Source organism: Sphingomonas sp. HITSZ_GF, assembly GCF_029543155.1.
Classification (GTDB): Bacteria; Pseudomonadota; Alphaproteobacteria; order Sphingomonadales; family Sphingomonadaceae; genus Sphingomonas.
Genome location: NZ_JARQXA010000005.1, coordinates 57,672 through 274,178, shown reverse-complemented (window position 1 = coordinate 274,178; position 216,507 = coordinate 57,672). Strand labels below are relative to the sequence as shown.

245 protein-coding genes, 1 tRNA gene and 1 pseudogene (1 of these 247 cut by a window edge) are annotated in these 216,507 nt (G+C 67.3%); 155 read left to right on the top strand and 92 right to left on the bottom strand.

What is annotated here, in order from left to right; genetic code table 11:
- From P6144_RS15605 to P6144_RS15520, 18 genes are all read left to right on the top strand, one after another.
- Positions 1-168: the final stretch of a TetR/AcrR family transcriptional regulator gene (locus P6144_RS15605; RefSeq protein ID WP_277768723.1), read on the top strand. It extends 444 nt beyond the left edge of the window; the window shows 168 of its 612 coding nt (coding positions 445-612); the start codon falls outside the window, past its left edge; the stop codon is at positions 166-168.
- A 355-nt stretch (positions 169-523) separates the two neighbouring features.
- Positions 524-1,039 (top strand): hypothetical protein, encoded by a 516-nt coding sequence (locus tag P6144_RS15600; RefSeq protein WP_347275824.1) that lies wholly within the window; start codon positions 524-526, stop codon positions 1,037-1,039.
- Positions 1,036-2,298 (top strand): efflux RND transporter periplasmic adaptor subunit, encoded by a 1,263-nt coding sequence (locus tag P6144_RS15595; protein WP_277768722.1) that lies wholly within the window; start codon positions 1,036-1,038, stop codon positions 2,296-2,298. The genes P6144_RS15600 and P6144_RS15595 overlap by 4 nt, the downstream gene beginning before the upstream one ends.
- 74 nt (positions 2,299-2,372) lie before the next feature.
- Positions 2,373-5,567 (top strand): multidrug efflux RND transporter permease subunit, encoded by a 3,195-nt coding sequence (locus tag P6144_RS15590; protein WP_277768721.1) that lies wholly within the window; start codon positions 2,373-2,375, stop codon positions 5,565-5,567.
- Positions 5,568-5,661: 94 nt separating this feature from the next.
- Positions 5,662-7,068: a TolC family protein gene (locus P6144_RS15585; RefSeq protein WP_277768720.1), complete on the top strand. Its 1,407-nt coding sequence runs from the start codon at positions 5,662-5,664 to the stop codon at positions 7,066-7,068.
- A gap of 10 nt (positions 7,069-7,078) precedes the next feature.
- Entirely contained in the window at positions 7,079-7,465 is a 387-nt protein-coding gene (locus P6144_RS15580; RefSeq protein WP_277768719.1) for an OsmC family protein, read from the top strand.
- A gap of 56 nt (positions 7,466-7,521) precedes the next feature.
- A complete protein-coding gene (locus P6144_RS15575) occupies positions 7,522-8,247 on the top strand; it encodes a response regulator (protein ID WP_277768718.1) in 726 nt (241 codons plus the stop codon).
- Positions 8,244-9,575, top strand: coding sequence for an ATP-binding protein (locus P6144_RS15570; RefSeq protein WP_277768717.1), 1,332 nt, complete (start codon positions 8,244-8,246; stop codon positions 9,573-9,575). Before P6144_RS15575 ends, P6144_RS15570 begins: the two co-directional genes overlap by 4 nt.
- A 93-nt stretch (positions 9,576-9,668) precedes the next feature.
- Positions 9,669-11,066 carry an arylsulfotransferase family protein gene (locus tag P6144_RS15565; RefSeq protein WP_277768716.1) on the top strand — a complete coding sequence of 466 codons (1,398 nt, stop codon included), beginning with the start codon at positions 9,669-9,671 and terminating at the stop codon, positions 11,064-11,066.
- Positions 11,057-11,263: a hypothetical protein gene (locus tag P6144_RS15560; RefSeq protein WP_277768715.1), complete on the top strand. Its 207-nt coding sequence runs from the start codon at positions 11,057-11,059 to the stop codon at positions 11,261-11,263. Before P6144_RS15565 ends, P6144_RS15560 begins: the two co-directional genes overlap by 10 nt.
- The gene (locus P6144_RS15555; RefSeq protein WP_277768714.1) at positions 11,260-11,631 is read left to right on the top strand and encodes a hypothetical protein; all 372 of its coding nucleotides are present in this window, start codon (positions 11,260-11,262) and stop codon (positions 11,629-11,631) included. The genes P6144_RS15560 and P6144_RS15555 overlap by 4 nt, the downstream gene beginning before the upstream one ends.
- Positions 11,615-12,640, top strand: coding sequence for a sulfotransferase (locus P6144_RS15550; RefSeq protein ID WP_277768713.1), 1,026 nt, complete (start codon positions 11,615-11,617; stop codon positions 12,638-12,640). The genes P6144_RS15555 and P6144_RS15550 overlap by 17 nt, the downstream gene beginning before the upstream one ends.
- Positions 12,641-12,942: 302 nt before the next feature.
- Positions 12,943-14,037, top strand: coding sequence for a Gfo/Idh/MocA family oxidoreductase (locus P6144_RS15545; RefSeq protein ID WP_277768712.1), 1,095 nt, complete (start codon positions 12,943-12,945; stop codon positions 14,035-14,037).
- Positions 14,034-16,247, top strand: a complete 2,214-nt coding sequence (locus P6144_RS15540) for a glycoside hydrolase family 3 N-terminal domain-containing protein (RefSeq protein WP_277768711.1) — start codon at positions 14,034-14,036, stop codon at positions 16,245-16,247. The genes P6144_RS15545 and P6144_RS15540 overlap by 4 nt, the downstream gene beginning before the upstream one ends.
- On the top strand, positions 16,244-17,590 hold the full coding sequence (locus P6144_RS15535; protein ID WP_277768710.1) for a gluconate:H+ symporter: 1,347 nt from the start codon (positions 16,244-16,246) through the stop codon (positions 17,588-17,590). The genes P6144_RS15540 and P6144_RS15535 overlap by 4 nt, the downstream gene beginning before the upstream one ends.
- 14 nt (positions 17,591-17,604) lie before the next feature.
- The gene (locus P6144_RS15530; protein WP_277768709.1) at positions 17,605-18,621 is read left to right on the top strand and encodes an SMP-30/gluconolactonase/LRE family protein; all 1,017 of its coding nucleotides are present in this window, start codon (positions 17,605-17,607) and stop codon (positions 18,619-18,621) included.
- Between the two features lie 29 nt (positions 18,622-18,650).
- Positions 18,651-19,391: an NUDIX domain-containing protein gene (locus tag P6144_RS15525; RefSeq protein ID WP_277768708.1), complete on the top strand. Its 741-nt coding sequence runs from the start codon at positions 18,651-18,653 to the stop codon at positions 19,389-19,391.
- A complete protein-coding gene (locus P6144_RS15520) occupies positions 19,388-20,122 on the top strand; it encodes an extensin family protein (RefSeq protein ID WP_277768707.1) in 735 nt (244 codons plus the stop codon). Before P6144_RS15525 ends, P6144_RS15520 begins: the two co-directional genes overlap by 4 nt.
- Before the next feature lie 115 nt (positions 20,123-20,237).
- On the opposite strand, the gene P6144_RS15515 is transcribed toward P6144_RS15520, so the two are convergent.
- A complete protein-coding gene (locus P6144_RS15515; protein WP_277768706.1) occupies positions 20,238-20,789 on the bottom strand; it encodes a hypothetical protein in 552 nt (183 codons plus the stop codon).
- Between the two features lie 424 nt (positions 20,790-21,213).
- Here P6144_RS15515 and P6144_RS15510 point away from each other — a divergent pair, with 424 nt between their 5' ends.
- Complete coding sequence (locus P6144_RS15510; RefSeq protein WP_277768705.1) at positions 21,214-21,780, top strand: CHAP domain-containing protein; 567 nt, start codon at positions 21,214-21,216, stop codon at positions 21,778-21,780.
- 248 nt (positions 21,781-22,028) lie between these two features.
- Here P6144_RS15510 and msrB read toward each other — a convergent pair whose 3' ends face one another.
- From msrB to P6144_RS15490, 4 genes are all read right to left on the bottom strand, one after another.
- Positions 22,029-22,508 carry a peptide-methionine (R)-S-oxide reductase MsrB gene (gene msrB, locus P6144_RS15505; RefSeq protein ID WP_277768704.1) on the bottom strand — a complete coding sequence of 160 codons (480 nt, stop codon included), beginning with the start codon at positions 22,506-22,508 and terminating at the stop codon, positions 22,029-22,031.
- Positions 22,509-22,633: 125 nt separating this feature from the next.
- Entirely contained in the window at positions 22,634-23,863 is a 1,230-nt protein-coding gene (locus tag P6144_RS15500; protein ID WP_277768703.1) for a cytochrome P450, read from the bottom strand.
- A gap of 208 nt (positions 23,864-24,071) precedes the next feature.
- Positions 24,072-25,304, bottom strand: a complete 1,233-nt coding sequence (locus P6144_RS15495) for an ABC transporter permease (protein ID WP_277768702.1) — start codon at positions 25,302-25,304, stop codon at positions 24,072-24,074.
- Positions 25,301-26,233: an ATP-binding cassette domain-containing protein gene (locus tag P6144_RS15490; protein ID WP_277768701.1), complete on the bottom strand. Its 933-nt coding sequence runs from the start codon at positions 26,231-26,233 to the stop codon at positions 25,301-25,303. Before P6144_RS15490 ends, P6144_RS15495 begins: the two co-directional genes overlap by 4 nt.
- A gap of 42 nt (positions 26,234-26,275) precedes the next feature.
- On the opposite strand from P6144_RS15490, the gene queG reads away from it, so the two are divergent.
- Complete coding sequence (gene queG, locus P6144_RS15485) at positions 26,276-27,340, top strand: tRNA epoxyqueuosine(34) reductase QueG (RefSeq protein ID WP_277768700.1); 1,065 nt, start codon at positions 26,276-26,278, stop codon at positions 27,338-27,340.
- A gap of 81 nt (positions 27,341-27,421) precedes the next feature.
- Here the strand turns inward: queG and P6144_RS15480 are convergent, their stop codons facing one another.
- Positions 27,422-27,817 (bottom strand): hypothetical protein, encoded by a 396-nt coding sequence (locus tag P6144_RS15480; RefSeq protein WP_277768699.1) that lies wholly within the window; start codon positions 27,815-27,817, stop codon positions 27,422-27,424.
- Positions 27,814-28,509, bottom strand: coding sequence for an EI24 domain-containing protein (locus tag P6144_RS15475; RefSeq protein WP_277768698.1), 696 nt, complete (start codon positions 28,507-28,509; stop codon positions 27,814-27,816). Before P6144_RS15475 ends, P6144_RS15480 begins: the two co-directional genes overlap by 4 nt.
- A gap of 56 nt (positions 28,510-28,565) precedes the next feature.
- Here P6144_RS15475 and P6144_RS15470 point away from each other — a divergent pair, with 56 nt between their 5' ends.
- Positions 28,566-29,564, top strand: a complete 999-nt coding sequence (locus tag P6144_RS15470; RefSeq protein ID WP_277768697.1) for an adenosine kinase — start codon at positions 28,566-28,568, stop codon at positions 29,562-29,564.
- Between the two features lie 247 nt (positions 29,565-29,811).
- On the opposite strand, the gene P6144_RS15465 is transcribed toward P6144_RS15470, so the two are convergent.
- Positions 29,812-31,353 (bottom strand): amino acid permease, encoded by a 1,542-nt coding sequence (locus P6144_RS15465; protein ID WP_277768696.1) that lies wholly within the window; start codon positions 31,351-31,353, stop codon positions 29,812-29,814.
- A 243-nt stretch (positions 31,354-31,596) separates the two neighbouring features.
- On the opposite strand from P6144_RS15465, the gene P6144_RS15460 reads away from it, so the two are divergent.
- Positions 31,597-32,205: a hypothetical protein gene (locus P6144_RS15460; RefSeq protein WP_277768695.1), complete on the top strand. Its 609-nt coding sequence runs from the start codon at positions 31,597-31,599 to the stop codon at positions 32,203-32,205.
- Between the two features lie 4 nt (positions 32,206-32,209).
- On the opposite strand, the gene P6144_RS15455 is transcribed toward P6144_RS15460, so the two are convergent.
- From P6144_RS15455 to hisB, 7 genes are all read right to left on the bottom strand, one after another.
- Complete coding sequence (locus tag P6144_RS15455; protein WP_277768694.1) at positions 32,210-32,587, bottom strand: histidine triad nucleotide-binding protein; 378 nt, start codon at positions 32,585-32,587, stop codon at positions 32,210-32,212.
- A gap of 110 nt (positions 32,588-32,697) precedes the next feature.
- A complete protein-coding gene (locus tag P6144_RS15450) occupies positions 32,698-33,015 on the bottom strand; it encodes a phosphoribosyl-ATP diphosphatase (protein WP_277768693.1) in 318 nt (105 codons plus the stop codon).
- 31 nt (positions 33,016-33,046) lie between these two features.
- Entirely contained in the window at positions 33,047-33,247 is a 201-nt protein-coding gene (locus tag P6144_RS15445) for a hypothetical protein (protein WP_277768692.1), read from the bottom strand.
- A 127-nt stretch (positions 33,248-33,374) separates the two neighbouring features.
- Positions 33,375-34,136 (bottom strand): imidazole glycerol phosphate synthase subunit HisF, encoded by a 762-nt coding sequence (gene hisF / locus P6144_RS15440; RefSeq protein ID WP_277768691.1) that lies wholly within the window; start codon positions 34,134-34,136, stop codon positions 33,375-33,377.
- Complete coding sequence (hisA, locus tag P6144_RS15435; protein ID WP_277768932.1) at positions 34,133-34,861, bottom strand: 1-(5-phosphoribosyl)-5-[(5-phosphoribosylamino)methylideneamino]imidazole-4-carboxamide isomerase; 729 nt, start codon at positions 34,859-34,861, stop codon at positions 34,133-34,135. Before hisA ends, hisF begins: the two co-directional genes overlap by 4 nt.
- Before the next feature lie 8 nt (positions 34,862-34,869).
- On the bottom strand, positions 34,870-35,472 hold the full coding sequence (gene hisH, locus P6144_RS15430; RefSeq protein ID WP_277768690.1) for an imidazole glycerol phosphate synthase subunit HisH: 603 nt from the start codon (positions 35,470-35,472) through the stop codon (positions 34,870-34,872).
- 94 nt (positions 35,473-35,566) lie between these two features.
- Complete coding sequence (gene hisB, locus P6144_RS15425; RefSeq protein ID WP_277768689.1) at positions 35,567-36,154, bottom strand: imidazoleglycerol-phosphate dehydratase HisB; 588 nt, start codon at positions 36,152-36,154, stop codon at positions 35,567-35,569.
- Between the two features lie 74 nt (positions 36,155-36,228).
- Between hisB and P6144_RS15420 the strand changes: the two genes are divergently transcribed.
- Positions 36,229-36,717 carry a ClpXP protease specificity-enhancing factor SspB gene (locus P6144_RS15420; protein ID WP_277768931.1) on the top strand — a complete coding sequence of 163 codons (489 nt, stop codon included), beginning with the start codon at positions 36,229-36,231 and terminating at the stop codon, positions 36,715-36,717.
- A gap of 6 nt (positions 36,718-36,723) precedes the next feature.
- Here the strand turns inward: P6144_RS15420 and P6144_RS15415 are convergent, their stop codons facing one another.
- The 4 genes from P6144_RS15415 to P6144_RS15400 all read right to left on the bottom strand — a co-directional run bounded on the left by P6144_RS15415 (position 36,724) and on the right by P6144_RS15400 (position 39,781).
- Positions 36,724-37,986 (bottom strand): hypothetical protein, encoded by a 1,263-nt coding sequence (locus P6144_RS15415; protein WP_277768688.1) that lies wholly within the window; start codon positions 37,984-37,986, stop codon positions 36,724-36,726.
- 107 nt (positions 37,987-38,093) lie between these two features.
- Positions 38,094-38,666: a hypothetical protein gene (locus P6144_RS15410; RefSeq protein WP_277768687.1), complete on the bottom strand. Its 573-nt coding sequence runs from the start codon at positions 38,664-38,666 to the stop codon at positions 38,094-38,096.
- On the bottom strand, positions 38,636-39,031 hold the full coding sequence (locus tag P6144_RS15405; RefSeq protein WP_277768686.1) for a hypothetical protein: 396 nt from the start codon (positions 39,029-39,031) through the stop codon (positions 38,636-38,638). Before P6144_RS15405 ends, P6144_RS15410 begins: the two co-directional genes overlap by 31 nt.
- A 96-nt stretch (positions 39,032-39,127) precedes the next feature.
- On the bottom strand, positions 39,128-39,781 hold the full coding sequence (locus tag P6144_RS15400) for a PilZ domain-containing protein (protein ID WP_277768685.1): 654 nt from the start codon (positions 39,779-39,781) through the stop codon (positions 39,128-39,130).
- Between the two features lie 152 nt (positions 39,782-39,933).
- Here P6144_RS15400 and fumC point away from each other — a divergent pair, with 152 nt between their 5' ends.
- From fumC to P6144_RS15370, 6 genes are all read left to right on the top strand, one after another.
- Positions 39,934-41,322 (top strand): class II fumarate hydratase, encoded by a 1,389-nt coding sequence (gene fumC, locus P6144_RS15395; RefSeq protein WP_277768684.1) that lies wholly within the window; start codon positions 39,934-39,936, stop codon positions 41,320-41,322.
- Between the two features lie 152 nt (positions 41,323-41,474).
- Positions 41,475-41,669 carry a hypothetical protein gene (locus P6144_RS15390; protein WP_277768683.1) on the top strand — a complete coding sequence of 65 codons (195 nt, stop codon included), beginning with the start codon at positions 41,475-41,477 and terminating at the stop codon, positions 41,667-41,669.
- Complete coding sequence (locus P6144_RS15385) at positions 41,666-41,881, top strand: hypothetical protein (protein ID WP_277768682.1); 216 nt, start codon at positions 41,666-41,668, stop codon at positions 41,879-41,881. Before P6144_RS15390 ends, P6144_RS15385 begins: the two co-directional genes overlap by 4 nt.
- A 36-nt stretch (positions 41,882-41,917) precedes the next feature.
- The gene (gene gmk, locus P6144_RS15380) at positions 41,918-42,568 is read left to right on the top strand and encodes a guanylate kinase (RefSeq protein WP_277768681.1); all 651 of its coding nucleotides are present in this window, start codon (positions 41,918-41,920) and stop codon (positions 42,566-42,568) included.
- Positions 42,569-42,591: 23 nt separating this feature from the next.
- On the top strand, positions 42,592-43,164 hold the full coding sequence (locus tag P6144_RS15375; protein ID WP_277768680.1) for a hypothetical protein: 573 nt from the start codon (positions 42,592-42,594) through the stop codon (positions 43,162-43,164).
- Positions 43,164-43,553, top strand: a complete 390-nt coding sequence (locus P6144_RS15370; protein WP_277768679.1) for a DUF1428 domain-containing protein — start codon at positions 43,164-43,166, stop codon at positions 43,551-43,553. The genes P6144_RS15375 and P6144_RS15370 overlap by 1 nt, the downstream gene beginning before the upstream one ends.
- Positions 43,554-43,590: 37 nt before the next feature.
- On the opposite strand, the gene P6144_RS15365 is transcribed toward P6144_RS15370, so the two are convergent.
- From P6144_RS15365 to P6144_RS15335, 7 genes are all read right to left on the bottom strand, one after another.
- Positions 43,591-44,271 (bottom strand): ATP12 family protein, encoded by a 681-nt coding sequence (locus tag P6144_RS15365; RefSeq protein WP_277768678.1) that lies wholly within the window; start codon positions 44,269-44,271, stop codon positions 43,591-43,593.
- Complete coding sequence (locus P6144_RS15360; protein ID WP_277768677.1) at positions 44,268-44,501, bottom strand: hypothetical protein; 234 nt, start codon at positions 44,499-44,501, stop codon at positions 44,268-44,270. The genes P6144_RS15365 and P6144_RS15360 overlap by 4 nt, the downstream gene beginning before the upstream one ends.
- On the bottom strand, positions 44,498-45,157 hold the full coding sequence (locus P6144_RS15355) for an HAD-IA family hydrolase (RefSeq protein WP_277768676.1): 660 nt from the start codon (positions 45,155-45,157) through the stop codon (positions 44,498-44,500). The genes P6144_RS15360 and P6144_RS15355 overlap by 4 nt, the downstream gene beginning before the upstream one ends.
- A gap of 163 nt (positions 45,158-45,320) precedes the next feature.
- Positions 45,321-45,923, bottom strand: coding sequence for an FMN-binding negative transcriptional regulator (locus P6144_RS15350; RefSeq protein WP_277768675.1), 603 nt, complete (start codon positions 45,921-45,923; stop codon positions 45,321-45,323).
- Positions 45,923-47,215, bottom strand: a complete 1,293-nt coding sequence (locus P6144_RS15345) for an RluA family pseudouridine synthase (RefSeq protein WP_277768674.1) — start codon at positions 47,213-47,215, stop codon at positions 45,923-45,925. Before P6144_RS15345 ends, P6144_RS15350 begins: the two co-directional genes overlap by 1 nt.
- On the bottom strand, positions 47,212-47,589 hold the full coding sequence (gene crcB / locus P6144_RS15340) for a fluoride efflux transporter CrcB (protein ID WP_277768673.1): 378 nt from the start codon (positions 47,587-47,589) through the stop codon (positions 47,212-47,214). Before crcB ends, P6144_RS15345 begins: the two co-directional genes overlap by 4 nt.
- A gap of 192 nt (positions 47,590-47,781) precedes the next feature.
- Positions 47,782-48,519 carry a hypothetical protein gene (locus tag P6144_RS15335; RefSeq protein WP_277768672.1) on the bottom strand — a complete coding sequence of 246 codons (738 nt, stop codon included), beginning with the start codon at positions 48,517-48,519 and terminating at the stop codon, positions 47,782-47,784.
- 148 nt (positions 48,520-48,667) lie between these two features.
- Between P6144_RS15335 and P6144_RS15330 the strand changes: the two genes are divergently transcribed.
- Both P6144_RS15330 and P6144_RS15325 read left to right on the top strand, forming a co-directional pair.
- Positions 48,668-49,255, top strand: a complete 588-nt coding sequence (locus P6144_RS15330) for a heme-binding protein (protein ID WP_277768671.1) — start codon at positions 48,668-48,670, stop codon at positions 49,253-49,255.
- A gap of 46 nt (positions 49,256-49,301) precedes the next feature.
- Positions 49,302-49,523: a hypothetical protein gene (locus P6144_RS15325; protein ID WP_277768670.1), complete on the top strand. Its 222-nt coding sequence runs from the start codon at positions 49,302-49,304 to the stop codon at positions 49,521-49,523.
- A 232-nt stretch (positions 49,524-49,755) separates the two neighbouring features.
- On the opposite strand, the gene P6144_RS15320 is transcribed toward P6144_RS15325, so the two are convergent.
- The 3 genes from P6144_RS15320 to P6144_RS15310 all read right to left on the bottom strand — a co-directional run bounded on the left by P6144_RS15320 (position 49,756) and on the right by P6144_RS15310 (position 53,091).
- Positions 49,756-50,289, bottom strand: a complete 534-nt coding sequence (locus tag P6144_RS15320) for a glycine zipper 2TM domain-containing protein (protein WP_277768669.1) — start codon at positions 50,287-50,289, stop codon at positions 49,756-49,758.
- Positions 50,290-50,358: 69 nt separating this feature from the next.
- Positions 50,359-52,245, bottom strand: coding sequence for a Gfo/Idh/MocA family oxidoreductase (locus P6144_RS15315; protein WP_277768668.1), 1,887 nt, complete (start codon positions 52,243-52,245; stop codon positions 50,359-50,361).
- Between the two features lie 21 nt (positions 52,246-52,266).
- The gene (locus P6144_RS15310; RefSeq protein WP_277768667.1) at positions 52,267-53,091 is read right to left on the bottom strand and encodes a class I mannose-6-phosphate isomerase; all 825 of its coding nucleotides are present in this window, start codon (positions 53,089-53,091) and stop codon (positions 52,267-52,269) included.
- A gap of 222 nt (positions 53,092-53,313) precedes the next feature.
- Here P6144_RS15310 and P6144_RS15305 point away from each other — a divergent pair, with 222 nt between their 5' ends.
- Together P6144_RS15305 and recN are read left to right on the top strand one after the other, a co-directional pair.
- Positions 53,314-54,129 carry an outer membrane protein assembly factor BamD gene (locus P6144_RS15305; protein WP_277768666.1) on the top strand — a complete coding sequence of 272 codons (816 nt, stop codon included), beginning with the start codon at positions 53,314-53,316 and terminating at the stop codon, positions 54,127-54,129.
- Positions 54,130-54,177: 48 nt separating this feature from the next.
- Complete coding sequence (recN, locus tag P6144_RS15300; protein WP_277768665.1) at positions 54,178-55,839, top strand: DNA repair protein RecN; 1,662 nt, start codon at positions 54,178-54,180, stop codon at positions 55,837-55,839.
- Here the strand turns inward: recN and P6144_RS15295 are convergent.
- The gene (locus P6144_RS15295; RefSeq protein WP_277768664.1) at positions 55,836-56,651 is read right to left on the bottom strand and encodes a hypothetical protein; all 816 of its coding nucleotides are present in this window, start codon (positions 56,649-56,651) and stop codon (positions 55,836-55,838) included. The two genes, recN and P6144_RS15295, sit on opposite strands and share 4 nt — an antisense overlap.
- A 236-nt stretch (positions 56,652-56,887) precedes the next feature.
- On the opposite strand from P6144_RS15295, the gene P6144_RS15290 reads away from it, so the two are divergent.
- Positions 56,888-57,241 carry a hypothetical protein gene (locus P6144_RS15290; protein WP_277768663.1) on the top strand — a complete coding sequence of 118 codons (354 nt, stop codon included), beginning with the start codon at positions 56,888-56,890 and terminating at the stop codon, positions 57,239-57,241.
- Between the two features lie 242 nt (positions 57,242-57,483).
- Positions 57,484-58,236 carry an SDR family oxidoreductase gene (locus tag P6144_RS15285; RefSeq protein ID WP_277768662.1) on the top strand — a complete coding sequence of 251 codons (753 nt, stop codon included), beginning with the start codon at positions 57,484-57,486 and terminating at the stop codon, positions 58,234-58,236.
- 36 nt (positions 58,237-58,272) lie between these two features.
- On the opposite strand, the gene P6144_RS15280 is transcribed toward P6144_RS15285, so the two are convergent.
- Both P6144_RS15280 and tgt read right to left on the bottom strand, forming a co-directional pair.
- Complete coding sequence (locus tag P6144_RS15280) at positions 58,273-59,301, bottom strand: cell wall hydrolase (protein WP_277768661.1); 1,029 nt, start codon at positions 59,299-59,301, stop codon at positions 58,273-58,275.
- Between the two features lie 267 nt (positions 59,302-59,568).
- Positions 59,569-60,699, bottom strand: coding sequence for a tRNA guanosine(34) transglycosylase Tgt (gene tgt, locus P6144_RS15275; protein ID WP_277768660.1), 1,131 nt, complete (start codon positions 60,697-60,699; stop codon positions 59,569-59,571).
- A 47-nt stretch (positions 60,700-60,746) separates the two neighbouring features.
- Here tgt and P6144_RS15270 point away from each other — a divergent pair, with 47 nt between their 5' ends.
- Positions 60,747-61,064, top strand: coding sequence for a cupin domain-containing protein (locus tag P6144_RS15270; protein WP_277768659.1), 318 nt, complete (start codon positions 60,747-60,749; stop codon positions 61,062-61,064).
- Here the strand turns inward: P6144_RS15270 and P6144_RS15265 are convergent.
- Genes P6144_RS15265 through P6144_RS15250 form a run of 4 tightly spaced genes read right to left on the bottom strand, consistent with a single transcriptional unit; the run spans position 61,061 to position 64,334 of the window.
- Positions 61,061-62,128, bottom strand: a complete 1,068-nt coding sequence (locus P6144_RS15265; RefSeq protein WP_277768658.1) for an ionic transporter y4hA — start codon at positions 62,126-62,128, stop codon at positions 61,061-61,063. The genes P6144_RS15270 and P6144_RS15265 overlap by 4 nt on opposite strands.
- A 31-nt stretch (positions 62,129-62,159) precedes the next feature.
- Positions 62,160-62,807 carry an HAD hydrolase-like protein gene (locus P6144_RS15260; RefSeq protein ID WP_277768657.1) on the bottom strand — a complete coding sequence of 216 codons (648 nt, stop codon included), beginning with the start codon at positions 62,805-62,807 and terminating at the stop codon, positions 62,160-62,162.
- Positions 62,800-63,747 (bottom strand): cation diffusion facilitator family transporter, encoded by a 948-nt coding sequence (locus P6144_RS15255; RefSeq protein WP_277768656.1) that lies wholly within the window; start codon positions 63,745-63,747, stop codon positions 62,800-62,802. The genes P6144_RS15260 and P6144_RS15255 overlap by 8 nt, the downstream gene beginning before the upstream one ends.
- Positions 63,748-63,791: 44 nt before the next feature.
- Positions 63,792-64,334, bottom strand: a complete 543-nt coding sequence (locus P6144_RS15250; protein ID WP_277768655.1) for an EF-hand domain-containing protein — start codon at positions 64,332-64,334, stop codon at positions 63,792-63,794.
- A 270-nt stretch (positions 64,335-64,604) separates the two neighbouring features.
- On the opposite strand from P6144_RS15250, the gene P6144_RS15245 reads away from it, so the two are divergent.
- Positions 64,605-65,609 carry a bile acid:sodium symporter family protein gene (locus tag P6144_RS15245; RefSeq protein WP_277768654.1) on the top strand — a complete coding sequence of 335 codons (1,005 nt, stop codon included), beginning with the start codon at positions 64,605-64,607 and terminating at the stop codon, positions 65,607-65,609.
- An 87-nt stretch (positions 65,610-65,696) separates the two neighbouring features.
- Here P6144_RS15245 and P6144_RS15240 read toward each other — a convergent pair whose 3' ends face one another.
- The 7 genes from P6144_RS15240 to P6144_RS15210 form a co-directional block, all read right to left on the bottom strand.
- A complete protein-coding gene (locus P6144_RS15240; RefSeq protein ID WP_277768653.1) occupies positions 65,697-66,356 on the bottom strand; it encodes a hypothetical protein in 660 nt (219 codons plus the stop codon).
- A gap of 16 nt (positions 66,357-66,372) precedes the next feature.
- Positions 66,373-66,879: a hypothetical protein gene (locus P6144_RS15235; RefSeq protein ID WP_277768652.1), complete on the bottom strand. Its 507-nt coding sequence runs from the start codon at positions 66,877-66,879 to the stop codon at positions 66,373-66,375.
- Between the two features lie 220 nt (positions 66,880-67,099).
- Complete coding sequence (queA, locus tag P6144_RS15230; protein WP_277768651.1) at positions 67,100-68,137, bottom strand: tRNA preQ1(34) S-adenosylmethionine ribosyltransferase-isomerase QueA; 1,038 nt, start codon at positions 68,135-68,137, stop codon at positions 67,100-67,102.
- Between the two features lie 26 nt (positions 68,138-68,163).
- A complete protein-coding gene (locus P6144_RS15225) occupies positions 68,164-68,904 on the bottom strand; it encodes a peptidylprolyl isomerase (protein WP_277768650.1) in 741 nt (246 codons plus the stop codon).
- Positions 68,905-68,961: 57 nt separating this feature from the next.
- A complete protein-coding gene (gene coaD, locus P6144_RS15220) occupies positions 68,962-69,471 on the bottom strand; it encodes a pantetheine-phosphate adenylyltransferase (protein WP_277768649.1) in 510 nt (169 codons plus the stop codon).
- A 453-nt stretch (positions 69,472-69,924) separates the two neighbouring features.
- Positions 69,925-70,824, bottom strand: coding sequence for a farnesyl diphosphate synthase (locus tag P6144_RS15215; protein ID WP_277768648.1), 900 nt, complete (start codon positions 70,822-70,824; stop codon positions 69,925-69,927).
- 8 nt (positions 70,825-70,832) lie between these two features.
- Complete coding sequence (locus tag P6144_RS15210) at positions 70,833-71,078, bottom strand: exodeoxyribonuclease VII small subunit (RefSeq protein ID WP_116838717.1); 246 nt, start codon at positions 71,076-71,078, stop codon at positions 70,833-70,835.
- A gap of 89 nt (positions 71,079-71,167) precedes the next feature.
- On the opposite strand from P6144_RS15210, the gene P6144_RS15205 reads away from it, so the two are divergent.
- Both P6144_RS15205 and P6144_RS15200 read left to right on the top strand, forming a co-directional pair.
- The gene (locus P6144_RS15205) at positions 71,168-72,550 is read left to right on the top strand and encodes an NAD-dependent succinate-semialdehyde dehydrogenase (RefSeq protein WP_277768647.1); all 1,383 of its coding nucleotides are present in this window, start codon (positions 71,168-71,170) and stop codon (positions 72,548-72,550) included.
- A 183-nt stretch (positions 72,551-72,733) separates the two neighbouring features.
- Positions 72,734-72,994: a hypothetical protein gene (locus P6144_RS15200; protein ID WP_277768646.1), complete on the top strand. Its 261-nt coding sequence runs from the start codon at positions 72,734-72,736 to the stop codon at positions 72,992-72,994.
- 48 nt (positions 72,995-73,042) lie between these two features.
- Here the strand turns inward: P6144_RS15200 and P6144_RS15195 are convergent, their stop codons facing one another.
- From P6144_RS15195 to P6144_RS15175, 5 genes are all read right to left on the bottom strand, one after another.
- Entirely contained in the window at positions 73,043-74,728 is a 1,686-nt protein-coding gene (locus tag P6144_RS15195; protein WP_277768645.1) for a long-chain fatty acid--CoA ligase, read from the bottom strand.
- 31 nt (positions 74,729-74,759) lie between these two features.
- On the bottom strand, positions 74,760-74,966 hold the full coding sequence (locus tag P6144_RS15190; RefSeq protein ID WP_277768644.1) for a hypothetical protein: 207 nt from the start codon (positions 74,964-74,966) through the stop codon (positions 74,760-74,762).
- A gap of 40 nt (positions 74,967-75,006) precedes the next feature.
- Positions 75,007-76,686: a diguanylate cyclase gene (locus P6144_RS15185; protein WP_277768643.1), complete on the bottom strand. Its 1,680-nt coding sequence runs from the start codon at positions 76,684-76,686 to the stop codon at positions 75,007-75,009.
- Positions 76,687-76,825: 139 nt separating this feature from the next.
- Positions 76,826-78,028 (bottom strand): hypothetical protein, encoded by a 1,203-nt coding sequence (locus tag P6144_RS15180; RefSeq protein WP_277768642.1) that lies wholly within the window; start codon positions 78,026-78,028, stop codon positions 76,826-76,828.
- Positions 78,029-78,170: 142 nt separating this feature from the next.
- Positions 78,171-78,548, bottom strand: a complete 378-nt coding sequence (locus tag P6144_RS15175; protein WP_277768641.1) for a helix-turn-helix domain-containing protein — start codon at positions 78,546-78,548, stop codon at positions 78,171-78,173.
- Positions 78,549-78,622: 74 nt separating this feature from the next.
- On the opposite strand from P6144_RS15175, the gene P6144_RS15170 reads away from it, so the two are divergent.
- The gene (locus P6144_RS15170) at positions 78,623-79,216 is read left to right on the top strand and encodes an NAD(P)H-dependent oxidoreductase (RefSeq protein ID WP_277768640.1); all 594 of its coding nucleotides are present in this window, start codon (positions 78,623-78,625) and stop codon (positions 79,214-79,216) included.
- Positions 79,217-79,454: 238 nt separating this feature from the next.
- Here P6144_RS15170 and clpA read toward each other — a convergent pair whose 3' ends face one another.
- Both clpA and P6144_RS15160 read right to left on the bottom strand, forming a co-directional pair.
- Positions 79,455-81,779 carry an ATP-dependent Clp protease ATP-binding subunit ClpA gene (gene clpA, locus P6144_RS15165; protein ID WP_277768639.1) on the bottom strand — a complete coding sequence of 775 codons (2,325 nt, stop codon included), beginning with the start codon at positions 81,777-81,779 and terminating at the stop codon, positions 79,455-79,457.
- A 143-nt stretch (positions 81,780-81,922) separates the two neighbouring features.
- Positions 81,923-82,120, bottom strand: coding sequence for a DUF1192 domain-containing protein (locus P6144_RS15160; RefSeq protein WP_277768638.1), 198 nt, complete (start codon positions 82,118-82,120; stop codon positions 81,923-81,925).
- Between the two features lie 76 nt (positions 82,121-82,196).
- Between P6144_RS15160 and P6144_RS15155 the strand changes: the two genes are divergently transcribed.
- The gene (locus tag P6144_RS15155) at positions 82,197-83,231 is read left to right on the top strand and encodes an NAD(P)H-quinone oxidoreductase (RefSeq protein WP_277768637.1); all 1,035 of its coding nucleotides are present in this window, start codon (positions 82,197-82,199) and stop codon (positions 83,229-83,231) included.
- Positions 83,203-83,790 carry a hypothetical protein gene (locus P6144_RS15150; RefSeq protein WP_277768636.1) on the top strand — a complete coding sequence of 196 codons (588 nt, stop codon included), beginning with the start codon at positions 83,203-83,205 and terminating at the stop codon, positions 83,788-83,790. The genes P6144_RS15155 and P6144_RS15150 overlap by 29 nt, the downstream gene beginning before the upstream one ends.
- Here the strand turns inward: P6144_RS15150 and P6144_RS15145 are convergent.
- Positions 83,783-84,229, bottom strand: coding sequence for a hypothetical protein (locus P6144_RS15145; RefSeq protein WP_277768635.1), 447 nt, complete (start codon positions 84,227-84,229; stop codon positions 83,783-83,785). The two genes, P6144_RS15150 and P6144_RS15145, sit on opposite strands and share 8 nt — an antisense overlap.
- A gap of 180 nt (positions 84,230-84,409) precedes the next feature.
- On the opposite strand from P6144_RS15145, the gene P6144_RS15140 reads away from it, so the two are divergent.
- The 4 genes from P6144_RS15140 (at position 84,410) to P6144_RS15125 (ending at position 88,080) form a co-directional block, all read left to right on the top strand.
- Positions 84,410-85,030 carry a glutathione S-transferase family protein gene (locus P6144_RS15140; RefSeq protein ID WP_277768634.1) on the top strand — a complete coding sequence of 207 codons (621 nt, stop codon included), beginning with the start codon at positions 84,410-84,412 and terminating at the stop codon, positions 85,028-85,030.
- Between the two features lie 241 nt (positions 85,031-85,271).
- A complete protein-coding gene (locus P6144_RS15135; protein ID WP_277768633.1) occupies positions 85,272-86,150 on the top strand; it encodes a UDP-2,3-diacylglucosamine diphosphatase in 879 nt (292 codons plus the stop codon).
- A gap of 20 nt (positions 86,151-86,170) precedes the next feature.
- Entirely contained in the window at positions 86,171-87,193 is a 1,023-nt protein-coding gene (locus P6144_RS15130; RefSeq protein ID WP_277768632.1) for a glycosyltransferase family 1 protein, read from the top strand.
- 200 nt (positions 87,194-87,393) lie between these two features.
- Complete coding sequence (locus P6144_RS15125; RefSeq protein ID WP_277768631.1) at positions 87,394-88,080, top strand: DUF1013 domain-containing protein; 687 nt, start codon at positions 87,394-87,396, stop codon at positions 88,078-88,080.
- Positions 88,081-88,299: 219 nt separating this feature from the next.
- On the opposite strand, the gene P6144_RS15120 is transcribed toward P6144_RS15125, so the two are convergent.
- Positions 88,300-89,427, bottom strand: a complete 1,128-nt coding sequence (locus tag P6144_RS15120) for an acyl-CoA dehydrogenase family protein (RefSeq protein WP_277768630.1) — start codon at positions 89,425-89,427, stop codon at positions 88,300-88,302.
- Positions 89,428-89,562: 135 nt separating this feature from the next.
- Here P6144_RS15120 and P6144_RS15115 point away from each other — a divergent pair, with 135 nt between their 5' ends.
- From P6144_RS15115 to P6144_RS15100, 4 genes are all read left to right on the top strand, one after another.
- Positions 89,563-90,249 (top strand): helix-turn-helix domain-containing protein, encoded by a 687-nt coding sequence (locus tag P6144_RS15115; protein WP_277768629.1) that lies wholly within the window; start codon positions 89,563-89,565, stop codon positions 90,247-90,249.
- Between the two features lie 79 nt (positions 90,250-90,328).
- Complete coding sequence (locus P6144_RS15110; protein WP_277768628.1) at positions 90,329-91,174, top strand: dienelactone hydrolase family protein; 846 nt, start codon at positions 90,329-90,331, stop codon at positions 91,172-91,174.
- 118 nt (positions 91,175-91,292) lie between these two features.
- Positions 91,293-91,931: a glutathione S-transferase family protein gene (locus tag P6144_RS15105; protein ID WP_277768627.1), complete on the top strand. Its 639-nt coding sequence runs from the start codon at positions 91,293-91,295 to the stop codon at positions 91,929-91,931.
- Positions 91,932-92,000: 69 nt separating this feature from the next.
- Positions 92,001-92,243: a hypothetical protein gene (locus tag P6144_RS15100; RefSeq protein WP_277768626.1), complete on the top strand. Its 243-nt coding sequence runs from the start codon at positions 92,001-92,003 to the stop codon at positions 92,241-92,243.
- Here P6144_RS15100 and P6144_RS15095 read toward each other — a convergent pair.
- The 4 genes from P6144_RS15095 to P6144_RS15080 form a co-directional block, all read right to left on the bottom strand.
- Positions 92,240-92,446: a DUF1289 domain-containing protein gene (locus P6144_RS15095; RefSeq protein WP_277768625.1), complete on the bottom strand. Its 207-nt coding sequence runs from the start codon at positions 92,444-92,446 to the stop codon at positions 92,240-92,242. The genes P6144_RS15100 and P6144_RS15095 overlap by 4 nt on opposite strands.
- Positions 92,434-92,949 (bottom strand): thioredoxin family protein, encoded by a 516-nt coding sequence (locus P6144_RS15090; protein ID WP_277768624.1) that lies wholly within the window; start codon positions 92,947-92,949, stop codon positions 92,434-92,436. The genes P6144_RS15095 and P6144_RS15090 overlap by 13 nt, the downstream gene beginning before the upstream one ends.
- On the bottom strand, positions 92,946-94,346 hold the full coding sequence (locus P6144_RS15085) for a DEAD/DEAH box helicase (protein WP_277768623.1): 1,401 nt from the start codon (positions 94,344-94,346) through the stop codon (positions 92,946-92,948). The genes P6144_RS15090 and P6144_RS15085 overlap by 4 nt, the downstream gene beginning before the upstream one ends.
- Positions 94,347-94,481: 135 nt before the next feature.
- Positions 94,482-94,955, bottom strand: coding sequence for a hypothetical protein (locus P6144_RS15080; protein ID WP_277768622.1), 474 nt, complete (start codon positions 94,953-94,955; stop codon positions 94,482-94,484).
- A gap of 74 nt (positions 94,956-95,029) precedes the next feature.
- Here P6144_RS15080 and P6144_RS15075 point away from each other — a divergent pair, with 74 nt between their 5' ends.
- From P6144_RS15075 to P6144_RS15065, 3 genes are read left to right on the top strand one after another with little or no spacing between them, the layout of a single operon-like run.
- Positions 95,030-96,478 (top strand): FAD-binding oxidoreductase, encoded by a 1,449-nt coding sequence (locus P6144_RS15075; protein ID WP_277768621.1) that lies wholly within the window; start codon positions 95,030-95,032, stop codon positions 96,476-96,478.
- Between the two features lie 52 nt (positions 96,479-96,530).
- Entirely contained in the window at positions 96,531-97,313 is a 783-nt protein-coding gene (locus P6144_RS15070) for a SapC family protein (RefSeq protein WP_277768620.1), read from the top strand.
- Positions 97,314-97,328: 15 nt separating this feature from the next.
- Positions 97,329-97,877 carry a cytochrome b gene (locus P6144_RS15065; RefSeq protein ID WP_277768619.1) on the top strand — a complete coding sequence of 183 codons (549 nt, stop codon included), beginning with the start codon at positions 97,329-97,331 and terminating at the stop codon, positions 97,875-97,877.
- A gap of 309 nt (positions 97,878-98,186) precedes the next feature.
- On the opposite strand, the gene P6144_RS15060 is transcribed toward P6144_RS15065, so the two are convergent.
- Positions 98,187-99,029, bottom strand: coding sequence for an N-formylglutamate amidohydrolase (locus P6144_RS15060; protein ID WP_277768618.1), 843 nt, complete (start codon positions 99,027-99,029; stop codon positions 98,187-98,189).
- Between the two features lie 117 nt (positions 99,030-99,146).
- Here P6144_RS15060 and P6144_RS15055 point away from each other — a divergent pair, with 117 nt between their 5' ends.
- The 3 genes from P6144_RS15055 to P6144_RS15045 all read left to right on the top strand — a co-directional run bounded on the left by P6144_RS15055 (position 99,147) and on the right by P6144_RS15045 (position 100,774).
- Positions 99,147-99,521 carry a response regulator gene (locus tag P6144_RS15055; RefSeq protein WP_277768617.1) on the top strand — a complete coding sequence of 125 codons (375 nt, stop codon included), beginning with the start codon at positions 99,147-99,149 and terminating at the stop codon, positions 99,519-99,521.
- 238 nt (positions 99,522-99,759) lie between these two features.
- Positions 99,760-99,834 (top strand) — tRNA-Val (locus P6144_RS15050).
- Between the two features lie 142 nt (positions 99,835-99,976).
- A complete protein-coding gene (locus P6144_RS15045; RefSeq protein WP_277768616.1) occupies positions 99,977-100,774 on the top strand; it encodes a TonB family protein in 798 nt (265 codons plus the stop codon).
- Here P6144_RS15045 and kdsA read toward each other — a convergent pair.
- Positions 100,771-101,610 (bottom strand): 3-deoxy-8-phosphooctulonate synthase, encoded by an 840-nt coding sequence (kdsA, locus tag P6144_RS15040; protein ID WP_277768615.1) that lies wholly within the window; start codon positions 101,608-101,610, stop codon positions 100,771-100,773. The genes P6144_RS15045 and kdsA overlap by 4 nt on opposite strands.
- 20 nt (positions 101,611-101,630) lie before the next feature.
- Positions 101,631-102,938, bottom strand: a complete 1,308-nt coding sequence (locus P6144_RS15035) for a methyl-accepting chemotaxis protein (protein WP_277768614.1) — start codon at positions 102,936-102,938, stop codon at positions 101,631-101,633.
- A 132-nt stretch (positions 102,939-103,070) separates the two neighbouring features.
- Here P6144_RS15035 and P6144_RS15030 point away from each other — a divergent pair, with 132 nt between their 5' ends.
- The 10 genes from P6144_RS15030 (at position 103,071) to P6144_RS14985 (ending at position 113,755) form a co-directional block, all read left to right on the top strand.
- Positions 103,071-103,904 (top strand): ABC transporter substrate-binding protein, encoded by an 834-nt coding sequence (locus tag P6144_RS15030; protein WP_277768613.1) that lies wholly within the window; start codon positions 103,071-103,073, stop codon positions 103,902-103,904.
- Positions 103,901-104,872, top strand: coding sequence for an iron ABC transporter permease (locus P6144_RS15025; protein ID WP_277768612.1), 972 nt, complete (start codon positions 103,901-103,903; stop codon positions 104,870-104,872). The genes P6144_RS15030 and P6144_RS15025 overlap by 4 nt, the downstream gene beginning before the upstream one ends.
- Positions 104,863-105,651, top strand: coding sequence for an ABC transporter ATP-binding protein (locus tag P6144_RS15020; RefSeq protein ID WP_277768611.1), 789 nt, complete (start codon positions 104,863-104,865; stop codon positions 105,649-105,651). Before P6144_RS15025 ends, P6144_RS15020 begins: the two co-directional genes overlap by 10 nt.
- Positions 105,652-105,746: 95 nt before the next feature.
- Entirely contained in the window at positions 105,747-107,243 is a 1,497-nt protein-coding gene (locus tag P6144_RS15015; RefSeq protein WP_277768610.1) for a CoA-acylating methylmalonate-semialdehyde dehydrogenase, read from the top strand.
- A 127-nt stretch (positions 107,244-107,370) separates the two neighbouring features.
- Positions 107,371-108,342 carry a polysaccharide deacetylase family protein gene (locus P6144_RS15010; RefSeq protein WP_277768609.1) on the top strand — a complete coding sequence of 324 codons (972 nt, stop codon included), beginning with the start codon at positions 107,371-107,373 and terminating at the stop codon, positions 108,340-108,342.
- A 148-nt stretch (positions 108,343-108,490) separates the two neighbouring features.
- A complete protein-coding gene (locus P6144_RS15005; protein WP_277768608.1) occupies positions 108,491-109,636 on the top strand; it encodes an acyl-CoA dehydrogenase family protein in 1,146 nt (381 codons plus the stop codon).
- A gap of 143 nt (positions 109,637-109,779) precedes the next feature.
- Complete coding sequence (locus tag P6144_RS15000; RefSeq protein ID WP_277768607.1) at positions 109,780-110,823, top strand: enoyl-CoA hydratase/isomerase family protein; 1,044 nt, start codon at positions 109,780-109,782, stop codon at positions 110,821-110,823.
- A gap of 84 nt (positions 110,824-110,907) precedes the next feature.
- Positions 110,908-111,684, top strand: a complete 777-nt coding sequence (locus P6144_RS14995) for an enoyl-CoA hydratase (protein WP_277768606.1) — start codon at positions 110,908-110,910, stop codon at positions 111,682-111,684.
- A gap of 126 nt (positions 111,685-111,810) precedes the next feature.
- Positions 111,811-112,686: a 3-hydroxyisobutyrate dehydrogenase gene (gene mmsB / locus P6144_RS14990; RefSeq protein WP_277768605.1), complete on the top strand. Its 876-nt coding sequence runs from the start codon at positions 111,811-111,813 to the stop codon at positions 112,684-112,686.
- A 133-nt stretch (positions 112,687-112,819) separates the two neighbouring features.
- Positions 112,820-113,755, top strand: a complete 936-nt coding sequence (locus tag P6144_RS14985; RefSeq protein WP_277768604.1) for a right-handed parallel beta-helix repeat-containing protein — start codon at positions 112,820-112,822, stop codon at positions 113,753-113,755.
- Between the two features lie 43 nt (positions 113,756-113,798).
- On the opposite strand, the gene P6144_RS14980 is transcribed toward P6144_RS14985, so the two are convergent.
- On the bottom strand, positions 113,799-115,454 hold the full coding sequence (locus tag P6144_RS14980; RefSeq protein ID WP_277768603.1) for an alkaline phosphatase family protein: 1,656 nt from the start codon (positions 115,452-115,454) through the stop codon (positions 113,799-113,801).
- Positions 115,455-115,534: 80 nt separating this feature from the next.
- Between P6144_RS14980 and P6144_RS14975 the strand changes: the two genes are divergently transcribed.
- The 5 genes from P6144_RS14975 (at position 115,535) to P6144_RS14955 (ending at position 121,607) form a co-directional block, all read left to right on the top strand.
- Positions 115,535-117,553, top strand: coding sequence for a protein-disulfide reductase DsbD domain-containing protein (locus P6144_RS14975; RefSeq protein WP_277768602.1), 2,019 nt, complete (start codon positions 115,535-115,537; stop codon positions 117,551-117,553).
- A 26-nt stretch (positions 117,554-117,579) separates the two neighbouring features.
- Positions 117,580-118,194: a redoxin domain-containing protein gene (locus P6144_RS14970; protein ID WP_277768601.1), complete on the top strand. Its 615-nt coding sequence runs from the start codon at positions 117,580-117,582 to the stop codon at positions 118,192-118,194.
- 83 nt (positions 118,195-118,277) lie between these two features.
- The gene (locus P6144_RS14965) at positions 118,278-119,714 is read left to right on the top strand and encodes a circularly permuted type 2 ATP-grasp protein (RefSeq protein WP_277768600.1); all 1,437 of its coding nucleotides are present in this window, start codon (positions 118,278-118,280) and stop codon (positions 119,712-119,714) included.
- A gap of 145 nt (positions 119,715-119,859) precedes the next feature.
- The gene (locus tag P6144_RS14960) at positions 119,860-120,795 is read left to right on the top strand and encodes an alpha-E domain-containing protein (RefSeq protein ID WP_277768930.1); all 936 of its coding nucleotides are present in this window, start codon (positions 119,860-119,862) and stop codon (positions 120,793-120,795) included.
- On the top strand, positions 120,795-121,607 hold the full coding sequence (locus P6144_RS14955; protein WP_277768599.1) for a transglutaminase family protein: 813 nt from the start codon (positions 120,795-120,797) through the stop codon (positions 121,605-121,607). The genes P6144_RS14960 and P6144_RS14955 overlap by 1 nt, the downstream gene beginning before the upstream one ends.
- A gap of 109 nt (positions 121,608-121,716) precedes the next feature.
- Here the strand turns inward: P6144_RS14955 and P6144_RS14950 are convergent, their stop codons facing one another.
- Both P6144_RS14950 and P6144_RS14945 read right to left on the bottom strand, forming a co-directional pair.
- Positions 121,717-122,502 carry an arginyltransferase gene (locus tag P6144_RS14950; RefSeq protein WP_277768598.1) on the bottom strand — a complete coding sequence of 262 codons (786 nt, stop codon included), beginning with the start codon at positions 122,500-122,502 and terminating at the stop codon, positions 121,717-121,719.
- A 422-nt stretch (positions 122,503-122,924) separates the two neighbouring features.
- Positions 122,925-124,169, bottom strand: a complete 1,245-nt coding sequence (locus P6144_RS14945) for a threonine ammonia-lyase (protein ID WP_277768597.1) — start codon at positions 124,167-124,169, stop codon at positions 122,925-122,927.
- A gap of 125 nt (positions 124,170-124,294) precedes the next feature.
- Here P6144_RS14945 and P6144_RS14940 point away from each other — a divergent pair, with 125 nt between their 5' ends.
- Genes P6144_RS14940 through P6144_RS14930 form a run of 3 tightly spaced genes read left to right on the top strand, consistent with a single transcriptional unit; the run spans position 124,295 to position 127,507 of the window.
- Entirely contained in the window at positions 124,295-125,950 is a 1,656-nt protein-coding gene (locus tag P6144_RS14940) for an amidohydrolase (protein WP_277768596.1), read from the top strand.
- On the top strand, positions 125,947-126,606 hold the full coding sequence (locus P6144_RS14935) for an HPP family protein (RefSeq protein WP_277768595.1): 660 nt from the start codon (positions 125,947-125,949) through the stop codon (positions 126,604-126,606). Before P6144_RS14940 ends, P6144_RS14935 begins: the two co-directional genes overlap by 4 nt.
- Positions 126,607-126,616: 10 nt before the next feature.
- Positions 126,617-127,507 carry a hypothetical protein gene (locus tag P6144_RS14930; protein WP_277768594.1) on the top strand — a complete coding sequence of 297 codons (891 nt, stop codon included), beginning with the start codon at positions 126,617-126,619 and terminating at the stop codon, positions 127,505-127,507.
- Between the two features lie 72 nt (positions 127,508-127,579).
- Here P6144_RS14930 and P6144_RS14925 read toward each other — a convergent pair whose 3' ends face one another.
- Together P6144_RS14925 and P6144_RS14920 are read right to left on the bottom strand one after the other, a co-directional pair.
- Complete coding sequence (locus P6144_RS14925) at positions 127,580-128,293, bottom strand: response regulator transcription factor (protein WP_277768593.1); 714 nt, start codon at positions 128,291-128,293, stop codon at positions 127,580-127,582.
- Between the two features lie 162 nt (positions 128,294-128,455).
- Complete coding sequence (locus P6144_RS14920) at positions 128,456-129,385, bottom strand: LysR family transcriptional regulator (RefSeq protein ID WP_277768592.1); 930 nt, start codon at positions 129,383-129,385, stop codon at positions 128,456-128,458.
- 99 nt (positions 129,386-129,484) lie between these two features.
- Between P6144_RS14920 and P6144_RS14915 the strand changes: the two genes are divergently transcribed.
- Positions 129,485-130,183 (top strand): pirin family protein, encoded by a 699-nt coding sequence (locus P6144_RS14915; protein ID WP_277768591.1) that lies wholly within the window; start codon positions 129,485-129,487, stop codon positions 130,181-130,183.
- A 20-nt stretch (positions 130,184-130,203) separates the two neighbouring features.
- A complete protein-coding gene (wrbA, locus tag P6144_RS14910) occupies positions 130,204-130,830 on the top strand; it encodes an NAD(P)H:quinone oxidoreductase (RefSeq protein WP_277768590.1) in 627 nt (208 codons plus the stop codon).
- A gap of 147 nt (positions 130,831-130,977) precedes the next feature.
- Here the strand turns inward: wrbA and P6144_RS14905 are convergent.
- A pseudogene (locus tag P6144_RS14905) lies at positions 130,978-131,526 on the bottom strand (M15 family metallopeptidase); the annotation flags it as partial.
- Positions 131,527-131,678: 152 nt separating this feature from the next.
- Here P6144_RS14905 and P6144_RS14900 point away from each other — a divergent pair.
- The 5 genes from P6144_RS14900 (at position 131,679) to P6144_RS14880 (ending at position 135,256) form a co-directional block, all read left to right on the top strand.
- Complete coding sequence (locus P6144_RS14900) at positions 131,679-132,356, top strand: mannan-binding lectin (RefSeq protein WP_277768589.1); 678 nt, start codon at positions 131,679-131,681, stop codon at positions 132,354-132,356.
- 54 nt (positions 132,357-132,410) lie between these two features.
- Positions 132,411-133,061 (top strand): RNA pseudouridine synthase, encoded by a 651-nt coding sequence (locus P6144_RS14895; protein WP_277768588.1) that lies wholly within the window; start codon positions 132,411-132,413, stop codon positions 133,059-133,061.
- A complete protein-coding gene (arfB, locus tag P6144_RS14890; RefSeq protein ID WP_277768587.1) occupies positions 133,039-133,455 on the top strand; it encodes an alternative ribosome rescue aminoacyl-tRNA hydrolase ArfB in 417 nt (138 codons plus the stop codon). The genes P6144_RS14895 and arfB overlap by 23 nt, the downstream gene beginning before the upstream one ends.
- 163 nt (positions 133,456-133,618) lie before the next feature.
- The gene (locus tag P6144_RS14885; protein WP_277768586.1) at positions 133,619-134,104 is read left to right on the top strand and encodes a GAF domain-containing protein; all 486 of its coding nucleotides are present in this window, start codon (positions 133,619-133,621) and stop codon (positions 134,102-134,104) included.
- A 114-nt stretch (positions 134,105-134,218) separates the two neighbouring features.
- Positions 134,219-135,256: an RcnB family protein gene (locus tag P6144_RS14880; RefSeq protein WP_277768585.1), complete on the top strand. Its 1,038-nt coding sequence runs from the start codon at positions 134,219-134,221 to the stop codon at positions 135,254-135,256.
- Between the two features lie 291 nt (positions 135,257-135,547).
- Here the strand turns inward: P6144_RS14880 and P6144_RS14875 are convergent, their stop codons facing one another.
- Both P6144_RS14875 and P6144_RS14870 read right to left on the bottom strand, forming a co-directional pair.
- A complete protein-coding gene (locus P6144_RS14875) occupies positions 135,548-136,810 on the bottom strand; it encodes a M20/M25/M40 family metallo-hydrolase (RefSeq protein WP_277768584.1) in 1,263 nt (420 codons plus the stop codon).
- A 151-nt stretch (positions 136,811-136,961) separates the two neighbouring features.
- Positions 136,962-137,417: a universal stress protein gene (locus tag P6144_RS14870; protein ID WP_277768583.1), complete on the bottom strand. Its 456-nt coding sequence runs from the start codon at positions 137,415-137,417 to the stop codon at positions 136,962-136,964.
- A gap of 130 nt (positions 137,418-137,547) precedes the next feature.
- On the opposite strand from P6144_RS14870, the gene P6144_RS14865 reads away from it, so the two are divergent.
- Genes P6144_RS14865 through P6144_RS14840 form a run of 6 tightly spaced genes read left to right on the top strand, consistent with a single transcriptional unit; the run spans position 137,548 to position 142,760 of the window.
- Positions 137,548-138,846, top strand: a complete 1,299-nt coding sequence (locus tag P6144_RS14865; RefSeq protein ID WP_277768582.1) for a pyruvate dehydrogenase complex dihydrolipoamide acetyltransferase — start codon at positions 137,548-137,550, stop codon at positions 138,844-138,846.
- 16 nt (positions 138,847-138,862) lie between these two features.
- Positions 138,863-139,087, top strand: a complete 225-nt coding sequence (locus P6144_RS14860; protein ID WP_277768581.1) for a hypothetical protein — start codon at positions 138,863-138,865, stop codon at positions 139,085-139,087.
- Positions 139,080-139,469: an acyl-CoA thioesterase gene (locus tag P6144_RS14855; protein ID WP_277768580.1), complete on the top strand. Its 390-nt coding sequence runs from the start codon at positions 139,080-139,082 to the stop codon at positions 139,467-139,469. Before P6144_RS14860 ends, P6144_RS14855 begins: the two co-directional genes overlap by 8 nt.
- Positions 139,470-139,510: 41 nt before the next feature.
- Entirely contained in the window at positions 139,511-140,908 is a 1,398-nt protein-coding gene (lpdA, locus tag P6144_RS14850; RefSeq protein ID WP_277768579.1) for a dihydrolipoyl dehydrogenase, read from the top strand.
- Between the two features lie 60 nt (positions 140,909-140,968).
- Positions 140,969-141,343 (top strand): hypothetical protein, encoded by a 375-nt coding sequence (locus P6144_RS14845; RefSeq protein WP_277768578.1) that lies wholly within the window; start codon positions 140,969-140,971, stop codon positions 141,341-141,343.
- A gap of 4 nt (positions 141,344-141,347) precedes the next feature.
- Positions 141,348-142,760, top strand: coding sequence for a hypothetical protein (locus P6144_RS14840; RefSeq protein WP_277768577.1), 1,413 nt, complete (start codon positions 141,348-141,350; stop codon positions 142,758-142,760).
- Between the two features lie 101 nt (positions 142,761-142,861).
- On the opposite strand, the gene P6144_RS14835 is transcribed toward P6144_RS14840, so the two are convergent.
- Positions 142,862-143,683: a lectin ESA-2 gene (locus P6144_RS14835; protein WP_277768576.1), complete on the bottom strand. Its 822-nt coding sequence runs from the start codon at positions 143,681-143,683 to the stop codon at positions 142,862-142,864.
- Positions 143,684-143,911: 228 nt separating this feature from the next.
- Between P6144_RS14835 and P6144_RS14830 the strand changes: the two genes are divergently transcribed.
- Positions 143,912-144,268, top strand: a complete 357-nt coding sequence (locus tag P6144_RS14830) for a DUF3140 domain-containing protein (protein WP_277768575.1) — start codon at positions 143,912-143,914, stop codon at positions 144,266-144,268.
- 143 nt (positions 144,269-144,411) lie between these two features.
- On the opposite strand, the gene P6144_RS14825 is transcribed toward P6144_RS14830, so the two are convergent.
- Positions 144,412-144,864, bottom strand: a complete 453-nt coding sequence (locus P6144_RS14825) for a GFA family protein (protein WP_277768574.1) — start codon at positions 144,862-144,864, stop codon at positions 144,412-144,414.
- Between the two features lie 95 nt (positions 144,865-144,959).
- Between P6144_RS14825 and P6144_RS14820 the strand changes: the two genes are divergently transcribed.
- Positions 144,960-145,562 (top strand): DUF4142 domain-containing protein, encoded by a 603-nt coding sequence (locus tag P6144_RS14820; protein ID WP_277768573.1) that lies wholly within the window; start codon positions 144,960-144,962, stop codon positions 145,560-145,562.
- A gap of 201 nt (positions 145,563-145,763) precedes the next feature.
- Here the strand turns inward: P6144_RS14820 and P6144_RS14815 are convergent, their stop codons facing one another.
- Both P6144_RS14815 and P6144_RS14810 read right to left on the bottom strand, forming a co-directional pair.
- The gene (locus P6144_RS14815) at positions 145,764-146,249 is read right to left on the bottom strand and encodes a polymer-forming cytoskeletal protein (protein ID WP_277768572.1); all 486 of its coding nucleotides are present in this window, start codon (positions 146,247-146,249) and stop codon (positions 145,764-145,766) included.
- A gap of 5 nt (positions 146,250-146,254) precedes the next feature.
- Complete coding sequence (locus tag P6144_RS14810; RefSeq protein ID WP_277768571.1) at positions 146,255-146,809, bottom strand: hypothetical protein; 555 nt, start codon at positions 146,807-146,809, stop codon at positions 146,255-146,257.
- A gap of 281 nt (positions 146,810-147,090) precedes the next feature.
- Here P6144_RS14810 and rpsL point away from each other — a divergent pair, with 281 nt between their 5' ends.
- From rpsL to P6144_RS14585, 45 genes are all read left to right on the top strand, one after another.
- A complete protein-coding gene (rpsL, locus tag P6144_RS14805; RefSeq protein WP_184169899.1) occupies positions 147,091-147,462 on the top strand; it encodes a 30S ribosomal protein S12 in 372 nt (123 codons plus the stop codon).
- Between the two features lie 63 nt (positions 147,463-147,525).
- A complete protein-coding gene (rpsG, locus tag P6144_RS14800; protein WP_086128636.1) occupies positions 147,526-147,996 on the top strand; it encodes a 30S ribosomal protein S7 in 471 nt (156 codons plus the stop codon).
- 101 nt (positions 147,997-148,097) lie between these two features.
- On the top strand, positions 148,098-150,191 hold the full coding sequence (gene fusA / locus P6144_RS14795) for an elongation factor G (protein WP_277768570.1): 2,094 nt from the start codon (positions 148,098-148,100) through the stop codon (positions 150,189-150,191).
- A gap of 108 nt (positions 150,192-150,299) precedes the next feature.
- Complete coding sequence (tuf, locus tag P6144_RS14790; RefSeq protein ID WP_277768569.1) at positions 150,300-151,496, top strand: elongation factor Tu; 1,197 nt, start codon at positions 150,300-150,302, stop codon at positions 151,494-151,496.
- A 170-nt stretch (positions 151,497-151,666) separates the two neighbouring features.
- Positions 151,667-151,978 (top strand): 30S ribosomal protein S10, encoded by a 312-nt coding sequence (gene rpsJ, locus P6144_RS14785; protein WP_029936463.1) that lies wholly within the window; start codon positions 151,667-151,669, stop codon positions 151,976-151,978.
- A gap of 391 nt (positions 151,979-152,369) precedes the next feature.
- Positions 152,370-153,125, top strand: a complete 756-nt coding sequence (gene rplC / locus P6144_RS14780; protein ID WP_277768568.1) for a 50S ribosomal protein L3 — start codon at positions 152,370-152,372, stop codon at positions 153,123-153,125.
- Positions 153,126-153,740, top strand: a complete 615-nt coding sequence (gene rplD, locus P6144_RS14775; RefSeq protein WP_277768567.1) for a 50S ribosomal protein L4 — start codon at positions 153,126-153,128, stop codon at positions 153,738-153,740.
- Entirely contained in the window at positions 153,733-154,047 is a 315-nt protein-coding gene (locus tag P6144_RS14770; protein ID WP_277768566.1) for a 50S ribosomal protein L23, read from the top strand. Before rplD ends, P6144_RS14770 begins: the two co-directional genes overlap by 8 nt.
- 4 nt (positions 154,048-154,051) lie before the next feature.
- A complete protein-coding gene (rplB, locus tag P6144_RS14765) occupies positions 154,052-154,903 on the top strand; it encodes a 50S ribosomal protein L2 (RefSeq protein ID WP_277768565.1) in 852 nt (283 codons plus the stop codon).
- Between the two features lie 4 nt (positions 154,904-154,907).
- Positions 154,908-155,186: a 30S ribosomal protein S19 gene (gene rpsS / locus P6144_RS14760; protein ID WP_116838639.1), complete on the top strand. Its 279-nt coding sequence runs from the start codon at positions 154,908-154,910 to the stop codon at positions 155,184-155,186.
- Positions 155,186-155,563, top strand: coding sequence for a 50S ribosomal protein L22 (gene rplV / locus P6144_RS14755; protein WP_086128645.1), 378 nt, complete (start codon positions 155,186-155,188; stop codon positions 155,561-155,563). Before rpsS ends, rplV begins: the two co-directional genes overlap by 1 nt.
- Positions 155,563-156,270 carry a 30S ribosomal protein S3 gene (gene rpsC / locus P6144_RS14750; protein WP_277768564.1) on the top strand — a complete coding sequence of 236 codons (708 nt, stop codon included), beginning with the start codon at positions 155,563-155,565 and terminating at the stop codon, positions 156,268-156,270. Before rplV ends, rpsC begins: the two co-directional genes overlap by 1 nt.
- A gap of 12 nt (positions 156,271-156,282) precedes the next feature.
- Entirely contained in the window at positions 156,283-156,714 is a 432-nt protein-coding gene (rplP, locus tag P6144_RS14745) for a 50S ribosomal protein L16 (RefSeq protein ID WP_086128647.1), read from the top strand.
- 4 nt (positions 156,715-156,718) lie between these two features.
- Complete coding sequence (gene rpmC, locus P6144_RS14740; protein WP_277768563.1) at positions 156,719-156,922, top strand: 50S ribosomal protein L29; 204 nt, start codon at positions 156,719-156,721, stop codon at positions 156,920-156,922.
- Positions 156,923-156,933: 11 nt separating this feature from the next.
- On the top strand, positions 156,934-157,206 hold the full coding sequence (rpsQ, locus tag P6144_RS14735; protein WP_086128649.1) for a 30S ribosomal protein S17: 273 nt from the start codon (positions 156,934-156,936) through the stop codon (positions 157,204-157,206).
- A 63-nt stretch (positions 157,207-157,269) separates the two neighbouring features.
- Positions 157,270-157,638 carry a 50S ribosomal protein L14 gene (gene rplN / locus P6144_RS14730; RefSeq protein ID WP_086128650.1) on the top strand — a complete coding sequence of 123 codons (369 nt, stop codon included), beginning with the start codon at positions 157,270-157,272 and terminating at the stop codon, positions 157,636-157,638.
- Entirely contained in the window at positions 157,638-157,955 is a 318-nt protein-coding gene (gene rplX / locus P6144_RS14725; protein WP_277768562.1) for a 50S ribosomal protein L24, read from the top strand. Before rplN ends, rplX begins: the two co-directional genes overlap by 1 nt.
- Positions 157,948-158,529: a 50S ribosomal protein L5 gene (rplE, locus tag P6144_RS14720; RefSeq protein ID WP_277768561.1), complete on the top strand. Its 582-nt coding sequence runs from the start codon at positions 157,948-157,950 to the stop codon at positions 158,527-158,529. Before rplX ends, rplE begins: the two co-directional genes overlap by 8 nt.
- A 19-nt stretch (positions 158,530-158,548) precedes the next feature.
- Positions 158,549-158,854, top strand: a complete 306-nt coding sequence (gene rpsN, locus P6144_RS14715; protein WP_277768560.1) for a 30S ribosomal protein S14 — start codon at positions 158,549-158,551, stop codon at positions 158,852-158,854.
- Positions 158,855-158,865: 11 nt separating this feature from the next.
- Complete coding sequence (rpsH, locus tag P6144_RS14710) at positions 158,866-159,261, top strand: 30S ribosomal protein S8 (protein ID WP_086128654.1); 396 nt, start codon at positions 158,866-158,868, stop codon at positions 159,259-159,261.
- Complete coding sequence (gene rplF, locus P6144_RS14705) at positions 159,261-159,794, top strand: 50S ribosomal protein L6 (protein ID WP_277768559.1); 534 nt, start codon at positions 159,261-159,263, stop codon at positions 159,792-159,794. Before rpsH ends, rplF begins: the two co-directional genes overlap by 1 nt.
- Positions 159,794-160,153 (top strand): 50S ribosomal protein L18, encoded by a 360-nt coding sequence (gene rplR, locus P6144_RS14700; RefSeq protein WP_277768929.1) that lies wholly within the window; start codon positions 159,794-159,796, stop codon positions 160,151-160,153. Before rplF ends, rplR begins: the two co-directional genes overlap by 1 nt.
- 2 nt (positions 160,154-160,155) lie before the next feature.
- Entirely contained in the window at positions 160,156-160,881 is a 726-nt protein-coding gene (gene rpsE, locus P6144_RS14695; protein WP_277768558.1) for a 30S ribosomal protein S5, read from the top strand.
- 5 nt (positions 160,882-160,886) lie between these two features.
- Entirely contained in the window at positions 160,887-161,066 is a 180-nt protein-coding gene (gene rpmD, locus P6144_RS14690; protein ID WP_044333362.1) for a 50S ribosomal protein L30, read from the top strand.
- A gap of 146 nt (positions 161,067-161,212) precedes the next feature.
- Complete coding sequence (locus tag P6144_RS14685; RefSeq protein WP_277768557.1) at positions 161,213-162,373, top strand: acyltransferase; 1,161 nt, start codon at positions 161,213-161,215, stop codon at positions 162,371-162,373.
- A 262-nt stretch (positions 162,374-162,635) separates the two neighbouring features.
- Positions 162,636-163,793 (top strand): acyltransferase, encoded by a 1,158-nt coding sequence (locus tag P6144_RS14680; protein WP_277768556.1) that lies wholly within the window; start codon positions 162,636-162,638, stop codon positions 163,791-163,793.
- A gap of 73 nt (positions 163,794-163,866) precedes the next feature.
- Entirely contained in the window at positions 163,867-164,397 is a 531-nt protein-coding gene (gene rplO / locus P6144_RS14675; RefSeq protein WP_277768555.1) for a 50S ribosomal protein L15, read from the top strand.
- 202 nt (positions 164,398-164,599) lie between these two features.
- Positions 164,600-165,958 (top strand): preprotein translocase subunit SecY, encoded by a 1,359-nt coding sequence (gene secY, locus P6144_RS14670; RefSeq protein WP_277768554.1) that lies wholly within the window; start codon positions 164,600-164,602, stop codon positions 165,956-165,958.
- A gap of 39 nt (positions 165,959-165,997) precedes the next feature.
- Complete coding sequence (locus tag P6144_RS14665; protein WP_277768553.1) at positions 165,998-166,651, top strand: adenylate kinase; 654 nt, start codon at positions 165,998-166,000, stop codon at positions 166,649-166,651.
- A gap of 279 nt (positions 166,652-166,930) precedes the next feature.
- Positions 166,931-167,950: a polysaccharide deacetylase family protein gene (locus P6144_RS14660; protein WP_277768552.1), complete on the top strand. Its 1,020-nt coding sequence runs from the start codon at positions 166,931-166,933 to the stop codon at positions 167,948-167,950.
- Positions 167,951-167,979: 29 nt separating this feature from the next.
- Positions 167,980-168,495 carry an SRPBCC domain-containing protein gene (locus P6144_RS14655; RefSeq protein WP_277768551.1) on the top strand — a complete coding sequence of 172 codons (516 nt, stop codon included), beginning with the start codon at positions 167,980-167,982 and terminating at the stop codon, positions 168,493-168,495.
- Positions 168,496-168,959: 464 nt separating this feature from the next.
- Positions 168,960-169,661 (top strand): response regulator transcription factor, encoded by a 702-nt coding sequence (locus tag P6144_RS14650; protein ID WP_277768550.1) that lies wholly within the window; start codon positions 168,960-168,962, stop codon positions 169,659-169,661.
- 499 nt (positions 169,662-170,160) lie between these two features.
- On the top strand, positions 170,161-170,529 hold the full coding sequence (gene rpsM, locus P6144_RS14645) for a 30S ribosomal protein S13 (protein ID WP_277768549.1): 369 nt from the start codon (positions 170,161-170,163) through the stop codon (positions 170,527-170,529).
- Between the two features lie 25 nt (positions 170,530-170,554).
- Positions 170,555-170,944 carry a 30S ribosomal protein S11 gene (gene rpsK / locus P6144_RS14640; protein WP_157025218.1) on the top strand — a complete coding sequence of 130 codons (390 nt, stop codon included), beginning with the start codon at positions 170,555-170,557 and terminating at the stop codon, positions 170,942-170,944.
- A 101-nt stretch (positions 170,945-171,045) separates the two neighbouring features.
- The gene (locus P6144_RS14635; protein ID WP_277768548.1) at positions 171,046-172,119 is read left to right on the top strand and encodes a DNA-directed RNA polymerase subunit alpha; all 1,074 of its coding nucleotides are present in this window, start codon (positions 171,046-171,048) and stop codon (positions 172,117-172,119) included.
- Positions 172,120-172,352: 233 nt separating this feature from the next.
- The gene (gene rplQ / locus P6144_RS14630) at positions 172,353-172,775 is read left to right on the top strand and encodes a 50S ribosomal protein L17 (RefSeq protein WP_277768547.1); all 423 of its coding nucleotides are present in this window, start codon (positions 172,353-172,355) and stop codon (positions 172,773-172,775) included.
- A gap of 128 nt (positions 172,776-172,903) precedes the next feature.
- A complete protein-coding gene (locus P6144_RS14625) occupies positions 172,904-173,662 on the top strand; it encodes a hypothetical protein (RefSeq protein WP_277768546.1) in 759 nt (252 codons plus the stop codon).
- A gap of 267 nt (positions 173,663-173,929) precedes the next feature.
- A complete protein-coding gene (locus tag P6144_RS14620; protein ID WP_277768545.1) occupies positions 173,930-176,068 on the top strand; it encodes a prolyl oligopeptidase family serine peptidase in 2,139 nt (712 codons plus the stop codon).
- Between the two features lie 116 nt (positions 176,069-176,184).
- A complete protein-coding gene (locus P6144_RS14615; RefSeq protein WP_277768544.1) occupies positions 176,185-176,799 on the top strand; it encodes a hypothetical protein in 615 nt (204 codons plus the stop codon).
- A gap of 77 nt (positions 176,800-176,876) precedes the next feature.
- Positions 176,877-177,491 (top strand): hypothetical protein, encoded by a 615-nt coding sequence (locus P6144_RS14610; RefSeq protein ID WP_277768543.1) that lies wholly within the window; start codon positions 176,877-176,879, stop codon positions 177,489-177,491.
- Positions 177,492-177,531: 40 nt separating this feature from the next.
- Positions 177,532-179,091, top strand: coding sequence for a glutamine-hydrolyzing GMP synthase (gene guaA / locus P6144_RS14605; RefSeq protein WP_277768542.1), 1,560 nt, complete (start codon positions 177,532-177,534; stop codon positions 179,089-179,091).
- Positions 179,092-179,141: 50 nt separating this feature from the next.
- Positions 179,142-180,320 carry a crosslink repair DNA glycosylase YcaQ family protein gene (locus tag P6144_RS14600; RefSeq protein WP_277768541.1) on the top strand — a complete coding sequence of 393 codons (1,179 nt, stop codon included), beginning with the start codon at positions 179,142-179,144 and terminating at the stop codon, positions 180,318-180,320.
- The gene (locus P6144_RS14595) at positions 180,317-180,889 is read left to right on the top strand and encodes a DNA-3-methyladenine glycosylase I (RefSeq protein WP_277768540.1); all 573 of its coding nucleotides are present in this window, start codon (positions 180,317-180,319) and stop codon (positions 180,887-180,889) included. The genes P6144_RS14600 and P6144_RS14595 overlap by 4 nt, the downstream gene beginning before the upstream one ends.
- Positions 180,890-180,951: 62 nt before the next feature.
- Positions 180,952-181,575, top strand: coding sequence for a hypothetical protein (locus tag P6144_RS14590; protein WP_277768539.1), 624 nt, complete (start codon positions 180,952-180,954; stop codon positions 181,573-181,575).
- Positions 181,572-181,982 (top strand): GNAT family acetyltransferase, encoded by a 411-nt coding sequence (locus P6144_RS14585; protein WP_277768538.1) that lies wholly within the window; start codon positions 181,572-181,574, stop codon positions 181,980-181,982. The genes P6144_RS14590 and P6144_RS14585 overlap by 4 nt, the downstream gene beginning before the upstream one ends.
- On the opposite strand, the gene P6144_RS14580 is transcribed toward P6144_RS14585, so the two are convergent.
- Positions 181,979-182,389, bottom strand: a complete 411-nt coding sequence (locus P6144_RS14580; protein ID WP_277768537.1) for a DUF1801 domain-containing protein — start codon at positions 182,387-182,389, stop codon at positions 181,979-181,981. The genes P6144_RS14585 and P6144_RS14580 overlap by 4 nt on opposite strands.
- A 73-nt stretch (positions 182,390-182,462) precedes the next feature.
- Here P6144_RS14580 and P6144_RS14575 point away from each other — a divergent pair, with 73 nt between their 5' ends.
- Entirely contained in the window at positions 182,463-182,810 is a 348-nt protein-coding gene (locus P6144_RS14575; RefSeq protein WP_277768536.1) for an ArsC family reductase, read from the top strand.
- Between the two features lie 7 nt (positions 182,811-182,817).
- On the opposite strand, the gene P6144_RS14570 is transcribed toward P6144_RS14575, so the two are convergent.
- The 4 genes from P6144_RS14570 to P6144_RS14555 form a co-directional block, all read right to left on the bottom strand.
- Positions 182,818-183,264 (bottom strand): surface-adhesin E family protein, encoded by a 447-nt coding sequence (locus P6144_RS14570; RefSeq protein WP_277768535.1) that lies wholly within the window; start codon positions 183,262-183,264, stop codon positions 182,818-182,820.
- An 88-nt stretch (positions 183,265-183,352) separates the two neighbouring features.
- Positions 183,353-183,559: a helix-turn-helix transcriptional regulator gene (locus P6144_RS14565; RefSeq protein WP_277768534.1), complete on the bottom strand. Its 207-nt coding sequence runs from the start codon at positions 183,557-183,559 to the stop codon at positions 183,353-183,355.
- Positions 183,552-183,971, bottom strand: coding sequence for a hypothetical protein (locus P6144_RS14560; protein ID WP_277768533.1), 420 nt, complete (start codon positions 183,969-183,971; stop codon positions 183,552-183,554). The genes P6144_RS14565 and P6144_RS14560 overlap by 8 nt, the downstream gene beginning before the upstream one ends.
- A 1-nt stretch (position 183,972) precedes the next feature.
- Positions 183,973-184,389, bottom strand: coding sequence for a hypothetical protein (locus tag P6144_RS14555; RefSeq protein WP_277768532.1), 417 nt, complete (start codon positions 184,387-184,389; stop codon positions 183,973-183,975).
- Positions 184,390-184,616: 227 nt separating this feature from the next.
- On the opposite strand from P6144_RS14555, the gene panB reads away from it, so the two are divergent.
- From panB to P6144_RS14530, 5 genes are all read left to right on the top strand, one after another.
- A complete protein-coding gene (gene panB / locus P6144_RS14550; protein WP_277768531.1) occupies positions 184,617-185,474 on the top strand; it encodes a 3-methyl-2-oxobutanoate hydroxymethyltransferase in 858 nt (285 codons plus the stop codon).
- A gap of 75 nt (positions 185,475-185,549) precedes the next feature.
- Positions 185,550-186,260 (top strand): tetratricopeptide repeat protein, encoded by a 711-nt coding sequence (locus P6144_RS14545; RefSeq protein ID WP_277768530.1) that lies wholly within the window; start codon positions 185,550-185,552, stop codon positions 186,258-186,260.
- Complete coding sequence (locus tag P6144_RS14540) at positions 186,257-187,582, top strand: PQQ-like beta-propeller repeat protein (RefSeq protein ID WP_277768529.1); 1,326 nt, start codon at positions 186,257-186,259, stop codon at positions 187,580-187,582. The genes P6144_RS14545 and P6144_RS14540 overlap by 4 nt, the downstream gene beginning before the upstream one ends.
- A gap of 106 nt (positions 187,583-187,688) precedes the next feature.
- Positions 187,689-189,062: a ribosome biogenesis GTPase Der gene (der, locus tag P6144_RS14535; RefSeq protein ID WP_277768528.1), complete on the top strand. Its 1,374-nt coding sequence runs from the start codon at positions 187,689-187,691 to the stop codon at positions 189,060-189,062.
- A 107-nt stretch (positions 189,063-189,169) separates the two neighbouring features.
- Positions 189,170-189,580: an Hpt domain-containing protein gene (locus P6144_RS14530; RefSeq protein WP_277768527.1), complete on the top strand. Its 411-nt coding sequence runs from the start codon at positions 189,170-189,172 to the stop codon at positions 189,578-189,580.
- Positions 189,581-189,948: 368 nt separating this feature from the next.
- Here P6144_RS14530 and bfr read toward each other — a convergent pair whose 3' ends face one another.
- The 6 genes from bfr to purL form a co-directional block, all read right to left on the bottom strand.
- Positions 189,949-190,431, bottom strand: coding sequence for a bacterioferritin (gene bfr, locus P6144_RS14525; RefSeq protein ID WP_277768526.1), 483 nt, complete (start codon positions 190,429-190,431; stop codon positions 189,949-189,951).
- A 107-nt stretch (positions 190,432-190,538) separates the two neighbouring features.
- Entirely contained in the window at positions 190,539-190,709 is a 171-nt protein-coding gene (locus P6144_RS14520) for a (2Fe-2S)-binding protein (RefSeq protein ID WP_277768525.1), read from the bottom strand.
- An 82-nt stretch (positions 190,710-190,791) separates the two neighbouring features.
- Positions 190,792-192,012, bottom strand: coding sequence for a DUF418 domain-containing protein (locus tag P6144_RS14515; RefSeq protein WP_277768524.1), 1,221 nt, complete (start codon positions 192,010-192,012; stop codon positions 190,792-190,794).
- A gap of 131 nt (positions 192,013-192,143) precedes the next feature.
- On the bottom strand, positions 192,144-192,818 hold the full coding sequence (locus tag P6144_RS14510; RefSeq protein WP_277768523.1) for a nitroreductase family protein: 675 nt from the start codon (positions 192,816-192,818) through the stop codon (positions 192,144-192,146).
- A 68-nt stretch (positions 192,819-192,886) separates the two neighbouring features.
- Positions 192,887-193,294 (bottom strand): hypothetical protein, encoded by a 408-nt coding sequence (locus P6144_RS14505; protein WP_277768522.1) that lies wholly within the window; start codon positions 193,292-193,294, stop codon positions 192,887-192,889.
- 35 nt (positions 193,295-193,329) lie between these two features.
- Entirely contained in the window at positions 193,330-195,564 is a 2,235-nt protein-coding gene (purL, locus tag P6144_RS14500; protein WP_277768521.1) for a phosphoribosylformylglycinamidine synthase subunit PurL, read from the bottom strand.
- 370 nt (positions 195,565-195,934) lie between these two features.
- Here purL and P6144_RS14495 point away from each other — a divergent pair, with 370 nt between their 5' ends.
- Positions 195,935-196,321 (top strand): PAS domain-containing protein, encoded by a 387-nt coding sequence (locus tag P6144_RS14495; protein WP_277768520.1) that lies wholly within the window; start codon positions 195,935-195,937, stop codon positions 196,319-196,321.
- A 233-nt stretch (positions 196,322-196,554) separates the two neighbouring features.
- Here P6144_RS14495 and P6144_RS14490 read toward each other — a convergent pair whose 3' ends face one another.
- From P6144_RS14490 to aroQ, 5 genes are all read right to left on the bottom strand, one after another.
- Positions 196,555-197,637 carry a GGDEF domain-containing protein gene (locus tag P6144_RS14490; protein WP_277768519.1) on the bottom strand — a complete coding sequence of 361 codons (1,083 nt, stop codon included), beginning with the start codon at positions 197,635-197,637 and terminating at the stop codon, positions 196,555-196,557.
- A gap of 166 nt (positions 197,638-197,803) precedes the next feature.
- Entirely contained in the window at positions 197,804-198,142 is a 339-nt protein-coding gene (arsC, locus tag P6144_RS14485) for an arsenate reductase (glutaredoxin) (RefSeq protein ID WP_277768518.1), read from the bottom strand.
- 89 nt (positions 198,143-198,231) lie between these two features.
- A complete protein-coding gene (accC, locus tag P6144_RS14480; RefSeq protein WP_277768517.1) occupies positions 198,232-199,587 on the bottom strand; it encodes an acetyl-CoA carboxylase biotin carboxylase subunit in 1,356 nt (451 codons plus the stop codon).
- 126 nt (positions 199,588-199,713) lie between these two features.
- Complete coding sequence (gene accB, locus P6144_RS14475) at positions 199,714-200,205, bottom strand: acetyl-CoA carboxylase biotin carboxyl carrier protein (protein ID WP_277768516.1); 492 nt, start codon at positions 200,203-200,205, stop codon at positions 199,714-199,716.
- A 34-nt stretch (positions 200,206-200,239) separates the two neighbouring features.
- Positions 200,240-200,674: a type II 3-dehydroquinate dehydratase gene (gene aroQ, locus P6144_RS14470; RefSeq protein ID WP_277768515.1), complete on the bottom strand. Its 435-nt coding sequence runs from the start codon at positions 200,672-200,674 to the stop codon at positions 200,240-200,242.
- Positions 200,675-200,755: 81 nt separating this feature from the next.
- Between aroQ and thiS the strand changes: the two genes are divergently transcribed.
- Together thiS and P6144_RS14460 are read left to right on the top strand one after the other, a co-directional pair.
- Positions 200,756-201,760, top strand: coding sequence for a sulfur carrier protein ThiS (thiS, locus tag P6144_RS14465; RefSeq protein WP_277768514.1), 1,005 nt, complete (start codon positions 200,756-200,758; stop codon positions 201,758-201,760).
- Positions 201,760-202,521, top strand: a complete 762-nt coding sequence (locus tag P6144_RS14460) for an alpha/beta hydrolase (protein ID WP_277768497.1) — start codon at positions 201,760-201,762, stop codon at positions 202,519-202,521. Before thiS ends, P6144_RS14460 begins: the two co-directional genes overlap by 1 nt.
- A gap of 118 nt (positions 202,522-202,639) precedes the next feature.
- Here the strand turns inward: P6144_RS14460 and P6144_RS14455 are convergent, their stop codons facing one another.
- Positions 202,640-203,236, bottom strand: coding sequence for a class I SAM-dependent methyltransferase (locus tag P6144_RS14455; protein WP_277768496.1), 597 nt, complete (start codon positions 203,234-203,236; stop codon positions 202,640-202,642).
- A gap of 91 nt (positions 203,237-203,327) precedes the next feature.
- On the opposite strand from P6144_RS14455, the gene P6144_RS14450 reads away from it, so the two are divergent.
- Together P6144_RS14450 and P6144_RS14445 are read left to right on the top strand one after the other, a co-directional pair.
- Entirely contained in the window at positions 203,328-203,531 is a 204-nt protein-coding gene (locus tag P6144_RS14450; RefSeq protein ID WP_277768493.1) for a CsbD family protein, read from the top strand.
- Between the two features lie 84 nt (positions 203,532-203,615).
- Positions 203,616-204,299, top strand: a complete 684-nt coding sequence (locus P6144_RS14445; protein WP_277768491.1) for an ankyrin repeat domain-containing protein — start codon at positions 203,616-203,618, stop codon at positions 204,297-204,299.
- Positions 204,300-204,382: 83 nt separating this feature from the next.
- Here the strand turns inward: P6144_RS14445 and P6144_RS14440 are convergent, their stop codons facing one another.
- Positions 204,383-205,189, bottom strand: coding sequence for an SDR family oxidoreductase (locus tag P6144_RS14440; protein WP_277768489.1), 807 nt, complete (start codon positions 205,187-205,189; stop codon positions 204,383-204,385).
- A gap of 90 nt (positions 205,190-205,279) precedes the next feature.
- On the opposite strand from P6144_RS14440, the gene P6144_RS14435 reads away from it, so the two are divergent.
- Positions 205,280-205,747 carry a helix-turn-helix domain-containing protein gene (locus P6144_RS14435; protein WP_277768487.1) on the top strand — a complete coding sequence of 156 codons (468 nt, stop codon included), beginning with the start codon at positions 205,280-205,282 and terminating at the stop codon, positions 205,745-205,747.
- A 78-nt stretch (positions 205,748-205,825) separates the two neighbouring features.
- On the opposite strand, the gene P6144_RS14430 is transcribed toward P6144_RS14435, so the two are convergent.
- Both P6144_RS14430 and P6144_RS14425 read right to left on the bottom strand, forming a co-directional pair.
- A complete protein-coding gene (locus tag P6144_RS14430; protein ID WP_277768485.1) occupies positions 205,826-206,065 on the bottom strand; it encodes a hypothetical protein in 240 nt (79 codons plus the stop codon).
- Between the two features lie 72 nt (positions 206,066-206,137).
- Entirely contained in the window at positions 206,138-207,787 is a 1,650-nt protein-coding gene (locus P6144_RS14425) for a thiamine pyrophosphate-binding protein (protein ID WP_277768484.1), read from the bottom strand.
- A 47-nt stretch (positions 207,788-207,834) separates the two neighbouring features.
- Here P6144_RS14425 and P6144_RS14420 point away from each other — a divergent pair, with 47 nt between their 5' ends.
- Positions 207,835-208,587 carry a glutathione S-transferase family protein gene (locus P6144_RS14420; RefSeq protein WP_277768482.1) on the top strand — a complete coding sequence of 251 codons (753 nt, stop codon included), beginning with the start codon at positions 207,835-207,837 and terminating at the stop codon, positions 208,585-208,587.
- 72 nt (positions 208,588-208,659) lie between these two features.
- Here the strand turns inward: P6144_RS14420 and P6144_RS14415 are convergent, their stop codons facing one another.
- Complete coding sequence (locus tag P6144_RS14415; protein ID WP_277768480.1) at positions 208,660-209,172, bottom strand: outer membrane beta-barrel protein; 513 nt, start codon at positions 209,170-209,172, stop codon at positions 208,660-208,662.
- A 235-nt stretch (positions 209,173-209,407) separates the two neighbouring features.
- Here P6144_RS14415 and P6144_RS14410 point away from each other — a divergent pair, with 235 nt between their 5' ends.
- The 8 genes from P6144_RS14410 (at position 209,408) to leuC (ending at position 216,455) form a co-directional block, all read left to right on the top strand.
- Positions 209,408-209,668 (top strand): hypothetical protein, encoded by a 261-nt coding sequence (locus tag P6144_RS14410; protein WP_277768479.1) that lies wholly within the window; start codon positions 209,408-209,410, stop codon positions 209,666-209,668.
- Between the two features lie 91 nt (positions 209,669-209,759).
- Positions 209,760-210,467 (top strand): CoA transferase subunit A, encoded by a 708-nt coding sequence (locus tag P6144_RS14405; RefSeq protein WP_277768477.1) that lies wholly within the window; start codon positions 209,760-209,762, stop codon positions 210,465-210,467.
- A complete protein-coding gene (locus P6144_RS14400) occupies positions 210,464-211,540 on the top strand; it encodes an HAD family acid phosphatase (protein WP_277768476.1) in 1,077 nt (358 codons plus the stop codon). Before P6144_RS14405 ends, P6144_RS14400 begins: the two co-directional genes overlap by 4 nt.
- 1 nt (position 211,541) lies before the next feature.
- Positions 211,542-212,192: a 3-oxoacid CoA-transferase subunit B gene (locus P6144_RS14395; protein WP_277768475.1), complete on the top strand. Its 651-nt coding sequence runs from the start codon at positions 211,542-211,544 to the stop codon at positions 212,190-212,192.
- Positions 212,193-212,259: 67 nt separating this feature from the next.
- A complete protein-coding gene (locus P6144_RS14390; protein WP_277768473.1) occupies positions 212,260-212,943 on the top strand; it encodes a ferritin-like domain-containing protein in 684 nt (227 codons plus the stop codon).
- Positions 212,944-213,076: 133 nt separating this feature from the next.
- Complete coding sequence (locus P6144_RS14385; RefSeq protein ID WP_277768928.1) at positions 213,077-214,042, top strand: NAD(P)-dependent oxidoreductase; 966 nt, start codon at positions 213,077-213,079, stop codon at positions 214,040-214,042.
- A gap of 53 nt (positions 214,043-214,095) precedes the next feature.
- Entirely contained in the window at positions 214,096-214,935 is an 840-nt protein-coding gene (locus P6144_RS14380) for a c-type cytochrome (protein ID WP_277768472.1), read from the top strand.
- Between the two features lie 77 nt (positions 214,936-215,012).
- Entirely contained in the window at positions 215,013-216,455 is a 1,443-nt protein-coding gene (gene leuC / locus P6144_RS14375; protein WP_277768470.1) for a 3-isopropylmalate dehydratase large subunit, read from the top strand.
- Positions 216,456-216,507: the final 52 nt, after the last annotated feature.

Below are 216,507 nucleotides of genomic sequence, written 5' to 3'. Positions count from 1 at the left end.
CGCGCCAAGCAGGAAGGCGATCTGCCCGCCGATACCGATGTGATCGGGCTGACCACCTATCTGTTCGCCCTGCTGCAAGGTATTGCGCTGCAGGCAGGCGGCGGCACGTCGTGCGCCGACCTGAAGAAGCTGATGGACACCAGCCTGGCCTGCTGGCCGAGCAAGTAAGCTGAATCAATTCCTCCCCGGAACGGGGAGGGGGACCGCTCGCACAGCGAGTGGTGGAGGGGGCCCGCCAACCGCGGGCCTCTTATTGGTGGAGAGCGGGACCCCTCCACCAAGCCGCTTCGCGCCTTGGTCCCCCTCCCCGTTCCGGGGAGGATTTGAAGTTTTTTCTTCCCGATCTCGACAAAAAATACCGTCCGGTATAAAAATGCCCTTGACGCAGCGCAGCACGATTTCTATACCATTCAGTATAGAAATGAGGGAAGCTGCCGAAGCGAGGGAATGGGACCAGGGTCCCGACCCGAACCTCCAGCAGCGCTGAAATTTTGACAGGACCGGGACGGTGCGCCGCAGACACATGCGTCTGCGCGAAAGCCTCGTCTCGTGCCGGTTGGGGATGACCGGAAATGCCGGCGGAAACAGCTTCCGCGCGGCACGGGGAGGCTTTTGCCTGCCGCCGGGCAACATGCAGGAGGAGACGATCATGGCCTATCTCAACTTCGCCGCGCTCCAGGGCAGCCCGATCGCGATGCCCGCCGATGTCCTCCCGGTCAGCGGCTTTTCCGCGCTCGAATGGCAGGTCGTCGCGATCGCGCAGCAGGACCGGCTCTCGTCGCTGGAGAAGCCCGGCCGCCTTTCGGTGGCGCTGGGCATGATCTTCGGGGGTGAGTCTCCCAATCCGAAACTCGCGGATCAGAAGCTGGAGGCGCTGCGCCGCCTTTCGGTACTGGCCTGGCACAAGGGCTATGCCCTGCCGCGCCACGAGATCCGCGCCTTCCACGAAGCGGGCTTCACGCCCGAGCAATATGAAACGCTGCTCGCAAGCATCAGCCGCGGCCGGGCAGCCCTGAATCAGGGGAAGCGATTCCAATGAACATGATCTCGCGCATCGAAACCGAGACGGGCGACGTCTCGGCCCGTATCCGCCGCATGCCGCTGTGGCAGCGCGGCAGCCTGATCGCGCTGCCTGTGGTGCTCGTCGCCGCCGGGCTGGGCATTGCCAGCAAGGACGCGCCCGCCGCGGTCGGCGCGCCGCCACCGCCGGTGGTGACCGTGGCCAACCCGCTCGTTCGCGACATCAACGAGTGGGACGATTATGTCGGCCGCTTCGAGCCGAGCCGCGCCGTCGAGGTGCGTCCGCGCGTCTCTGGGGCGATCACCGGCGTGCACTTCACCGACGGTGCGATCGTCCAGAAGGGCCAGCTGCTTTTCTCGATCGACCAGCGGCCCTTCGCCGCGGCGCTTGCCGAGGCGCGGGCGGGGCTGGCGAGCGCTCAGAGCGATCTCGCGCTCGCCCAGTCCGACCTGAGCCGCGCCGAGCGTCTCGTCTCGGTCGAGGCGGTGTCGAAGAGCGATGTCGAACGGCTCCAGGCCCGCGTCCGTGCCGCTGGTGCGGCGGTATCCGCCGCCCAGGCCCGGGTGCGCAGCCGCGCACTCGACATGGAGTTCACCCAGGTCCGCGCGCCGATCGCCGGCCGCATCTCGGATCGCCGCGTCGATCCGGGCAACCTGGTCGCGGCGGGCGAAGGGCAAGGCGGTTCGCTGCTGACCACGATCAATGCGCTCGACCCGATCTACTTCACCTTCGACGGGTCCGAGGCGCTGTTCCTCAAGACCAAGCGCGCGAAGGAAGCGGGCGCCCAGGCCTCGCCGGTGGAGATCCGCCTGCAGGACGAGACCGATTACAAGTGGAAGGGCAAGCTCGACTTCACCGATAACGGCCTCGATCCCAAGTCGGGCACGATCCGCGGGCGCGCGGTGCTGAGCAATCCGGGCATGTTCCTGACGCCGGGCATGTTCGGCAACATGCGCCTCTCGGCCGGCGGCACGACCCAGGCGCTGATGGTGCCCGATGCCGCGATCCAGACCGACCAGGCGCGCAAGCTGGTGCTCACCGTGGGCAAGGACGGCACCGTTGCGCCCAAGCCGGTGACGCTCGGCCCCGTGGTCGATGGCCTGCGGGTCGTCCGCTCGGGCCTGACCGCCCAGGACCAGGTGGTGATCTCCGGCACCCAGTTCGCGGCGCCGGGCGGCAAGGTGAACCCGAAGCCGGGCAAGATCACGCCGACCGCAACCAGTCAGGCGCCGGCCCTCACGGCGCCGGTCACGGGCGAAGCAACCTTCGCGCGTTGACCATCAGCCGCCGGCTCTCCCCAGGGGCCGGCGGCTGAACTCTTTTCCGAACTCAATTCACGAGGAGTGGCCCGATGCGCCTCTCGCGGTTCTTCATCACGCGCCCGATCTTCGCGGCCGTCATCGCGGTGATCATCACGATCATCGGTGCGATCGCCTATCTCGCGCTGCCGATTTCGCAATATCCTGACATCGTCCCGCCGACGGTGACGGTCACCGCTTCCTATCCCGGCGCCTCGGCCGAGACGGTCGCGGAGACGGTCGCCGCGCCGATCGAGCAGGAGATCAACGGCGTCGACGACATGCTCTACCAGTCGTCGCAGTCCACGGGTGACGGCAACGTCACCATCACCGTCACCTTCAAGTCCGGCACCAATCTCGATGCTGCGCAGGTGCTCGTGCAGAACCGTGTCCAGGTGGCGGTCCCGCGCCTGCCCGAGGAAGTGCAGCGCCTGGGCGTCGTCACCCGCAAGACCACGCCGGACTTCCTGCTGGTGGTGAACCTGATCTCGCCCGACAAGTCGGTCGATCGCGAATATATCTCCAACTATGCGCTGACCCAGGTGAAGGACCGCCTGGCCCGTGTCGAAGGCGTGGGCGACGTGCGCATGTTCGGCGCGCGCGACTATGCGATGCGCGTCTGGATCGATCCGGGCCGCGCCGCCGCGCTCAACCTGACCGCGGGCGACATCGTCCAGGCGCTGCGTGCGCAGAACGTCCAGGTTGCCGCCGGCACGCTCGGCCAGCCGGGCAGCACGCCCACCGGCAATGCCTTCCAGCTCAACATCGAGACGCAGGGCCGTCTGAAGGACCCGGCGGAGTTCGGGCAGGTCGTGATCCGCACCGATGCCGATGGGCACCAGGTGCGTGTGAGCGACGTGGCGCGCGTCGAACTGGGCGCGGCGGACTATTCGTCCAACACCTATCTCTCCAACCAGCCGACCGTGATCCTCGCCGTCTTCCAGCGCCCAGGCTCGAACGCCCTCGCCGCTGCCAATGCGGTGCAGGACCAATTGAAGCTGATGTCGAAGAACTTCCCCAAGGGGCTGGAATATCGCGTCATCTACAACCCGACCGAGTTCATCTCGCAGTCGATCGACGCGGTCTATCACACGCTGGGCGAGGCGATCCTGCTCGTCGTGCTGGTGGTGATCGTCTTCCTCCAGAAGTGGCGCGCGGCGATCATCCCGGTGCTGGCCATCCCGGTCTCGCTGATCGGCACGATGGCGGTGCTGCTGCCGCTCGGTTACTCGCTCAACAACCTCTCGCTGTTCGGCCTCGTCCTCGCGATCGGCATCGTCGTCGATGACGCGATCGTCGTGGTCGAGAATGTCGAGCGCAACCTGGCGCGGGGGATGACGCCGCTCCAGGCGGCGCGGACCTCAATGGACGAAGTCTCCGGCGCGCTCGTCGCGATCGTGCTGGTGCTGCTGGCGGTGTTCCTGCCGACGCTGTTCCTCAACGGCCTGTCGGGCGCCTTCTACAAGCAGTTCGCAGTGACGATCTCGGCTGCGACCGCGATCTCGCTGCTCGTCTCGCTCACCCTGTCGCCGGCGATGGCCGCGGTGCTGCTCAAGCATCACGAGGGCGAAGCCAAGGGCCCGCTCGGTCGCCTGGTCAAGCGCGGCGCCGATGCGTTCAACAACGGCTTCGAGCGGATGAGCGTGGGCTATGCCAAGCTCACCCGCGTGCTGGTGACGCGCCCGAAGCGGATGATGCTGACCTATGTCGGGCTGATCGCCGCGACGATCGGCATGTTCTGGGTGACGCCCGTCGGCTTCATCCCGCAGCAGGACCAGGGATACTTCCTCACCGTCATCCAGCTGCCGCCGGGCTCTTCGCTCGAGCGGACGGACGAAGTGATGCGCAAGGTGGTCGCCCGCATCCTGCCGATCCCGGGGGTGAAGGGATCGGTGATGCTCGCCGGCTTCGACGGCCCGTCGCAGACGCTCGCGCCGAACTCGGCCGCTGCATATGTCCCGCTGCAATCCTTCGAGGAGCGCAAGAAGCTGGGCGTCAGCATCGAGGACATCATGAACGAGGCGCGCAAGCGCACCGCCGACATCAACGAGGCGATGCTGCTGGTCGTCCCCCCGCCCGTGATCCAAGGCATCGGCTCGGCCGGTGGCTACCGGATGATGGTCGAGGACCGCGCCGAGCATGGCTATGAGGAACTGGGCAAGACGGCCTATGGGCTGATCGGCAAGGCCAACCAGACCCCCGGGCTGAAGCAGATTTACACCTTCTACAACACTGCCACCCCGCGCGTGTTCGCCGATATCGACCGTCGCAAGGCGGACATGCTCGGCGTGCCGCCGGAGCGGGTGTTCGAGGCGCTCAACGTCTATCTCGGCTCGGCCTTCGTGAACGACTTCAACATGCTCGGCCGCACCTACCGGGTGACCGCGCAGGCTGACGCACCGTTCCGCGCCACCGAGGCGGACATCGCCAACCTCAAGACCCGCTCGAACAGCGGCGCAATGGTGCCGATCGGTTCGGTCTCGACCTTCGAGAACAAGACCGGCCCGTACCGTGTGACGCGCTACAACCTGTTCCCGGCAGTCGAAGTCGATGGCGACACTGCCCCCGGCTACAGCTCGGGCACCTCGCTCGACACGATGGAGAAGCTCGCGAGCGAGCTGCCTGCCGGCTATGGTGCCGAGTGGACCGGCATCGCCTATCAGCAGAAGGCGGCCGGCAGCACTGCCGGGCTGGTCTTCGCGCTGGCGGTGGTGTTCGTCTTCCTGGTGTTGGCGGCGCAGTATGAAAGCCTGACCATGCCGCTGGCGATCATCCTGATCGTGCCGATGTGCCTGCTCGCGGCGATGGCCGGCGTGAACCTTCGGGGCATGGACAATAACGTCCTTACCCAGATCGGTCTCGTCGTGCTGATCGCGCTGGCGGCGAAGAACGCGATCCTCGTGGTCGAGTTCGCCAAGCAGGCCGAGGAGCAGGATGGCCTGTCGCCGGTGGAAGCCGCGGTGCGTGCCGCGCGCGATCGCCTGCGGCCGATCCTGATGACCTCGTTCGCCTTCATCCTCGGCGCTGTGCCGCTGCTGATCGCGAGCGGCGCGGGTGCGGAGCTCCGCCAGGCGCTCGGTACCGCGGTGTTCTTCGGGATGATGGGCGTGACTGCGTTCGGCCTGCTCTTCACGCCGACCTTCTACGTCGTCTGCCGCGCGCTGGGGGACCGCCTGGCGCGGCTCCGCCCGCGCAAGGCGGCGGCCGGTGAAGGTGGCCACGAGCCGGCGTTGCAGCCGGCTGAATAAGCACCCGTTCCCCGGCGAAAGCCGGGGCCCAGGGCCACCAACGACTCACTCTGTAACCCTGGGCCCCGGCTTTTGCCGGGGAACGGGAGGAGGAATGAAAATGACCTACAAGATTCTCCTCGCAACCGCTTCGGCCCTGGCGCTTGCCGCCTGCGCCGCCGGTCCCGACTATGTCGCGCCCAAGCCGCCCCAGACAGCGGCCGCCAATTTCGTCGCCGCCAGTCCGGCGGTCACCGCCGAGCCCGTGCAGGGCGATTGGTGGCGGCTCTACAATGATCCGGTGCTCGACGGGCTGGTGAACGACGCGCTCGCGGCCAACACCGATATCCGCGTCGCGGTGGCGCGGATCGAGAAGGCCCGGGCGGTGCTGCGCGGCGCCAAGGCCGATCAGCTGCCCCAGGCCAGCCTGGGCGCCGGCGCCAATTATGGCCGCCTGCCCGAGGGGCAGCGCCAGCCCGGCGCGCCGCTCAACGACTGGCAGGTCGATGCCGGCCTTAACGTCAGCTACGAGGCCGATCTGTTCGGCCGGCTGAGCCGCGGCACCGAAGCCGCGCGCGGCGATGTCGGCGCTGCGGAGGCCGATGCCGACGCGGTTCGCGTGATCGTCGCCGCCGAGACGGCACGCGCCTATGCCGATGCCGCCTCGTCCGCCGAGCGGCTGGGCGTGGCCGAGCATATCGTCCAGTTGCTCGACCAGTCGATCGAGCTGACCGAGCGCCGCCGCGGCGTAGGCCTGGCGACGCGGCTCGACACCGCCCGGATCGGCGCGCTGCGCAACCAGCGCCAGGCCGATGTGCCGACGCTGAGGGCCGCGCGCGACGCGGCGCTGTTCCGCCTCGCCACGCTTACCGGCCGCACCCCGGCCGAGCTGCCGGCGGTGGCGGGCGAGCGCAGCACCACGCTGCGCCTGAGCCAGCCGATCCCGGTGGGCGACGGTGCTGCGCTGCTTGCGCGCCGTCCCGACATCCGCGCCGCCGAGCGCCGCCTTGCCGCTGCCACCGCGCGGATCGGCGTGGCGACTGCGGACCTTTATCCGCGCATCACGCTCGGCGCCTCGGCCGGCTCGACCGGCACCGATTTCGGCGACGTGTTCGGTGCGGGGCCGCTGCGCTGGCTGGTCGGCGGGCTGATCAACTGGGCGATCAATCCGGGCCCGGCACGGGCGCGCGTCGCCGGCGCCGAAGCCGACGCCAAGGGGGCGCTCGCCAGCTTCGACGGCACGGTGCTCACGGCGCTGCAGGAGACCGAGACGGCGCTTTCCGCCTATGGCCATGCGCTCGACCGGCGCACCGCGCTCCAGGCGGCGCGCAACGAGGCGGAAGCGGCGGTCAACATCGCTCGCGCCCGCCAGCGCGAAGGCGATATCGACTCGCTGGCGCTCCTGGATGCCGAGCGCACCTTCGCCGATGCCGAGGCTGCGCTCGCCCAGGCGGATGCGTTCATCGCCGATACCCAGGTGGATCTCTTCCGGGCGCTTGGTGGCGGGTGGCAGAAGAGCTAGGCTCTTCGGCATGACCCATGCCATCGCCAGGATCGGGCGCGACGCGCCCTATGCCACCCAGATCGACTTCGGCACGCACGGGCTCGTCGCCGACGAGCCCGTAGCGCGCGGCGGCGGCGATGCCGGGCCGGCGCCCTATGAGCTGCTGCTGGGCAGCTTGGGCGCCTGCACGGCGATCACCTTGCGCATGTATGCCGAGCGCAAGGGCTGGGCAGTGGAAGGCATCGAGGTGGCGCTGTTCCTGCACGGCCAGGGCGAGACGCTGAACATCGAGCGGGTGCTGACCGTCACCGGAACCGATGCCGAGCAGAACGCGCGGCTGGCCGAGATCGCCGAGAAAACGCCGGTCACGCTCACTCTGAAAGGGGGCGTCCCGATCGCGACCAGATTCGGGTGAACTTTGTTACAACTTAACGCAACACTGTGGACGCATTTTGTCGTAGAAGCCGAAATATGCTTGCTACCGCGACTCCGGCGGACGATTCCGCCACTCTCCTCGTCGTCGATGACGATCGTGACATCCGCATGCTGCTGGCCAACAGCCTTGGCTCCCGCGGCTATCGTGTCGAGACAGCTTCCAGCACCCGCGACATGGACCAGATCCTGGCGCGCACGCCCGTCGATCTCGTCATCCTCGACGTGATGATGCCGGGTGAGGACGGGCTTTCGGCCTGTCGCCGCATCGCCCGTGCCGACGGCCCCGAGATCATTTTCCTCAGCGCGCTGGGCGAGGAGCAGGACCGGATCCTGGGCCTCGAGGTCGGCGCCGGCCATTATCTTCCCAAGCCGTGCAGCCCGCGCGAGATTCTGGCCACGGTGCGCGCTGCTCTGCGCAAGCGCGGCGCGATCGCGGCGGTGGAAAGCGGCGACGTCTATACCTTCGAGGGCTGGCGCATCGACCTGGGCAGCCATGAGCTGTTCGACCCGAACGGTGTGCTCGTAGGCCTGACCGACGGCGAGTTCGCGGTGCTGCGCGTGTTCATCGAGCGGCCGCGCCGCGTGCTGAGCCGCGAGGCGCTGCTGGCGGCGGCGCGTGGGCCGGATTCGGACGCCTATGACCGTGCGATCGACGTGCAGGTCAGCCGCCTGCGCCGTAAGCTGCGCTCGGGCGGGGACGAGATCATCCGCACCGTGCGCAACGAGGGCTATCTGTTCGTGCCAAAGGTGGTGCGCGCGTGACATTGCGCGGCCGGTTCGCCGGATCGCCGCTGTTCCTGCGCGTCTTCGCGCTGATGGTGGTCTGCGTCGCGGTGACGCAGCTGATGAACCTTGCGCTGCTGATCGCGGTACAGACGCCCACTGCGAAGCTCTATACCGTCGGCCAGGCAGTCGATGCGCTGCGCGGCAAGCCGGGCGACGAGGATTTCTCGGTCTCGACGCTCGACCATGTCGAGGAACAGCACTGGAATCCGCGCGGGGAGCGCACCGAGATCGCCATGGCCAAGGCGATGAACGTGCCGATCGAGCAGGTGTTGATCAGCTTCCCCAACCCGATCCTGACGCGTGAGAAGATCTATGACCGGGCCAGCGTGCCGCGCCCGGTGCCGCCGCCGACGGTGCAGGCGGCGCGCGACGTGATCATCACCGGCGACTTCACCGCCTATGCCCGTCGGCCTGACGGCACCTGGCTCAGCGTATCGACGATCAACGGCTTCGAGCCGTGGCGCTGGTTCGTGCTGTGGTGGCTGATCCTTTCCGCAGCGGCGGTCGCGCCCTTCGCCTGGGCGCTGGCGCACCGGCTCGCCAAGCCGATCGGCACCTTTGCCGAGGCGGCGGAGCGGCTGGGCCGTGATCCGCGCGCCGCGCCGCTCGCGATCAACGGGCCGCCCGAGATCGCCGATGCCGCCGCCGCGTTCAACCGGATGCAGGCGCGGCTCAACCGCTATGTCGACGATCGTGCCACCGTGGTCGGTGCGGTGGCGCACGATCTGCGCACGCCGCTGATGCGGCTGGGGCTCCGGCTGGAGGCCGCGCCCGACGCGCTGCGCCAGGCCTGCGAGGGCGATATCCGCGACATGGAGGCGATGATCTCCGCGACGCTCAGCTATCTGCGTGACACGACGAAGCAGGGTGTGCGCAAGCCGCTCGACTTGCGCTCGCTCGCTGAAACGGTGACCGACGACATGAGCGATCGCGGTGCGCCGGTGACGCTGGCGCCGGGCGAACCGGTGGTGGTCGAAGGCAATTCGCCGGCGTTGAAGGCGATGCTCAACAACCTGGTGACCAACGCGCTCAAATATGCCGGCAGCGCCGAGGTGTCGCTCGACCAGACCGACGGCCAGGCGATGATCGAGGTACGCGATGACGGGCCGGGCGTGCCGCCCGAGGATCTTGACCGCGTATTCGAACCCTTCTTCCGCGGCGAGAAATCGCGCAACCGCGACACTGGCGGGATCGGCCTGGGCCTGGCCAGTGCGCGGGCCGTGGCGCGCGCGCATGGCGGCGACGTCGTCATCCGCAACCGCGAGGAAGGCGGCCTCTCCGCCGTCGTTACGCTGCCGGTCTAGAATATCGCCACAAATCGGAAACCTCCCGGCGACGAACCGAAATCCCGCTGACACCCTCTCCACCATACCCTGCGCTCGAACAGCGAGGGTAATTTGCGGCGGGATCAGGACATCGAACGGGATGATGCAGGCGGCGGCGGCGCGGTGCCGTTCGCCGATAATGGGCGCGGGCTCGAGGGCGTGCTGGCACGGCCGGTGCCGCTGTGGAGCCTGGCGCTGGCGCTGCTCCTGGTGCCCGTCACCGCGATCGGCACCGGCGCGATCGTCGACGGCTGGGAGAAGTCGGGTGCGCTCGGCCGCGCGGCAATCACGCTGGCGCGGGTGCCCGACACGCTCAAGCACATGTTCCGCGGCACCGCGCCCTATTTCGGCGGCAAGTACGAGAAGCTGCCCGGCGGCTTCACCCGCGATCCCGGCTTCACCGACCCCGGCTATACGCTGATCTCGCCCTTCGATCCGGCGCGCAAGCGTTCGGTGGTGCAGGTGATGCGCCTGTCGGACGGCGCGGTGGTGCATGAGTTCGTGCCCGATGTCGATGCGGCCAACGCCGCCTCGCGCTTCACCTCGGCGCTGACCGATCTGCACCGCGACAAGAATGCTGCGCGCAACCGGCTGATGCATCCGCTGCTGCTCGCCGACGGCAGCCTGGTGCTGCACGACAGTTCGCCGCTCGCCCGCTACGACGCCTGCGGCAAGCTGCTCTGGTCGCTGGACGGCATCTTCAACCACTCGACCGAGCTTGGGCCCGACGGCAACCTGTGGGTGCCCTATCGCTACCCGGTACCGCGCGAGCCGGGGGTGAAGGCCGATTTCTGGGACGACAGTGTCGCCCAGGTCTCGACCGAAGGGAAGCTGCTCAAGGTCGACCGGGTGGCCGACATCCTCGAGCGTAACGGCCTTGCCCGGCTGTGGCGCGGGCGGCCCTATACCCAGGATCCCTTCCACCTGAACGACATCCAGCCGGCGATGGCGGACGGGCGTTTCTGGAAGAAGGGCGACCTGTTCCTGAGCCTGCGCAACCTTTCGCTGATCGCCCTGTACCGACCGGAAACCGGCAAGATCCTGTGGTGGAAGATCGGCCCGTGGCGCTTCCAGCACGACGTCAGCATCCTCGACGACCACCGCATCTCGGTGTTCGATAACAATACGCTGATGGGCTATCCCGGTGAGCGGGTGAACGGGCACAACCGACTGCTCGTCTTCGACTTCGACAGCAAGGCGACCAGCTCGCCCTGGGACAAGGGCTTCGCCGCCAACCAGATCGCCACGCGCGCCCAGGGCCGCGGCACCCCGCTGCCCGGCGGCGACGCGATGGTCGAGGAGACCGAGCAGGGCCGCCTCGTCCGCATGTCGCCCCAGGGCGCGCTGCGCTGGCGCTACATCTCCGCCGATTCCGCCGAACGGCGCATGGCCCTTAGCTGGGCGCGCTACCTCGATCCCACCAAAGATGGCCCGGCCATTCAAGCAACGGTGAACGCAAAATGTTCGTAAAAACCCTTCGTTTCCTGGCGCTTGCCCTGGCGCTCTCCGCTCCGATCGCCGCCGAGGCCTATACCGGTCCCGGGCTTGGCCTGGGTGCCGTCGGCGTTGCGCTGGGACTGGTCGGCTCGATCTTCCTCGCGATCGTCTCGGTCGTCTGGTACCCGGTCAAGAGGCTGGTGCGGCGCCTTCGCGGGCGCGCCCGGTGATCCTGGCCTTCCTCGCCATCGTCGCGGTGCTCGAGCTGGCCCGCGCCCTGCCGCTTTTCCCGGCATTCCAGGCGCTTGCCGACTGCAGCCGGCACGCCACCCGGCTGCTCGCCCGGCGAGGCGTTTCGGAGTGGGGCAAGGAGCGGGCGCTCCGGATCCTTTCGGGCCGGATGTTCATGCGCTCGCTGCGGGCCGGGGGCCTGTTGCTGGCGACCGCTTCGCCCCTGCTGGCCCTGCTGGTTCTGGACGCCTTCCGTCCCGAAATTAGCGGCATCCAGACGGACTGGACCTCGAAGTTGGCGCTGATGCCATTCACGCTCGCCTATGCGGCGCTCCGCTGGCAGGTTCGGCGTGTACAGCGGGGCTGACAAGCTCCTCCACCGCATCGCTCTGGGCACGCCCGCCCTGCTCGAAGCGACGTTCGACATCGAACGCGCCGTCCATGGCAAGCGGCTGAAAGACATCGAGATTCGCCGGCCGGTGTTCATCACCGGGCTGGCGCGCGCCGGCACCTCGATCCTCACCCGGCTGCTCCACGCCGGCGGCAGCTTCGCCGCGCCCTCATACCGCGACCTTCCGTTTCCACTTGCACCGAACGGCTGGGCAAGGCTGGGCGGCAAGCGGCACGTCGAGGCCCGGGAACGCGGGCATGGCGACGGCTTGACCCATGATCTCGACAGTCCGGAGGCGATCGAGGAGGTTTTCTGGCGGGTTCTGGAGGGCAATCGCTACCTGAAGCGCGACGGATTGGCGCCGGTGCCGCCCCAGCCGGAGACGCTCGCCGCGTTCCGCGACTATGTGCGTCTGGTGCTGCTGCGCCACGGCGGCGCCCGCTATCTGTCGAAGAACAATAACAATGTTCTGCGGCTGGAAGGCATTGTGGCGAGCTTTGGCGACGCGGTTCTGGTCCATCCATTCCGCGAACCGTTGCAGCAGGCGCTTTCGCTGCTTTCGCAGCACCGCCGGGCGACGGCGCTGGCCGAGAGCGAGCCGTTCCGCCGGCAGTTCATGACCTGGCTCGGCCATCACGAGTTCGGCGCCGACCGCCGGCCCTTCCTGTTCGACGGCGCGCCGGCGATCGGCGAGGACGCGATGCGCGTCGATTACTGGCTGAAGCTGTGGGACGCGGTCTATCGCGCGCTGCTCGCCGCGCCGGGCGCGGTGCAGGAGCGCCAGCTGTTCCTCGACTATGACATGCTGTGCGCCGAGCCGCGCACCTATGGCCCCAGGCTGGCGGTGATGGTGGAGGCGCCGATCGACTCCACCGGCCTGCGCGCGCCCGATCCGCGCCACGCCGAGGCCGACCCCGCGCTGCTGGCCCGGGTAGCGGAGACGCATGCGCGGCTGAAGGCGCGGTTCCGCGGGGCGCTGGGGTAGGGAGCGGATACCACGGGAAAGCCCTCCCCCTTGATGGGGGAGGGTTGGGTGGGGGTGACCTCTCCACGAGCGATACCGTTTGAGGCGCGTTCACCCTCATCCCTCCCACTGCCTTCGGCAGCGGGCCCCTCCCTTCTCCCATCAAGGGAGAAGGGGTGTCAGGGCATACGGCTAGTCGAGAAGAGCGGCTGGTCCATCTCCCTCATCCATGATAGCGCTAACGCAATCGAACGGCGGGGAACGCGCCGGCGACAGGGCTTGGGCTTTTCGCTTTCGGAAAGAGGGACCGGGCAATGGAGAGGATGGGGACGCGCCGCGAGATGCTGGGCGCGATCGGTGCTGGGCTGGCCGCGGGGGCGCTGCCGCTTCCGGCCTGGGCGCAGGGCAAGCGCAAGCTGGGCTATGCGATCGTCGGGCTGGGCAATTACGCGACCAACCAGATATTGCCGCGGATCGCCGAGTGCGAATTCGCCGAGCTGAAGGCGCTGGTGAGCGGCACGCCCGCCAAGCTGGAGAAGTTCGGCGCGCAATATGGCGTGCCCAGGACCCATTGGTACGATTACCAGAGCTATGACCGGATCAAGGACAATCCGGACATCGACCTGGTCTATGTCGTGCTGCCCAACAGCATGCATGCCGAATATTCGATCCGTGCGAGCCGGGCGGGCAAGCATGTGCTGTGCGAGAAGCCGATGGCGGTCTCGTCCACCGAAGCCGAGGCGATGATCGCGGCGGCGGCCGGGGCGAAGCGCAAGCTGATGATCGGCTATCGCTGCCATTTCGAGCCGTACAACCTCCATGCCGTATCGCTGGTGAAATCGGGGTTCGTCGGTCGCCCGACCCTGATCACCGCCGAGCATGGCTTCTACGCCCAGCCGGGGCAGTGGCGGCTCGACCGGCCCTATTCGGGCGGCGGATCGCTGATGGACATCGGCATCTACAGCCTGAACGCGGCGCGCTACCTGGCGGGCGAGGAGCCCGTGCTGATCAGCGCGATGGAATTCACCGACAAGAGCGATCCGCGCTTCCGCACCGTGGAGGACCGGATCGACTGGCAGATGCAGTTCCCGTCCGGACTGATCGCCAATTGCGTGTCGAGCTATTCCTCCGGCCACAATGCCTATCGCGTGACCGGGACCAAGGGCTGGGTGGGGATGGAGCCGGCCACGCCCTATCAGGGGCACCAGATGTGGACCCGGGCGAACGGCAAGACCGAGCAGGTCAGCTTGCCGGCGCCGGCCAAGAACCAGTTCGTCGCGCAGCTCGACCATCTGGCGGAAAGCGTGCTGACCGGCATTCCGCTGCGCGCATCGGGCGAGGAGGGGTTGCGCGACATGCGGCTGATCGAGGCGATCTACCGCTCGGCGCGCGAGGGCCGGGCGATCAAGCTCGCATGAAGCGGCGCGAAATGATCCAGGCGAGCGCGCTGCTCGCCGCTTCGGCCTGGGCGCCGGCCGGGTTCGCGCGGGGCATGCCGCAGGACCACGAGGCGCGCATCCGCGAGCTGATCGGCAAGATGACGCTGGCCGAGAAGCTGGGACAGATGACCCAGATTCCGGGCGGGCGGCAAAAGGCGCTCAATTCCAAGCTCGATGCGGCAATGCTCGATCGGGTGCGGCGCGGCGAGGTCGGCTCGTTCCTGCACGTCGCCGGTGCCGCTGCGCTGCGCGATCTGCAGCGCGTCGCTGTCGAGGAATCGCGGCTAAGGATTCCGCTGCTGTTCGCGATGGACGTGATCCATGGCTATCGCACGATCGTGCCGGTGCCGCTGGCGCTGGCGGCGAGCTGGGACCTGGACGCGGCGGAGCAGGCGGCGCGGCTGGCGGCGGAGGAGGCCTGGGCGGCGGGACTGCACTGGACCTTCACCCCGATGGTCGACATCGCGCGCGACGCGCGCTGGGGCCGGGTGGTCGAGGGCGCGGGCGAGGACCCCTATCTGGGCAGCCGCATGGCCGAGGCGCAGATCCGCGGCTTCCAGGGGGCGGACCTCGGCACGGGCAGGCGCGTGCTCGCCTGCGCCAAGCATTTCGCCGGCTATGGCGCGGCCGAGGGCGGGCGCGACTATGACGGCGCCGAGCTGAGCGCGCGGACGCTGCACGAAGTCTATCTGCCGCCCTTCCATGCCGCGATGCGCGCGGGCGCAGCGACGATGATGACGGCGTTCAACAGCGTCGGCGGGGTACCGATGACTGCCAATGCCGAACTGGTGCGCGGCGAGCTGCGCGGGCGCTGGGGCTATGACGGGCTGATCGTCAGCGACTGGAATGCGATTGTCGAGCTGATCAACCACGGCGTGGCCGCGACGCCGGCCGAGGCGGCGGCGCTGGCGCTGCGCGCGGGCATCGACATGGACATGGCGAGCGGAACCTACGCCGCGCATCTGGGCGATGCGGTGGCTGCCGATCCTTCGCTGGTGGCGCTGGTGGACGGAGCGGTGGCGCGCATCCTGACCGCCAAGGCACGGCTGGGGCTGTTCGACGATCCCTATGGCTTCGGCGATCCCGCCGCCGAGCAGAAGCCGCTCGCGCGCGCGCTGGCCGGCGAGCTGGCGCGGCGATCGATCGTGCTGCTGCGGAACGAAGGCGCGTTGCTGCCGCTCAGGCCAGGGCGGGCGCGCGCGCTGATCGGGGCGCTGGCGGCCGATGCCTCCTCCGCGCTTGGCTCGTGGCGGGGCAGGGGGCAGGCGACCGATGTGTGGACGCTCCAGGCCGCGCTCGAAGGGAAGGTCGCGGGCTATGCGCCGGGCACCGACATCGCCGAGGCGGTGGCGTTGGCCGGGCGCGTGGACGAAGTGATCCTGGTGATCGGCGAGGATTACGACCTGTCGGGCGAGGCGCGCAGCCGTGCCGACATCGGGCTGCCGGGCAGCCAGGCTGCGCTGGTCGACGCGCTGAAGGCGACAGGCAAGCCGATTATCGTCGTACTGATGAACGGACGGCCGCTCGCGCTCGAGAAGGTGCTGGAGGGCGTGCCCGCGGTGCTCGAGACCTGGTTCCTCGGCATCCAGTCCGGACCGGCGATCGTGGAGGTGCTGACCGGGGCGGCGAGCCCCGGCGGCAAGCTGCCGATCGGTTTCCCGCGCACGACCGGGCAGGTGCCGATGAGCTATGCGCACGCGCCGACCGGGCGGCCGGCCAATCCGGACCTGGCGGTGGATAGCGCGCGCTACCGCGACGTGGGAATCGGGGCGCTGTTCCCGTTCGGGCATGGGCTGAGCTACGCGCGGTTCGACTATGGGCCGTTGGTGGTCGAGGGCATGCGGGTGAGCGTGGCGGTGACCAATGCGGGCAGCGTGGCGGGCGACGAGGTGGTGCAGCTCTATGTGCGCGATCCGGTCGCTTCGGTGGCGCGGCCGGTGATGGAATTGCGCGGATTCCTGCGGGTGACGCTCAAGCCCGGCGAGACGCGGCGCGTGACCTTCGAGCTCAGTCCAGCGCAGTTCGGCTTCTGGCGCGACGGCAAGTGGATCGTCGAGCCCGGCGAGATCCAGCTGATGGTCGGCAGCTCCTCGGCCGATATCCGCCAGCGCGGGAGCCTGAAGATCGCGAAGGGAAGCACCGGCAGCGTGCCGGCGGCGTCGATCGAGACCCGGACCGCGGTCCTGTGATCGCCGAACCCTGGCATACGTTGCTGATCGTCGGGCTGAGCATCGCGGCGGTGGTCCTGCTGGTGCTCAAGGTGAAGCTGCAGCCCTTCGTCGCGCTGCTGCTGGTGGCCTTGTGCACCGGCCTTGCCTTTGGCGGCGATCCGCAGGCGGTGATCGCGGCGGTGCGCAAGGGGACGGGCGAGGCGCTCGGTTTCGTCGCGGTGGTGATCGGGCTGGGCGCGGTGCTGGGCGGGCTGCTCGAGGCATCGGGCGGGGTGCGCGCGATCGCGCTGCGGCTGCTGGGGGCGTTTGGCGAGAAGCGCATCCCCTGGGCGCTGACGGCGATCGGCATCATCGTTGGCGTGCCCCTGTTCTTCGACGTCGCCTTCATCATCCTGGCGCCGCTGATCGCCACGTTGGCGGTGCGTGCCGAGCGGCGGGTGGTGTTCTTCGCGCTGCCGGTGCTGGCCGGGCTGATGACGATGCATGCGCTGGTGCCGCCGCATCCGGGGCCGGTGGCGGTCGCCGAGCTGCTCCACACCGATTACGGGCTGCTGGCATTCTACGGGCTGGTCTGCGGGATACCGGCGGCGATCCTGGCCGGCCCGGTGTTCGCGCGGCTGGCGCATGGGCGCCCGGGCTGGGGAGACACGCTGCCGCCGCCGATGCTCGACGAAGGCGCGCCGCAGACCGATCCGATCGGCTTCTGGCCGGCGCTGGCGGCGATGCTGGTGCCGCTCGGGCTGATCCTGGCCGCGGCGGTGGCGGGGCAGGCGCTGGCGGCGGGGCCGGTGAAGCAGGCGCTGCTGTTCATCGGACATCCGTTCACCGCGCTGATCCTGACCGTGCTGTGCGTGGCGGCGTGGCTGCGCTTCCGGGTCGACGCGCCGCTGCCGGTGATCTCCGACATTATGACGCGGGCGCTGGGGCCGGCGGGGGTGATGGTGCTCGTGGTCGGCGCGGGCGCGGCGTACAAGGAAGTGCTGATCGAGAGCGGGGCGGGGCAGCAGGTGACTGCGGCGGTGGCGGCGGCGCAGGTATCGGTGCCGGTCTTCGCCTTCCTGCTCGCGGCGTTCGTGCGGGTGGCGCAGGGATCGGCGACGGTGGCGATGGTCACCGCGGCGGGGCTGGCTTCGCCGCTGATCGCGGCAGCCGGATTGTCGCCGGGCCGGATCGCGCTGGTGACGGTGGTGATCGGCGCGGGGGCGACGGTGGCGAGCCATGTCAACGACACCGGCTTCTGGCTGGTGAAGCAATATCTCGGGCTGAGCGAGGCGCAGACCTTCCGCAGCTGGACGCTGTGCGCCACGATCGCGGGCGCGGCGATATTCGCGGTGGCGCTGCTGCTATGGCCGTTTGCATGACGGAGAGGACGAACATGACCCTGACGACGCGCCGGAGCCTGCTGGCCGGCATGGCTGCGCTGCCCTTTGTCCCCGGTGTGGCGCTGGGCGAAGCGGTGGGCGGGATCACCCGCTTCGACCCGGCGCTCGACGCGCTGATCGATGCGGCCAGCCCGATCGAAGTGATCGCGACCGGCTATAGATGGGCCGAGGGGCCGGTGTGGGTGAAGCAGGGCGGGTATCTGCTCTTCTCCGACGTGCCGGCGAACGTCGCGCATCGCTGGAAGGCGGGAGAGGGGGCGAAGCCGTTCCTGTCGCCCTCGGGGTTGGCCGGGGCCATCCCTGCCGGCATCCGTGAGGCGGGGTCGAACGGGATGGTGATCGATGCGCAGGGCGGCCTGCTGATGGCCGATTCGGGGACGCGGGCGATCGCGCGGGTGGACCTGGCGACGAAGCAGAAGACGATCGTCGTCGACAGCTTCGAGGGGAAGAAGTTCAACAGCTGCAACGACCTGGCGATCGGGCGGGGCGGGATGATCTACTTCACCGATCCGCCCTATGGGCTCGCCGACGGCGATGCCTCGCCGCTCAAGCAGCTTCCCTTCAATGGGGTGTACCGGGTCAATGCCGATGGCAGCGAGGTCTCGCTGATCGACAAGAGCCTCACGCGCCCGAACGGCATCGGCGTGTCGCCCGGGATGGACCGGCTCTATGTCAGCCAGTCCGATCCCGATGCCGCCAGGATCTTCACCTGCGAGCTGGCCGCGGATGGCTCGGCAAGCTCGGAGCTGGTGCCGTTCGTCGATTTCTCCGCCGAGGTTTCGCAGAAGCTGCCGGGGCTGCCCGACGGGCTGAAGGTGGCGAAGAGCGGGCATCTGTTCGCGAGCGGGCCGGGCGGGATCTACGTGCTCGCGCCCGACGGCAGGAAGCTCGGGCGGATCGCCACCGGCAAGGCGGCGGCGAATTGCTGCTTCGGCGAGGACGGGCGGACGCTGTTCATCACCTCGTCGGACAGCGTGTGCCGGGTGCGGCTCAAGGCTTCGGGCTGGTGAGTTCGGCCGGGCGGCCCTAGACCGGGCGCATGGCAGACCAAGAGGCGATTCCCGCGGCGACCGTGATCGTGATGCGCGAGCGGAGCGGCGTGCCCGAGCTGCTGATGGTCGAGCGCGCCGCGGCGATGTCGTTCGCGGGCGGGGCGCTGGTCTTTCCCGGCGGGCGCGTCGATCCGGGCGACCTGGCGCTGGCCGAGCTGCATGGCGGCGACCCAGACGAGAGCGCCGCGCGCATCGCCGCGATCCGCGAGACGCTGGAGGAAGCGGGCGTCGCGATCGGGCTGGCGCCGGCGGGCAGGATGCTGGCGATGCGCGAGCGGCTCTATGCCGGCGAGCCGATGGGCGAGCTGCTCAAGGAGGCAGGCGCGGCGCTGGCGCTCGACGCGCTGGTGCCCTTCGCGCGCTGGCTGCCGCACGGGCTGAAGCACAAGGTGTTCGACACGCGCTTCTACCTGGCCCGCGCCCCCGACAATGCCGAGCCGCTGGTCGACGGCAACGAGAATGTCCGCGTGTTCTGGGCGAGCGCGCGCGCGGTGCTGGCGATGGCCGAGCGCGGCGAGGCGCATCTGATCTTCCCGACCCGGCGCAACCTGGAGCGGCTGGCGCTCTTCGCGAAGTTCGACGATGCGGTGGCCGACGCCCGGGCGCATCCGGTGCGCACCGTCACTCCCTGGATCGAGACGCGCGACGGCGTGGAATATCTCTGCATCCCCGATGACCTGGGCTATCCGGTGACGGCGCAGCGGCTGGACGAGGCCGTGCGGATATGAAGCAGGTGCGGCGGGCGATCCTCGCCACGCTGATCGCCGCCATCCTGCTGATCGCGCTGCTGCTCGGCTACGCGGTGCTGCGCAACCGGCCGCAGGACCTGCCCTGGACCCGGCTCGACCTGAGCCAGCCGATCGGCATGTTCACCGGACGCAAGCTCGCCGGACTGCGCGATGACTATGCCGAATGCCGGGTGCTGCTGCGCTCGGCCGGGGTGCGCTACACGGTGCTGCCGCAAGTGACGGGGAACGATCCGCAATGCGGCTATGCCGACGGCGTGCGCTTCGCGCCCGGTGGATCGCGCGGCATCGCCTATAGCCCGGCCAATCTCGGCACCGCCTGCCCGGTGGCGGCGGCGCTGTCGGTCTGGGAGTGGGAAATCCTCCAGCCTGCCGCGCAGAAGCGTTTCGGCCAGGCGGTGGTGCAGATCGAGCATCTCGGCAGCTATTCGTGCCGCCGCATGTACGGCCGCAGCGCCGGCGACTGGAGCGAGCATGCGACCGCGAATGCGATCGACGTGGCGGCGTTCCGGCTGGCGGACGGCACGAGGATCAGCGTGCTCAAGGACTGGGACGAAGGCGGCGACAAGGCCGGCTTCCTGCGCGAGGTGCGCACCGGCGCGTGCAAGCTGTTCTCGACGGTGCTCTCGCCCGACTACAACGCGGCGCACCGGGATCACCTGCACCTCGACGAGGCAGCGCGGGGGGAGATGGGATGGCGGGCGTGCAGGTGATGCCCGCCGCCGCGCCCATTTCCGTCATGGAAGGGTGGAAGGGCGGGGACGGAGCCGCGCGTTCAGGCCCGCCCCTAGCCCCTCCCGCAAGCGGGAGGGGAATTGGGAGCTGCCGTCAGTTCGGCAGGGCGGCCGAGTCGACCTTTTCCACCCAGGCCGGGTAGAAGCTCGGCTGGCGGTTTGACCAGCCCGAGGCCGTCGCGGCGGCTTCGCTGATCGACTGGAGCAGCTTGCGGCGCAGGTCCGGGTGGAGGTGCGGCAGCGCCGCCGCGGCGCAGAAGGCCGAGGGGAGCCAGGGGCGCACTTCGGCGCCGATCAGCCGCTCGTAGAGGAAGCGGAAGGAAGAGAAGCTGGTGAGGCGGCCCTGGCCGAGATCGAAGGCGGCGATGGCGATCAGCGGCGCCATGAACGGCTCGATCGAATCGAGGTCGCTGTCTTCGGGCATCAGTGCGCGGACTTCGTGGAGGCGGTCGTAGATGCGCGACTGGGCGCGGATGCTGGCGGCTTCGACTACGTCGCGCGACCAGCGGAGCATGGCATCTTCGCGCTCGAGCCCGATATCGAGCGAGCGGCGGATGTAGCGCTGCGTCGCTGCGCTGAACCCCGCGAATTCCTTCATTTCGGCCAGCGTCATCGCGCCTTCTGCCGGTTTAGCCCTTGCTCCCATCGTTCAATACTCCCACCCCAATAATGACCCTCCGAGATCGATACTGCGCCCATATGGTTAACGAGGCGCTGAATCTTTCGTCGTCCCCTGTTCATTATAGGAAACTATGTGATTCCGCGGCGCAACATGGATGCGACGAACGGAGGTCCCACTTGTGGAAAACCTCGCCGCCTGATGCACTTGCGCACGGAAATTGCCCATGGAGGGCGTTTCCGGGTCCGGGTTTGCACGGAGGCGTTTCGGCGAATTGCCGCTTTGCACAAGGCGCGCGGGGCCGGGGTTCCCCCTGTTTCGGGGCTATTTCGGCAAGTCATCGGCTCGTCGCAACGGTTCGTCCCATCGGCCGGCCGCAGGGGTGTACTTCGGTCCTATAGTTTGGTCAGTCGCAGTCACACCGATTGCTCTCTTCCTGACCGGGGGGTCCATGAATTTCCGTGTTCTCGCAGCGCGTTTCGCGCTGATGGCGCTTTGCACCCTGATGGCGGCGGCCCCGCAGGCCGCTTCGGCCAAGGGCCGTACCTTCTGGCAGTGCGCGCCGTTCGCCCGCGAGGTTTCGGGCGTGGACATCCACGGCAATGCCTGGACCTGGTGGAACCAGGCCGCCGGCCGCTACCAGCGTGGCGAGACCCCGAAGATCGGCTCGGTCATGTCGTTCCAGCGCACTGCCCGCATGCCGCTCGGCCATGTCGCGATGGTCTCGCAGATCGTCAGCGAGCGCGAAGTCCTGCTCACCCATGCCAACTGGTCGCGTGCCGGCGGCATCGAGCGCAACGTCCGCGCCGTCGACGTATCGGCGGCGGGTGACTGGAGCGAAGTGAAGGTGTGGTTCGCGCCGATGGGCGGCCTCGGCACCTCGGTCTATCCGGTCAACGGCTTCATCTATTCGGGCGGCGTGCCGCGCGATCTGGACGACGACTTCAAGCCTTCGCTCGATCTCGACCTGAGCGACCTGGTGATGGAGAATGTCGCGAACAGCGCCGACGCGGGCTGAGTTTTCCGCTCAGGTTTGAGGAAGGGCCCGGCTTCGTCCGGGCTTTTTCTTATGTGGTGCCCGGCGCCCCCGCGACGCGTCGATTCAATCCCTCTCCGTCATGCTGAACTTGTTTCAGCATCCAAGGCGTCGCGAAGGCTATCGCTCGTGGAGGGTTGGACCCTGAAACAAGTTCAGGGTGACGCTGGGGCTTGTACAAATGGTGGGGAAGGAGCCGGCCGAGATCCCGGCTTTCGCCGGGATGACGGCTATTTGGCCGCGAACCCCAGCGCCACGCCGTTCATGCAATAGCGCTTGCCGGTGGGGCGGGGGCCGTCGTCGAAGACATGGCCGAGATGGCCGCCGCAGCGGCGGCAGAGCACTTCGGTGCGGCGCATGCCGAGGCTGGTGTCGCTGCGGGTGACGACGGCGTTGGGCAATGGCTGCCAGAAGCTCGGCCAGCCGGTGCCGCTGTCGAACTTGGTCGCCGAGCTGAACAGCGGCAGCGCGCAGCCGGCGCAGGTGAAGGTGCCGGCGCGGTGCTCCTTGTTGAGCGGGCTGGTGAAGGCATATTCGGTCGCGCCCTGGCGCAGCACGCGATAGGCCTGCGGGCTCAACCGCTTCCGCCATTCGGCATCGCTGAGGGTGAACTCGAACTTCTGCGCCGCCTCGGCCGGGCCGCCGCCGCACGCCGCGGTGAGCGCACCGAGCCCGGCGATCGTGAGGAAGCTGCGGCGGTTGGTTTCCATGCGGGGAATGTGGGGAGTGGAGGCATCGGCGTCCAGTCCCGTCATCCCGGCGAAAGCCGGGATCTCAGGCGATGGCGGGAAAAGAGCCGCACGAGATCCCGGCTTTCGCCGGGATGACGATTGGCTCAATAGCGCGACAGCTCCACTGCCATCTTCCTGTAGCCATGGACGAAGCAGGCGGCCACGCGTTCGGGCTCACGCAGAACGTTCACGCGCAAGCGGCGCCTGGCCATTTCCTCCATCAGGATGCCGATCTGCAATTCGGCGAGGCGCGCGCCGACGCAGCGATGGATGCCGTGGCCGAAGGCGAGGTGGCGGCGAGCATTGTCGCGATCGACAAGGATCCGGTCGGCCTGTGCGAAGACGCTCTCGTCGCGATTGGCCGAGAGATACCAGAGCGCCAGCTTGTCGCCCGCGCGGATTCGGTGGCCGTCCAGCTCGGTATCCTGCGTCGCGGTGCGGCGCATATGGGCGAGCGGGGTCTGCCAGCGGATGATCTCCTGCGTGGCATTGCCGATCAGGCCGGGATCGGCCTCCAGCCGGGCGCGCGCATCGGGGAACTGCTCGAGCCCCCAGGCATAGGCGCTCATCGAGTTGCGCGTGGTATCGTTGCCGCCGACGATCAGCAGGATCAGGTTCCCGAGGAACTCCATCTGATCCATGTGATTCATCGCGTCCGAATGGATCATCATCGAGATCAGGTCCGGCGTCGGCTCCTTGCCGAGCTTGCCCTGCCAGAGATTGCCGAAATAGGCGGCGCATTCGAACAGGATGTCGCGGCGCTGCTGCTTGCGTACCGGATCCTTGGCGATCTCGATGTCGCCGGCCCAGTCCGACCAGTAGGTGAGCTTGCGGCGTTCCTCCCAGGGAAAGTCGAACAGCAAGGCAAGCATCTGGGTGGTGAGCTCGATCGAGACGCGATCGACCCAGTCGAACTCCTCGCCCACCGGCAGCGAATCGAGGATCTCGGCGGTGCGGGTGCGGATGTTTTCGGTCATCCGCGCCATCTCGCTCGGCGTGAAGGCGGGGGCGACGGTGCGGCGCTGATCGGTGTGCTTCGGCCGGTCCATCGCGATGAACATCGGCATCTTGATGTCGCCTTCCTGCATGTCGGCGATGGTGATGCCGCCGGCTTCGGACGAGAAGATCTCGGGCAGCGACTCGACCTGGACGATCGGCTTGTAGGTGGCGATCGACCAGAAGGGACCGAAGGCGGTGTCTTCGTGATAGTGGATGCCGCCAGCGGCGCGCAGCGCGCGGAAAGGCGCGTGCCAGAGGTCGTCGCGGTAGAGCTCGGGCCGGCTGACGTCGAGCGGATCGACGGCGCTGCCGGTTTCGGGTGCGAGGGTCGCCATGCTGCCTCTCCTGGCTTTTGGTGCAGGAGACGCCTAATTTACAGGTGTGTCAATAGTGGCGCTGGGGCGACAGCGTTCCAGGATCGTCATCCCCGCGAAGGCGGGGATCTATTGTCGCCAAAGGCAGTGAGGCTCATGTCGATCAGCCAGAATGGATCCCCGCCTTCGCGGGGATGACGGCGATGGAGGTGTGCCACCCTTCCAATCTTCACGCCGCCGCCTCGATCTTGGTCCTGCGCTTGGGGCTGCCCGACTTGAGCACGCCGCGGCGGAACCAGCGGGCGCCGAGGGTGATGATCACCGCGACCCACAAGGCCTGCCAGGCGAGCGCGAGCAGATGCGGCCAGATTGCCGGCGAGCTGCCCGCCATGCCGATCATCGCGAAGGGCGAGCTGAACGGGAAGAGCTGCGCCGCGGTGGCGATCCAGCTGTCCGGCCGGGTCGCCGCGCCAAGCGCCAGGCCGAACATCATCATCTGGAAGATGGTGATCGGCAGCGACAGCATCTGCAGTTCGCGCTGGGTGGAAGTCTGCGCGCCGATGCTGAGGAACATCGCGCCGAGCAGCATATAGGCCATGGTGAAGTAGAGGATGAACAGCACCGCATAGACTGGCGCGCCGATCGCGGCGACCAGGCTGGGGAAGCTGCCGGCGACTTCGGGCGGCAGCAGCCTGGTGGCGTTGATGATGATCGTCGCCCAGAACAGCACGAACAGCACCGCGGCGCCGAACATGCCGATCAGCTTGCCGAAGAACACGCTTTCGAGCGGCACGGCGGCGGCGAGGATCTCGATCACCTTGTTCGAGCGCTCCTCGGCCATGGTGCCGACCGCCTGGCCCGAGAGGAACAGCGTGATGAAGAACATCGCGAACACGCCGATCGAGGCGGCCTGGCCGCGCCCGCCGGGCGACGCCTGGCCGCGCTTGACCACGGTCTGGGTGACGGTGGCGAGCGGCTCGGCGCTGCCGATCCGCTGGGCGCGCAGCGTCTGCTCGGCGAGTTGCGAGAGGAACTGCGCCTCGCTCCAGCCGCGCCGGGCATAGAGCACCTCGGGCTTGTCGAGCGGGCCGAGCAGCACCGCGGCGGCGTCGAACTTCTCATTGTCGAAAAAGGCGCGGGCCTGGGCCGCAGGATCGCCGGTGGGTTCGGCGATGGTGAGCGGCGGCGGTGTGAGGTCGCCCTTCTTGGGGAAGAGCTTGCGCAGCTGCTTGTCGGTCTCGAGCAGCACCGGCGCCTGGCTCTGGGGCGCGATCACCACCATCTTCATCTGCGAATCGTCGCCGACGATCGACTGGGCGCCGATCCCGCCGACCGTGCCGAAGCCGATCATCAGCACCGGGGCGAGCAGGAAGAGCAGGAAGGTGGGCGTGAACACCGTGGCGGTGAAATCGCGGCGGGCGACGGTGAGCGCCTGGCGCAGGGTGCGCGCGAAACCGGTCATGCCGCCTGCTCCTGATCCTGATCCTTGAGGGCGTCCTCGCCGACGATCCTGACGAACGCGTCGTGCAGGCCGGGGCGCTCGATCGACAGGCCCGAGACGCCGTAGCCGCCGTCGATCAGCTTGACGAGCAGCGCCTCGATGCCGTTGGCGGGCAGGGTGAAGCGCCAGCCATCGCCTTCGCGCACCGCATCGGCGGGAAGCAGGCTGCCGGCGCCCTCGACATTGTGGTGCGGGGTGTAATGCGCCTTCATCGGCAGCGTGGCGCGGGCGTCGTTTACGGTGCCTTCGAAACGGACCTTGCCGCCGGCGATGATCGAGAGGCGGTCGCACAGCCGCTCGGCATGCGCCATGACATGGGTGGAGAAGAGGATCGTCGCGCCGCGATCGCGCTCGGCGCGGATCAGCTTTTCGAGCTTCTCCTGGTTGACCGGGTCGAGGCCCGAGAACGGCTCGTCGAGGACGAGAAGATCGGGTTCATGGACGACCGAGCCCAGCAGCTGGACGAGCTGGGCCATGCCCTTGGAGAGCTTGCGGATCTTCTCGTCCTTGGCGTGGCCGAGCCCGGCATTCTCGAGCAGCGTGTCGGCGCGCTTGCGCCCCGTCGCCCAGGGCAGGCCGCGCAGCGCGCCCATGAAGGCGATCGCCTCGCGGCACTTCATGTTGGGATAGAGGCCGCGCTCCTCGGGGAGATAGCCGACCAGGTCGCTGGCGTCGCGCGGGTGCGACTGGCCGAGCATGGTGCGCTCGCCCGCGTCGGGCTCGATGATGCCGAGCAGCATGCGCAAGGTGGTGGTCTTGCCCGCGCCGTTCGGGCCGAGCACGCCGTACACCAGCCCCTTGGGCACTGCGATGTTCACGCCGTCAACCACGCGCCGCTCGCCGAAATATTTGACGAGCCCGCGGGCGCTTACCGCCAATTCGCTGGACAAATCGGAGTCCCTCCCTTGCCGCTTTGATGGTAGCGGGGCGGCGTGGAGCAGCACAAGCACCTCGAAGCCCTAATAAAGGCCAAAGCCGCGGAAATCGGGTTCGCCGATTGCGGGATCGCGCGCGCCGACGCCGCGCCGAAGAGCGCCGAGCGGCTGCGGCAATGGCTGGAGGAGGGGCGCCACGGCTCGATGATCTGGATGGAGGAGCGCGCGCACCACCGCGAGCGCCCCGCCGGGCTGTGGCCCGAGGTGAAATCGGTGATCTCGCTCGGCATGAGCTATGCGCCGGGTACCGACCCGCTGGCGCTGGCCGATCATGGCGAGATCGGGCGGATCTCGGTCTATGCGCAGGGGCAGGACTATCACGACGTGGTCAAGCGCCGGCTGAAGGAGCTGGGGCGCTGGCTGGTGACCGCCGCACCGGGCGAGTTGAAGGTGTTCGTCGACACCGCGCCGGTGATGGAGAAGCCGCTCGCCGAAGCGGCTGGGCTGGGCTGGCAGGGCAAGCACACCAACCTGGTGAGCCGCAGCCATGGCAGCTGGCTGTTCCTCGGCGCGATCTACACCACGCTCGAGCTGGCGCCCGACGACCGCGTGCGCACCACCTGCGGGAGCTGCGACGCCTGCCAGACGGCGTGCCCGACCGACGCCTTCCCCGCGCCCTATCGGCTCGATGCGCGGCGCTGCATTTCGTACCTTACGATCGAGCACAAGGGGCCGATCCCGCACGAATTCCGCGAAGGCATCGGCAACCGCATCTATGGCTGCGACGATTGCCTGGCGGTGTGCCCGTGGAACAAGTTCGCCCATGCCGCACAGGCCAATTTGGCGTTCGCGCCCAGGGCGGAGCTGACCGCACCGGCGCTGGCCGACCTGCTCGCGCTCGACGATGCGGCGTTCCGCGAAGTCTTCTCCGGATCGCCGATCAAGCGGATCGGGCGCGACCGGATGGTGCGCAACTGCCTGATCGCGGCGGGGAACAGCGGGAGTGAAGCTCTGGTCGCGCCGGTGCGTGCGCTGCTCGGCGATGCGGACGACGCGGTGCGCGAGGCGGCGGGATGGGCTTTAGCGAAACTAAGTTCCCCTTCCGCTTGCGGGAGGGGTTAGGGGAGGGGCTATCTCTTCCAACTTCGCGTTTCGACATGCCCTCCCCCGACCCCTCCCGCAAGCGGAAGGGGAGAAGAAGGACTACCGCGACCGCGCCCCGCTGAGCGCCGCCACGCAGCTGGCTTCGTCGATCGGGCGGCCGTCGCGCTGGCGGGCATCGACATGCGTCACCACCGGCTCGCCGCGGCCCCTGGGATAGAGATAGGTGTCGAGCACGCAGATTGGCCCGGCGAACTGGAGCTTGCGGGCGGTGCCTTCGCTCGTGTCGAGCTGGGGCTTGCCGAAGCGGGCGATCAGCCGCGGCGCGGTGGCGCCCTGGATCGCGGCGAGATTGGCGGGAGTTGCCGCACCGGGCGCGCTCGGTGCCGCGGGGCGCTGGCTGGGCACCGGCACATAGCCGGCGCGCGGCGGCGGGATCACGCCGCCTCCGCCACAGGCGCCCAGCGCCAGCGTACCGATCAGGATGAGTTGCTTCATGATGCCCGCCTCCCGCGGTGAAATGCATGGGTGGCCATTGCGGCTCCCAACACCGGGGCGATCAGGTTCAAAATCGGGACGAGAAACAGGCCGGTGCCGACCGCCCCCAGCGCGAAACGGCCGATGCTGGTGCGCGCGCGCCATCCGGGCAGGTCGCGCCGGCCCATGTGCCGCGCTGCGACCATATCGCCCAGGTCGCGGCCGAGCAGCCAGGAGTTGACGAGGAAGAAGGCGAGCGCGGTGCCGACGCCGGTGATCAGCAGCATCAGGTAGAGCGGCGAGAGTAGCAGGTTGATCGCCAGCAACCGCAGCGCCGAGCCCAGGCCCATCGCGATCGAGCGGCCGAGCGGCACGTCGCGTGCCTGGGCATGGGCGGCGGGATAGTATTTCTTCTCGACCGCGGCGACGACCTCGTCGGCGAAGATGCCGACCACGGCGACGGCGATCGCGCGGAACATCAGCCAGTGCGCAAAGATCACGAGCACGATCGTGGCGATGTCGGCAAAGGTATCGGAGCCGCTCCAGCCGCCCAGCCAGGCAGCGATCCAGTCGGCCAGTGCATGGATGCCGAACCACATACCAACGCTGACCGCGGCGAACAGCACCAGCGTGAGCAGGATCGACTTGACGAAGACCGCCAGTATCGGCCGGTCGAAGAGCTGGCCCAGCGACAGGAAGAAGGCGTGGATCATTGCGCTATCCTTTGCCCATCATTAGGGCAGCCACGCAATCTTTTTGGAGCAATCGTTTGACCAGCCCCACCTATGACGTCGTCGCCATCGGCAATGCGATCGTCGACATCCTTGCCCAGGCCGAGGACAGCTTCATCGAGGAGATCGGTGTCGCCAAGGGCTCGATGCAGCTGATGTTCTCGCCCGAGGAAGCCGATGCGCTCTATGCCAAGATGGGCCCGGGTCGCGAAGTTTCGGGCGGTTCGGCGAGCAACACCGTGGCGGGCCTCGCCGCGCTGGGCAGCAAGGCTGCCTTTATCGGCCAGGTCGCCGACGACCAGCTCGGCGCGGTCTTCGCGCACGACCTGCGCGCCGCCGGCGTGCATTTCGACACCGAAGTGCGCCCCGGCCAGCCGACCACCGCGCGCTGCCTGATCTTCGTGACGCCGGACGGCCAGCGCACGATGAACACCTTCCTGGGTGCCTCGCAGTTCCTGCCGGCCTCGGCGCTGGACGAGCAGCTGATCGCCAGCGGCGCGATCCTGTATCTCGAAGGCTATCTGTGGGATCCCGAAGAGCCGCGCGCAGCGATGCGCAAGGCGATCGAGATCGCCCGCGCCAACGGCCGCAAGGTGGCCTTCACGCTTTCGGACGTGTTCTGCATCTCGCGCCACGGCGACGATTTCCGCAAGCTGATCGCCGACGGGCTGATCGACATCCTGTTCGCCAACGAGAACGAGCTGCTGGCGCTGTGCGGCAAGGACGATTTCGAGGCGGCGGTGCAGCATGTCCACGGCCAGGTGCCGGTGCTGGTCGTCACCCGTAGCGAGCAGGGCGCGATGGCGCTGGTCGGCGACGAGCGCGTCGAAGTGCCGGCCGAGCCGATCGCGAAGCTGGTCGACACCACCGGTGCGGGCGACAGCTTCGCCGCGGGCTTCCTGCATGGCCAGGCCCAGGGCCGCTCGGTGAAGGACTCGCTGCGCCTGGGCGCGCTGTGCGCCGCCGAGATCATCCAGCACTATGGCGCGCGTGCCGAAGTGGACCTGAAGGCGCTGGCCGCCGAGAAGCTGGGGTGAGCGATCTAATCTTCCTCGAGCTTTGCTCGGGGAGGGGGACCGCCGCCGAAGGCGGTGGTGGAGGGGCCGGCGCATTGCGCCGGTCTTTTCGTATCCGGGCTTCACCGCTGCGTGCCGCAGCGGCCCCTCCACCATTCGCTGCGCGAATGGTCCCCCTCCCCCAGCAAGCTGGGGGAGGATTTAGAGAAAAGAAAGGGGCCGGAGGATCGCTCCTCCGGCCCTTTCTCTTTGCCTTGCGGCCCGGCGCTCAGTGCGTGCCGGGGACCGGCGGGTCGAGGTCTTCATATGCCTCGTGCTCGGGCACGTCGACGATGCCGCGGCCGACATGGCTGCGCGAGCGGCTGTAGCCGAAGTACACCAGCAGGCCGATCGCTGCCCAGATCAGGAAGAGGATGATGCTCTTGTGATCGAGCATCACGAACAGATAGACGCAGCCCAGGATCGCGATCGGCGCCGTGAGCCAGATGAACGGCGTCTTGAACGGCCGCTTGCGGGTGGGGTCGGTCTTGCGGATCACCATCACGGCGATCGACACCGCCGCGAACGCGAACAGCGTGCCCGAGTTCGAGATGTTGGCGAGCTGGCCGACGGGGAAGAACGCCGCGAACAGCGCCACCGCAATGCCCGTGATGATCGTGATCACGTGCGGCGTGTTGAACTTCGGGTGGATCTTCGAGAAGGCGGCGGGAAGCAGACCGTCGCGGCTCATCACGAAGAAGATGCGGGTCTGGCCGAACATCATCATCAGGATGACCGAGGGCAGCGCCAGGCCGGCGGCGAGGCCGAGCAGGTTGCCGATCTGCGGCCAGCCGATTTCACGCAGGGTGAAGGCGAGTGCTTCCTTCGAGCAGACGACGTCCTTGAACCCTTCGGCGGCGCGGGTGGCGCACTGGGCGGCCAGTTCGCGGCTGCCCGGCTCGAGCGCGTGGCCGGCCGCGTCCATCACCGGCTGGGTGCTGAGGCCCGGGGCGCCGATCACGCCGGCGGCGACGAGCAGATAGAAGATGGTGCAGATGGCGAGCGAGCCGATCAGGCCGATCGGCATGTTGCGCTGCGGGTTCTTGGTCTCTTCCGCTGCGGTCGAGACCGCGTCGAAGCCGACATAGGCGAAGAAGATCGACGCCGCCGCCATGCCGACACCGATGAAGCCGGTGGGCGCGAAGGGCGAGAACTGCGCGTCGTTCATCACCGGCACGGCGAGCACGATGAACAGCGTGAGCGCCGACACCTTGATCGCGACGAGGATGGCGTTGACCGTGGCGCTCTCCTTGGTGCCGATGACCAGCAGCCAGGTGACCAGCGCGGCGATCAGCATCGCGGGCAGGTTGATCATGCCGCCGTCGAACGGGCCGGCGACCAGCATGTCGGGTATGTCGACATGGAAAGTATGCTCGATCAAGCCGATCACATAGCCGGACCAGCCGACCGAGACCGCGCCCGCGGCGACGGCGTATTCGAGGATGAGGGCCCAGCCGACCATCCAGGCGATCAACTCGCCCATCACGGCATAGCTATAGGTATAGGCGGAGCCCGAGACCGGGACCATCGCCGCCATCTCGGCGTAGCAAAGTGCCGCGAAGGCGCAGACGACACCGGCGATGACGAACGAAACCATCATGCCCGGGCCGGCCTTCTGCGCGGCTTCGGCGGTGAGAACGAAAATGCCGGTGCCGATCACCGCGCCGATGCCGAGCATGGTGAGCTGAAAAGCCCCCAGCGACCGGTGGAGCGATTTCTTCTCGGCGGTGGCCAGAATGGCATCGAGAGACTTTACGCGCCCGAATATCATGAATGGTCCCCTTTGCGGCGGGTCGTCCGCCGCCCCCAGTAGATGAAAGCGCGGAGCCTAGCCGCAAAACCGGGGGAGGCAATGCTTTAGTGCCGCCAAGCGCGGCTTTAGCGTACGAAAGCGGTGAGTCGTGCGACGGGGGGCGCACGAAAGCTGCAGACATCTTTCGGAAGGATGGCGTCGGCATGGTTCCATTCAGAAAGCAGCAGGTACAGGCGGGGCCTGCCAGGGAAGGGGGGCAATATGGACGAGCAGCATGATGCGCGCAGGGACTTCAACAAGGGGGCGATGCGCGCGCCGCTAGAGCAGACACCCGAATATCGCGGCGAGATGGAGCGGCTGCAGCGCGGCCAGCGGCCGCTGGACATGTCCGGCCCCTTGCCGCCCGGCTATGGCGACGGCGATCCGCGCGTGACGCTGGCGGTGCTCGGCCTCTATGTCGCCGCGGTGGTCGCGCTCGGCGGGATGGCGCTGAGCGGCATGGCGCAGGTGATGGCGATCGGCTGGCTGGCGCTGCTGCTCGCCGTGCTGCTGGTGCCGGCGATCCTGTTCTCGTCGCTCACGCGCGGCTTCACGAAGCTGGAGGGGAGCGCGGCCAAGGCGGCCCGGCGCGATGCCTTCCTGCTGTTGCTGCTCTGCTTCGGGGCGGGGCGGCTGCTCGGCGGTGGCGTGCTGATCGGGCAGGTGGCGCCGTTCGTGGCCAGCGCGGCGCTGCTCTTCGTCATCCTCGGCAAGCGGTTGCCGGCACCTGCCGTGCCCGTGATGGCGCTGGCGAATCCCGCCGGCGTGCTGCTCGCCGGCGGGATCGCCCGGAGCCTGCTCTATCCGTTGTTGGTGACGGTGGGCGGCTGAGCGCTCAGCGCGCCAGCATCGGGCCGAGCGGCTTGCCGGCGAAGATGTGGACATGGAGGTGCGGCACTTCCTGGTGCGCGTCCATGCCGGTGTTGGCAAGCAGGCGGTAGCCGGGCGCGACGAAGCCAGCGTCGCGTGCCACCTGGCCGACCGCGCGGATAAAGCCGGCGATCTCCGCCTCGCTCGCCTTGGCCGAGAAGTCATCCCACGAGACATAGGGGCCCTTGGGGATCACCAGGATATGGTGCGGCGCCTGCGGGTTGATGTCGTGAAAGGCGAGGGCGAATTCACTCTCGAACACCTTCTTCGACGGAATCTCGCCACGAAGAATCTTCGCGAAGATGTTCTGGTCGTCATAGGGCTGGGTGGCGTCGATGGGCATGCGCGGCTCCTTTGCCCCAACCCAATAGCAAACCGTCATCCCGGCGGAAGCCGGGATCTCGTGCCGCAGCGCGCCCTCGCCTGAGATCCCGGCTTTCGCCGGGATGACGGCTAGGAGGAGCGACTCGCCTTTTCCGCGATCCCCGACACGCCTTCGCGGCGGGCGAGTTCGGCGCGGACGTCGTCGAGGCTTAGGCCGGCATCGGCGAGCAGCAGGATCAGGTGGAAGACGAGGTCGGCGGCTTCCTTGGTCAGTTCCTCGCGGTCGTCCTGGATCGCGGCGATCACCGTCTCGGTCGCTTCCTCGCCCAGCTTCTGCGCGATCTTGGCGCGGCCGCGATGCGTGAGCTTGGCGACATAAGAGCTGTCCGGGCTCGCTGTGCGGCGGGCGCGGATCGTCTGTTCGAGCGTGTCGAGCGTATCGGCCATGGTTTCCGGCTGTAGGAGCCGGGCGCCGCTGTCAATCCTTGGGCGCGGTCTTGCGGAAGCGGGCGCGCAGCTGGCGGCGGACGAACCAGATGCCGCCGGCGGCGCAGGCGGCGAGCGCCAGGTCGGAAAGCTCGGGCATCGAGCGGCTGCCGGCGCGGCCGGTATGCGGCGGCTCGTCGGCGGCGAACGCCGGGGCGGCGAGGAGGAGCAGCGGGAACGCGAGGCGGAGCATGGCGCCGGTGTAGCGCGGCGGAGTTGGGGAAGGGTTAAGCCAACACCGTCACGCCGGCGAAAGCCGGGGTCTCGTGCGGCTCTTTCCCGCCATCGCCTGAGATCCCGGCTTTCGCCGGGATGACGGCTCAACTGCGGACCGGAATCCCCGCCGCCGCCAGCGCGGCATGCGCGTCGGCGATGCTCGCTTCGCCGAAATGGAAGATCGAGGCGGCGAGGACGGCGCTGGCATGGCCGTTGACGATGCCGTCGACCAGATGCTGGAGATTGCCGACGCCGCCCGAGGCGACCACCGGCACGGTGACCTGGTCGGCGATGGTGCGGATCAGCTCCAGGTCATAGCCGTCGCGGGTGCCGTCGCGGTCCATCGAGGTGATCAGCAGCTCGCCGGCGCCGAGATGGGCAAGCGCGAGCGCATGGGTGACGGCGTCGATCCCGGTCGGCTTGCGGCCGCCATGCGTGAAGACTTCCCAGCGCCCTTCGGCGACCTTGCGGGCATCGACGGAGGCGACGACGCACTGGCTGCCCATCTTCTCGGCGATCTCGGCCACCACTTCGGGGCGCGAGACGGCGGCGGAATTGACCGCGACCTTGTCCGCGCCGGCGAGGAGCAGCGCGCGCGCGTCTTCGACCGAGCGCACGCCGCCGCCGACGGTGAGCGGCATGAAGCAGACTTCGGCGGTGCGGCGGACGACGTCGAGGATCGTGCCGCGCGCCTCGTGGCTGGCGGTGATGTCGAGGAAGCAGAGCTCGTCGGCACCGGCGGCGTCATAGGCGCGGGCCTGCTCGACCGGATCGCCGGCGTCCTTCAGGTCGACGAAGTTGACGCCCTTCACCACGCGGCCGTTCGCCACGTCGAGACAGGGGATGACGCGGGCGCGGACGGTCATGCCTTGCCCACCTCGATCGCCCATTTGAGATCGAGCCGGCCGTCATAGAGCGCGCGGCCGGTGATCACGCCTTCGATGCCGTCGGCGACATGGGCGCGGAGCGCATGGATGTCGGCAATGTCGGTGACGCCGCCGCTGGCGATGACCGGGATCGAGACGGCGCGGGCGAGCGCGACGGTCGCCTCGACATTGCAGCCCTTGAGGAGCCCGTCGCGGCCGACATCGGTGAAGAGCAGCGCGGCGACGCCGGCATCCTCGAAGCGGCGGGCGAGATCGACCACGCTGACGTCCGACACATCGGCCCAGCCATGGGTGGCGACCATGCCGTCGCGCGCGTCGACCGCGACGACGATGCGGCCGGGATTGTCGCGAGCGGCCTCGCGGACCAGGTCGGGATTCTCGAGCGCTGCGGTGCCGATCACCACGCGGCGGACGCCGAGATCGAGCCAGCGCTCGATCGATTCGCGATTCCGGATGCCGCCGCCGAGCTGGATATGGCCGCCAAAGCCGCTCTCGAGGATCGAGGCGACCGCGGCGCCGTTGACCGATTCGCCGGCGAACGCGCCGTCGAGATCGACGACATGGAGCCATTCGGCGCCAGCCCGGGCGAAGAGCTCGGCCTGGGCGGCGGGATTGTCGCCATAGACGGTGGCGCGGTCCATGTCGCCTTCGGCCAGGCGGACGATCTGGCCGCCCTTGAGGTCGATCGCAGGGAAGAGGATCAGGCCGGGATTCACGGACGCCAAGACAGGAACCTTTCGACCAGCGCGATGCCGTAGCGCTGGCTCTTTTCGGGGTGGAACTGGACGCCGATCATGTTGTCGCGGCCGATCGCCGCGGTGACCGGGCCGCCATGATCGGTGGTGGCCAGCACGCCTTCGCCGCTGAAGGCGAAGCTGTGGAGGAAATAGGCCTCGCCCGCCTCGATCAGCTTGTGGGGGACGGCGGGAACGACGTCGTTCCAGCCCATGTGCGGCACGTGCACGCCGGGGGCGGGCGGGATCGCGCGGACGGTGCCGGGGATCCAGCCGAGGCCGGGGTGCGTGCCCATCTCCTCGCCGGCATCGGCCATCAGCTGCATGCCGACGCAGACGCCGAGAAAGGGCGTGCCCTGGCGGCGGACGCGGGTGTCGAGCGCATCGACCATGCCGGGGATGACGCGCAGCCCCGCCGCGCAGGCGCCGAACGCGCCGACGCCGGGCAGGACGATCCGATCGGCCTTGAGCACCGCCTCGGGATCGGCGGTGACCGCGATGTCGCGCGCGCCCGCCGCCTTCAGTGCGTTGTGGACCGAGTGGAGATTGCCTGCGCCGTAATCGATCAGGGCGACGGTCATGATTTCACCGTCATCCCGGCGAAGGCCGGGATCGCAGGCGATGGCGGGAAAAGAACCGCACGAGATCCCGGCTTTCGCCGGGACGACGGATTATTCACAGCACGCCTTTCGTCGAAGGAATCACGTCCGCCTTGCGCGGATCGATCTCGACCGCTTCGCGCAGCGCGCGGGCCAGGCCCTTGAATGCGGCTTCGGCGATATGGTGGTTGTTGCTGCCGTAGAGCGTCTCGACATGGAGCGTCAGCCCCGCGGTCTGCGCGAACGAGTGGAACCAGTGCTCGAACATCTCGGTGTCCATCTCGCCGAGGCGCTTCTGGCTGAACTCGGTCTTCCAGACGAGGAACGGGCGGCCGGAAATGTCGACCGCGACGCGGGTGAGCGTCTCGTCCATCGGCGAGAGCGCGTCGGCGTAGCGGCGGATGCCCTTCTTGTCGCCGAGCGCCTTGGCGATCGCCTCGCCGATCGCCAGGCCGGTATCCTCGACCGTGTGGTGCTGATCGATGTGCAGATCGCCCACCGTCTTCACCTCGAGATCGATCAGCGAATGGCGGCTGAGCTGCTCGAGCATGTGATCGAAGAAGCCGATCCCGGTGGCGACGGAATAGGCTCCCGTCCCGTCCAGGTTGACGGTGACATCGACGGCGGTCTCGCTCGTCTTGCGGCTGACGGTGGCGGTGCGCATGATTGCCCCCAATAGCGATGGTTGCCGCGCATGCAATCTTGACCGTGATAGTAGGTGCGCTCTACCCAAGGCGCATGACCGGCACCGTGCCAGATAGCCTGATTCCCTATGACGAGATCGTGCAGGAGGCCCTGCGCGCAGTCGTCGGCCGCGTGCTCGGCTCAGTGGCCGAATCGGGCGGGAACCTGCCCGGCGGGCATCATTTCTACATCACCTTCAAGACGCATGCGCCGGGTGTCGACATCCCGCAGCGGCTGATCGAGCGCTTCCCGGACGAGATGACCATCGTCCTGCAGCATCGATTCTGGGACCTGAAGGTCGACGACAGCAAATTCTCGGTTGGACTGAGCTTCAACCAGGTGCCGGCGATGCTCTACATCCCGTTCTCGGCTATCACCGGCTTCCACGATCCGGCGGTGAACTTCGAGCTGCGCTTCCAGGCGGCCGATGGCGGCGACGATCCCGAGCCGCAGCACGAGGAAGCGGAGAATGACGGGCCGGCGGCCAAGCCGGTCGAGGACGGCTCGAACGTCGTCTCGGTGGACTTCAAGCGGAAGAAGTAGGCGGCGCTAGCGATTGTCGGCGGATGGCTGCCATCCCGTCGCGGTGTTTTGCATGCCCCGCGGCAGCGCAAAACAATGCTGCATCACCAAGCCGAGCGAAGCGAGCAAGCGCGCATCCATCACGATGTCGTGCTCGAAGCCTTGGCCGAACTTCAGCCTGACGATGGTGACGATCTCGGTTTTTTTCATGCGTTCTACTGCCGCTAGATCGAGCATGGTCGCGTAGTTGTCGTAGAGAATATCGGGTGACAGCTTGATGTCCTCGAAGAGCGCTTCCTTCGGCCCGCCCGTACCGCTTTTGGTTATGGCGAACTGGTCGACGGCATCCGTGACCGCGAAGAACCAGCGCACTACCGAGGTCGACATCTCGCGGACCTTGGGCGAATTGCCCAAGAGCAGTGTCCCGACCGGCAGGATATCGCCTGCTCCTTCCCCGCGACGGCCCCCGGTTGTGCTAGTGACCCGTAGTGCCTTGCGCCCGGCCGTATCCTGTACGCAGAATATACTGATCTGCTTTTCCCAATGATGGGGATTTGAGAAGCGCGAGATCAGCGCCAGGCCTTCGGGCTCGGCCACGAGCTCCAGAGGGCCGAAGCGGCCGACTTGAAGAATTGCACTGGCCGTCAGCTCATGCATCGTCGGGAAATACATGTTCTTCTCGCCAGGCTCGTCGATCGATGGCGCCTTGTCGGCAAAGTCGAGAACCAACGGCTCTACGCCCATCTCGGCGATATAGGCGGAAAGCGCGCTGGCGATGCTTTGTGCCGTTGAAGCGCGAAGCTCCTCCAGCGCGCCACCCGCTTCAGCCGAGCTGGTCGCGGCGAGGCCGAGCCGGAACTGATGGAAACCGAGATATTCTTGCGGACGATCGGGGGAGGGATGGAGGTAGCTCTTCGGTCGCACGATCGAGAAGAGCATCTCGTCGCCGGACGTCCCCGCGATGTCGCGCACATTTCCGCCGAGGAAGGCATAGGCGCATGAACTGAGGCATCGGCTAGCATTGACGAAAATGACCTGAGTCCGGCGCGCGTAACCCACCTCGGTGTTGAAGCCATAGCGCCGGATCTCGCGCCCCAGCGCCATCGCTGCCCAGAGATCCCCGCCCGTACTGCTCAGAAACACGGTCGCGCGCTTGATGTGCCGGCTATTGACAAGTGCCTTGAATAGGGCCGGGGTTTCGGGGCCGATCACGCCGCTTGCAACGATGTTGGACGTATTCTTTGGGTTCTGCGCTTCCCGTTCGGTCTCGGGGAGTATGATCAGGGTCATTGGCGTCTGCGGCGGCTCTATGACTTCTGGCTGCGACGGTGTACCGCGCGCCTGATCCTGCCCGGGCGCGGGGTTCGCTGGCGCAAGAGCCAGAAGCAAGGCGGCGGTTAGCCGGCCCGCGTGCAGGGCGCGCTCCCGCCGATTTCCCGGATGCCTTTCCCCAGGTCCGGCGCACCGGTGGCCGCCGCCTGCGCTTCGACCACCTTCTGGTAGAGGCAGCGGAAACTATGGCCGTAGCTGCTGAAATAGTTCCGGATGACTTTCGGGTCGCATGCCCCGCTTTCCTCGCAAATTAGAAGCTGGTCGTAGAAATCTGCGATCTCGTGAATTGCTACTACTCCGTTGGGGCTGGTCTGCTTGTCCACTTCCGTCAGCACCAGCTCGATCAGTGCAGCGATTTCCTTCTCCGGCATGCCCTGTTGATTGATGACGGCCAATTGGTCCGAATAGGGAAGCCACATGCGGAGCAACACGGCCCGGTGATCGCTCATCGGCGAGTTTCCGAATTGGCGCACGAATTCGAAGGCTGTCTGAGTTCGGCGCTGGGCGGCGTCTGCGCGGAGCTGGATGACGATCAGAACCAGGCTGACCAATCCGCCCAGATAGGATGCAGCCTCAAGCACCTTCATCGCCGGGATGAGGGGAATCCTCAACCGAATTGGCACGAATCGGTGTTCCATTCGATGAAGGGCTGGTTCCGCGTCGCCGGGGGCAAGGATGCGTAGTAACGAGTAAGGCATTCGAGTTGGGGTTTCGACAGCACGATGATACCGCTGGTGTCGTTGCGCGGAATCGTCACTCCGGATTGCGCCCGTGGCCGCGTATAATCCGAAACCGGCGGCCTTGGATTGGGACATGTACCCGGGATCAGGATCACTGCCTGTCGCGGCTGCGCCAGATAGGCTGACAGATTGTCGCGAATGCACTTCAGATCGCTCGAAGCGATTCGGATCGGCCGCATCGGACTCCTCGGCCCGGCGAGCGGCACGCTCACCAAAGCGATCATCAGCGCCTGTGAAATCCCCTTCATCCCCGCAACCGCCACGTCGTTTGGACTTCGACAAGGCTATCGGGGGCCATTACCCTTGTCCATAGCCGCGCGGGCGCGAGATATCGCGAGATATATTGTTGTGGCCGGCGCCTAGCGCATCAGGCGCGCGCGCAGGTCCTGCATCGCCACGGCCTTGGCCGCGGCGGCGGGATCCTCGGCGCCCAGCACGCTGCCGAGATGATCGAGGATCTGGCTGGCGCGATCGAGATTCTGCAGCGATTCTAGATGCGTGGCGAGCACCTGCGGGTCCTCGACCAGCCGCTCGCCCAGCGAATCGAGCAGCTCGCGGACATGATAGATTTCCTCGACCAGCCGCTCGCCGAGATTGGCGAGATCGGCGGCCGGCTCGGGTGCGGGCTCGGCGGGCAGTACGGCGCCGCCGCGCACCGCTTCCTGGATCGCGTCGACCCGCGCCTGGCCGGCATAGCCGGCGAAATTGGCGACGCGAGTGCCCGACACCCATTCGTCGACGGTGACCGCGCTGGTCTCGAAGGAGACGCCGCACTTGCCCTGGCTCTGCCAGATCACCCGCGCGCCGACTTCAATCTCCGAGCGGCGCAGCAGCAGTCGGGTGCAGGGGCGCGGCAGCACCGACCCGTCGAGCATCGCGCCGCCTTCGGAGAGGTTGCGGATGCGCACCGGCACCTTGAGCCCGTCGGCCTCGATCGTGGCGGCGAGCAGCAGGTTCTTGCGCGGCGCGCGATCCTGATTCCCGGCGGTCAGAATGGGGGCGTAGGCGGACATGCTGACGTTCTAGGCGAGCAACCACGCAAGCAAGGTTAACGCCGCACAAAAAATCTTGGCGTCGCAATCCGATGCGCGCGGTGCTGGAATCGCCGCCCTGCAGGGGCTAGAGCCCGGCCGACTCCGCGGACTGGATGAAGGATAGAGCCAGCGTGACCACCCGTACCGAAACCGATTCGATCGGCGCGATCGAAGTTCCCGCCGACGCCTATTGGGGCGCGCAGACCCAGCGTTCGATCGAGAATTTCCCGTTCGGCGAGATGGAGCGCATGCCGCTCGGCATCGTCCACGCCCAGGCGATCGTGAAGCAGGCCGCGGCACGGGTGAACCGGAAGCATGGGATGGATTCGAAAATCGCTGATGCGATCGAGGCAGCGGCGCAGGAGATCGTCGCGGGCGACCTCGACGACCAGTTCCCGCTGGTGATCTGGCAGACCGGCTCGGGCACCCAGACCAACATGAACGTCAACGAAGTGATCGCCGGCCGCGCGAACTTCGTGCTGGCGGGCACCAAGGGCGGCAAGTCGCCGGTCCACCCGAACGATCACGTCAACATGAGCCAGTCGTCGAACGACAGCTTCCCCACCGCGCTGCACGTCGCGGCGGTGGTCGCGACCTACAAGACGCTGATCCCGGCGCTCGACCAGCTGACCGCGTCGCTGACCGCCAAGGCCGAGGCCTGGGACCACATCATCAAGATCGGCCGCACCCATACCCAGGATGCGACGCCGCTGACGCTCGGCCAGGAGTTCGGTGGGTATGCCGCGCAGCTGGTGAGCTGCAAGGCGCGGATCGAAGGCGCGCTGAACGGCAATTTGCGCAAGCTCGCCATCGGCGGCACCGCGGTGGGCACCGGGCTCAATGCGCCGGAAGGCTGGGCCGAGGACATGTCGGCGGCGATCACCGACATCGCCGGCCAGCAGTTCGAGCCGGCGCCGAACAAGTTCGAGCAGCTGGCGGCCAAGGACGGGCTGGTTTTCTTCTCGGGCGCGCTCAACACGCTGGCAGTGGCGCTCAACAAGATCGCCAACGACATCCGCTTCCTCGGTTCGGGCCCGCGCTCGGGCCTGGGCGAGCTGTCGCTGCCGGCGAACGAGCCGGGCAGCTCGATCATGCCGGGCAAGGTCAACCCGACCCAGTGCGAATCGCTGACGATGGTCGCGGCGCAGGTGATCGGCAACAACCAGGCCGTCACCGTCGGCGGCATGCAGGGCCATTTCGAGCTCAACGTGTTCATGCCGCTGATCGGCGCGAACGTGCTGCGCTCGATCGCGCTGCTGTCGACCGGCATGACGAGCTTCGCCGAGCGCTGCGTCGACGGGATCGAGGCGAACGAGGACCAGATCAAGGCGCTGGTCGACCGCTCGCTGATGCTGGTGACCGCGCTGGCGCCGGCGATCGGCTACGACAACGCCGCCAAGATTGCCAAGAACGCGCATGAAAAGGGCCTGACGCTCAAGGAGAGCGGGCTGGCGCTTGGGCTCGTCGATGAGGCGACGTTCGACCAGTATGTGCGGCCCGAGACGATGATCGGGCGGTGATAGAAGAAACGAGTGACCCTGTTCCCCGGCGAAAGCCGGGGCCCAGGGTTACTCCGCTTTGTCCTTTGTTACCCTGGGCCCCGGCTTTCGCCGGGGAACAGAAAAGCTTCCCGATCTTTCTTCTCCCGTAACCACTTAGTTCGGGAGCAACCATGATCGGGGACGCAATCGCAGGCTGGATCGGCAACCGTATCGACCGGGCGGACGGGGAAGGCGGGGCGCTGGGCGCGATCGCAGGCGTGCTGACCTGGAAGGCCGCGAAGAAGATCGTGCCCGCCGCAATCGTGATCGGCGGTGCGGCCTATGCCTATCACCACTTCACTCGCGGCCGCGCCGAGGCGGCATGATCGGCAAGCTGCTCGCCGCCTTTATCGGCAACCGCATCGACCGCGCCGACGGCAAGGGCGGGGTGAAGGGTGCGGTTGTCGGACTGGCGGTCGAGCGGCTGCTCACTCGGTTGGGGCCGATCGGATGGGTGCTGGCGGCGCTTTTCCTGGTGTTGCGCTTCTTCTGGCGGCTGATTTTCCCGAAGCGGAAGGTCCGCTACGTCCGGTCCTAGCTTGACGCGGAGGGGAGTCCCACGCCAAAGGCACCCATGCCTCACCGTACCGAGACCGACCCGCACGGATTCAAGCGCCGCGGCGTATTGTTCGTGCTTTCCTCGCCCTCGGGCGCCGGCAAGTCGACGATCGCGCGCAAGCTGCTGAAGGCCGACGAGCATCTCCAGATGTCCGTTTCCGTCACCACCCGGCCGATGCGTCCGGGCGAAGTGGACGGCGTCGATTATCATTTCGTCGATCTCGAGCGGTTCCGCGAAATCGCGAACAACCACGAGTTCCTCGAATGGGCGCACGTGTTCAACCACCGCTACGGTACGCTGCGCACGACCGTCGAGGAGATCCTCGATTCGGGCCGCGACGTGCTGTTCGACATCGACTGGCAGGGTGCGCAGCAGCTGTTCCAGCTCGCCGGCGGCGACGTGGTGCGCGTGTTCATCCTGCCGCCCTCGTTCACCGAGCTGCGCCAGCGCCTGGTCAACCGCAACACCGATTCGATCGAAGTGATCGACGCCCGCATGGCGCGCGCCGCCGCCGAGGTCAGCCACTGGGACGGCTATGACTATGTGCTCGTCAACGACGATGTCGAGCAATGCTACCGCTCGGTGCACACGATCCTGAACGCCGAGCGGCTCAAGCGCTCGCGCCAGACGGGCTTGATCGGATTCATCCGCGGGTTGATGAAGTAACCTTCCTCAAGGGGGAGGTTATCATGCAGCGACTAGTTCTCGGCAGCCTGCTGGCGGGCTTCGCCATGTGGATCGTCGGCTTCGTCTTCTGGGGGCCGTTGCTCGGCTGGATCCCGTTCTCGACCGTGCCCGATGCCAATGCCGCGGCGCTGCAGGCGGCGCTCAAGGCCAATCTCGGGCCGACCGGCACCGGCGTCTATGCCATTCCCTCGCCAATGACGACCGCGGGCACCGGGCTCTATGCCCAGGGGCCGGTGGCGATGGTGCACTTCACCGACCGCGGCTTTCCCGCCTTCGATTCGATGGCGCTGATCTGGGGGCTGGTGCTGGCGATCGTCTGCGCGCTGGTCATGGCGCTCGGCCTCAGGCTGGCGGCGGCGGAGCGCGATTATGCGGCGCGGCTCAGGCTGGTGGCGATCGGCGCAGTGGCGGTGACGGCCTATTCGGACCTCGGCCAGCCCATCTTCAACCACGCGCCCTGGGGCTATTTCACCTATTTGTGGATCAGCGACGTGGCGAGCTGGATCGCGGCGGGCGCAGTGCTCGCCTGGGCGCTGCCCCGGCCGGCGGCGGCGCCAATCGCGCCCGACGCCTGATGTACATCTGCGCGCTGGTGATCCCGGTGCCCGAAGACCGGGAGGACGCCTATCGCCGCTGGGCCGAGCGCGGCGCGGCGATCTTCAAGGCCAATGGCTGCCTGGCGATCACCGAAGCCTGGGAGGATTTCGTGCCCGACGGATCGGTGACCGACTTCCGCAAGGCAGTGGCGGCCCAGCCGGGCGAGAAGATCGTCATCTCCTGGCAGGTCTGGCCCGACAAGGCGACGCTCGATGCCGCCGAGGAGCGGATGCATGGCGATGGCAGCCTGGACGTGGAGGGGGAAATCCCGTTCGATGCCAAGCGGCTGATTTTTGGGGTGTTTTCGGGGGCTTTGATCAAAACCGTCATCCCGGCGAAAGCCGAGATCTCAGGCGATGGCGGGTAAAGAGCCGCACGAGATCCCGGCTTTCGCCGGGATGACGTTAGTTGAGCAGTGTCAGGAACTTCGCCCCCGCATCGAAATCGAGCCGGCGGGTGTTGCGGGCCTGGACCGCAAGTTCGTCCTCGCCCCATTGCTCGGCCTGCCACAGTTCATCGACATGCGCGGCCTGCCACAAGGTCTCGGCGTCGATCGCGCCTTCGAGCAGCGCCAGCGCGCCGACCAGCGAGCCGCTGATCGTCACCAGCGGATGCAGCCCGGCGAGGTGGAAGCCGTCGAGCGCGCCGACCGCCTCGGCCAGCCGCGCGGTGGTCGCCTGGGGCTGGGCCTTGTGGATCACGCCGGTCGCGGTCTCGAAATGCACGTCGTAGCGGCTGCGCGCCCAGTCGAGCAGCGGGTCCCAGCTCTCGGCCTGGCGCGCGACCAGCGGTTCGGGCTCTCCGGCGCGGTAGTAGAGCAGGTCGCTTTCGCCATAGGCGGCAAGGCCGGCGGCGAAGGGAGCGGGATCGGGGCCGATCTTGTCGATCGCCGCATTGGCGAGGCCGGTGAGCTTCATCACCCGCGGATCGATCGTCTCGCCGACGGCGCGCCACTCGTCCGCCACCGCCTCGGCCAGCGCCGGGGTGGGGAGGGCCAGCGCCGCGCGATCGGGGGTGCGCACCGGCTTGCCGTCGAGCGCCACCTGGCCGTTCTCGACGCTTACGTCCTTCCAGAAACGCTTCATGCCTCGGGCGCTGCCTCCGCGGGGGTCTTCCAGCGGCGCGCGAGGAAGCGCGGCACCACCGCGATGAAATAGAGCGATGCGAGCAGGATCGCGCCGCCGAACAGCTGCATCCCATAGACCTGGGCACGCCCGGCGACGAGCAGGCCGATCACCGCGCCGGCGGTGCCCAGCATGTTGACCGCGACGATAAAGTAATAGCGCTTCATCGCCAGTTTCTCGGCGGGCGTCATAGGCTCTCCAGATGCGCGGGAAGCTGGCTGGCGTGATCGGCGACGATGTGCGCGCCGGCGCCGAGCAATTCCCCGGACGTGTGGTATCCCCATAGCACACCAACGGCATGCGCACCAGCGGCGCGTGCCATCGCCATGTCGTAGCTGGTGTCGCCGATCATCGCGGTGGTCTCGGGCGCGGCGCCCGCCTCGGCGATGGCAAGCTCGAGCATCGCGGGATGCGGCTTGGAGGGGTGGCGATCGGCAGTCTGCAGCGTGACGAACCGGTTGCGGATGCCGTGATGCTCGAGGATCAGATGCAACCCGCGATCGGACTTGCCGGTGGCGACGCCGAGCAGCCAGCCGGCGGCATCGAGCGCGTCGATCGTCTCGAGGATGCCGTCATAGAGCGGCTCGGGATCGAGCGCCGCGCTGGCGCGCATCGCGTGGAAAGCGCGCTTGTACTCCTCGGCCATCGCATCGTGGAGCCCGGCATCGGCATCCGGCAGCAGCCGCGCGATGGCGGGGGCGAGGCTGAGGCCGACAATGCCGCGGATCGCGGTGCGGTCCGGCGGGTCGAGCCGGTGCGCCGCGAAGCTGGCCTCCATCGCGCGGCAGATATTGGCCTGCGAATCGACGAGCGTGCCGTCGCAATCGAACACGGCGAGGCGGTTCATGCGCAAATTCCTCCCCGGAACGGGGAGGGGGACCATGCGAAGCATGGTGGAGGGGGCCCGCCTTCCGCGAGCGATGGAGTTGAGGAGGGCAGGCCCCCTCCACCACGCCACTTCGTGGCGCGGTCCCCCTCCCCGTTCCGGGGAGGAATTGAGAAGGCTGCCCTCACTTCGCGCCTCGCATCAGCGCGGCCATGGCACGGCGGCCCTGGGCGTCGAGGGCGTTGGCGGCGGCGAGGCGGGCGGCGTCGGGCTTGTTCTGGCCGAGCTTCAGCGTGCCGCGCCAATCCTGCACCTCCAGCCGATAGCCGATGATCGCGGTTGCCATCTTCGCGGCGATCGCCGGATCCATCTTGCCGCGCGTCCATTCCGGCTTGGGGGCGAGGCGGCGCTCATGCTCCTGGCTGATCGCATCGAGGATCGCGATCAGCCCGGCCTCGTCGGTGCGGGTCACCGCGCCTTCGAGCTCGACCGTGACATAGTTCCAGGTCGGCACCTGGTTGGGGCCGCTCTGATACCAGTCGGGGCTGATATAGGCGTCCGGCCCCTGCACGGCGAACAGGCCGGTGGCGCCCTCGATATGGCGGACCAGGCCGTTGCCGCGGGCAAGGTGGAAGCCGAGGGTCGTGTCGTCGAGCCACACCACCGGCACATGCACGACGCGTGGCCCGTCGGGCGTGGCGACGAACAGCGCGCCGAAGCCGAGGTCGCGAACGAAATCGCGGATCGCCGGGCGGTCTTCCCAGCGGAAGGCCGGATGCGTGGGCATCAGCGGCTCCGCGGGCCGCGGGGCTTGTCGCCGCCGCTGCGCGGACCGGGCCTGGTACCCGAGCGAGCGCCGGGCTTGGCAGCGCCGCGCGGCGCGGGCTTGCCGCCCGGCTTGCCCTTGGGTGCCGCAGGCTTGCGCGTGCTCGGCTTGCCGCCGCTGCGCGCGGCGGGCTTGTCGCCGGTCGGACCCTCGCCGCGCCGGCCGCGCTCGCCGCGGCGCTCCTTGCGCACCGTCTTGGCATGCGCACGGGCATTGGCCTTTTGCTGCTCCTTGGTGAGCGGCGGCGGGCCATCGTCGAGCACCAGCGCATCCCCGTCGGCCACTTCGAAGCCGAGCGTGTGGAGCGATTCGGCGAAATGGTGCGGCAGCTCGGCCTTCACGTCGATCTTGCCGCCATCGGGATGATCGACGCGGATGCGGCGGGCATGGAGGTGCATCTTGCGGCTGATGCCGCCGGTCAGGAAGGCTTCGGGCCCGCCATATTTGCCGTCGCCGACGATCGGGAAGCCGATCGCGGCCATGTGGACGCGCAGCTGGTGCGTGCGCCCGGTGAAGGGCTGGAGCTCGACCCAGGCGGCGCGATTGCCGGCGCGGCCGATGACGCGGTAGCGCGAGCGGCTCGGCTGGCCTTCCTTCTCGTCGACCTGCATCTTCTCGCCGCCGGTGCCCGGCTGCTTGCCGAGCGGAAGGTCGATGATGCCGTCCTCGATGCTCGGCACGCCGACGACGAGCGCCCAATAGACTTTCCGGGCCGTACGGCTGGAGAAGTTCTTCGAGAAGGCGGCGGCGGCACGGGCGGTGCGGGCGACGAGCAGCGCGCCCGACGTATCCTTGTCGAGCCGGTGGACCAGCTTGGGGCGGCCTTCGAGATCGTACTGGAGCGCGTCGAGCAGCTCGTCGACATGCTCCGTGGTCTTGGTGCCGCCCTGCGTCGCCAGCCCCGGCGGCTTGTTGAGCACGAACGCGGCATCGTCCTGGTGGATCACCATCGAGCGGGCGAAGTCGATCTGCTCCTCGCTCAGGTTGGTGCGGACGCGCTTGGGGCGGGCCGGCTTGTCGGGCTTGGCGACTTCGGCCGGGGGCACGCGGATCACCTGGCCTTCGGAGACATGGTCGCCCGGCTTGGCACGCGCGCCATCGACGCGCAGCTGGCCGGTGCGCGCCCAGCGCGAGACCAGGTTGAAGCTGGTGTCGGGCAGGTGCCGCTTGAACCAGCGATCGAGGCGAATGCCGTCGTCGTCGGGCTTGACGGTGAACTGGCGGACGGCGTCCTGCGCTTTCGGGGAGGTCATGGAAGGGCTCGCAACAGGCTCAGGCCGGCGAACAGCGCGAGCGCCGAGCCGACGACAGAGGCAAGGATATAGGCCAGGCCCATGCCATAGTCGCCGCGCTCGATCATGTTCATCAGGTCGAGGGTGAAGGCGGAGAAGGTGGTGAAGCCGCCGAGCATGCCGACGCCGATCAGCAGGCGCCACTGCTCGCCGCCCTGGCCGATCCTGGCGAGCGTGCCGGCCAGCGCGCCCATCAGGAAGCCGCCGATCAGGTTCACCGCCAGCGTTCCCCACGGATAATCCGGCCCGAACCAGGCGAGCGTGAGCTTGCCTGTCAGGAAGCGTGCTGCGGAGCCGAAGGCGCCGCCGAGCATGACGAGGAGGATGGGTGGCATCCGCAGCGGTTAGCGCGGAATCGTGGAGAGGGGAACCTTGCTATTTGATCGAACCATTTCCGTCGTCATGCTGAACTTGTTTCAGCATCCAAGGTGCCGCGGGCGATGTCGCTCATGGAGAGTTGGACCCTGAAACAAGTTCAGCGTGACGAAGGCTTTGGAACTGCCGGCTGGAAAGCGCTGCGCCCTCGATCAAATCCCGTTGTTCGCGACCAAGTCGATGTCGGTGCCGCCGTCGGGGCGGGTCGTCAGGAACAGCACGTAGGCGCCGCCATCCTTGTCGCGGGTGCCGCCGAGGATGTGCTCCTGGCCGTCGACCTGATGCTCGCTCGAATAGCCGCCGCGGATCGCCTTGGTGTAGTACCAGTCGAGCATCACCTGCATCGGCTGGGGCGAGGAGAAGCTGACCACGCGAAGCTGGCACTGGCCGGCAGTGCTGCCCGCCGCCTCGGTCACGCGGGCCTGGGGATAGAGCGGCAGGTCGTGCGGCAGGCGCTGGGCCCAGCCCGCGGCGTACTGCAGCGACGAAGCGCACTGGTTGGTCTTGCCGTCCTTCTGGCGCGCGGCGAGGCCGCCCAGCGTCACGCTCTCGCGCGCCGCGGCGCACTGGGTGCAGCTCTTGTCGGCCTGGGTCGGCGCGGGCGTCTTCAGCAGCTGGCCGTTGTCGATGCGGTCGCCATTGGCGGCAACGGCATCGCTGGGCACGCCGCCCGAATAGGGCTGGGCCGGCGGACGCACCGCATCGCCATTGGCCTGGCGGCCGAGCTGGGGGTCGACCATGATCTGGCCCTGGAGCGCGCTGGCAAGCGCCGGATCGGCGGCGTTACCGCTCTCGCTATCCGAAACATCGCCCAGGCTGCCGCGGCTGCCGCACCCGGCAAGCGCCAGGGGCAGGGCAAGCATCAGCAGATAAGGGTGGCTACGGGCCATGAACACGCTCCTTTGCGCGAAGGGTTATGGCGCAGGAGGGTTAAGGAAGGCTTGGGCACGATGGATTTCTGTCCACAGCCCTGTTAACCATAAGCGGAACCCCGGACGGATCCTGTGCGTAGTCTGCCGAACGATCGAAGGGGTGTGCATGCAGATCAACGCGAGGATGATCGGCGCCGGCGTGGCCGCCGCTGTGGCGGCCGGCATCGGCTATGTCCTGCTTTCCCGATCCCGTGAGGATGCCGCATTCCAGACGGTGACGCGCGACGGCGATTTCAGTGTGCGCGACTATCCCAGGCTGCTGGTGGCCGAAGTGGTCGTCCCCGGGCTGCGCCAGGCGGCGCTCTCGGTCGGCTTTACCCGACTGGCCGACCATGTGTTCGGCCGCGGGAGCCCGCATGCGCGGATGCCGGTGCCGGTGTTCGCCGATGGCGACGAGGACGGCCGCGGCTGGCGTACCCGGCTGCTGATGCCCGCCGATGCCGCGGTCGACGCGCTTGGCGATACCGGGGACGGCGTGCGGCTGCGCACGCTGCCGGCGCGGCGGATCGCGGCGCTGCGCTTCGCCGGGCAGGACAGCGAAGGCGCGCTCGATGCGCACGAGGCGGAGCTGCGCGCCTGGATCGGCGCCAACGGGCTGCGCCCCGCCGGGCCGGTGGAGCACGCCTTCTACAATTCGCCCTTCACCCCGGCGCGGCTGCGCAGGACCGAGGTGCTGATCCCGCTCGCGGCCTGACTGTTATATATTGCTAACACACTATCGTTGGGATATAGCGGCGACCATGCTGAACCTGATCTCGATCCTTGTTGGCATCATTGCCCTGCCGCTGATGCTGATCGCGCTGATCCCGTTCCTGGGCTGGCTCAACTACATGGTGATCCCGGTCGCCGTGATCGGGCTGGCGCTGGGCGCGCTCTCGGACTCGAACACCGGGCGCAACCTCAACATCGTCGTCGCGCTGGTCGGCCTCGTCCGCCTGTGGCTGGGCGGCTTCATCTTCTGATCTTCGCGTAGCTTTAGAGCCCCCCACTCCGTCACCCCGGCCTCGTGCCGGGGGCCACGCTGCCGCACGCGATGCGTAAAGCGCTTCTTGTCCAGCCCACGACTCCCGGTGGACCCCGGCACAAGGCCGGGGTGACGAGAAGGGAAGGTCCCGTTTCACGCACAGGAAAAAGGGTCCGGCGTTTCCGCCGGACCCCTTCTCTGCCTGCGTGGCAAGCATCAAGCCCGAAGGCTTAGCGGCAGCGCACGTCGCCGCGATCGATCGACGAGCCGATCGCCGCACCCGCAGCCGCGCCGAGCAGCGTGCCCAGGGTGGCGTTGCGGCCGTTCGACAGCGAATTGCCGAGCAGGCCGCCGGCGACGCCGCCCACGATCAGGCCGGTCGTGCCGTCCGAGCGGCGGCAATAATAGCGCCCGTCATTGCCGCGATAGACGCGGTCGTTCCGCGTCAGGCGGCGCTCGCGATAATAGCGGCCGTCGCGGTAATAGTCGGCCGGGTTGTAGTAGCGCTCGCCCGGGGGCAGGCGGTTATAGTCGTAGTTGCGATAACGGCGATAATCGCGGCGCCACTCGCGATCGTCCCGGCGCTGGGCCTGGGCGATGTCGTTGCGGCAGTCGCGCAGCTCGCGACGATATTCACCGCGCGAGTCGGAATTGCGCAGATCGTGGCGGCAGTCCGCCCGGGCCTCGCGCTCGTTCCAGCCCTGTGCCGCAGCCGGCGTCGCGAAGGCTGCCGCGGCAACCGCGGCGAGGAAAAGGGTACGCATGGATTCTCTCCGTTTGTTTCTCCCGCTCCACCAACGTGCCGGAGCGGGACGGGTTGCGTGAACGGGAAACTACGTGGCGGTCGGGCCCGGTTCAGCTTTCGTGCTCAGGGCGGTGGCGAGACGGTCGAAGCCCGCGCCGTCCGGTCCATAGGAAAAGGTCTCGCCGATCTGCAGCACAGCGTCGCGGATCCAGCGCAGTACGACGACCTGGTCCTCGAAATCGTCGAAACGTATGTCGGTCCAGCCCGATTTGAAGAACTTGTCGACGAGGTCCATCTGCACCGCGTAGTTGACCGCGCACCAGGGCTCGGAGACCCGCAGCGTCGCGGAACGGCCGTTGTCCAGCTGCACGCTGCAACGCAGGGCATCGAAATCGAAGTCGATGCGGCCATGCTCATAGACCGCCGAGCCGCCGCGCTTCGCATTGCCGGCATCGGCGTATTTCCCGCAGGCGAGTGCGATCTCGATCCCGTCGATCGTGCCGTCGAAGCGCAGGAAGGTGGTGGCATCCGCGACGACTGCCTCGGTGGAGGCGCCGCCGATCATCGCGGGCGCGAACGGCGCGATCGACTTGCCCTGCTGCTGCAGGAGCTTGTGCGCGAGCAGCAGGACATGGATCATCGTCTCGAACAACAGGCCGTGCGGGCCGCCTTCTTCGGTCCAGGCCCGGCTGTCCGCCGTCGGGGATCGCTCCGCCGTCTCGACCAGGTCGATCCTGAAAGACTTGAGCTTGCCCAGCGCGCGCAGCAATTCGGGGGCGGCGAAATGGATCGGGCGCGAATCGCCGCCCTCGATTTTGAGGAAGCTCTCGAAATGGTGGTTCCCGGTCAGCAGATAGGTGAGCGGCAGCGCCTTCTCGAGGCCGTAATAGCTGAGCGCGAACATCCGGTCGCGGAACACTGCGGGGCTGTCGATGAAGACCTTGATCTCCTGCGGCAGGCTGGTGATCGGCTTCTCCACCGCGAACCGTACGCCGGCGGCGTTGAGCGCCATCAGGTATCGAAAATGGGAATTGGAAGGCGAGGCGATGATTGCCGGCGATCCGTTGGCGAGCACGCGCTTCAGGACTTCCTTTTCGGCCTGCTCGCGCGATCCGTCGAACAGGTGCACGCGCACGCTCTGGTCGCGGATCGCGCGAACCGCGTCGTCGGCCGTGCCCAGGCTATAGACATGGAGATGGCGAGCGGTGGTGTCCCGCTCCGCGCGGAGCAGCGCAGGCACCATCTTGCGGGCGACGACATCGCCTGCGCCGATCAGGTTGAACAGCGGGCTGGCGCGAAACTTGGTGGTGGGGAACATGCTGAGCAGATTGGCGATGATCACTACCATGAAATACTGGCTGAGCACCGCGACGATCGGCTTGTCGTCGCCGGGGCCGCCCAGCAGCGCGACGAAGATCGGGAAGACCGGCTGCCCCTGCCACAGCGCGATGCTGAAGCACTGGATGCCGAGCATCAACGGGAACAGCACGAAATATTCCGCTGGGTGGAACAGCGTGAAGACCGGCTCGGCGAAATTGCGCCAGAGCAGATAATAGCTGACCCAGACGAAGCTCTCGAAAAAGACGATCGCGGCGAACGTGCGCAGCAGCAGGTGCAGCACCACGGCGACCGTGCGGCCGCCATCGGCAAAGCCGAAAGACCAGAGCGGCCCGATCGGCGGGATCCACCACAGCACCGCGTAGAGCGCGGCAGCCAGGGCGAATATGGTGATGAAATAGACTTCGGTGTCGCGCGCCTCGAAATCCGGGCGGCTCTTGTCGGATCGCTTATGGGTGCGCTGCCAGCGCTTGATATGCTGCAACGGACTCAGGCAACGCGCGGCGAAGAAAAGCCCCGCGAAGAACTGCGCCAGAAGCGAGGGCTTGGCGCCCCATAGCGAAACCGAAGGCGGCGGCACGCCGGCGACCTGGTCGAAATAGTCCCCCAGCCACGCGCCAATCGGTTTCCGGCTCAATGTCGCCCCCTTGCAGCGCCGCTAGAGGCGCTGCGAACCGGGATAGGCGAAGAGCAGGTCGCTGCCCATCTCCGCCTCGATCTCGCACATGCCGTCGAGCAACAGGCATTCGCCGGCCTGCCAGGGCACGCCGTCCGCGACCCCGCGCCCGGTTACCGGAACGAACCAGCCGGGCGTGCCCTCGGGCAGCTCGATGCGGTGGTGGCCGCCGGGCAAGCGCTCGACCACGAATTTCGGACCCTCGACCAGGATCTTGCGCTCGTTGCTCTGGTTCGCAGGCGCCGGGGCCGGCTCGAACGGCTTGGCATCGGCCGCAGCCACCGCTTCCTCGAGATGCAGTTCGCGCGGGCGGCCATAGTCGTAGAGGCGATAGGTCAGGTCGACATTCTGTTGAATCTCGATGACGGTAACGCCCGCGCCGATCGCATGGACGGTGCGCGCCGGCGAATAGATGAAATCCCCGGCCTTCACCGGCTTCCAGTCGAGCAGGTGCTCGACCGAGCCATCGAGCGATGCGGTGCGAAGCTCGTCGGAGGGAACCGGGCGAATCGTGCCGAGGCCGATCGTCGCGTCGGGCTCGGCCGCGAGCACCACCCAGCATTCGTCCTTGCCGCGCGGATAGCCGGCGGCGCGCGCCTGGGCGTCGTCCGGATGTACCTGCACCGACAGCTTCTCGCTGGTGAACAGATATTTGATCAGCAGGTCGGGGCTGTCGTTCCCGGGCGTCTGGAACCAGATTTCGCCCACCGGCTCTCCACCGGGTGCGGGGTCGGCGAAGCCGGGCCACAGGGTATGGCGGCCCCAGGGCTTCTCGACACGATGGGTTGCCAGCAAGGTTGCAGTCACGAAATCCCTCCCGAATTCAGGTTCGTTAGCGCAACGCACGGAACCTGTCTCGGCTCCCGCCGCGCCTTTTTGTCTGCGGTGCCGGCCCGCTCTCCCACCTGGCCTCCCAACGGCATTATCTTGTGGGAGGCCGGGTGGGGGAGAGGGCCGGTGCAGCTCTGACACAAAGAGGCCGCGAAAAGGATTGTTTGACGCCACCGGACCGGTCTAAGACCCCCGTCCATGCGTACTCCTACGACCCGCGCGCTCGCGCTCGCTCTTCTCCCGGTTCTCGCGCTCTCGATGGCCGGTTGCGCCAAGAAGAGCGGCGGCAAGGACCTGCCCTATGTCGCGCGTGACGTCGGCACGCTCTATTCCACTGCCAAGCAGAAGCTCGATTCGCACCAGTACAAGCTGGCTGCGGCGCTGTTCGACGAAGTGGAGCGCCAGCATCCCTATTCGGTCTGGGCGCGCCGCGCGCAGCTGATGGGCGCGTTCAGCTATTATCTGAACCGCGACTACACCGAATCCATCTCCTCGGCGCAGCGCTTCCTGGCGGTCCACCCGGGCAACCGCGATGCGCCCTATGCCTATTACCTGATCGGCCTGTGCTATTACGAGCAGATCCAGGACGTGCAGCGCGACCAGAAGATCACCCAGCAGGCGCTCGATTCGCTGGGCGAGCTGACCCGCCGCTATCCGAACACCAAGTACGCCGCCGATGCGCGCCTGAAGATCGACCTTGTCCGCGACCATCTGGCCGGCAAGGAAATGGAGATCGGCCGCTTCTACGAGACGCGCGGCCAGTGGCTGGCGGCGACGCTGCGCTTCCGCACCGTGGTCGACCAGTACCAGACCACCACGCACGTGCCCGAAGCGCTGCTGCGCCTGACCGAAAGCTATCTGGCGCTCGGCATGCCCGAGGAAGCCAACAAGGCGGCGGCGGTGCTGGGTGCCAACTATCCGGGCACCGACTGGTACGAGCATGCCTACAAGCTGATGCAGTCGAACCAGGACAAGGTTCAGGCGGCGCAGGCGGTGGCCAAGCCCGCGAGCTGATGCTCGGGGCTTTCGTTCTCGTTAAGTTCCTGCGATAGGGGCAGGCGCATGCTTACTGCGCTGGCTATTCGCGACGTGGTTCTGATCGAGGCGCTGGACCTGGAGTTCGGCGCCGGGCTCGGCGTGCTCACCGGCGAGACCGGGGCGGGCAAATCGATCCTGCTCGACGCGCTCGGGCTGGCGCTGGGCGCGCGCGGCGAGACCGGGCTGGTGCGTCATGGTGCGGCCCAGGCGGTGGTGACCGCGAGCTTCGAGCCGCCGGCGCGCGACGGTGAAGTCGCCAATCTCTTCCATCAGAACGGGCTGGAGCTCGAGCCGGGCGAGCCGCTGATCGTGCGGCGCATCGTCAAGGCCGATGGCGGCAGTCGCGCCTTCCTCAACGACCAGCCGGCCTCTGCCGGGCTGCTGCGCGAGTTGGCGCCGCATCTTGTCGAGATCCACGGCCAGCATGACGATCGCGGCATGCTGAATCCGCGCGGGCACCGGGCTCTGCTCGACACGTTCGGGCGCTGCGACACGGGTACGGTGGCGATCGCGCACAAGGCGTGGCGCGATGCCGAGGCGGCGCTGGCGGTGGCCCGCGCCGAGCAGGACGTCGCCGAGCGCGACCGCGAATGGCTCGAACATGCCGTTGCCGAGCTGCGCGCGCTGGCCCCGGAAGCGGGCGAGGAGGAGATCCTCGCCGAGCGCCGGGCAAGCATGCAGCGCGGCGAGAAGATCGCCGGCGAGCTGCAGGGGATCGCCGAGCTGCTCGACGGATCGGAAGGCGGGCTGAGCCAGCTGCGCCAGGCGGCACGGGTGCTCGAGCGGATCGCCGATGATCATGAGGCACTGGCCGAGGCGCTCGCCGCGATCGACCGTGCGATCGGCGAGGCGGCCGAGGCGCAGGACAAGGTCGACGCGGCGGCCGAGGCGCTCGCCTTCGACCCAGCCGCGCTGGAAGCCGACGAGGCGCGTCTGTTCGAGCTGCGCGGGATCGCGCGCAAGCACCGGGTGCAGCCCGACGATCTGTCGGCGCTGCTCGACGAACTGGCCGGGAGGCTGGAGCGGGTGCAGAGCGGCGGCGCCGGGATCGCCAGGCTGGAAGCGGCGGTGACCCAGGCGCATGGCGCCTATGTCGAGGCGGCCAGGGCATTGTCGGCGCTGCGGACGATGGCGGCGGCCCGGCTCGATGCGGCGGTCGCCACCGAATTGAAGCCGCTCAAGCTCGATGCCGCGCGCTTCCGCACCATGGTGGAGCCGCAGGACGAGGCGAACTGGTCGAGCTTCGGCATGGACCGGGTAGAGTTCGAAGTCTCGACCAATCCGGGTGCGCCGTTCGCGCCGCTGATCAAGATCGCCTCGGGCGGCGAGCTGTCGCGCTTCATCCTGGCGATGAAGGTGGCGCTGGCCGAAGAAGGCGGGGCGCGGACGCTGATCTTCGACGAGATCGATCGCGGCGTGGGCGGCGCGGTGGCCAGTGCCATCGGCGAACGCCTGGCGCGGCTGGCGGACAGCGCGCAGGTGCTGGTGGTGACGCACAGCCCGCAAGTGGCGGCGCGCGGCGCCCAGCACCTGCTGATCGCCAAGAGCCATGATGGGACGGTGACCCGCACCGGCGTGACGCCGCTCGACGCCGGCCAGCGGCGCGAGGAGATCGCGCGCATGCTCTCGGGCGCCGAGATCACCGACGAGGCCCGCGCCCAGGCCGAACGGCTGATCGCCGCCTAGGCGGCCAGTGCGCCGGGCATTGCCGGCCGGCGCCCCGCGATCCAGCCGGCATAGCCGATGCCCGCGCCGATCAGCCCCGCCGCGAAGGCGAAGGGCAGGGCGGGGACCGCGGCGAAATGGACGAAGAACGCCTTCCATGCCGCCAGCGGGCCGAGGAATTCGAAGAGCAGGGCAGCGAGCAGCGTCACACCGCCGGCGAGGAAGAAGGGCCGGCCATGGCGCCCGCTGGCGAAGGCCAGGCCGAAGGCGATCGCGGCGGTGACGGCGTTGGCGAGCTGGAAGCCGATGCCGAGCTTCCAGAAATCGCCTGGGCCGTGGATCGCCAGCGGCGGGAGGATCGGCATCAGCCGGCCGAGGATCGGCGGCAGCAGGAACAGCACGGTGGCCAGCATGTAGCGCGCATGGAGCTGGGTCTTCCGGCGCAGGCGCAGCGCCTCGTAATAGAAGCCGGCAAAGGCAGCGACCGAGACCAGGTCGATCAGCGCGAGCCGCGGCGCGAACAGCGTGTAGAAGGGCGAGGCGCCCTCGAAATAGCGCTCGGCCATGCCGAGGAAGATCATCGATCCGCCCGCCAGGAAGAGCGGGAACAGCACCAGGCTGGCGGCGCCGAGCATGCGGTGGAGCGGATTGCGCCCCGAATGGATGCTCCAGCTCTGTGCGACGAGCAGCATCAGCCACAGCGTCGCGGTCACGCCGTGCGCGTGCATCTGCAGCGGCGCGCTGGCGATCGTCGCGAGATAGCCCGGCCAAAAGGCCAGCGCCGCGAGCGGAAAGATCGCGAGCAGAAACCAATGGGCATGGCGATACGGCATGTGGCGGGTCCCCCTGATGCCTTCAGCCTATCGCAGATATGAGCGCCGTCAACGCGCCGCCGGCGCCATCGGCTCGCCGCACGAGGGACTCGCTCTCCCGAAGATGAACGGAACTCCTCGGCCGGCGACAGCTTGCGACACAAAAGTACAGGTGCGGGGACAAGGCTGCGACAGGCCATGCCCATAACGGTGTTCAGGCCGCAGCGTCGGCCCGGTTTCGTAAGAGGAGAGTGCAAATGAACAAGTTCACCCTGATGCTCGCCGGCCTTGGCATCGCTGCTTCGGCCGTTCCGATGACCGCCGCGATGGCCGCGCCGCATCCGGCGCCGTACCAGGCATGGCAGTCGATCAATTCGCGCCAGGCGAACCTCGATATGCGCATCAACCAGGGTGTGCGTTCGGGCCAGCTCAGCCGCAGCGAGGCGGCTCGCCTCCGCGCCGAGTTCGCCAGCCTGAACCGGCTCGAGGCCCAGTATCGCCGCTCGCGCCCGGGCCTGACGCTGGCCGAGCGCCGTGACCTGGATCGCCGCTTCGATGCGCTCTCGGCGCGCATCCGCTACCAGAAGCACGATCGCGAACATCGCTGGTAAGCACTAGCGGGTTCCCCCTTACCCGACCCCCCTTGGGGGGAACCTGACCAGGACGGGCTCCGCCGCAAGGCGGGGCCCGTTGTCGTTTCGTCGTGCGGGCGGTTGACAGGGGCGCCCGGCAGGCGGAACGGGTTGGGGACAGAGGCGCCGCCGTCCGGCCCGCGCCCGTTTTGCGGAGACCTGCCTGAAGGGCGGGATCGGCGGCCTGCCGGTCCCGGTGTACCCCTATGGGAGGCTTACCCTTGGACCTTCAACTTCAAGGCAAGAAAATCATCGTGAGCGGCGGCTCGCGCGGGATCGGGCGCGCGATCGTCGAGGCATTTCTGGCGGAGGGCGCGCAGGTCGCGTTTTGCGCGCGCGGTGCGACCGGCGTCGCCCAGGCCGAGGCGGATCTGGGCGGCGACGCCTTCGGCACCGCGCTCGACGTGACCGACGCCGCGGCCGTCACCGGCTGGATCGAAGCCGCCGCCGAGCGGATGGGCGGGATCGATATCGTCGTGCCCAATGTCAGCGCGCTCGCCGGTGGCAGCGACCTGGAGACCTGGCGCGCGGCCGTGGAGACCGATCTGCTCGGCACCGTCACCATGGCAGGCGCGGCCTTGCCCTGGCTGCGCAAGTCCGATGCGGCGTCGATCGTGCTGATCTCGAGCGTGTCGGGGCGCGAGAACGACATCTTCGCCGAGCCCTATGGGGCGATCAAGGCGGCGCTGATCCATTACGGCAAGACGCTCTCGGCGCGGCATGCGGCGGAGGGGATCCGGGTGAACACCGTCTCGCCCGGCAATGTGTATTTCGCCGACGGCGTCTGGGGCCAGATCGAGCGCGAGACGCCCGAGCTCTTCGCCGAATGCCTGAAGCAGAACCCGCTTGGGAGAATGGCGCGGCCCGACGAAGTGGCCAAGGCGGTGCTGTTCCTCGCAAGCCCCGCGGCGAGCTTCACCACCGGCACCAATCTGATGGTGGATGGCGGGCTGACCCGCGGCGTGCAGTTCTGAACGAAGGGCGCGCGCTGCCGGCCGGCGGCGCGCGCTTCAGCGCAGCGGCTTGCCGCTGTCCTTCCACTTGTCGAGGATCTGGGACTCGTCCTGGTCCATCGGCGAGATGCTCGGCGCGGCTTTGGGCACATAGCCACCGATCGGCGCGCCGCTCTGGGCATAGGCGGGCTGGATGTTCTCGCGCGGCGTCGCAGCCGGGGCGGGGGTCTTGCCGGGTACGGTCGCAAGCGCAGCCGGCACGATCGGGGTAGCCTCGGCCAGGTCGATCCGGGCATGCGGGCCGGGCAGCGGCTCGCCGCCGCGATAGGCCTGGCGGAAGGCCGCGGCGGTGCCCCACCAGCCCTTCCAGCGATGGAAGAAGTGCGCACCGAACACGCCGGTCATCACCAGGCTGCGGTTCCAGGACGGGGTGACGGCATAGGTGTGATAGTGCGTCGCCTCGCCCACCGCGCCGAACACCTGGCCGGAAAGCGCTGCGGCGGCGACCCGGGCGGCGCGGTCCCAGGCGGAGCGCAGCGGCGCGCGGGCCATGGCGCCGTCACAGGCGAAGCTGAACTGGCAGCCGCGCTTCTCCGATCCCTGAAACACGACACCGCACACCGTGGCGGGGAAGGCGGGATGGCGGACGCGGTTGAGGATCACCTGCGCAACCGCGCGCTGGCCGTCGCCCGGCTCGTTGGCGGCTTCGTAATAGATCGCGGTGGTCAGGCACTGGAGCGCGCGTGCCTTGTCCGTGCTGCTGCCGGCCAGGTGGAAGGGCAGGGCCGGCTGGATCGATCCGTCGACCGCGGCATCCACCGCATCGGCGGGGATCGGCATGTCGGGCAGCGCCGTGGTGCCGGTGGTGCCCGCGCTCACCGCGGCATCGTCGTCGACGGCATAGTAGAAGGCGGCGCCGGGGAAATGGTCTTCGGCCTCATAGCCGACCAGCACCGGCTTGGGATCGGATTTCGGCCGCGACGCGGGAGCCAGCGCCTGGGCGGAGAAGCCGGCGCCAACCAGCGAGGCGAGGATCGCCGCTGCGATCCCGCGTGCCTGCATCTTCGAGAAACGCCGCCAGAACACGATGCGCGCTACCCCACCCGGGCCCCTTGCCCGCGTGCGGCATAGCCGATTTCAGTGTCTGCTGCGCCCCCGGATTTCTCCGCGTCCCACGGCGAAACACTTGATGGTAAAGGTAATTTTAACGTTAGGGCGATCGAAATTCGCTTTTCCCCGGCGAAGGCCGGGGCCCAGACTAAACAGTGCGCGGCAAAGACGCGCCAAGGCGCGTGACTTTCAAGTCTGGGCCCCGGCCTTCGCCGGGGAAAGGAAGGATCTAGCCGATCCGGCTTAACCCTGACCGCCCTTGTACGAAGCCCGGAAATCGTTGGCGAACCCGCTCAGCCGTCCCTCGCCGATCGCATCGCGCAGATCCTGCATCAGCACCTGGTAGAACCAGATATTATGCTCGGTCATCAGCATCGCGCCGAGGATCTCGCCGGCGCGGACGAGGTGGTGGAGATAGGCGCGGCTCCAGGTGTCGCAGACCGGGCAGGGGCATTCGGGATCGAGCGGGCCCTGGTCCTCGGCGAACTTGGCGTTGCGGATGTTGATCGGGCCGGTGCGGGTGAAGGCCTGGCCGGTGCGGCCGCTACGGGTGGGCAGCACGCAATCGAACATGTCGATGCCGCGCTCCACCGCGCCGACGATGTCGTCGGGCTTGCCGACGCCCATCAGATAGCGCGGCTTGGCGGGATCGAGCTGGCCGGGGGCGAAATCGAGCACGCCGAACATCGCTTCCTGGCCCTCGCCGACGGCAAGGCCGCCCACGGCATAGCCGTCGAACCCGACATCGAGCAGCGCATCCGCGGAGGCCTTGCGCAGCCCCTCGTCGAGCGCGCCCTGCTGGATGCCGAAGATCGCGTTGTGCGCGGCATGCTCCTCGGCGGCGAAAAAGGCGTCGCGGCTGCGCTTCGCCCAGCGCATCGAGCGCTCCATCGCTGCGGCCTGGACCTCGCGGGTGGAGGTGGTGGGGACGAGCTCGTCGAACGCCATGGTGATCGAGCTGCCGAGCAGCCGCTGGATCTCGATCGAGCGCTCGGGGCTGAGCATGTGGCGCGAGCCGTCGAGATGCGACTTGAAGGCGACGCCTTCCTCGCTGCGGGTGGTCAGGTCGGCCAGGCTCATCACCTGGTAGCCGCCGGAATCGGTCAGGATCGGGCGATCCCAGTGCATGAACTTGTGCAGCCCGCCGAGCCGCGCGACGCGCTCGGCGCCGGGGCGCAGCATCAAGTGATAGGTGTTGCCCAGGAGGATGTCGGCGCCGGCGGCGCGCACGTCCTGCGGCTTCATCGCCTTGACGGTGGCGGCGGTGCCCACGGGCATGAAGGCGGGCGTGCGGATCTCGCCGCGCTGCATGGCGATGGTGCCCAGGCGCGCCTTGCCGTCAGTGGCGTGGATGGTGAACTCGAAGCGGGACATGGCGATCGCCCTTGCCCCCTTTGGCCAGGGAGCGCAACGCTGGGCGGATGATCGCCAATCTCCTTGCTGAGCTTCCCGATGCGCGCGCGGGCGAAGTGTTCACCGCGCTGCTGGCGCGCGCCGGTGTCCGCATCGAGCGGATCGTCTCGCACGGCCAGGCGACGCCGGCGGACGCGCCGATGGTGCAAGGCTGGGACGAATGGGTGCTGCTACTCAAGGGCGCGGCGCGGCTGCGGATCGAGGACGGCGCGGAGATCGCGCTGGCGCCGGGCGATCACCTGCTGATCGCGGCGGGGCAGCGCCACTGGGTCACCTGGACGCCGGACGATCGCGAGACCGTCTGGCTGGCGGTGCATCTCGGCTAGGGCACCAGCGTGGTGAAGACGAACACCCCGAAGATGACGAGATGGACGACACCCTGCAGCACGGTGGTGCGCGCGGTGGCGAGCGACTGAGTCGCCACCAGCAGCGTCAGCGAGAGCAGGACGATGCCGCGCGAATCGAGGCCAAGCGCCAGCGGCAGCCCCTGGAACAGCGACAGCACTGCAACGGCCGGTATGGTGAGCCCGATCGTCGCCAGCGCCGATCCGAGCGCAAGGTTGAGGCTGGTCTGCAGCCGGTTGGCCATCGCGGCGCGCACCGCGGCGACGCTCTCGGGCAGCAGCACCAGCGCGGCGATCACCACACCGACCACGGCGTGCGGCAGGCCGGCGCCGGCCACACCTTCCTCGATCGCGGGGGCCAGCGCCTTGGCGAGCAGCACCACTTCGACGAGGCAGGCGACGAGCAGCAGGCCGGAGAGCAGGGTCTGCCGGCCCGAAGGCGGCGGCGCGTGCGCCTCCAGATCGGCAGCGGCTTCCTCGGGCGGCAGGAAATAGTCGCGGTGCCGCACGGTCTGCACCATCACGAAGGTGAGGTAGAGCAGCAGCGAGACGATCGCGACGAAGGCAAGCTGTGACGGCGCGTAGAAGGGGCCGGCCGAGGCGGCGAAATTGGGTAGCACCAGCGTGAGCACGGTGAGCGTGCACAGGGTGGCGAGCGAGGCGCTGACGCCGACCTGCTGGAAGCTCTGCTCGCGGTGGCGCAGCGCGCCGAACAGGATGAACGCGCCGATCAGCCCGTTGAGGATGATCATCACCGCCGAGAAGACGGTGTCGCGCGCCAGCGTCTCTGCGCCGGCCTTGCCCTGGAGCATCAGCGTGAGGATCAGCCCCACTTCGATCACGGTGACGGCGAGCGCGAGCAGGAAGGTGCCGAAGGGCTCGCCGACCTTGTGCGCGATCAGCTCGGCATGGTGGACGGCGGCGAGCACGGTGGCGATCAGCACGATTCCGAGCAGCAGCGGCGGGATCGAGATCGCACCGAAGAGCAGGCTCGCCGCGCCGGCGAAGGGCGGCAGCCAGATCCAGGTCCAACGCAAACGTTCCATGTCCGTCACTCTACAGGCCGGGGGCCCGAGTTCAACGATGCGCCGCGACGTAGTCCAATATGTCCTCGGGCGTGCGGAACACCACGTCGGGCTGCATCGCGGTCAGCAGCTCCTCCGCAGCATAGCCCCACAGCACCGATCCGGCGCGCATGCCGACTTCGCGTGCGGCATCGACGTCGCGCGTCTCGTCGCCGATCGCCAGCGCCTCGCCCGGCTTGATGCCCATCTTCTTGAGCACTCGGCGGAACTTGGGCGCCTTGCCGAACAGCGAGGAGCCGCAGGCGAAGAAATCGATGCGCGCCGCGTGGACGGGCCCGAGGATCTTGCGCGCATTGTCTTCGGCGTTGGAGGTGACCAGCGCGATCTTCACGCCGGTTTCGGCAAGCCGCTCGAGCAGGTCGGGCGTGCCGGGAAAAAGCTCGATCTGGTGCGCGTTGCGGCCGACCAGGCGGCGGACGTGGCGCGCGATCAGCGGCAGCTTCCATTTCGAGATGCCGAGGAAATCGATCACTTCGCGCGAGCTGCGGTTGCGCAGCATGTCGACTTCGTCGGGCTGGACCGTACGGAAACGGAAGCGGCGCGCCAGCTCGTCGACGACCGAGAGGAACCAGTCGCCGCTGTCGCTGAGCGTCCCGTCGAAGTCGAAAATGACCAGCCGAATGGGCGCGGCATCAGTCATGCGCGTGTCCATTCCCATGCATGCGACATTCGGCCCCGTTCCCCAATTCGATCTGGACCGTCGTATGATCGATCCGGAAGTCGTGCGCCAGCCGATGTTGCAGGTCGAGCAGGAACGCGTCGCCGGGGTGGCCGCCGGGCATGACGAGATGCGCGGTGAGCGCGGCCTCGGTGGTGCTCATCGGCCAGATATGGAGATCGTGGACGCGCGCGACGCCCGGCAGCGCGGCCAGCGCCTGCTCCACTGCCTCGGCATCGATGCCCTTGGGCACGGCCTGCAGCGCCATGGTGAGCGATTCGGTGAACAGCCCCCAGCTGCTCCACAGGATCACCCCGACGATCACCAGGCTGATCGCCGGATCGATCCAGTCGGCGCCGGTGAGCAGGATCAGCCCGCCGCCGATCACAACCCCCGCCGAGACCGCCGCGTCCGCCGCCATGTGGAGATAGGCGCCGCGGATGTTGACGTCGCCCTTGCGCCCGCGCGCGAAGAGCAGGGCAGTCGACAGGTTGATGACGATGCCGGCGGCGGCGACGAGCATCACCGTAATCCCGGGCACGTCGCGCGGGTCTTGGAGGCGCTGGATCGTCTCAAGCAGGATCGCGCCGACGGCGACGAACAGCAGCACGGCATTGGCCAGCGCGGCGAGGATCGAGGAGCCGCGCAGGCCATAGGTGAAGCGGCGCGAGGCCGGGCGCTTGGCCAGCTCGGCACCGCCCCAAGCGATCAGCAGGCCGAGCACGTCGGAAAGATTGTGCCCCGCATCGGCGAGCAGCGCCATCGAATGGGTGAGGAAGCCCGCTGCGCCTTCGATCGCGACGAACCCAAGGTTCAGCGCGGTGCCGATGGCGAAGGCCCGCCCGAAATCCGCGGGCGCGTGGCTATGACCGTGATGGGCATGGCCGTGATGGGCGTGGTGGTGGTCGTGATGCGCGGCCATGTCCGGTCGTTCTTAGCCGCGTCGCGGCATGAGATGCTAGGACATCAATTGGGTCCGCGGCCGCCTTTCTTGCCGCGCCCCATGGGCGGGCTGGTCATCTGCGGGCGGATCGTCACCAGTTCCTTGCGGGTGATCGCGCCGTCCTTGTCGGCATCGAAGCGGGTGAAGAGCAGGTCGAAGCGCTCGGCGATCTCGGCGAAGCTGATCTTGTTGTCGCCGTCGCGGTCCATCTCGAAGGGGCTGGGCACGGTGTTGCGGTCACCCATCCAGCGCTCCTGCCAGTCCGAATAGGCGATATAGCCGAGCCAGCCCTGGCGGCGGGTGTCGACCGCATCGAAGCTGCGCTTGAGCCCGGCATCGAACTCGGCGCGCGTCACCTTGCCGTCGCCGTCGGCATCGAAGGCGGCGATCATCATCCCGACCGGCTCGACGATCACGGTGAAGGCCGGCTGCTCGCGCGTGCTGGCGCCGATCGGCGTTGCGCTGTTGCCCTGCGGCGTGGGGATCGCCACGCGCTCCTGCGCATGGGCCGCCGGCACCAGGGCGGACGTCGCGGTCAGGGCCGCGAGGGCGAACAACAAGCGCATGAGATACCTTCCCGAATCGCGGCGAAAATCACCGTAGCCGCGCGGCGCACCAAGCCGCAATCTGTGGCGAAGGTGGGGCGGGCCGCCCGCCAGGCGCGGCGAATGGCGGCGGCGGCGAAACCGCTAGCATAGGAGCGGCATGCCGCCACGCTTTCGGCGAGACGAGGAATCCTTTGCCAATCCGGCGACGCTTCCCGCTATAGGGAAGGCGTGGCGGCCAGGCCGTGACAGTCCTTCCGCGCGATTTCCGCGCCGCGCACGGAGCATCGCGTGATCCGCCGTATCCTGAGCATCTTCGAGCCGTTCATCCTCACCCTGGTCGGCACCGTCCTGCTCGCATCGCTGCTGCCGCCGCGCGGCGCGCTGGTGCCGGTGTTCGACATGGCGGCGGATGCGGGCATCGTGCTGCTGTTCTTCCTCCACGGCGCCAAGCTCTCGCGCGACGCGATCGTGGCGGGCATGCGCAACTGGCGGTTGCACCTGGCGGTGTTCGCGTCGACCTATCTGCTGTTCCCGCTGCTCGGGCTTGGCTTCGCGCAATTGCCGCTGCTCGCCCCCGGGATCGCGATGGGCGTGCTGTTCCTCGCGCTGCTGCCCTCCACCGTACAGTCGTCGATCGCCTTCACGGCTATGGCACGTGGCAATGTCGCGGCGGCGGTGTGCAGCGCGTCCTTCTCCAATCTGATCGGCATCGTGCTCACCCCGGCGCTGGTCGCGCTGCTGATGCAGGGCAGCCACGGGATGGGCGGGGTGTCGCTCTCGGCAGTCGAGAAGATCGTGATGCAGCTGCTCGTCCCCTTCGTCGCCGGGCATCTGCTGCGGCCCTGGATCGGCAGCTGGGTGGGCCGCCACAAGAAGCTGGTCACCCTGGTCGATCGCGGATCGATCCTGCTCGTGGTCTATACGGCTTTCGGCGCGGCGGTGGTCGAGGGCTTGTGGAGCAAGGTATCGGGGCTCGACCTGGCGATCCTGTTCCTGGTGTGCGCAGTGATGCTCGCGATCGTGCTGGCGGCGACATGGTTCGCGGCGCGAGCGCTGCGGCTGCCGCGCGAAGATGCGGTGGTGTTGCTGTTCTGCGGCTCGAAGAAGAGCCTGGCATCGGGTGTGCCGATGGCCGGGGTGCTGTTCCCCGCCGCGCAGGTCGGCGTGGTGCTGCTGCCGATCATGCTGTTCCACCAGCTCCAGCTGATCGTCTGCGCGGTGCTGGCGCGGCGGCTGGGCTATCTGCCCGAGGACGCGGCCGATCAGGGCAGCAACAGCGAAGCGTCGCCGTAGGGATAGAAGGGGCGCCGGTCGGCGATCGCATGCGAATGGGCCGCGTGCATCCGCTCCAGCTCCATCAGAGCGGTCTTCGTTCCGAGCCTATTGCGCCCTGGCCTTTGCGGTACCGTCCGCAAGTTTGCAACGAACCACGGCCTGGCAACTGTAACGGCCCTGACCGTCCGGATAGCAGGCCGAATGCAGAAATTGGGCCGTGCCGCGGCAAGTGCCGTACAGGCGGTCATATTCCGGTTTGGCGTCTGCGGCATTCGTAACCGTGATGAACTGGTTTCGGTCCCAATAGCCCTTGGGCGGGGTGGTTTTCGGCAGGTTTGGCCGGGGCACATAGGCTGGGCATTGCGGAATGCCGCCATAGGGCTTGGTCGGCGCGATGATGCAACTCGCCCGGTTCGGATCGGCCTTCGCCGAGGCTGTGGGAGACGGTGCCGGTGTCGCCTTCGACGCGGGTGTGACAGGCTGGCGTGCCGCGGCGGCGCGTTCGCGCATCTCCACGATGCGTTCGGCTTCAGGGCGTCGATGCTCCCCCAGCCGCCGCACTTCGGCGTCCACCGCCAGGCGATGCTGGCGTGCCTTCTCCGTCTCGGCCGGCGGCGTGGAGTTTGTCGAGGAGCGTGAAGATGGGCCGGCGCCGATGATGATATCCTGCGCCGCCAGTGCGCAACCGGCTGCGGCGATGGCCAAGGCGCCTATGCGCAGTTGAACATGCACGGTCAGAACCCGGTCGCGTTCAGCGGGCTGCATTTCTCCATCAGAAAGTTCATCGCATAGCCGACGCGCGCGGCCATGTCCGCGTTGTTGAAAAAGATCGCGCGTCGATAGGGAGACCCTGCGTGCTGTAATGCACGCGCATGCCGTCCTGCGCGACATTGTTTATCTTGGTGAAGTCGAGGTTCACCGTCATGCTCTGCGCGCTGTAATGGCCCCAATCCGAATAGACGTTCTGGCGCGTATTGCGATTATAGTATTCGAATTCCCTATGGCTGAACGAATCGCGCGTATAGTTGAACGAAATAACGCATTCGTTGGGATTCTGAATAACTTGGTTCAGGCGGCCGGTCCATTTGTCGATATAGGCCAGTGCTTCGACGTGCTTGTCATGAAAATTGCTGGCGTTCCGATTGAAGCGCATTCCCGCCAAGGTCATTTGCAGGAAGGTCTTGGCGCCCGCTTTCGTCTGCGTTTGCGCGTGAGCTGGCTGTAGCAGTGCGGCACTGCCCCACGCCGCGGCCATGGTAACCGCCGCAATCATACCCCGCCTGGCCATGTCTTCCCCCTTTTTCAGCGCGCTCGGACCCCTGCCGTCGAACCCTCGGTTCGAACGCGTCTCGCCCCAATTCAATGTAAGTTTCCCAGCTAACTTACGAATTTCATCGGAAATGTAGATATCTCAGCTGACGATGTCCACCGGCCCGGCGATGGGGCGGATGGGCCCGAGACCGCCATGGCGGCCGCAGCATTTGGGTGTGCGGCGACCCGCCGAAAGCCTAGCCAGACCTTTGCGGCAGCAGCAGCGAAGCGTCGCCGTAGGAATAGAAGCGGTACCGGTCGGCGATCGCATGCGCATAGGCCGCTTGCATCCGGTCGAGGCCGATCAGGGCAGAAACCAGCATGAACAGCGTCGAGCGCGGCAGGTGGAAGTTGGTCACCAGCCCGTCGATCCCCTTGAAGCGGTAGCCCGGGGTGATGAAGATCGCGGTATCGCCTTCGAAGGGGCGGATGATGTTGTCGTCGCCCGCGGCGCTTTCGATCAGGCGCAGGCTGGTGGTGCCGACGGCGATCACCCGGCCGCCGGCGACGCGCACCGCGTTGAGCCGGTCGGCGGTGGCCTGGTCGATGCGGCCCCATTCGGCGTGCATCTTGTGGTCGGCGGTGTCCTCGGCCTTGACCGGCAGGAAGGTGCCCGCGCCGACATGGAGGGTGAGGGTGGTGTGTCCCACGCCCGCCGCATCGAGCGCGGCGAGCAGCCCGGGCGTGAAGTGCAGCGCGGCGGTGGGCGCGGCGACGGCGCCCGGCTCGTTGGCGAACATCGTCTGATAGTCGTCGGCGTCGCGTTCGTCGGTCGGGCGCTTCGAGGCGATATAGGGCGGCAACGGCATATGGCCGCAGCGCTCGAGCAGCAGCTCGACCGGCTCGTCGCCCTGGAAGTCGAGCGCGAAGCTGCCGTCCTCGGCGCGGTCGCTTGCAAGCGCCGAGACGCCCTGGCCGAAATCGATCGTGTCGCCGTCGCGCAGCCGCTTGGCGTTGCGGATGAAGGCGCGCCAGCGGCGCGGCCCCTCGCGCTTGTGGAGCGTCGCGCCGATCTTTGCCTCACCCCGCGTCCCCTCGAGCTGGGCGGGGATCACGCGGGTGTCGTTGAACACCAGGCAATCGCCGGCACGCAGCTGGCCGGGCAGGTCGGTTACGTGCAGGTCGCGCGTCGCGGCGCCGTCGAGCACCAGCAGGCGCGCCGAATCGCGCGGCGCGGCGGGGCGCAGCGCGATCCGGTCGTTCGGAAGCTCGAAATCGAAAAGATCTACGTTCACGACTGCACTTCGGGGCTGGCGCCGGCTTATTGCGGCAGCGTCGCCTTGGTTTCGCCCGGGGGCAGCGCCTTGGGCGCATCGGCCGGCAGGTTCGAATAAGGCGGCGGGTTGTCCGACAGGATATAGGCGTGGACGATCTTGGTCGGGTTCGCCGGCGGCTCGCCGCGCTGGATCTTGTCGACCCATTCCATGCCGCCGACGACGCGGCCGAACACGGTATAGTCGTGGTCGAAGGCGAGCTTGGGCGACATCATGATGTAGAACTGGCTGTTCGCGCTGTTCTCAGCATCGGCCTTCTGCTCGGGCGTCGCATTGTCCGGCGCGCCGCGGCGGGCGGCGGCGACAGTGCCGCGCACGTGGGGCAGGTTGTTGAACTCGGCCGGCACGTTGGGCAGGTCCGAATCGCCGGTGCCGTCGCCCTTGGGATCGCCGCCCTGCGCCATGTAATAGGGATCGTCGACCACGCGGTGGAAGATCAGGCCGTCATAGAAATGGCGGCGGGTGAGGATCTTGATGCGCTCGACCATCTTGGGCGCGGCATCGGGGCGCAGGCGGATCAGCACGCGGCCGCCGGTCGACAGGTCGAGCACCCAGGTCTCGGCCGGATCGGCAGGCACGACGGCGGGATAGATGCTGTTCACATCCTCGGCGCCGACGCCCTTGAGCGGCTCGGCGGTCTGCTTCGGAGGCTTGCCGCCACCCTGGGCAAGGGCAGGCGTGGCAATCATCATCAGGGCCGAAGCGGCCAGTGCGGCAAACAAACGCATCAATTTCCCCACTCGGAATACACCCTCGATCCGCGGCTCTAGACCAATCGGACGGGCTCAACCACTCCCTTTGCGACCGATGACGGCAATGCGCGCCGCCACTTCGGCTTCGACCTTGGGAGAGACGAACTTGCGGATCGCGCCGCCATAGAGCGCGATTTCCTTCACCAGGCGGCTGGCGATCGGCTGGAGCGAGACATCGGCCATCAGGAAGACCGTCTCGATCCGGTCGTTCAGCTGCTGGTTCATACCCGCCATCTGATACTCGTACTCGAAATCGGCCACGGCGCGCAGGCCGCGGACGATCATGCTGGCGCCTTCGCGCTCGGCAAAGTCCATCAGCAGCGAATCGAAGCTGACGACATGGATCTCGCCTTCGATCCCCGCGACTTCGCGCTTCACCATCTCCATGCGTTCCTCGACGGTGAACATCGGGTTCTTGGATGGATTGGTGGTCACGCCGATCACCAGCCGGTCGACGAGCTTCGCGCCGCGGCGGATGATGTCCATATGGCCGAGCGTGATCGGATCGAAGGTGCCGGGATAGACGCCGGTGCGCGTAGTCATGGTGCCTTCCTCCCCCGGGATGACGGCAAGATTAAGTCAGCGGTCGGCGGGGGCGTGCTGCGCGTGCGAAGCCGAGTCAAGGGCGGGCGTTTCCTACGGCCCGTGCCGCGCCGACTCGCCAAAGAACACGAAGTACACGCCAAGGGCTGGTTTTCGAGGCGCTTATGTTCGCTATTTTCCCGGAAACGCCGCGCATCTCGCAACATCCTTGCGCGGGCGTGAACCTACATTTCCAACAAATTGAAAGAGCGGCCGGGCAGGCGCCGGTCGCGGGAGCCAAGCAGGCGAAATCCTACATTGCAATTGCACACTTCAGTTCCCCGGCGAAAGCCGGGGCCCAGGGTCACAGGCGACGCGGCATAGAAACCCTGGGCCCCGGCTTTCGCCGGGGAACAGGTTAGGGGCGCAGATTCGTCACCTGCCCGGGCTCAAAGCCGGGGTGACAATGGAGGCTCAGCGATCCCGCTCGAGCGTGTAGCGGGCGATGTCGCGCAGCAGATCGGCCTCGGCGCCATAGGGCTTGAGGTGGGTGATCGCCTGATCGACGAGCATGCGCGCCTGCTCGCGGGCGCGATCGAGGCCGAGCAGCGAGAGGAAAGTCTCCTTGCCCGCCTCGCCATCCTTGTGGAGCTTCTTGCCGACCAGCGCCTCGTCGCCCTCGGCATCGAGGATGTCGTCGGCGATCTGGAAGGCGAGGCCGACGTCGCGGGCATAGCCACGCAGCCCGGTGCGCCCTTCGACAGGCACGCGGCCGAGGATCGCGCCGCTCTCGACCGCGCAGCTGATCAGCGCGCCGGTCTTCATCGCCTGGAGCCGGGTGACGGTGGCGAGGTCGAAGCTCGACTTCTCGGCTTCCAGGTCCATCATCTGGCCGCCTGCCATGCCGGCGGGCCCGGCGGCGAGCGCGAGCGTGCCCGAAAGCTCGATGCGCACAAAGGGATCGGGATGGGTGCGCTCGTCGGCGATCACTTCGAAGGCGAGCGCGTGCAGGCAGTCGCCGGCCAGGATCGCGGTCGCCTCGTCGAATGCCTTGTGCACCGTCGGCTTGCCGCGGCGCAGGTCGTCATCGTCCATCGCCGGCAGATCGTCATGGATCAGCGAATAGACATGGATGCATTCGAGCGCGAGCGCGGTGCGGGCGATGCAGGTCCTGTCGACGCCGAACAGCTGGGCGGTGGCCGAGACGAGCAGTGGGCGCAGCCGCTTGCCGCCGCCGATCGCGGCATGGCGCATCGCCCGGTACAGTCCGGCGCGCGGATCGGACGGCACCTCGAGCAGCAGGTCGAACTGGCGGTCCATCTCCGCCGAGACCTGCTTGAGCGCCGCCTGCAGCGCGAGGGAGGCGTGCGCCACGGCCCGGCTCAGCCGGCGTTGAAGGGAGCGGTGCCGGCGGCGCGGCCCTCGGCATCGGTGCGGATCGCCTCGATGCGCGCCTGGGCGGCATCGAGCCGCGCGGCGCACTGGCGGCGCAGCTGGTCGCCGCGCTCGTACAGGTCGATCGCTTCCTGGAGCTGCGCCTCGCCGCTCTCCAGCCGCGCGACGATGCGCTCCAGTTCCTTCAGCGCTTCCTCGAACGAGAGCGCGGTGACGTCCGCTTCTTCTGCCATGTATTCGCTATGCGCCGGGGCGGGGCGCGATTGCAACCGGGCATCCGGCATCCCAATTGCGCGTTACCCCGGTTGAAGGAGACCCGCGCATGTTCACCAGTATCAATCCCGCCACCGGAGAGACGGTCGAGACCTATCCCGAGCTCGACGCGGACGGGATCGAGACGGCGCTGGCGGTCGCGGATGCCGCGTTCCGATCCTGGCGCGATTCGCCGCTGGAGAAGCGCACCGAACTGCTGACCAGGATCGCCGACGCCTGGGAAGCCAACAAGCAGCACCTCGCCGAGACCGCGACCCGCGAGATGGGCAAGACGCTCGCCTCCGCCGTCGCCGAGGTGGAGAAGTGTATCAGCGGCTTCCGCCATTATGCGGCGAAGGGCCCGTCCTATCTGGAGCCGACCCGCGTGGAGACCGCGAGCGGCCATGCAGTGGCGCGCTGGCTGCCGATGGGACCGGTGCTGGCGGTGATGCCGTGGAACTTCCCCTATTGGCAGGTGGTCCGCTTCCTCGCGCCGACGATCATGGCGGGCAATGTCGGGCTGCTGAAGCACGCCTCGAACGTGCAGGGCTGCGCGGCGCTGATCCAGCAGATGATGAGCGCGGCCGGCGCGCCCGACGGGCTGTTCCAGAACCTGCCGATCAAGTCCGACAAGGTCGCCGCGATCATCGCCGACAAGCGCGTGGTGGCGGTGACGCTCACCGGCAGCGAAGGCGCGGGCGCGCAGGTGGCGCAGGCCGCCGGGCGCGCGCTCAAGAAGGTGGTGCTTGAGCTGGGCGGCTCCGATCCGTTGATCGTGATGCCCTCGGCCGACCTCGAGCTGGCGGCGAAGACCGCGGTCACGGCGCGCATCCAGAATGCCGGGCAGAGCTGCATCTGCGCCAAGCGGATGATCGTGCACGCGGACGTGTACGACGCGTTTCTCGACAAGTTCGAGGCGGGGATGAAGGCGCTCAAGATCGGCGACCCGATGGAAAAGGAAACGGGCATGGGCCCGCTTTCGAGCATCGCCCAGCGCGACACCGTGATCGAGCAGGTCGGGCGCGCCGTGGCCGAAGGCGCGACGCTGCGCTTCGGTGCCGAGAAGATCGAGCGCGACGGCGCCTGGATGACGCCGGGCGTGCTGACCGACATGGATCCCGAGAGCGATGTCGCCAAGGAAGAGGTCTTCGGGCCGGTTGCCGCGGTGTACAAGGTGAAGGACATCGACGCGGCGATCGCGCTCGCCAATGACGTGCCCTATGGCCTCGGTTCCTCGGTCTGGACGCAGGACGAAGCCGAGATCGAGCGCTTCGCCCGCGACATCCAGTCGGGCATGACCGCGGTCAATGCGCTGCTCGCCTCGACGCCCGAGGCGCCGTTCGGCGGCGTGAAGCTCTCCGGCCATGGCCGCGAGCTCGGCCCCTGGGGCATGCACGAGTTCATGAACCTGAAGGCGGTGATGTTCGGCAAGGACGTGAAGGCGGGGGACTAGGGCGTATCGACGCCTGCCAAAGACCCAGTCGTGGCCCCCGGAACAAGGCCGGGGGCGAGGGTTGGAAAAGGCGCGAAGGGCGCTACGCTTCGGATAGCACCACATCCGTCACAGATCGGGTGGACCGAATCGTCGCCGGTTCGCAGCATTGCTTCGCTACATTTCGTAGCGGAGGGAATGACGATGAGAATTGCTCTTCCTGTACTTGCGGCGACGCTGGTCTTGTCTTCGCCCGCACCGGCGCTCGCCGTCACGGCACCGCCGCCCGCGCCGGTGATGATGGAGGACGATCACCCCGCGCCGCCCCGGCCGGTCGATCCGGTATGCGAGGCGGCGGCGCGCATCTATGCCCGCCAGGCCTCGCACACCGCCTATGTGTGGGACCCCTGGTACGTCTATTATTACGAGAGCTACATCCTCGAGAATTGCGGGATCATCGAATGATCCCGACGGGCTCCCGGCATGCTGCCGGGGGCCTGTTTTGCAGGGAAGTTACCCCTGCCGCTCTGCCATCACCTCGTTGATCAGGTCCTTGCGGCTGAGCTTGCCGATCATCGTCTTGGGCAGGCTTTCGCGCACCACCACTTCGCTCACCCGCTCATGCTTGCCGAGCTTGCCGTTGAGCCAGGCGCAGATCTCCGGGCCGCTGGCGGCGGCGCCTTCGTCGAGCGTCACATAGGCGTGTGGCAGCTCGCCATGATAGGCGTCGGGCAGGCCGATCACGAGCGCCTCCTTCACGGCCGGATGCTGGTAGAGCACTGCTTCGATCTGGCTCGGGAACACCTTGAAGCCGCCGACCGCGATCATGTCCTTCAGCCGGTCGACGATCTTGATATAGCCGTCCTCGTCGATCAGCCCGACATCGCCGGTGCGCAGCCAGTGGCCGTCCACGAACACCTCGGCATCGGCATCGGGGCGGTTCCAATAGCCCTTCATGATCTGCGGGCCGGAGACGACGATCTCGCCGGGCTCGCCCTCGGGGGGCGGGCGGGTCGGGTCTTCCTTGTCGACCAGGCGCACGCGGGTGCCCTGGAGCGGCTGGCCGATCGTGCCGGGCTTGTTGAGCCCCTGATAGGGATTGGTGCAGACCACGCCCGAGCTCTCCGACAGGCCATAGCCTTCGATCACGCGTGCGCCGGTGATCTGCTCCCATTCCTCCTTGAGCTGGGCGGGCAGCGGGGCACCGCCCGAGATGCAGAAGCGCAGGCTCTTGAAGTCCTCGGGCTTCATGCCGGGCGCATCGAGTAGTGCCTGGTACATGGTGGGCACGCCGGGCAGCGCGCGCGGCTGGGTGCGGCGCAGCTCGGCCAGCGCCTGCTTGGCGTTGAAGCGCGGCAGCATCGCGATCGACCCGCCGGTCACCACGGTGCGGTTGAGCACGCAGGTATTGGCGAAGACGTGGAAGAAGGGGAGGACGCCGAGCACGGTATCCTTGGCCACGCCCATCTCGGGATCGAGCCGCGCGACCTGGCGGGCATTGGCCGACAGGTTCTGGTGGGTGAGCATCGCGCCCTTGGGCGTGCCGGTGGTGCCGCCGGTATATTGGATCAGCGCCAGGTCGTTCTCGGGATCGAGCCTGGGCGCCGCGCAGGTGCCGGCATTGGCGATCAGCTTCGAGAAGGAGAGGATGCGCTCGTCATGCGGGCGATGCGCCACTTCGGCACCGCGGAACAGCCGGTAGAAGAGCGACTTGGCGGCAGGCAGCGCGCCGGCGACCGAGCCGACGATCAGCCGCTCGAGCCCGCTCTGGTCGAGCACCTTGAGCGCGGTCGGCAGCAGCGCCGAGGCGGAGATGGTGAAGAGCGCGCGCGTGCCCGAATCCTCGACCTGGTGGCTCAGCTCCTCGGCAGTGTAGAGCGGCGAGAAATTGACCACCGTCGCGCCCAGCTTGAGGATGCCGTAATAGGCGGCGACATAATGCGGCACGTTGGGCAGGAAGAGCCCGATCCGGTCGCCCGGGCCATAGCCGAGATCCTTGAGCCCGCACGCGACGCGATTGGCACCGTCCAGCGTCTCGCCATAGCTGTAGTGCCGGCCCATGAAATCGAGCAGCAGGGCCTGGGGGTGGGCGCGGGCGCTTTCCTCGAACAGCTCGACCATGGTCTGGGGCGGGAACTCGGTGTCCCAGGTGCCGGGGTGGCGATACGCGGTACGCCAGATCTGTTCGGGGTCAGTCATTGACACTTGTGTAAGCAAGCCTTTTCGGGGGTCAAGTCGTAAGCCGTTTGCTCCAGGTCACCAGGACCGAAACGGCTACCAGGCCGAAATGGAACGCGGCCTCGAGCCGCTGCGGCGCGGCGTCGCCGGGGCGTTCCATGTTGATGTGGAGATTGGCCTGGCGATCGGCCGAAGCCAGCGGGATCAGCGCCATTGCGGCAAGCGCCCCGAAGGCGATCTTCCTGGCGCGTCCCGACATGGTGAACGCCATAGCCCCACCGGGCATTCCGGGCAAGCGATCAGGCGGCTTCCCGGCGCGCGCGCGCGCGGTCCCGCCCCGCAGATTTTGCCTCGAACAGCGCGATGTCGGCGCAGCGGTACAGCGCCTTCCAGTCGCGGTCGTCGGCGAGCGGCCCGGTGCAGGCGCCGATGCTCGCGGTGACCTTGAGGTCGAAGGGCATGCGCGTCTGGCGCAGCTTGTTGAGCAGCTGTTCGGGCTCGATCGGCGCGCTGGCGGTGGCGAGCACCGCGAACTCCTCGCCGCCGAGCCGGGCGACGAGCGCGTCCGCCGGTGCCGTGGTGCGCAGCGCACGGGCGAACAGGCGCAGCACCTCGTCGCCGCCGTCATGGCCCAGCGTCTCGTTGACGCGCTTGAAGTGATCGAGATCGGCGATGAGCAGCTGCTGCGCGCCCGGCCGGCCGATCGCCTGGGCGAGGAAGGCGCGGCGGTTGAGCAGGCCTGTGAGCGGATCGGTATCGGCCAGGCGGCGGGCGAGGACCTCGCTGGCGATCGCCTCGTCGCGCTCGTCGCGCAGGAACTTGATCCGATAGGCGACGGCGAGCGCCGAGACGAGCGCCTCGAACATCATCGAGAGGACGGTGGAATTGTCGAGCCAGAAGCTCCACGGCAGCAGGTGGAGATTGGCCATGATCCGCATCATCGCCAGCACGATCGGCGCGCTCCAGGCGACCGAGAACAGCCACAGGAAATGCGAGCGCTGCACCCAGGCCTGCCACAGCGTGGGCACGACGATCGAGACCAGCCCGAGGATGGTCAGCGTGTAGAACATGTCAGTGAAGCGCAGGTTGAACCCGCCGAACAGGAACACCGTGATGCCCGATACCGGCACCGCCACGGCGATGACGCGCGTGTAGATGTCGACCAGCCGCGAACGGCGGATCTCGAAGAAGCTGCGAGTGAACATCGCCGCACAGCCGCCGGCGAGCCCGAGGAACAGATAGTTGCAGCGCAGCCGGTCGTTGTTGACGAGATCGGGCCAGAACCACGCCATCGCGCCCGACGAGGACAGCGCATAGCCGATCAGCATCGCCAGCAGCGCACAGTAATGGAGCTGGAAATTGTAGCGCATCGCGCACCACAGCGCGAAATTATAGACGATCAGCGCCAGGCACATCCCGCCGAAACAGGCATAGAGCGCTGCCATGGCAAGGTTGGTGGTGGCGTTGCGCTGCACGTCGCTGCGCTCGGCGCCGAGCAGGATGCCGCGGACATTGGCGGCGCCTTCGACATGCCAGAGGATGCGGCTGAGCTTGGCCTCCGATCGGGGCACCGGCAGCGCCGCCATCGCGCCGAGCTGGATCAGCGGGGTGATGCCGCGCGCATCGCTCTGGTAGCGGTGGATGCGGCCATCGGCATAGAGCAGATAGGCGGAAAGCCGCTGCTGCCACAGGCTGGCGAAGTTGATCCGCAGCGGCCGCTCGGCCGTCGATGCCGCGTCGATCGGCTGGGTGATCGCCCAATAGTCGCCCGGGCCCAGCCGGTATTGCTGCGTCGTGCAGTCGAAGCGCTCGGGATGGCGGAGCAACTCGGCGGGGCGCATCCCGCCGGTGTCGCGCAGCACGCAGACGCCGATCGCGCGGTCGCGACTATCCTGCGCCTGCGCGGGCGCAGTCGCGCCCAGCAGCACGAACAACGCGCCGGCCAGGAAGGCCAGCCGCAGGAAACGCAACACCGACATGCCCGACGCTTAGACCGGACATGACGAACAACCCGTAAATATACATAAGTACCCTGGCGTCTTTTTGAGCCGCGCCAGTCACTTATCCCATGGCCGGGAGCGGCGCCCGCAGCGCGCCGCTCCCGGCCATGGGGTCAGCTCAGCAGCCGCTGCCGCCCAGCCCCGCCGCCTTCTTCAGGAAGCCGCCCAGCTTGGGCTTGCAGGGCTTGGGCTTCTCCTCGGGCTTGTCTCCCGGCTTGTCGCCCTGCTGGCCCATCATCATCTCGCCCATGCTCGGCATGCCGGGCATGAAGTTGCCGGTGGAGCGGTAGCGCACCTTGGCGGTCCATTTCGGGTGCCAGGCGATCTTGGGATCGCGCGGCCGCTCGGGGAAGGCGAAGTTCGCCTCGGGGCCGAACGCGTTCATGAAGCCCATCATCATCTCGCCACCCGCGGCCTTCACTTCGGCCGGGATGGTGCAGCTGGTCTGGCTGGGCGGCATGACGATCTTCTGCCCGATCAGCCGGTTGACGGTGGCGGGGGAGAGCCAGCTCCACAGGTCGCCGCCGAACTGGCGGCTGGACGAGGAGGCCCACCACACCATGTCGCTGCTGTCCTTGCCATTGTCCTTCGCGCTCATCGCCCAGGCATAATAGCCGGTCGCGGCGGGCACCGGGCTCCAGTTGAGCGGCGTCGAGCCGTCCGGCGCCTGGCCCGATTTCACCCTGGGCGGCGGCATGAAGTCCTGGGTGAGCGCGAAGGCGATCTCGGGGCTGTAGTTGCCGGCGATCCGGTGCTGGCCGATCAGCGACGACTGTTTGCTCACCTGTGCGCGCGACTTGCCGTTCGGCCAGTCGCCATAGGTCCTGCTGTTGCCCGGACGCGGGCCGGTCTCGGCGGGAATGCGCGCGCTGAACAGGTCGGGCGGGATCTGGCCCTTGGCCATTTTGGAGAAGTCGATCACCACCGGCTGGCCGGGGCCGGCATGCGCGCCGCAGCCCCAGAAGATCAGCAGCCGGCCCTTGGGGCGCTGGAACTTCTCCTCGGGGTCATCCTGTTTCTCGACCGGCAGCTTGCCCGGCTCGGGCGAGGTGAGCGGCACCGACAGACCCATGCGCATGCCGTCGGGCAGGAAGTGGTCGGCCTTGGGCGCGCCGCCCGTGGCGGCGAGGCGCGAGCCGAGGCGCAGCGTCATCTCGCGCGTGTCGCTCTGGCCCATGATGCCGGCGGTGGTGCCGACGTCCATTTCGTAACGTGCCTCGGGGGCGGTATCGGTGCCGCTCTGGGCGATCACCGCGGTTCCGGCGAGAAACGTCGCCAGGGTTCCGGCGGCCACCAGGAGCCGCTGTTTCGTGCTGTTCATTCAGAAATGCTCCGCGCTGCTTCAGTGGCATGCGCGACCCGCTTATGCGGTGGGCATTACGCGAGAGGAACGATTCGCGACAGTGAAATCGACGTGGCAGGCCATGCCCGCCGTCTATGTGTGCTGGTTGGATAATACACGCTTAATCCTGTGCCCGGCGCTCGGCATATCGGGCGCGGGCGAGATCCATGCGCGCCGAATTGGCGAGCACCCATTCGGCAAGCGTCTGCACGGGTGCAAGGAAGTCGCGGCCGAGATCGGTCAGCGCATATTCGACCTGGGGCGGCGTGACCGGCGTCACGGTGCGCGAGACGAAGCCGTTCTCCTCGAGGTCGCGCAGCGTCGATGCCAGCACCTTCTGGCTGATCTCGCCCACCTCGCGGCGCAGCGCGTTGAAGCGCAGGGGGCCGCGGCCGAGCACGCGCACCACGAGCATCGACCATTTGTCGCTGATCCGCGCGAGCAACCGGCTGATATGTTCGCAGCGGGCGGTATCCGCATGGTTATCTGGTAACGCCAAAGTGCCTCCTTGCTGGCTGGTAGCGACCTTTCGTAATCAGGTTACTCCAAGAAACCAGCATACACGAGGTTACCATGGTCGCCAAACCCCGCATCGCCCTGATCATCGGCTCGACCCGGCCCAGCCGCTTTGCCGACGCGCCGGCACAGTGGATGCTCAAGCAGGCGCAGGCGCGCGGCGACATGGACGTCGAACTGGTCGACCTGCGCGATCATCCCTTGCCCTTCTTCGACGAGATCGCCTCCAATCTCTGGATGCCCAGCCAGAACCCCGAAGCGGTGCGCTGGCAGGAGACGATCGCCAAATATGACGGGTTCATCTTCACCGTCGCCGAATACAACCACTCGATCACCGGCGTGCTCAAGAACGCACTCGACCAGGCCTATACGGAATGGGGCCGCAAGCCCTTCACCGCGATCGGCTATGGCGGCACCGGCGCGGTGCGCGCGCTCGAGCATCTGCGCATGATCGGCGTGGAGCTGCAGATGGTTTCCACCCACGCCGCGGTGCATATCGGCGGCGGCGATTTCATGGCGGTGCATCCGGTCTTCGGCAAGAAGCCAATCGAGGAGATCGAGGCGAACCTGCTGCCTTCGGCGAAGACGGCGCTCGACGAACTGGTCTGGTGGGCGAAGGCGACGATGGCGGCGAAGGCGGGGGAGGCCTGAGGGCGCATTGTGGGGTGAGGTGGAGCGCGGCGCCTTCGACACATACTCCGTCACCCCGGCCTTGTGCCGGGGGCCACTAAGCCGCGCCGGCTGACCAAGAGCCCATAATCCCGACGGCGCCTCACGGTGGACCCCGGCACAAGGCCGGGGTGACGGCGGGATTTGAGCAGCGGTTGGCACCCCAAAGAAAACGGGCCGGGGGTTTCCTCCCGGCCCGCATTGGTCTCCGAAGCAAGACTTACTTGGTCGCCTTGGCGGCCTCGGTCTTCTTGCCCTTTTTCGGCTTGGGCGCGGCCGGCGTGATCTGGAAGTTCAGCACGCCGTCCTTCAGCTTCACATTGACCTCGCCGCCATGGACGAGCTTGCCGAACAGCAACTCCTCGGCCAGCGGCTGCTTGATCTTCTCCTGGATCAGGCGGCCCATCGGACGCGCGCCATAGAGCTTGTCGTAGCCGCGCTCGGTGAGCCAGCCCTTGGCTTCCTCGTCGAGCTGGATGTGGACGCCGCGATCCGCCAGCTGCAGTTCGAGCTGGAGGATGAACTTGTCCACCACCCGGGTGACCACTGCCGGCGGCAGATAGTCGAACGGCACGATCGCATCGAGACGGTTGCGGAATTCCGGCGTGAAGAGCTTCTTCACTGCCTCTTCCTGGACGTCGTCGCGGCTCATCTCGCCGAAGCCGATCGATTCCTTGGCCATGTCCGACGCACCGGCATTGGTGGTCATGATCAGGATCACGTTGCGGAAATCGACGGTCTTGCCGTGGTGATCGGTCAGCTTGCCGTTGTCCATCACCTGCAACAGGATGTTGAACAGGTCGGGATGCGCCTTCTCGATCTCGTCGAGCAGGAGCACCGAATGTGGCTGCTGGTCGACCGCGTCGGTGAGCAGGCCGCCCTGATCATAGCCGACATAGCCCGGAGGCGCGCCGATCAGGCGGCTCACCGAATGGCGCTCCATATATTCGGACATGTCGAAGCGCTGGAGCGGGATGCCGAGCAGCTCGGAAAGCTGCTTCGCCACCTCGGTCTTGCCGACGCCGGTCGGGCCCGAGAACAGATAGTTGCCGATCGGCTTGTCCGGATCGCGCAGGCCCGCACGGCTCAGCTTGATCGCCGAGCTGAGCACCTCGATCGCCTTGTCCTGGCCGAACACGACCCGCTTCAGGTCGGTCTCCAGGTTCGCCAGCGTCTTGGTATCGTCGGTCGACACGCTCTTCGGCGGGATGCGCGCCATGGTGGCGATCACGGCCTCGATCTCCTTGGCGGTGATCGTCTTCTTGCGCTTCGAGGGCGGCACCAGCATCTGCATCGCACCGGCTTCGTCGATCACGTCGATCGCCTTGTCGGGCAGCTTGCGGTCGTTGATGTAGCGCGCCGAAAGCTCCACCGCCGACTTGATCGCGTCGGGGGTGTACTTGAGGTGGTGGTGGTCCTCGAACGCCGAGCGCAGGCCGGCGAGGATCTTGATCGTGTCCTCGACCGTCGGCTCGTTGACGTCGATCTTCTGGAAGCGACGGAGCAGCGCCCGGTCCTTCTCGAAGTGGTTGCGGAACTCCTTGTAGGTGGTCGAGCCGATGCAGCGGATCGAGCCGCCCGACAGCGCCGGCTTGAGCAGGTTCGACGCATCCATCGCGCCGCCCGAGGTCGCGCCCGCGCCGATCACGGTGTGGATCTCGTCGATGAAGAGTACTGCGTGCGGCAGCTTCTCGAGTTCGTTGACGACCTGCTTCAGCCGCTCCTCGAAGTCACCGCGATAGCGGGTGCCGGCGAGCAGCGCGCCCATGTCGAGCGAGTAGATCACCGCTTCCTTGAGCACGTCGGGCACTTCGCCCTCGACGATCTTGCGCGCCAGGCCTTCCGCGATCGCGGTCTTGCCCACGCCCGGATCGCCCACATAGAGCGGGTTGTTCTTCGAGCGGCGGCACAGGATCTGGATCGTGCGATCGACTTCGGCCGAGCGGCCGATCAGCGGATCGACCTTGCCGTTCTTCGCCTTCTCGTTGAGATCGACGGTGAACTGCTTGAGTGCGCTCTCGCCCTTGCCGGCCTTGGTTTCCTGCTTGGCCGATTTGTCCTCGTCGGCCGCGCCCTTGGGCGTGCTGGCCTCGGTGCTGGCGGTGCCGCCCTTGCCGACGCCGTGCGAGATGAAGCTCACCGCGTCGAGGCGGCTCATGTCCTGCTGCTGCAGGAAATAGACGGCATAGCTCTCGCGCTCGCTGAACAGCGCGACGAGCACGTTGGCGCCGGTCACTTCGTCGCGGCCCGAAGACTGGACGTGGAGGATGGCGCGCTGGACGACGCGCTGGAAGCCGCTGGTCGGCGACGGATCGGTCGCCTGATCCACCTTCAGCGCCTCGAGCTCGGTGTCGAGATAATGGGCGACGGTATTCTTGAGTTCGCCCAGGTCCACGCCGCACGCGCTCATCACCTTGCTGGCGTGCTCGTCGTCAACGAGCGCGAGCAGCAGATGCTCCAGCGTGGCATATTCGTGGCGACGGGAGGACGCAGCCTCCAGAGCCTTGTGCAGCGTCGATTCCAGGGCGGAGGCGAAACTAGGCATTCAGGTACAACTCCTGTGGGCCGGAAAGGGATACACGACCCTCTTGATCCCTAATGTCGGGATCGTCGGGCCTCGCATCAAGCGCAGCGGCCCCGCACCGGAGTTTTGTATGGGCTTGGGCCCCATCTCCGGTGCCGTCACGCTCATTTCCTAAATAGAGCGTCCGCGCTTGCGCGGTGATTAATGGCGAATGAAATTTTACTCCGACTTCGCTCGATTTCGGATTGAAGCAGCGCGATTCGCTCTTGCAGCTCCTCTACCGAAAGCGGGTCGAGGTCCTGTTTCGCCAGCTGGGCGACGAGGTCGTCCTTGCGACGCGGAAGATTTTCGTCGGCGTCCATGGGGGCAGCGTTGACCCTGGCAGGCCCGATGTCAATAAGACCCGGAGTTCTACTGAGTTCGAAAGCGATCATGGCCATGGGTCTTCCGGAAACGATGCTGGCAATCGATCCCGAAGCGCCCGGTGGGCCCGAGGTGCTGGTGCCGGTATCGCGGCCGGTGCCGCAGCCCGGGCCGGGAGACGTGCTGGTCAAGGTTGCCGCCGCGGGCGTGAACCGGCCCGAGGTGATGCAGCGCAAGGGGCAGTATCCGCCGCCGCCCGGTGCGCCTTCGATCCTGGGCATGGAGATCGCCGGCAAGATCGTCGCGGTGGGCGAGGAGGTGCCGCGCGAGCTGATCGGCCAGCCGGTCTGCGCGTTGGTCGCGGGCGGCGCCTATGCCGAATATGCGGTGGCGCCCTATGGCCAGTGCCTGGCAGTGCCGCCGGCGCTCTCGATGGTCGAGGCGGCGGCGATCCCCGAGACGCTGTTCACCGTGTGGAGCAACGTGTTCGAGCGCGCCTATGCGATGGAAGGCGAGTGGATCCTCGTCCATGGCGGCACCTCGGGGATCGGCACCATGGCGATCCACCTCGCCAACCTGTTCGGCCTGACGATCATCGTCACCGCCGGATCGGACGACAAGTGCGAAGCGGCGCGGAAGATCGGCGCCGATCACGCGATCAACTACAAGCGCGAGGATTTCGTCGCCCGGGTGAAGGAGATCACCGGCGGCAAGGGCGTCAACATCGTGCTCGACATGGTCGGCGGCGACTATGTGCCGCGCAATCTCCAGTGCCTGGCCGAGGAGGGGCGCCACGTCTCGATCGCGGTGCAGGGCGGGATGCAGGCGACGATCCCGATCTTCGAGATCATGCGCAAGCGGCTGGTGCTGACCGGATCGACGCTTCGCCCGCGATCGGTGGCGTTCAAGAGCCTGCTCGCCGACGAGATCCACCGCACGGTGTGGCCCTTCGTCGCCGAGGGCAAGCTCAGGCCGGTGATCGACGCGGTGTTCCCGCTCGCCCGGGCGGCCGACGCGCATCGCCGGATGGAATCGGGCGAACATATCGGTAAGATCGTCCTCACCTTGGGGGAGGGTCTCGATGAATCTGAAAAAGGATCTGCCGTTTAAGCTCGTCGTCGGCGCGCTTGCGCTCGTGCTGGCCTGGTCGCTGCTATTGTCCGACCGCTATTGGTTCCTGACCGATCGTCCGGTCGTCGACGAGCTGGCGGCGGTGAAGGTGCCGCCCGAGCTCGGCGACATGATCTCCGCGATCGACGATTACGGCGTGCATATCCAGCGCCAGCCCAGCAAGGTCGAGCTGTATATCGCGATCAAGCGCAGCCAGCTGGGGCTCGAGCAGCCGGTGCCGTCCTATGCCCATATGAGCGATCCCAAGCTCGGCTATTCGGTGCGCGAGATGACCTTCCTGGGGATGCCGTTCTGGTACGCGCCCGAATATGGCCATGTGCTGTTCTTCAGCTCGGACTGGGGAGTCGTCGCGGCGCCGCTCAACGATCGGGGGCATGCCGCGCTGAACAAGGCCAATGGCCGCGACCTGCGGGCGACCAGCATGGTGCCGTGGTGGCAGCATCTCTGGGGCTGGCTGTTCCTCGCCGGGCTCGCGCTGGCGATCTGGCTCTGGCATCGCCGCGTGGTGCGCTGGCGCGAGGAGAACGGGATCATCTGATCCCGACAGCGCGCTCCATCGCTGCCGGCGCTGCCAGCTCGGCGACGATCGGGAACACCACGCTTTCTTCCCAGGCGATGCGGGCGCGCAGCAGGCGGCGCTGGTAGCGCACCGCGACGGTGAAGCCGTGCCGGTCTTCGGCGATGCGCGCCATCGTCCACACGCCATAATGCTCGCTGGTGCTCTGGCGCAGCTTCATCAGCTCTTCGGTGAAGCGCCAGGCGAGCGCCCGGTGCGCCGGATCGGCGCTGGCCTGGAGCGCGGCGGTGATGATCTTGTGCTTGTTGGCGATGTGGCGATTGACCGTCTGGCCGAGCGTCTGGCGCGCGGCTGCGAGCTGCTCGCTGCTCGATGCAGGATCGCCTGCCATCTCGATCACCACGTCGGTAAGCCGCACCAGCTCCTGATGCTCGTGCTGGATGAGGTCCAGGCCCTGCATGTCTCCATTCCCTTCAAAAACTCGTATATTATGAGTTCTTTATAGGAATGGCCGTCCGTCGATCGGGTGACGCGGAGATTAAGGCTTGGTAATCATAAGCGGTGCTTATGTACCTGTGCCGCAATTTGTTTGACCGGCAAGCACTTGCGGCGGACAAGGCGCCCCTCAAAGGGAGGGAATATGTCGGCGCTGGTGCTTCACGAATATGCTCCGTCGGGCAATTGCTACAAGATCCGGCTCACTGCCGCGCATCTCGGCATCCCGCTCGAGCGCCGGAACTATGACATATTGAAGGGCGAGACGCGCACCGCGGCGTTCCTCGGCCAGGTCAATGCCAACGGGCGCATCCCGGTGCTGCAGATCGGCCCCGACGATTTCCTGCCCGAGAGCAATGCCGCCTGCTTCTACCTTGCCGACGGCAGCGACCTGATCCCGCATGACCGTTTCGAGCGGGCGGACATGCTGCGCTGGCTGTTCTGGGAGCAATACAACCACGAGCCCAATGTCGCGACGGTGCGCTTCTGGAAGGGCTGGGTGGGCTTCGAGAATCTGAGCGACGTCCAGCGCGCCAACCTGCCGGGCAAGCAGGAAGCGGGCGCGGCGGCGCTGGCGCTGATGGACGAGCATCTGGAACGGCGCGACTGGTTCGTGATCGACCGGCTGACGCTCGCCGACATCGCGCTTTACGCCTATACCCATGTCGCGGAGGAAGGCGGGTTCAGCCTGACACCCTATCCGGCGGTGCGCGCCTGGCTCGATCGGGTGGCGGCGCTGCCGCGGCACATTCCGATCACGGCGTAATCTGGACGGTGCCGGCCCGCTCCCCCACCCGGCCACCCAACGGCAGTATTCTATGGGTGGCCGGGTGGGGGAGCGGGCTGGTACCGCATGCGCCGTCAGGCGCATCGAGTCACAATCTCAAGCGGAAGCGGTCCATTATGCAGATTTCTGTGACATCTGCGTGAACCGGCAACGATTCGAAATGTCATATTTCCCAGCCATTTAGCGCGGCCAGGCAAGGGCAGTTGCAGGGCTGGGCAACATGGCGACGATCACCAGGCTTCCGTTCGACGCACAGCATTTCGCGGATTTTCACGCTTCCTCTCCGTCGATCCCCGAAAAGGCGATCACCGAGCGCAAGCGCTACCGCGCGATCTGGATCTCGGACGTCCATCTCGGCACGCGCGGCTGCAACGCCGAGATGCTCATCGACTTCCTCGACCATGTCGACAGCGACGTGATGTATCTGGTCGGCGACATCCTCGACGGCTGGGCGCTCAAGAAGCGCTTCTACTGGCCCGATTCGCATAACGACATCGTCTGGCGCGTGCTCAAGCGCGCCAAGCGCGGCACCGAGATCGTCTATATCCCGGGCAATCACGACGAGATGTTCCGCCAGTTCTCGGGCCTGAACTTCGGCGGCGTGCACATCCGCCGCCAGGCGATCCACACCACCGCCGACGGCCGCCGGCTGCTCGTGCTGCACGGCGACGAGTTCGACGCGATCACCATGTCGCACCGCTGGCTCGCGCACCTGGGCGACGCCGCCTACGAGATGATGATGGGCCTGAACCGGCTGGTGAACCGCGTGCGCCGGCTGCTCGACCTGCCCTATTGGTCGCTCAGCAAATACGCCAAGGCCAAGGTCAAGAACGCGGTCGAGTTCATCTCGAAGTTCGAAGAGATCGTCGCGCACGAAGCCGGTGCGCGGGGAGTCGACGGCGTGATCGCCGGACATATCCACACCGCCGAGATGCGCGATATCGAAGGTATCGCCTATTACAATGACGGCGATTGGGTGGAGGGTTGCACCGCGCTCGTGGAGCATTACGACGGTACGATGGAAATTCTCCATTGGGCCGAAGAGATGGCGAAGCGCGAAAGCGACGAAGCGTCCGGGGTCAGACTGGCGGCTGCGTGACGGCAACGGAGGTCGGACCCGTGCGGATAGCCATAGTGACCGACGCCTGGGAGCCCCAGGTGAACGGAGTCGTGCGCACGCTGCAATCGGTGCGCGACGTCCTGGAGAAGCAGGGGCACAAGGTCATCGTGATCTCGCCCGATCTCTTCTATTCGCTGCCGTGCCCGACCTATCCCGAGATCCGCCTCGCACTTGCCCGGGTGGCCAGCGTCGGCGCGATGCTCGAGGCGTTCAATCCCACCGCGATCCACCTGGCGACCGAGGGGCCGCTCTGCGTCGCCGCGCGACGCTGGTGCATCCGCCACGAGATGCCGTTCACCACCGCCTATCACACCCAGTTCCCCGATTATGTCTCGGCGCGCTCGGGCGTGCCGGCCGAGTGGATCTGGCGCTACATCAAGTGGTTCCACGCGCCGAGCCAGGCGATCCTCGCTTCCACGCCCTCGATCCGCCAGTCGCTGATCGATCATGGCCTCAGCCATGTGAAGCATTGGGGCCGCGGCGTGGACCTCGCCAATTTCCATCCCGGCCTCGCGCCGCATCCGGCGATGAAGGACCTGCCCGGGCCGGTGCAGCTCTATGTCGGGCGCGTCGCGATCGAGAAGAATCTCGAGGCGTTCCTGAAGACCACGCATCCCGGCACCAAGGTGGTGGTGGGCGACGGCCCGGCGCGCGCCTCGCTCGAAGCGCGCTTCCCTGACGCGAAGTTCCTCGGCCCGATGTTCGGCGCCGAACTCGCCTCCGCCTATGCGGCGGCAGACGTCTTCGTCTTCCCCAGCAAGACCGACACGTTCGGCCTGGTGATGATCGAGGCGCTGGCCTGCGGCGTGCCCGTCGCCGGCTATCCGGTCACCGGCCCGATCGACGTGCTCACGCCCGAGACCGGCGCGATGGATGCCGACCTGACCAAGGCGATCGGCGAGGCGCTGACCAAGGACCGCGCGGCCTGCGCTGCCTATGGCCGCACCTTCACCTGGGAAGCCAGCGCGCGGCAGTTCGTCAACGCGCTCCACCCGATGCACGGAGAGCGGGCGGCGGCGTGACGTAAACGTCATCCCGGCGCCCGAATCTTCCTCCGCTGCCCAATAGCCGTCATCCCGGCTTTCGCCGGGATGACGTATAGGGCGGTTGTTTCGTGAGGCTGCCCGCCCCTTTTTCTTGCTCTTCTGCGCACATCGCATTAAGCCGGGCCCGTTACAGGCCGCCCGTGATGGGCGGCCCTTTCTATTTCTGGAGACTGTAAGTGGCCCAGCCGCTGATGCCCCATGCGACCGCTTCCTGGCTGGTCGACAACACTTCGCTCTCGTTCGACCAGATCGCCGAGTTCTGTGGTCTGCACATCCTCGAGGTCCAGGCGATCGCCGACGATACCGCGGCGACCAAGCTGACCGGTCGCGATCCGGTGCGCGCGCACGAGCTGACGATGGACGAGATCGAGAAGGGCCAGAAGGACCCGAACTACGTCCTCAAGATGCTCAAGGGCCCCGAGCAGGTCCGCCGCACCAAGGGGCCGCGCTACACGCCGGTCTCGAAGCGCCAGGACAAGCCGGACGGCATCGCCTGGATCCTGCGCAACCATCCCGAGATTTCGGACGGCGCGATCGGCAAGCTGATCGGCACCACGCGCACCACCATCGCCGCGATCCGCGATCGCAGCCACTGGAACATCGCCAACATCGTGCCGAAGGACCCGGTCACGCTGGGCCTCACCTCGCAGCGCGAGCTGGATGCGATCGTCGCCAAGGCCGCCAAGGCCGCCGGCATCGAAGCGCCGACCGACACCCGCCTCGAGGGCGATCGCGAAGCGCTGATCGAGCAGCTGCGCGCCGAGCGCGAGGCTGCGAGCCGCGAGGCCGAGGCTGCCGGCGAGGACGCGCCCGCTGCCCCGGTGGAGCACACCGCCGAGACGCTGTTCCGCACCAACAACTAAGCTTCGAATCCCAATTCCTCTTCCCGCAGGGGAGGGACCTGGGGCGCATCGACATTCAGTGAAAGCGTAGTCGCTGAGCTGCTCCCCGGCGAAAGCCGGGGCCCAGTTGCAATGTCGTTCGTGAGAGGTACGCGCGCCCAACCAGCTGCGCCGAGACTGGACCCCGGCTTTCGCCGGGGAACAGAATTGCTGCAGGCCGAAGAAGTTGTTCGCCCGGGCTCAACCGTCGATGTCGAGCCCCAGCGCGATGCGCGCGGCGAGGGCAAGCTGGGGCTCGCGCTGCAACGGGTGGAAGCGGGCGCCCTGCACGTCGCGAAAGGCACGTTCCAGCCCGGCCTTGCGATAAAAGGCCGCGCCGCCGGCGACTTCCATCGCGCGCGTCACCGTTGCGATCGCATTCTCGCCGATCAGCGTGCGGCAGATCATCGCGCGGTTGGTGGTGTCGGGGCCCGGCTGGCCGGCCGCGACGAGGCCGATCAGTTCCGCCAGCGCCAGCTCCGCCGCGGCATGCGCATTCTCCATCTCGCCGACGCGGGCGAGCAGGCAGGCATCGGGCGTGCGGCCGCGGGCGATCTCCAGCGCCCGCCGGCGCGCGCCATCCGCCACGCCCATATAGGCTGAATAGATCGATCCGAACGCGATCATGCCGATCACATGGAACAGCATGTGCCACTTGCCCTGGGGCCGCCGCCCGGCAATGCCCGCGTCCGCCACGAACACCCGGTCGAGCACGATGTCGTGCGATCCGGTGCCGCGCATGCCGAGCACGTGCCAGGCATCGACGATGTTTACGCCCTCGGCGCCAAGGGGCGCGCCGAAATGCAGCACGGTCGGCCCGGCCTCGGGATCGTCATAGACGGCGCTGGTCATCAGCAGTTGGCCCATCTGGCAGCCGCTGGAGAAAGGCTTGCGCGCGGTGATGCGGAAGCCGCCATCCACCTTCTCGGCGGTGCCGGCGCTTTCCAGCCAATCCGATCCGCCGCTCGAGACGAGGATCAGGTCCTCGGTCGCGACCCGGCGCAGCAGCCCCTCGGTGGGGGCGCCCTGGTGCGCGCGGCGCCATGCCGCGGCGGCGACGAGGTGGGTGTGCATCGAAAAGGCCAGCGCCGTCGATCCGCAGGCGGCGCCCAGCACGCGGATCGCCGCGAAGATCTCGGCCATGTCCGCGCCGCCGCCGCCCAGTTCCTCGGGTACCAGCGCCTTGAAGAAGCCGGCGTCCTTCAGGCGCTGATAGCCTTCGGTGACGAAGCTTTCCTCGGCATCGTGGCGATCGGCGCAGCTCTCGATCTCCGCCGCGATCACCTTGGCCTCGGCGATCCAGTCGCGCGCTGCAGCTTTGCTTTCCATCGTCATTCCCTCTCTGGTCGATTGGTCGCGACCCCAATCGCCTATCCTTCCGGCTATGCTCCAGTTCAGAAACTGAACTTGCCCGGTACAGAGTCTGTACTAATCCTTCTGCACGTTCGTGAAGGATTGGGGACGATGCAAGGGAGCTACAAGCAATTCTGCCCGGTCGCGATGGCCGCGGAGATATTGTGCACGCGCTGGACGGTGGTGCTGCTGCGCGAGCTGGTCGCGGGGTCGACGCGGTTCAACGATCTGCGTCGCGGCGTGCCGCGTATGTCGCCGGCGCTGCTCTCGCAGCGGCTGAAGGAGCTGGAATGCGCGGGCATCGTCGAGCGCGGCGAGGGCGGCAGCGACTACCGCCTGACCGAGGCCGGGCGCGAGCTGGGGCCGGTGGTCGAGGCGTTCGGCATCTGGGGGCAGCGCTGGGTGTCGCACGAGCTTTCGCTCGAGCAGCTCGATGCGCAGCTGTTGCTGTGGGACATGCGGCGAGGCCTCGATCCCACGCCGCTGCCGCCCCGGCGCTGCGTGATCCTTATCCGCTTCCCCGATCAGCCCGAGGCGAAGCGCCGGGCTTGGCTGGTGGTCGATCCGGATGGCCAGGTGGACCTGTGCACGATCGATCCCGGCTTCGACGTCGATCTCTATGTCTCGTCGGACCTGCGCACGATGACGGCGATCTGGATGGGCTATGAGACGGTGCGCGCCGCGCTCGACAGCGAGGCGCTGCTGCTCACCGGCGATCCCGCGATCGCAGCGAACATGCAGCAATGGCTGGGGCTTAGCCCGTTCGCGCCGCATGCCCGGCAACGCCTGGCGGCATGACGGGGGCGGGCGGGGCGTGTAGCCTGCGCCGGCGACTCGGGGCCTGCCGCGTCGCCTGCGACAAGCGTGGAGGGATCCCATGTGTGACGAGCTGACCGCCGCCGACAACGCCCATTTCCTGATGAGCCGGCGCGAGTTCGGCGCGGGCGCCGCCGCGGCCGGCATGGTCGCGCTGCTGCCGGTGCCGGCCAATGCCGCCGAGATCAAGGGCAGCGACGTCATCATCACCACGCCCGACGGCAGCTGCGACGCCTATTTCGTCGCGCCCGCCACCGGCAAGCATCCCGCGGTGATCGTGTGGCCGGACATTTTCGGCCTGCGCCCGGCCTTTCGCGACATGGCGGACCGGCTCGCCAGGTCGGGCTATGCGGTGCTCACCGTCAACCAGTTCTACCGCTCGACCAAGGCGCCCTTCGTCAAGCCCGGCCAGGGGTTCGACGACGCGCTCAAGGCGCAGGTCGGCCCGTGGCGCGCGCTGCTCACCCCCGATGCCACCACGCGCGACGCCAAGGCGTTCGTCGCCTGGGTCGATGGCCAGAAGCAGGTCGACAGGAAGCGCGGAATCGGCAGCACCGGCTATTGCATGGGCGGGCCGATGGTCATGTACACCGCGGCGGCGGCGCCCGCGCGCGTCCATGGCGGCGCGACCTTCCATGGCGGCGGGCTGGCGGCCGACGGGTTGATCGCGCTGGTGCCGAGCATGAAGGCACGCTGGCTGATCGCGATCGCCGAGAATGACGATGGCCGCGCGCCGGGCGACAAGGACAAGCTCAAGGCCGCGTTCGCCGCGAGCAACCAGCCCGCCGAGATCGAAGTCTATAAGGGCACGATGCACGGCTGGTGCCCGCCGGACAGCCAGGTTTACAACGCCGATCAGGCGAACAAGGCCTGGGACCGGTTGCTCGAGACGTTCAAGACGCTTTGAGGCAATCCGTCATCGAAATCCCCTCGTCATCCCGGCTTTCGCCGGGACGACCGGAAGGCGCTTGACGGGTATTTGAATCAAGTTCACTATTTGTTCCAAGTTGATTCGGAGGCAGGCCATGGCGGACGATCTGATCTTCTACACCCATCCCCAGTCGCGCGGGCGGATCGCCCGCTGGGCGCTGGAGGAAGCCGGCGCGGCCTATGAGACGCAGCTCGTCGACTATGGCACGACGATGAAGGGCGGGGATTATCTGTCGGTCAATCCGATGGGGAAGGTGCCGGCGATCGTGCACAACGGCCATGTCGTCACCGAATGCGCGGCGATCTGCGCCTATCTGGCGGAAGCCTTTCCCGAGGCCGGGCTCGCGCCGACGGCGGACGAGCGCGCCGACTATTATCGCTGGCTGTTCTTCGCCGCCGGCCCGGTCGAGCAGGCGGTGACCAACAATCATGCCCAGTTCGTGCCGTCGCCCGAGCAGGGGCGGATGTTCGGCTATGGCAGCTATGACGCCACGGTCGACGTGCTCGAAAAGGCGGTGTCGGCGCATCCCTATATTGCCGGCGACCGCTTCACTGCGGCGGACATCTATGTCGGCTCGGCGGTCGGCTGGGGCACGATGTTCGGCACGCTGCCCAAGCGCCAGGCATTCCTCGATTATTTCGCCCGGTTGAGCAGCCGCGAGGCGTACCAGCGCGCAGGCGCCAAGGACGATGCTCTGGCGGCGGAGCTCGAAGCGGCCAAGACGCCGGCGTGATCGTAGCGCCCTGCGCGGCGGGGTTGCATCGTTAGTTCGCGTACCTGACTGGAAACTATGGAGGGCGGAGTGGAACACTCGGCAGCCTATGGTGCCGGCTACGCGGCCGGGACCCTGATCGGCTATTTGCTTTTTTACGGCGGCATCCTCGCGCTGGGCGTGTTCTTCGGCAAGCGGCTGGCGCGAAAGCGCGATACCGGCTTCGTGCGCTGGCCGCTGCACGTGGCTTTCGCGCTAATAGTGCTGCTGCTCATGGGCCAGTGCGCCGGTCGCAGTGGTGCGCAAGACGTGACGAGCAGCGCGCAGGCCTAGATGGGCTTGCCTTCCAGCCGCTCCATCCGCGCCGGCAGTTCTTCCATCACCGTATCGCGATCGGTCTGGTCGGTCTCGCCCCAGCGGCAGATCTCGTCGAGCGTGCGGCCGCAGCCGATGCACCAGCCGCTCTCGGCGTCCATCACGCAGACGCTGATGCAGGGGCTCTCGACGATCGGCACATATTCGATCATCTCGTCCATCGCGCGAGCCAGTCGGCCACTTGCTGGGGCTGCATCAGCCGCGCGTCGCCGAGCCCGGTGACGTCCTTCGGGTTGCGCAGCCGACCGGTCCGGGGGTCGATGACCAGGATCGCGGGCACCGCGTCGAGCGTCGCCGCCCCGAAACGGCGGGGCAGGTCGAGATTCTGGTCGAACTGGCCGATATCGACCTGCACCAGCTCGAAATTGCGCGCCATCCAGCCGGCCATGTCCGGCAGCTCGAAGATACCCGCCAGCACCCGGCAATCGACGCACCAGTTGGCGCCGAAATCGACCAGCACCAGCTTGCCCGACTTCTTCGCGCGGGCGAGCGCCGCGGTCACGTCCCTGCCGGCGTCGCGGCTCGCGTCGTAGGGCGCGGGCAGGGGCAGCGGCAGGTGCGCGATCGAGCGCGCCTTGAGCCGGGGCGCGGCCTGCTGGGCCAGCGCCGCACCGGGCGGCGCCAGCGCAGCCAGCGCAAGGGCCAGCCCGGCGCGCCGGATCATTCGGCGGCGAGCGTGTAGTTCAGGAAGTCCGGGATCGGGCCGTTCCAGCCCTCGTCCGGCCCCAGGTCCCTGTTAGGGTCGCGCTCGTCGCGGCGGCGATCGCGGTCGCGGCGCGGCGGCTCGGCACGCGCCTCGCGCCGGGGCTCCTCGCGACGCGCTTCCTCGCGCTGCGGCTCTTCCTTCTTGCCGCGACCGCGCCGGGGCTTGTCGTCCTCGGCCTTGCGGCTGCGGCCGCGCGGCGCCTCGTCGCGCGCACCTTCGTCCTCGGCCGGAGCAGGCGCACCGCGCAGCTTCACCCGGTTGATCTTCTGGCCGGTGAGCTTCTCGATATTGGCGATGTTCTCGGCGTCTTCCTTGGTCACCAGCGTGTAGGCGGTGCCCTTCGCGCCCGCGCGGCCGGTGCGGCCGATGCGGTGGACATAATCGTCCGGGTGCCAGGGGGCGTCGAAATTATAGACGTGGCTGACGCCCTTGATGTCGAGTCCGCGCGCGGCGACGTCGGAGGCGACGAGGATGTTCACGTCGCCCTTCTTGAAGCGCTCCAGCTCGGCGAGGCGCGCCGGCTGGTCCATGTCGCCATGGATCTCCGCCGAGCGGACGCCGTGGCGCTGCAGGCTCTTGTTGAGCTCGCGCACCGTGGTCTTGCGGTTGCAGAAGATGATGCCGGCCTGGACGTTCTCGGCCTCGAGCAGCGCGCGCAGCGTCTCGCGCTTCTTCATCGTGCTGGTCTCGATGAGATACTGCGTGATGTTGGTGTTGGTCGTCGCCGGGCGCGCGACTTCCACGCGCTTGGGATCGTTGAGGAACTTGTCCGCCAGCTTCTTGATCACCGGCGGCATCGTCGCCGAGAACAGCAGGGTCTGCCGGTCCTTGGGCAGCTTGGTGCAGATTTCCTCGATGTCGGGGATGAACCCCATGTCGAGCATCCGGTCCGCCTCGTCGATCACCAGCAGCGAGCAGCCGTTGAGCAGGATCTTGCCGCGGCCGAACAGGTCCATCAGCCGGCCCGGCGTGGCGATCAGCACGTCGACGCCCTTTTCCAGCGCCTTCACCTGGTCGCCCATCTGCACGCCGCCGATCAGCAGCGCCATCGAGAGCTTGTGGTGGGTGCCGTACTTCTCGAAATTCTCCGCCACCTGGGCAGCGAGCTCGCGCGTCGGCTCGAGGATGAGCGAGCGCGGCATCAGCGCGCGCGTGCGGCCTTCGCCCAGGATGTCGATCATCGGCAGCACGAAGGCAGCGGTCTTGCCGGTGCCGGTCTGGGCGATGCCGATAAGGTCCTTCCCCATCAGGACCGGGGGGATCGACTGCTGCTGGATCGGCGTGGGCTCGGTATAGCCCGCGTCAGTCACAGCGCGCAGAAGTTCGTCTGAAAGGCCGAGATCGGCAAAGCTCATGCAATTTTCCGGAAAATCGGCGTGGCAGACCCACGCGCGAAGCCTGCACGCGCTTGCGGATTTGTCGCGGAAAGTCAAGCGCAGAGGTGTGTCTGGGTGTTGGCAGGCGCCGTCAGGCGCCGCCGGGAACCCGCCTCAGCGCGCCAGTTCGAGGGTGCGGAAACCCTCGACGTCGCACGAGCGGCCCGATCGGACGCGGAAGGTGTCGCGCCCGGCGCAGATCTTCTGGTCCTTGTTGGTCTTCACATAGAAGCCCGAATAGAAGCCCAGCACCATGCATTTGCGCCCCAGCTTGGCGCGCAGCAGCGTGCCGTCGCGCAGCACCAGGTCGACGCTGTCCTGGGTGTTGACGCCGGCGAAGCCGGAGATGTCCTGGACCTTCACGCAGTCCTTGGCCTTTTTCTCGATCACGCGCGGCGCGCGGCGCACCACGATGGTCGCGCTGCCGGTGATGGTGACGCGCGGCACCGCGATCGTCACGCTCTGCTGTTGCTGCTGTTGCTCGAAGCTCGCCGCCACCGCATCCCAGCTGGGCGCGCCATCGGGCGCCGCGGCGGGCGCGGCGGCGAGGAGCAGCAGGCTGGAGGAGACGGCAATCGGATTCGGCATTTCGCGTTGGTTATGTACGACCTAGGTTTGAACAGTGGATGAACTGGTGCCCAGCGTGCTAGCCCAAAAATGCCATGACACCAGCACAACAGCAGCTCGTCAGCGCCGTTTTGGAGCGCTTCGGCCCCAAGTCCGTCACCACGGACGCCCAGGAGATCGCCCCCTGGGAATCGGATTGGCGCGGCCGCTATCACGGCAGCGCGCCTGCTTTGCTCTCGCCGGGATCGACCGCGGAAGTTGCCGAAATCCTCAAGCTCGCCGTCGAGCTGGGCGTGCAGATCGTGCCCCAGGGCGGCAATACCGGCATGGTCGGCGGGGCGACGCCGCCGGCGGACGGCTCGGCGCTGCTCCTTTCCACCCGGCGGATGAACCGCATCCGCTCGATCGACACGGTAGGCAATCTCGCCGTGGTCGAGGCGGGGGTGATCCTCACCAATTTCCACAATGCCGTGCTCGATCAGGGCCGCCGCTTCCCGCTGACGCTCGGCGCCAAGGGCAGCGCCACGATCGGCGGGCTGGTCTCCACCAATGCCGGCGGCACCCAGGTGCTGCGCTTCGGCAACATGCGCCATCTCGTCGCCGGGGTGGAAGCCGTGCTGCCCGACGGTTCGATCTACGAGGGGCTCGCGCCGCTCAAGAAGGACAATCGCGGCTATGACCTCACCCAACTGCTGATCGGCGCGGAGGGGACGATCGGCGTGGTCACCGCCGCGACGCTGCGCCTCTATCCCGCGATCCTGGAGCGTGCCGCCGCCTGGGTGGGCGTCGCCAGCCCCGAGGACGCGCTCAAGATCCTGCGCATGATGGAAGCGCGGACGACCACGATCGAGAGCTTCGAGATCATCCCGGGCGAAATCCTCGGCCATGTCCTCCACCACATTCCCGGGACGCGGTCTCCGCTCCAGGGCGAGCATGCCTGGCACGTGCTGATCGAATCGGTCGCCACCGAAGCGGGCGCCGAGCCGCCGGCGGAGCTGCTCGGGCGGCTGCTCGAGCCGGTGTTCGACGCCGGGCTGGCCGAGGACGCGGTGATCTCGTCGAGTGAGTCGCAAGTCGAGGCGTTCTGGCACATCCGCGATTCGATCTCGGAGGCCGAGCGGGCGCTGGGCCCGGCGATGCAGCACGACATCTCGGTGCCGGTCGACAAGATGCCCAGCTTCATGCTGTCGGCGGCGGCGGAGGCCGAGCGGCGCTTCCCCGGCACCACCGCGACTGCCTTCGGCCATCTCGGCGACGGCAATGTCCATTTCCACGTCCGCGCGCCGCAGGGCGCCGATCGCGACAGCTGGTATGCGGGCGACGGCCCGGCGATCTCGAGCCTGGTCTATGACCTGGTGGTGGCGGAAGGCGGCTCCATCTCGGCCGAGCATGGAATCGGCCAGATGAAGCGCGCCGAGCTGGAGCGTTTGAGCCCGCCGTCGCGCATCGCGGCGCTGAAGGCGATCAAAATGGCACTGGACCCGCATGGAATCCTAAATCCCGGCAAGCTCGTAAGCCTTGCGCCCGAGGCTGGCACGCCATAGACCCGCCCACCGGGATTCCAGACATCAGCATTTAGTTCCCAGGAGATTTAGGATGGCTTCCGCCCCGCAGCAGTCGCTGCCTCTGTTCTACAACGATATTCTGCCGCTCTCGAGCCAGCAGCATGCGGACTTCAGGATTCGCGCGGCCGACAAGGCGCCGTTCCTTGCCAAGCAGCACGCGGTTCCGGTGACGGTGGAAGAATTCCCGCTCGTGCAGCGCTTCATGCCGATCGTCTTCTCGCAGGGCGAAGAGCCGGTGCCGCTCGCGCTGATGGGCCTGAACGAAGGCATCAACACCTTCTTCGACGAAGACGGCTCGCTCAACGAGACCAACTTCTACGTGCCGGCCTATATCCGCCGCTATCCGTACCTGCTGGCGCGCCTGCGCCCGGACAGCGACGAGCTGTCGCTCTGCTTCGATCCGACGTCCGACACGGTCGGCGCGTTCGAGGAGGGCGATGCGCTGTTCGTCGATGGCGAGCCGAGCGACGTCACCAAGGGCATCCTGCAGTTCAACGAGCAGTTCGAGCAGGCCGGCGCCCGCACCGGCCAGTTCATGAAGGAGCTCAAAGATCTCGAGCTGCTGATCGACGGCGAAGTCACGATCCAGCCGGAAGGCTCGGCGCAGCCCTTCGTCTATCGCGGCTTCATGATGATCGACGAGAACAAGCTGAACGAGATGCGCGGCGACCAGCTTCGCAAGATCGTCCAGAACGGCATGCTGCCGCTCATCTACGCCCATCTCTTCTCGCTGGGCCTGATGCGCGACATTTTCGGCCGCCAGGTGCGCCAGGGCAAGATGCCCGAGCCGCAGCTCGTCCAGCCGACCGCGTAATGTGCCAGTAATTTGATGAGGATTGGGCGCGGCGAGAGCTACAGTCGGGGGGCGATCGCCTTCCACTGGGCGATCGCCGCGCTCGTTCTCTTCAACCTGATCGTCGGCCTGTTCCATGACGCGATGCCGCGGGCGTGGGGCGTGATGCCGATCCACAAGTCGGTGGGCATGGCCGTGCTGCTGCTCACCCTTGGCCGCATCGGCTGGCGGCTGGCGCACAAGCCGCCGCAGCTGCCCGATGCGATGCCCGGCTGGGAGAAGACCGCGGCGCACGCGGTGCACTTCCTCCTCTATGCGCTGCTGCTGATCCTGCCGCTCACCGGCTGGCTGCTTTCCTCCAATCCGGAGCGACCGCGCCCGATCGACTGGTTCGGGCTGTTCGAGGTCCCGGTGCTGCCCGCCACGCCGGGCATCGCGCACAGCGCGCACGCGGCGCATGAGCTGCTCGGCTTGCTGATGGCGGCGCTGGTGGCGATCCACATCGCCGCGGCGCTGCGCCACCATTTCCTGCTGCGCGACAATGTGCTCGCGCGCATGGCCCCGGGGCTCCGCCGAAACGGTTGATCTTTCTGCAAGAACGGCCCCTCGCAGCCCCTTGAACTAATCTACCCCCCAATTATATTTGGTCTTGTACGGCTTCATGTCCCCCCTTTCGTGAGGCTGTACGGCACGCCCTCGGGCGTGTCTCCTCCCTGAACCTTGGCCACCTCGTGGGTAACCACGAGGTGGTTTTTTATTGGGCTGCAGTCGGCGCGGAATCGCCCCCGTTGTTCCCCGGCGAAAGCCGGGGCCCAGGATTTCTCTGCCGGCTCGCTTGTGACCCTGGGGCCCGGCTTTCGCCGGGGAACAGGTAAGGCATGCGCAGGTGGCGCGCTATTCCGCTGCGATCGCTCCCGGCAGCGCTTCGTCGGCCACCGAATCGATGATGTCGCGCAGCAGTCGCACCGCAGTCTCCAGCCCCGGGCCCGGCTGGTCGAGCGCCGAATCGAGATAGAAGGACCGGTCGAACTCGAGCTGGATCGCGTGCACGCTGCGGCGCGGCTCGCCGTGGCGCTCGAGGATATGGCCGCCCGAATAGGGGGTGTTGGCCGCGGTCCGCACGCCGTGCGCGCGGGCGACGCCTTCGATCCGCCCCAGGAAGCGCGCCGCGGCGGACTTGCCGAAGCGGTCGCCGGGCACCAGCCGCGCCGCGGTCGCCGGCGGGCCCAGCGGCGGCATCGAATGCACGTCGAGCAGCACCGCCACCCCGAATCGCGCCCGCGCCGAGGCGAGCGCGGCGGCGATCGCCTCGTGCCAGGGGCGGTGATCGGCATGGATGCGCTGCTGCACCTCGTCGGCGGTCAGGCGGCGCTGCCAGATGTCGCCGGCATTGCCCACCCGGCGCGGCACCAGCCCGAGTCCCGAGCGGATCTTGGCCGAGAGCGGCGCGCCATGCGTCCAGGCGCCGTCGTCGAGGCGGGGGTCGCGGTCATGCTCGGCGCGGTTGAGGTCGATCCAGGCGCGGGGTCGGGTGGCGACGAACAGCGTCTCGTCGCGCCGGGCAGCGAGCGCGATCGCATCGGCATGCCGGTCCTCCAGCCCGCGCAGCGCCGCCACCGGCACGCGCAGCAGCGCCCGCAGCGCCTCGGGATAGTCGCGCCCGGCATGCGGCACCGACAGCACCACCGGGCTCAGCGGCTCTGGCGGACCATGACGGACGAAGGAAGTCTCGCTCACAAGGCTCAGGCTATGCCCGCCACAGCGCCGCCGCAATGCCGTGGAACAACGAAAAGGCGGAAAATCTTAAGGGCTTGGCGTATAGGATGCCGCCCTGTCGATTTTGAGTGGGGGAACATGATCCGGATTCTGCTGGCCGAGGATGACCGCGTGATGCGGGAATATCTCACCCGGGCGCTCGAGCGTTCGGGCTATGCGGTCAGTGCCGTCGATCGCGGCACCGCGGCGATTCCGCTGCTGGAAACCGAACGGTTCGACCTGCTGCTCACCGATATCGTGATGCCCGAGATGGACGGCATCGAGCTGGCCCAGAAGGCAAGCGAGATCGCGCCGGACATGCGGGTGATGTTCATCACCGGCTTTGCGGCGGTCACGCTCAAGGCCGGCAAGCAGGTGCCCCAGGCCCGCGTGCTCTCCAAGCCCTTCCACCTGCGCGACCTCGTGCTGGAGGTCGATCGGCTGTTCGAGGCGGAGAACGCCGGATTTAATTGAAGCTTTCGCTTTGGGCGGTGCCGGCCCGCTCCCCCACCCGGCCACCCATAGAATACTGCCGTTGGGTGGCCGGGTGGGGGAGCCCGGGCCCGGGCCCCCACCCGGCCCCCCACTCACTCCGGCGGTGGGGGGCCGGGGGGGGGGCGCGGGCCGGTACCGCAAAAACTGAAAAAGCGTGCTTGCGCGGCTCGAAAAGCCCCGCTATTGGCCCGCTTCCCGTTTCGGCCTCCGGGCCCGTGGGCGTGTAGCTCAGTGGTAGAGCACTGTGTTGACATCGCAGGGGTCGCAAGTTCAATCCTTGCCACGCCCACCATATAGAAAGCCCGCCAGGTCAGTGACTTGGCGGGCTTTTTGCTGTGCGCCGAGGTGCGTGGATAACGCCGTGTAAATGCTGTCCACCGACAATTCTCACATCCCTGCCGTGCAACGGGAGTAGCCAACCGGAGAGAGGGCGGATGGAACTCGCAATATTCGGGGTCGCCGCGGCGGCCGCGATGATTTTCACGCAGGAAGAGCCTGTCCCCGACTGGCTGGTGCGCGACGTCAGCGACGGCTGTGTCGTCACTGCGACTTCGCCCAGCGAGGCGGGCACGAGGCTGGACTATTATCTCCGGAGCGATGGCTGGTCGGCGATCATCCTGAGCAACCCGACTTGGCCGGAGAATGCGGCTGGCGAGCGTGGTTTCGAGGCGCTGCTGGGCCCTGTTCGCTTTCGCGCCGGGCAGCGGCCGCTCGCCGCGGACCTGAACGCCACGGTCGTATTGACCGACGCGCAGGCGCTGCGAAGCGCCTTCGCCCGCGCGACGAAGCTCGTGGTTCACCGCCAGGGCGCGCTTCCGGACGATATCGATCTGGGCGGATCAGCCAGGGCGCTGGCGGCGGTGGAAGCGTGCGCAAGGCCGTCACAGCCGGTCGATCCGGTGCCGCGTCCCGGCGCGCGCGCGAACGCGTTCGATCGAATGCCGTTCAGGCCCGCGCGCCCGCGCGGCTCCCCTCAGCTCTGGGCCAAGGCATCGCCCGAGGATGCTAGCCTAAGCGGGATGAAGGGCAGCGTGCGCTTTCGCCTTGATATCGACCCGCTGGGCCGCGTCTCGGCCTGCACGATCCTGCGCTCGAGCGGGAACGTGCTGCTGGATAATGCGGCCTGCGCGAAGATGCAGCGGAACGGCCGGTTTACGCCGGCCGAGGACGAAATGGGGCGGCGCATACCGGGAAGCTGGTCGTTCGGCATGAACTGGAAGGGCGAGCGTTAGCCGCGCATCCCGCCCTTCACGAACGCATCGAGCCGCACCAGCCCGGCCACCAGCGCTTCGAGCTGGTCGAGCGGCCAGCTGTTCGGCCCATCCGACAGCGCCCGGTCGGGATCGGGGTGCGTCTCGAGGAACAGCCCCGCCAAGCCCGCCGCGACGGCGCCGCGGCACAGCAGCGGGACATGCTCGCGCGCGCCGCCCGAGCTGGCGCCGCGGCCGCCCGGCGCCTGCACCGAATGCGTCGCGTCGAACACCACCGGTGCACCGGTCTCGGCCATCACCGCCAGGCTGCGCAAGTCGGTGACCAGCGCGTTGTAGCCGAAGCTGGTGCCGCGCTCGCACAGCAGGAAATTGTCGGGCTCGACGCCGGCTTCCCGGGCGGCGGCGCGCGCCTTGTCCAGCACATGTGCCATGTCCCAGGGCGCCATGAACTGCGCCTTCTTGATGTTGACCGGCCTGCCGCTCGCCGCCGCCGCCGCGATCAGATCGGACTGGCGGGCGAGAAAGGCCGGGGTCTGCAGCACGTCGACCACCGCCGCCACCGCCGGCACCTGCGCCGCTTCATGGACGTCGGTGAGCACCGGCAGCCCGGTCTCGGCGCGCACCTTGGCGAGGATCGCCAGCCCCTCGTCCATGCCCGGCCCGCGATACGCTTCGCCCGAGGTGCGGTTGGCCTTGTCGAACGATCCCTTGAAGATCACCAGCAGCCCCAGCCGCTGCGCCAGCCCGGCCAGCGTCTCCGCCACGCGCAGCGACAGCGCCTCCGATTCGAGCGCGCAGGGGCCGGCAATCAGGAACAGCGGCCGGTCGCCGCCCACTTGGGTACCGCATAGAAGCATGCGGCCAGCCTAGGCAGGCTTCAGGCGCGGCGCAATTCGCCCAGAAAGGCGTGGACCTGGTCGGACAGCGCATCGGCGCCGCTATGCAGCCGCACCGCTACGCGCTGCATCGCCTGCGCCTGGTTCGACGCATCCTGCGAGGTGCCGCCGATCTGCTCGACGTCGCGCTGGATGCCGTTGCTCGCCTGCACCGCCTCGTCGACGTTCCAGGCGATCATCCGCGTCGCATCCTCCTGCGCGGCCACGGCGCTTTCCACGGCGTCGGCCAGCGTCGCCATCGCGCCGATCGCCTGCTCGACCCGGTCGTGCCCGGCGGCGACTTCGTCGATGCCGCTGCGGATCTCGCGGACATGTGCGGTGATCCGGTCGGCGGCGATGCCGGTCTGGGTGGAGAGCTGCTTCACTTCGTTTGCCACCACGGTGAAGCCGCGCCCGGCTTCGCCGGCGCGCGCCGCCTCGATCGTGGCGTTGAGCGCAAGAAGATTCACCTGCCGCGCGATGTCGCTGATCAGCCCGATCACCGCGTCGATCGACTGGGCGGAGTGGAGCAATTCGCGGGCACGCTCGCTGCCGGTCTCGACCAGGCTGCGCACCACCGCGGCGGCCTGGCGGGCATCGCCGGTATTGGTGGCGATGCCGGCCAGCGCCTCGGCCAGCTCGCGGCCGCGCGCAGCGATCTCGGCCATGTTGTCGCTGGTCTGCGAGGCGGCGGTGGCCACCGCCACGGCGTGGTCGCCCACGCCGCTTGCCCGCTCCGCCGTCGCGGTCGCGCCATGTTCCAGTTCGGTCGAGAGCTGGCCCAGGTCGTGCGCCAGCGCGCCCACCTGCGCCTCGAACCGGCTGCTCGCCGCCTCGATCCGCGCCGCGCGTTCCAGCTGCGCGCGTGCCGAGGCGACTTCGCGCTCGGCGGCGAGATGGACGAGCCGGCGGTTGTTCACGGTCGCCCGCACACGGCCGTTCCGGGTCAGGATCATCCCCTCGGACCCGCCGGAGGCGCGATAGGTCTCCATCAGCCGCCCAAGATCGTCGGTCATCTCCGCGGTCGGGCAGGTGCGGACATAGCGCGCCACCGCGGCGCCGTAGCTGGGGTTGCGCATCAGCGCATGGCCGAAGGGATTGAGCAGCAGTCGCCGCACATCCTTCTCGAAGATCGCGCCGAGCGGGCGCGCCTTCTCGTCGACGATCGCCACCAGCCGAAGCTCGGGATCGCCGCCGAACAGCTCGGCCGCGCGCCACATCGTGTCGGTGAGCGTGAGCAGCGGCGGATCGAGCTCGCGCTCGGTGAGCCAGGCGGCGCTCGGGGCGGGCGAGGGGGCGGCGAGAAGCATCGCGTGCCGGATAGGAGGCAGTTGGTAAATGCGTGCTTAGCCCAGCGTTACAGTACCGAGACAAAGCGCATTTTTTCGCGGGTTGCGGACGATTCTTCGCGCAAATCGGGCGGCGCGGTGTAACGAGCGGGCATGCGGGGCCGAAGCGCATTCCTGTTCGCCTGTGGCGCGATGCTCGCCGGCTGCGCGCCTGCGCCCGGCGGGGGTGGCGGCATCGTCTCCACCAATCCCTGCGCCGATGCGATGCTGGTCGAGCTGGTGCCGCGCGATCGCATCGCCGCGATCAGCCATTATTCGCAGGATCCCGGCGCCACTTCGATCCCGCTCGATCTCGCCAGCCGCTTCCGCGGCACGCGCGGCACGGCGGAGGAAGTCGTGGCGATGCGGCCCGATCTGGTGATCGCCAGCAGCTTCACCGCGCCTGCCACGCGCGCCGCCTATGCCCGTGCCGGGCTCCGGACGCTCTATCTCGATTCGCCGCTGACGATCGAGGCGAGCAAGGCGCAGGTGACCGAGCTTGCCGCTGCGCTGGGCGTGCCCGAAAAGGGGCGGGCGATGAACGCGCGCATCGATCGTGCCGTCGCCGCCGCGGCCGCGAGCGGCCCGCCAGTGCCCGCGCTGGTATGGATCGGCGGCAACATGGTTTCGGGGGAGGGCAATCTGCTCGACGAGATGCTGCGCCGCGCCGGCTTTTCGAACCAGGCGGCGCATTACGGGCTCCAGTTCACCGGCACCTTGCCCGCCGAGCGGATCGTCGCCGATCCGCCGCGGGTGATGCTGGTGCCCGACGGGCAGGGCCGCGACTCCGCCAGCCGCGCCGCCGAGCTGCGCCGCCGCGCGCTCGCGCATGCCAGGGGCCGGGTGAGCGAGGCGGCGTTTCCGCGCTCGCTGGTCAATTGCGGCGGCCCGGTGATCGCCGGCGCGATGACCCGGCTGGCCCAGATCCGCCGCGCGGTGGCGCAGTGAAGCGGCTCCCGCTCCTCGCCGGGCTCGCCCTCCTGGTCGCACTGCTGTTCGTCGCCTCGCTGGCGGCGGGCAAGATATTCGTGCCGTTCATTGCCTGGTTCTCCGATGATCCGCGCTGGTGGATCGTCGCCGAGCTGCGGTTGCCGCGTGCGATCCTCGGCCTCGTCATCGGTGCCGGGCTGGGGCTCACCGGCGCGGTGCTGCAGGGCTATCTGCGCAACCCGCTAGCCGATCCCTCGGTCCTTGGCGTCTCGTCGAGCGCGGCGCTCGGCGCCGTCGCCGCGATCGTGCTGTTCGCCGCCAGCGCGCCGCTCGCCATCTTCGGCGCGGCGATGCTCGCCGCCGGCGGATCGATGCTGCTCCTCGCCGCGCTCGCCTGGCGGTCGCAGAGCGCGGTAACCTTCGTGCTGGCCGGCACCGTGCTCGCCAGCCTGGGCGGCGCGCTCACCGCTTTCCTGATCTCGATCGCGCCCAATCCCTATGCCACGGCCGAGATCATCGACTGGATCATGGGCTCGCTCACCGATCGCAGCTTTGCCGAGGTGCAGCTCGCCGTGCCGTTCATCCTCGCCGGCGGCGTGCTGCTCCTCTTCACCGGCCGCGCGCTCGATGCACTGACACTGGGCGAGGACGCCGCGCGCTCGCTCGGCCTGCGCCTCGAGCGCACCCAGGCACTGGTGGTCGTCGGTGCCGGACTGGTGGTCGGCGCCAGCGTCGCGGTCACCGGCGTGGTCGGCTTTGTCGGGCTGATCGTCCCGCATCTGCTGCGCCCGCTGGTCGGCGCCAGGCCCTCGGCGCTGCTGCTCCCCAGCGCGCTCGGCGGCGCGGCGCTGGTGCTGGCGGCGGACAGCCTGGTCCGCCTCGCCCCCGGCGCCTCGGAGATCCGCCTCGGCGTCGCCATGGCGCTGATCGGCACGCCCTTCTTCTTCGGGCTGCTCCTCAAGCTTCGGCGGTCGGCATGGATCTGAGCATCGAGAACCTCGCCGTCAGCCTGGGCAACCGCAAGGTGCTGCACGGCATCGGTGCGCTGTTCCGCCCCGGCAAGGTCACGGCGATCCTCGGCCCCAACGGCTCGGGCAAGTCGACCCTGGTGCGCGCGATCGCCGGCCTCGCCGATGCCGATGCCGGCTTCGTCCGGCTCGGCGGGCGGCTGGTCGGCCGGCTCGATCCGCGCGAGCGCGCCCGCGCGATCGGCTATCTGCCGCAGGACGCGTCGGTGCACTGGAACGTCACTGCCGAGGCGCTGGTCGCGCTCGGCCGCCTGCCGCACCGCTCGCCCTTTGCGGGCATGTCGGCAGCGGATGCGGAAGCCGTGACGCGCGCGATGGAGGCGACCGACACGCTGGACTTCACCGGTCGCCCGGTCGCCGAGCTTTCCGGGGGCGAGCGCGCCCGCGTGCTGCTCGCCCGCGTGCTCGCCGGCCAGCCGCAATGGCTGCTCGCCGACGAGCCGCTCGCCGCGCTCGATCCCGCGCACCAGCTCGGCCTGCTCGATCGGCTGCGCGGCCTTGCCCAGGACGGCATGGGCGTGGTGATCGTGCTCCACGACCTCGTCCAGGCCGCGCGCGCGGCGGACGAGGTGCTGCTGCTGCGCGAGGGCCGGGTGGTCGCCTTCGGCCCGGCGCGCGAGGCGCTCGCGCATCAGCCGCTGCGCGAGGCGTTCGGAATCGAGGTAATGGTGATCGGCGATGACCAGGGCCGCCTGCTGCCGGTGCCGATCGGCCGGTCCGCTCCGCCGGCGGGGTGAAACCCGGGCGCGTGACAGCGACCGTTTCTTATGTCACTGCGTAATTAAATTACACAGTGAGTCGGGTCGCCAGAGCCCGAAGCAGGAGATCAGCGGTGCGTATCATCGACCATGTCATCGTCGGCCACACTGGCGGCGCGGGTGCCCGGACGGGCGAGGTGTTCAACCCGAACACCGGCCAGGTCCAGGCCCAGGTCCAGCTCGGCACCCAGGCAGAGCTCGACAAGGCGATCGCCGCCGCCCAGGCCGCGCAGCCCGGCTGGGCCGCGACCAACCCGCAGCGCCGCGCCCGCGTGATGTTCGCGTTCAAGGCGCTGGTAGAAAAGAACATGGATGAGCTCGCGCACCTGCTCTCGTCCGAGCATGGCAAGGTGATCGCCGACGCCAAGGGCGACATCCAGCGCGGGCTCGAGGTGATCGAGTTCGCCTGCGGTATCCCCCATGTGCTGAAGGGCGAATATACCCAGGGCGCGGGCCCCGGCATCGACGTCTATTCGATGCGCCAGCCGCTCGGCATCGGCGCGGGCATCACGCCGTTCAACTTTCCCGCGATGATCCCGATGTGGATGTTCGGTGTCGCCATCGCCTGCGGCAACGCCTTCATCCTCAAGCCGTCGGAGCGCGATCCCAGCGTCCCCGTCCGCCTCGCCGAGCTGATGCTCGAGGCCGGCGCGCCCGAGGGTATCCTCCAGGTCGTGCACGGCGACAAGGAAATGGTCGACGCGATCCTCGACCACCCGGCGATTGCCGCCGTGAGCTTTGTCGGTTCGTCCGACATCGCGCATTATGTCTATCGCCGCGGCGTCGAGGCCGGGAAGCGCGTCCAGGCGATGGGCGGCGCCAAGAACCACGGCATCGTCATGCCCGATGCCGATCTCGATCAGGTCGTCGCCGATCTCTCGGGCGCCGCCTTCGGCTCGGCCGGCGAGCGCTGCATGGCGCTCCCCGTGGTCGTCCCCGTCGGCGACAAGACCGCCGATGCCCTGCGCGAGAAACTGATCCCGGCGATCGAGGCGCTGCGGGTCGGCGTCTCCACCGATGCCGAGGCGCATTACGGCCCGGTCGTGAACGCCGCGCACAAGCAGCGTGTCGAGAACTGGATCCAGACCGGCGTCGACGAAGGCGCCGAGCTGGTGGTCGATGGCCGCGGCTTCCAGCTCCAGGGCCATGAGCAGGGCTTCTTCATCGGACCGTCGCTGTTCGACCGCGTCACGCCGGACATGCAGGCGTACAAGGAAGAGATTTTCGGCCCCGTCCTCCAGATCGTCCGCGCCCCCGATTTCGAGACCGCGCTCAAGCTGCCGAGCGACCACCAGTATGGCAACGGCGTCGCCATCTTCACGCGCAACGGCCATGCCGCGCGCGAGTTCGCGGCGCGCGTCAATGTCGGCATGGTCGGCATCAACGTGCCGATCCCGGTGCCGGTCGCCTATCACACCTTCGGCGGCTGGAAGCGCTCGGCATTCGGCGACACCAACCAGCACGGCATGGAAGGCGTGAAGTTCTGGACCAAGGTCAAGACGATCACCCAGCGCTGGCCCGACGGCGGCGCCTCGGGCGACAGCGCCTTCGTCATCCCGACGATGGGGTAGTTCTCTCCCCTCCCTGGTGAAGGGAGGGGCCGGGGGTGGGTGGGCCTCCCCAAGCCGTTCCGCTCGTGGACAGCAACCCACCCCTAAGCCCCTCCCTTCCAGGGAGGGGAACGGGTATTGGGAAACGATGATCCGTCTCTTTCTCTTCATCGGCGCGTTGATGCTCGTGGTGCGGGCAGATCCGGTGTCGAACGCCGGGGCGCAGCCGGTGCAGGCCGCCGCCAAGCGCATTGCCTTCAGCTTCGACGATGTGCCGCGCGGTGCCGGTGCCTTCCTCAGCGAGGACGAGCGCACGGCCAAGCTGATCGCGGTGCTGCGTTCGCGCGGGGTGAGCCAGGTCGCCCTGTTCCTCAATCCCGGCCGGATCGACAATGGCGCCGCCGGGCGGGCGGCGATGGCGCGCATCCATGCCTATGTCGCGGCGGGCTACGTCCTCGCCAACCATACCTGGCTGCACCCGCACCTCTCCAAGGTCAGCACCGAGGAGTTCCTCGATCAGGTCGACAAGGCCGAGGCCTGGCTGGTCAGGCAGCCCAATCACCGCCCCTGGCTGCGCTTCCCGTTCCTCGACGAAGGCGGGCCGGACAAGGCGAAGGTCGCCGCGATCCGCGCCGGGCTGGCCGCACGCGGCATCCGCAACGGCCATGTCACTGCCGAGGCCTCGGACTGGAACATCGAGGGGCTGGCGATCGCCGCGAAGAAGGCGGGCAAGCCCATCGACATGCAAGGGTTGCGCGACCTCTATGTCGAGAGCCATCTCCAGGCCGCCGACTTCGCCGACGATCTGGCGGTCAAGACGATCGGCCGTTCGCCCGCGCACGTCATGCTGCTGCACGAGACCGACATTGCTGCTTTGTTCATCGGGGACCTGATCGACGCCTTGCGCAAGGACGGATGGGAGATCATCACCCCCGATCTCGCCTATGCCGATCCGATCTATCAGGCGATGCCGATGGTCCCCTGGACCAACGGCACGCTCACCGAGCAGATGGCCTGGGAAAAGAAAGTGCCGCCGCCGCGCTATTACGACCGCAACGACCTGAAGATCGCCAACCCGCTCTTCGCCGAGCGGGTGCTGCACGAGAAAGCCGGCGAGTGATGGTCCTGGCTCGGATCCCTTCCATTTTCCCCGGCGAAGGCCGGGGCCCAGCCCCTTTAGAGAACACGCGCGGTAGCGCGTCTTCGCCGCGCACGCCGAGTCTGGACCCCGGCCTGCGCCGGGGAAAAGCTTGCCTTAGGACTTTGACATGACCACCCAGTTCGACCTTACCGACGACCAGATTGCCATCCAGGAGATGGCGCAGAAATTCACTGCCGATGCGATCACGCCGTTCGCGGCAGAATGGGACGAGAAGCACATCTTCCCGCGCGACACGATCCGCGCGGCGGCGGAGCTGGGCTTCGCCTCGATCTATGTCTCGGAGGAGAGCGGCGGCATCGGCCTCGGCCGGCTCGAGGCGGCGCTGATCATGGAGGCGATGGCCTATGGCTGCCCGTCGACCAGCGCCTTCATCTCGATCCACAACATGGCGAGCTGGATGATCGACACCTTCGGCTCGCAGGCGGTGAAGGACAAATATCTTCCCTCGCTGATCACGATGGAGCGGATGGCGAGCTATTGCCTCACCGAGCCGAGCTCGGGCTCCGACGCCGCGGCGCTCAAGACCAGGGCAGTGCTGGACGGCGATCACTATGTCGTCAACGGCTCGAAGCAGTTCATCTCGGGCGCGGGCGAGAACGAGATCTACGTCACGATGGTGCGCACCGGCGAGGAGGGGCCAAAGGGCATCTCGTGCCTGGTGATCGAGAAGGACATGCCGGGCGTCAGCTTCGGCGCGAACGAGCGCAAGCTCGGCTGGCATTCGCAGCCGACGCGCCAGGTGACCTTCGACAATGTCCGCGTGCCGGTCGGGAACCGTATCGGCGGCGAAGGCGAGGGCTTCCGTTTCGCGATGATGGGCCTCGACGGTGGCCGCCTCAACATCGGCGCCTGCTCGCTTGGCGGTGCCCAGCGCTGCCTCGACGAAGCCGTGAAGTACACCAAGGACCGCCAGCAGTTCGGCCGTCCGATCGCCGATTTCCAGAACACCCAGTTCGTCCTTGCCGACATGGCGACCGAGCTGGAGGCTGCCCGCGCGTTGCTCTATCTCGCTGCGGCCAAGGTCACTGCCGGTGCGCCCGACAAGACCAAGTTCGCCGCAATGGCCAAGCGCTTCGCAACCGACACCGGCAGCTCGGTCGTCGACCGCGCGCTCCAGCTGCACGGCGGCTATGGCTATCTGATGGACTATCCGATCGAACGCTTCTGGCGCGACCTGCGCGTCCACTCGATCCTCGAGGGCACCAACCAGGTGATGCGGATGATCGTCGGCCGCGAGCTGACGCGCCAGTGAGCACACTCCGTCATCCCGGCTTTCGCCTGGATGACGATGTGCTTTCCTACACGCCGATGATCCGCCATAACCGATAAGAACATAGTGGGAACAAATTTCGCTTTTTCTTTCCCTCACAAGCGCGAGTTTCGAGAAATTTGAGCATGACGAGTGAAGTTCTGATCCAGGTCGAAGGCAAGGCAGGCCGCATCCGGCTGAACCGGCCCAAGGCGATCCATGCGCTCAACACCGGCATGTGCCGGGCGATGCTCGATGCGCTTACGGCATGGCGCGACGATCCCGCCGTGGAGATCGTGCTGATCGACCATGCCGAGGGTCGCGGCTTCTGCGCCGGTGGCGACATCCGCATGATCGCCGAGAGCGGCGCGGGGGACGGCAGCCTGGCGCGCGACTTCTTCCGCGTGGAGTACCAGCTCAACCACGCGCTGTTCACGTACGAGAAGCCGGTGGTCGCCTTCATGGACGGCATCACCATGGGCGGCGGCGTCGGCATCTCGCAGCCGGCGAAATTCCGAGTGGCGACCGAGAACGCCAAATTCGCCATGCCCGAGACCGGCATCGGCCTGTTCCCCGATGTCGGCGGCGGCCGGTATCTGTCGCGGCTGCCGGGGCGGATGGGCGAGTATCTCGCGCTGACCGGGCATCGGCTCGACGGTGCCGAATGCCTCGCGCTCGGCCTCGCCAGTCACTTCGTGCCGGCCGAGGCGCTGGAAGACGCCAAGACGCGGATCGCCGCCGATCCCGCGGCGGTCGAAGCAGTGCTGGCCGACCTGTCGGCTCCCGCACCCGAACCGCGCATCGCCGCGCACCGCGCCGAGATCGACCGGCTCTTCGCTGCGGACACTGTCGAGGGCGTGATCGCCGCGCTCGAAGCCGATGGCGGCGAATGGGCACAGAAGCAGCTCGCCACGCTGCGCACCAAATCGCCCCAGTCGATGAAGGTTTCGCTCCGTCTCGTCCGCGAAGGTCGCGCCAAGGCCAGCTTCGCCGAGGAGATGGCGCAGGAATACGCCATCGGCAGCCGCGTCGCGCAGAGCCATGACTTCATCGAGGGCGTCCGGGCGCTGATCGTCGACAAGGACAATGCGCCGCAATGGAAGCCCGCTACGCTCGAGGGCGTGACCGACGCGACGATCGACGCGATCTTCGCGCCGCTGCCGGAAGGCGAGGCATGGGCTCCCCTCTGATCGTCATCCCCGCGAAGGCGGGGATCCATTATCACTGGCGGGAAGAATGGATTCCCGCCTTCGCGGGAATGACGGAGTAGCAAAGTGGCCAATTACGAAACCATCCTCGTCGAGCAGCGCGGCGCCGCCACGCTGGTCACGCTGAACCGCCCCCAGGCGCTCAACGCGCTCAACAGCCAGATCCTCTCCGAGCTGCTCGACGCGATGAAGGCGTTCGATGCCGATCCCACGCAAGGCTGCGCGGTGATCACCGGCAGCGAGAAGGCGTTCGCGGCGGGTGCCGACATCAAGGAGATGCAGGCCCAGGGCTTTGCCGACATGTACGGCCATGACTTCTTCGCCGGCTGGGACGTGTTCACGCGCACCCGCAAGCCGATCATCGCCGCAGTCTCGGGCTATGCGCTCGGCGGCGGCTGCGAGCTGGCGATGATGTGCGACTTCATCCTGGCGGGTGACAGTGCCAAGTTCGGCCAACCCGAGATCAAGCTCGCCGTTTCGCCCGGCATGGGCGGCTCGCAGCGGCTCACCCGCGCCGTCGGCAAGGCCAAGGCGATGGAAATGTGCCTCACCGGCCGGATGATGGACGCAGCAGAGGCCGAGCGCGCCGGGCTGGTCAGCCGCATCCTCCCCGCTGCCGAGCTGGTCGAGGAAGCGGTGAAGACCGCGCAGCTGATCGCCGGCATGGCGCCGCTCGCGGTGCTGGCGAACAAGGAGATGGTCAACGCCGCCTTCGAGACCAGCCTCGCCCAGGGCGTCGCCTTCGAGCGCCGGCTGTTCCACGCGCTGTTCGGCACCGCCGACCAGAAGGAAGGCATGGCGGCGTTCGTCGAGAAGCGCCCGGGGAACTGGACGGGGAAGTAAGGGCTATAGTCGTCACCCGGAATATAGTCGTCATCCCGGCGAAAGCCGGGATCTCATGCGGTGGCGCGATACGGCCTGAGACCCCGGCTTTCGCCGGGGTGACGGTAGAAGAGAGGATTACGGAACGTGGCACGCGTAGCATTTATCGGCCTGGGCAATATGGGCGGCGGCATGGCCGCGAACCTGGCCAAGGCGGGGCATGACGTCCGCGCCTTCGACCTGAGCCAGGATGCGCTCGACAAGGCGAAGGCCGCCGGCTGCCTGCCCGCCGCCAGCGCCGCCGAGGCGGTGGACGGGGCCGAAGCGGTCATCACGATGCTGCCTGCCGGCAAGCATGTCGAGGCGACCTATACCGACGTGCTGCTCGACCATGCCTCGCCCGGCGCGATCCTGATCGATTGCTCGACGATTGATGTCGACACCGCCCGCCGCGTCGCCGAGGCGGCGACCGGGCGCGGGCTGATGGCGGTCGACGCCCCCGTCTCGGGCGGCATCGGCGCGGCCAATGCCGGCACGCTCACCTTCATGGTCGGCGGCACCGAACAGGCGTTCGGCCGGGCCGAGCCTTTCCTGGCGGACATGGGCAAGGCAGTGATCCATGCCGGCGCCAGCGGCGCGGGGCAGGGCGCCAAGATCTGCAACAACATGATCCTCGGCGCGACGATGATCGCCACCTGCGAGGCGTTCGCGCTCGCCGAGAAGCTCGGGCTCGACGCCCAGCGCTTCTACGACATCGCCTCGGTCAGCTCGGGGCAGAGCTGGTCGATGACGAGCTATTGCCCGGTCCCTGGCGTCGGCCCCGAAAGCCCGGCCGATCGCGACTATCAGGGCGGGTTCGCCGCGCCGCTGATGCTCAAGGACTTGAAGCTGGCGTTGGAGGCGGCGGCGAGCGTCGGCGCGAACGTGCCGATGGGAACGCGCGCGGAGGAATTCTACCAGGCGTTCGTCGACGGCGAAGGCGCCGGGCTCGATTTCTCGGGCATCATCAAGACGCTCAAATAACCGTCATCCCGGCGAAAGCCGGGATCTCGTGCGGCTCTTTTCCCGCGCCATCGCCTGAGATCCCGGCTTTCGCCGGGATGACGGATTTTGGGGGATGACGAGAATTTAACCGGGCCGGCGCATACCCCCTCACATGCGTCTGCCGATCCTCGCCGCCCTGGTGCTCGCCGCGCCCGTCTCCGCCCAGCAGCAGCGGAGCGCGCCCTTCGTCATCGCCGAGACCGGCCAGGGCTTCGCGCATCTCGACGATGCAGTGAACGCCGTGCGCGACGGCACCGCGACGATCCTGATCGCGCCCGGCACCTACCGCGAATGCACGGTGCAGACCGGTGGCAAGATCACCTTCAAGGCGGTCCAGCCCGGCACGGCGATCTTCGAGGGGCAGGTCTGCGAGGAAAAGGCCGCCTTTGTGCTGCGCGGGCGCGGCTCGGCGGTGGACGGCGTGGTCTTCCGCGGCTTCGCCGTGCCCGACGGCAACGGCGCCGGCATCCGCATCGAGATGGGCGACCTCACCGTCACCAATTCGATGTTCCTCGACAGCCAGGAAGGCATTCTCGGCGGCGGGCACGAGACGGTGCGCCGGATCACCATCGATCACACCACCTTCGCCGGCCTCGGCCAGTGCGAGACCGAGAATTGCAGCCACTCGATCTATCTCGCGGTCGATGGCGACGTCATCGTCACCAATTCGCGCTTCGAGCGCGGCACCGGCGGCCATTACGTCAAGCTGCGCGCCCGCCGGGTGACGATCACCAACAACAGCTTCGACGATTCGAAGGGCAGCAAGACCAACTACATGATCGACCTGAGCGAAGGCGGCACCGGGCTGATCGCCGGCAACACCTTCGTCCAGGGGCCGCGCAAGGAGAACAGCTCGGGGCTGATCGTGGTCGCGGCGGAAGGCCGCACCTATTCCTCGGCGGGCCTGCGCATCGAGGGCAACACCGCCACGCTGGCACCCGGCGCGCCGCCGAGCCCGGCCTTCGTCGCCGATTTCACCGGCCAGGTCGGCCCGCTCGGCCAGAACGACCTTGGCCCCGGCATCCGCATCTTCGAGCGGCGGCGGTAGAACCAATCTAGCCCCTCCCCTCCAGGGGAGGGGCTTCAGGGGCTTACTTGCAGGTGTCGCCCGCACCCGCATCGAGATCGAGGCAGCGGCCGTCGATCTCCACGGGCACCGGGACATGGATCAGCGCGGCGAGCGTCGGCGCGATGTCCACCGTCTCCACCGACAGCGGCTGCTCGAACCCGGTCATGCCCTTGCGCCAGAACAGGATCGGCACGCGGCGGTCATAGTCCCAGAAGCTGCCATGGGTGGCGACGCTGCTCGGGCTGCCGACCTGGATCGGCGTGATCCGCGGCTTCAGCGCGACGATCAGGTCGCCCGAGCGCTGCGGATCATAGGACGCGCGGGCGCGCTCCAGCAGCGACCAGGTTTCGGGCGGCGTATGCACGATCGGAGTCGCCGCCACCTGGGCCCGAGTGAACACGGCCTGGACCTGCGGATTGGCGGCGTAGAGCTTCAGCGCCTCGGCCTGCACGGCGGCGCGCTGCGCCTTGGTGAGCTTCGGGTCGAGATAGACGTCGCCGAACGAGCCGCCGGTCAGCACCGGCCCGGCAATGCCCAGCTTGGCGGCGATCACCTTGCTGATCGCGCTTGCGGTCACGTCCTTGGTGATCCGCTCCGCCGTCGGCGCGCCATGGTCGCGATTGCGCTCGGGCAGATCGTGCCCGCCATGATCGGCGGTGAGCACCACCGCATAGTCGACACCCGTCCGGTCGAGCACTGCGAACAGCTTGCCCAGCGTCTGGTCGAGCGAGAGCAGCTGCAGGCACATCTCGCTGCCCTCGGTGCCCTTGCCATGGCCGACATAGTCAGTCGCCGAGGCGCCGACGATCAGCAGATCGGTATGGCCCGACTGGCCGAGTTTCATGTCGGTGGCGAGCCCGGCGGCGGTCGCCAGGATCGATTCGTCGAACTCGGGCGAAGCACGGAAGGCGCTGGCATCGCCGGCGGCGCGGGCGAAGCGGCCATCGCCCACCGTGCGGCCGTTCCATAGCGGAATTGCGCGGCTGCGCGCCTGGCAGAAGGGCGTCAGCGGCAACGGCTCCTGCGCCTCGGCGATGCGCTGCGTCACATTGGCGTTCATCCGGGTGACCATCTCGGGCTCGGGGCGCCCGGCATAGGAGACGAAGCCCTTGCCGCCCCACCACCAGATTTCATCGGTCTTGTGGCCGCCCATCATCACTGCCGAGCGGTCCTTGCCCGAGACTGCGACCACGCGGCTCTGCGGGTCGGCGAGCTTCATCCACTCGCCGAGCGTCGGCACCTTCAGCTGCTTGTCGGAAACGGTGTAGTTGTTCGAGCTGCTGCCCGGCACGCTCGGATCCTCCGAGCAATAGACGGTCTTGTCCTCGCGGGCGACGCTGAAGTCGGTCCAGTCATTGGCGATGATGCCGGTTCGCGAGGGATGATCGCCGGTCAGGATCGTCGAATGGCCGGGGCAGGTCTCGGTCGCGGCGTGGCTCTGATAGCCCGAAGGGAAGACTGCGCCGGTGAGCAGCCGCGCGAAGCCCGAGGTGAACTGCGCGCGATATTCGGCGAAGAGATCGGCGCTGAACTGGTCGACCGAGATCACCACCACCAGCGACGGCGCGGCGCGCGGCGCCTCCGACGGCACGGTCTGCGCGGGCGCTGCCTGCTGGGCGGAAAGGGGCGTGGTGGCGAGCAGTGCCGCGACGGCTGCGAGCGGGCGGAACAGTTTCATGAGCGGGGATGACCTCCGGCGTGTGCAAATCCTGCCGTGCTGCTATTGGGCCAACAGCATTTCCACGGCAAGGACGCTCCATGGCGGCGGTTCGTTTCGGATTGATGGCGTTGCTGCTGTGCCTGTTTGCCGGCGCGGCGCGGGCACAGGCGCCGGGTGAGCAGCATGTCGACATTACCCTGGTCGCCGAGAGCGAACGCCCGGTGGCGGGCGGCGAGGTCACGCTGGCGCTCGCATCGGTGCCGGAAAAGGGCTGGCACGCCTATTGGCTCAATCCGGGCGATGCCGGGCTGCCGGCGCGCGCCGAATGGACTCTGCCCTCCGGCGCCAGCGTCGGCGAGATCCGCTATCCGGTGCCGCAGCGGCTGCTGATCGCCGGGCTGATGAACTATGTCTATGAAGCCCCCTTCGCGCCGCTGGTGACGCTGAAGGTGCCCGCTGGCGCCAGCGGCAATTTCCCGGTCAAAGTGCACCTCGACTATCTGGTCTGCACCGATGCGATCTGCGTTCCCGGCAAGGCGGACCTGTCGACGGTGCTCCAGGTGGGCGACGGCACGATCACCGCCGATCGCCGGGCTCAGTTCGATGCGTGGCGCGCGGCGCTGCCCCGGCCGCTCGGTGCCCAGGGCAGCTACCAGGTCGAGAACAAGGCGCTGCGCCTCGCCATTCCCTTCCCGGCAGCGGCGAAGGCTGAAGGCGAAGGTTATTTCTTTCCCGCGACGCACGGCGCCTTCGACTATGCCGCGCCCCAGAAGGTGACGCGCGACGGCGACCGGGTGCTGGTCGAGACCGGCGGCGTGAAGGCGGTCGGGCCGATCGAGGGGATGCTGGCGTTCGGCAAGCAAGGCTATTGGGTGAAGGCCCTGCCCGGCCCGGTGCCCGCGGCCAGAGCGGCGCCGGCCGCAGCGCCGTGGAGCGCCGCAGTGCTGGCGTTTTTCGGCGCGGTGCTCGGCGGGCTCATCCTCAACATCATGCCCTGCGTCTTCCCGATCCTCAGCCTCAAGGCGCTCAGCCTGGCCAAGGCCAATGCCGAGGGCGGCAGCCCGCGGGCCGAGGCGCTGGCCTATACCGCGGGCGTGATCGCCGTCTGCCTAGCGCTAGGCGGCACCTTGCTGGCGCTGCGAGCGGGCGGGGCGACGCTGGGCTGGGCCTTCCAGCTCCAGGATCCGCGCGTGATCCTGATCCTGCTGCTGCTCGTCGCCGGCATCGCCTTCAACCTGGCCGGGCTGTTCGAGCTGTCCGCGCCGGGCTTCGTCAACCGCGCAGCGTCCCGGGGCACCGGCGGCGCCTTCGCTACCGGCGCGCTGGCAGCGTTCGTCGCGACGCCGTGCACCGGGCCGTTCATGGCAGGTGCGCTCGGTGCTGCGCTGATCCTGCCCTGGCCCGCGGCGCTGGCAGTGTTCGGCGGGCTTGGCCTCGGCATCGCGTTGCCCTTCCTGTTGCTCGGCTTCGTGCCGCCGCTGCGGCGCCTGCTGCCCCGGCCGGGTGCCTGGATGGAGACGCTGCGCCGCATCCTCTCGGTGCCGATGTTCCTCACCGCGCTGGCGCTCGCCTGGGTGCTCGGCCAGCAGACCGGCGTCGCCGGGATGACGATCGGGCTCGGCGCCGCGCTGCTCGCCACGCTCGGCCTGTGGTGGACCGGGCTGCGCCAGCGCCGCGGCAAGGCATTGGCCTGGCTGCCCGCCGGCTTGCTGGTGCTGGCCGCTCTGGGTGCGATCGCCTGGCTCCGCGCCGCGCCGGCGGAAGCGAAGCAACCGTCCGGCGCGGAGAAGTTCAGCGAGGCACGGCTTGCCGAGCTCACCGCGCAGAACAAGCCCGTCTTCGCCTATTTCACCGCGGACTGGTGCCTCACCTGCAAGGTCAACGAAAATGCCGTGATCGAGACGGCGGCAGTCGAAAAGGCGTTCGCCGACAACCAGGTGACCGTGCTGGTCGGCGACTGGACCGATGGCGATCCCGCGCTCGGCCGCTTCATCGAGCGCCACAATCGTGCGGGCGTGCCGCTCTATCTGTGGTACAAGCCGGGCGAGGCCGAGCCGCGCGTGTTGCCCCAGGTGCTGACCCAGGCAATGCTGCAGGATCTCGCGGCCGGAAAATAGGGCGGGGGCCGAAGAGGAGCGCAACGATGAAGAATCGCATGCTTGCCGGGTTCGCAATTGCCGCCACGATGATCGCCGCGGCCCCGCTGATGGCCGAGCCCGAACTTGCCGCCACCGCCCCCAATTTCCGTGCCTTCGACATGCACGGCAGGGTGGTCGACCTCTCTGCCTATCGCGGCAAGACGGTCGTGCTCGAGTGGAACAATCCCGGCTGCCCCTATGTGAAGAAGCACTATGGCAGCGGCAACATGCAGAAGACCCAGGCGGCGGCCACCGCCCAGGGCGTCGTCTGGCTGACGATCAACTCGGGCGCGCCGGGCATGCAGGGCCATATGAGCGGCGCCGAGGCGCAGCAGTTCGTCGCCGGGGCAAAGGCGAAGCCCACCGCCTATCTGCTCGATCCCAAAGGGCTGGTCGGCAAGGGCTATGGCGCCAAGACGACGCCGCATCTCTACATCATCGATGGCAAGGGCCGGCTGGCGTACAAGGGCGGGATCGACGACAAGCCGAGCAGCGACGTCGCGGACATCGCCGGCGCGCGCAACCATGTCCTCGCCGCGCTCGCGGAAATGCGCGCGGGCAAGCCGGTGTCGGTGCCCGAGACGCGTCCCTATGGCTGCAGCGTCAAATACGCGAGCTGACGTCATAGCGGCTACCCCCTTGTGCGGCGCAACAAAGCGTTGCAGCATGGAACCTGTCGGTCTTTCCGGCACTTGGGAGGCGCATGGCGGCAAGCGGGGCGTTCGACGAAATCTGGGGGCATGGCGGGCCTGAAAACCCGCGCGCCGAATTTGCTGCGCTGTCCGAATGGCTGGCCGAAACCGATGCTGCGGAATTGCAGCGCCGCCAGCAATCCGCCGAGGCCGCGTTCCGCCAGCTCGGAATCACCTTCGCGGTCTATGGCGACAGCGACGCGGCGGAGCGGATCATCCCGTTCGACATCGTGCCGCGCGTGTTCCTCGCCGGCGAATGGGCGCGGCTTTCCGAAGGGCTGGTGCAGCGCGTCCAGGCGATCAACGCCTTTCTCGAGGATATCTACGGCGAGCGGCGGATCCTCAAGGAAGGGATCATCCCGCCCGAGCTGGTCTATCTCAACGAGCAGTTCCGGGCCGAGGTCGATGGTGTCCGGCCGCCGCACGGCGTCTGGGCGCATATCTGCGGCATCGACCTCGTCCGCACCGGGCCCGACCAGTTCTATGTGCTGGAGGACAATGCCCGCACGCCCTCCGGCGTTTCCTACATGCTCGAGAATCGCGAGGCGATGATCCGGCTCTGCCCCGAGCTGTTCCGCGATTTCCGCGTGGCGCCGGTGGATAGCTATCCGGACATGCTGCTGCGGACGATGCAGTCGGTCGCGCCGGGCAACAACCGCAAGCCGGTCTGCGTCGTGCTCACCCCGGGCCATTTCAACTCGGCCTATTACGAGCATAGCTTCCTGGCGGATTCGATGGGCGTCGAGTTGGTCGAGGCGGCCGACCTGGTGGTCGACGATGACGTCGTCTGGATGCAGACGATCGCGGGCCGTGTGAAGGTCGACGTGATCTATCGCCGCATCGACGACGATTTCCTCGATCCGCTGGTCTTCCGCCCCGATTCGATGCTCGGCGTGCCCGGCATCATGGCGGCGTACCGCGCCGGCAATGTCGCGATCCTCAACGCGCCGGGCAACGGCATCGCCGACGACAAGGCGATCTACAGCTACATGCCCGAGATCGTCCGCTTCTATTCGGGCGGCGAGGCCAAGCTGCCCAATGTCGAGACCTTCCGCTGCCGCGAGCCGGATGCGCTCAAATATGTCCTCGATAACCTCGCCGATCTGGTCGTGAAGCTGGTCGACGGCTCGGGCGGCTATGGCATGCTCGTCGGCCCGACCGCGACCAAGGCCCAGATCGAGGAGTTCCGCGCCGCGTTGATCGCCGAGCCGCATCGCTACATCGCCCAGCCGACGCTGGCGCTCTCCACGGTGCCCACGCTGGTCGATCAGGGCCTGGCCCCGCGCCATGTCGATTTCCGCCCCTTCGTGCTGACCGGCAGCGACGGCGTCCGCGTCGCGCCGGGCGGGCTCACCCGCGTGGCGCTGCGCGAAGGCTCGCTGGTGGTCAATTCCAGCCAGGGCGGCGGCACCAAGGACAGCTTCGTGCTGCTGGATGACGGGGCATGAAAAACTTCTTCCGTCACCCCCGCGAAAGCGGGGGCCCATCTCCCGGATGGGCATTGAATACCAACGGCTGTCTGGCGCGTGGCACGTGCACGAGATGGGTCCCCGCTTTCGCGGGGATGACGCAGCTGGAGTGCGCGTCATGCTGATGCTCTCCCGCACCGCTGCGGCGCTCTACTGGCTCGGCCGCTATCTCGAGCGCGCCGACTTCATCGCCCGTCTCGTCGAAGCGACGATCCGCCTTGATGCGCTCTCCGCCCGCCCGGCCGGCGAGGCGGCATGGCTGAGCGCGCTCGCCGTCACCTATACCGACGAGGCCTTCGCCCTGACCGGGCAGGAGATGACGCAGGCCAAGGTCGCGCGCTTCCTCACGCTCGACGACAGCCATCCCGGCTCGATCGTCCGCTGCCTCGACATGGCGCGCAACAATGCCCGCGCGGTGCGCACCGCGCTCACCCGCGAGGCGTGGACCGCGATCAACCGCGCCTGGCTGCTCTTCCAGAACCGCCAGTCGACCGGCGGCGCCACCGCCACGCTCAACCTGCTCGAGCAGGTCAAGGGCGAGACGCGCGGCTTCGAAGGCGCGATCCACCGGATGATGCGGAACGAGGCGACGCTGCTGATCCAGCTCGGCGCCGCAGTCGAGCGCGCGGACAACACCGCCCGGCTGGTCGACGTGAAGTATCATCTCCTGCTCCCCGCCGACGAGGAAGTGGGCGGCGTGGTCGACCGCGACCAGTGGAACACGATCCTGCAGACCGTCTCGGCAGTGAATGCCTATCGCTGGCTCTACAATGACGGGCTCCAGCCGGCGAACGTGATCGACCTGCTGATCAGCCGCGCCGAGCTGCCGCGCAGCCTGGCCGCATGCGTCGAGGAAGTCGTCGCGCTGCTCAATGCGCTGGCCAAGCGCACCGGGCTGCAGGGCGAGGCCGATCGCATGGCGCGTGCCCGCATGGCGCGGATGCAGAAGACCAAGACCCATGACGTGATCGTCTCCGGCCTGCACGAGCATCTCGAGGCGTTCGTCCGCGAGAATGCGATGCTCGACGGCGCGATCGCCCGGCAGTTCAGGTTCATCTGATGCGCATCGCCATCGAACATCGCACCCATTACCGGTTCAGCGAGCCCCAGGCCCGCATCGTCCAGATGCTGCGCCTCACGCCCAGCGACACGCAGGACCAGACGGTGGTGAGCTGGCTGGTCGGCGTCGATTGCGATGCCCGGCTGCGCGACGCGCATGACGGCTTCGGCAACATGGTGACGATGCTCTATGCCGAGGGGCCGATCGAGGAGCTCGAGATCACCGTCACCGGCGAGGTGCTCACCAGCGAATCGAGCGGGGTCGTCCGCGCTGCGCCCGAGCCGTTGCCGCCGCTCTTCTACCTGCGCACCACGCCGCGCACCAAGTCGAGTGACGCGCTGTTCGTCTTCGCCGCGGAAGGGATCGGGAGCAGCACCGACCGGCTCGAGCAGCTCCACAGCCTCAATGCCGGGCTGCGCCAGCGCTTCCCCTGCGTGCCCGATCTGCCCGATGCCGGCTGTACCGCGGCCAAGGCGTTCGAGGGCAGCCGCAAGGTCAGTTCGCGCGATGTCGCGCAGATATTCATCACCTGCGCGCGCGGCCTGATGGTGCCGGCGCGCTACGTCTCGGGCTACCGGGCGGAGGACGCCGCCCGCTCGGCGCCGCATGCCTGGGCAGAGGCCTGGGTCGAGGGACTGGGATGGGTCGGGTTCGATCCCTCGACCGGGATGAGCCCCGACGAGAGCTATGTCCGCGTTGCGATCGGCCTCGATGCGAGCAGCGCGGCTGCGACCGGTGGGATGCGGATCGGCCAGGGTGAGGAAGAGCTCGACGTCGATCTGCACGTCGATCAGCTGGGCGTAGAGGAATAGCCTGGACAGCAACCCATCATAGTTCCCCGGCGAAAGCCGGGGCCCAGGGTTTCTCTGCCGTATCGCTTGTGACCCTGGGCCCCGGCTTTCGCCGGGGAACAGGCTGGCCCTACGCCAGCACCGCCGCGCTCGCCGGCACCGGCATCGCGACTTCCAGGTCCTCGTCCTCCAGCACCGACCAGCCATTGGGGCCGAGCACTTCGATCGGGCGATAGCGCGTCTTGTACGCCATCCGCTCGCTGCCCTTCACCCAATAGCCCAGATAGACATAGGGCAGGCCCGCCGCGGTGCTGCGCAGGATGTGGTCCATGATGATGAAATTGCCCAGGCCCGGGCGGCTTTCGTCATCGGCCAGGAAGAAGCTGTAGATCATCGACAGGCCGTCCGCCTGCTGATCGGTGATGCAGGCGCCGACCAGCCGGCCGCGGACGCCGTCCACGCTCGGCTCGCGATATTCGATCACATAGGAGCTGACCGGCGACTGCTCGACCATGTCGGCATAATCGTTCTCGTCCATCGCCGCCATGCCGCCGCCCGGGTGGCGGGCGCTCAGATAGCGGTGGAGCAGCTGGAACTGCTCTTCGGTCGCCCAGGGCTTGCAGGCGGTGATCTCCAGGTCCGAATGGCGCTTGAGCAGCTTGCGCTGGCTGGCGTTCGGCCGGAACTCGCCGGCGACGACGCGAACCGAGACGCAGGCGGTGCAGCCCGCGCAGCTCGGCCGGTACGCGACCGACTGGCTGCGGCGAAAGCCGATGCGGCCCAGCGCGTCGTTCAACTCGCCGGCATGCTGGCCCGAAAGCTCGGTGAAGATCTTCCGCTCCTGCCGGCCCGGAAGATAGGGGCAGGGCGAGGGACTGGTGACGAAGAACCGCGGAAAACGGGAAAGTGCAGTCACCCCTGATGCCCCTTTGCTCTGGCCGTTACGCTCGGCCTGACGAGGCAGTTATGCGGTGGATCGCAAAGGATGAAAAGCGACTTTACCATGAAAGAGGGTTAACGATTCACCACTTCCCTGGAGAGCGTGGGCGTTAACCATCGGGCCGCGTAACACGCTGCCGGATAAGGAGAATTTGTCCTGTTGCGCCATCATATCGGACGCGACGAATCGTGTGAATCCAGCGACGACTCCATTCGTCGCGCGTGCGATTCGCTTCGTCGGGTTGGCGCAGAACAGAAGGAGTCCTGCGGAGTCGCGGGCCTTCCGCCATTCCGAAGCGGGATCGGTATGGCGGTTGGTTATGGAGTTGGATTTTGCCGGCGCCCGCTGGGGTGGAAACGGCTTTGGGCGTGTACTTCGTGTACTTTGGCCGTGCCGGATCAGGCCAGCTCGACCAGCTGCACTTCATACTGCGCCCGGCGCAGCGCCGTCATCAGCCGTTCGAGATGGTCGCGGTCGCGCGTCTCGCACTCCACGTCCAGGCTCAGGCCCTTGGCCGGCAGGTTGGTGAAGATGCGCTGGTGCGACAGCTCGAGGATGTTGACGGAGAGCTGGTCGAAGATCTGCGCCACCTTGTAGAGCGCGCCAGGCCGGTCCTGCAGGCGGATGCGCAGCCGCGCCATCCGGCCCGAGCGGGCCAGGTCGCGCAGCAGTACATAGGCGAGCAGGCGCGGATCGATATTGCCGCCGCACAGCACGATGCCCACGGTCTTGCCCTTGAAGCGGCCCGGCTCGGCGAGCAGCGCGGCCAGGCCGGCGGCGCCCGCGCCCTCGACCACGGTCTTCTCGATCTGAAGCAGCAGGCTCAGCGACTCTTCCAGCCGGCGCTCGCTGACCAGCACGATGTCGTCGACCAGCGCCTCGACCATGCCCGAGGTGATGCCGCCCGGCTCCTTCACTGCGATGCCTTCGGCCAGCGTGTCGCCGGCGCAGGGCATGTCGGTGTGGTGGATGCGGTTGTACATCGAGGGATAGAGCTCGGCCTGCACGCCGACCACTTCGATGTTGCGCCCCTCGGACTTGGCCACGGTCGAGCAGCCCGAGATCAGGCCGCCGCCGCCGATCGGGATGATCAGCGTGTCGATCTCCGGAACGTCCTCGAGCATCTCGAGCGCCACCGTGCCCTGGCCCGCGATGACGCGCGGATCGTCGAAGGGGTGAACGAAGGTGAAGCCTTGCTCGGCTTCCAGCTTGCGGCTGTGCGCATAGGCCGCGTCATAGGTCTCGCCTTCGAGGATCACGTTGGCGCCGTGGCCCTCGGTCTGGGTGACCTTCACGATCGGGGTGTTGCGCGGCATCACGATCGTGCTGGGGATGCCCAGCCGGTTGGCGTGATAGGCCAGGCCCTGCGCGTGGTTGCCTGCCGATGCCGCGATCACGCCCTTGGCGCGCGCCGCCTCGTCGAGCTGGAGCAGCGTGTTGAGCGCGCCGCGCTCCTTGTAGGCCGCGGTGAACTGGAGGTTCTCGAACTTGAGATAGACGGTGGCACCGGTCAGGTCCGACAGCGTCTTGCTCACCAGCGTCGGCGTCCGCACGATCTGGCCCGCAATGCGCGCCTGCGCCGCACGGACGTCGTCGATCGAAACGGGCTGCGGCGCATGCGCCGGGAGGGTCTTGGTGGCCATATCCCGCATCGCCTAGACCATCTGCGCCGCAGGGGAAACCACGCTTCTGCGGGGAAACCCATGTCGGGGCGGCATGGCGGCGGCGCATCTGGCGCACGGGCGGAACAGGCCCTATGCCCTCGGCCATGCTGAAGCGCCTCCTGCGGCTGTTCGCCGCGCTCGCCCTCATCCTTGCCCCCGCAGCCGCCATGGCGGACGGTCTGATCGACAACGTCAACGGCATGACGCTGGACGAGAAGGGCGATGTCGTCCGCTTCACCGGCATCCTGTTCAACCGTGACGGCAAGATCACCCAGCTCCTCACCCGCGAGGACAAGCGCCCCAAGAAGGTCGAATGGAAGCTCGATATGGGCGGCAAGACGCTGCTGCCCGGCATGATCGATGCGCATGGCCATGTGATGGGGCTGGGGTCGCAGCTGATGCTGCTCGATCTCTCGGGCACCGCGTCGCTCGACGAGGCGCTGGCCAAGATCAAGGCCTATGCCGATGCCAACCCGACCAAGTGGATCCTCGGCGGCGGCTGGAACCAGGAGACGTGGAAGCTCGGCCGCTTCCCGACCGCGGCGGACCTCGACAAGGTGGTGAGCGATCGCCCCGTCTGGCTCGAGCGTGTCGATGGCCATGCCGCCTGGGCGAACAGCCGCGCGATCCAGATCGCCGGCGTCACCGCGGCGAACAAGGATACCAATGGCGGCCGTATCGAGCGCGACGCCAAGGGCGCACCTGCCGGCGTGTTCGTTGACGGCGCGATGGGGCTGGTCAGCAAGTTCATCCCCAAGCCGACGCCGCGCGAGATGAATGCCGCCTTCCTCAAGGCGCAGGACCGGCTGCTGTCGCTCGGGATCACCGCCACAGCGGACATGGGCACCACCGTGGACGACTGGCTCACCTATCGCCGCATGGCCGATCTCGGCCAGTTGCGCGTCCGCATCATGAGCTATGGGCACGGCGTCGAGACGGCGCTGCAAGTGGCGGGGCAGGGGCCGACGCCCTGGCTCTATGGCGACAGGCTGCGCATGGGCGGGATCAAGCTCTATGCCGATGGCGCGCTTGGCAGCCGCGGCGCCTGGCTCAAGGCCGAATATAGCGACGCGCCGGGCAACAAGGGGCTGGGCTTCCTCACCGACGACCAGCTGCTCAACATGATGACGCGCGGCGCGATGGACAATTTCCAGATCGCCGTCCACGCCATCGGCGATCGTGCCAACCAGCAGGTGCTCGATGCGGTCGAAGTGCTGTCCGATACCTACAAGGACGATCGCCGCTGGCGGATCGAGCATGCCCAGATCGTCGACCCCAAGGATCTGCCGCGCTTCGCCAAGCTGGGCGTGATCGCCTCGATGCAGCCGGTCCACCAGACCAGCGACATGAAGATGGCCGAGGCGCGGCTGGGCCCGGACAGGCTGGCCGGCGCCTATGCCTGGAAGACGATGCTCAAGGACGGCACGCATATCGCCTTCGGCTCGGACTATCCGGTCGAGAGCCCCGATCCCTGGGCGGGCTGGGCCGTGAGCTTCACCCGCACCGACGCCAATGGCCAGCCCTTCGGTGGCTGGCGGGTCGAGGAAGCGGTGACGCGCGAGCAGGGCTGGGCGGGCTTCACCACCGGCGCCGCCTGGGCGGGCTTTGCCGAGTCGATGATCGGCCGGCTGGCGCCCGGCCTGCGCGCCGACTTCATCATCGTCGATCGCGACCCGCTGCTCGCCTCGCCGTCCGACCTGCGCGGCACCCAGGTACTCGAGACCTGGGTCGGTGGCGCGCGCGTCTATGTGAAGAAATGATGGCGCTGCCGCGGCTCCGCCTGCCGGGCGCCACGTGGCGCGATCGCGGGTTCGGGGCATTGGGCGCGGCGCTGGCGATCGGCTTTTCCGGCGCGCTCACCACCTGGTTCGCCGGGCATCATGTCGCGCTGTTGATGGCCGGGTCGATCGGCGCCTCGGCGGTGCTGCTGTTCGCGGTGCCATCGAGCCCGCTCGGCCAGCCCTGGCCGATCATCGGCGGCACGGTGATATCGATCGCCTGCGGCATCTTCGCGGTGCAACTGCTCGGCCATGGCGCGTTGGCCGCCGGGCTGGCGGTGGGGCTGGCGATCCTGCTGATGTCGATCGGACGCTGCCTGCATCCGCCGGGCGGCGGCGCGGCGCTGATCGCAGTGATCGGCAGCCCCGAGGTGCTGGCGCGCGGTTACAGCTTCGCGCTGGTGCCGGGCGGGCTCAACGCCGTGCTGCTGGTGCTCGCCGGCCTCGTCTTCCACCGCCTCTCCGGCCACAGCTATCCGCACCGGCCCGCTGCCGCGCCGCCCGATCCGCGCATCTCGGCGGAGGATATCGACGCCGCGCTCGCCGAGGTGCAGGAAAGCTTCGACGTGAGCCGCGCGGATCTGGCGGCGTTGCTGGAGGCGGCCGAGCGGCACGCGATGGCGCGGCGCGGGCGATAGGGGAGAGGCGATGAAGGTCATCGGGCTGGTTGCCGGTTTCGGATGGATCGCTTCCTTCACCAGCCCGCCCGGTGCCCAGGGCGACCCGCGCGACTTTCGGCATTGCCGGTTGAGCGCGGTGCGCACCGCCGACAACGACATCCGCCTCGAGCAGGACTATCGGTCCAGGCCCGTGCCGGCGCCCTTGCCACGGGCGGTGGCGGACAGGATCCGCGCACATGTGACCGCCATCGCCAGGAAGAATTTCACCGAGGCCGAATGGCGCGAGACGCGGATGGACTGCCGCCGCGTGTTCGCCCCGGTCTTCCGGCTGCAGGGGCCGGACGGGCTCGAACTCTATGTCGCCCCGCGCGCCTTTCCGCTCGGCAATGAAGTCGATTATTTCCTCGCCCGCGATCCGCGCACCGGCGCCGTGACCCAGGCCCCGCCGCTGATCTTCACCAAATGGGCGAGCGTGTACGCCAAGGGCGATCCGTTGCTCGGGGCACCTTTCGTCCGGATGCAGCCCGGCAGCGGCGGGCGGCGGCCGACGCTCACGGTCGAGGAGCGCACCCATAACGGCAACATGTACGATGCGGTGGTCTATCGCACCTTCGAGATCGGCAAGGACATGGCGCTGAAGCAGGTGCTGGCGGTGGAGGCGCGGGCGATCCTGATGTCGGACCTGAAGCGCTATACCGAGCGCCGCGCGACCTTCCTCTCGCCCGATCGCGTGCGGATCGACGTGACGATGCACAAGGGGAGGAAGATGGTGCCGGCGGGCAGCGTTCTGCTCACCCGGCGCGGCGCCGGCGAGCCCTTCCGCATCGCCGAGCGTCAGGTGCCCGAGGGGCTGCTGACCTATTGCGATTCCAAGCGCGACGACGATTTCCTGCGCGACGGCTGCGACTTCTATTACTGACCCTGAAACGGGAAAGGCCGCGGTCCCTTGCGGGGCCGCGGCCTTCCTTGCCCTGCTCAGCAGGTATATTCCTCAGGCGACCGCCGAAACGGGCTCCTGGCCTTCCACGCCGTCCGGCTCGCGCAGCACATAGCCGCGGCCCCAGACGGTCTCGATGTAATTGTCGCCTTCGCACGCCATGCTGAGCTTCTTGCGCAGCTTACAGATGAAGACGTCGATGATCTTGAGCTCGGGCTCGTCCATGCCGCCATACAGGTGGTTCAGGAACATTTCCTTGGTGAGCGTCGTGCCCTTGCGGAGCGAGAGCAGCTCCAGCATCGCATATTCCTTGCCGGTCAGGTGCACGCGGGCACCGTCGACCTCGACCGTCTTCGCATCGAGATTGACCGCCAGCTTGCCGGTGCGGATGACCGACTGGCTGTGGCCCTTCGAGCGGCGGACGACCGCATGGATGCGGGCGACCAGCTCTTCGCGGTGGAAGGGCTTGGTCACGTAATCGTCGGCACCGAAGCCGAACGAGCGCACCTTGCTGTCCATTTCGTTGATGCCGGACAGGATCAGCACCGGCGTCTGCACGCGGGCGACCCGGACCTTCTTCAGAACGTCATACCCGTGCATGTCGGGCAGGTTCAGGTCGAGCAGGATGATGTCGTAATCATAGAGCTTGGCCAGGTCCAAGCCCTCCTCACCCAGGTCCGTCGTATAGACGTTGAAACCCTCGGTGGTGAGCATCAGCTCGATTGCCTTGGCAGTGCTCGGCTCGTCTTCGATCAACAGCACGCGCATCGTCAAAGTCCCCTTGCTGCAAGGCTGCCTTGCCCCAATGAAAAGGCATGCCCTGAGCGATTCATTAACCTAAGCGTGTCTGAAGGCAAAAGGTTAATTTCTCCCTAACCGGCCTGACTCCACGAGTCGTAGGGAATCTACCTAGGGGCGGACTCAAAACCGTTACGGAGTCGAGTCCTTTAAGTGGAATTCGCCGCAGGTCTTGCGGAGCCGATCGGCGAGGAAATCGATCAGCGCCTCGACGCGGGCGGGGCGCAGCGTGCCGGGGGGCGTGAGCAGGTGGAGCGCGGCGGCGGTGCCTGACCATTCCAGCAGCACTTCCTCGAGATCGCCCTTGGCCAGCTCGTCGGCGATCAGGAAGTCGGGCAGGCGGGCGATGCCCAGGCCTGCGCGCAGCGCGGGGATCATCGCATCGCCGCTGTCGGTGCGGATCGGCCCATCGACGCGCACCGCGGCTTCCTCGCCGCCGGCCTTGCGGAAGCGCCATACATCCGGGTTGGACGTGTTCGTATAGACGAAGCAGGCATGGTGGGCGAGGTCGGCGGGATGGCGCGGCCGCCCGGCCTTGTCGAAATAGGCAGGCGCGCCGACGATGTGCATCACCATCGGCCCCAGCCTGCGGGCGCGCAGCGAGCTGTCGGGCAGCTCGGCGATGCGCAGCGCGATGTCGATCCCCTCGCCGACGATGTCGACGAACGCGTCGGACAGGCGCAGCTCCACCTTGATGCCGGGATAGAGCGTCATGAAGTCGGCAAGGACGGGGGCGACGGCCTGGATGCCGAAGGTGAGCGGCGCGGCGACGCGGACCAGCCCCGCGGGCGCGCTGGCGGATTCGAAGGCGGCCTCTTCCGCTGCCTGGCCCTCGGTCAGGATGCGCTGGGCATGCTCGGCAAGGCTGCGGCCGCTGTCGGTGAGCGTCAGCCGGCGCGAGGTGCGGTGGAACAGCGTGGTGCCCAGCCGGCCCTCCAGCCGGGTGATCGCTTTGGAGACAGTCGCCTTGGAGACGGCGAGGGCGTCCGCGGCCGCGCTGAAGGAACGGTGCTCGACCACCGCGGCGAAAACGGCCCAGGCCTCGAAGTCCGGTAGCTTCATGCCGCAGGCGTAACACGGAAACGATCGGTTTCCAACGTTTCCATTTACCGCGCGATCCGGGTGCCTATCTTCCGGATCAACACAGGAGGTTCACACCCCATGATCGACAAACGACCCTTTGAGAGCCTCGGCCATGCGGATCATGGCTGGCTCAACGCGCGGCACCATTTCAGCTTCGCGAACTATTATGATCCGGCCCGGATGAACTGGGGCGCGCTGCGCGTCTGGAACGACGACGAGATCGCCGCCGGCGCGGGCTTCCCGCCGCACCCGCACCAGGACATGGAGATCATTACCTATGTCCGCCAGGGGGCGATCACGCATCAGGACTCGATGGGCAACAAGGGCCGCACCGGCGCCGGCGATGTCCAGGTGATGAGCGCGGGCACCGGCGTGCGCCATGCCGAGTATAATCTCGAACCCGAGACGACGCGCATCTTCCAGATCTGGATCATGCCGCGCGAGCGGGGCGGCCAGCCGAGTTGGGGCGCCAAGCCTTTCCCCAAGGGCGATCGCTCGGGCAAGTTCGTCACCCTGGCGAGCGGCTTTGCCGATGATGCCGATGCGCTGCCGATCCGGGCCGATGCCCGGGTGCTGGGCGCCACGCTGAAGGCCGGCGAGAGCGTCACCCATGAAGTGGGTGCGAACCGTCACGCCTATCTGGTCCCCGCCGAAGGCAGGATCGAGATCGACGGCGAGCCGGTCAACGCCCGGGACGGTGCCGCGCTGCGCAGTGGCAAGGCCTACACCATCACCGCGATCGAGGACGCCGAGATCGTCCTGGTCGACAGCGAATAACAAGGAAGGGAGTCGCAACCATGTCGAAGATCCTCGTTCTCTATTACTCGTCCTATGGTCACCTCGCGAAGATGGCCGATGCCGTCGCCGAGGGCGCGCGCAGCGCCGGCGCCGAGGTCGACGTCCGCCGCGTTCCCGAGACGGCGCCGGCCGAGGTGGCTGCTGCTGCCGGCTTCGTTGCCGATCACAGCCATCCGGTGCTGGAAGACGTCAACGAACTCGCCAATTATGACGGCATCCTCGTCGGCGCGCCGACCCGGTTCGGCCGCATGGCCAGCCAGATGGCGAGCTTCTGGGACCGCGCCGGCGGCGTCTGGTACCAGGGCCAGCTGAACGGCAAGGTCGGCGGCGCCTTCACCTCGACCGCCACCCAGCATGGCGGCCAGGAGACGACGCTCTTCTCGATCATCACCAACCTGCTGCACTTCGGGCTGACCGTGGTCGGCCTCGACTATGGCTTCCAGGGCCAGAGCGGCGTCGACGAAGTGAAGGGCGGCTCGCCCTATGGCGCGACCACCATCTCGGACGGCGACGGCAGCCGCATGCCGAGCCAGGTCGAGCTGGACGGCGCCCGCTATCAGGGTCGCAAGGTCGCCGAGCTGGCCAACAAGATCGCGGCTCCCCACCGCGAAGCCGAGACCGCGTAATTCCCCCCCTCCTGGCGCGGTCTCCAGGGACGGCGGCCGGACCTCGTGTCCGGCCGCCGTTTTCATTTGCGGCGCGGCGGGCAGGGCGGGAAAGCGCGCCTGGGCCGGGGCGAAGCGAGTGCGGGCGGCGGGCGCGCCGACCCAGCGCCAATGCCAGGGCTCCCAGCCCACGCCCTGCTTGTTGCCGGCCGGGAAGGACAGCTCGAAGCCGAACTCCGGCGCGCGGCGCATCAGCCACTGGCCGCCCGAGGTGAGGAAGAAGCATTGCTCCACTGCGCGGCAATCGCCGCCGCGCTGGACGAAGTCGATAGCGTAGCCGGTCGCATGCTCGCTATAGCCCGGCGGGGCGACGAAGCGGGCGCGCTGGGCAGCCACGGCATCGCAGTTTCCGGCGCCGGCGCAGAACACCCGGCGCTGATAGGCGACCGAGCGGAAGCACGATGCGGTGCCCAGCTCCACCCCTTCGGCCCGCGCCGCCGCCAGCATCCGCTCGAGATCGGGCACCGCCTCGCGCGCCAGCGTACAGCCGGGCAGGTTGGGCACGGCCAGCAGCGCGGAAGGATCGGCCTCGCCATAGGGCAGGTGGTTGAACAGCGGCGCTGCCGTGGCGATGGCGGGCGGGGGCGGGGAATCCTCGTCATGCGCATGCGCCGCCCACGGCGCGAGCAGGAACAGGGCAAAGGCGGGAATACGCATACGCAACCCCAACAACTGCCGGGATAGGCATCGTCCGTTCAAACGCGGTTCAAGCGAAAAGGCTCAACGCAACTTTGCGCATTGCTGAATCGTTGCGCTGCTGTGTCGAACGGGCCAAAATGAGCCCGGTTGCAGTGAGGGGAGAATGAACCATGCTTGCACGAATTTCCTGCCTTGCCCTGTCCGCCGCGCTGCTGGGCGGCGTTGCCTCGGCGGCACCGCCGGCTAACCCGCTTGCGGCGCCCGCCGCTATGCAGCGCGTCGACGGCAATAATGTCGGCCGCGTCCGCCACAGCGGCGGTGGCGCCTTCGTCGAGACGCATCCCGGCCGCTGGGTCGAGTTCGCCGATGACGGCACGCTGATCCACCGCTTCGACGAGACCAACCGCAGCCGCGATGCGGTCAATCTCTACGATCCGTCGCGTGGCGCGCGCGTCCGCCTCGACATTCGTGGCGGCAACATCTCGGGCATCCCGCGTAACGGGCCGCCGCGCTTCCTCTACCGGATCACCGACCTCGATCCGCGCCGCAACAATGGCTGGGGTGACAATGGCGGCTATGGCGAGGGCGGCTGGGGCCGTCCCGGCGGTGGCCGTCCGGGCGGCGGCGGCTGGGATCGCCCGGGCGGTGGCGGCTATCCGGGCAACGGTGGCGGCTGGGGTAGCGGCGGTGTGGTCCGTGACATCGAAGTCGGCCCGATCTGGAACCAGTCGGATGCCGATCGCAAGTGCCGCGACAAGGCCCGCGACATGCGCGGCGAATGGACCGGCCAGTGGCACACCACGGTGCAGGGCCGCATGTCGGTCTGTTCGATCCGCTTCCAGCGTTAAGCGGAAAGTCCTCCACCGCTGGCGCTTCGGCGCTGGCGGTGGCATGGGCAGGCGATGTTCAAGGATCGCGTGCTCTTCATCGATGGCGAGGCTCTGGTGATCGACAAGCCTGCGGGCCTGCCGGTCGATCGTCCGCGGGACCGTTCGGAGAGCCTCGAGGACCTGCTCGACCAGCTCACCTTCGGCTTCCAGCGCCTGCCGGTGCCCGTCCACCGGCTCGATCGCGACACCAGCGGCTGCCTGCTGCTCGCCCGCAACCCCAAGGCGCTCAAGCGCTTCGCCCAGGCCTTCGAGACCGGCGCGGTCGCCAAGCGCTATTTCGCGATCCTCGATGGCGAACCCAAGCTCGATAGCGGCACGATCGATCTGGCGCTGTCCAAAGTCTCGACGCGCGAGGAAGGGTGGCGGATGGTCGGCGATCCCAAGGGCAAGCCCTCGGTCACCCGTTACAAGGTGATGGAGCGCAAGGGCGGCAAGAGCCTCGTCGCCTTCTATCCCGAGACCGGCCGCACCCACCAGATCCGCGTCCATGCCGCCGAGGGGCTGGGCGTGCCAGTGCTGGGCGATCCGGTCTATGGCCGGGGCGGGCCGGCGATGATGCTCCACGCCATCGAGCTGACCGTGCCGCGCGACGGCAAGGACGATATCCACGCCACCGCGCCGCTGCCGGTGCGCTTCCACAATGCCGGGTTCGGCCGTGGCTGAGCTGCCCGAGGCGGCAATCATCGAGGAGAAGTTCCTCGCCTCGACCGGGCCGGGCGGCCAGAACGTCAACAAGGTGGCGACCGCGGTGCAGCTGCGCATCGACGTGTTCAAGCTCGGCCTGGCGCCCTATGCCTATCAGAAGCTCAAGGTCCTCGCCGGCACCAAGCTGACCGGCGCCGGCGAGCTGGTGATCACCGCGCGCAAGTTCCGCACCCAGGAAGCCAATCGCGCCGATGCCCGCGAACGCGTGCTCGAGCTGATCGAGAAGGCGCACGAGCGCGACGCCCGGCGGATCAAGACCAAGCCGAGCAAGGCCGCCAAGGCACGGCGGGTGGACGAGAAGAAGGGGCGGAGCCAGGTCAAGGCCGGGCGGGGCAAGGTCCGGCTGGACTAAATCTCTAACCGTCACCCCGGCCTTGTGCCGGGGTCCACTGTGCCGCACCCGATGCCCTCGCGCCTCTTGACCATGTCTCGCCTCCCGGTGGATCCCGGCACAAGGCCGGGGTGACGATACTAGGTGATGGTACTTTGCCGCTTCCCACCCTACATCCTCCGCCATGTACGCCTTCGATATCGAAACCACCGACAAGACCGAGCTCTATCGCGACCTCGCCGCCGCGCTCGATTCGCTCACCGCCGACGAGCCCGACGCGATCGCCAACATGGCGAACGTCTCGGCGCTGATCGGGCAGTATCTGCCCGATCTCAACTGGGCCGGCTTCTACCGCAATGTCGGCGGCGAGCTCGTCCTCGGCCCGTTCCAGGGCAAGGCCGCCTGCATCCGCATCCCCTTCGGCAAGGGCGTGTGCGGTGCTGCGGCGGCCACGCGCGAGACGCAGCTGGTCGAGGATGTCCATGCCTTTCCCGGCCATATCGCCTGCGACGTCGCCAGCCGCTCCGAGCTGGTGGTGCCGATCGTCGTCCAGGGCGAGCTGATCGGCGTGCTCGACCTCGACAGCCCCAATCCGGCACGCTTCGATGCCGGCGACGCAGCGGGTTGCGAGACACTGATGCGCATCCTCGGTCCCAGACTGGTCGGCTGACCCGGATCGGGACTCCGTTAAGCATAGGCAATTCTGGCTTCGCGCCTGCGCGGGGCTTAATCCTTTGGCAACCATGCGGGCGGGGCGGCTCTGCCATGGCCGAAGGAGTTTGCGATGCGTCACCTGATGAAGCCGGCCATGATGGCCACGGCGCTGCTGGCAGCGCTGCCGGCGGCCGCGCAGGTGACGTCGCCCGGCCCGACCTGGGGCGGCAGCGGTGGCCCGATCCCGGCGCCCGGCGGGATGGCGCCGCGTGGCGTGCCGATGCCTCCGCCGCCGACCGTCTCGCACAATCCCCCGCATTACCCCGGCCCGGCGCCGATCGCGCATGGCGGCCCCGGCGTGCCCACTGCCGGCCCGCGCGTCTGGCAGAACGGCCGCTGGATGGCGCTGCCGCCGCGCGGCCCGGTGCAGCTCGGCCAGCATGGCGGCAATCGCTGGGGCGGGCAGATCAACGGCCGCTGGTATGCCGGCGCCCAGGCGCCCGGCGGCTGGAACAAGTATCGCCGCATGGGCCGTGGCGGGCATCTGCCCAGCTACTGGATGGGCAGCGGCTTTCGCATCCCGGACTATCTGAGCTGGGGCCTGGCCGCGCCGCCCTACGGCTATTTCTGGGTGCGCTATTATGACGACGCCGTGCTGGTCGACGACCGCGGCGGCGTGTGGGATTCGGTGAGCGGCATCTCCTGGGCCGACGCGGATGCCTGGGTCGATTCGGGCGCGGCCTATTCGAATTCGTACAGCTATTCGAACGCGACCGTTGGTGCCGGCTATCGCCAGCCGATCCAGCCGGTCGACCCCAACGACTATTATGACGGATACTCCGGGGGGAGTGTGCCGCCGGCCGGTGCGATCGGTGCACCGCCGGCGGCACAGGTCCAGGGCTATTACGGCTCGGGCCAGGCCTATTACGGCGCGCAGGGCAGCTACCAGTCGGGTGCCTATTATTACGGCGCGCCGGTGGGATCGACCGTGGTGATCACCATGCCCGCGGCGACCACGACCACCACCACGATCACCGAGGAAGTGATCGAGGAAGTGGCGACGACGACCACCTATGTCCGCTCCGCCCCGCGCCGCGTGGTGCGCAAGGCCCCGGTGAAGCGCCGCTACGTGGCCAAGGCCAAGTGCTGCGTCTGCGGCTGCCGCTGAGTTCCTGCTGAAGTACACGAAGTACACGCCAAGAGCCGGTTTCGCAGCCTGGAGGGCGGCCAGGCCAACGTAAGCTTATTGCGCGTGACAGGTCCTATATTTCCTACGGTTTGAAAGAGCGGTCCGGGGACGGCTCGAGGCAAACATGGGAAATCCTACATTGCAACTTGCTTTTCCCCGGCGAAGGCCGGGGCCCAGACTCGGCTCGCGCGGCGCAGACGCGCCAAGGCGCGTGACTTTCAAGGCTGGGCCCCGGCCTTCGCCGGGGAAAGAGGGAAGAAGGGAGCGGCTTTACCGCCGCCCGAACGTCACCAGGCTCTCGGCGCCATCCGCCCCGATCGCCGACACCCCGACAAAGCTGTCGTCCACCACCACGCCTTTCAGGCTGGTCTCGGTGCCGGTGACGTCGAGCTGACTGGTCCAGTCGCGCGCATCCGCGCGGCGCCAGTGGATTCGGTACTTCACCGCGCCCGGCACCGCGGTCCATTTGACCGAGGTGTCGGCCGCCAGCGCGCCGCCGATCGTCACCGTATCGGGCGCGGCGGGGGCGGCGGCGAGGCGGCGGATCGTCGCGACGTTGATCGCGGTCACCTTGGCCAGATAGGCGAAATCCATCTTATCGACCGTGTCGCCCTTGCCGGCGACGAGATCCTGGTGCTGCGCGTCGTAATTCTCGACGCCGACCGAGAAGCGCACCGCCGGATAGCCGAGCTTCTGGAAGGGCGAATGATCGCCGCCGCGGCCGAAGCGATCGGGGCGGCGGACGAGGAACGCGTCGAGCCCGCCTGGGATCTTGCCCGCGACGGTGTCGATCGCCTTGGCGAGCGCACGGCTCGGGCCATCATCCTCGCCGCCATCGGCACGCAGGCCTTTCAGCGCCTTTGGCTCGTCATTCTCGCCGAAGCTCTCGGAGAAGACGCGCACCCGGTCCGCGACCTTCTGGCCGTTGGTGCCGATGCTGTTGCCGACGATGTCGTTGTTGAGCACCGCGGTGACCGTCCAGCCGCGCTCCTTGGCGGTCTCGGCGAGCAATTGCCCGCCGAACAAGCCCTGTTCCTCGCCCGAAAGCGCGGCATAGACGATCGTCGCGCGGAACTTCTCCTTGGAGAGGATGCGTGCGGCTTCGAGCACCAGCGCGACGCCCGATCCGTCGTCATTGGCGCCGGGGGCATCGGCGGTGGCGTTCATCACATCGGTCACGCGGCTGTCGATATGGCCCATCACGATGACGACGCGCTTGGGGTCGGTGCCGGCCTGGAAGCCGAGCACATCGACGATCTCTACGCCGTTCGGTGCCCGGTTGCCGGTGAAGCCGCGCGCGATGTTCGCCACTTCGATGCAGTTGCACTGGTCGCCCAGCCGCGAAAGCTCGGTGGCGAACCAGCGTCGCGCGGCGCCGATGCCGCGGGTGGGATTTTCGGGATCGGACAGCGTGTGGCGGGTGCCGAAGCCCACCAGCTTCTCGACGCTCGCCTTGAGTTTCGCAGGATCGGGCTTCTCCTGCGCCTGGGCGGGGAAGGCGAGGAGGAGCGGAGCTAGGGCGAGGATGCGCATGGCGGGAGAGTGGCGGGCGAGTGGGGGTGGGTCAATTGCCCCAAATCGTCATCCCGGCGAAAGCCGGGATCTCGGGCGGCTCTATTCCCGCTATCGCCTGAGATCCCGGCTTCCGCCGGGATGACGGTTGTTTCGTGACGGGCCCGCCCGCTCAGCTCAACCGGTCGATCGCGTCCATGTCGAGCGCGCCGGGGATGATCATCAGCGGCACCGGCAGGTTGCCGGCATCGGATCCCGAGAAATGCGCCACCATCGGCCCCGGCGGGCCGCCCGCGGCGGCGCCGAGCACCAGGGCGGCGATGTCGCGGTTGGCCGCAATCATCTCGCGGACGATCTTGGGTCCGTCGCCTTCGCGCACGGTGATCGAGGGCTTGAGGCCCGATTCGGTGAACAGCGTGCCGGCGGCGCGCGCGACCAGCGCCTCGGCGCGTTCGCGCGCCTCTTCCTCGATCGTCGCCATCACGCCGCCCCACTGGACGAAGTCCGGCTTGGGAATCAGCGCCAGGATTTCGACGTTGCCGCCGGTCTTCACGGCGCGCCGCGCGGCGAAGCGAAGAGCGATCTCGGCCTCGGTGCTTTCGTCGATCACCACCAGATAGGTGCGCATGGAATGATCCTCTTGGTCGTGCGTTACGTGCCCCGTAGCGTCATTTCCTGCAAGCGCGTCTCTTGACCCGGGGCTGGGGCGGCGCAAAGAGGGCCCGAACCTGTTCAGGGCTCCAACCACGGGAACCTTCATGTCGATCGAAATCAAGATGCCTGCGCTTTCCCCCACGATGGAAGAGGGCACCCTCGCCAAGTGGCTCGTGAAGGAGGGCGATACGGTGAAGTCCGGCGACCTCATGGCCGAGATCGAGACCGACAAGGCGACGATGGAGTTCGAAGCGGTCGACGAGGGCGTGATCGCCAAGATCCTCGTCGCCGAAGGCACCGACAATGTGAAGGTGGGCACCGTGATCGCCGTGCTGGCCGGTGAGGGCGAGGATGCCTCGACTGCCGCCGCAGCACCGGCCCCGACCCCAGCTCCCGCTCCGGCGCCTGCCGCAGCTGCCCCGGCCCCGGCGCCTGCGCCCACGCCGACTCCGGCGCCTGCCCAGGCCCAGGCCGCTGCGGGCGACCGCGTGAAGGCGAGCCCGCTCGCCAAGCGCATCGCCGCCGAGAAGGGCGTCGACCTCGCCGGTGTTGCCGGCTCGGGTCCGAATGGCCGCATCGTCAAGGCGGACGTCGAAGGCGCCAAGCCCGGCGCCGCCCCGGCAGCTGCCGCTCCCGCCGCCTCGGCTGCTCCGGCGGCCGCCCCGGCCCCGGCTGCCGCGCCGGCCGAGCACAAGGTCTGGTGGGACGACTCGATCCCGCACGAGGCCGAGAAGCTCTCGAACATCCGCAAGACGATCGCGCGCCGCCTCACCGAGTCGAAGCAGACCGTCCCGCACATCTACCTCACCGTCGACATCCGCCTCGACGCGCTGCTCAAGCTGCGCGGCGACCTCAACAAGGCGCTCGAGGCGCGCGGCGTGAAGCTGTCGGTCAACGACCTGCTGATCAAGGCGCTCGGCGTCGCGCTGGCCCAGGCGCCCAAGTGCAACGTCACCTACACCGGCGACCAGCTGATCAAGTACAGCCGCTCGGACGTGTCGGTCGCGGTTTCGACCCCCACCGGGCTGATCACCCCGATCATCCGCGACGCGGCGAACAAGGCGGTCTCGGCGATCTCGCTCGAGATGAAGGATCTCGCCGGTCGCGCCCGCGAGGGCAAGCTGAAGCCGGAGGAATATCAGGGCGGCACCGCGTCGCTCTCGAACATGGGCATGTTCGGCATCAAGCAGTTCGAAGCGGTGATCAATCCGCCCCAGGGCATGATCATGGCGATCGGCGCGGGTGAGAAGCGTCCCTATGTGATCGACGACGCGCTGCAGGTCGCCACCGTGATGTCGGCCACCGGCAGCTTCGATCACCGCGCGATCGACGGGGCCGACGGCGCCGAGATGATGAAGATCTTCAAGGAGCTCGTCGAGAATCCCTTCGGGATGATCGCCTGAACCGGAGGGCTCGCTCATGCGCGTGCTGATCGAAGTGGTGCATATCGTGATCGGGCTGATCGCCGCGGCGCTGATCGCGGCGGCGGCGGCCTGGTCCTATCCGCGCGCGACCGATGACATCTGGCTGGTCGCCTATGCCTGCATGATCGCGGTGATCGCGATGGGCGTGCAGCCGGTGCGCAAGGCATTCGCGGCGGACAAGGCCGGGCTCGCGGGCACGGAGCCGCGCGCGGATGGCTGACGGCCCGCCGAACCAGCAGCCGGCGATCCGGGTGAGCACCATGCCCGCTGACGCCAATGCCTATGGCGACATCTTCGGCGGCTGGCTGATGGGCCAGATGGACCTTGCCGCCGGGCTGGTCGCCGCGCGCCGCGCGCGGGGCCGAGCCGTGACGATCGCCGTCGAGGGCATGAAGTTCCACGCGCCGGTCTCGGTCGGCGACGAAGTCTCGGTGTTCGCCGATATCGTGAAGGTGGGGCGCACCTCGATGACGATCGACGTCCAGTCCTGGCGCCGCGCCCGCCACTCGGAGGAGAGCTGCCTGGTCACCCAGGCGCAGTTCGTCTTCGTCGCGGTCGACGAGAACAAGCGGCCGCGGCCGATCGATGCAATTTCGGGCTGACGCCCCATATTCGAACCAAACCCAATTGAAGGATTCCTCCCTTGGCTGACACCTATGACGTGATCGTGCTCGGTTCGGGCCCCGGCGGCTATGTGGCGGCGATCCGCGCCGCACAGCTGGGCCTCAAGACCGCGATCGTCGAGCGCGAGCTGCTGGGCGGCATCTGCCTCAACTGGGGCTGCATCCCCACCAAGGCGCTGCTCCGCTCGTCCGAGATCTTCCATTACATGCAGCACGCCAAGGACTACGGCCTGGTCGCCGAGAAGATCAGCGCCGACCTGGACGCGGTGGTGAAGCGCTCGCGCGGCGTCGCCAAGCAGCTCAACCAGGGCGTCACGCACCTGATGAAGAAGAACAAGATCACGGTGCACATGGGCACTGGCGTGCTGACCGCGCCGGGCAAGCTGACCGTGACCGCCGAGGACGGCAAGAAGACCGATCTCGAGGCGAAGAACATCATCGTCGCCACCGGCGCGCGTGCGCGCGACCTGCCCTTCGCCAAGGCCGACGGCAAGCGCATCTGGACGTACCGTACGGCGATGACCCCGCCGGAGATGCCGACCAAGCTGCTCGTCATCGGCTCGGGCGCGATCGGCGTTGAGTTCGCCAGCTTCTACAACGACATGGGCGCCAAGGTGACCATCGTCGAGATGCTCGACCGGATCGTGCCGGTGGAGGACAAGGACGTCTCCGCGCATCTCGAAAAGCAGTTCAAGAAGCAGGGGATGGACATCCGCACCGCGACCGGCGTCGAGAAGATCGACGTGACCGGCACCGGCGTGAAGGCCTCGATCAAGGGCAAGGACGGCAAGGTCACCGTCGAGGAGTATAGCCACGTCATCGTCGCGGTCGGCATCGTCCCGAACACCGAGAATATCGGGCTCGAGACTTTGGGCGTGAAGAGCGAGCGCGGCCACATCGTCACCGATGCTTCGTGCAAGACCAACGTGCCCGGCCTGTGGGCGATCGGCGACGTCACCGCGCCGCCGTTCCTCGCGCACAAGGCGAGCCATGAGGGCGTGATCGCTGCCGAGGCGATCGCCGGCAAGCATCCGCACGCGATGGACGTCCGCAACATCCCGGGCTGCACCTATTGCCACCCCCAGATCGCGTCGGTCGGCCTTACCGAGGCCAAGGCCAAGGAAGCCGGCTATGAGGTCAAGGTCGGCAACTTCCCCTTCATCGGCAACGGCAAGGCGATTGCGCTGGGCGAGGCCGAGGGCTTCGTGAAGACCGTGTTCGACGCCAAGACCGGCGAGCTGCTCGGCGCACACATGATCGGCGCGGAAGTGACCGAGATGATCCAGGGCTATACGATCGGCAAGACGCTCGAGACCACCGAGGCCGAGCTGATGGAAACGGTGTTCCCGCACCCGACGATCAGCGAGACGATGCACGAGGCCGTGCTCGGCGCCTATGGCCGCGCGCTCCACATCTAATCTTCATGTTTTCCGGCCAAGCCTCCCGCCAGTTTCTCGCGAACTGGTGGGAGAATTGGCATGCGCCCGGTCAAGCTGATCCTGTCCCTGCTGCCGCTCGTCTATATCGGGTGGCTGCTGATCCACTTCACCAGCTTCGATGGCTGGAGCGACGGCATGATCGCCGGCGGGCTGGGGCCGACGGTGCTCGGATTGAGCGCGATCGGGCTGCTGCTGGCGCTGCCGCTCCTCCTGAAATTGCTGCGCTTCCTGCTGACCCCCAGCATCCCGGGCGAAAGCAAGCCGAACGCCGCCGCGGAGGGGCCGGCCTTCGACGCCGATGCGGCGCTCGCCCGCTATCTGGAGCGCAAGGCGGCGGGGCAGGGCAGCGCCGAGATTTCCGAAGCCGAGGATGCGCCGCGCCCGGTGTTCGGCCGCAAGATCGTCCGGGAGTAGCGCGGTGAGCCGTGTGTCGCCCGCAGCCCGGGCGGCGATCGCGGCGGCATTGCTCGGCCTCTTCATGCTCGCCTGCTTCTGGCCAGGCGTGGCGATGTTCGACACGCTCAACCAATATAGCCAAGTCGTCTCGGGCAGCTATGACGACTGGCACCCGCCAGCGATGGCGCGGCTGTGGTCGCTGTTCCACGGCGCCGGCTGGCACGGCCAGGCACCGATGTTCCTGCTCCAGATGCTGCTGTACTGGACCGGCCTCGGCCTGATCGCCGCGGCGCTGGCCCGGCGCGGATCCCGGATCGCCAGCGGGGCGGTGCTGCTGCTCGGCATCTGGCCGCCCTTTGCCGGCTGGCAGGTTGCGGTGCTCAAGGATGGGCAGATGGCAGGCGCGCTGCTCGCCGCCACCGGGCTTGCCTGCTGGTGGCGACTGGAGGGCAGGGCATTGCCGCGCTGGGCGGCCGGCCTGATCGTGCTGCTCCTCCTTTACGCCACGCTGGTGCGGATCAACGCGGTGTTCGCCACGGTACCGCTGGCCTTCGGACTATTGGGCACGGGACCGTGGCGGCCGGTGCGGCACGGCGTGCTGATGCTGGCGGCGATGATCGCGATGCTGGTGGCGATGCCGGTGGTGAACCATGCGATCTTCCGGGCGAGCGCCAGCGATGTCGGGCGTTCGCTGCCGATCTATGACCTGGCGGGGATCGCGCATCATGCTGGGCCCGATGCGGTGCCGGTGCTGCCCGCCAAGCTGTGGCGCGCGGCCGAGGCGCAGCACTGCATCCGGCCTCTGCTATGGGATCCGCTCGGCGACCGCTGCGACTTTGTCTCCGATGGGCTAGAGGCTGCGGCGCCGGGGCACGCGCTGACCCAGGCCTGGATCGGCACGATCGCGCACCACCCGCTCGCCTATGCCACGCACCGGCTGGCGCATTGGAACGCGACGATGCGCTGGATCGTGCCCGAGCGCTATCCGCTCGCCGAGCCGCAGGCAGACAGCGAGCCGAACAGCCTCGGGCTCGGCTCGCCGGCGCGCTGGACCGCGGCATTTGCGCGCATCGCGGGCTGGCTGGCGGAGAGCCCGCTCGGCGCGCCGATCGTCTGGCTGGTCGCGGCGCTGGCGGTGCTGGCGCTGGCCTGGAGGCGCGAGGAGGCCCGGAGCCGTCTGGCGGTCGCCCTTGCCTTGTCGGCGGCGCTCACCGAGCTGGCCTTCCTCGTGATCAGCGTGGCTGCCGATTATCGCTATCACTTCTGGGCGATGCTCGCGACCGGACTGGCCGTGGTGCTGGCGGCGGGGGTGAAGCTCTCCAGGCGGGGGCTGCGGATCGCGCTGGTGGCGTTGCTGATGGTCGGGGCGACGACGCTGGTCGCGCGGATCGCACTGCCGGCGGTCGGCGAGGATTATGCGGCGGCGGCGGGGTAAGGCGAGCGCAAGCTGCTCCCCGGCGAAAGCCGGGGCCCAGAGTTACAAGCGACACAGCATGGAAACCCTGGGCCCCGGCCTGCGCCGGAGAACTCGGAAGGTCAGGCTTCCGCCAGCGCCTCGCTCACCGCCGGCACCAGGTTAAGCCCGATCGGCCCCTCGCCGGCATAGGTCATCGTGCCCGAGAGCCCGTTGCCGCTGCCGGTCGCCTTCACCGCGACCACGCCCTGGGTGCCGCGGCAGCCGATCACCCACACGCCGCCATCGTGCCAGGGCGCCTGGTCGCCGCCCCACTGGTTGAGCACGCTATAGGTGTCGGCCATGGTCTGGGTCGCCTTGAAGCCGATCGGGCCTTCGCCCGAATAGGTCATCGTGCCGGTGAGGGTGCGGCCATTGTCGGCGCTCGAGATGTCGAGCGCAACGACCGGCTGGTCGGGCCGGCAGCCCAGCACCCACAGCCCGCCCTGGTGCCAGGGCGCGGAATTGCCGCCCCACTGGTTGGTCGCGTCGAAGCCGGTGCCGCTCGACACCGAGCCCTTCACTCCGATCGGCCCTTCGCCGGCATAGGTCATCGTGCCGGTGATCGTCTGGCCGCCGTCGCTCGACTTGAGGTCGAACGCCACGGCGTTCTGGCCGTTGCGCGCGCCGAGCAGGAACAGCCCGGCATCGTGCCAGGGTGCCGAGCTACCGCCCCACTGGTTCTCCACCTGGTAGCAGTTGGTGGTGACGAGCGTGGCGCGCACCCCGATCGGGCCTTCACCTTCATAGGTCATCGTGCCGGTGAAGCTCTTGCCGCCGTCGCCCGACTGGATCTGCAGCGCGATCGGGTTCTGATCGGCGCGGTTGCCGATGCTGAGCAGGCCGCCATCATGCCAGGGCGCCGAATTGCCGCCCCACTGGTTCTGCGTCGCGTAGATCGTCATCTTAGCCTCTTTTCGCTGTGCCACCCGCTCCATCCGTGCGCTGGAGGCGACCCGTCCATTGAGGACGTGCGGCAGCGCCCGGCGGATTCGCCGAGTGACGGGTTCCTGATTCAAGCCCCTGTGGACCGGTCGCGCGCGACAGACTCGCGGGCGACATCGCGATAATAATCGATTCGCCGGTGAAACTGAGCGGAGAGAGGTCCGTTGCGGACAGGATTGCAGGCCAAAATGGAGAAGCCGGTGCCCGAGCGCGACGACCACGAGACGGTGTGGCGGAAATTTCACGACGCGGTGAACATGGCGCCCGCCGAAATCGAGGAATGGCTGGAGACCGAGCAAAGCCACAAGGTGGGCTTCAAGCGCGATGGCGGCGAGAGCGTGGGCCATGCATCGGGCCGCCGGATCGTCGAGATATTGCGGACGAAGAAGGCCGATCTCGGCGGCGGCGACTATGCCCATATGCGCAAGGTGATCGGCTTCGTCGCACGCCACCGCGGGCAGGGGCCGCACGACGAATACAAGGTGCCGACGTCACGCTGGCGCTATTCGCTGATGAACTGGGGGCATGATCCGTTGAAGGGGTGAGGGGCGCGTAATCCTCTCCCGGAGGGAGAGGGGGACCGCCGGCGTAGCCGGTGGTGGAGAGGGCATGCCACAAGCGGTGTCACTCGTGGCGTTCCCCCTCCACCAGCCTGCGGCTGGTCCCCCTCCCCCTTCGGGGGAGGATTTTAGCGGGCAGCATATTCAGCCGTAAGCTTCTCCCAGTCGTTCCAGTCTGGATTGCCCGGATAGCTCTTCGCCGCGCCGGTCTCGGCCCAGGGCAGCTTCTCGCTGGTCCACGTCTCCAGGAAGGGCGGGGCGGTGTCGGGCGCGTCGAGCATTGTCGTGCGGATGTTGACGAACCAGTCGATCCCCTCGGCGCGGGTGAAGATCCAGCTCTTGCAATGGTCGCAGTGGAAATGGTGCGCGACCGGCCCGTGCAGCCCGCCGATCACCGGCTCGCCCTGAGTCACTTCGAAGCTGCCCGTCGGTACGGTCAGCGTGAGCGAGAAGGCACTGCCGGTCATCTTCTGGCAGCCGGTGCAGTGGCAGGCGCTGGTTAGGAACGGCGCGCCGGCCAGGCGGAAACGCACCGCGCCGCAGCGGCAGCCGCCTTCCCGGATCTGGGTCCAGTCGGTCATCGGCGCTCTCCTCGTTTCGCCGCATCGGGCAATTGCAGTCGGAACGGGTGCCTCCATGCCCGCGTTCCCTTCTCAAGAACAGGAGGGATGCCCGCATGAAACAATACTTCTTTGCGATCGGCCTGGGCCCTGCCTTTGCGCTCGGCGCCTGTGGCGGCAGCGAGCCGGTGACCACCGTCGACAATATCGTCGCGACCGACACGATCATTCCCGAGAACAGCATCGACGCCAATGCGGCGACCGGCACCGACATCAATGCCGCAACGGGTGCCGCGGTGATGACCGGCCAGACCTTTGCCGACACCGCCGGCGCCAGCGATGCCTATGAAGTGGCGGCAGGCAAGCTCGCCCAGCAAAAGGCGACGAGCCAGGCGCTCAAGGATTTCGGCGGGATGATGGTGACCGGCCATACCGAATCGACCGCCAAGCTGAAGGCGGCCGCCGCCAAGGCGGTGCCCGCGCTGATGCCGAACCCCAGGCTGAGCGCCGAGCAGGAAGCGAACCTCGCGACGCTGCGCGACACGACCGGGGCGGATTTCGACACCGCCTACAAGGCGCAGCAGCTGGTGGCGCACCAGAGGACGCTGGCAACGGTGCAGGATTATGCCGCGAACGGCACGGTGCCCGAGCTCAAGGCCTTCGCGGTCGAGATCGCGCCGATCGTCCAGCAGCACCTAGACAAGATCAAGGGGCTGTAGGGTTTTCACCCTTCCTCTCCCCGGCGAAGGCCGGGGCCCAGACTAAGCAGTGCGTGGCGAAGACGCGCCAAGGCGCGTGCATTTCAAGTCTGGGCCCCGGCCTTCGCCGGGGAGAGGCTATGCGGTTAACTTCCGACACCAAAGCAAAGGGCGCGCTCTCCGGGGAGAACGCGCCCTTCCTGTTTGCCGATAAGCCCGGGCTTATTCGTTCGCCGCCGCCGCGAAGGGCGAAGGGGCCGCTTCGACCGGGCGCGGGCCGGTTGCCGCAGCAGCCGCTGCCTGGACCGTGCTCATATGCTTCAGGCGGCCGTCGATATGGCCGCCATTCTCGATGGTGATGTTCTCGTACTCGACATCGCCGGTGATCTTTGCCGAACGCTCGATGGTGAGCGTGCGGACGCGCACCGTGCCTTCGATCGCACCGGCAAGGCGGGCGCTGTCGGCGGTGACGTTGCCGAAGATCTGGCTGTCGGCGCCCTGCGCCAGGCTACCGCAATTGACGTCGCCTTCGATGCGGCCATCGATGTGCAGGTCGGCGGTGGCCGAAACGTTGCCCGTGACGGTCACGTCCGGGCCGATCACCGAAAACATGCCGCGCTTGCCGCTGCTGCTGCTCTGCTGCGGCGGTGCCGGCGGCACTGCCGGGCGCTCGTCGCGATCGCGACCACGATTATTGCCGTTGAACATTCACGCTACTCCCCAAATTCGGACCCCGAATCCCTGCATAAATCCCTAGCATAATGTGCAGGAACAGGCACCGACCAAAAGCGGGACAGGCGTTCCAGAGAGGGATTGTCGTTGGCGGCGGGGCAGCGAGCGCGGCAAAGCCACGCGGCGCCGAGCATCGTTACGCCGGCGACCAATGGAGAGAGCGGCAGCGGCCCGAGCATCGCCAGCGTTCCGGCGAGCGCCAGGCCGCCGGCGAATCGGTCGATCCGGAGCAGCGGCAGCGCGAGCGCCACCGGCACCAGCAGCGCGGCTGCGCCGATATGCGGAAACACCGCCAGCGGAATCAGCGCGGCAGGCAGCGCGGCTTTGGGCAGCGGCCCTGCGGGCAATGCGGTGAGCTGGGCGAGGTGCCAGGCGAGCAGCCCGGTGCCGCCCACCGTGGCCAGGCCGAACAGCTCCCAGGACAGCAGGCCCGTCGCGCCGGGGAGCGCGGGGCCGAAGCCGCCGAGCACGAGCGTGGCGAACAGCGCCGCGAGCGCGGCGGCTAGCGGCTTGAATCGGGATGCGTAACGAACCATCTCGCAACCCCTAGCCCGCAGCTGGTTGACGCTCCGTTATCCCGGCTGCGGCGGCACAGGGCGAGTCAGTTGACCGCCAAGCCCCCCGTCGCTATAGGCGCCCCCGTTCCGCGAGGGACCGGTCCGTCCGGTCATGATTCTTCGTGGGGCAAGAGCTGAACGTTGCTGGAGACGCAATGGTCCAGGGGGCCGATGGCACCCGGGGCCTTTTCGTATTCTCAAACAAGGGTTCCAGCAAAGTAACCGCCGGCTGCGGCCGGTAACATAAGGTGAAGGGCTTCATGCCGACGATTAACCAGCTGGTCCGCAAGGGCCGCGAACTGCAGAAGACCAAGTCGAAGGTCCCTGCGATGGAGCAGAACCCGCAGAAGCGCGGCGTTTGCACCCGTGTCTATACCACGACCCCGAAGAAGCCGAACTCGGCGCTCCGCAAGGTTGCGAAGGTCCGCCTGACCAACCAGCGCGAAGTCATCAGCTACATCCCGGGCGAAGGTCACAACCTTCAGGAGCACTCGGTTGTGCTGATCCGCGGCGGCCGTGTGCGCGACCTTCCGGGCGTGCGCTACCACGTGCTGCGCGGCGTGCTCGACACGCAGGGCGTCAAGGACCGCAAGCAGAGCCGTTCGAAGTACGGCGCGAAGCGTCCGAAGTAATCACAGCCATAGTAAGCCCCGGACGGGTTCCGGACACGCTGAAGTTTTAGAAGGAAATTCAAGATGGCTCGTCGTCGTCGCCCCGAAAAGCGCGAAATCCTGCCGGATCCCAAGTTCGGTGACATCGTGCTTTCGAAGTTCATGAATTCGGTGATGCTGGACGGCAAGAAGTCCGTCGCCGAAGGCATCGTCTATTCGGCCCTGGAAACCGTCGAGACCCGCGCCAAGCGCGATCCGATCGGCGTGTTCCATGACGCGCTGAACAACATCAAGCCGGGCATCGAGGTCCGCAGCCGCCGCGTCGGCGGTGCGACCTACCAGGTGCCGGTGGAAGTCCGTCCGGAGCGTGCGCAGGCGCTTGCGATCCGCTGGCTGATCTCGTCGGCCCGCAACCGCAGCGAGAACACCATGTCGGCCCGCCTCTCGGGCGAGCTGCTGGACGCCTCGAACAACCGCGGCAACGCGGTGAAGAAGCGCGAGGATACCCACCGTATGGCCGAGGCGAACCGCGCCTTCAGCCACTACCGCTGGTAAGACTCCCGGACGCGCCGGCCAGGCTGGCGCTTCCAACTTTCGTTCCTACATATCGGGGAGCCGGATCGTCCGGCTCCCCACATCCTTAAGGAAACCAGGTCATGGCCCGCAGCCATCCGCTCGAGCGTTACCGCAATATCGGCATCATGGCGCACATCGACGCCGGCAAGACGACGACGACCGAGCGCATCCTCTACTACACCGGCAAGTCCTACAAGATCGGCGAAGTGCACGAAGGCACCGCGACGATGGACTGGATGGAGCAGGAGCAGGAGCGCGGCATCACCATCACCTCGGCGGCGACCACCTGCAAGTGGCGCGCGGCAGAGGGCAAGGGTGAAGAGCACCTGATCAACATCATCGACACCCCGGGCCACGTCGACTTCACCATCGAAGTCGAGCGTTCGCTGCGCGTGCTCGACGGCGCGGTTGCCTGCTTCGACGGCGTTGCCGGCGTGGAGCCGCAGTCGGAGACCGTGTGGCGCCAGGCCGACAAGTACGGCGTGCCGCGCATGTGCTTCGTCAACAAGCTCGACCGCACCGGTGCCGATTTCTATTTCTGCGTCGACACGATCGTCGAGCGCCTCGGCGCGCGTCCGGCCGTGCTGTATCTCCCGATCGGCATGGAAGGCGGCTTCAAGGGCCTGGTCGACCTGGTCGAGAACCGCGCGATCATCTGGCTCGAAGAGTCGCTGGGCGCGAAGTTCGAATATGCCGAGATCCCCGACGACCTGAAGGAAAAGGCCGCGAAGTATCGCAGCGACCTGATCGAGATGGCCGTCGAGCAGGACGACGCGCTGATGGAAGCGTATCTCGAAGGCAATGAGCCGTCGGTCGCCGACCTCAAGAAGCTGATCCGCAAGGGCACGCTCGAGATGGCCTTCGTGCCGATCCTGTGCGGCTCGGCGTTCAAGAACAAGGGCGTGCAGCCCTTGCTCGACGCCGTGGTCGACTATCTGCCGAGCCCGCTCGACATTCCCGACGTGCAGGGCGTGAAGCTCGACGGCGAGACCCCGGATTCGCGTCCGGCCGCCGACGATGCCCCGCTGTCGCTGCTCGCGTTCAAGATCATGAACGATCCGTTCGTCGGCTCGCTCACCTTCGCCCGTATCTACTCGGGCACCCTCACCAAGGGCAGCTACCTGAACTCGGTGAAGGACAAGAAGGAAAAGATCGGCCGTATGCTCCTCATGCACGCGAACTCGCGTGAGGACATCGATGAGGCGCGTGCGGGCGACATCGTCGCGATCGCGGGTCTCAAGGAGACCACGACCGGCGACACGCTGTGCGACGCTGCCAACCCGATCATCCTGGAGCGCATGGAGTTCCCGGAGCCCGTGATCGAGCTGTCGGTGGAGCCGAAGACCAAGGCCGACCAGGAAAAGATGGGCATCGCGCTCAACCGCCTGGCCGCCGAGGATCCCTCGTTCCGCGTTTCGACCGACCACGAGTCGGGCCAGACCATCATCAAGGGCATGGGCGAGCTCCATCTCGAGATTCTGGTCGATCGCATGAAGCGCGAGTTCAAGGTCGAGGCGAATGTCGGTGCGCCGCAGGTGGCGTATCGCGAGTATCTCGCGAAGCCGGTGGACATCGACTACACGCACAAGAAGCAGTCGGGCGGCACCGGCCAGTTCGGTCGCGTCAAGGTCAAGCTGACCCCGGGCGAGCGCGGTTCGGGCTTCGTCTTCAAGGACGAAGTCAAGGGCGGCAACGTGCCGAAGGAGTATATCCCGGCGATCGAGAAGGGCTTCCGCGAGACGGCGCAGACCGGTTCGCTGGTCGGCTTCCCGATCATCGACTTCGAAGTGCTGCTCTATGACGGTGCGTACCACGACGTCGACTCGTCGGCGCTGGCCTTCGAAATCACCGCCCGTGCCGCAATGCGCGAAGCCGCCCAGAAGGCCGGCATCAAGCTGCTCGAGCCGATCATGAAGGTGGAAGTCGTGACCCCCGAGGACTATCTCGGCGACGTCATCGGCGACATCAACAGCCGCCGTGGCCAGATCCAGGGTACCGACAGCCGCGGCAACGCGCAGACGGTCGAGGCGATGGTCCCGCTGGCGAACATGTTCGGCTATGTGAACCAGCTCCGCTCGTTCACCCAGGGTCGTGCGCAGTACTCGATGCAGTTCTCGCACTATGACGAAGTGCCGCCGAACGTGGCCGACGAAGTCAAGGCGAAGCTGGCGTAACACGCTTCGCCCGCTCGGGCTGGCGTAATCTAAAAACAGCCGCTATGGGGCCGCCTTCCGGCGAATCCCCTGGCGGCGCGGAATCAGAGATCAGAAGGTAGGAAAACAATGGCGAAGGCAAAGTTTGAGCGGAACAAGCCGCACCTCAACATCGGCACCATCGGTCACGTCGACCACGGCAAGACCTCGCTGACGGCCGCTATCACCAAGGTTCTGGCGGAGAACGTCGCGGGCAACGCCGCCGTCGACTTCGCCAACATCGACAAGGCTCCGGAAGAGCGCGAGCGCGGCATCACCATCTCGACCGCGCACGTCGAGTACGAGACCGACAAGCGTCACTATGCGCACGTCGACTGCCCGGGCCACGCCGACTATGTGAAGAACATGATCACCGGCGCTGCCCAGATGGACGGCGCGATCCTCGTGGTCGCCGCCACCGACGGCCCGATGCCGCAGACCAAGGAGCACATCCTGCTCGCTCGCCAGGTCGGCGTGCCGACCATGGTCGTCTTCCTGAACAAGGTCGACCTGGTCGAGGACGAGGAAATCCTCGAGCTCGTCGAGATGGAAATCCGCGAAGAGCTGTCGCGTCGTGAATTCGACGGCGACAACATTCCGATCATCCGTGGTTCGGCGACCGCCGCTCTCTCGGGTTCGGACGACAAGCTCGGCAAGGACGCGATCCTGGCCCTCATGGCTGCCGTCGACGAGTCGATCCCGCAGCCGGAGCGTCCGCTCGACAAGCCGTTCATGATGCCGATCGAAGACGTGTTCTCGATCTCGGGCCGCGGCACCGTGGTGACCGGCCGCGTCGAGACCGGCATCGTCAAGGTTGGCGAGGAAGTCGAGATCGTCGGCATCCAGGAAGCCGTCCGCAAGACCACCGTCACCGGCGTGGAAATGTTCCGCAAGCTGCTCGACCAGGGTGAAGCCGGCGACAACATCGGCGCGCTGATCCGCGGCGTCGGCCGTGACGAAGTCGAGCGTGGCCAGGTTCTGGCCAAGCCGGGTTCGATCAAGCCGCACACCGACTTCAAGTCGGAAGTGTACGTGCTGTCGAAGGACGAGGGTGGCCGTCACACGCCGTTCTTCGCCAACTATCGTCCGCAGTTCTACTTCCGTACCACGGACGTGACCGGCACGATCGAGCTGCCGGAAGGCACCGAGATGGTGATGCCGGGCGACAACGTCGCTCTCGGCATCAAGCTGATCGCGCCGATCGCCATGGACGTCGGCCAGCGCTTCACCATCCGCGAAGGCGGCCGCACCGTGGGTGCCGGCGTCGTCGCCGAGATCCAGAAGTAAGCTCAAGTTTCGGCCGCAAGGCCTGAACTGAAAAACAATCGCCCGGCTCTCCAAAAAAGGAGAGTCGGGCGGTTGCCTTTTTATGAGGGGCGCTGTAAGGGCGCGCCTTCGGTTTTGGGTACAGCATAGAGGCTCGGCAACGGGCCCCGCTCTTTCGCATTGGTAGGGACATGGAAACGCAGAATATCCGTATTCGCCTGAAGGCGTTCGATCATCGAGTGCTCGACCAGGCGACCGGCGACATCGCCGACACTGCGCGCCGCACCGGCGCTCTCATCCGTGGCCCGATCCCGCTTCCGACGAAGATCGAGAAGTTCACGGTCAACCGTGGTCCCCACATCGACAAGAAGAGCCGCGAGCAGTTCGAAGTGCGCACCTACAAGCGCATGCTCGACATCGTGCAGCCGACCCCGCAGACGGTGGACGCGCTGATGAAGCTCGACCTCGCCGCCGGCGTGGACGTCGAGATCAAGCTCGCTTAAGCGAGCTTGCCTTTAGCCCCGGCGAAAGCCGGGGTCGCTCTCCACTTGGCGTATCTCTGCAAGGGAACGCAGTTGGAGGGTGGACAGGGAAGCGCTGCTGACGTAAAGGCGCGCCTCCACACGAGATTCGCGATTCCCTTATGGGGGATTCGCCAGGTTCCTCCACCGGATCGATCCCGATCCAACGCAAGGAACCGGAGGGCGCCACGGGCGCACTCGCATCGCGATAGGGATACCGCCGGCCTCTTCGGAGAACCGGGTCTGCGTCCCCCGTCGCCTCTTCCTTCGGGAGGGGGTTCAGCCCGGACGGGGGCTCGCATCATATTTTCGGGCTGAAGCACGCACCCGAGGGAATGGTCCCGAGGGTGCCTATGCATAGGAGCAACTGGTCATGCGCACTGGCGTGATCGCGAAGAAGTTGGGGATGACCCGCCTGTTCCAGGACGACGGCCGCCACGTGCCCGTCACCGTCCTGGCTCTCGAAGGCGTCCAGGTCGTCTCCGTCCGCGAAAAGGATCGCGACGGCTACACTGCCGTCCAACTCGGCGCCGGCACGGCGAAGAGCAAGAATGTCGCCAAGCCGCAGCGCGGCCACTTCGGCAAGGCCGAAGTCGAGCCCAAGGCTGTCGTCCATGAGTTCCGCGTCGACGCGGACGGCCTGCTCGAAGTGGGCGCCGAGATCTCGGCCGACCACTATGTCGCCGGCCAGTTCGTCGACATCCAGGGCAAGACCCAGGGCAAGGGCTTCGCGGGCGGCATGAAGCGTTGGGGCTTCGGCGGTCTGCGCGCCACCCACGGCGTCTCGGTTTCGCACCGCTCGCTCGGTTCGACCGGTCAGCGCCAGGATCCGGGCAAGGTCTTCAAGAACAAGAAGATGGCCGGCCACATGGGTGACAAGTTCCGCACCCAGCAGAACCTCGAGATCGTCGGCACCGACGTCGAGCGCGGCCTGATCTTCGTCAAGGGCTCGGTCCCTGGCTCGAAGGGCGGCTGGCTGTTCGTCAAGGACGCCGTCAAGGTCGCTCGCCCCGACACCGCGCCGTTCCCGGCCGGCATCAAGTCGGTTGCCAACAACAACACCGCTCCCGCGGAGACTCCGGCCGATACGGTCGAGGCTCCTGAGGCGACCGAAGGCCAGGAGGGCTAAGTGAAGGTCAAGGTTCAAACCCTCGACGCCAAGGCATCGGGCGACATCGAGCTCAACGACACCGTCTTCGGTGTCGAGCCGCGCGCCGATATCCTGCACCGCGTCGTCACCTGGCAGCTCGAGAAGCGCCGCGCCACCGCGCGCGGCACTCGCGAGCGTGCTGACGTCGCCCGCTCGGGCAAGAAGTTCGGTCGCCAGAAGGGCGGCGGTACCGCCCGTCACGGCGATCGCCGCGCTCCGGTGTTCATCGGCGGTGGTAAGGCGCACGGCGCCCGCGTTCGCGACTTCAATCCGTCGCTGAACAAGAAGATCCGCGCGCTCGGCCTGAAGATGGCGCTCAGCAGCCACGCCAAGGCGGGCTCGCTGATCGTCCTCGACGCCTTCGGCACCGCCAAGACCGCGGAGCTGAAGACCCAGTTCGCCAAGCTCGGCACCGGCAAGACTGCCCTGGTGATCGACGGCGAAGCCGGCAACGGTTTCCTCGCGGCCCGTAACCTGGTGGGCGTCAACGTCCTCCCGGCGGTCGGCGCCAACGTCTATGACATCCTGAAGCACGACACGCTGGTTCTGACCCGCGCTGCCGTCGAGAGCCTGGAGGCGCGCTTCAATGGCTAAGAAGCAGGCAGCTGCGATCGACAACCGTCACTATGACGTGATTGTCGCTCCGCACATCACCGAAAAGTCGACCCTGGTCTCCGAGTACAACGCCGTTGTGTTCAAGGTCGCCGGCGACGCCACCAAGCCCGAGATCAAGGCCGCTGTCGAAGCGCTGTTCTCGGTCAAGGTCACGGGCGTCAACACGATCGTCCAGAAGGGCAAGACCAAGAAGTGGAAGGGCGCGCCGTATCGCCGCTCTGACGTGAAGAAAGCGATCGTGACGCTCGCCGATGGCGATCAGATCGACGTGACGACGGGAATCTGAGGCGATGGCACTCAAGAACTATAATCCGACGTCGCCTGGCGTCCGCGGCCTGATCCTGATCGACCGTTCGGCCCTGTACAAGGGTCGCCCGGTCAAGGGTCTGACCGAAGGCAAGACCAAGACCGGCGGCCGCAACAACAAGGGCCATGTGACCTCGCGCGGCATCGCCGGCGGTCACAAGCAGCGCTACCGTATCATCGACTTCAAGCGTCGCCTGTGGGACGTTGAGGGCACGGTCGAGCGGATCGAGTATGATCCCAACCGCACCGCCTTCATCGCGCTCGTCAACTACGGCGCCGACGAAGCCGGCAAGGATCGCCTGGCCTACATCATCGCTCCGCAGCGTCTCGCTGTCGGCGACAAGGTGATCGCGGGCAAGAAGACCGACGTGAAGCCGGGCAACGCCATGGAACTGTCGCAGATGCCGGTCGGCACCATCGTCCACAATGTGGAGATGAAGCCGGGCAAGGGCGGTCAGATCGCGCGTTCGGCGGGCACCTATGTGCAGGTCGTCGGCCGTGACCGCGGCATGGTCATCGTTCGCCTGAACTCGGGCGAGCAGCGCTACATCCACGGCAACTGCATGGCGACGGTCGGTGCGGTGTCCAACCCGGACAACCAGAACACCAACCTCGGCAAGGCCGGCCGCAACCGCTGGAAGGGCATCCGCCCGCTGACCCGCGGTGTCGCGAAGAACCCGGTCGACCACCCGCACGGCGGTGGTGAAGGCCGTACCTCGGGCGGCCGTCACCCGGTCACCCCGTGGGGCAAGCCGACCAAGGGTGCGCGCACCCGCCACAACAAGGCGACGGACAAGATGATCATCCGCAGCCGTCACGCGAAGAAGAAGGGCTAATAGGATGGCTCGTTCCGTTTGGAAGGGTCCGTTCGTGGACCTCCACCTGCTCAAGAAGGCGCAGACCGCGCAGGAGCAGGGCACCCGCGCCGGTCCGATCAAGACCTGGTCGCGCCGCTCGACGATCCTGCCGGACTTCGTCGGCCTGACGTTCAACGTCTATAATGGCCGCAAGTTCGTGCCGGTCTCGGTCAACGAGGACATGGTTGGCATGAAGCTCGGCGAGTTCGCGCCGACCCGGTTCTTCCCGGGCCACGCTGCCGACAAGAAGGGTAAGCGCTAATGAGCAAGCCTGCAGCCCCCCGTAAGGTCGGCGACAAGGAAGCCCTTGCCGTCGCCACGCAGATCCGCGGCTCGGCCCAGAAGCTGAACCTCGTTGCGGGCCTGATCCGCGGCAAGAAGGCCGGCGATGCGCTGAATATCCTTCAGTTCTCGACCAAGGCCATGGCCGTCGACGCCCGCAAGGTTCTCGCTTCGGCGATCGCCAACGCGGAGAACAACCACAACCTCGACGTCGACGCACTCGTCGTCGCCGAGGCTTCGGTCGGCAAGTCGATCACGATGAAGCGCTTCGCGACCCGCGGCCGTGGCAAGTCCACCCGCATCCTGAAGCCGTTCAGCCGTCTTCGCATCGTCGTCCGCGAGCAGGAAGAAGCATAATGGGTCACAAGAGCAACCCGATCGGTCTTCGCCTCCAGGTCAACCGTACCTGGGACAGCCGTTGGTTCGCCGAGGGCGCCGATTACGGCCGCCTTCTCATGGAGGACCTCAAGATCCGCAAGTACATCCTCGAGACGCTGCCCCAGGCCGCGATCTCGAAGGTGGTGATCGAGCGTCCGGCCAAGCTGTGCCGCGTGTCGATCTACGCTGCCCGTCCCGGTGTCATCATCGGCAAGAAGGGCTCGGACATCGAGAAGCTGCGCAAGACGCTGAGCTCGATGACCTCGAGCGACGTGAGCCTGAACATCGTCGAGATCCGCAAGCCGGAAGTCGACGCCAAGCTCGTCGCCCAGGGCATCGCCGATCAGCTCGAGCGTCGTATCGCCTTCCGTCGCGCCATGAAGCGCGCGGTGCAGTCGGCGATGCGTCTCGGCGCCGAGGGCATCCGGATCAACTGCGGCGGCCGTCTCGGCGGCGCCGAGATCGCCCGTTCGGAATGGTATCGCGAAGGTCGCGTTCCGCTGCACACGCTGCGCGCGAACATCGATCACGCCACTGCCGAAGCGCACACCGCCTATGGCGTCTGCGGCGTGAAGGTGTGGATCTTCAAGGGTGAGATCCTCGGCCACGATCCGATGGCGACCGATCGCCTCAACCTGGAATCGCAGACGACGGGCGTGCGCCCGGCGCGCGAAGACCGTCGCTAAGGACTAGGGACAATGCTGCAACCGAAGCGCACCAAGTTCCGCAAGGCCTTCAAGGGCCGCATCCATGGCGACGCCAAGGGTGGCACGGCGCTCAACTTCGGGTCGTACGGCCTGAAGGCGATGGAGCCGGAGCGGATCACCGCCCGCCAGATCGAAGCGGCTCGCCGCGCGATCACGCGCCACATCAAGCGTCAGGGCCGTCTCTGGATCCGCATCTTCCCGGACGTGCCGGTTTCGTCGAAGCCTGCTGAAGTCCGCATGGGCTCGGGTAAGGGTTCGCCGGAATTCTGGGTCGCCCGCGTCAAGCCGGGCCGCATCCTGTTCGAGCTGGACGGCGTGCCGGGCCCGCTCGCTGCTGAAGCTTTCGAGCGCGCGGCGATGAAGCTGCCGATCAAGGTCAAGGTCGTGGCTCGCCTCGGCGATACCTCGCACCTGGAGGGTTGATAGAATGACCAAGGCTACCGATCTTCGTGCGAAGACCGAAGACCAGCTGAGCGACGAGCTCGGCAACCTGAAGCGCGAGGCGTTCAACCTCCGCTTCCAGGCCGCGACCAGCCAGCTCGAGAAGCCGAGCCGCGTTCGCGAGGTCCGTCGTGACATCGCCCGTATCAAGACGCTGCAGAACGAGCGCTCGCGCTCGGCTGCGAAGTAAGGACAGAGACCATGCCGAAGCGCGTGCTGACCGGGAACGTGGTTTCCGACAAGGGCGACAAGACGGTCGTCGTGCTCGTGGAGCGTAAGGTGAAGCACCCGCTCTACGGCAAGATCATCCGTCGCTCGAAGAAGTATCATGCCCATGATGAGGGCAATGAGTACAAGGCCGGCGAGACCGTGCGCATCGAAGAGACTGCGCCGATCTCGAAGCTCAAGACCTGGAAGGTGATCGAGCGGGTGAACACCCACGCGACCCCGACCAAGTCGGACGCCGCCGCCTAAGCGTTTTCAACTGGAACCGCCGGGCGAACGTCCCGGTAGGCCGAACGAGAAGGAACCGGATCCATGATCCAGATGCAGTCCAATCTCGACGTCGCTGACAACAGCGGCGCGAAGCGGGTGCAGTGCATCAAGGTGCTGGGCGGATCGAAGCGTCGCTTCGCCTCCGTCGGCGACGTCATCGTCGTCAGCATCAAGGAAGCTGCTCCCCGCGGCAAGGTGAAGAAGGGTGACGTGCACCGTGCCGTCATCGTCCGCACCGCCAAGGACGTCCGCCGCGCCGATGGCTCGGTCATTCGCTTCGACGGCAATGCTGCCGTCCTGGTCAACAAGAACGAGGAGCCGATCGGCACCCGTATCTTTGGCCCGGTGGTCCGCGAGCTGCGCTCGAAGGGCTTCATGAAGATCATTTCGCTCGCCCCCGAGGTGCTGTGATGGCTGCTGCCAAGATCAAGAAGGGCGACCAGGTCATCGTCCTGTCCGGCAAGGACAAGGGCCGTACCGGTGAAGTCGTCAAGGCTCTCCCCAAGGAGGGCAAGGTTGTTGTGTCGGGCGTGAACGTCGCCGTGCGTCACCGCAAGGCTTCGCAGGCCAACCCGCAGGGTGGCCTCGAGCGTTCGGAAGCGCCGATGGCGGTGTCGAAGGTCGCCCATGTGACCAAGGACGGCAAGCCGACCCGCGTCCGCTTCGAGGAGCGTGACGGCAAGAAGGTCCGCGTTGCGGTCAAGACCGGGGAGGTCATCAATGGCTGATTCCTACACGCCGCGCATGCGCAAGCTCTATGACGAGACCATCGCCAAGGCGATGACCGAGAAGTTCGGTTACAAGAACGTCATGGAAGTGCCGAAGATCGAGAAGATCGTGCTCAACATGGGCGTCGGCGAAGCGACCCAGGACAAGAAGAAGGTCGAGCAGGCCGCTTCTGAAATGGAGCTGATCGCGGGCCAGAAGCCGGTGATCACCAAGGCGAAGAAGTCGATCGCGCAGTTCAAGCTGCGCGAGGGCATGCCGATCGGCGCGAAGGTCACCCTTCGCCGCGAGCGCATGTACGAGTTCCTCGATCGCTTCATCACGATCGCGCTGCCGCGCGTTCGCGACTTCCGTGGCCTGAACCCGAAGTCGTTCGACGGCCGCGGCAACTATGCCTGCGGTCTCAAGGAGCAGCTGATCTTCCCGGAAATCAGCTACGATAAGGTCGACAAGATCCGCGGCATGGACGTGATCGTGACCACCACCGCGAAGACCGACGAGGAAGCTCGCGAGCTTCTCCGTCTCTTCGGTTTCCCGTTCCCGCAGGATGCGGACGGCGAAGCCAAGGCCGCGTAAAGGAAAGAGAACTTAAGTCATGGCGAAACTGAGTTCCGTGAACAAGAACGAGCGTCGCAAGCAGCTGGTGAAGAAGTACGCCGGCAAGTATGCGAAGCTGAAGGCGATCGCGAATGACGAGAGCCTCGATGAGACCGAGCGTCTCATCGCGCGTCTCAAGATGGCCGAGCTGCCGCGCAACGGCAACCCGACCCGCATTCGCAACCGGTGCGAGCTCACCGGTCGCCCCCGCGGTTACTACCGCAAGTTCCGTCTTGCTCGTGTCATGCTGCGTGATCTGGCCAACAAGGGCCTGATCCCCGGTGTCACGAAGTCGAGCTGGTAAGGATCACGAAGATGGCAGTGACCGATCCCCTGGGTGATATGCTCACCCGCATCCGCAACGGCCAGCGCGCCCGCAAGGACTCTGTCCTTACGCCGGCGAGCAAGCTGCGTGCGCGCGTTCTCGATGTGCTCCAGCGCGAAGGCTACATCCGTGGCTACAGCGAAGAGCAGATGGGCCCCGCCGCGGGCATCCGCATCGAGCTGAAGTATTTCGAGGGCCAGCCGGCGATCAAGCACGTCGCGCGCATCTCGAAGCCGGGCCGCCGCGTGTACTCGGGCAGCCAGGAGCTTCCCCGCGTCCGCAACGGCCTGGGCATCACGATCGTCTCGACGCCTCGCGGCGTTCTCTCGGACGCGGAAGCGCGCGAGCAGAATGTCGGCGGCGAAGTGCTGGCGGAGGTGTTCTAATGAGCCGCATCGGTAAGAAGCCGGTCGCGATCCCCGCTGGCGTCACCGCCACGCTGGACGGCGACCAGGTCTCGGTGAAGGGCCCCAAGGGCACTCTGTCGATCCCGAAGGCTGATCTGATCAGCTATGAGCTCGTCGATGGCGGCATCTCGGTGCAGCCGGCGAACGACACCAAGCGCGCCCGTGCCTTCTGGGGCATGCAGCGCACCCTGGTGCAGAACCTCGTCACCGGCGTGACCACCGGCTTCTCGAAGAAGCTGCTGATCACCGGCGTCGGTTACCGTGCGGCGGCGCAGGGCAAGGTGCTCAAGCTCCAGCTCGGCTATTCGCACGACGTGAACATCGACGTGCCGGAAGGCATCGAGATCAAGACCCCGGATCAGACCACGGTCGAGATCTCGGGCATCGACAAGCAGAAGGTCGGCCAGATTGCGGCCGAGATTCGCCGCTGGCGCAAGCCCGAGCCGTACAAGGGCAAGGGCATCAAGTACGACGGCGAGTTCATCTTCCGTAAGGAAGGGAAGAAGAAGTGATCAGCACCAAGGGTCTCTCGCTTTTCGAGAAGCGTCGTCGCCGCAACCGCAGCGCTCTGCGTGCGCGTGCCGGTGGTCGTCCGCGTCTTTCGGTCCATCGCTCGGGCAAGCACATCTATGCCCAGGTGATCGACGATGCCGCCGGCAAGACCGTCGCCGCAGCTTCCACCCTCGACAAGGACGTGCGCGGCAAGACCGGCGCGACCATCGAGGCCGCCCAGGAAGTCGGCAAGCGCGTTGCCGCGGCTGCCAAGGCTGCCGGCATCACCCAGGTCGTGTTCGACCGCGGTGGCTTCCTCTATCATGGCCGCGTCAAGGCGCTGGCCGATGCCGCTCGTGAGAGCGGGCTGGAGTTCTGAGAATGGCTGACGAAAACAACCAGGCGCCCGCAGAGGGCGCGGGCTTCGAAGCCCAGGACGCCGGTGCTCCCCAGGAGCAGCAGGGCCGTGGCCGCGGCCGTGGCCGTGGTGGTCCGGGCGGTGGTGGCGATCGCGGTCGTGGCGGCCGTGACGGCAACCGTGGCCGCCGCGACGATCGTCGCGGTGCCGAGGACGGCGGCGAAGAGCTGATCGAGAAGCTGGTCCACATCAACCGCGTCTCGAAGACGGTGAAGGGCGGCAAGCGCTTCGGCTTCGCGGCGCTGGTCGTCGTGGGCGACGGCAAGGGCCGTGCAGGCTTCGGTCATGGCAAGGCGCGCGAAGTGCCGGAAGCCATCTCGAAGGCGACGGCTGCTGCCAAGAAGGCGATGGTCCGCATTCCGCTCAAGGAAGGCCGCACGCTGCATCACGACGGCAAGGGCCATTTCGGCGCCGGCCGCGTGACGATCCGTTCGGCGCCGCAGGGCACCGGCATCATCGCGGGTGGCCCGATGCGCGCCATCTTCGAGAGCCTGGGCGTTGCCGACGTCGTGACCAAGTCGGTCGGCACGTCGAACCCCTACAACATGATCCGCGCCACCTTCGAGGCGCTGAACGACCAGACTTCGCCGAAGTCGGTCGCCCAGCGGCGCGGCAAGAAGATCGCCGACCTGCTCGGCCGCGGTGGTTCGCAGACCGCCGAGGCGGATGCGGCCGCGATCGCGGAGTAAGCGACATGGCGAAGATCAAGATCCAGCAGATCGGCTCGCCGATCCGCCGCACCAAGGATCAGCGCGCGACGCTGATCGGCCTTGGCCTCAACAAGATGCACAAGGTTTCGGAGCTGGAAGACAGCCCCGAGGTCCGCGGCATGATCCGCAAGCTGCCGCACATGGTGAAGGTGCTCGAGGGCTAAGCCTTCGTCCGCTTTACCGGCGACAAGACAGGGAAGGGGCGGCAGGCGACTGTCGCCCCTTTTCGTTTGCGTGCCGTGGAAAGGGGGAGGCGCTTGCCTTTTCGCCGGGCTGTGTGCACGCCCGCGGCGAGGGAGAATGAGCGGCGATGCGGGATTGGCTTTCGATCGAGCGGGCGACGGCCGAACTGCAGGGGCGCAAGCACAGCGTAGAACTTCAATCGGTTCGCGGTCTCGCCTCGCTGGCGGTCGTGCTGCACCATTGCTGCTTCTATTATGACTATGGCGCGGGCCTGCGCCGGCTCAGCGAGATTGCGATCAACGCGCATGCGGCGGTGGTCACCTTCTTCGTGCTGAGCGGCTTCGTGCTGACGATCTCGCTTTCCCGGCGCCCGATCGACCTGGCCGAAACGTCGAGCTTCTACCTGCGCCGGGCCTTCCGGATCTATCCGGCGCTCTGGGTCTCGCTGCTCGTCGCGCTGGGCTATGCGCTCCTCTTCCACGGCATGCCCAAGCCCGAGACGGTTTCGCTGTGGTGGAATCCCCATAGCCGCGAATTTCTGACCCCGGTGGTCGCGCTGCTGTCGGTGATGGGCGTGTTCACGCTGTTCCCGGTGCCGATCTGGTCGCTGTTCGTCGAATTGATCGGCTCCTTCCTCATGCCGGGGATCGCCTGGCTGTTGTTCCGGCGCACCCGGTTGTTCCTGCTGGTGGCGGTGCTGCTTGCCATCCTTTCCCAGATCGGCGGCTTTTCGATCGTTGTCGCGCCGGTGTACCTGGTCGATTTCGCGCTGGGGGCGGGGATCGTGCTGATCGCGCCGGCGATCGCGCCGCGCCTTCGCAACGATCGCGTGGCCGTCGTCGCGGCGCTGGTCGCCTTCTGCGCGCTATGGTTCGGGCGAAATCTGGTCGCGGGCGATTTCATGACCGATTACGAGTCGAAGCCTGCCGCGCTGATCGAGGCGGTCGCCGCGACCGCGCTGATCGCGGTGCTCTACGTCCGCGCCGATCTGTTCGGTTTCCTGCGCAGCCGGCCGCTCACCTGGCTGGGAGACGTGTCGTACAGCCTCTATCTGCTCCACCTTCCAATCCTCGGCCTGGTGGCGGGGATCGGCAGCGAGTTGCTGGGTATCTGGCCCTTCGCCGGCGGGGGACTGCCGGCAACTTTCGCGCTGATGCTGCTCGTCGTGCCGTTGAGCCTGGCTTCGGCTGCGTTCAGCTATCGCTTCGTAGAACTGCCGGCGATGCGGCTCGGCAAGCCGATCGCAGAGGGCTGGGGCCGCTGGATCCGATCGCTCGGCCGTCCTTAGGGCGCCCCTAGGGTAGCCGTCATCCCGCGGGCTACCGCGCCGGCACGATTTTATTTTGAACTCAATGCCCTATCCCTGGAACTTGAAGGCTCCCCGTCGGTTTGCGCTCTAATCGGCCTTTCGAGCCGAGAAGAGGGCTACAGCAAAATTGGTATCGCGTGTCCGTCACTCGCTGACGGCGCTCCGCAAGCGCATCCAGGCGCGCTGGCGGCCGTATCGCTGCGCCCGTGTCGGTAGGTATCGCGTACGGGGTAGAGCAACGATGCCGGAGGCCCCTGACGCAGATGAACGCGCCGCCTTCGTCTATATGGACGCGATCCGGTTCGTCGCAGCCGCGGCCGTTGCGATCTCGCACATCCGCAACCTCGCCCTGGTCGATTATGAGGCGGTGCAGTCGCCGGGGGTGCTGCTCCGCGCCTTCTATTTCCTGACCGGCTTCGGCCATCAGAGCGTGATGGTGTTCTTCGTCCTGTCCGGCTTCTGGATCGCGGGATCGGCGGTGCGCCGCGTCGATGAGCCGAAATTCTGGACCAGCTACATGATCGACCGCTATTCGCGGCTCGCGATCGTGCTGGTACCCGCGCTGGCGCTGGGCGCGATCTGCGACCTGAGTGGCCTCTACCTGTTGCATGCGCCGATCTACAGCGGCGCCAGCCAGTCGCTGACGGTGCCCAGGGATCTGGCCGAGAACCTGACGCCGCGGGTGGCGCTGGCCAATCTGGTCTTCCTCCAGGCGGTTGCCGCGCCGGTGTTCGGATCGAACAGCCCCTTGTGGAGCCTCGCCTACGAATTCTGGTATTATATCTGGTTCCCGGCGCTGTGGCTGCTGTTCGCGCGGCGGCGGGCCAGCATCATGCTGGTGACCCTGGTCGTCGGCCTGGCGGCGCCGGCGATGCTCCTGCGCTTCGTGCCCTGGCTGTGCGGCGCGGGGCTGTTCTTCGCCTATCGCTGGGCCTGCACCACGCGGAAGATCGGCAGGCGGGCGCTGGGATGGACCGTTCTCCTGCTCGGCGGGGCAGGGCTTGCGGTCGCCCTGGTGCTGAGCCGCGTCGCCACCGACATCCCGGATGTCGAGATACCGATCGCGCTGACCTTCGCAGTCACCTTGTTCGGCCTGTGCCTCGTCGTGCCGCCCCGGCTCGGGCTGGTGCGCGCGCTGGGTTTCTACGGGGCGCATGCGAGCTATTCCTTCTATGTCATCCACTTCCCGCTGGCACTGCTGCTCGCCGCCGCGCTGACTCCGCCAGCGCGCCTCACGCCGGATGCGCACGGCCTGGCCGTGGTCGCGCTGATCTTCGCCGCGACGCTCGCCGCCGCCTGGCTCTTCTCGCGCGTCACCGAACGGCATACCGCGATCCTGCGCCACCAATTGCGGCTGGCCCTGCTTGGTCCGGCGGAGTCGGTGAAAATCAAGGGGTGACAAAGCCCCGGCTCGCCGCTATGGGCCCCGCTTCCTTTCAACGCGCGACAAAAGCGAAAGCGAGTGCACGATCATGAAGCTTAACGAACTCACCGACAACCAGGGCGCCCGCCACCGCAAGATCCGCGTCGGCCGCGGCATCGGCTCGGGCAAGGGCAAGACCGGCGGCCGTGGCCAGAAGGGCCAGAAGAGCCGTGAGGGTGTCTCGATCAACGGGTTCGAGGGCGGCCAGATGCCGCTCCACATGCGCATCCCGAAGCGCGGCTTCAACAACATCTTCGCCAAGGACTATGCCGAGGTGAACCTGGGCGCGATCCAGAAGGCGATCGACTCGGGCAAGCTGACCGCGACCGACCTGACCCAGGCCGAGCTGAACGCGGCGGGCCTGACCCGCGGCGGCAAGGACGGCGTCCGTCTGCTCGGCAAGGGCGAGCTCAAGGCCAAGCTGAACTTCACCGTTGCCGGCGCGTCGAAGAGCGCGGTCGAGGCGGTCGAGAAGGCCGGCGGCACCGTGACGATCCCCGTGATCGTGCCGGCTGCCGAGAAGCACAAGGCCAAGCACCGCACCGCCCAGGCCGCCAAGAAGGCCGCCGCCAAGGCTTGAGCGTCATCCCGGCGAAAGCCGGGATCTCGTGCAACGCGCGTGCGCCAGCGGCCTGAGACCCCGGCTTTCGCCGGGGTGACGGGAAAGTGGCAAACGCCGGTGTCGGGCGAGGGCGCATTGCCCTTCGTGGCTTAAGACTTATATGAGCGGCGGGGGGCGGAAACGCTCATCCGCCGTTTCTGTTTCCGGGACCTAAGACAATATGGCCTCCGCCTCCGATCAACTTGCTTCCAGCATCAACCTGGCGAAGTTCGCCCAGGCGACCGATCTCAAGAAGCGCCTGTGGTTCACCCTCGGCGCGCTGATCGTCTTCCGCATGCTGAGCTACGTGCCCCTGCCGGGCGTCGACCCCACCCAGCTCAACCTGCTCGCGCAGCAGACCGCGGGTGGCGTGCTCGACTTCTTCAACAACTTCACCGGCGGCGCGCTCAACCGCATGTCGATCGTCGCGCTCGGCGTGATGCCCTACATCACCGCCTCGATCGTGGTGCAGCTCGCGACCTCGCTGTCGCCGCAGCTCAACGCGATCAAGAAGGAAGGCGAGAGCGGCCGCAAGCGGCTGAACCAGTACACCCGCTACGGCACCGTCGCGCTCACTGCGGTGCAGGGCTATTTCATCGCCGCCGGGCTCGAGACCTTCGGCGCGTCGCAGGGCCTCCAGCCCGTCGTCGAGCCGGGCATGATCTTCCGCATCGGCGCGGTGGTCAGCCTTGTCGGCGGCACGATGTTCCTGATGTGGATCGGTGAGCAGATCACCAATCGCGGCATCGGCAACGGCATCTCGCTGATCATCATGGCCGGCATCGTCGCCCGCCTGCCGATCACGCTGGCCCAGCTCTTCGAAGGCGGCCGCACCCGCGGCGAGTGGTTCACCCTCGTCGCCATCGCGGTCGGCGTCGCCGTGCTCGTGCTGTTCATCTGCTTCATGGAGCGCGCCCAGCGCCGCATCCTGATCCAGTATCCCAAGCGCCAGACCGCGCGCGGGGTGCAGGCCGAGCGCAGCCACCTGCCGCTCAAGCTGAACACCGCCGGCGTGATCCCGCCGATCTTCGCCTCGTCGCTGCTGCTGCTGCCGCTGACCGTCACCCAGTTCGCCGGCAACATGACCGCGGGCGAGAACTGGTGGAGCGATCTGGTGATCAACCTGAACACCTGGCTGCGCCATGGCTCGCCGGTGTACATGACGCTCTATGGCCTCGGCATCGTGTTCTTCTCCTTCTTCTACACCGCCGTGGTGTTCAATCCGGAAGAGACCGCCGAGAACCTCAAGCGCTATGGCGGGTTCATCCCGGGCATCCGCCCCGGCAAGAACACCGAGCTCTATTTCGACTATGTGCTCACGCGTATCACCGTGATCGGCGCAGCCTATCTGACGGTCATCTGCCTCGTTCCCGAAGCAGTGTTCTCGTCGATGAGCGTGCCCTTCCTGATGGGCGGCACCAGCCTGCTCATCGTCGTCAACGTGACGATGGATACGGTGACGCAGATCCAGTCGCACCTGCTGGCGCACCAGTATGGCGACCTGATCAAGAAGGCGAAGCTGAAGGGCCGCGCGCGCTGAGCGCGGCCCGACATAGCCGAAACTGAGGGGATAGGCTTAGTGAACATCATCCTGTTGGGCCCGCCGGGAGCCGGCAAGGGCACCCAGGCGAAGCGGCTCGAGCAAGAGCGCGGCATGGTGCAGCTGTCGACGGGCGACATGCTGCGCGCCGCGGTCAAGGCGGGCACGCCGACCGGCATCCAGGCCAAGGCCGTGATGGATGCGGGCGAGCTGGTTTCGGACGCGATCGTCTCGGGCATCATCGGCGAGCGGCTCGACATGGAAGACACGCTGAACGGCGCGATCTTCGATGGCTATCCGCGCACCGCCGCCCAGGCGGAATCGCTCGACGCGCTCCTCACCGAGCGCGGCCGCAAGCTCGATTTCGTCATCGAGCTCGAAGTGAACGAGGATGCGCTGGTCGAGCGTGTCGAGGGCCGCTTCACCTGCGCCAATTGCGGCGAGGGCTATCACGACAAGTTCAAGCTGCCCAAGGTCGAGGGCACGTGCGACGTGTGCGGCCATCACGAGTTCAAGCGCCGCCCGGACGACAATGCCGAGACCGTGCGCACCCGCATGGCCGAGTATCGCGCCAAGACCGCGCCGATCCTGCCCTTCTACGAGGCCAAGGGCCTGGTGAAGAAGGTCGACGGCATGGCCGACATCGCCGAGGTCGGCCGCCAGATCGACGCGATCCTCGACGGCAAGGCCTGATCCTTCGGGACCTCAGGGATTTGGGAAAGGCCGGGCGTGATGCCCGGCCTTTTCTGTTTGGGGCTGGCCGAGGGAGCGAGGCGCTTGCCCAGTCGGTGCGGCTTGGTGGACCCCGGAACAAGTCCGGAGTGACGATCTGCTCCCGAGGACTCGATGTCCCCTTCGCGTGCTATCTCCTGAGCCTTTGTAATATATTGTTGCTCTAACCCCTGCTTAAGCACGCAGGAGTCACGATCCCCCGGTTCCGGCACCCAGGCCGGTCGGGGGATTTGTCGTTTCATGCTGCCCAAGCGCGCCTTGCTGAGAGCTGCCGGCCTTACCGGCCTGTCGGCGCTCGCCCGCCGCACGACGGGCAGCCAGCTGCGCATCCTCTGCTATCACGGGCTTTGGCTCGCCCCCGGCAAGCCGTTCGGCAACTGCCTGTTCATGACGCCCGATCTGTTCGCCGATCGCATGGCCCGGCTCGCGCGCTCGGGCCTGCCGGTGCTGCCGCTCGGCGAAGCGGTCGAGCGGCTCGCCGCCGATCGGCTGCCCCGCGCCGCGGTGGTGATCACGATCGACGATGGCTGGGCCTCGACGCACAGCCACATGCTCCCGGTGCTGGAGGCGCACCGGCTGCCGGCGACGCTCTATGCCACCACCTGGTATGCCGGACGGGCGCTGCCGGTGGTCAATGTCGCGGTCGACTATCTGATCGCCGCCTCGGGCCGGGCGGGGCAGGATCGCCGCGCGATGATCCGCTGGATCGACGCGCTGCCGGAAGGCGAGCGGCTCGACGCGCTGCGCGCCTATGGCCACCGGCTCGGCGTGGACGAGGCCTGGCTCGGATGCCGGCAATTCCACCTGATGGGGCAGGACGAGATCGCCGATGCCCATGCCCGCGGGCTCGATATCCAGCTCCACACCCATCGCCATATCGACGTCGCCGGGCGGATCGGGCAGCTCGTGCCCGAGATCGAGGCGAACCGCGCCGCGCTGGTCGCCGCGACCGGCGCCGCGCCGGCCGAGCATTTCTGCTATCCGAGCGGCACCTTCCACCCCGCCGCGCCCGCGCTGCTCGCGGCCAGCGGCGTGCGCTCGGCGACGCTGGTGGACGAGGGGCTCAATCCGCCCGGCGCCAGCCCCTATGCGCTGCGCCGCTTCGTCGATGCCCAGCATGTCCGGGCATCGTCGTTCCAGGCCTATCTCGACGGCACGCTCCACTATCTCTCCCGCGCCCGCACGCTGGCCGATCGCATCGAGATCGAAGTGCCGCGCAGGGTGGCCGCCGCTTCTGGAATGCTGCTCTGCGCGCTATGATCGCCCCGCCTCGAACGAGGGAGGGGAAGATGAAGGCCCATATGCTGACAATGCTGGCACTTGCCGCGGCGTCGCCCGCCGCTGCCGAAGTCACCGCATCCACCGAAACCAGCTTCACCGTCACGCAGAAGCTCACCGTCGCCGCTCCGCCGGCCAAGGTCTGGGCGGCGCTGATCGCGCCTGCCTCCTGGTGGGCGGCGGCACATAGTTGGTCGGGCGACTCCGCCAATTTCGCCTTCGATGCGCGTCCGGGCGGCTGCTGGTGCGAGAAGCTGCCGGGCGGCGGCGGGGTCGAGCATATGCGCGCGATCTTCGTCCAGCCCAACAAGCTGCTGCGCCTGAGCGGTGCGCTCGGGCCGTTCCAGGCGATGCCGGTCGCCGGCGTGATGACCTACACGCTCGAGCCTGCCGCGGACGGCAAGTCGACAGCGCTCACCGTCGAATATGCGATCAGCGGCGGCACCGGCATGGCCCGGATCGCGCCGATGGTCGACAAGGTGCTCGGGGAGCAGGCTGCCGGGCTGAAGGCGGCGGCGGAGCGGTAGCCAATCAATTCTCCCCGAGCTTGTCTCGGGGAGGGGGACCGCCGGCGAAGCCGGTGGTGGAGGGGTGCGCCGGATACCGGCGCGTGCCGCGCCGCCCCTCCACCATTCGCTGCGCGAATGGTCCCCCTCCCCCAGACAAGCTGGGGGAGGAATTTTGAGGTCCCCCAACATTACCTTTTTGTCATGCCCCGGCCACCGCCCGGAGCACCCCCGGCGCCTATCAGAAGACCTGTAGCCGGCAGCAACGCCGGCTGCGGATGTGAGGTCTTCAGCATGCGGCTTGCCCCGTTGCTCTTCCCGGCTCCAGCCCCGATCGCCGCCCCCGCGATCCGCGCTGCGGCGCCCTGCCTGGCGTTTGCCCCTGTCCAGGCCGAGCCCGCCGGGAAGAGCGCAAGGTAAGCGGCATGCGACCCGAAGTCGCCGGTGCTGCCCTGGCACCGACGCAACGGCCGGCGGACACCCCCTTGTCCGTCGGCCGACCCTCCCGGATCCTGATCATCGAGGACGATCCCGCTTCGGCGGACTTCGTGCTCCGCGGGCTTGGCGCCGCCGGCCACGATGCGGCGGTCTGCGCCGATGGCCGGCTGGGGCTGGACCTCGCCGCCCAGGGCGATTTCGATCTGTGGATTCTCGATCGCATGCTGCCCGGCATGGACGGCCTCGCGCTGCTCGGCGCGCTGCGCGCCCAGGGGCTGCGCACCCCGGCGATCATGCTCTCCGCGCTCGGCACGGTGGACGACAAGGTCACCGGGCTCACTGCCGGCGCCGACGACTATCTCGCCAAGCCCTTCTCGCTCGCCGAGCTGCGCGCGCGCATCGCCGCCTTGCTCCGTCGTGCCGAGCGCAGCGCCGCCGAAGCCGCCGCGACGCGGCTCAGCGTCGGCGATCTCGAGATAGACCTGCTCAGCCGCACCGTCAGCCGGGCGGGGCGCCCCGTGCCGCTGGTCGCGCGCGAGTTCCACCTACTCGAATATCTCGCCCGCCATGCCGGTGAGGTCGTCACCCGCACGATGATGCTCGAGCATGTGTGGAACTGCCGCTTCGATCCCGGCTCGAACGTGGTCGACGTCCATATCGGCCGCCTGCGCCGCAAGCTGGAGGAGGGGATGGCCCCGATCCTTCACACGGTGCGCGGGGCGGGATACCGGCTCTCGTCCGAGAGCTGACCTTATTCCCCTCCCTGGAAGGGAGGGGTTAGGGGTGGGTGGAGGCTTGGCGATACTGAAGCACAAGCTTCGCGTCCGCCGTATCGCGTATATCGACCCACCCCCGACCCCTCCCTTCCAGGGAGGGGAGAAGCCTTGCAATGTAGGATTTTGCCTGCTCTCTGAGGGGGCGGCAAAGGCGGCCCTCGCGCATGCGTGGCGAGTCAACGGAGTCAATGAATCGCGCAACCGCCCGGTTGAACGTCGCAGGGCGGGACGGCAGGTCGGGGCGCTGCTTGGCGGCGGGGGCAGGATGGTGTATAAGTCCGTTTCCGGCGAAAGCCCCCCCCGCAGCGCTTGACTCAGCGCTGGCGGACGCATATGTCGCGCATCTTCCGGAAGATCGGTAACACGGCGGCGCCTTGGCGTGCTCGTCGTGCCACTGCATTCCGGGATCAACGCTACGAGATGGGGTGCGAGCTGCCATGCGGCACCCCGTGGAGCTGGGAGAACAAATTCCATGGCACGTATTGCGGGTGTCAACATCCCGACCAACAAGCGCGTCGTCATCGCGCTGCAGTACATCCACGGCATTGGCGCGGCCAAGGCCAAGGAGATCACCGCCAAGCTGGACATCGCGCCCGAGCGCCGCGTCCAGGACCTGTCGGACCAGGAAGTGCTGCAGATCCGCGAAGCGATCGACGCCGGCTACACCGTGGAAGGCGACCTGCGTCGCCAGACCGCGATGAACATCAAGCGCCTGATGGACCTGGCCTGCTACCGTGGCCTTCGCCACCGCAAGGGCCTGCCGGTTCGTGGCCAGCGCACGCATACCAATGCGCGCACCCGCAAGGGCAAGGCCAAGCCGATCGCCGGCAAGAAGAAGTAAGCGCTAGGTCGGAAGGGACAAGAAAATGGCACGTGAACCGCAGCGCCTTCGCCGTCGCGAGCGCAAGAACATCACCGCCGGCGTCGCTCATGTGAACGCCAGCTTCAACAACACGATGATCACCATCACCGATGCACAGGGCAACGCCATCTCGTGGTCGTCGGCCGGCATGATGGGCTTCAAGGGCTCGCGCAAGTCGACCCCGTACGCTGCCCAGGTCGCCGCCGAAGACGCCGGCCGCAAGGCCGCCGAGCACGGCGTGCGCACCCTCGAGGTGGAAGTGAAGGGTCCGGGTTCGGGCCGCGAATCGGCGCTTCGTGCGCTGCAGGCGGTCGGCTTCCAGATCACGTCGATCCGTGACGTGACGCCGATCCCGCACAACGGCGTTCGTCCGTCGAAGCGCCGCCGCGTCTAAGCGGCAGCCCTGCGTTCGCCGTGGGCCCAGGGGTGGGTCCGCGGCCTTTGCAGTATATTTCTGGCAGGCACGCCCCAGCCTGCCCAACATGAGGAAAGCCCGTGTCGGTCAACGCTAAGAACTGGCAGGAACTCAAGAAGCCCAACGGCCTCGAGAAGAAGCCCGGTGGCGATCCCAAGCGCAAGTCGACTTTCGTGGCGGAGCCGCTCGAGCGCGGCTTCGGTCTGACGCTCGGCAACGCGCTGCGCCGCGTGCTGCTCTCGTCGCTGCAGGGCGCCGCGGTCACTTCGATCAAGATCGAAAACGTCCTCCACGAGTTCAGCTCGCTGGCGGGTGTGCGCGAAGACGTGACGGACATCGTCCTGAACGTGAAGCAGATCGCGCTCAAGATGCAGGGCGAAGGCCCGAAGCGCCTCCAGCTTTCGGCCACCGGCCCGGCTGAGGTGAAGGCCGGCGACATCGCCGTGTCGGGCGATATCGAGGTGATGAACCCCGATCTCGTGATCTGCCATCTCGACGATGGCGCGACGCTCAACATGGAGCTGACCGCCGACACCGGTAAGGGCTATGTCCCCGCCGCGTCGAACCGTCCGGCGGACGCCCCGATCGGCCTGATCCCGGTCGATGCGCTGTACAGCCCGGTCCGCCAGGTCTCGTACAAGGTCGAGAACACCCGCGTCGGCCAGGAGCTCGACTACGACAAGCTCACGCTGTCGATCGAGACCGACGGCACGATCACCCCGGAAGACGCCGTGGCCTATGCCGCGCGCATCCTCCAGGACCAGCTGGCGCTGTTCGTCCACTTCGACGATTCGGCGATCACCCGCTCGGCTCCGATCGGCATGGCCGCTCCGGCCGCCGGTGGCGCTGCCGATGCCGGTGCCGGCGACGCGTCGCAGATCAACCGTTACCTGCTGAAGAAGGTCGACGAGCTGGAGCTTTCGGTCCGCTCGGCGAACTGCCTCAAGAACGACAACATCATCTATATCGGCGATCTGGTCCAGAAGACCGAAGCCGAGATGCTGCGCACGCCGAACTTCGGCCGCAAGTCGCTCAACGAGATCAAGGAAGTCCTGTCGTCGATGGGTCTCCGTCTCGGCATGGAAATCCCGGGCTGGCCGCCTGAGAACATCGAAGAGATGGCCAAGAAGCTCGAGCAGGAAATCATGGGCTGAGCTGCACCGGGTTAGCGCAAGCTAACCCGGAGACAGCGAAAGCCCGGCCGGCGGGTCGGCAAAGCCGATCCCGTCCGACGACGCGGGATTTACTCCCGCGTCGGGCCCTCCTTGGGGGCGGATTTCATGAGATCCCGGCTTTCGTCGGGATGACGGTTTGATTGGGTGGCTCTCCGTCCCACCTGGCTAGGGGTACCTGAAACGGCCCCCTGACGAACGAAAAGGAAGTACCCATGCGTCATCGCGTTGGCGGCCGTAAGCTGCAGCGTACCTCGGCCCATCGTGCGGCCCTGTTCCGCAACATGAGCGCCGCTCTGATCAAGCACGAGCAGATCACCACCACCCTCGCCAAGGCGAAGGAACTGCGTCCGTACGTCGAGAAGCTGATCACCCTCGCCAAGAAGGGGGGCCTGTCGAACCGTCGTCTGGCGCACGCCCGCCTGCTCGACGATGCGCAGCTGGTGAAGCTGTTCGACGTGCTATCGGCCCGCTATGCCGATCGCAACGGCGGCTACACCCGCATCATCAAGACCGGCCCGCGCGCTTCGGACGCGTCGCCGATGGCGATCATCGAGTTCGTCGACCGCGACGTCTCGGCCAAGGGCCAGGATTCGGGCCCGGTGCTGGTCGACGAGGATTTCGACGCCGTCGCCTGATCGGCCTCGATATCGAGATAGGGAAGGGCGGTCGCACCAATGTGCGGCCGCCCTTTTCGTTTGGTGGTCGTTGCCCCCGGGGATAGAATCCCCGCCGATAGGAGGGGCGCTTGAGAGCAGCATTGGCCATGACGATGCTCGTCGCCCTGGTCGGGTGCGACACGCCGGGGAACGTGGCCGAGCCGCGGCCGCAGGCGAAGCCGATCGCCAGCACCGTCCTGGAAAGCGAGGACAGCGCGAAGTTTCGCATGGCCGCGCGCAAGCTCTATGTGTCGCTCGGCAGGCCGTCTTGCGATGCGCCGGCGGGCTTCGACCGGAAGGCGCTGCTCGTACCCGAGCACGCAGCGATCAAGGCGTTCGAAGCGCGTTTGGGAACGACCGGCGCCGCGTTCCAGCTCGCCATTGCCCGCGCCGATGCGGAGTATCAGCGCGGGTGCTGGAGCGACGGCGACGCCGCCTTTGCCCGAAAGCATGTCGAGATGACGCGCGAGGATGTGGCGGGCGGCCTTGCCGCGTTGCGTGCGCTTCTTCCGCGTCTCGATCGCGGGCCGGTGCACGAGTCGATCCCCACCGGTAGCGCGGCGTTCCGCAGCCTGGCCCGTCGACTCGTCCAAACCGTCCAGCCGCTATGCCGGCTTGCCAGGGGCGTCCCCAACGAGACGATCCTGGCACCCGCACTCGAGCTGGTCCGGCAATTCCAGGCGCGCTTGCCGGACGCCGTCCACCGTCACCATTATGCGATCGCCAAGGCGGACGTGGATCTTGAGCAGTCGATGACCCTGGTCGAATGCGCGGCGCCTTCGGGCCAGCCCGCCACCTTGCTGCGCGATGACCTGCTTGCGGACGTACGGCGGCAGATCGCGGCGCTGGAGCAGGTTCGCCTCTAGCCAGCAGTGCTTGTTTCGGGGCCGAAAGATTTCCTGCACTCCTTGCCGGCCCCGCGGCTTCCCACATCTGCGGCATGAACAGGAACAACACCCAATCCGATCTCGGCGCCTGGCTTTCGGCCGGCATGGCGCTGGCGCCGCTCGGCGTGCTGGTCTGGGCGGTTTCGGCGACGACGGGCGTCGGCTTCGCCTGAAGCCGGAACCGGTGCTTGTGCCGCTGTGCAGCGGCGATAGAGTTGGCGCATTCCACCCTGTTCGGAGGCTGATTTGCGCCGCTCCTTGCTATTGCCGCTGCTCCTCGCCACCCCCGCTTACGCCCAGACCCAGCCGGAGACCCCAGTGACCAAGCTCAGCTACCCCGAAACCCGCCGCGTCGACGTGGTGGAGGAACAGTTCGGGGTGAAGGTCGCCGATCCCTATCGCTGGCTCGAGAACGATGTGCGCAACGACAAGGAAGTCGCCGCCTGGGTCGATGCCGAGAACAAGGTCACCGGCGCCTATCTCGCCACGCTGCCTGGCCGCGACTGGTTCAAGGCGCGGATCAAGCAGCTGTTCGACTATGAGCGCTTCGGCGTGCCGCAGAAGAAGGGCGGCCGCTATTTCTACATGCACAATTCGGGGCTGCAGAACCAGGCGGTGCTGTTCGTCCGCGACACGCTCGCCGGCGAGGGCCGCACCCTGATCGACCCGAACGGCTGGTCGAAGGACGGCGCGACCGCACTCTCCGAATGGGCGCCCTCGGACGATGGCAAGCACCTGCTCTACGCCGTGCAGGACGGCGGCACCGACTGGCGCTTCGCCAAGGTGCTCGACGTCGCCACCGGCAAGGATACCGGCGACATCGTCCATGGCATGAAGTTCACGCTTTCCGCCTCCTGGGCCAAGGACGGCAGCGGCTTCTTCTATTCGCGCTATCCGGACGTGGCGGCGGACGCCAAGTTCCAGGCGCTCAACGAGAACCACAAGGTGTTCTTCCACAAGCTCGGCACGCCCGAGAGCGAAGACAGGCTGATCTACGAGACGCCCGACCATCCCAAGTGGAGCCACTATGCCCAGGTGACCGACGATGGCCGCTGGATGGTGATCACCACCAGCGAAGGTACCGATGATCGCTACCGGATATCGCTGATCGATCTGAAGGATCCGGCGATCAAGCCGCGCGTGCTGATCCCGGCGCTCGAGAATAGCTGGGGCCTGGCCGGCAATATCGGCACCAAATTCTATTGGGTGACCAACAAGGGCGCCCCGCGCCTCAAGGTCGTGACGATGGACGTGGCGTCGGCCGATCTCGCCACCACCGATCTGATCCCAGAGGACAAGGCGACGCTCGAAGGTGCCGCGATCGTCGGCGGCAAGCTGGTCACCAGCTATCTGGTCGACGCCAAGACCGAGGTGCGCCGCTACGATCTCGACGGCAAGGCGCTCGGCGCGGTCAAGCTGCCGGGCGTCGGTTCCGCCTCGGGCTTTGGCGGCGAGCCGGACGATCCCGAGACCTTCTACGCCTATACCAGCTTCAACGAGCCGACTTCGATCTATCGCTACGACATGGCGACGGGCGTCAGCACGCCCTGGGCCGCGCCCAAGCTGCTGTTCAAGCCCGAGGACTATAAGGTCGAGCAGCGCTTCTACGCGTCGAAGGACGGCACCAGGGTGCCGATGTTCATCGTCCGCAAGAAGACCACCACCGGCCCGGCGCCCACGCTGCTCTGGGGTTATGGCGGCTTCAACGTCCCCTATGGCCCCGGCTTCTCCGCCGCGCGGCTGGCCTGGCTGGAGCAGGGCGGCGTGTTCGTCCTCGCCAACATCCGCGGTGGCGGCGAGTACGGCAAGGCATGGCACGATGGCGGGCGCCTGCAGAACAAGCAGAACGTGTTCGACGATTTCATCGCGGCGGGCGAGTTCCTGATCAAGGAAGGCGTCACCGGCAAGAACCAGCTGGCGATCCAGGGCGGCTCGAACGGCGGGCTCCTGGTGGGCGCGGTGGTCAACCAGCGCCCCGACCTGTTCGCCGCGGCGCTGCCGGCGGTAGGCGTGATGGACATGCTGCGCTTCGACCGCTTCACCGCAGGTCGCTACTGGGTCGACGATTACGGCTATCCGTCGAAGGAAGCCGACTTCAAGACGCTCTACGCCTATTCGCCTTATCACAACATCAAGTCGGGCGTGGCCTATCCGGCGATCCTGGCGACGACGGCGGACACCGACGACCGCGTGGTGCCGGGGCACACGTTCAAATACACCGCCGCGCTCCAGCATGCCGCCATCGGCGACAAACCGCATCTGGTCCGCATCGAGACCCGTGCCGGCCATGGCGCCGGCAAGCCGACCGACAAGATCATCGAGGAAGCCGCCGACCTCTGGGCCTTCGCCGCCAAGTGGACCGGGCTGGAGATCAAGAGCAAGTGAGCGGGCAGGGCGCTGGTCTTCGGTCGACGGAGAAGGGCGCCCCACCGCAAATCGGTTCAGCCACGCGACAGGCTCGCACGCATAATTCTCGTTCCACGAAAGTAACGGAGAGCGGCATGACTGTTCTGAAGCTGGTGGGCGGCGCGGCCGCGGTGATCTCGGCAACCGGTCTGGCGATGCCGGCCCAGGCGCAAGGCTGGCGCCCGCAGCGGCATCACCATGAGGACAAGTTCGACGTCGGCGATGCGATCGTCGGCGGGCTCGTCGTCGGCGGGCTGATCGCGCTCGTCTCGAGCGGCAGCAAGAAGAAGGCGCAGCCGGTCGACGAGAGCTACGAGGAAGTCGCGCCGCCAGAGGCGCGCGCGCAGATCGATACCGCTCCGATGCCCGAGAGCCGCTATGGCGCACCCGAGCCGGTCCAGCCCGGCAGCGGCCCGATCGCGCCGACCCCGGCGCCCGATTCGGCGCGGTTCGACGGGCTGTACGATGAGGATGCCGCGGCGGATCGCTGCGCGATGGAAACCGAAAGCATGGGCGAGCGCTATGCCCGGCTGGCGCGGGTCTCCTCGGTCACCAGCACGGTGTGGAACGGCAAGAGCTGGGTGATCAAGGGCCAGGTTGAGCTGGCGGACAGCTACCGCGACACCGCCCGGCAGAGCTATGGCTTCCGCTGCGCGCTCAAGCGCGGCAGCGATCCGATCGTGACGATCGCGGGGCTCAAGTCGCTCTAGGCCGTCGACCGACGCCGCGCTGACCGGGTTCGTCGCACGCGGCGCGCGCGCGTGGGAAATCTGTGGCGCGGTGGGGCATGTTTCGCACCCTCCCAATCACCGCCGCCCTGCTCGTCGCCGGCACGGCACATGCCGTGCCCGCCGACTGGCAGTGCAATGGCAGTCAGCGCATGGACATGCGCCAGGTGCAGCAGCTTGGCCCAGAGTATCGGATCAGCGGCACGATCACGCGTTCCGCGCCCGACATCTCAAAGGCGCGCGGGAACAACGCAGTCGTCTATATCCGCCTGGCGAGCGCCAGTATGCGCGACAAGGTGGAGGCCCAGATCCGGGGCGCGGACCCGCGCCATGCCTCGGCCGACGTCTTCCAGAATTATGAGCAGGTCGATCTCGATCTGGGCGCGGTGCCGGTCGGCGCGCCGTTGCCGTTCGAGTTGAAGGTTCGCTCGGGCGGCGGAAGCCTCACGGTGGGCAGCGCTACGCGCAGGTTCGCATTGACGCTTTCCGGCCCGGTGACCGCGATGCTCGCCTGCAACGGCGGTGACTATGACTTCGTCGGGATCGACATGGGCGCAGGCCCGGTCTCCGGCCGGCCGGACGGCTTCGTCCCGCGCCGCCCGGGTGCTGCCGCGCCGCCCGCGGGGCCGATGCCCGATTGGGCGAAGGGCCGTCGTCGCCCGTCGGGGCAATAGCGCCCTTTACAGCGCACCGGCCGATACCTAATCGCGGGCCATGTCGACCGAGCACAACGAATCCATCCTCATCGTCGATTTCGGCAGCCAGGTAACCCAGCTGATCGCGCGCCGCGTGCGCGAGGCCGGGGTCTATAGCGAGATCGCGCCCTTCACCACCGCCGCCGAGGCCTTTGCCCGGATGCAGCCCAAGGGGATCATCCTCTCCGGCTCGCCCGCCTCAGTGCTCGACGAGGGGTCGCCGCGCGTGCCCCAGGAGATCTTCGATAGCGGCCTGCCGGTGCTCGGCATCTGCTATGGCCAGCAGGTGATGATGCACCAGCTCGGCGGCACCGTGCAGCTGGGCGACAGCGGCGAGTTCGGCCGCGCCTTTATCGAGATCGATGATGGCTGCGTGCTGTTCGACGGCATGTGGCACGAGGGCGAGAACCACCAGGTGTGGATGAGCCATGGCGACAAGGTGACCAACCTTGCCCCCGGCTTCCGCCCGGTGGCGCACAGCACCGGCGCCCCCTTCGCGGTGATCGCCGACGACGACCGCCGCTACTACGCCATGCAGTTCCACCCCGAAGTGGTCCACACGCCCGACGGCGCCCGGCTGCTTGCCAATTTCGTCCGCCACGTCTGCGGCTTGCAGGGCGACTGGACGATGGCCGAGTTCCGCGCGACCAAGATCGCCGAGATCCGCGCCCAGGTCGGCAAGGGCAAGGTGATCTGCGGCCTGTCGGGCGGTGTCGACAGCGCCGTTGCCGCAGTGCTGATCCACGAGGCGATCGGCGAGCAGCTCACCTGCGTCTTCGTCGACCATGGCCTGATGCGCTCGGGCGAGGCCGACCAGGTCGTCAGCCTGTTCCGCGGCCATTACAACATCCCGCTCGTCCATGTGGACGCCGAGGCGCTGTTCATGAACGGCCTGGCCGGGGTCACCGATCCGGAGGCCAAGCGCAAGTTCATCGGCAAGACCTTCATCGACGTGTTCGAGGAAGAGGCGAAGAAGATCGGCGGCGCCGATTTCCTGGCCCAGGGCACGCTCTATCCGGACGTGATCGAGAGCGTCAGCTTCACCGGCGGGCCGTCGGTGACGATCAAGAGCCACCACAATGTCGGTGGCCTGCCCGAGCGGATGAACATGAAGCTCGTCGAGCCGCTGCGCGAGCTGTTCAAGGACGAGGTCCGCGCGCTCGGCCGCGAGCTCGGCCTGCCCGAGATTTTCGTCGGCCGGCATCCCTTCCCGGGGCCGGGCCTGGCGATCCGCATCCCCGGCGAAGTCACCAAGGAACGCTGCGACATCCTGCGCAAGGCCGATGCGATCTATCTCGAGGAGATCCGCAACGCCGGGCTCTATGATGCGATCTGGCAGGCCTTCGCGGTGCTCACCCCGGTGCGCTCGGTCGGCGTGATGGGCGATGGCCGCACCTATGATTCGGTGCTGGCGCTCCGCGCCGTCACTTCGATCGACGGCATGACTGCCGAGGCCTTCGAGTTCCCCGGCGGCTTCCTGCCCCGCGTCGCCACCCGCATCGTCAACGAAGTGCGCGGCGTGAACCGGGTGACCTACGACTATACGTCGAAGCCGCCCGGCACGATTGAATGGGAATGAAAATCCGCTAGGGTACCCGTTATGTTCCGCGGGGCCCTGGAAGGAAAAGAGTGACGCGTCTTTCTCTCAAGCAGGCGCGTCGCATCTTCCTCGCTGCCCAGGGATTCGGCGCGCGCCATCCGGAAACGGTGGGTGCTGCGCATCTTCGCCGTACCGTCGATCGGCTCGGGCTGCACCAGATCGACAGCGTCAACGTGCTTACGCGGATGCATTATCTGCCCGCCTTCTCGCGGCTGGGCAGCTATGACCGTGGCTTGCTCGAGCGCGATGCCTGGGGTCCGAAGCGCAGCCGCCGGCTGTTCGAATATTGGGCGCATGAGGCGTCGCTGCTCCCGGTCGAGCTGCATCCTTATTTCCGCTGGCGGATGGCGCGGGCGGAGCGCGGCGAGATCGGCTGGCGGATGCTGCGCCTGTTCGCGCACGAGCGCCGGGCCGAGGCGCAACGGGTGCTCGATCGGATCGCTGCGGAGGGGCCGCTTGCCGCCTCCGAGCTGGAGAATGGCAAGGGCAAGAGCGGCTGGTGGGAATGGAGCGAGGCCAAGCTCGCGCTCGAATGGCTGTTCTGGTCCGGCCAGATCACCACCGCGACCCGCCGCGGCAGCTTCGAGCGCGTCTATGATTTGAGCGAGCGGGTGATTCCGCGCGCGGTCTATGATCTGCCGACCCCCGATGCGGCGACTGCCCAGCGCGCGCTGATCGAGCGGAGCGCCCGCGCGCTCGGCGTCGCCACCGCGACCGATCTGCGCGATTATTTCCGGCTCAAGCCCGAGGAAGCCAACCACGCCATTCCCGAGCTGGAGGAGGAAGGCGTGCTGCTGCCCGTCCAGGTGCAGGGCTGGACGCAGAAGGCCTGGCTTCACTGCGATGCCCGCATGCCCCGCAAGGTGCCCGGCGCGGCGCTGCTGGCGCCGTTCGATCCTGTGATCTGGGAGCGGAGCCGGACGGAAAGGCTGTTCGACTTCCGCTACCGGATCGAAATCTACGTTCCTGCGGACAAGCGCACGCATGGCTATTTCGTGCTGCCTTTCCTCCAGGACGAAGCGCTTACCGCACGCGTCGATCTCAAAGCGGATCGCCAGAATGGCCGGCTGCTCGCACACCGGATCACGCTGGAGCCGAACGCGCCGCCCGACACGTCCGAGCGGCTCGAAGTCGAACTGGCACGCATGGCCGATTGGCTGGGGCTGGGCGAAGTGCGGATCGGCGAGACGGTGAGGGGAGAGCGATGACCGACGAATTGCAGCGCTGCGCCTGGGCGGTGAGCGATCCGCTCAACCGCGCCTATCACGATGCCGAATGGGGCGTGCCGGTTCGCGACAGCCGCGGGCTGTGGGAAACGCTGATGCTCGAGGGCTTCCAGGCCGGGCTCGCCTGGATCGTCATCCTGCGCAAGCGCGATGCGTTCCGCGAGGCCTTTGCCGGCTTCGATCCGGTAAAGGTCGCCGCCTTCGGGCCCGAGGATGTCGAGCGGCTGATGGCCAATCCCGGCATCGTCCGCGCGCGGGCGAAGATCGAGGCGACGATCAAGGGCGCGCAAATCTATCTCGACATGGCGGAGCGGGGCGAGGATTTCGCGACGTTCTGTTGGAGTTTCACCGGCGGCAAGCCCATCCAGTCGCCCGGGCATGGCTTCGTCGCCACCACGCCGCTCTCCGAGACGATCTCGAAGGAACTGAAGCGCCGCGGCTTCAAGTTCGTCGGGCCGACGATCGTCTATGCCTGGATGCAGGCCGTCGGGCTGGTGAACGACCATCAAATGGGCTGTTTTCGCCGCGAACCGGTTGCCGCGCTTGCCTGAAATCATTGCGGGCGCCGCACGATGGTGAGAAAACGCTGCCGTAACGGGCCAGGGGAATGACGATGACGAACAAGCTGTTGCCGGGCGCGCTCGCCGTGCTGGGGCTGCTCGCCGCCTGCGCGCCCGAGCCGGCGACCAAGCCTGCCGAGAACGAGACGGCCACGAACGAGAGCGAGATCATCGTGCCGCCGGCGCACGAGACCAATATCGCCAATGCGAGCGACGAGGCGGCGGGGCTGGGTGTCAACCTGGCGCCCGACGAGCTGACGCTGGTGCTGCCGAACGGCTCGGCCCGCCACATGCCCTTCGGCATGGCCAAGGCGGACGCAGTGAAGATGCTCACCGCGGCGCTGGGCAGCCCGATCGAGCAGGCGGAGAACCAGGATTGCGGCGCCGGGTCGCTCGGCTATGCCGCCTTCCGCGACGGGCTTTCGCTCTATTTCCAGGACGACAAGTTCGCCGGCTGGGATCTCGACGGGCGCGAGAACGGCAAGTTCACCACCGGAAACGGCATCGGCATCGGCACCACGCGCAAGGAGCTCGAGGCGGCAGGCTCGGTCGAGGTCGGGGAGAGCACCATCGGGCACGAGTTCATGATGGGCGACCTGTCCGGCCTGCTCAGTTCGGCTGCGCCCGATGGCAAGGTGACCAATCTCTGGGCCGGCGTGACCTGCATCGCCCGATGATCCGTGAAGCCAGGGCAATCGATGCCGCCGCGGTGATCGCGCTGTGGCACGCCTGCGGGCTCACCCGGCCGTGGAACGATCCGGCCGCCGATTTCGCGCGGGCGCTGGAGGGCGCGGCGTCGACCGTGCTGGTGGCGGAGAGCGAGTCCGGACTCTGCGGCAGCGTGATGATCGGCGATGACGGGCATCGCGGCTGGGTCTATTATCTCGCGGTGGCCGAAAGCGCCCGCCGCACCGGCCTGGGCCGGGCGCTGATGGCCGCGGCCGAGGACTGGTTGCGCGCGCGGGGCTGCCCCAAGATCCAGCTGATGGTGCGCGACACCAATGTCGAGGCGCTGGGCTTCTACGCCGCGCTCGGGCTGGAGCCGCAGGGCGTCGTCACGCTCGGGCGTTTCCTGAACGACTAGAGCCGCTCGCCGGGGATCCCGCTCGCCTGGCGGATCCAGCCGGCGAGTTGCGCCTCGTCGATCGGATCCTCCTCGCGGATGTCGAGATAGCGGACTTCCTTCTGCTTCGAGGGCCCCGGCGGCACCGGATCGAGCGCGGTGCCGCGGAAGAAGGTGAGCTTCACATAATGGTCGAAGCAGTGGAACGACAGGAACCAGCCTTCCTGACCGGGCGCGCCGTAGAAGGGCGAGTTCCACTTCACGGCCTTGCGCACGCCGGGCAGGGTGGCCGTCACCAGCCCGTCCACCGCGCGCCCGATCCGCTGCTTCCAGCCGGGCATCGCGGCGATATAGGCTTGGACCGGCGCATCGCCGTCGCCCTTGGCGATCTGCGGATTGCCGCCGGACAGCAGTTTTACCTCAGGCATCGTCCACCTCCGCTTGTGCTGGCCGGGCCAGGCAATATTGAGGGCGCAAGCGCCGCGAGCCAAGGGACTTCAGATGACCATCACCATGTACGGCATCAAGAATTGCGACACGATCAAGAAGGCGCGGACCTGGCTCGACGAGCACGGCATCCCCTATGCCTTTCACGACTACAAGGCCGAGGGGATCGATGCCGCGCGGCTGGCGCGCTGGAGCGGGCTGGTCGGCTGGGAAGTGCTGCTCAACCGGGCCGGCACCACCTTCCGCAAGCTGCCCGACAGTGATCGCGAAGGGATCGATGCGGCCAAGGCGGCGGCGCTGATGCGGGCCCAGCCTTCGATGATCAAGCGCCCCGTGCTCGAATATCCGGGCGGCATCCTCGTCGGCTTCAAGCCGGAGAACTACGCCAGGGCGCTGCTCTGAGCGAGGCTCAGAAGCCCTTCCGGAACTTCTCGAGCACCCAGATCTCCGGATTGGCGACCACTTCCGAGAAATAGTTGCCGCGGCCGCACACGGTGGTGAGCATGGTCAGCAGCACGCTGCCCTGCTTGGCGACGGTGGGGTCGCTCGGGCCGGCCTCGGTGTCGAGATAGGTGCCGCGCACATAGAAGCTGCTGTCGCGCATGAACGAGGTCATTGCCGCGCAGTCCGCCTGGCGGGTGAGCATCGAGCGATCGAAGTCGCGCGTCGGGCTCGTCGTCTCGTAGATGGTCTGCTGCTTGAACGTCACGATGTTGCCGTTGCGGCGCACCGAATCGACATCGACGAAATAGGCCATTTGCGGCGCCTGGTTCGAATAGGCGGCAAGGCGCCAGCTCTGCGCCGAAGCGGTGTGCGGCGCGACGAGCGCGGCGAGTGCGAACAAGGCAAGGCGCATGCTGATTCCCCCAATCTGGCGCTAACCACGCTAGCGGCCCTGCGTAGCTGCGCAAGCCTTTCGTCTCCCGAATTGGGTCGCTTAGGCGTCATTCCTCCCAGCTGAACACCTCTTCCAGCGGCTTGCCGAACACCTGTGCGATCCGGAACGCGGCTTCGAGCGAAGGCGAATATTTGCCCTGCTCGATCGCCGCGATCGTCTGGCGGGTGAGGCCGATCTTCTCGCCCAGCTCGGCCTGGGTCATCTCGCCGGCGAGGAAGCGCAGCGTGCGGACGTTGTTGACGACCTTAGCCATGCCAGCCCCTCCGATAGCTCAGCAGCACCAGGAAGTGGTTTACCGCTTCGGCAATCACGATCGCCAGCAGCGCGGTGTTGACGATCTTGGGGGCGGGCTCGCTGAAGGGCATCACCACGCCGACCAGGATCGCGCCGGTCATCAGCGTGTAGTAGCCGGCAGATGCGCCGCGCCGGGCTATCGAACGGTCGCGCTCGTCGGCGCGGCGGGCGGCCGGGGCGGTCTGCATGGCCAGCACGATATGCCCGATGATCACCGCCACCGCCTGGGCCCCGGCGATGATGCCGAAGGCCCAGAGGATGTCGAACAGCGTCGGCGGCGTGTCGCGCAGCGCCATCATCGGGAAGTAGATGCCATAGGCGATGACCATGCAGATCAGCGTGAGCCAGGCCGCCTTTTCGCGATAGGCCATCTCAGCGGCTCCAGCGATAGCCGGCAATCTGCGCGGCATAATGGACGATCTCGGCGATCACGATCGAGCCCATGATCCCATAGGCCATGTCGATCCGGTCGAAGCCCAGATGGACGCTGCCGGCGACGCAGATCACCAGGGTGATCAGCACCGGATAGGCAAAGGCATAGGCGCGCCGGGCGATCTCGCGGTCGCGCTCGTCGCCGCCGGCGCTGGCATCGGCCGGGGCAAGCACCGCGGTAACCGTCGCGGCGATGATCATCAGCACCGTCTGGACGATCACTGCCGCGATGAAGCCCATGAAATATACGGCACTGTGCAGCTTGCCGCCGGTTCCCAGCATGAAGCCGAAATAGCCGCCCCACACCAGAATCGTGGTGATCACCGATATCCAGGCGATCTTTTCCTTGAATGGCATTTTTCACCTCAGGTTCGAATCACATGACCTTATGTTAGAAATATATAACATTGAGTCAAGCGTGGATAACTTCGCGGGCGGCGCTCCAACCCGTCATCCCGGCGAAAGCCGGGATCTCAGGCGAAGGCGCGGGACAGGCGCCGCACGAAATCCAGGCTTTCGCCGCGATGACGGTCGGGGAGGACGGGCACTGGCTACCCTCGCCCGGAGCCGCTAGACCCCCGGCCATGTCGCACGTCACCATGGACACGGCCACGAGCCGCGCTAACCCCACGCCGGCGCCGATGAAGCGCCTGACCGTGCCCGCGATCCGCGATCGCAAGGGCAAGGACCCGATCGTGATGCTCACCGCCTATACGACGCGGATGGCGCAGCTGCTCGATCCGCATTGCGACGTGCTGCTGGTGGGCGACAGCCTGGCCCAGGTGATCTACGGCCTGCCCTCCACCCTGCCGGTGACGCTCGACATGATGATCGCGCACGGCGCCGCGGTGGTGCGCGGCAGCTGGCATTCGCTGGTGATCGTCGACATGCCCTTCGGCAGCTATGAGGGTAGCCCCGAACAGGCCTTCGTCTCGGCTTCGCGCGTCCTCGCCGAGACCGGTGCGGCCGGCGTCAAGCTCGAAGGCGGCCAGACGCTGGCGCCGACGGTGGAGTTCCTGACCCGGCGCGGCATCCCCGTGGTCGGCCATGTCGGCCTCACCCCCCAGGCGGTCAACGCGCTCGGCGGCTATGGCGCGCGGGGCCGGAGCAACGCCGAGCATGCCCAGATCCTCGACGATGCCCGGGCGATTGCCGCCGCAGGCGCGTTCGGCGTGGTGGTCGAGGGCGTGGTCGAGACGCTGGCGCGGGAGATCACCGCCGCCGTCTCGTGCCCGGTGATCGGCATCGGTGCCTCTGCCGATTGCGACGGCCAGGTCCTGGTGATCGACGACATGCTCGGCATGTTCGAGCGCACCGCCCGGTTCGTGAAGAAATATGACGATCTGGCTGGCCGCATTTCCGCCGCGGTTGAAACCTATGCCGCCGATGTTCGGTCCCGGGCCTTTCCGGGACCCGATCAGGTCTATGCGCCGCGGGATTGACGGGCTACCGAGCGCTATCGATTCCCGCACGGCGCGGCTAAGGTCCGCGCCCGCAAGAGACGCATGAGGTAGATTTTGGCGCTTCCCCCCTCCGGCACGACAGACGAAGCCTTCCTGCGCGAAGTCGACGAGGAATATCGTCGCGCGCAGATGCTGAGCATCTGGCAGCGCTACGGCAAGCTGATCATCGGCGCGGTGGTGCTCGCCCTGGCGGCCTTTGCCGGCTTCCTGTTCTGGCAGCACCAGACCGCTTCCGCCGCCGGCCAGCGCGGCGAGCAATATGACTCGGCGCTGCGCGAGATCGAGCAGAACCAGCTCGACAAGGCCGGCCCTGACCTCGCCAAGCTCTCCGCCAAGGGCGGTGACGGCTTTGCCGCGATGTCGGCGATCGTCGAGGGTAACCTGGCGCTGCAGAAGAAGGACGCGAAGGGCGCCGTCGCCAAGTTCGCCGCAGTGGCGACGAACAGCGCCTATCCCAAGACCTTCCGCGATTACGCGCTGCTCCGCCAGACCGTGGCGGAATATGATTCGCTGAAGCCGGAAGTGGTGGTGTCGCGCCTCCAGGGCCTGGCCAAGCCGGATTCGGCCTGGTTCGGCAGCGCCGGCGAGCTGGTGGCCACCGCGCAGATCAAGCTCGGCAAGCGTGCCGAGGCAGGCAAGCTGCTCCAGCAGATCGCTCAGGGCGGCGAGAATGTGCCGGAGACGACGCGGCAACGCGCGGTTCAGCTGGCGAGCGTATTGGGGATCGACGTCCTCGGTCAGTCGAAGGAAAAGCAGGCTCAATGAACAATAAGCTGAGGGTGGCTGGGGCCCTTGCGGCACTCGCGCTGGTTAGCGGCTGCGGGGTATTCAAGGGGTCGGGCGGCAAGAAGACGCCCGTACTCGGCGAACGCGTTCCCATCCTGATGTCCGAGAACGACATCACCAGCGACAAGTCGCTGGCCAATGTCGATGTGCTCGTGCCCGAAGCGGCGGTGAACGAGCAGTGGAGCCAGCCGGGCGGCAGCGCCTCCAAGTCGATGGGCCATCTCGCGCTCTCGGCCGCGCCTGCGCGAATCTGGAGCAAGGAGATCGCCAAGACCTCCAAGAAGGAGCGGCTGGCGGCCACGCCGGTGATCGCGGGCGGCAAGCTGTTCGTGATGGACACCGACGGCGTGGTGCATGCGCTCGCTGCGGACACTGGCGCCGAGCTGTGGCGTGCCGCCACCGTGAAGGCCGATGACAACAAGACCGCGCGCTTCGGCGGCGGCGTCAGCGTCTCGGGCGAGCATGCCTTCGCCACCAACGGCCTGGGCGACGTGGTCGCGCTCAACATCGCCGACGGCACCGAGCTGTGGCGCAAGCGCCCTGGCGGCCCGCTGCGCGGCGCGCCGACGCTCGCCAACGACAATCTCTACGTCGTCACCCAGGACAACCAGCTCTTCGCGATGAAGCAGGAGAATGGCGACGTTAACTGGACGGCCTCGGCCAGCCTCGAGACGCAGGGCGTGTTCGGCGTTGCCGCGCCGGCCTCGGCGCAGGGCACGCTGATCGCGGGCTTCTCCTCGGGCGAGCTCAACGCCTATCGCTACGAGAACGGCCAGTCGCTGTGGAGCGACGTGCTGTCGCGTTCCAGCATGACCACCTCGGTCTCCTCGCTGTCGGACATCGATGCCGAGCCGGTGATCGATCAGGGCCGCGTCTATGCCGTGGGCCAGGGCGGCCGCATGGTTGCGATGGACATCGCCACCGGCAACCGCATGTGGGAGCAGAACCTCGCCGGCATCTCCACGCCGTGGATCGCAGGCGAGTGGATCTTCGTGGTGACCGACGATGCGCGCCTGATGTGCCTGTCGCGCACCAGCGGCAAGGTGCGTTGGATCGCGCAGCTCAAGCGCTACAAGAATGCCAAGAAGCCGAAGAACCCCTATGGCTGGGTCGGCCCCGTGCTGGCCGGCGGCAAGCTGATCCTCGGCAACACCCGCGGCGAGCTGGTCTTCGTCTCGCCCGCCGATGGCAGCATCAGCTCCAAGATCGAGCTCAAGGACCCGATCTCGCTGCAGCCGGTGGTGGCCAACAACATCCTGTACGTTCTGGACGACAAGGGGCGCCTGACCGCGTTCCGCTGATTTCTGTCCCGGCCATGGCAGGCGGGCGGGGTCGTGAGGCCCCGCCCGTTGCTTTTTGTGTTACATGCCGGTTTGCTGGGCACGCGCCCGAGAAGAGTTTGATGTTATGCCTTTGCCCACCGTCGCGATCATCGGCCGGCCCAATGTCGGCAAATCGACGCTGTTCAACCGGCTCGTCGGCAAGCGGCTTGCGCTTGTCGACGATCAGCCGGGCGTCACGCGGGACCGGCGCGAGGGCGAGGCGAACCTGCTCGGGCTCGAATTCCGCATCTTCGACACCGCGGGTTATGAGGACGAGGATGCCGCGACGCTGCCTGGCCGCATGCGCCAGCAGACCGAGGCGGCGGTGCAGGATGCCGATGTCGCGCTGTTCCTGGTCGATGCCCGCGCCGGCGTGACGCCGCTCGACGAGGAGATTGCCCGCTGGCTGCGCTCGACCGACCGGCCGATCGTCCTCGTCGCCAACAAGGCCGAGGGCAGGGCGGGCGAGACCGGCGTGCTCGAGGCGATGGCGCTGGGCTTTGGCGACCCCGTCCAGCTCTCCGCCGAGCATGGTGAGGGCATTGCCGATCTGTTCGAGGCGCTGCTGCCCCATGTCGAGCGCGACGCGGCAGAGGAAGTCGAGGAGGACGATCCCGACAACCCCAATGCGCCGCTGAAGCTGGCGATCGTCGGCCGGCCGAACGCGGGCAAGTCGACCCTGGTCAATCGCTTCCTCAACGAGGACCGGATGATCACCGGGCCGGAAGCCGGCATCACGCGCGATTCGATCTCGATCGATTGGGCGTGGGAGGATTTCGAGGGCAATATGCGCCCGGTCCGCCTGATCGATACCGCGGGGCTGCGCAAGAAGGCGCGGGTCGAGGAGAAGCTCGAGAAGCTGTCGGTGATGGACACGCTGCGCTCGATCGACTTCGCCGAGGTCGTCGTGCTGCTGCTCGATGCCACGCGCGGCCTCGAGGTGCAGGACCTCAAGATCGCCGATCGCGTGCTCCAGGAAGGCCGTGCGCTGATCATCGCGCTCAACAAGTGGGACGTGGCGGAGGATGCCTCCAGCCTGTTCAACGGCGTGAAGAAGGCGCTCGACGACGGCCTCGCCCAGGTGAAGGGCGTGCCGCTGCTCACGGTCTCGGCGGCGACCGGCAAGGGGCTCGACACGCTGATCGACGTCGCCTTCAAGACGCGCGACTCCTGGTCGCGCCGCGTCTCCACCGGCCAGCTCAACCGCTGGTTCGAGCGCGCGATCGAAGCGAACCCGCCGCCCGCGCCCGGCGGCAAGCGGATCAAGCCGCGCTACGTCACCCAGAACAAGTCGCGCCCGCCCAGCTTCGTGCTGTTCGGCACGCGCGTCGATCTGCTGCCGACCAGCTATCAGCGCTATCTGATCAATGGCTTGCGCAAGGAATTTGATTTCGGCGCGGTGCCGGTTCGCCTGACGCTGCGTGCGCCGAAGAACCCGTTCGACCGCGACAAGGATTGAGAATCCAATCGCTTCCGTAACGAACCTGTCGCAAATCAACTTCGTGTTTACACACAGGCCCTAGAATTGCTCCCAGTGCTTTGGGGGTGGCGTAGGGGAATGACGCGATGACCGGCAACGTGCAGCTGGTGAATTGGGATAGCTTTTCGCAGGCGCGGAGCGAGCTCGGCGCCAATTTCGTGCGTATTCTGGGCTATTTTCGTGAGGACGGCGTGAAGTCGGTCGCGCGCATCGAGGAAGCGATGCGCGGCCAGAATGCTGCCGCCATGGTGATTCCGGCGCATACGCTGAAGGGCGAAGCGCGCCAGTTCGGTGCCGATCCGCTGGCGGATCTGGCCGAGACGATCGAGATGAGCGCCCGCGCCTGCATCGAGCGCCAGGACACGCCTTCGACGATCCTCGAGCATGTCGTGGCGTTACGCCCGCTTTTCGAAGCGACTCTGGCGCTTCTCGAGCGCGAATCGAATCCCCTGGTAGAGCGCCGCCCGGTATTCGGCCGCCGCTCCCTCGCGGGCTGATCTGGAAGGAGCTGCTCCTTGGTGAAGGTCAGGGAGCCTAGCCCATAGCCGTCATCCCGGCGGAAGCCGGGATCTCGTGCGGCTCTTGCCCCAACGTTTCCGCGCCTTCGCCTGAGATTCCGGCTTTCGCCGGGAGGACGGTCGCACCGGCGGTTGCAATGTAGGATTTCGCCTGCTTGGCTCGTGCTGCCGGGCCTGCGCCCGGCCGCTCTTTGATCTGTTGGAAATATAGGGCGCCGCGCACGCAACGATGTTGCGTGATGCAGCGCATTCCCGGGAAATAGGGAAAACAGGCCCCGCCAGAACCCGTCTTGGGCGTGTACTTCGTGTCCTTTGCCGAGTCGCGTCAGGGGGCGTTGTAGGGCGCCCTAGCTCGCCTCTGCAGGCTCGCTGTTGAGCTGGATATAGTTGGCGATGCCCATGCGCTCGATCATGTCGAACTGCTTCTCCAGCGTGTCGACATGCTCTTCCTCGCTCTCGAGGATGTCGGCGAACAGGTCGCGCGAGACATAGTCGCGCACGCTCTCGCAATGCTGGATCGCGTCGCGGAGAAGGGGGATCGCTTCCATCTCCACCGCGAGATCGGCCTTGAGAATCTCCTCCACCGTCTCGCCGATGCGCAGCCGGCCGAGCAGCTGGAAATTGGGCAGGCCATCGAGGAACAGGATGCGCTCGGCCAGCTTGTCGGCGTGCTTCATCTCGTCGATCGATTCGTGGCGCTCCAGCTCGGCGAGCTTGGTCACGCCCCAATTGTCGAGCAGGCGATAGTGCAGCCAATATTGGTTGATCGCGGTCAGCTCGTTCTTGAGCGCCTCGTTGAGATAGTCGAGGACCTTGGGGTCGCCCTTCATTGCTGCCACCTGTTTTGTGATTGGTTTCGGCAGCAGAATAGGCGCGGCGCGCCGCGTTTAACAGTCAGAAAATGGCGGATTTCTGCGGTTTTTGCCTGTTGCGACTGTTACGCAGCAGCACGTTCCTGGGCGATGATCTCACGTGCGAATGGCACGCATTGTCCGCACTTCGCCTGGCAGCCGAGCGCGCGATAGGCCTGGCAGGCGCTGGTCGCGCCATCGCGGGCGGCTTCGCGCACGTCACGTTCCCGGATTGCATTGCAAACGCAAACGACCATCAGACCCTCTCGCCTCGTGGAGCGAGAATTAGGGCTATTGACACTGATTCGCAAGACTATTGCGAGGCACTCGCATTATTACCTAGGCGCTGCCGCGGATCGGCTGGAGGCTGCCGCGCGCCAGGCTGCGCCACAGCCACTCGAACGGGCCGAATCGGAAGCGGGCCAGCCAGGGCTTGGACCAGAACAGGATCGCAGCCCAGATCGCGAAAACCACGGGGTAGAGCTGCCAGCGGCTCAGATGGCCGTACCAGCCAAGCCCATAGCCGTAGAAGAGCGTGGTGCAGATCAGGCTGGTCGCCAGATAGTTGGTGAAGGCCATGCGCCCCGCTGCCGCCAGCCGCGTGGTGAGCCCGCCGCCGGGGCGGGCGAGCAGCAGGATCAGGCAGATCCAGCCGGCGATCATCGGCGGGCGGATCAGCGCGGTGAGCGGCATCATCGCCGCGACCATGCGGATGTCGAAGCCCGAGGCCCATTGGCACCAGGCAAGCGCGGCATAGGCAGGCAGGGTGATCGCCCAGCAGAGCAGCAGCCAGCGGCGATAGCGTGCTGGTGCCCATTCGCCGCGCAGCATGCCGCTGCGCAGCGCCGCCATGCCGAAGAGCATGTAGCCGAGCGTCTCGGGGCCGTAGAAGACAAACAGGCCGAACAGCGCGCCGCCATCCTCGCGCAGCCGATCGGCCAGGATCGCGCCATAGGCGCCGCGGTGCAGCGCCAGGTCCTTGGCGATGTCCGCCGCGGTGGGGACGCCGAAGCTTCGCGCATAGCCCTGGAGTTCGGCGGCGCCGGCCGGGTTGGCGTGAAGCTGGAGGATGCTGAGCGGTATGGTGGCGAACAGCACTGCGCCGAGCAGCGTGAGCATCGTGCCAAGCACCATCAGCCGCGATACCGGCACGTCGCGCATCGCATAGGCGATCATGCCGATCAGCGCATAATGGGCGAGGATGTCGCCGTGCCAGACCAGGAACAGGTGGCATAGGCCGAAGACGAGCAGCCAGGCCATGCGGCGGTAATGCACTTCGGCGGGGCTCCGCTCGCCCGCTTCGGCGCGCTCGATCACCAGCAGCGTCGAGGCGCCGAACAGGAAGGAGAAGAGCCCGCGCATCCGCCCGTCGAACAGGATGAAGTTCACCGCCCAAGTGGCGAGGTCGGCGCCGTGCCAGCCGCCATAGGCGCGGGGGTTCACATAGGCGGCGTCGGGCATGGCGAAGGCGAGGATGTTGAGCAGCAATATGCCCAGCACCGCAACGCCGCGGACCAGATCGAGCGAAGGAAGCCGCGCCGGGGCGGCGGGAGCTTCCATTCAGTCCCGCGCCGCGCCGGCGGCGGCCCAAGGGGCGGCGGCGATGTCGAGCGTGCCGGCAGCCAGCGTGGCGAACAAGATCCGGCGTCCAGCATGCATGTCCTGCGTTCCCCGCTCCCCGGGGTGGCACGCTACAGCCAGGAGCTGATCTGCTCCAGTGGCTTCTTGGCAGCGATGCCCGCGGGCACGGTGGCGCCTTCGGCCGGATGGCCGGTGACGATCAGCAGCACCGGGCGCTCCTTGTCCGGCCGGCGGCAGACGCGATTGAGGAAGCGCATCGGGTGCGGGGTGTGAACCAGCGTGGCGACGCCAGCGGCATGGAGCGTGGCGAGCAGCAGCCCGGCGGCGATGCAGACGCTTTCGGTGACGTAGTAGTTGCGCTGCGGCACGTGATCTTCCGGCTCGCCGCTGCGCTGGGCGAAGACGGCGATCAGCCAGGGCGCCACTTCGAGATAGGGCTTGTCGGCATCGGTGCCGAGCGGGCGGATCGCGTCGAGCCAGGCTTCGCCGGCGCGGCCGCCGTAGAAATTGCGCTCCTCTTCCTCCACCGCGACGCGGATCGCCGCCTTGGCCTCGGCCGATTCGATCACGCTGAAATGCCAGGGCTGGCGGTTGGCGCCGCTGGGGGCAGAGCCGGCGGCGAGCAGCGCGGCCTCGATCACTTCGCGGGGCACCGGCTGGGCGCTGAAAGCGCGGCAGCTCCGGCGGGTGGCCATTTCGGCGAGAAACGCCTGCGCTCGCGCAATGCGCGCGGCGTCGTTCAGCTCCGGATAGGGCTGCCAGGGCAGCGTCTCATGCTCGGCCATTCTCGAATCCCGGTTCCGAGCATGCCATCGCCAAGGCATAGGCAGCACTCCGCATTTTCACCTAGCGGTCAGCGATTTTCCTTCCGGATCACCAGCTTGAGGCCGGACCAGATCGCATCGACGGCGCAAACCTTGATGTCGATCAGTCCCTTGGGAAGCGCTACCTCGCGGATAACGTCTTCGGTGATATCGGTTTCCACCTTGGCCGCTTTTTTGGGCCAGGAAACCCACATGAAGCCGTTGCGCTCGATCAGCGCAAGCAGCGCGTCCAACTCGCGCTCCAGCTTCGCCCGCTCGGTGACGAAGACATGCGCCGCCTGCAGCCCGGTACAGGCCGCCTCATATTCCTCGATCCCCAGCGCCTCGGGATCGATCTCGTCGCGGACGCTGTCGGGCATGCCGCAGAACCAGCTGCGCATGCCCCGCTTCAGCCCGAGCTTCTGGGCGAGCGGCGTGCCGGAATAGCCTTCGGTCATAAGACCTCCCTCCATGGCCGGCCCGGCGCGTCACCTTATGCCAGGGCGGCGTCTTCCCCCATCAATTCTGGGAAGAAAGCTTCGTGCGCTGCCTTGAGATCGGTCAAGCTCACGCAGAAATCGCCATCCTCCAGCTCGAAGATGATCCGGTCCTTGATCGTGCGACCGATCGGATCGGCGACGACGCCGGCCCGGTCCGCGGCGACCAGGAAATCGGCCAGCGCCTCGTCTTTCACGGTGACCACGTAAAGGCCCTGGTCCTCGCCGAAGAAGCTCTCGGCAACGCCGAAAGGTTGCGCCTGGTCGAGGATCGCGCCGATGCCCGAGGCCATCGCCATCTCGGCGACGGCAACGGCGAGGCCGCCATCGGCGACGTCATGGCAGGCACTGATCGCACCGGTGCAGATCGCGGCGCGGATGAAGGCGCCGGCGCGGCGCTCGGCCATCAGGTCGACGCTGGGGGCGGGGCCTTCCTCGCGGCCGTGCAACTCGCGCAGCCAGAGCGACTGGCCGAGATGGCCCGAGCGCTCGCCGACGGCGATCAGGATGTCGCCCGTGCCCTTGAAGGCAATCGTCGCGCTCTTCGACCAATCCTTGAGCAGGCCGATCGCGCCGATCGCCGGGGTCGGCAGGATCGCCGAGCCGCCGCCGGTGGCCTTGGACTCGTTGTAGAGCGAGACGTTGCCCGAGACGATCGGGAAGTCGAGCGCGCGGCAGGCCTCGGACATGCCCTCGAGGCAGCCGACGATCTGGCCCATGATCTCGGGGCGCTGCGGATTGGCGAAGTTGAGGCAGTTGGTCACCGCCAGCGGCGTGGCGCCCACCGCCGAGAGGTTGCGCCATGCCTCCGCGATCGCCTGCTTGCCGCCTTCAACGGGGTCGGCGAAGCAATAGCGCGGGGTGCAGTCGGTGGTGATCGCCAGGCCCTTGCCCGAGCCATGGACGCGGACCACCGCCGCGTCGCCGCCGGGGCGCTGGGCGGTATCGGCGCCGACCATGTGGTCATATTGCTCCCAGATCCAGCGGCGCGAGGCGAGGTCGGGCGTGCCGACCAGCTTGAGCAGGTCCGCGGCCGGATCGGCGCTCTCGGGTACGTTCGCCAGCTCGGCCGGCTTCGGCGTCGGCACATGCGGACGGTCGTAGAGCGGCGCTTCGTCGGCGAGCGGGGCGAGCGGGATGTCGGCGACGGTGTCGCCCTTCCACTTCAGCACCATGCGGCCGGTATCGGTGACATGGCCGATCACCGCGAAATCGAGCTCCCACTTGCGGAAGATCGCTTCGGCAAAGGCTTCGCGGCCGGGCTTGAGCACCATGAGCATACGCTCCTGGCTCTCCGACAGCATCATCTCGTACGGCGTCATGCCGGTTTCGCGCTGGGGGACATCGTCCATGATCAGCTCAATGCCGACGCCGCCCTTCGAGGCCATCTCGACCGAGGAGGAAGTGAGGCCGGCGGCCCCCATGTCCTGGATCGCGACGATCGCATCCGACGACATCAGCTCGAGGCACGCCTCGATCAGCAGCTTCTCGGTGAAGGGATCGCCGACCTGGACGGTGGGGCGCTTCTCCTCGCTGTCCTCGCCGAAATCGGCCGAGGCCATTGTCGCGCCGTGGATGCCGTCGCGGCCGGTCTTGCTGCCGACATAGACGATCGGATTGCCGACGCCCGAAGCGGCCGAATAGAAGATCTTGTCGGTATCGGCGATGCCGACGGTCATCGCGTTGACGAGGATGTTGCCGTCATACGCCTTGTGGAAATTGACCTCGCCGCCGACGGTGGGGACGCCCACGCAATTGCCATAGCCGCCGATCCCGTGGACCACGCCGGCGATGAGGTGCTTCATCTTGGGGTGATCGGGCCGGCCGAAGCGCAGCGCGTTCATGTTGGCGATCGGGCGCGCGCCCATGGTGAACACGTCGCGCAGGATGCCGCCGACGCCGGTCGCCGCGCCCTGATAGGGCTCGATGTACGACGGGTGGTTGTGGCTCTCCATCTTGAAGATTGCCGCCTGGCCATCGCCGATATCGACGACGCCGGCATTCTCGCCCGGGCCGCAGATCACCTGGGGGCCGGTGGTCGGCAGCTTCTTCAGGTGGATGCGGCTCGACTTGTACGAGCAGTGCTCCGACCACATGACCGAGAAGATGCCCAGCTCGGTGATATTGGGCACCCGGCCCATCGCCTTCAGGACGCGCTCATATTCCTCGGGGGTGAAGCCGTGCTCGGCGACGATCTCGCCCGTGATTTCCTGGGAGGTGATCTCAGTCATGCGACGAGCCCATAGCGGCGGCTTTTGCCCTCGTCACCCCCGAGCGGGGGAGCGGCGAAAATGTTGACTCCGTTGTCTCGTTTACGCGGGTGCGGGGCGGGGAAAGTCCCAAAGGTCGCCACATCCACGCGCGCGGGAGGGGCGGTCCGGCGACCGGCGGTGGGGGTGGCGGGAGAGCGCGGCGCGATCGGCATCATGCAGAGCCAAGCAGATGGAATCCTACATTAAAAGACTGAATCGTCGCCGTTTCGGCTACTGGACATTAACCATGATAAGCGTAGCAAGGCACGCAGTTGGTAAAACCAAGGGCCGCAACGTGTCGCGTCACTGGATTGATAAGGTCGGCGAGCCTTCGGTTGGGCGGGTGCCGATGGGCTGGGCGAACGGACTGGGCGTGGTGCCCGATTGCACCCCTGCGGTGCTCGCACCGATGCCTGCCGCCTGGGAATGCGACCTGTCTGACGATTCGCTGCGCTGGACCCCCGGCGTGTTCGAGATTTTCGGCCTTTCCCCCGACGAGCCGCTGCGCCGCGACGACACCGTGGCGATGTACACGCCCGAATCGCAGGCCGAACTCAAGCGGCTGCGGGACGAGGCGATCGCCACCTGCGGCAGCTTCACCTTCGATGCCCAGATTCGCCGCCCGGATGGCGAGGCGCGCTGGATGCGCGTGACCGCCGATGTCGAAGTCCGCGACGGCAAGGCTGCCTATCTCTACGGGTTGAAGCAGGACATCACGCATCTGAAGCGGGACTGACCCAAAATCCTCTCCCGGAGGGAGAGGGGGACCGCCGCCGCAGGCGGTGGTGGAGAGGGCGCGCCACGAGCGGTACCGCCTGCGGCAAGCCCCCTCCACCAGCTTCGCTGGTCCCCCTCCCCCTCCGGGGGAGGATTTCAATTCGGCTGGCGGCAAAATACCTCTGACCGATCTTGTGGATATGAGAGCGAGATAGCCGTTCATCATCCCGGCTTTCGCCGCGATGACGAAGCCTACGCCGCCGAGGCCACCGGCGGCACCGAGGTCACCACCTGATCCTTGCCGGCGTGCTTGGCGGCATAGAGCAGCTCGTCGGCGATGCGCAGTGCCTCGCCGGCATCGCCGGCAACGGTGGTCACGCCAGCGGAGAAGCTGATCCGGCCGATCGGCAGGTTGGTGGTCTGGTCGCGCAGCAGGCGATCGCGCAGCTGGGTGCGGCAGGCGTCGAGCGATTCTGCGGCATCCTCGGCATCGCTGCCTTCGAACAGGCAGACGAATTCCTCGCCGCCGTAACGGGCGACCATCACCCGGCGGCCCAGGAATTCGCGCAGCGTCCGTCCGACGAAGCGCAGCACCCGGTCGCCGGTGTGATGGCCGTGACGATCGTTGATCGCCTTGAAATTGTCGATGTCGCACAACGCCAGGGCGAAGGGCGCGGCATTGGGGCGTGCCAGCGTCTCTTCCATCCGGGCGAAGAAGCCGCGGCGATTGGGCAGGCCGGTGAGGTGATCCTCCTCGGCTGCGCGCACCGCGCGATCGAGATCGGCGCGCAGGCGCTTCGTGTCCTCGCGCGTGCTCTCGAGCCGGCCGCCGATCCGGCGGGTGGTTTCGGCGACCTCGAGCGTGACTTCGAGCAGGCGGCGATAGGCTTCGCCCGGCTCGCTTTCCAGCTGCCCCGCGGCTTCGCCCAGCGCAGTCGAATAGGCGCTGGTCGAAGCCGAGGCATCGCCGACCGCGCCCAGGCATTCGGCGACCTTGGCCTCGAGCAGGCGCGTGAGCTTTTCGAGCTTGTCTGACGTGTCGGTGGGCGCGCAGCGCTCGACGATCCGCTCGACATCGCGATCGGTCAGCCGCCCCTTGGTGGCGAGCAATGCCTCGGCCGCACCGACCAGCGCAGATTCGCGCCCTTCCAGGAAGCGGCCGGCGAAATCGAAATTGGTAGTGCTGGGCTCGAGGCCATGCTCGAACAGGAAGCTGCCGATCTGCTCGTAGCGCAGCCGGTGCAGCGCGCTGCGATCGGGCACGGTGTCGTCGCTGCGGCGGAACCAGGCGGTGAGGCGATCGAGCTGCGAGTGAAGCGAGACAGGGGCGTTCATGCGTGCCGCCCCGCGATTCGACGGCGTGTGCCGGCGCGACGCTTCCCGATCTCGACTCTCTCCCGCATTTTCCCACCCTTTCGAGGGGGATTGTTACGGGTACGAACGTTAATTTTCGGGTTACCGAGACGGTGGAACCGTCAAATCGGGTAATGCCGCGCGCGGATCAGAGGATTTCGCGGATCTTTTCGGGCGGGCGGCCGAGCCGGACGCCCTTTTCGGTGACCACCAGGGGGCGCTCGATCAGGATCGGATTCGCCGCCATCGCGTCGAGGATCGCCTCGTCATCGGCGCCTTTGAGCGGCTTGGCGGCATCCTCGGCGATGCGCAGGCCTTCGCGCGCGGTCATGCCGGCGCGGGCGTAGAGATCCTTCAGCGTCTCGCGGCTCGGCGGGGTCTTGAGATACTCGACCACCTCGACCTCGACGCCCGGCGCCTCGTTCAGGATCGCCAGCGCCTCTCGCGACTTGGAGCAGCGGGGATTGTGGTAGATCGTGGCTTTCATATCCAACCGTTCGTGCTGAGCTTGTCGAAGCACCGTCCTGCTCCGAAGAAAAACGGCCCTTCGACAGGCTCAGGGCGAACGGAGGAGTGTCAGGCCTCGTCCTGTCGGGCCAGCCACTCCTCAAGCCACTTGATCGTATAGTCGCCCTTCTGGAAGTCGGGATCGTCGAGCAGCGCCTGGTGGAGCGGGATGGTGGTCTTCATCCCGTCGATCACGAACTCCTCCAGCGCCCGGCGCAGGCGGCGAAGCGCGCCCTGGCGGGTGGTGCCATAGACGATCAGCTTGGCGATCATCGAGTCGTAATAGGGCGGCACCTTGTAGCCGGCGTAGAGCCCCGAATCGACGCGGACGTTCATGCCGCCCGGCGCGTGATAGCCCTTCACCAGACCCGGCGAGGGAGCGAAGGTGCGCGGATCCTCGGCGTTGATGCGGCACTCGATCGCATGGCCGCGGAAGACCACGTCCTCCTGGCGCAGCGTCAGGCCGTGCCCCTCGGCGACGCGGATCTGCTCGCGGACGAGGTCGAGGCCGGTGATCGCCTCGGTCACCGGATGCTCGACCTGCAGACGCGTGTTCATCTCGATGAAGTAGAACTCGCCGTCTTCCCACAGGAATTCGATCGTGCCGGCGCCGCGATAGCCCATATCGGCCATCGCCTTTGCGCAGATGCCGCCGATGCGGTTGCGCTCCTCGGCGGAGAGTACCGGGGAGGGGGCTTCCTCGAGCACCTTCTGGTGGCGGCGCTGGAGCGAGCAGTCGCGCTCGCCCAGATGGATGGCGTTGCCATTGCCGTCGCCGAACACCTGCACCTCGATATGGCGCGGGTTGCCGAGATACTTTTCGAGATAGACGGTGGCGTCGCCGAACGCTGCCTTGGCCTCGCTGCCTGCCTGGAGCATCTGCGCTTCGAGGTCGGCGGGGTTGTTGACCACCTTCATGCCGCGGCCGCCGCCGCCCGATGCGGCCTTGATGATCACCGGATAGCCCGCGGCCTCGGCGATCTTCTTGGCTTCCTCGACATCGCTGATCGCGCCGTCCGAGCCGGGGACGAGCGGCAGGCCGAGTGCACCGGCGGTGCGCTTCGCCTCGATCTTGTCGCCCATCGTGCGGATATGCTCGGGCTTGGGCCCGACGAAGATGATCCCGTGCGCCTCGACGATCTCGGCGAACTTGGCGTTCTCCGAGAGGAAGCCGTACCCCGGGTGGATCGCATCCGCGCCCGAAATCTCCGCTGCGGCGATGATCCGGTCGATCTTCAGATAGCTCTCGCCCGCCGCCGGCGGCCCGATGCAGATCGCCTCGTCGGCGAGGCGGACGTGCATCGCGTCCGAATCGGCGGTGGAGTGCACCGCGACGGTCTTGATGCCCATCTCGTGGCAGGCACGGTGGATGCGCAGCGCGATCTCGCCGCGATTGGCGATCAGGAGCTTCTTAATTTCAGGCATGGTTCGCTATTCCGGCCGAGGCCAAAAGAGTCCGTTCGTGCTGAGCTTGTCGAAGCACGGCTCTCCCACGGCGTATCGCTCGCGGAACCGCGCCCTTCGACAAGCTCAGGGCGAACGGGGGAGGGGTCATTCGACGACGACGAGGGGCTGGTCGAACTCGACCGGCTGGCCGTTGTCGACCAGGATCGCCTTGACCGTGCCGGCCGAAGTGGCGTGGATCGGGTTCATCACCTTCATCGCCTCGATGATCAGCAGCGTGTCGCCGGCCTTCACCGCCTGGCCGACCGCGACGAAGTTCGCCGCCTCGGGGTTCGGCGCCAGATAGACGGTGCCGACCATCGGCGACTTGACGGCGTTGAGCGCGGCGGCAGGCGCAGGCTCGGCGGCCGGAGCGGCTGCTGCGGGCGCTGCTACCGGGGCAGCCGCAGGGGCTGCCATCACGGGAGCGCCCCCCAACACGTTCTGGGTTACCTGCACGGTGCGCGCGACGCGCACCTTGCGATCACCGTCCTCGACTTCGATTTCGGTAAGGTTGGTGTCGTCCAGCACGGCGGCGAGCTGCCGCACCAGGTCGATATCAACCTGCATGGCGCCCGTCTTGTCGTTCTTATCTGCCATTTGATCTCGTCTTCCGATGAAACCGCGCCCTTTGTCAGAGGAGCGCGGCGGCTTCAAGCGCAAGCATGTAGGATAGCGCCCCGAAACCGGCGATGGTTCCCTTGGCGGCCATGCCGACATAGCTGTGGTGGCGAAACTCCTCCCGCGCGAGCGGGTTGGAGAGATGTACTTCGATTACCGGCGTCTTGATCGAACGGATCGCGTCGTAGAGCGCCAGGCTGGTATGGGTGAACGCACCCGCATTGAGCAGCACCGCCTTCGCGCCGCGCGCCTGAGCCTCGTGCAGCCAGTCGACCAGATGGCCTTCGTGATTCGACTGGCGAAGGTCGATCTCGAGCCCCAGCTCCTTCGCCCGGTCTTCCAGGCGCCCGGCAATGTCGTCGAGCGTGTCCGAACCGTAGATCTCCGGCTCGCGCAGTCCCAGCAGATTGAGGTTGGGACCGTTGAGGACGTAGATCGTATCGGCCAAGGCCAAGCCTTTCGGTTGCGGGCGCGGGAGCGGCTTCCCTATATGAGCCCGCGCTCCCGATCAAATATCCAAGGACAGTTCATGCACAGCGACGGCACCGTTTCCATCACCGTTAACGGCGAGCACAAGCGGGTGACGGCCGGCCTGACCATCGCCCAGCTCGCCGAGGAACTGGGGCTGGTGCCCGCAAAGCTGGCGGTGGAGCGCAACCTCGAGGTCGTGCCGCGCTCGACGCTCGACCAGGTGATGGTCGAGGACGGCGACGAGCTGGAGATCGTCCATTTCGTCGGAGGCGGCGACCATGGCGGCCCGGTGGATGAGGACACATGGACCGTTGCGGGCAAGACCTTCCGCTCGCGGCTGATCGTCGGCACCGGCAAGTACAAGGACTTCGAGCAAAACGCCGCCGCGGTCGCCGCTTCGGGCGCGGAGATCGTCACGGTTGCCGTCCGGCGCGTGAACGTCAGCGATCCCAAGGCGCCGATGCTCACCGACTATATCGACCCGAAGAAGATCACCTACCTGCCCAACACCGCCGGCTGCTTCGACGCCGAGTCGGCGATCCGCACGCTGCGCCTCGCGCGCGAGGCGGGCGGCTGGGAGCTGGTGAAGCTCGAAGTGCTCGGCGAGGCGCGGACGCTCTACCCCGACATGGTCGAGACTCTTCGTGCCACGGAAATTCTCGCCAACGAAGGCTTCAAGCCGATGGTCTATTGCGTCGACGATCCGATCGCCGCCAGGCGGCTCGAGGATGCCGGCGCAGTGGCGATCATGCCGCTGGGCGCGCCGATCGGCTCGGGGCTGGGCATCCAGAACCAGGTGACGATCCGGCTGATCGTCGAAGGGGCCAAGGTGCCGGTGCTGGTCGATGCCGGGGTCGGTTCGGCGAGCGACGCGGCGGTGGGCATGGAGCTTGGCTGTGACGGCATCCTGATGAACACCGCGATCGCCGAGGCCAAGGACCCGGTGATGATGGCGGCGGCGATGAAGGCGGCGGTGGAGGCCGGGCGGCTCTCCTATCGCGCCGGGCGGATGGCCAAGCGCCGCTACGCCGATCCGTCGAGCCCGTTGGCGGGGCTGATCTGATGCGCGCGGCAGCCGCCGCCGCGCTGGCGCTGCTTTCGCTGTCGGCCTGCCATCCCAAGCCTGCCAATGTGCCCAAGGAGACGCGGGCGATCTCGGCCGAGCCGGTTGCGCTCACCGCGGCGGACGGCGCGAAAGTCTTCGGCGTATATACGGGGGTGGAGAAGCCCAAGGCGCTGATCCTGCTCTTCCACCAGGCGGGATCGGGCAAGGACGAATATGCCACGATCGCGCCCCGGCTCGCGACCTGGGGCTATGCCTCGCTGCGGATCGACCAGCGCGCCGGCGGCGACCTGTTCGGCGACAACGAGACGGTGAAGGCGCTGGGCAAGCCGGCCGACTATCTCGTCGCGAAGCAGGACCTCGAGGCGGCGCTCGCCTGGGCGGAGACGAAGAAGCTGCCGGTGATCCTGTGGGGAAGCAGCTATTCGGCCTCGCTGGTGTTCCTGCTCGCTGCCGAGCATCCCGGCGCGGTGAAGGCAGTGATGGCCTTCTCGCCGGGCGAATATTTCGACGACAAGACGCTGGTGGCCAAGGCGGCCGCCAAGGTGAAGGCGCCGGTGTTCGCCACCTCCGCGCAGGAGGGGCACGAGATCGACGACACCCGCGTCATCCTCGATGCGGTGCCCGGCGAGAAGGAGCAGTTCGTGCCCAAGCAGGGCGGGGTGCATGGTTCCTCCACGCTGCTGCGCGCGAAGAACAAGGATGGGGCCGAGCCGGTATGGGCCGCGGTGATCGCGTTTCTGGGGAAGGTGGCGCCCTAGTTCGCCCGTCATGCTGAACTTGTTTCAGCATCCAAGGAACCGCGAGGGATATCGTTCGTGGCGCGTTGGACCCTGAAACAAGTTCAGGGTGACGAGGGGTTGGTGGAAGCGCCGCTGCCTAATGCGGCCGCCGCACCAGCCATACCGAGCGCCCGCCCGCGCCCGGGTCCTCGGGCTTGTACGCCACCTCGAACAGCCCGGTTCGAGAGAATATCGCGCGGTACTCCGCCGGATCGGCGCTGGCGTGGAAGATTTCCTCGCCGAACTGCTCGCCCATCGCTGTGCCGCGGCCGGGCCCGGTATTGAACAGCATCGCGCCGCCCGGCGCGAGCCAGGGCGCCAGTCGCTCGATCAGTGCAAGCTGGTCGTCGGCGGGCAAGTGGAAGCCGCTGTCCCAGAGGATGATCCCGCCATAGAGCCGGTCGAGCGCCACCCGGCGCATATCCGCCACGACCCACTGCTCGCGCGGGAAGCGCGTGCGGCACAGCGCGATCATCTTTTCGGAAGCGTCGACCCCGGTGATCGGATGCCCGGCATCATGGATATAGCGCGCGATCGGCTCGCCGGCGCCGCAGCCCAGGTCGAGCACCGGCGCCCCCCTGGCCACGCCCAGCAGGAAACGGTCCAGCCAGGCCCGCTCGACGAACGTCTTGCGCCGCGCATGATCGAACGCATGCGCATGTCGCTCATAATGTTCGATAATCCGGTCTGGCATGACGGAACCCATTTCCAGCGCGGACCGTTGTTTCAGTCGAACGGATCACAAGCGCGGTCAGGCGCCAATCCGCGGCTAGGAGACTGGAATCATGGGTGAACTTACCGACAAGATCAAGGGCAACGTCAACGAGATGGTTGGCAAGGCCAAGCAGGCGATGGCGGGCGATGCCGACGATCCCAACCGCACCCACTCCGACGACAAGCTGGAGGCCGAAGGCGCCGCGCAGGAGCTGAAGGGCAAGGGCCAGCAGTTCATCGGCAAGGTGAAGGGCGCGCTCGGCGACGATATCTGATTGCCCAGCTAGGCTGGGGTGAGGCCGTTCCGGGCAACCGGGACGGCCTCTTCGTTTGCGCTGGTTTCGCGCCTATCATGCGGCATGGTTTCGAAGACCAGCCTCACCGACAGCATACGCCGGCACCTGGTCGACGCAGTGCGCGACGGGCTGGCCGCGCGCCCCGATCTGCTCGGGTATCGCGACGAGCGCGGGCGCAACTGGCTGCACCTGGCCTGCTCGGTGCCCGGCACGCCGATCGAGATGGCGGAACTGCTGCTCGGCCTGGGCCTTGGCCTTGACGATGCCGCCTTCACCGAAGGCAGCTGGCAGGCGACGCCGCTGTGGTTCTCTATCGCGCGGGGGCTGAATTATCCGCTGGCCGAGTATCTGCTGAAGCACGGCTGCAATCCCAATTATTCGCTGTTCGCTGCTGCCTGGAACGAGGATCGCGCGACGATCCGGCTGCTGCTCGATCATGGCGCGGATATCGAGGAGGGGGTCGAACGCGGCGACACGCCGCTGCTCGGCGCAGTGGGCTGGAGCAAGTTCGGCCCGGTCGAGGAGCTGCTGCGGGGCGGCGCCAACCCCGATGCGCAGGACAAGCAGGACCGCACCGCGCTGCACCTGATGCTGAAAAAGGGCAGCGCGCCCGGGCATTTCGCGATGTTCGTCCGTGCCGGCGCGCGCGGGGACATCCCCGATGGCGAGGGGCGGACGGTGGTGGAAATACTGCGCCGAAAGCGCGATGCGGTCTGGAAGGAGATCGCGGCGGGGTTGGCACAATAACGTCATCCCGGCGAAAGCCGGGATCTCGTGCCGTGGGAGCTGGCCGCCTGAGACCCCGGCTTTCGCCGGGGTGACGTTGTGGCTCAGGCTTCCACCGTTTCCCGATAGCGCGGCGCCACGTCGCGTTTCGACAGGAACGGGCCCATCGCCAGCCGGGCGTTGGTATAGGCTGTGAACAGCCCCTCATCGGCCAGCGGGGGGATCGTCACGGTCTCGCCCTTGTCGAACCCGACAAGCGCCGCATCGACCAGGTCATCGACTTCCATCACGAAATCGGGCGGGAAGCTGTCGACGTCCTTGCCTGCCTTGGACCAGATCTCGGTGCGGGTGGCGCCGGGCAGCACGGCCTGGACGCGCACGCCGAGCGGCTCGAGCTGGGCGGCGAGCGAGGCGGAAAGGTTGATCAGGAAGGCCTTGGAACCCGAATAGGTGCCGTCGAACATCTCGGGCGCCAGCGCGAGCACCGAGGCGATGTTGATGATCGCACCCTTGCCGCGCGCCTTGAACGCTTTGCCGGCCGCGGCGGCGAGCAGGGCGGGGGCAGTGATGTTGAGCGCGACCAGCCGCTCGATCGCCGGGGCCTCGTTGTCGAGCAGCCCGCCATTGAGCGACATGCCGGCATTGTTGACCAGCAGGCTGATGTCCGCGTCGTTGGCCAGCCGCTTCGCCACGCGATCAAGATCGTCGCCGTCGGTCAGGTCGGCGGGAAGGACTTCGATGCGGCGGCCTGTCTCGGCGGTCAGGCGTTCGGCGAGCGCCTGCATGCGCGCGACGTCGCGGGCGACCAGGATCAGGTCGTGGCCGCGCCCGGCCAGCCGATCAGCATAGACGGCGCCGATGCCGGTCGAGGCGCCGGTGATGAGGGCGGTGCCGAGCGAAGAAACAGTCATGGTTCGTCTCCGAAGCGGCCCGGAGATCGAGTCGCTTGCAATTTAATAGTGAGTCACTATCATTATGCAATGGATGGAAGAGAAGAAAAATTGCCCGGCTTTTGCCCGGTCGCCCGTGGGCTCGCCAAGGTGGGGGATGCGTGGAGCATGCTGATCCTGCGCGACCTGTCGCTCGGACTGAGCCGGTTCGAGGAATTGCGCACCAGCCTGGGCATTGCGCCCAACATCCTCACCGCGCGGCTACGCGCGCTGGGCGAGGCGGGGCTGGTGGTGAAGCGGCGCTATAGCGAGCGCCCGCCGCGCGACGAATATGTGCTGAGCGCGGCCGGGCGCGATTTCCTGCCGGTGCTGCACGTGATCGGCGAGTGGGGGCGGCGCCACAATGGCGAAGGCGGCACCAGCCGGCTGGTCGATACCGAGACCGAGACGCTGGTCGAGCCGATGGTGGTCGACCGGATCAGCGGCAAGCCGCTGGCCGGCGCGAAGCTGCGCCTTGCCCCGCCGGACGACCCGCTGGTCTCGGGCGCGCCGGGGAAGCGGTCGTGGTTGTTGGACTAACGCGCGGACGTTTCCTTCCCCCGGAGAAGGCCGGGGTCCGGGGAAAGAAGAGAGACCAGCGAAATGCCGGTCCACCGCTCAATCCGGAATGTAGAAGCTCCACAGCTCGCTCTGCAGCTTGACGGCGGCGAAGCGGGTGGGGCGGCTCTGCGGGCCGATCTCGCAGATCATGTGCGACAGGATGTCCGAGCCGATCAGCGGATCGGGCAGGCGCACGGTCTCGGCGTTGATCCAGCGCCATTCTTCCTTCCAGACCTGACGGTTCTGGATGGTGAGATTGTCGCCCTTGCGCCCGACGTGCAGGTGCCGCCAGCCCATGTCTCTGCCTCTTCGATTGCCCTTTGCCCATTATAGCGGGGGCGGGGCCAGCGAAGCGGCGGGCCGGCGGCTTTATTTGCCCCGCAGGCCCGAGACCGTCAGCCCTGGCGTGATGAACTCGATATCGGTCTTGAGATGGAGCAGCCGCAGGCCCGTCTGCGCCAGCGCCCGATCGAGTGCTGGGGCGAACTCCGCCGTGGTCTCCACCGTCTCCGCCCAACCGCCATAGGCGCGGGCGAGCGCGGCGAAATCGGGGTTGCGGAGCGTCGTGCCCGAGAGGCGCGCAGGATATTCGCGCTCCTGGTGCATCCGGATCGTGCCATAGGTCGAATTGTCGATGACGAGCACGATCAGGTCCGCATCATGCTGGACGGCGGTGGCGAGCTCCTGGCCGTTCATCATGAAGTCGCCGTCGCCGGCGAGCGCGACCACGGCGCGATCGGGGAAGCGCAAGGCGGCGGCGACCGCGGCGGGCACGCCATAGCCCATCGCGCCGGCAGTGGGGGCAAGCTGCGAGGGCTGGGCGGCATAGGGCCAGTAGCGATGCCACCAGCTCGAGAAATTGCCGGCGCCGTTGCAGATGATCGTGTCCGCCGGCATCGTCGCGCGCATCGCCGCGACGCACTGGCCAAGGTCGAGCGCCACGCCCTCGCGCGGCTTGGGAGTGGACCATTCCACCCATTCGGCATGCGCGGCCTCGGCATCGAAGCGGGGCAGCTCGGGCTCCTCGGCCGCCAGCGCGACGGCGAATTCGAAAGGCCGTGCGCAGATCGGCAGGTCGGCGAGATAGGTGCGGTTGAGCTCGTTGGGATCGGGGTGGACGTGGATCAGCGTCTGGCCCGGATGATCGGGGGTGATCAGCGCATAGCCGTCGGTCGTCGCCTCGCCGAGGCGGGCGCCGATGACGAGCAGCAGGTCGGCGTCCTTGATCCGCTGGACCAGCTTGGGATTGGGGCCATAGCCGAGGTTGCCCGCCCAGACGGACGAGGCATTGGGGATCGCGTCCTGCCGGCGGAAGGCGCCGGCGACGGGCAGCGCGATACGCTCGGCGAAGCGGACAAAGTCCTCGCCGGCCTCGGCATCCCAGCCTGCGCCGCCGATGATCGCCACCGGGCGCTTGGCCTGGGCGAGGAGCGCGAAGATCTGGTCGAGGTCATAGGGATCGGGCGCCTGGAGCGGCGGGGCGAGCTCGGGCCGGTCGATCGCCTCCACCTCGTCACGCAGCATGTCCTCAGGCAGCGCGATCACCACCGGGCCGGGCCTGCCCGACGTCGCCACCGCCCAGGCACGCGCGACATATTCGGGGATGCGGCGCGCGTCCTCGATCCGCGTTGCCCACTTTGCCAGCGGGGCGAACATCGCGGGGAAGTCGACTTCCTGGAAGCCTTCGCGGTCGCGCATGCCGCGATCGACGTCGCCGATGAACAGGAGCATCGGCTGCGAATCCTGCATCGCGACATGGACGCCGATCGAGGCGTTGGTCGCGCCCGGGCCGCGGGTGACGAAGGCGACGCCCGGCCGCTGCGTCATCGCGCCATCGGCACAGGCCATGAAGCCCACCCCGCCTTCCTGGCGGCAGGTCACCACATCGATCTGCGGCGTGTCATGCAGCGCGTCGAGCACGGCGAGGAAGCTCTCACCCGGCACGTGGAAGATACGGTCGCAGCCCTGCGCGACCAGATTGTCGACGAGGATCCGGCCCCCGGTTCGTTTCGCGGTCATGGCCCCTGTCTAGACCGGCCGCGGCGGGGAGCGTAACCCCCTGGGCCATGTTGATCATTGGCAATCATGTCTCACCCTATGCCCGCAAGGTATTCGTCGCGCTCGATCACAAGGGCGTCGACTACGCGCTCGATCCGATCGTGCCCTTCTACGGCACTGCGGACTTCACCCGGGTGAGCCCGCTGCGCCGCATCCCGGTGCTGGTCGACGGCGAACTGGTGCTCAACGATTCGACCGTGATCGCCGAATATGTCGACGAGCGCTGGCCCGAGCCGCCGCTGATGCCCAGGGGCGCCGCCGATCGCGCCAAGGCGCGCTGGATGGAGGAATATGCCGACAGCCGGCTCGGCGACCTGATCATCTGGCGGCTCTTCTACCAGAAGACGATCGTCCCCTATGTGTGGAAGCGCGAGATCGATCATGCGCTGATCGAGAAGACCGTGAAGCAGGATCTTCCGGAAGCGCTCGACTGGATCGAGGCACGGGCGCCGGGGGAGGGGTTCCTGTTCGACCATGTCTGCACCGCAGACGTCACCTATGCCTGCTTCTTCCGCAACGCCTCGCTCGCCGGGTTCGAGATCGACGCCGCGCGCTGGCCGCGCACCGCCGCCTGGATGGAGCGGGTGCGCGCGGTGCCGGCCTTTGCGGGCACGATGAAGTTCGAGGCGGCGATCGTCGGCGTGAAATCGGCCGACCGCGCCGACGCGCTGCGCGCGGCGGGGGCGAAGGTGGCTGAGCAGAGCTATGGCGATCGCACGCCACAGCGCTCGATCATGCTGGAGGACGGGCCGGCGGCGTAGCGGGGCCCTCAACGGAAAAGGGCCGCGCAGTTGCCCGCGCGGCCCCCTTGCTGTCCGGATTGATCGGTTCGCTTAGAAGCGAACGCCCAGGCCCGCGACGACCTGGTCGCGGTTCAGGTCGATCTTCTCGTAGCGCGAGTAGCGATACTCGACCTTGCCGAAGAAGCGGCCGAAGTTCTTCTCGACGCCGGCGCCGAGGCGATAGCCGTCATAGTTGTGGCCGTCGTCAGCGACGCTGACGCGGGCGTTGGTGTAGCCGGCCTTGCCGTACAGCAGGGTCGAACCGCCGACCACGAAGCCCGCGCGGCCGCCGACATAAAGGTCACGGCCGGCTTCGACGACGTCTTCCTTGGTGGTCGCGCCGGTGATCTCGGCATCGGCGCCGATCACGACGTTGTTGAACTGCTTGTCATAGCCGATGGCGCCGCCATAGACGAAGCCCGAGCGGCCATCACCCTCGGAGCCGACATGGTCCCAGCCACCCTCGGCCTCGATACGCGGGCCGGAGAAGCTGCTGTCCTGCGCGAACGCGGGGGTTGCGGTGGCTGCCACGAGGGCGAGCGCGGACACTGCGAGAATTCGCATTATATTTCCTACCTTTGGACTTATTTACTCAGGTTCGGATGGCCATCCGGGCTTCTACGTAGGCGTCCGATTCCGCAGCGCAATATGGCAATTTAATTACAAATCAGCTGTGTTGCTATTGTGCCACACCTGCGATTCTGATCATGTTCTGTTCAGGTTGGCACGAGATCGGTTCGGCCTCCGTCTTGCGGGGGTGTGCGGGCCATGCGAACCTTGCCGCCATGGGGAAATCATCTTGCCGTTCGCCGGGGTAGCCATCGTCTTTGGCTGCACCTTCCTGTTGATGCGCGCGATGTGGCGGCAGATGCGGCGCGTCAACGCGCATACCGCCGCGGAGGGCCGCCGTCGCGCCGAGGAGCAGGGCGCCAATCGCCCGCCGATCGAGCGCTGGGACGAAGGGCAGGGCCGCTACGTCCCGAGCGAGGGCGATCCCAATGAGGAGCTGCTCCGCCAGGGTTCGCGCGCCCGCTCGAACCCCTGGCCCTATGATCCCTGAGACCCGCAAAGTTGAAAGTCGGTTCAGGTTCGCTTGACCGGAGCTTGAGCGCCGGACTATCGCCCGCGGCGAAGTCAGGAGAGAATCGCCGATGAAGAAGCTCTACCCCAACGCCGAAGCAGCGCTGGAAGGGCTGCTGTTCGACGGCATGACGATCTGCGCCGGCGGCTTCGGCCTGTGCGGCATCCCTGAGCGGCTGATCGACGCGATCCGCGATGCCGGCACCCGGGACCTGACCATCGCATCGAACAATGCCGGCATCGACGGCGAGGGGCTCGGCAAGCTGCTGCGCACCCGCCAGGTGAAGAAGATGATCTCGTCCTATGTCGGCGAGAACAAGGAATTCGAGCGCCAGTATCTGTCGGGCGAGCTGGAGGTGGAATTCTGCCCCCAGGGCACGCTGGCCGAGCGCTGCCGCGCCGGCGGTGCGGGCATCCCGGGCTTCTATACCAAAACGGGCGTCGGCACGCTGGTGGCCGAGGGCAAGGAAGTGAAGAATTTCGACGGCGAGGACTATATCCTCGAGCGCGGCATCCGCAGCGACCTGTCGATCATCAAGGGCTGGAAGGCCGACGAGAGCGGCAACCTGATCTTCCGCAAGACCGCGCGCAACTTCAACCAGCCGATGGCGACCGCGGGGCGCGTCTGCGTCGCCGAAGTGGAGGAAGTGGTGCCGGTGGGCAGCCTCGATCCCGACCAGATCCACCTGCCGGGCATCTATGTGAAGCGGATGATCATCGGCGCGCCCTACGACAAGAAGATCGAGTTCCGCACCACCCGGTCGCGCGAGACCGCATGAGCCGCGCGGCTGCGATCGCGGGCCTGGCGCTCGCTGCGACCGCCCTGTCGGGCTGCGTCGCCGCAGTGGCCGCCGCGCCGCTGGCGGCGGGCGCCGGCGTGCTCAAGGTCACGCAGGACAAGTCCGGCAAGAAGCGCAAGCGCGGGCAGCAGGCGCCCGCACCCCAGCCGGGCCAGGTCTATACGACCGCGGACGGCCAGAAGGTGCAGATCGTCGGCATGACCGCGCTGCCCGCGCCCGACGGGACGGTCGCTGCGCCGGCCACGCCGGCGCCGGCGCCGGGCAGCGTACCGCCCGAGATGCAGTTCCTCTACGGATCGGGCGAGGGATCGGCGCTCAGCCTCCAGGCCTATGCCGCGCTGTGGAATTATCTGCACAACGAGCTGCGCTATCGCCGCGACAAGAGCCAGATCAGCTCGGTGGTGCTCACCCGCGATTCGACGCTGACCTCGCCCCGGTTCGAAACCTGCGGCAAGCGGCCGATGGCGGTGGTGTTCGACGTCGACGAGACTGTGCTGCTCAACCTGGGCTTCGAGAGTGATGCGGCGCGGCGCGGCCCCGGCTATGACCAGAATCGCTGGACGCGCTGGGAAGAGACCGGCGCCGACAAGGTGGAGGCGGTGCCTGGCGCCGCCGAGACGATCGCGGCGATCCGCAGCGACGGCATCACCGTGATCTACAATTCCAACCGCACCGCGAGCACGGCGGCGTTCACTGCGGAAGCGCTGAACAAGGCGGGGCTCGGCCCGGTGACGATCGGCGACACGCTGATCCTGCGCGAGGATGGGGCGCCGAGCGGCAAGGACGAGCGCCGCTGGAAGATCGCCGAGCGCTATTGCATCGTGGCGATGGGCGGCGACCAACTGGGCGACTTCAGTGACCTGTTCAACGCCAAGGACCTGTCGGTCCCCGTGCGCCGCAACACCACGGCGAACACGCTGATCGCGCCGCTCTGGGGGCGTGGCTGGTTCGTCCTGCCCAACCCGGTTTACGGCTCGGGCCTCAAGGGCTCGATGGACGAGGTGTTCCCCAAGGACAAGCAATGGGCCGATCCGGCCGAGGAGAAGAAGTAAGATGGCCTGGACCCGCGACGAGATGGCGGCGCGCGCCGCGAAGGAGCTGCAGGACGGCTTCTACGTCAATCTGGGCATCGGCATCCCCACCCTGGTGGCGAACCACATCCCCGCGGGTGTCGAAGTGACGCTCCAGTCGGAGAACGGCATGCTCGGCATCGGACCGTTTCCCTATGACGACGAGGTGGATCCCGATCTGATCAACGCCGGCAAGCAGACGATCAGCGAGCTGCCCCAGTCGGTCTATTTCGGCTCGGAGCAGAGCTTCGCGATGATCCGCGGCGGGCATATCGACCTGACCGTGCTCGGCGCGATGGAGATCAGCGAGACCGGCGACATCGCCAACTGGATGATCCCGGGCAAGATGATCAAGGGCATGGGCGGCGCGATGGACCTGGTCGCCGGGGTCAAGAAGATCATCGTGGTGATGGAGCATAATTCGAAGGACGGCGCGCCCAAGTTCGTGCCGGTCTGCGACCTGCCGCTAACCGGCAAGAACGTCGTCGACATGATCATCACCGATCTCGCGGTGTTCCAGCGCCCGGACCATGATTCGCCCTTCCGCCTGGTCGAGCTGGCGCCGGGCGTGAGCGAGGCCGAGGTGGCGGAGAAGACCACGGCGAAGTACGACGTGGCGCTCGCCACCGCCTGAGCTCCGGCCAGGAACATGGACGCGAATTCATTGGCGGGGGGCTGCGCAACGGCGTAGCCTCCCGGCCATGCTAGCCTGGTTCCGCCATCGTTATCTGGACCTGCTCGGCTCGATCTACATCTATAACGAGCATCGCGGGTACACCAGCATCGACCGGGTGCTCGAAGCGGTGAAGGCGCGCGCGCCCGACGATCATGCGCTGATCGCGGCGATCGAGAAGCACCGCGCCGACGAGCGCAAGCACTATGTCATGTTCAAGCGCTGGTTCGAGCTGCAGGGCAGGATGCCGCTGATGGTCGATCGCACCTGCGGCCATATCGACCGCTTCGTCGAGATCATGTTCCGCCGCACGATCGACGAGCTCGATACAAAGCGGATCATCGCCGAGGACGATCAGTTCGAGAAGCTTTGCCGCGTGATTTCGCTGACCGAGCAGCGCGGGCACAAGCAGGTGGAGATCCTGCTCCGGCATCCGCTGGTCACCGGCGACAAGGTGCTGATGAAGATCTTCCGGATCATCGAGAAGGACGAGCCGAGCCACTGGGCGCCCTATGACGGCTGGCTCAAGGCGAACGGCAAGCGCGACCCCAAATGGTGGGAGCGCGGGATCGATACCTTCATCCATTCCGAGCTGTTGTTCCTGAAGCTGCCCGTGCTGTTCCTCAACTTCCGGGTGAAGCGGCGCGCCGACTGGGCCGATGCCGACGAACCGGCGGAGGCCAAGGCTTCGCCGGTGCCGGTGCTTTCCTAGCCAAATAGCCGTCATCCCGGCGAAAGCCGGGATCTCGTGCGACTTGTTCCCCGTGCCTTCGCCTGAGATCCCGGCTTTCGCCGGGATGACGAATGCGGTTTCAGCGGCGGGATGGTTCAACTATCTCCACCCCATGCAAATCCTCCTGACAGGTTCGTCCGGCTGGCTCGGCCGTTTCCTTGCGCCGCTGCTGCGCACGCACGGGCACAGTGTGGTCGGGTTCGACATCGCGCCAGGCGCCGACACCGATGTGATCGGATCGGTGGCCGACCGCGCGCTGGTCGACCGCATCTTCGCCGAGCACGGGATCGAGGCGGTGATCCATGGCGGGGCGCTGCACAAGCCGGACATTGTTCGCTATCCGGCCCAGGCGTTTATCGACGTCAACGTCAGCGGCACGCTCAACCTGCTCGAGGCGGCCAAGGCTGCGGGGCATGACCGGTTTGTCTTCACCTCGACCACCTCGCTGATGATCAGCCAGGCGATCCGCGACGAGGCGGGCGACGCGGCGGTGTGGCTCGACGAGGCATCGGGCCCGATCGAGCCCCGCAACATCTACGGCGTCACCAAGCTCGCCGCCGAGCAGCTCTGCCGGCTGGCCTGGCTGAACGACGGGCTCAACTGCGTGGTGCTGCGCACCAGCCGCTTCTTCCCCGAGGAGGACGACACCCACCGCGCGCTTTCGGGCGAGAACATGAAGGCCAACGAGCTGCTCCATCGCCGGCTGACGGTGGAAGACGCCGCGCGTGCGAACCTGTTTGCGCTTGAAAAGGCGCCGGAAATCGGCTTCGACACCTTCATTGTATCGGCGCCGACACCGTTTGCGCGTGACGAATGCGCCGAACTAAAACGCGATGCGCCGGCAGTAATTGCACATCATTTCCCGGATGCAACGAAGTTATACCAGGCGAAGGGATGGGAACTTCCCAGGACTATTGGCCGCATCTATGACGCCGGCCGCGCCGAGCAAAGACTCGGCTTTCGGTGTGAGACCGGGTTCGCTGAAGTTCTGGATGCGTTGCGCGACGGGCGGCCACTGCCGTTCGCGCACGACCCGGCTTACATCTCGCCCAAGGAGGGTTCCGTCGCGGTCGAATAGGCCCGGCGTTGCCCAGCGTGTTCAGTGGCGCGATACGCTTGGGATATTGAACAATGCGCTGGATCGTTCGTGGGCTGGCCGTGCTGGCCGGCCTTGTCATGCTGTTTGTCGTGATCCTCTATGCCGGGTCGGAGTGGGTGCTCCGCCGCGGGCACCAGGTGCCGCAGGTCGCCATCGCGGTGCCAAGGGATGCGGCCTCGATCGCCGAGGGCGGGCGGCTGGCCAAGATCGTGATGTGCCGCGACTGCCATGCCGCGGATGGCCAGGGCCAGGTGATCGTTTCCGATCCGATGTTCGGCACGATCGCGCCGCCGCCGATCGCCGAGATGGCGGCGAAGCTCAGCGATGCCGAACTCGCCCGGTTGATCCGCCACGGCGTCAAGCGGGATGGCAGCTCCACCTTCACCATGCCCAGCCATTCGCTCGGCCGCATTGCTGACGACGATCTCGGCAAGATCATCGCCTGGGTCCGCACGCTGAAGCCCGGCCCCAAGGACAGCAAGGTGCGCAGCAGCTACGGCCCGATCGGCCGCTTCCTGCTGCTCACCGGCACGTTGCCGGCGATGGCGAACCCCGCCAACGTCTCCACCGCGACGCGCCCTGCCGATACCGGCCGCTACTATGTGAACGTCGCGTGCCTGGCGTGCCACAAGCTGCACGAGGCCGGCACGATGGAGGACGGCACGACCAAGGTCCCAGCGCTGGCGCCGATGGCGGCTTCCTATGATCCCGCCGCCTTCGCCAGGCTGATGCGCACCGGCCAGGGAATGAGCAAGCGCGACCTCGGGCTGATGGGCGTCGTCGCGCGCAACGGCTTCTCTGCCTTCACCGATGGTGAAATTGCCGCGGTGCAGGCCTATCTGAAGGGGGAGGCGGAGAAGGGGCCGCGCTGAGCGGAGAATAGTTCAACTATGCGATGGAAAATTGCACAGACGCTTGCCTACGCGCAAGAATCGACTAAAGCGCCCGCATGACCGCGCATCCACGCACCCTGTACGAGAAGATCTGGGCCGACCATGTGGTCGAGCGCCGGGACGATGGAACCTGCCTGATCTATATCGACCGCCACCTCGTCCACGAGGTGACCAGCCCCCAGGCCTTTGCCGGCCTGCGCGCGGCGGGGCGGCCGGTGCGCCGCCCGGACCTTACGCTTGCGGTCCCCGATCATAACCTGCCGACCACGGCGCGCGTCGATGCCGCGGGACACGAGCTTCCGATCGCCGATGCCGCCAGCGCCGGCCAGCTTTCGGCGCTGCGGACCAACGTCGCCGAATTCGGCGTGCCCTATATCGACGCGCTCGATGCACGGCAGGGCATCGTCCACGTCGTCGGCCCCGAACAGGGCTTCACCTTGCCGGGCACCACGCTCGTCTGTGGTGACAGCCACACCTCGGCGCACGGCGCGCTGGGCGCTCTCGCTTTCGGCATCGGCACCAGCGAGGTCGAGCATGTCCTTGCCACGCAGACGCTGCTGCTGAAGCCCTCCAGGACGCTCGAGATCCGCGTCGACGGCACGCTCGGCTTCGGTGTGAGCCCCAAGGACGTCGTGCTCGCGATCATCGGCCGGATCGGCGCCTCGGGCGGCACCGGCTATGTCATCGAGTTCACCGGCGACGTGATCCGCCGCATGTCGATCGAGGGGCGGCTGACCGTCTCGAACATGTCGATCGAAGGGGGCGCGCGCTCGGGCCTGATCGCGCCCGACCAGACGACGTTCGACTATATCAAGGGCCGGCCGATGGCGCCGACGGGCGAGGCGTGGGACCGCGCGGTCGCCTATTGGAACACGCTGCCCACCGATGCCGGCGCCCGCTACGACAAGAGCGTGGTCCTCCAGGCCAGCGATATCGCGCCGTCGCTCACCTGGGGCACCAGCCCCGAGGACGTGGTGCAGATCACCGGCGTCGTGCCCGATCCCGAGAGCTTCGAGGATCCTTCCAAGCGCGTCGCCGCACAGAAGTCGCTCGACTATATGGGCCTGACGCCCGGCATGCGGATGGAGGATGTGTCGATCGAGCATGTCTTCATCGGCTCGTGCACCAACAGCCGGATCGAGGATTTGCGCGCCGCCGCGGCGGTGGTGAAGGGCCATCACGTGGCGACACGCATCCGCCAGGCGCTGATCGTGCCGGGCTCGGGCCTGGTCAAGCTGCAGGCCGAGGCCGAGGGGCTCGATCGCATCTTCACCGAGGCCGGCTTCGAATGGCGCGAACCCGGCTGCTCGATGTGTCTCGCGATGAACCCGGACAAGGTCCCCGCCGGCGAACGTTGTGCTTCCACCTCGAACCGAAATTTCGTAGGAAGACAAGGTCCTGGGGCGCGGACGCACCTGCTTTCACCCGCAATGGCGGCGGCAGCGGCGATCCGGGGGCGCCTCACCGATGTCAGGGAGCTGATGTCGGAGGATGCGTAAGGGGATGACTAGTGAAGCGGGCACTTATCGCATTGATTGCGGGTACGGTTTT

Excerpts from the sequence above, each read along its gene's own strand:
- P6144_RS14985 (WP_277768604.1), top strand. The coding sequence starts at position 112,820 with ATGCGTCTGCCGATCCTCGCCGCCCTGGTGCTCGCCGCGCCCGTCTCC.
- P6144_RS14965 (WP_277768600.1), top strand. The coding sequence starts at position 118,278 with ATGGCGGCAAGCGGGGCGTTCGACGAAATCTGGGGGCATGGCGGGCCT.
- P6144_RS14505 (WP_277768522.1), bottom strand. The coding sequence starts at position 193,294 with ATGACCGAAGGCTATTCCGGCACGCCGCTCGCCCAGAAGCTCGGGCTG.
- P6144_RS14530 (WP_277768527.1), top strand. The coding sequence starts at position 189,170 with ATGACCGGCAACGTGCAGCTGGTGAATTGGGATAGCTTTTCGCAGGCG.
- P6144_RS15585 (WP_277768720.1), top strand. The coding sequence starts at position 5,662 with ATGAAAATGACCTACAAGATTCTCCTCGCAACCGCTTCGGCCCTGGCG.
- P6144_RS14510 (WP_277768523.1), bottom strand. The coding sequence starts at position 192,818 with ATGGCCGAGCATGAGACGCTGCCCTGGCAGCCCTATCCGGAGCTGAAC.
- P6144_RS14815 (WP_277768572.1), bottom strand. The coding sequence starts at position 146,249 with ATGTTCAACGGCAATAATCGTGGTCGCGATCGCGACGAGCGCCCGGCA.
- P6144_RS15070 (WP_277768620.1), top strand. The coding sequence starts at position 96,531 with ATGGCTTCCGCCCCGCAGCAGTCGCTGCCTCTGTTCTACAACGATATT.
- P6144_RS15320 (WP_277768669.1), bottom strand. The coding sequence starts at position 50,289 with ATGCGTACCCTTTTCCTCGCCGCGGTTGCCGCGGCAGCCTTCGCGACG.
- P6144_RS14615 (WP_277768544.1), top strand. The coding sequence starts at position 176,185 with ATGACTGTTCTGAAGCTGGTGGGCGGCGCGGCCGCGGTGATCTCGGCA.
- rpsM (WP_277768549.1), top strand. The coding sequence starts at position 170,161 with ATGGCACGTATTGCGGGTGTCAACATCCCGACCAACAAGCGCGTCGTC.
- rplP (WP_086128647.1), top strand. The coding sequence starts at position 156,283 with ATGCTGCAACCGAAGCGCACCAAGTTCCGCAAGGCCTTCAAGGGCCGC.
- rpsJ (WP_029936463.1), top strand. The coding sequence starts at position 151,667 with ATGGAAACGCAGAATATCCGTATTCGCCTGAAGGCGTTCGATCATCGA.
- P6144_RS14825 (WP_277768574.1), bottom strand. The coding sequence starts at position 144,864 with ATGACCGACTGGACCCAGATCCGGGAAGGCGGCTGCCGCTGCGGCGCG.
- P6144_RS15255 (WP_277768656.1), bottom strand. The coding sequence starts at position 63,747 with ATGGCCGCGCATCACGACCACCACCACGCCCATCACGGCCATGCCCAT.
- P6144_RS15545 (WP_277768712.1), top strand. The coding sequence starts at position 12,943 with ATGGGGACGCGCCGCGAGATGCTGGGCGCGATCGGTGCTGGGCTGGCC.
- rplC (WP_277768568.1), top strand. The coding sequence starts at position 152,370 with ATGCGCACTGGCGTGATCGCGAAGAAGTTGGGGATGACCCGCCTGTTC.
- rplV (WP_086128645.1), top strand. The coding sequence starts at position 155,186 with ATGAGCAAGCCTGCAGCCCCCCGTAAGGTCGGCGACAAGGAAGCCCTT.
- P6144_RS14425 (WP_277768484.1), bottom strand. The coding sequence starts at position 207,787 with ATGACCGCGAAACGAACCGGGGGCCGGATCCTCGTCGACAATCTGGTC.
- P6144_RS15155 (WP_277768637.1), top strand. The coding sequence starts at position 82,197 with ATGGGTCTTCCGGAAACGATGCTGGCAATCGATCCCGAAGCGCCCGGT.
- rpsH (WP_086128654.1), top strand. The coding sequence starts at position 158,866 with ATGGCAGTGACCGATCCCCTGGGTGATATGCTCACCCGCATCCGCAAC.
- P6144_RS15295 (WP_277768664.1), bottom strand. The coding sequence starts at position 56,651 with ATGCCGTATCGCCATGCCCATTGGTTTCTGCTCGCGATCTTTCCGCTC.
- P6144_RS15110 (WP_277768628.1), top strand. The coding sequence starts at position 90,329 with ATGTGTGACGAGCTGACCGCCGCCGACAACGCCCATTTCCTGATGAGC.
- P6144_RS15350 (WP_277768675.1), bottom strand. The coding sequence starts at position 45,923 with ATGCCCACGCATCCGGCCTTCCGCTGGGAAGACCGCCCGGCGATCCGC.
- P6144_RS15590 (WP_277768721.1), top strand. The coding sequence starts at position 2,373 with ATGCGCCTCTCGCGGTTCTTCATCACGCGCCCGATCTTCGCGGCCGTC.
- P6144_RS15580 (WP_277768719.1), top strand. The coding sequence starts at position 7,079 with ATGACCCATGCCATCGCCAGGATCGGGCGCGACGCGCCCTATGCCACC.
- P6144_RS15105 (WP_277768627.1), top strand. The coding sequence starts at position 91,293 with ATGGCGGACGATCTGATCTTCTACACCCATCCCCAGTCGCGCGGGCGG.
- P6144_RS15370 (WP_277768679.1), top strand. The coding sequence starts at position 43,164 with ATGTACATCTGCGCGCTGGTGATCCCGGTGCCCGAAGACCGGGAGGAC.
- P6144_RS15595 (WP_277768722.1), top strand. The coding sequence starts at position 1,036 with ATGAACATGATCTCGCGCATCGAAACCGAGACGGGCGACGTCTCGGCC.
- P6144_RS15135 (WP_277768633.1), top strand. The coding sequence starts at position 85,272 with ATGGCGACGATCACCAGGCTTCCGTTCGACGCACAGCATTTCGCGGAT.
- P6144_RS14495 (WP_277768520.1), top strand. The coding sequence starts at position 195,935 with ATGGGCTGGGCGAACGGACTGGGCGTGGTGCCCGATTGCACCCCTGCG.
- P6144_RS14560 (WP_277768533.1), bottom strand. The coding sequence starts at position 183,971 with ATGGCCTATCGCGAAAAGGCGGCCTGGCTCACGCTGATCTGCATGGTC.
- P6144_RS15265 (WP_277768658.1), bottom strand. The coding sequence starts at position 62,128 with ATGGAACGTTTGCGTTGGACCTGGATCTGGCTGCCGCCCTTCGCCGGC.
- P6144_RS14450 (WP_277768493.1), top strand. The coding sequence starts at position 203,328 with ATGGGTGAACTTACCGACAAGATCAAGGGCAACGTCAACGAGATGGTT.
- secY (WP_277768554.1), top strand. The coding sequence starts at position 164,600 with ATGGCCTCCGCCTCCGATCAACTTGCTTCCAGCATCAACCTGGCGAAG.
- P6144_RS14870 (WP_277768583.1), bottom strand. The coding sequence starts at position 137,417 with ATGCGCACCTATCTGGTGGTGATCGACGAAAGCACCGAGGCCGAGATC.
- der (WP_277768528.1), top strand. The coding sequence starts at position 187,689 with ATGCCTTTGCCCACCGTCGCGATCATCGGCCGGCCCAATGTCGGCAAA.
- rpsK (WP_157025218.1), top strand. The coding sequence starts at position 170,555 with ATGGCACGTGAACCGCAGCGCCTTCGCCGTCGCGAGCGCAAGAACATC.
- rplX (WP_277768562.1), top strand. The coding sequence starts at position 157,638 with ATGGCTGCTGCCAAGATCAAGAAGGGCGACCAGGTCATCGTCCTGTCC.
- P6144_RS15120 (WP_277768630.1), bottom strand. The coding sequence starts at position 89,427 with ATGGAAAGCAAAGCTGCAGCGCGCGACTGGATCGCCGAGGCCAAGGTG.
- P6144_RS14900 (WP_277768589.1), top strand. The coding sequence starts at position 131,679 with ATGCTTGCACGAATTTCCTGCCTTGCCCTGTCCGCCGCGCTGCTGGGC.
- P6144_RS15365 (WP_277768678.1), bottom strand. The coding sequence starts at position 44,271 with ATGAAGCGTTTCTGGAAGGACGTAAGCGTCGAGAACGGCCAGGTGGCG.
- P6144_RS15500 (WP_277768703.1), bottom strand. The coding sequence starts at position 23,863 with ATGGCGACCCTCGCACCCGAAACCGGCAGCGCCGTCGATCCGCTCGAC.
- P6144_RS14685 (WP_277768557.1), top strand. The coding sequence starts at position 161,213 with ATGCGGGATTGGCTTTCGATCGAGCGGGCGACGGCCGAACTGCAGGGG.
- P6144_RS14575 (WP_277768536.1), top strand. The coding sequence starts at position 182,463 with ATGACCATCACCATGTACGGCATCAAGAATTGCGACACGATCAAGAAG.
- P6144_RS15150 (WP_277768636.1), top strand. The coding sequence starts at position 83,203 with ATGAATCTGAAAAAGGATCTGCCGTTTAAGCTCGTCGTCGGCGCGCTT.
- P6144_RS15600 (WP_347275824.1), top strand. The coding sequence starts at position 524 with ATGCGTCTGCGCGAAAGCCTCGTCTCGTGCCGGTTGGGGATGACCGGA.
- P6144_RS15475 (WP_277768698.1), bottom strand. The coding sequence starts at position 28,509 with ATGATCCACGCCTTCTTCCTGTCGCTGGGCCAGCTCTTCGACCGGCCG.
- P6144_RS14680 (WP_277768556.1), top strand. The coding sequence starts at position 162,636 with ATGCCGGAGGCCCCTGACGCAGATGAACGCGCCGCCTTCGTCTATATG.
- P6144_RS15045 (WP_277768616.1), top strand. The coding sequence starts at position 99,977 with ATGGAACTCGCAATATTCGGGGTCGCCGCGGCGGCCGCGATGATTTTC.
- P6144_RS14945 (WP_277768597.1), bottom strand. The coding sequence starts at position 124,169 with ATGGCCACCAAGACCCTCCCGGCGCATGCGCCGCAGCCCGTTTCGATC.
- purL (WP_277768521.1), bottom strand. The coding sequence starts at position 195,564 with ATGACTGAGATCACCTCCCAGGAAATCACGGGCGAGATCGTCGCCGAG.
- P6144_RS15205 (WP_277768647.1), top strand. The coding sequence starts at position 71,168 with ATGTTCACCAGTATCAATCCCGCCACCGGAGAGACGGTCGAGACCTAT.
- tgt (WP_277768660.1), bottom strand. The coding sequence starts at position 60,699 with ATGTCCCGCTTCGAGTTCACCATCCACGCCACTGACGGCAAGGCGCGC.
- P6144_RS14915 (WP_277768591.1), top strand. The coding sequence starts at position 129,485 with ATGATCGACAAACGACCCTTTGAGAGCCTCGGCCATGCGGATCATGGC.
- accC (WP_277768517.1), bottom strand. The coding sequence starts at position 199,587 with ATGCCTGAAATTAAGAAGCTCCTGATCGCCAATCGCGGCGAGATCGCG.
- P6144_RS14580 (WP_277768537.1), bottom strand. The coding sequence starts at position 182,389 with ATGCCTGAGGTAAAACTGCTGTCCGGCGGCAATCCGCAGATCGCCAAG.
- P6144_RS15345 (WP_277768674.1), bottom strand. The coding sequence starts at position 47,215 with ATGACCTCCCCGAAAGCGCAGGACGCCGTCCGCCAGTTCACCGTCAAG.
- rplE (WP_277768561.1), top strand. The coding sequence starts at position 157,948 with ATGGCTGATTCCTACACGCCGCGCATGCGCAAGCTCTATGACGAGACC.
- P6144_RS15005 (WP_277768608.1), top strand. The coding sequence starts at position 108,491 with ATGACCACCCAGTTCGACCTTACCGACGACCAGATTGCCATCCAGGAG.
- P6144_RS14770 (WP_277768566.1), top strand. The coding sequence starts at position 153,733 with ATGGCTAAGAAGCAGGCAGCTGCGATCGACAACCGTCACTATGACGTG.
- P6144_RS14460 (WP_277768497.1), top strand. The coding sequence starts at position 201,760 with ATGCGCGCGGCAGCCGCCGCCGCGCTGGCGCTGCTTTCGCTGTCGGCC.
- arsC (WP_277768518.1), bottom strand. The coding sequence starts at position 198,142 with ATGAAAGCCACGATCTACCACAATCCCCGCTGCTCCAAGTCGCGAGAG.
- P6144_RS15480 (WP_277768699.1), bottom strand. The coding sequence starts at position 27,817 with ATGAAGCAACTCATCCTGATCGGTACGCTGGCGCTGGGCGCCTGTGGC.
- gmk (WP_277768681.1), top strand. The coding sequence starts at position 41,918 with ATGCCTCACCGTACCGAGACCGACCCGCACGGATTCAAGCGCCGCGGC.
- P6144_RS14980 (WP_277768603.1), bottom strand. The coding sequence starts at position 115,454 with ATGAAACTGTTCCGCCCGCTCGCAGCCGTCGCGGCACTGCTCGCCACC.
- P6144_RS15250 (WP_277768655.1), bottom strand. The coding sequence starts at position 64,334 with ATGCGCTTGTTGTTCGCCCTCGCGGCCCTGACCGCGACGTCCGCCCTG.
- P6144_RS15540 (WP_277768711.1), top strand. The coding sequence starts at position 14,034 with ATGAAGCGGCGCGAAATGATCCAGGCGAGCGCGCTGCTCGCCGCTTCG.
- P6144_RS14970 (WP_277768601.1), top strand. The coding sequence starts at position 117,580 with ATGAAGAATCGCATGCTTGCCGGGTTCGCAATTGCCGCCACGATGATC.
- P6144_RS15385 (WP_277768682.1), top strand. The coding sequence starts at position 41,666 with ATGATCGGCAAGCTGCTCGCCGCCTTTATCGGCAACCGCATCGACCGC.
- coaD (WP_277768649.1), bottom strand. The coding sequence starts at position 69,471 with ATGACTACGCGCACCGGCGTCTATCCCGGCACCTTCGATCCGATCACG.
- P6144_RS14430 (WP_277768485.1), bottom strand. The coding sequence starts at position 206,065 with ATGGGCTGGCGGCACCTGCACGTCGGGCGCAAGGGCGACAATCTCACC.
- P6144_RS14400 (WP_277768476.1), top strand. The coding sequence starts at position 210,464 with ATGAGCCGCGCGGCTGCGATCGCGGGCCTGGCGCTCGCTGCGACCGCC.
- P6144_RS15520 (WP_277768707.1), top strand. The coding sequence starts at position 19,388 with ATGAAGCAGGTGCGGCGGGCGATCCTCGCCACGCTGATCGCCGCCATC.
- P6144_RS15190 (WP_277768644.1), bottom strand. The coding sequence starts at position 74,966 with ATGTCGGGACGCGCCAGGAAGATCGCCTTCGGGGCGCTTGCCGCAATG.
- panB (WP_277768531.1), top strand. The coding sequence starts at position 184,617 with ATGTCGCACGTCACCATGGACACGGCCACGAGCCGCGCTAACCCCACG.
- P6144_RS14920 (WP_277768592.1), bottom strand. The coding sequence starts at position 129,385 with ATGAAGCTACCGGACTTCGAGGCCTGGGCCGTTTTCGCCGCGGTGGTC.
- P6144_RS14895 (WP_277768588.1), top strand. The coding sequence starts at position 132,411 with ATGTTCAAGGATCGCGTGCTCTTCATCGATGGCGAGGCTCTGGTGATC.
- P6144_RS15465 (WP_277768696.1), bottom strand. The coding sequence starts at position 31,353 with ATGATATTCGGGCGCGTAAAGTCTCTCGATGCCATTCTGGCCACCGCC.
- P6144_RS14935 (WP_277768595.1), top strand. The coding sequence starts at position 125,947 with ATGATGGCGCTGCCGCGGCTCCGCCTGCCGGGCGCCACGTGGCGCGAT.
- rplQ (WP_277768547.1), top strand. The coding sequence starts at position 172,353 with ATGCGTCATCGCGTTGGCGGCCGTAAGCTGCAGCGTACCTCGGCCCAT.
- recN (WP_277768665.1), top strand. The coding sequence starts at position 54,178 with ATGCTTACTGCGCTGGCTATTCGCGACGTGGTTCTGATCGAGGCGCTG.
- fusA (WP_277768570.1), top strand. The coding sequence starts at position 148,098 with ATGGCCCGCAGCCATCCGCTCGAGCGTTACCGCAATATCGGCATCATG.
- bfr (WP_277768526.1), bottom strand. The coding sequence starts at position 190,431 with ATGAAGGGCGACCCCAAGGTCCTCGACTATCTCAACGAGGCGCTCAAG.
- P6144_RS14655 (WP_277768551.1), top strand. The coding sequence starts at position 167,980 with ATGAAGGCCCATATGCTGACAATGCTGGCACTTGCCGCGGCGTCGCCC.
- P6144_RS14415 (WP_277768480.1), bottom strand. The coding sequence starts at position 209,172 with ATGCGAATTCTCGCAGTGTCCGCGCTCGCCCTCGTGGCAGCCACCGCA.
- P6144_RS14590 (WP_277768539.1), top strand. The coding sequence starts at position 180,952 with ATGACGAACAAGCTGTTGCCGGGCGCGCTCGCCGTGCTGGGGCTGCTC.
- P6144_RS14440 (WP_277768489.1), bottom strand. The coding sequence starts at position 205,189 with ATGACTGTTTCTTCGCTCGGCACCGCCCTCATCACCGGCGCCTCGACC.
- P6144_RS15145 (WP_277768635.1), bottom strand. The coding sequence starts at position 84,229 with ATGCAGGGCCTGGACCTCATCCAGCACGAGCATCAGGAGCTGGTGCGG.
- rpsG (WP_086128636.1), top strand. The coding sequence starts at position 147,526 with ATGGCTCGTCGTCGTCGCCCCGAAAAGCGCGAAATCCTGCCGGATCCC.
- hisB (WP_277768689.1), bottom strand. The coding sequence starts at position 36,154 with ATGCGCACCGCCACCGTCAGCCGCAAGACGAGCGAGACCGCCGTCGAT.
- P6144_RS15140 (WP_277768634.1), top strand. The coding sequence starts at position 84,410 with ATGTCGGCGCTGGTGCTTCACGAATATGCTCCGTCGGGCAATTGCTAC.
- P6144_RS15185 (WP_277768643.1), bottom strand. The coding sequence starts at position 76,686 with ATGTCGGTGTTGCGTTTCCTGCGGCTGGCCTTCCTGGCCGGCGCGTTG.
- P6144_RS15390 (WP_277768683.1), top strand. The coding sequence starts at position 41,475 with ATGATCGGGGACGCAATCGCAGGCTGGATCGGCAACCGTATCGACCGG.
- P6144_RS15445 (WP_277768692.1), bottom strand. The coding sequence starts at position 33,247 with ATGCTCCGCCTCGCGTTCCCGCTGCTCCTCCTCGCCGCCCCGGCGTTC.
- rpsL (WP_184169899.1), top strand. The coding sequence starts at position 147,091 with ATGCCGACGATTAACCAGCTGGTCCGCAAGGGCCGCGAACTGCAGAAG.
- P6144_RS14960 (WP_277768930.1), top strand. The coding sequence starts at position 119,860 with ATGCTCTCCCGCACCGCTGCGGCGCTCTACTGGCTCGGCCGCTATCTC.
- P6144_RS14940 (WP_277768596.1), top strand. The coding sequence starts at position 124,295 with ATGCTGAAGCGCCTCCTGCGGCTGTTCGCCGCGCTCGCCCTCATCCTT.
- arfB (WP_277768587.1), top strand. The coding sequence starts at position 133,039 with ATGCCGGGTTCGGCCGTGGCTGAGCTGCCCGAGGCGGCAATCATCGAG.
- P6144_RS14930 (WP_277768594.1), top strand. The coding sequence starts at position 126,617 with ATGAAGGTCATCGGGCTGGTTGCCGGTTTCGGATGGATCGCTTCCTTC.
- rpsE (WP_277768558.1), top strand. The coding sequence starts at position 160,156 with ATGGCTGACGAAAACAACCAGGCGCCCGCAGAGGGCGCGGGCTTCGAA.
- P6144_RS15000 (WP_277768607.1), top strand. The coding sequence starts at position 109,780 with ATGACGAGTGAAGTTCTGATCCAGGTCGAAGGCAAGGCAGGCCGCATC.
- rpmD (WP_044333362.1), top strand. The coding sequence starts at position 160,887 with ATGGCGAAGATCAAGATCCAGCAGATCGGCTCGCCGATCCGCCGCACC.
- accB (WP_277768516.1), bottom strand. The coding sequence starts at position 200,205 with ATGGCAGATAAGAACGACAAGACGGGCGCCATGCAGGTTGATATCGAC.
- P6144_RS15515 (WP_277768706.1), bottom strand. The coding sequence starts at position 20,789 with ATGGGAGCAAGGGCTAAACCGGCAGAAGGCGCGATGACGCTGGCCGAA.
- P6144_RS15420 (WP_277768931.1), top strand. The coding sequence starts at position 36,229 with ATGACCGGCACCGTGCCAGATAGCCTGATTCCCTATGACGAGATCGTG.
- P6144_RS15085 (WP_277768623.1), bottom strand. The coding sequence starts at position 94,346 with ATGAGCTTTGCCGATCTCGGCCTTTCAGACGAACTTCTGCGCGCTGTG.
- P6144_RS15075 (WP_277768621.1), top strand. The coding sequence starts at position 95,030 with ATGACACCAGCACAACAGCAGCTCGTCAGCGCCGTTTTGGAGCGCTTC.
- P6144_RS15270 (WP_277768659.1), top strand. The coding sequence starts at position 60,747 with ATGATCGCCAATCTCCTTGCTGAGCTTCCCGATGCGCGCGCGGGCGAA.
- rplN (WP_086128650.1), top strand. The coding sequence starts at position 157,270 with ATGATCCAGATGCAGTCCAATCTCGACGTCGCTGACAACAGCGGCGCG.
- P6144_RS15180 (WP_277768642.1), bottom strand. The coding sequence starts at position 78,028 with ATGAACAGCACGAAACAGCGGCTCCTGGTGGCCGCCGGAACCCTGGCG.
- P6144_RS14565 (WP_277768534.1), bottom strand. The coding sequence starts at position 183,559 with ATGGCTAAGGTCGTCAACAACGTCCGCACGCTGCGCTTCCTCGCCGGC.
- P6144_RS14570 (WP_277768535.1), bottom strand. The coding sequence starts at position 183,264 with ATGCGCCTTGCCTTGTTCGCACTCGCCGCGCTCGTCGCGCCGCACACC.
- P6144_RS14955 (WP_277768599.1), top strand. The coding sequence starts at position 120,795 with ATGCGCATCGCCATCGAACATCGCACCCATTACCGGTTCAGCGAGCCC.
- P6144_RS14865 (WP_277768582.1), top strand. The coding sequence starts at position 137,548 with ATGTCGATCGAAATCAAGATGCCTGCGCTTTCCCCCACGATGGAAGAG.
- P6144_RS15030 (WP_277768613.1), top strand. The coding sequence starts at position 103,071 with ATGCGGGGCCGAAGCGCATTCCTGTTCGCCTGTGGCGCGATGCTCGCC.
- P6144_RS14420 (WP_277768482.1), top strand. The coding sequence starts at position 207,835 with ATGTTGATCATTGGCAATCATGTCTCACCCTATGCCCGCAAGGTATTC.
- P6144_RS14390 (WP_277768473.1), top strand. The coding sequence starts at position 212,260 with ATGCTAGCCTGGTTCCGCCATCGTTATCTGGACCTGCTCGGCTCGATC.
- P6144_RS14555 (WP_277768532.1), bottom strand. The coding sequence starts at position 184,389 with ATGCCATTCAAGGAAAAGATCGCCTGGATATCGGTGATCACCACGATT.
- P6144_RS15090 (WP_277768624.1), bottom strand. The coding sequence starts at position 92,949 with ATGATCCGGCGCGCCGGGCTGGCCCTTGCGCTGGCTGCGCTGGCGCCG.
- P6144_RS14875 (WP_277768584.1), bottom strand. The coding sequence starts at position 136,810 with ATGCGCATCCTCGCCCTAGCTCCGCTCCTCCTCGCCTTCCCCGCCCAG.
- P6144_RS14595 (WP_277768540.1), top strand. The coding sequence starts at position 180,317 with ATGACCGACGAATTGCAGCGCTGCGCCTGGGCGGTGAGCGATCCGCTC.
- thiS (WP_277768514.1), top strand. The coding sequence starts at position 200,756 with ATGCACAGCGACGGCACCGTTTCCATCACCGTTAACGGCGAGCACAAG.
- P6144_RS14490 (WP_277768519.1), bottom strand. The coding sequence starts at position 197,637 with ATGAACGCCCCTGTCTCGCTTCACTCGCAGCTCGATCGCCTCACCGCC.
- P6144_RS15170 (WP_277768640.1), top strand. The coding sequence starts at position 78,623 with ATGGTCGCCAAACCCCGCATCGCCCTGATCATCGGCTCGACCCGGCCC.
- P6144_RS15330 (WP_277768671.1), top strand. The coding sequence starts at position 48,668 with ATGCAGATCAACGCGAGGATGATCGGCGCCGGCGTGGCCGCCGCTGTG.
- P6144_RS15450 (WP_277768693.1), bottom strand. The coding sequence starts at position 33,015 with ATGGCCGATACGCTCGACACGCTCGAACAGACGATCCGCGCCCGCCGC.
- P6144_RS15575 (WP_277768718.1), top strand. The coding sequence starts at position 7,522 with ATGCTTGCTACCGCGACTCCGGCGGACGATTCCGCCACTCTCCTCGTC.
- P6144_RS15225 (WP_277768650.1), bottom strand. The coding sequence starts at position 68,904 with ATGCGTTTGTTTGCCGCACTGGCCGCTTCGGCCCTGATGATGATTGCC.
- P6144_RS15020 (WP_277768611.1), top strand. The coding sequence starts at position 104,863 with ATGGATCTGAGCATCGAGAACCTCGCCGTCAGCCTGGGCAACCGCAAG.
- P6144_RS14380 (WP_277768472.1), top strand. The coding sequence starts at position 214,096 with ATGCGCTGGATCGTTCGTGGGCTGGCCGTGCTGGCCGGCCTTGTCATG.
- P6144_RS14660 (WP_277768552.1), top strand. The coding sequence starts at position 166,931 with ATGCTGCCCAAGCGCGCCTTGCTGAGAGCTGCCGGCCTTACCGGCCTG.
- P6144_RS15240 (WP_277768653.1), bottom strand. The coding sequence starts at position 66,356 with ATGCAGCCCGCTGAACGCGACCGGGTTCTGACCGTGCATGTTCAACTG.
- P6144_RS14520 (WP_277768525.1), bottom strand. The coding sequence starts at position 190,709 with ATGGTCGTTTGCGTTTGCAATGCAATCCGGGAACGTGACGTGCGCGAA.
- P6144_RS14820 (WP_277768573.1), top strand. The coding sequence starts at position 144,960 with ATGAAACAATACTTCTTTGCGATCGGCCTGGGCCCTGCCTTTGCGCTC.
- P6144_RS14885 (WP_277768586.1), top strand. The coding sequence starts at position 133,619 with ATGTACGCCTTCGATATCGAAACCACCGACAAGACCGAGCTCTATCGC.
- P6144_RS15055 (WP_277768617.1), top strand. The coding sequence starts at position 99,147 with ATGATCCGGATTCTGCTGGCCGAGGATGACCGCGTGATGCGGGAATAT.
- P6144_RS15325 (WP_277768670.1), top strand. The coding sequence starts at position 49,302 with ATGCTGAACCTGATCTCGATCCTTGTTGGCATCATTGCCCTGCCGCTG.
- P6144_RS15360 (WP_277768677.1), bottom strand. The coding sequence starts at position 44,501 with ATGACGCCCGCCGAGAAACTGGCGATGAAGCGCTATTACTTTATCGTC.
- leuC (WP_277768470.1), top strand. The coding sequence starts at position 215,013 with ATGACCGCGCATCCACGCACCCTGTACGAGAAGATCTGGGCCGACCAT.
- tuf (WP_277768569.1), top strand. The coding sequence starts at position 150,300 with ATGGCGAAGGCAAAGTTTGAGCGGAACAAGCCGCACCTCAACATCGGC.
- P6144_RS15095 (WP_277768625.1), bottom strand. The coding sequence starts at position 92,446 with ATGGACGAGATGATCGAATATGTGCCGATCGTCGAGAGCCCCTGCATC.
- P6144_RS15305 (WP_277768666.1), top strand. The coding sequence starts at position 53,314 with ATGCGTACTCCTACGACCCGCGCGCTCGCGCTCGCTCTTCTCCCGGTT.
- P6144_RS14610 (WP_277768543.1), top strand. The coding sequence starts at position 176,877 with ATGTTTCGCACCCTCCCAATCACCGCCGCCCTGCTCGTCGCCGGCACG.
- rpmC (WP_277768563.1), top strand. The coding sequence starts at position 156,719 with ATGACCAAGGCTACCGATCTTCGTGCGAAGACCGAAGACCAGCTGAGC.
- P6144_RS15010 (WP_277768609.1), top strand. The coding sequence starts at position 107,371 with ATGATCCGTCTCTTTCTCTTCATCGGCGCGTTGATGCTCGTGGTGCGG.
- P6144_RS14515 (WP_277768524.1), bottom strand. The coding sequence starts at position 192,012 with ATGGAAGCTCCCGCCGCCCCGGCGCGGCTTCCTTCGCTCGATCTGGTC.
- P6144_RS15510 (WP_277768705.1), top strand. The coding sequence starts at position 21,214 with ATGAATTTCCGTGTTCTCGCAGCGCGTTTCGCGCTGATGGCGCTTTGC.
- rpsN (WP_277768560.1), top strand. The coding sequence starts at position 158,549 with ATGGCGAAACTGAGTTCCGTGAACAAGAACGAGCGTCGCAAGCAGCTG.
- P6144_RS15160 (WP_277768638.1), bottom strand. The coding sequence starts at position 82,120 with ATGGACGCCGACGAAAATCTTCCGCGTCGCAAGGACGACCTCGTCGCC.
- msrB (WP_277768704.1), bottom strand. The coding sequence starts at position 22,508 with ATGGAAACCAACCGCCGCAGCTTCCTCACGATCGCCGGGCTCGGTGCG.
- P6144_RS14880 (WP_277768585.1), top strand. The coding sequence starts at position 134,219 with ATGCGTCACCTGATGAAGCCGGCCATGATGGCCACGGCGCTGCTGGCA.
- P6144_RS14925 (WP_277768593.1), bottom strand. The coding sequence starts at position 128,293 with ATGCGCGTGCTGTTGATCGAAGACGAGCCGAGCACTGCCAAGGCAATC.
- P6144_RS14585 (WP_277768538.1), top strand. The coding sequence starts at position 181,572 with ATGATCCGTGAAGCCAGGGCAATCGATGCCGCCGCGGTGATCGCGCTG.
- P6144_RS14860 (WP_277768581.1), top strand. The coding sequence starts at position 138,863 with ATGCGCGTGCTGATCGAAGTGGTGCATATCGTGATCGGGCTGATCGCC.
- P6144_RS14455 (WP_277768496.1), bottom strand. The coding sequence starts at position 203,236 with ATGCCAGACCGGATTATCGAACATTATGAGCGACATGCGCATGCGTTC.
- rpsS (WP_116838639.1), top strand. The coding sequence starts at position 154,908 with ATGGCTCGTTCCGTTTGGAAGGGTCCGTTCGTGGACCTCCACCTGCTC.
- P6144_RS14975 (WP_277768602.1), top strand. The coding sequence starts at position 115,535 with ATGGCGGCGGTTCGTTTCGGATTGATGGCGTTGCTGCTGTGCCTGTTT.
- P6144_RS15560 (WP_277768715.1), top strand. The coding sequence starts at position 11,057 with ATGTTCGTAAAAACCCTTCGTTTCCTGGCGCTTGCCCTGGCGCTCTCC.
- clpA (WP_277768639.1), bottom strand. The coding sequence starts at position 81,779 with ATGCCTAGTTTCGCCTCCGCCCTGGAATCGACGCTGCACAAGGCTCTG.
- P6144_RS15415 (WP_277768688.1), bottom strand. The coding sequence starts at position 37,986 with ATGACCCTGATCATACTCCCCGAGACCGAACGGGAAGCGCAGAACCCA.
- kdsA (WP_277768615.1), bottom strand. The coding sequence starts at position 101,610 with ATGCTTCTATGCGGTACCCAAGTGGGCGGCGACCGGCCGCTGTTCCTG.
- rplB (WP_277768565.1), top strand. The coding sequence starts at position 154,052 with ATGGCACTCAAGAACTATAATCCGACGTCGCCTGGCGTCCGCGGCCTG.
- P6144_RS15525 (WP_277768708.1), top strand. The coding sequence starts at position 18,651 with ATGGCAGACCAAGAGGCGATTCCCGCGGCGACCGTGATCGTGATGCGC.
- P6144_RS15355 (WP_277768676.1), bottom strand. The coding sequence starts at position 45,157 with ATGAACCGCCTCGCCGTGTTCGATTGCGACGGCACGCTCGTCGATTCG.
- P6144_RS15375 (WP_277768680.1), top strand. The coding sequence starts at position 42,592 with ATGCAGCGACTAGTTCTCGGCAGCCTGCTGGCGGGCTTCGCCATGTGG.
- P6144_RS14540 (WP_277768529.1), top strand. The coding sequence starts at position 186,257 with ATGAACAATAAGCTGAGGGTGGCTGGGGCCCTTGCGGCACTCGCGCTG.
- P6144_RS15080 (WP_277768622.1), bottom strand. The coding sequence starts at position 94,955 with ATGCCGAATCCGATTGCCGTCTCCTCCAGCCTGCTGCTCCTCGCCGCC.
- P6144_RS15495 (WP_277768702.1), bottom strand. The coding sequence starts at position 25,304 with ATGACCGGTTTCGCGCGCACCCTGCGCCAGGCGCTCACCGTCGCCCGC.
- guaA (WP_277768542.1), top strand. The coding sequence starts at position 177,532 with ATGTCGACCGAGCACAACGAATCCATCCTCATCGTCGATTTCGGCAGC.
- rplF (WP_277768559.1), top strand. The coding sequence starts at position 159,261 with ATGAGCCGCATCGGTAAGAAGCCGGTCGCGATCCCCGCTGGCGTCACC.
- P6144_RS15335 (WP_277768672.1), bottom strand. The coding sequence starts at position 48,519 with ATGGCCCGTAGCCACCCTTATCTGCTGATGCTTGCCCTGCCCCTGGCG.
- P6144_RS14855 (WP_277768580.1), top strand. The coding sequence starts at position 139,080 with ATGGCTGACGGCCCGCCGAACCAGCAGCCGGCGATCCGGGTGAGCACC.
- P6144_RS15455 (WP_277768694.1), bottom strand. The coding sequence starts at position 32,587 with ATGCCCATCGACGCCACCCAGCCCTATGACGACCAGAACATCTTCGCG.
- crcB (WP_277768673.1), bottom strand. The coding sequence starts at position 47,589 with ATGCCACCCATCCTCCTCGTCATGCTCGGCGGCGCCTTCGGCTCCGCA.
- P6144_RS15200 (WP_277768646.1), top strand. The coding sequence starts at position 72,734 with ATGAGAATTGCTCTTCCTGTACTTGCGGCGACGCTGGTCTTGTCTTCG.
- rpsQ (WP_086128649.1), top strand. The coding sequence starts at position 156,934 with ATGCCGAAGCGCGTGCTGACCGGGAACGTGGTTTCCGACAAGGGCGAC.
- rpsC (WP_277768564.1), top strand. The coding sequence starts at position 155,563 with ATGGGTCACAAGAGCAACCCGATCGGTCTTCGCCTCCAGGTCAACCGT.
- hisH (WP_277768690.1), bottom strand. The coding sequence starts at position 35,472 with ATGACCGTCGCCCTGATCGATTACGGCGCAGGCAATCTCCACTCGGTC.
- P6144_RS15410 (WP_277768687.1), bottom strand. The coding sequence starts at position 38,666 with ATGGAACACCGATTCGTGCCAATTCGGTTGAGGATTCCCCTCATCCCG.
- P6144_RS14830 (WP_277768575.1), top strand. The coding sequence starts at position 143,912 with ATGGAGAAGCCGGTGCCCGAGCGCGACGACCACGAGACGGTGTGGCGG.
- P6144_RS14445 (WP_277768491.1), top strand. The coding sequence starts at position 203,616 with ATGGTTTCGAAGACCAGCCTCACCGACAGCATACGCCGGCACCTGGTC.
- P6144_RS15195 (WP_277768645.1), bottom strand. The coding sequence starts at position 74,728 with ATGACTGACCCCGAACAGATCTGGCGTACCGCGTATCGCCACCCCGGC.
- P6144_RS15035 (WP_277768614.1), bottom strand. The coding sequence starts at position 102,938 with ATGCTTCTCGCCGCCCCCTCGCCCGCCCCGAGCGCCGCCTGGCTCACC.
- rplO (WP_277768555.1), top strand. The coding sequence starts at position 163,867 with ATGAAGCTTAACGAACTCACCGACAACCAGGGCGCCCGCCACCGCAAG.
- P6144_RS14810 (WP_277768571.1), bottom strand. The coding sequence starts at position 146,809 with ATGGTTCGTTACGCATCCCGATTCAAGCCGCTAGCCGCCGCGCTCGCG.
- P6144_RS15400 (WP_277768685.1), bottom strand. The coding sequence starts at position 39,781 with ATGTCCGCCTACGCCCCCATTCTGACCGCCGGGAATCAGGATCGCGCG.
- P6144_RS15290 (WP_277768663.1), top strand. The coding sequence starts at position 56,888 with ATGAACAAGTTCACCCTGATGCTCGCCGGCCTTGGCATCGCTGCTTCG.
- P6144_RS14405 (WP_277768477.1), top strand. The coding sequence starts at position 209,760 with ATGAAGAAGCTCTACCCCAACGCCGAAGCAGCGCTGGAAGGGCTGCTG.
- P6144_RS15235 (WP_277768652.1), bottom strand. The coding sequence starts at position 66,879 with ATGGCCAGGCGGGGTATGATTGCGGCGGTTACCATGGCCGCGGCGTGG.
- wrbA (WP_277768590.1), top strand. The coding sequence starts at position 130,204 with ATGTCGAAGATCCTCGTTCTCTATTACTCGTCCTATGGTCACCTCGCG.
- P6144_RS14835 (WP_277768576.1), bottom strand. The coding sequence starts at position 143,683 with ATGACGATCTACGCGACGCAGAACCAGTGGGGCGGCAATTCGGCGCCC.
- P6144_RS15065 (WP_277768619.1), top strand. The coding sequence starts at position 97,329 with ATGAGGATTGGGCGCGGCGAGAGCTACAGTCGGGGGGCGATCGCCTTC.
- P6144_RS14385 (WP_277768928.1), top strand. The coding sequence starts at position 213,077 with ATGCAAATCCTCCTGACAGGTTCGTCCGGCTGGCTCGGCCGTTTCCTT.
- hisF (WP_277768691.1), bottom strand. The coding sequence starts at position 34,136 with ATGACCGTCCGCGCCCGCGTCATCCCCTGTCTCGACGTGGCGAACGGC.
- P6144_RS15210 (WP_116838717.1), bottom strand. The coding sequence starts at position 71,078 with ATGGCAGAAGAAGCGGACGTCACCGCGCTCTCGTTCGAGGAAGCGCTG.
- P6144_RS14845 (WP_277768578.1), top strand. The coding sequence starts at position 140,969 with ATGCGCCCGGTCAAGCTGATCCTGTCCCTGCTGCCGCTCGTCTATATC.
- P6144_RS15530 (WP_277768709.1), top strand. The coding sequence starts at position 17,605 with ATGACCCTGACGACGCGCCGGAGCCTGCTGGCCGGCATGGCTGCGCTG.
- P6144_RS15260 (WP_277768657.1), bottom strand. The coding sequence starts at position 62,807 with ATGACTGATGCCGCGCCCATTCGGCTGGTCATTTTCGACTTCGACGGG.
- P6144_RS14395 (WP_277768475.1), top strand. The coding sequence starts at position 211,542 with ATGGCCTGGACCCGCGACGAGATGGCGGCGCGCGCCGCGAAGGAGCTG.
- P6144_RS15460 (WP_277768695.1), top strand. The coding sequence starts at position 31,597 with ATGGACGAGCAGCATGATGCGCGCAGGGACTTCAACAAGGGGGCGATG.
- P6144_RS14625 (WP_277768546.1), top strand. The coding sequence starts at position 172,904 with ATGACGATGCTCGTCGCCCTGGTCGGGTGCGACACGCCGGGGAACGTG.
- P6144_RS15115 (WP_277768629.1), top strand. The coding sequence starts at position 89,563 with ATGCAAGGGAGCTACAAGCAATTCTGCCCGGTCGCGATGGCCGCGGAG.